Source organism: Ruegeria sp. CL5 (genome assembly GCF_056536485.1).
The window spans coordinates 1-224072 of the sequence record NZ_JBQFPS010000007.1 but is presented as its reverse complement, the minus strand read 5'-3'; the positions used below and the strand labels follow the sequence as shown (position 1 = coordinate 224072).

At 56.9% G+C, this 224072-nt stretch carries 234 protein-coding genes and 2 tRNA genes (1 of these 236 running past the window's edge); 126 read left to right on the top strand and 110 right to left on the bottom strand.

Translation table 11 applies throughout. From position 1 onward, the window contains the following. Positions 1-132, top strand: partial view of an SDR family oxidoreductase gene (locus ACR0IU_RS13980; RefSeq protein WP_480716663.1) — the 3' end only. The gene continues 648 nt to the left of window position 1, outside the view; only the last 132 of its 780 coding nucleotides appear in the window; its start codon lies off the left edge, out of view; the stop codon is at positions 130-132. A gap of 290 nt (positions 133-422) precedes the next feature. After that, positions 423-2297 (top strand): excinuclease ABC subunit UvrC, encoded by a 1875-nt coding sequence (gene uvrC / locus ACR0IU_RS13975; protein ID WP_480716690.1) that lies wholly within the window; start codon positions 423-425, stop codon positions 2295-2297. Here the strand turns inward: uvrC and ACR0IU_RS13970 are convergent. Beyond that, complete coding sequence (locus ACR0IU_RS13970; protein WP_480716662.1) at positions 2294-3178, bottom strand: DMT family transporter; 885 nt, start codon at positions 3176-3178, stop codon at positions 2294-2296. The genes uvrC and ACR0IU_RS13970 overlap by 4 nt on opposite strands. Before the next feature lie 190 nt (positions 3179-3368). Here ACR0IU_RS13970 and pgsA point away from each other — a divergent pair, with 190 nt between their 5' ends. The 3 genes from pgsA to ACR0IU_RS13955 are packed head-to-tail and all read left to right on the top strand — an operon-like array spanning position 3369 to position 4731. Then, entirely contained in the window at positions 3369-4037 is a 669-nt protein-coding gene (gene pgsA / locus ACR0IU_RS13965) for a CDP-diacylglycerol--glycerol-3-phosphate 3-phosphatidyltransferase (RefSeq protein WP_170544821.1), read from the top strand. 3 nt (positions 4038-4040) lie between these two features. Continuing rightward, a complete protein-coding gene (moaD, locus tag ACR0IU_RS13960; protein ID WP_170474018.1) occupies positions 4041-4286 on the top strand; it encodes a molybdopterin converting factor subunit 1 in 246 nt (81 codons plus the stop codon). Position 4287: 1 nt separating this feature from the next. Further along, positions 4288-4731 carry a molybdenum cofactor biosynthesis protein MoaE gene (locus ACR0IU_RS13955; RefSeq protein ID WP_480716661.1) on the top strand — a complete coding sequence of 148 codons (444 nt, stop codon included), beginning with the start codon at positions 4288-4290 and terminating at the stop codon, positions 4729-4731. A gap of 5 nt (positions 4732-4736) precedes the next feature. Here ACR0IU_RS13955 and ACR0IU_RS13950 read toward each other — a convergent pair whose 3' ends face one another. From ACR0IU_RS13950 to ubiA, 3 genes are all read right to left on the bottom strand, one after another. Further along, a complete protein-coding gene (locus tag ACR0IU_RS13950; protein WP_170781298.1) occupies positions 4737-5057 on the bottom strand; it encodes a hypothetical protein in 321 nt (106 codons plus the stop codon). A gap of 1 nt (position 5058) precedes the next feature. Next, complete coding sequence (locus ACR0IU_RS13945) at positions 5059-6957, bottom strand: OmpA family protein (RefSeq protein ID WP_480716689.1); 1899 nt, start codon at positions 6955-6957, stop codon at positions 5059-5061. A 66-nt stretch (positions 6958-7023) separates the two neighbouring features. Beyond that, positions 7024-7986: a 4-hydroxybenzoate octaprenyltransferase gene (gene ubiA, locus ACR0IU_RS13940; protein ID WP_170474024.1), complete on the bottom strand. Its 963-nt coding sequence runs from the start codon at positions 7984-7986 to the stop codon at positions 7024-7026. Positions 7987-7998: 12 nt separating this feature from the next. Between ubiA and ACR0IU_RS13935 the strand changes: the two genes are divergently transcribed. The 10 genes from ACR0IU_RS13935 (at position 7999) to ACR0IU_RS13890 (ending at position 17613) form a co-directional block, all read left to right on the top strand. After that, entirely contained in the window at positions 7999-8724 is a 726-nt protein-coding gene (locus ACR0IU_RS13935; RefSeq protein WP_480716660.1) for a 16S rRNA (uracil(1498)-N(3))-methyltransferase, read from the top strand. Continuing rightward, on the top strand, positions 8724-9569 hold the full coding sequence (locus ACR0IU_RS13930) for a GNAT family N-acetyltransferase (protein ID WP_480716659.1): 846 nt from the start codon (positions 8724-8726) through the stop codon (positions 9567-9569). The genes ACR0IU_RS13935 and ACR0IU_RS13930 overlap by 1 nt, the downstream gene beginning before the upstream one ends. Next, positions 9566-10093: a hypothetical protein gene (locus tag ACR0IU_RS13925; protein ID WP_480716658.1), complete on the top strand. Its 528-nt coding sequence runs from the start codon at positions 9566-9568 to the stop codon at positions 10091-10093. The genes ACR0IU_RS13930 and ACR0IU_RS13925 overlap by 4 nt, the downstream gene beginning before the upstream one ends. 67 nt (positions 10094-10160) lie before the next feature. Beyond that, positions 10161-11531 (top strand): glutamate--cysteine ligase, encoded by a 1371-nt coding sequence (locus ACR0IU_RS13920; RefSeq protein WP_480716657.1) that lies wholly within the window; start codon positions 10161-10163, stop codon positions 11529-11531. 70 nt (positions 11532-11601) lie between these two features. Further along, complete coding sequence (gene pheS / locus ACR0IU_RS13915) at positions 11602-12675, top strand: phenylalanine--tRNA ligase subunit alpha (protein WP_480716656.1); 1074 nt, start codon at positions 11602-11604, stop codon at positions 12673-12675. Beyond that, positions 12672-13187, top strand: a complete 516-nt coding sequence (locus tag ACR0IU_RS13910; RefSeq protein WP_480716655.1) for a hypothetical protein — start codon at positions 12672-12674, stop codon at positions 13185-13187. The genes pheS and ACR0IU_RS13910 overlap by 4 nt, the downstream gene beginning before the upstream one ends. A 154-nt stretch (positions 13188-13341) precedes the next feature. Continuing rightward, positions 13342-14145 carry a CE1 family esterase gene (locus tag ACR0IU_RS13905; protein WP_480716654.1) on the top strand — a complete coding sequence of 268 codons (804 nt, stop codon included), beginning with the start codon at positions 13342-13344 and terminating at the stop codon, positions 14143-14145. 60 nt (positions 14146-14205) lie between these two features. Next, positions 14206-14613 carry a cupin domain-containing protein gene (locus ACR0IU_RS13900; protein ID WP_170781290.1) on the top strand — a complete coding sequence of 136 codons (408 nt, stop codon included), beginning with the start codon at positions 14206-14208 and terminating at the stop codon, positions 14611-14613. Positions 14614-14690: 77 nt separating this feature from the next. Continuing rightward, positions 14691-17087, top strand: coding sequence for a phenylalanine--tRNA ligase subunit beta (pheT, locus tag ACR0IU_RS13895; protein WP_480716653.1), 2397 nt, complete (start codon positions 14691-14693; stop codon positions 17085-17087). 79 nt (positions 17088-17166) lie between these two features. Beyond that, positions 17167-17613, top strand: a complete 447-nt coding sequence (locus tag ACR0IU_RS13890; RefSeq protein ID WP_170781289.1) for a YtoQ family protein — start codon at positions 17167-17169, stop codon at positions 17611-17613. Between the two features lie 49 nt (positions 17614-17662). On the opposite strand, the gene ACR0IU_RS13885 is transcribed toward ACR0IU_RS13890, so the two are convergent. Next, the gene (locus ACR0IU_RS13885) at positions 17663-18361 is read right to left on the bottom strand and encodes a glutathione S-transferase family protein (RefSeq protein WP_480716652.1); all 699 of its coding nucleotides are present in this window, start codon (positions 18359-18361) and stop codon (positions 17663-17665) included. Between the two features lie 220 nt (positions 18362-18581). On the opposite strand from ACR0IU_RS13885, the gene ACR0IU_RS13880 reads away from it, so the two are divergent. Continuing rightward, a complete protein-coding gene (locus tag ACR0IU_RS13880; RefSeq protein WP_480716651.1) occupies positions 18582-19388 on the top strand; it encodes a mechanosensitive ion channel family protein in 807 nt (268 codons plus the stop codon). A gap of 190 nt (positions 19389-19578) precedes the next feature. Here ACR0IU_RS13880 and ald read toward each other — a convergent pair whose 3' ends face one another. Then, positions 19579-20694, bottom strand: coding sequence for an alanine dehydrogenase (ald, locus tag ACR0IU_RS13875; protein ID WP_170597235.1), 1116 nt, complete (start codon positions 20692-20694; stop codon positions 19579-19581). 135 nt (positions 20695-20829) lie between these two features. On the opposite strand from ald, the gene ACR0IU_RS13870 reads away from it, so the two are divergent. Together ACR0IU_RS13870 and ppk2 are read left to right on the top strand one after the other, a co-directional pair. Beyond that, a complete protein-coding gene (locus ACR0IU_RS13870; protein WP_480716650.1) occupies positions 20830-21288 on the top strand; it encodes an Lrp/AsnC family transcriptional regulator in 459 nt (152 codons plus the stop codon). A gap of 170 nt (positions 21289-21458) precedes the next feature. Next, positions 21459-22376 (top strand): polyphosphate kinase 2, encoded by a 918-nt coding sequence (gene ppk2, locus ACR0IU_RS13865; RefSeq protein ID WP_480716688.1) that lies wholly within the window; start codon positions 21459-21461, stop codon positions 22374-22376. Between the two features lie 52 nt (positions 22377-22428). Here the strand turns inward: ppk2 and ACR0IU_RS13860 are convergent, their stop codons facing one another. Together ACR0IU_RS13860 and rpsU are read right to left on the bottom strand one after the other, a co-directional pair. Further along, positions 22429-23574, bottom strand: a complete 1146-nt coding sequence (locus tag ACR0IU_RS13860) for a CAP domain-containing protein (protein ID WP_480716649.1) — start codon at positions 23572-23574, stop codon at positions 22429-22431. A gap of 295 nt (positions 23575-23869) precedes the next feature. Continuing rightward, the gene (rpsU, locus tag ACR0IU_RS13855) at positions 23870-24076 is read right to left on the bottom strand and encodes a 30S ribosomal protein S21 (RefSeq protein ID WP_005614280.1); all 207 of its coding nucleotides are present in this window, start codon (positions 24074-24076) and stop codon (positions 23870-23872) included. A 112-nt stretch (positions 24077-24188) separates the two neighbouring features. On the opposite strand from rpsU, the gene ACR0IU_RS13850 reads away from it, so the two are divergent. Next, positions 24189-24881, top strand: a complete 693-nt coding sequence (locus ACR0IU_RS13850) for a COQ9 family protein (RefSeq protein WP_480716648.1) — start codon at positions 24189-24191, stop codon at positions 24879-24881. Positions 24882-24953: 72 nt separating this feature from the next. Then, the gene (locus ACR0IU_RS13845) at positions 24954-25940 is read left to right on the top strand and encodes an NAD(P)H-quinone oxidoreductase (RefSeq protein WP_480716647.1); all 987 of its coding nucleotides are present in this window, start codon (positions 24954-24956) and stop codon (positions 25938-25940) included. A 14-nt stretch (positions 25941-25954) separates the two neighbouring features. Here the strand turns inward: ACR0IU_RS13845 and ACR0IU_RS13840 are convergent, their stop codons facing one another. Continuing rightward, on the bottom strand, positions 25955-26812 hold the full coding sequence (locus ACR0IU_RS13840; protein ID WP_480716687.1) for a DUF2189 domain-containing protein: 858 nt from the start codon (positions 26810-26812) through the stop codon (positions 25955-25957). Positions 26813-27027: 215 nt separating this feature from the next. Here ACR0IU_RS13840 and ACR0IU_RS13835 point away from each other — a divergent pair, with 215 nt between their 5' ends. Further along, positions 27028-28011, top strand: coding sequence for a quinone oxidoreductase family protein (locus ACR0IU_RS13835; protein ID WP_480716646.1), 984 nt, complete (start codon positions 27028-27030; stop codon positions 28009-28011). Positions 28012-28052: 41 nt separating this feature from the next. On the opposite strand, the gene ACR0IU_RS13830 is transcribed toward ACR0IU_RS13835, so the two are convergent. The 8 genes from ACR0IU_RS13830 to ACR0IU_RS13795 all read right to left on the bottom strand — a co-directional run bounded on the left by ACR0IU_RS13830 (position 28053) and on the right by ACR0IU_RS13795 (position 33471). Further along, positions 28053-28586 carry an outer membrane protein gene (locus ACR0IU_RS13830; protein ID WP_480716645.1) on the bottom strand — a complete coding sequence of 178 codons (534 nt, stop codon included), beginning with the start codon at positions 28584-28586 and terminating at the stop codon, positions 28053-28055. A 263-nt stretch (positions 28587-28849) separates the two neighbouring features. Further along, positions 28850-29323, bottom strand: coding sequence for a YHS domain-containing (seleno)protein (locus ACR0IU_RS13825; protein ID WP_010443607.1), 474 nt, complete (start codon positions 29321-29323; stop codon positions 28850-28852). Between the two features lie 172 nt (positions 29324-29495). Beyond that, positions 29496-29771 (bottom strand): hypothetical protein, encoded by a 276-nt coding sequence (locus tag ACR0IU_RS13820; RefSeq protein ID WP_480716644.1) that lies wholly within the window; start codon positions 29769-29771, stop codon positions 29496-29498. Continuing rightward, positions 29768-30373 carry a glycerol-3-phosphate 1-O-acyltransferase PlsY gene (plsY, locus tag ACR0IU_RS13815; RefSeq protein ID WP_480716643.1) on the bottom strand — a complete coding sequence of 202 codons (606 nt, stop codon included), beginning with the start codon at positions 30371-30373 and terminating at the stop codon, positions 29768-29770. Before plsY ends, ACR0IU_RS13820 begins: the two co-directional genes overlap by 4 nt. Then, positions 30373-31653 (bottom strand): dihydroorotase, encoded by a 1281-nt coding sequence (pyrC, locus tag ACR0IU_RS13810; protein ID WP_170772041.1) that lies wholly within the window; start codon positions 31651-31653, stop codon positions 30373-30375. The genes plsY and pyrC overlap by 1 nt, the downstream gene beginning before the upstream one ends. Beyond that, entirely contained in the window at positions 31650-32036 is a 387-nt protein-coding gene (locus ACR0IU_RS13805; protein ID WP_480571418.1) for a hypothetical protein, read from the bottom strand. Before ACR0IU_RS13805 ends, pyrC begins: the two co-directional genes overlap by 4 nt. Continuing rightward, positions 32021-32539: a hypothetical protein gene (locus tag ACR0IU_RS13800; RefSeq protein ID WP_480716642.1), complete on the bottom strand. Its 519-nt coding sequence runs from the start codon at positions 32537-32539 to the stop codon at positions 32021-32023. Before ACR0IU_RS13800 ends, ACR0IU_RS13805 begins: the two co-directional genes overlap by 16 nt. Continuing rightward, positions 32536-33471, bottom strand: coding sequence for an aspartate carbamoyltransferase catalytic subunit (locus ACR0IU_RS13795; RefSeq protein ID WP_010443613.1), 936 nt, complete (start codon positions 33469-33471; stop codon positions 32536-32538). The genes ACR0IU_RS13800 and ACR0IU_RS13795 overlap by 4 nt, the downstream gene beginning before the upstream one ends. Positions 33472-34229: 758 nt before the next feature. Between ACR0IU_RS13795 and ACR0IU_RS13790 the strand changes: the two genes are divergently transcribed. The 6 genes from ACR0IU_RS13790 to ACR0IU_RS13765 all read left to right on the top strand — a co-directional run bounded on the left by ACR0IU_RS13790 (position 34230) and on the right by ACR0IU_RS13765 (position 41726). After that, entirely contained in the window at positions 34230-34994 is a 765-nt protein-coding gene (locus tag ACR0IU_RS13790) for a uracil-DNA glycosylase (RefSeq protein WP_480716686.1), read from the top strand. After that, positions 34991-35590 (top strand): metallophosphoesterase, encoded by a 600-nt coding sequence (locus ACR0IU_RS13785; RefSeq protein ID WP_170544743.1) that lies wholly within the window; start codon positions 34991-34993, stop codon positions 35588-35590. Before ACR0IU_RS13790 ends, ACR0IU_RS13785 begins: the two co-directional genes overlap by 4 nt. Next, positions 35587-36207, top strand: a complete 621-nt coding sequence (locus ACR0IU_RS13780) for a LysE family translocator (RefSeq protein ID WP_170544741.1) — start codon at positions 35587-35589, stop codon at positions 36205-36207. Before ACR0IU_RS13785 ends, ACR0IU_RS13780 begins: the two co-directional genes overlap by 4 nt. Before the next feature lie 6 nt (positions 36208-36213). Beyond that, positions 36214-36756 (top strand): molybdenum cofactor biosynthesis protein B, encoded by a 543-nt coding sequence (moaB, locus tag ACR0IU_RS13775; protein WP_010443618.1) that lies wholly within the window; start codon positions 36214-36216, stop codon positions 36754-36756. Positions 36757-36861: 105 nt separating this feature from the next. Continuing rightward, on the top strand, positions 36862-38319 hold the full coding sequence (locus tag ACR0IU_RS13770) for an efflux RND transporter periplasmic adaptor subunit (RefSeq protein WP_480716641.1): 1458 nt from the start codon (positions 36862-36864) through the stop codon (positions 38317-38319). 5 nt (positions 38320-38324) lie between these two features. Beyond that, positions 38325-41726, top strand: a complete 3402-nt coding sequence (locus ACR0IU_RS13765) for an efflux RND transporter permease subunit (RefSeq protein ID WP_480716640.1) — start codon at positions 38325-38327, stop codon at positions 41724-41726. Here the strand turns inward: ACR0IU_RS13765 and ACR0IU_RS13760 are convergent. After that, on the bottom strand, positions 41706-42140 hold the full coding sequence (locus tag ACR0IU_RS13760) for an NUDIX hydrolase (protein WP_480716639.1): 435 nt from the start codon (positions 42138-42140) through the stop codon (positions 41706-41708). The two genes, ACR0IU_RS13765 and ACR0IU_RS13760, sit on opposite strands and share 21 nt — an antisense overlap. 4 nt (positions 42141-42144) lie before the next feature. Further along, entirely contained in the window at positions 42145-42957 is an 813-nt protein-coding gene (locus tag ACR0IU_RS13755) for a protein-disulfide reductase DsbD domain-containing protein (RefSeq protein ID WP_480716638.1), read from the bottom strand. Between the two features lie 148 nt (positions 42958-43105). On the opposite strand from ACR0IU_RS13755, the gene ACR0IU_RS13750 reads away from it, so the two are divergent. After that, positions 43106-43660, top strand: coding sequence for a YqgE/AlgH family protein (locus ACR0IU_RS13750; protein ID WP_170474645.1), 555 nt, complete (start codon positions 43106-43108; stop codon positions 43658-43660). On the opposite strand, the gene ACR0IU_RS13745 is transcribed toward ACR0IU_RS13750, so the two are convergent. Beyond that, the gene (locus ACR0IU_RS13745; RefSeq protein WP_480716637.1) at positions 43657-44604 is read right to left on the bottom strand and encodes an L-threonylcarbamoyladenylate synthase; all 948 of its coding nucleotides are present in this window, start codon (positions 44602-44604) and stop codon (positions 43657-43659) included. The two genes, ACR0IU_RS13750 and ACR0IU_RS13745, sit on opposite strands and share 4 nt — an antisense overlap. A 132-nt stretch (positions 44605-44736) precedes the next feature. Between ACR0IU_RS13745 and ACR0IU_RS13740 the strand changes: the two genes are divergently transcribed. The 7 genes from ACR0IU_RS13740 (at position 44737) to ACR0IU_RS13710 (ending at position 51243) form a co-directional block, all read left to right on the top strand. Beyond that, entirely contained in the window at positions 44737-46440 is a 1704-nt protein-coding gene (locus ACR0IU_RS13740) for an acyl-CoA dehydrogenase family protein (RefSeq protein ID WP_480716636.1), read from the top strand. Beyond that, positions 46440-47486, top strand: a complete 1047-nt coding sequence (locus ACR0IU_RS13735; protein WP_480716685.1) for an MBL fold metallo-hydrolase — start codon at positions 46440-46442, stop codon at positions 47484-47486. The genes ACR0IU_RS13740 and ACR0IU_RS13735 overlap by 1 nt, the downstream gene beginning before the upstream one ends. 4 nt (positions 47487-47490) lie before the next feature. Then, positions 47491-47940, top strand: a complete 450-nt coding sequence (locus ACR0IU_RS13730) for a DUF6173 family protein (RefSeq protein WP_170544721.1) — start codon at positions 47491-47493, stop codon at positions 47938-47940. A 64-nt stretch (positions 47941-48004) separates the two neighbouring features. Beyond that, the gene (locus ACR0IU_RS13725; protein WP_480716635.1) at positions 48005-49843 is read left to right on the top strand and encodes a glycerophosphodiester phosphodiesterase; all 1839 of its coding nucleotides are present in this window, start codon (positions 48005-48007) and stop codon (positions 49841-49843) included. Then, positions 49830-50384: a hypothetical protein gene (locus ACR0IU_RS13720; RefSeq protein ID WP_480456139.1), complete on the top strand. Its 555-nt coding sequence runs from the start codon at positions 49830-49832 to the stop codon at positions 50382-50384. Before ACR0IU_RS13725 ends, ACR0IU_RS13720 begins: the two co-directional genes overlap by 14 nt. Before the next feature lie 68 nt (positions 50385-50452). Further along, positions 50453-50587, top strand: a complete 135-nt coding sequence (locus ACR0IU_RS13715; protein ID WP_480456141.1) for an aa3-type cytochrome c oxidase subunit IV — start codon at positions 50453-50455, stop codon at positions 50585-50587. Positions 50588-50610: 23 nt separating this feature from the next. Beyond that, on the top strand, positions 50611-51243 hold the full coding sequence (locus ACR0IU_RS13710) for a hypothetical protein (protein ID WP_480716634.1): 633 nt from the start codon (positions 50611-50613) through the stop codon (positions 51241-51243). On the opposite strand, the gene ACR0IU_RS13705 is transcribed toward ACR0IU_RS13710, so the two are convergent. Together ACR0IU_RS13705 and ACR0IU_RS13700 are read right to left on the bottom strand one after the other, a co-directional pair. Next, on the bottom strand, positions 51232-51564 hold the full coding sequence (locus tag ACR0IU_RS13705) for an AzlD domain-containing protein (protein ID WP_480456143.1): 333 nt from the start codon (positions 51562-51564) through the stop codon (positions 51232-51234). The genes ACR0IU_RS13710 and ACR0IU_RS13705 overlap by 12 nt on opposite strands. Next, positions 51561-52271, bottom strand: coding sequence for an AzlC family ABC transporter permease (locus ACR0IU_RS13700; protein WP_480716633.1), 711 nt, complete (start codon positions 52269-52271; stop codon positions 51561-51563). The genes ACR0IU_RS13705 and ACR0IU_RS13700 overlap by 4 nt, the downstream gene beginning before the upstream one ends. Here ACR0IU_RS13700 and ACR0IU_RS13695 point away from each other — a divergent pair. The 4 genes from ACR0IU_RS13695 to ACR0IU_RS13680 are packed head-to-tail and all read left to right on the top strand — an operon-like array spanning position 52270 to position 55610. Next, the gene (locus ACR0IU_RS13695) at positions 52270-53211 is read left to right on the top strand and encodes a formate dehydrogenase accessory sulfurtransferase FdhD (protein ID WP_480716632.1); all 942 of its coding nucleotides are present in this window, start codon (positions 52270-52272) and stop codon (positions 53209-53211) included. The two genes, ACR0IU_RS13700 and ACR0IU_RS13695, sit on opposite strands and share 2 nt — an antisense overlap. Further along, the gene (gene mobA, locus ACR0IU_RS13690; protein WP_480716631.1) at positions 53204-53860 is read left to right on the top strand and encodes a molybdenum cofactor guanylyltransferase MobA; all 657 of its coding nucleotides are present in this window, start codon (positions 53204-53206) and stop codon (positions 53858-53860) included. Before ACR0IU_RS13695 ends, mobA begins: the two co-directional genes overlap by 8 nt. Then, positions 53857-54348 (top strand): molybdopterin-guanine dinucleotide biosynthesis protein B, encoded by a 492-nt coding sequence (gene mobB / locus ACR0IU_RS13685; protein WP_480716630.1) that lies wholly within the window; start codon positions 53857-53859, stop codon positions 54346-54348. The genes mobA and mobB overlap by 4 nt, the downstream gene beginning before the upstream one ends. After that, positions 54345-55610: a molybdopterin-binding protein gene (locus ACR0IU_RS13680; RefSeq protein WP_480716629.1), complete on the top strand. Its 1266-nt coding sequence runs from the start codon at positions 54345-54347 to the stop codon at positions 55608-55610. Before mobB ends, ACR0IU_RS13680 begins: the two co-directional genes overlap by 4 nt. Here the strand turns inward: ACR0IU_RS13680 and ACR0IU_RS13675 are convergent, their stop codons facing one another. The 3 genes from ACR0IU_RS13675 to ACR0IU_RS13665 form a co-directional block, all read right to left on the bottom strand. Next, a complete protein-coding gene (locus tag ACR0IU_RS13675) occupies positions 55611-56603 on the bottom strand; it encodes a hypothetical protein (protein WP_170771998.1) in 993 nt (330 codons plus the stop codon). A gap of 14 nt (positions 56604-56617) precedes the next feature. Then, positions 56618-57088, bottom strand: coding sequence for a transcription elongation factor GreA (gene greA, locus ACR0IU_RS13670; RefSeq protein ID WP_170544695.1), 471 nt, complete (start codon positions 57086-57088; stop codon positions 56618-56620). 233 nt (positions 57089-57321) lie between these two features. After that, entirely contained in the window at positions 57322-57702 is a 381-nt protein-coding gene (locus ACR0IU_RS13665; RefSeq protein WP_480716628.1) for a VOC family protein, read from the bottom strand. Between the two features lie 88 nt (positions 57703-57790). On the opposite strand from ACR0IU_RS13665, the gene soxR reads away from it, so the two are divergent. The 4 genes from soxR (at position 57791) to ACR0IU_RS13645 (ending at position 62657) form a co-directional block, all read left to right on the top strand. Next, positions 57791-58246, top strand: coding sequence for a redox-sensitive transcriptional activator SoxR (gene soxR / locus ACR0IU_RS13660; protein ID WP_010443641.1), 456 nt, complete (start codon positions 57791-57793; stop codon positions 58244-58246). Positions 58247-58382: 136 nt separating this feature from the next. After that, the gene (locus ACR0IU_RS13655; RefSeq protein WP_480716627.1) at positions 58383-60029 is read left to right on the top strand and encodes an electron transfer flavoprotein-ubiquinone oxidoreductase; all 1647 of its coding nucleotides are present in this window, start codon (positions 58383-58385) and stop codon (positions 60027-60029) included. A 104-nt stretch (positions 60030-60133) separates the two neighbouring features. After that, a complete protein-coding gene (locus tag ACR0IU_RS13650) occupies positions 60134-61846 on the top strand; it encodes a tetratricopeptide repeat protein (RefSeq protein ID WP_480716626.1) in 1713 nt (570 codons plus the stop codon). After that, positions 61836-62657 carry a 4-(cytidine 5'-diphospho)-2-C-methyl-D-erythritol kinase gene (locus ACR0IU_RS13645; RefSeq protein ID WP_480716625.1) on the top strand — a complete coding sequence of 274 codons (822 nt, stop codon included), beginning with the start codon at positions 61836-61838 and terminating at the stop codon, positions 62655-62657. The genes ACR0IU_RS13650 and ACR0IU_RS13645 overlap by 11 nt, the downstream gene beginning before the upstream one ends. Here ACR0IU_RS13645 and ACR0IU_RS13640 read toward each other — a convergent pair. After that, a complete protein-coding gene (locus ACR0IU_RS13640; RefSeq protein WP_170771988.1) occupies positions 62650-63648 on the bottom strand; it encodes a polyprenyl synthetase family protein in 999 nt (332 codons plus the stop codon). The genes ACR0IU_RS13645 and ACR0IU_RS13640 overlap by 8 nt on opposite strands. Before the next feature lie 56 nt (positions 63649-63704). Between ACR0IU_RS13640 and ACR0IU_RS13635 the strand changes: the two genes are divergently transcribed. From ACR0IU_RS13635 to ACR0IU_RS13625, 3 genes are all read left to right on the top strand, one after another. Continuing rightward, positions 63705-63920 (top strand): putative signal transducing protein, encoded by a 216-nt coding sequence (locus ACR0IU_RS13635; protein ID WP_008755664.1) that lies wholly within the window; start codon positions 63705-63707, stop codon positions 63918-63920. After that, the gene (locus ACR0IU_RS13630; protein WP_480716624.1) at positions 63917-64696 is read left to right on the top strand and encodes a tRNA1(Val) (adenine(37)-N6)-methyltransferase; all 780 of its coding nucleotides are present in this window, start codon (positions 63917-63919) and stop codon (positions 64694-64696) included. Before ACR0IU_RS13635 ends, ACR0IU_RS13630 begins: the two co-directional genes overlap by 4 nt. Before the next feature lie 115 nt (positions 64697-64811). Next, positions 64812-64976 (top strand): YdcH family protein, encoded by a 165-nt coding sequence (locus ACR0IU_RS13625; protein ID WP_010443648.1) that lies wholly within the window; start codon positions 64812-64814, stop codon positions 64974-64976. Here ACR0IU_RS13625 and yddG read toward each other — a convergent pair. From yddG to ACR0IU_RS13575, 10 genes are all read right to left on the bottom strand, one after another. Then, the gene (yddG, locus tag ACR0IU_RS13620) at positions 64973-65839 is read right to left on the bottom strand and encodes an aromatic amino acid exporter YddG (RefSeq protein WP_170544674.1); all 867 of its coding nucleotides are present in this window, start codon (positions 65837-65839) and stop codon (positions 64973-64975) included. The two genes, ACR0IU_RS13625 and yddG, sit on opposite strands and share 4 nt — an antisense overlap. After that, entirely contained in the window at positions 65836-66783 is a 948-nt protein-coding gene (locus tag ACR0IU_RS13615; RefSeq protein ID WP_480716623.1) for a transcriptional regulator GcvA, read from the bottom strand. The genes yddG and ACR0IU_RS13615 overlap by 4 nt, the downstream gene beginning before the upstream one ends. A 303-nt stretch (positions 66784-67086) precedes the next feature. Next, a complete protein-coding gene (phbB, locus tag ACR0IU_RS13610) occupies positions 67087-67809 on the bottom strand; it encodes an acetoacetyl-CoA reductase (RefSeq protein ID WP_010443651.1) in 723 nt (240 codons plus the stop codon). 187 nt (positions 67810-67996) lie between these two features. Then, complete coding sequence (locus ACR0IU_RS13605) at positions 67997-69172, bottom strand: acetyl-CoA C-acetyltransferase (RefSeq protein WP_170771978.1); 1176 nt, start codon at positions 69170-69172, stop codon at positions 67997-67999. Positions 69173-69365: 193 nt separating this feature from the next. Beyond that, on the bottom strand, positions 69366-70199 hold the full coding sequence (locus ACR0IU_RS13600; RefSeq protein WP_480716622.1) for an EAL domain-containing protein: 834 nt from the start codon (positions 70197-70199) through the stop codon (positions 69366-69368). 112 nt (positions 70200-70311) lie between these two features. Further along, entirely contained in the window at positions 70312-70500 is a 189-nt protein-coding gene (locus ACR0IU_RS13595; protein ID WP_480716621.1) for a hypothetical protein, read from the bottom strand. Between the two features lie 90 nt (positions 70501-70590). Continuing rightward, entirely contained in the window at positions 70591-71562 is a 972-nt protein-coding gene (locus ACR0IU_RS13590) for a sterol desaturase family protein (RefSeq protein WP_170781249.1), read from the bottom strand. After that, complete coding sequence (locus ACR0IU_RS13585; protein ID WP_029622271.1) at positions 71559-71945, bottom strand: hypothetical protein; 387 nt, start codon at positions 71943-71945, stop codon at positions 71559-71561. Before ACR0IU_RS13585 ends, ACR0IU_RS13590 begins: the two co-directional genes overlap by 4 nt. Before the next feature lie 59 nt (positions 71946-72004). After that, entirely contained in the window at positions 72005-72334 is a 330-nt protein-coding gene (locus ACR0IU_RS13580; RefSeq protein ID WP_480716620.1) for a hypothetical protein, read from the bottom strand. A gap of 82 nt (positions 72335-72416) precedes the next feature. Further along, entirely contained in the window at positions 72417-72983 is a 567-nt protein-coding gene (locus ACR0IU_RS13575) for a TlpA disulfide reductase family protein (protein WP_480716619.1), read from the bottom strand. A 21-nt stretch (positions 72984-73004) separates the two neighbouring features. Here ACR0IU_RS13575 and argH point away from each other — a divergent pair, with 21 nt between their 5' ends. The 5 genes from argH to ACR0IU_RS13550 all read left to right on the top strand — a co-directional run bounded on the left by argH (position 73005) and on the right by ACR0IU_RS13550 (position 78726). Continuing rightward, complete coding sequence (gene argH / locus ACR0IU_RS13570; RefSeq protein WP_480716618.1) at positions 73005-74393, top strand: argininosuccinate lyase; 1389 nt, start codon at positions 73005-73007, stop codon at positions 74391-74393. Continuing rightward, a complete protein-coding gene (locus tag ACR0IU_RS13565; RefSeq protein WP_010443668.1) occupies positions 74393-74575 on the top strand; it encodes a hypothetical protein in 183 nt (60 codons plus the stop codon). The genes argH and ACR0IU_RS13565 overlap by 1 nt, the downstream gene beginning before the upstream one ends. Positions 74576-74656: 81 nt before the next feature. Continuing rightward, a complete protein-coding gene (locus tag ACR0IU_RS13560) occupies positions 74657-74806 on the top strand; it encodes a hypothetical protein (RefSeq protein WP_010443671.1) in 150 nt (49 codons plus the stop codon). 71 nt (positions 74807-74877) lie between these two features. Beyond that, on the top strand, positions 74878-76143 hold the full coding sequence (gene lysA / locus ACR0IU_RS13555) for a diaminopimelate decarboxylase (protein WP_480716617.1): 1266 nt from the start codon (positions 74878-74880) through the stop codon (positions 76141-76143). Between the two features lie 96 nt (positions 76144-76239). Next, on the top strand, positions 76240-78726 hold the full coding sequence (locus ACR0IU_RS13550) for a TIGR02302 family protein (protein ID WP_480716684.1): 2487 nt from the start codon (positions 76240-76242) through the stop codon (positions 78724-78726). Here the strand turns inward: ACR0IU_RS13550 and ACR0IU_RS13545 are convergent. Beyond that, the gene (locus tag ACR0IU_RS13545; protein WP_480456166.1) at positions 78723-79412 is read right to left on the bottom strand and encodes a zinc-ribbon domain-containing protein; all 690 of its coding nucleotides are present in this window, start codon (positions 79410-79412) and stop codon (positions 78723-78725) included. The genes ACR0IU_RS13550 and ACR0IU_RS13545 overlap by 4 nt on opposite strands. Positions 79413-79594: 182 nt before the next feature. Here ACR0IU_RS13545 and ACR0IU_RS13540 point away from each other — a divergent pair, with 182 nt between their 5' ends. The 4 genes from ACR0IU_RS13540 to ACR0IU_RS13525 are packed head-to-tail and all read left to right on the top strand — an operon-like array spanning position 79595 to position 82500. Beyond that, the gene (locus ACR0IU_RS13540; protein ID WP_480716683.1) at positions 79595-80272 is read left to right on the top strand and encodes a cell division ATP-binding protein FtsE; all 678 of its coding nucleotides are present in this window, start codon (positions 79595-79597) and stop codon (positions 80270-80272) included. Continuing rightward, complete coding sequence (locus ACR0IU_RS13535; RefSeq protein WP_480716616.1) at positions 80269-81168, top strand: cell division protein FtsX; 900 nt, start codon at positions 80269-80271, stop codon at positions 81166-81168. Before ACR0IU_RS13540 ends, ACR0IU_RS13535 begins: the two co-directional genes overlap by 4 nt. After that, positions 81168-81908 (top strand): lysophospholipid acyltransferase family protein, encoded by a 741-nt coding sequence (locus tag ACR0IU_RS13530; RefSeq protein ID WP_010443682.1) that lies wholly within the window; start codon positions 81168-81170, stop codon positions 81906-81908. The genes ACR0IU_RS13535 and ACR0IU_RS13530 overlap by 1 nt, the downstream gene beginning before the upstream one ends. Beyond that, positions 81895-82500: a pyridoxamine 5'-phosphate oxidase family protein gene (locus ACR0IU_RS13525; protein WP_170544636.1), complete on the top strand. Its 606-nt coding sequence runs from the start codon at positions 81895-81897 to the stop codon at positions 82498-82500. Before ACR0IU_RS13530 ends, ACR0IU_RS13525 begins: the two co-directional genes overlap by 14 nt. 21 nt (positions 82501-82521) lie before the next feature. Here the strand turns inward: ACR0IU_RS13525 and ACR0IU_RS13520 are convergent, their stop codons facing one another. Beyond that, positions 82522-83115: an NAD(P)H-dependent oxidoreductase gene (locus ACR0IU_RS13520; RefSeq protein ID WP_170474215.1), complete on the bottom strand. Its 594-nt coding sequence runs from the start codon at positions 83113-83115 to the stop codon at positions 82522-82524. 102 nt (positions 83116-83217) lie between these two features. On the opposite strand from ACR0IU_RS13520, the gene ACR0IU_RS13515 reads away from it, so the two are divergent. Next, positions 83218-83796, top strand: a complete 579-nt coding sequence (locus ACR0IU_RS13515) for a TetR/AcrR family transcriptional regulator (protein WP_480716615.1) — start codon at positions 83218-83220, stop codon at positions 83794-83796. Positions 83797-83813: 17 nt separating this feature from the next. On the opposite strand, the gene lpdA is transcribed toward ACR0IU_RS13515, so the two are convergent. The 9 genes from lpdA to mdh all read right to left on the bottom strand — a co-directional run bounded on the left by lpdA (position 83814) and on the right by mdh (position 94883). Continuing rightward, positions 83814-85202: a dihydrolipoyl dehydrogenase gene (gene lpdA / locus ACR0IU_RS13510; RefSeq protein WP_480716614.1), complete on the bottom strand. Its 1389-nt coding sequence runs from the start codon at positions 85200-85202 to the stop codon at positions 83814-83816. Between the two features lie 71 nt (positions 85203-85273). Continuing rightward, positions 85274-85543, bottom strand: coding sequence for a hypothetical protein (locus tag ACR0IU_RS13505; RefSeq protein WP_010443693.1), 270 nt, complete (start codon positions 85541-85543; stop codon positions 85274-85276). A gap of 1 nt (position 85544) precedes the next feature. Beyond that, positions 85545-87062, bottom strand: a complete 1518-nt coding sequence (gene odhB, locus ACR0IU_RS13500; protein ID WP_480716613.1) for a 2-oxoglutarate dehydrogenase complex dihydrolipoyllysine-residue succinyltransferase — start codon at positions 87060-87062, stop codon at positions 85545-85547. A 3-nt stretch (positions 87063-87065) separates the two neighbouring features. Beyond that, positions 87066-90023, bottom strand: coding sequence for a 2-oxoglutarate dehydrogenase E1 component (locus ACR0IU_RS13495; protein WP_480716612.1), 2958 nt, complete (start codon positions 90021-90023; stop codon positions 87066-87068). After that, the gene (locus ACR0IU_RS13490; protein ID WP_480716611.1) at positions 90020-90559 is read right to left on the bottom strand and encodes a DUF805 domain-containing protein; all 540 of its coding nucleotides are present in this window, start codon (positions 90557-90559) and stop codon (positions 90020-90022) included. Before ACR0IU_RS13490 ends, ACR0IU_RS13495 begins: the two co-directional genes overlap by 4 nt. 34 nt (positions 90560-90593) lie before the next feature. Beyond that, positions 90594-91475 (bottom strand): succinate--CoA ligase subunit alpha, encoded by an 882-nt coding sequence (gene sucD, locus ACR0IU_RS13485; RefSeq protein ID WP_170455655.1) that lies wholly within the window; start codon positions 91473-91475, stop codon positions 90594-90596. A gap of 83 nt (positions 91476-91558) precedes the next feature. Further along, on the bottom strand, positions 91559-92752 hold the full coding sequence (sucC, locus tag ACR0IU_RS13480) for an ADP-forming succinate--CoA ligase subunit beta (protein WP_480716610.1): 1194 nt from the start codon (positions 92750-92752) through the stop codon (positions 91559-91561). 202 nt (positions 92753-92954) lie between these two features. After that, entirely contained in the window at positions 92955-93740 is a 786-nt protein-coding gene (locus ACR0IU_RS13475) for a sulfotransferase domain-containing protein (protein ID WP_480716609.1), read from the bottom strand. A 177-nt stretch (positions 93741-93917) separates the two neighbouring features. Then, positions 93918-94883, bottom strand: coding sequence for a malate dehydrogenase (gene mdh / locus ACR0IU_RS13470; RefSeq protein WP_480716608.1), 966 nt, complete (start codon positions 94881-94883; stop codon positions 93918-93920). Positions 94884-95044: 161 nt separating this feature from the next. Here mdh and ACR0IU_RS13465 point away from each other — a divergent pair, with 161 nt between their 5' ends. Continuing rightward, a complete protein-coding gene (locus ACR0IU_RS13465) occupies positions 95045-95800 on the top strand; it encodes a sulfite exporter TauE/SafE family protein (protein ID WP_480716607.1) in 756 nt (251 codons plus the stop codon). Here the strand turns inward: ACR0IU_RS13465 and ACR0IU_RS13460 are convergent. After that, positions 95797-96096: a hypothetical protein gene (locus tag ACR0IU_RS13460; RefSeq protein WP_480716606.1), complete on the bottom strand. Its 300-nt coding sequence runs from the start codon at positions 96094-96096 to the stop codon at positions 95797-95799. The two genes, ACR0IU_RS13465 and ACR0IU_RS13460, sit on opposite strands and share 4 nt — an antisense overlap. Before the next feature lie 177 nt (positions 96097-96273). On the opposite strand from ACR0IU_RS13460, the gene ACR0IU_RS13455 reads away from it, so the two are divergent. The 11 genes from ACR0IU_RS13455 (at position 96274) to ACR0IU_RS13405 (ending at position 104700) form a co-directional block, all read left to right on the top strand. Then, on the top strand, positions 96274-97131 hold the full coding sequence (locus tag ACR0IU_RS13455; RefSeq protein ID WP_480716605.1) for an HpcH/HpaI aldolase/citrate lyase family protein: 858 nt from the start codon (positions 96274-96276) through the stop codon (positions 97129-97131). A 6-nt stretch (positions 97132-97137) separates the two neighbouring features. Beyond that, on the top strand, positions 97138-97692 hold the full coding sequence (locus tag ACR0IU_RS13450) for an NnrU family protein (RefSeq protein WP_480716604.1): 555 nt from the start codon (positions 97138-97140) through the stop codon (positions 97690-97692). Between the two features lie 12 nt (positions 97693-97704). Beyond that, complete coding sequence (locus tag ACR0IU_RS13445) at positions 97705-97911, top strand: DUF1737 domain-containing protein (RefSeq protein WP_480716603.1); 207 nt, start codon at positions 97705-97707, stop codon at positions 97909-97911. Next, positions 97911-98939 (top strand): MaoC family dehydratase, encoded by a 1029-nt coding sequence (locus ACR0IU_RS13440; RefSeq protein ID WP_480716602.1) that lies wholly within the window; start codon positions 97911-97913, stop codon positions 98937-98939. Before ACR0IU_RS13445 ends, ACR0IU_RS13440 begins: the two co-directional genes overlap by 1 nt. Positions 98940-99005: 66 nt before the next feature. Beyond that, the gene (locus tag ACR0IU_RS13435; protein WP_170781229.1) at positions 99006-99680 is read left to right on the top strand and encodes a DUF1194 domain-containing protein; all 675 of its coding nucleotides are present in this window, start codon (positions 99006-99008) and stop codon (positions 99678-99680) included. 204 nt (positions 99681-99884) lie between these two features. Next, the gene (gene sdhC, locus ACR0IU_RS13430; RefSeq protein WP_170781228.1) at positions 99885-100268 is read left to right on the top strand and encodes a succinate dehydrogenase, cytochrome b556 subunit; all 384 of its coding nucleotides are present in this window, start codon (positions 99885-99887) and stop codon (positions 100266-100268) included. Positions 100269-100280: 12 nt separating this feature from the next. Beyond that, a complete protein-coding gene (locus tag ACR0IU_RS13425; protein ID WP_170474256.1) occupies positions 100281-100664 on the top strand; it encodes a succinate dehydrogenase, hydrophobic membrane anchor protein in 384 nt (127 codons plus the stop codon). 12 nt (positions 100665-100676) lie between these two features. Next, positions 100677-102485, top strand: a complete 1809-nt coding sequence (gene sdhA / locus ACR0IU_RS13420; protein ID WP_480716601.1) for a succinate dehydrogenase flavoprotein subunit — start codon at positions 100677-100679, stop codon at positions 102483-102485. A gap of 12 nt (positions 102486-102497) precedes the next feature. Then, positions 102498-103277 carry a succinate dehydrogenase iron-sulfur subunit gene (locus ACR0IU_RS13415; RefSeq protein ID WP_039523103.1) on the top strand — a complete coding sequence of 260 codons (780 nt, stop codon included), beginning with the start codon at positions 102498-102500 and terminating at the stop codon, positions 103275-103277. Positions 103278-103414: 137 nt separating this feature from the next. Further along, a complete protein-coding gene (locus ACR0IU_RS13410; RefSeq protein WP_170589723.1) occupies positions 103415-103555 on the top strand; it encodes a hypothetical protein in 141 nt (46 codons plus the stop codon). A gap of 281 nt (positions 103556-103836) precedes the next feature. Beyond that, positions 103837-104700, top strand: coding sequence for an urea carboxylase-associated family protein (locus tag ACR0IU_RS13405; RefSeq protein WP_480716600.1), 864 nt, complete (start codon positions 103837-103839; stop codon positions 104698-104700). A gap of 13 nt (positions 104701-104713) precedes the next feature. Here the strand turns inward: ACR0IU_RS13405 and deoD are convergent, their stop codons facing one another. From deoD to ACR0IU_RS13390, 3 genes are all read right to left on the bottom strand, one after another. Beyond that, positions 104714-105424, bottom strand: a complete 711-nt coding sequence (gene deoD / locus ACR0IU_RS13400) for a purine-nucleoside phosphorylase (protein WP_480652804.1) — start codon at positions 105422-105424, stop codon at positions 104714-104716. Positions 105425-105441: 17 nt separating this feature from the next. Continuing rightward, positions 105442-105759, bottom strand: coding sequence for an H-NS histone family protein (locus ACR0IU_RS13395; RefSeq protein WP_480716599.1), 318 nt, complete (start codon positions 105757-105759; stop codon positions 105442-105444). A gap of 112 nt (positions 105760-105871) precedes the next feature. After that, a complete protein-coding gene (locus ACR0IU_RS13390) occupies positions 105872-107839 on the bottom strand; it encodes a methylmalonyl-CoA mutase family protein (protein WP_480716598.1) in 1968 nt (655 codons plus the stop codon). Positions 107840-107984: 145 nt separating this feature from the next. On the opposite strand from ACR0IU_RS13390, the gene ACR0IU_RS13385 reads away from it, so the two are divergent. The 6 genes from ACR0IU_RS13385 (at position 107985) to ACR0IU_RS13360 (ending at position 114893) form a co-directional block, all read left to right on the top strand. After that, a complete protein-coding gene (locus tag ACR0IU_RS13385; RefSeq protein ID WP_480716597.1) occupies positions 107985-109367 on the top strand; it encodes a 1-acyl-sn-glycerol-3-phosphate acyltransferase in 1383 nt (460 codons plus the stop codon). 112 nt (positions 109368-109479) lie between these two features. After that, the gene (gene ccrA / locus ACR0IU_RS13380; RefSeq protein WP_480716596.1) at positions 109480-110766 is read left to right on the top strand and encodes a crotonyl-CoA carboxylase/reductase; all 1287 of its coding nucleotides are present in this window, start codon (positions 109480-109482) and stop codon (positions 110764-110766) included. A gap of 367 nt (positions 110767-111133) precedes the next feature. Beyond that, positions 111134-111853 carry a helix-turn-helix transcriptional regulator gene (locus ACR0IU_RS13375; RefSeq protein WP_480716595.1) on the top strand — a complete coding sequence of 240 codons (720 nt, stop codon included), beginning with the start codon at positions 111134-111136 and terminating at the stop codon, positions 111851-111853. Positions 111854-111936: 83 nt separating this feature from the next. Then, on the top strand, positions 111937-112575 hold the full coding sequence (locus ACR0IU_RS13370; RefSeq protein WP_480716594.1) for an acyl-homoserine-lactone synthase: 639 nt from the start codon (positions 111937-111939) through the stop codon (positions 112573-112575). Positions 112576-112635: 60 nt separating this feature from the next. Next, positions 112636-114168, top strand: coding sequence for an ATP-dependent DNA helicase (locus tag ACR0IU_RS13365; RefSeq protein ID WP_480716593.1), 1533 nt, complete (start codon positions 112636-112638; stop codon positions 114166-114168). Next, positions 114165-114893, top strand: a complete 729-nt coding sequence (locus ACR0IU_RS13360) for an SDR family oxidoreductase (protein WP_480716592.1) — start codon at positions 114165-114167, stop codon at positions 114891-114893. Before ACR0IU_RS13365 ends, ACR0IU_RS13360 begins: the two co-directional genes overlap by 4 nt. A gap of 2 nt (positions 114894-114895) precedes the next feature. Here the strand turns inward: ACR0IU_RS13360 and ACR0IU_RS13355 are convergent, their stop codons facing one another. The 14 genes from ACR0IU_RS13355 to ACR0IU_RS13290 form a co-directional block, all read right to left on the bottom strand. Further along, a complete protein-coding gene (locus tag ACR0IU_RS13355) occupies positions 114896-115660 on the bottom strand; it encodes a TIGR02186 family protein (RefSeq protein WP_010442850.1) in 765 nt (254 codons plus the stop codon). Position 115661: 1 nt separating this feature from the next. After that, positions 115662-116582, bottom strand: a complete 921-nt coding sequence (locus ACR0IU_RS13350; protein ID WP_010442851.1) for a sulfite exporter TauE/SafE family protein — start codon at positions 116580-116582, stop codon at positions 115662-115664. Positions 116583-116673: 91 nt separating this feature from the next. Then, the gene (locus ACR0IU_RS13345) at positions 116674-117597 is read right to left on the bottom strand and encodes a sulfite exporter TauE/SafE family protein (protein WP_480716591.1); all 924 of its coding nucleotides are present in this window, start codon (positions 117595-117597) and stop codon (positions 116674-116676) included. A gap of 90 nt (positions 117598-117687) precedes the next feature. After that, on the bottom strand, positions 117688-118656 hold the full coding sequence (locus ACR0IU_RS13340) for an ABC transporter permease (protein ID WP_480716590.1): 969 nt from the start codon (positions 118654-118656) through the stop codon (positions 117688-117690). Continuing rightward, positions 118656-119750: an ABC transporter permease gene (locus tag ACR0IU_RS13335; RefSeq protein WP_170544552.1), complete on the bottom strand. Its 1095-nt coding sequence runs from the start codon at positions 119748-119750 to the stop codon at positions 118656-118658. Before ACR0IU_RS13335 ends, ACR0IU_RS13340 begins: the two co-directional genes overlap by 1 nt. Before the next feature lie 3 nt (positions 119751-119753). Further along, on the bottom strand, positions 119754-121283 hold the full coding sequence (locus tag ACR0IU_RS13330) for an ABC transporter ATP-binding protein (protein ID WP_170474311.1): 1530 nt from the start codon (positions 121281-121283) through the stop codon (positions 119754-119756). Positions 121284-121371: 88 nt separating this feature from the next. Continuing rightward, complete coding sequence (locus ACR0IU_RS13325; protein ID WP_010442856.1) at positions 121372-122370, bottom strand: BMP family lipoprotein; 999 nt, start codon at positions 122368-122370, stop codon at positions 121372-121374. Positions 122371-122517: 147 nt separating this feature from the next. After that, positions 122518-122922 carry a GNAT family N-acetyltransferase gene (locus ACR0IU_RS13320; RefSeq protein ID WP_480716589.1) on the bottom strand — a complete coding sequence of 135 codons (405 nt, stop codon included), beginning with the start codon at positions 122920-122922 and terminating at the stop codon, positions 122518-122520. A gap of 11 nt (positions 122923-122933) precedes the next feature. After that, positions 122934-123524: a tRNA (adenosine(37)-N6)-threonylcarbamoyltransferase complex dimerization subunit type 1 TsaB gene (gene tsaB / locus ACR0IU_RS13315; protein ID WP_480716588.1), complete on the bottom strand. Its 591-nt coding sequence runs from the start codon at positions 123522-123524 to the stop codon at positions 122934-122936. Next, positions 123514-124077: a NifU family protein gene (locus ACR0IU_RS13310; RefSeq protein WP_170474317.1), complete on the bottom strand. Its 564-nt coding sequence runs from the start codon at positions 124075-124077 to the stop codon at positions 123514-123516. The genes tsaB and ACR0IU_RS13310 overlap by 11 nt, the downstream gene beginning before the upstream one ends. A 69-nt stretch (positions 124078-124146) precedes the next feature. Then, positions 124147-124740, bottom strand: a complete 594-nt coding sequence (locus tag ACR0IU_RS13305; protein ID WP_480716587.1) for a DsbA family protein — start codon at positions 124738-124740, stop codon at positions 124147-124149. An 8-nt stretch (positions 124741-124748) separates the two neighbouring features. Beyond that, on the bottom strand, positions 124749-125204 hold the full coding sequence (locus tag ACR0IU_RS13300; RefSeq protein WP_010442861.1) for a universal stress protein: 456 nt from the start codon (positions 125202-125204) through the stop codon (positions 124749-124751). Positions 125205-125277: 73 nt separating this feature from the next. Next, positions 125278-126141: a branched-chain amino acid aminotransferase gene (locus ACR0IU_RS13295; RefSeq protein ID WP_480716586.1), complete on the bottom strand. Its 864-nt coding sequence runs from the start codon at positions 126139-126141 to the stop codon at positions 125278-125280. A 67-nt stretch (positions 126142-126208) separates the two neighbouring features. Beyond that, positions 126209-126661, bottom strand: coding sequence for an Lrp/AsnC family transcriptional regulator (locus tag ACR0IU_RS13290; protein WP_010442863.1), 453 nt, complete (start codon positions 126659-126661; stop codon positions 126209-126211). A gap of 129 nt (positions 126662-126790) precedes the next feature. On the opposite strand from ACR0IU_RS13290, the gene ACR0IU_RS13285 reads away from it, so the two are divergent. Continuing rightward, positions 126791-127840 (top strand): Leu/Phe/Val dehydrogenase, encoded by a 1050-nt coding sequence (locus tag ACR0IU_RS13285; RefSeq protein WP_480716585.1) that lies wholly within the window; start codon positions 126791-126793, stop codon positions 127838-127840. A gap of 62 nt (positions 127841-127902) precedes the next feature. Here ACR0IU_RS13285 and trpS read toward each other — a convergent pair whose 3' ends face one another. Then, positions 127903-128931, bottom strand: a complete 1029-nt coding sequence (gene trpS, locus ACR0IU_RS13280) for a tryptophan--tRNA ligase (RefSeq protein ID WP_170474329.1) — start codon at positions 128929-128931, stop codon at positions 127903-127905. An 86-nt stretch (positions 128932-129017) separates the two neighbouring features. Between trpS and ACR0IU_RS13275 the strand changes: the two genes are divergently transcribed. Continuing rightward, positions 129018-129704, top strand: coding sequence for a rhomboid family intramembrane serine protease (locus ACR0IU_RS13275; RefSeq protein WP_480716584.1), 687 nt, complete (start codon positions 129018-129020; stop codon positions 129702-129704). Between the two features lie 7 nt (positions 129705-129711). On the opposite strand, the gene murJ is transcribed toward ACR0IU_RS13275, so the two are convergent. Genes murJ through ACR0IU_RS13260 form a run of 3 tightly spaced genes read right to left on the bottom strand, consistent with a single transcriptional unit; the run spans position 129712 to position 135201 of the window. After that, positions 129712-131253 carry a murein biosynthesis integral membrane protein MurJ gene (murJ, locus tag ACR0IU_RS13270; RefSeq protein WP_480716583.1) on the bottom strand — a complete coding sequence of 514 codons (1542 nt, stop codon included), beginning with the start codon at positions 131251-131253 and terminating at the stop codon, positions 129712-129714. Further along, positions 131250-134069 carry a [protein-PII] uridylyltransferase gene (locus tag ACR0IU_RS13265; protein WP_480716582.1) on the bottom strand — a complete coding sequence of 940 codons (2820 nt, stop codon included), beginning with the start codon at positions 134067-134069 and terminating at the stop codon, positions 131250-131252. The genes murJ and ACR0IU_RS13265 overlap by 4 nt, the downstream gene beginning before the upstream one ends. Next, positions 134029-135201, bottom strand: a complete 1173-nt coding sequence (locus ACR0IU_RS13260; protein WP_170771893.1) for a penicillin-binding protein activator — start codon at positions 135199-135201, stop codon at positions 134029-134031. The genes ACR0IU_RS13265 and ACR0IU_RS13260 overlap by 41 nt, the downstream gene beginning before the upstream one ends. Positions 135202-135288: 87 nt before the next feature. Between ACR0IU_RS13260 and rsmI the strand changes: the two genes are divergently transcribed. The 3 genes from rsmI to gshB all read left to right on the top strand — a co-directional run bounded on the left by rsmI (position 135289) and on the right by gshB (position 137513). After that, the gene (gene rsmI / locus ACR0IU_RS13255) at positions 135289-136146 is read left to right on the top strand and encodes a 16S rRNA (cytidine(1402)-2'-O)-methyltransferase (RefSeq protein WP_480716581.1); all 858 of its coding nucleotides are present in this window, start codon (positions 135289-135291) and stop codon (positions 136144-136146) included. A gap of 4 nt (positions 136147-136150) precedes the next feature. Then, positions 136151-136519: a YraN family protein gene (locus ACR0IU_RS13250; RefSeq protein WP_260024078.1), complete on the top strand. Its 369-nt coding sequence runs from the start codon at positions 136151-136153 to the stop codon at positions 136517-136519. A gap of 61 nt (positions 136520-136580) precedes the next feature. Beyond that, on the top strand, positions 136581-137513 hold the full coding sequence (gene gshB / locus ACR0IU_RS13245; protein WP_480716580.1) for a glutathione synthase: 933 nt from the start codon (positions 136581-136583) through the stop codon (positions 137511-137513). Here gshB and ACR0IU_RS13240 read toward each other — a convergent pair. The 4 genes from ACR0IU_RS13240 to cobU are packed head-to-tail and all read right to left on the bottom strand — an operon-like array spanning position 137510 to position 141113. Continuing rightward, positions 137510-139024 carry a YifB family Mg chelatase-like AAA ATPase gene (locus ACR0IU_RS13240; protein ID WP_480716579.1) on the bottom strand — a complete coding sequence of 505 codons (1515 nt, stop codon included), beginning with the start codon at positions 139022-139024 and terminating at the stop codon, positions 137510-137512. The two genes, gshB and ACR0IU_RS13240, sit on opposite strands and share 4 nt — an antisense overlap. 49 nt (positions 139025-139073) lie before the next feature. Further along, positions 139074-139958: a glutathione S-transferase gene (locus ACR0IU_RS13235; RefSeq protein ID WP_480716578.1), complete on the bottom strand. Its 885-nt coding sequence runs from the start codon at positions 139956-139958 to the stop codon at positions 139074-139076. Between the two features lie 58 nt (positions 139959-140016). Continuing rightward, on the bottom strand, positions 140017-140595 hold the full coding sequence (locus tag ACR0IU_RS13230; protein WP_170544504.1) for a histidine phosphatase family protein: 579 nt from the start codon (positions 140593-140595) through the stop codon (positions 140017-140019). After that, complete coding sequence (gene cobU, locus ACR0IU_RS13225) at positions 140592-141113, bottom strand: bifunctional adenosylcobinamide kinase/adenosylcobinamide-phosphate guanylyltransferase (RefSeq protein WP_480716682.1); 522 nt, start codon at positions 141111-141113, stop codon at positions 140592-140594. Before cobU ends, ACR0IU_RS13230 begins: the two co-directional genes overlap by 4 nt. A 103-nt stretch (positions 141114-141216) precedes the next feature. Here cobU and ACR0IU_RS13220 point away from each other — a divergent pair, with 103 nt between their 5' ends. The 6 genes from ACR0IU_RS13220 (at position 141217) to ACR0IU_RS13195 (ending at position 147781) form a co-directional block, all read left to right on the top strand. Next, entirely contained in the window at positions 141217-142095 is an 879-nt protein-coding gene (locus tag ACR0IU_RS13220; RefSeq protein ID WP_480716577.1) for an RNA polymerase factor sigma-32, read from the top strand. Further along, on the top strand, positions 142092-142913 hold the full coding sequence (locus ACR0IU_RS13215) for a ChaN family lipoprotein (RefSeq protein ID WP_480716576.1): 822 nt from the start codon (positions 142092-142094) through the stop codon (positions 142911-142913). The genes ACR0IU_RS13220 and ACR0IU_RS13215 overlap by 4 nt, the downstream gene beginning before the upstream one ends. A 63-nt stretch (positions 142914-142976) precedes the next feature. Continuing rightward, on the top strand, positions 142977-144173 hold the full coding sequence (coaBC, locus tag ACR0IU_RS13210; protein ID WP_480716575.1) for a bifunctional phosphopantothenoylcysteine decarboxylase/phosphopantothenate--cysteine ligase CoaBC: 1197 nt from the start codon (positions 142977-142979) through the stop codon (positions 144171-144173). A 26-nt stretch (positions 144174-144199) separates the two neighbouring features. Continuing rightward, positions 144200-144655 carry a dUTP diphosphatase gene (dut, locus tag ACR0IU_RS13205; RefSeq protein WP_480716574.1) on the top strand — a complete coding sequence of 152 codons (456 nt, stop codon included), beginning with the start codon at positions 144200-144202 and terminating at the stop codon, positions 144653-144655. Next, positions 144655-145713, top strand: a complete 1059-nt coding sequence (locus ACR0IU_RS13200) for a molybdopterin-synthase adenylyltransferase MoeB (protein ID WP_170771872.1) — start codon at positions 144655-144657, stop codon at positions 145711-145713. Before dut ends, ACR0IU_RS13200 begins: the two co-directional genes overlap by 1 nt. 52 nt (positions 145714-145765) lie before the next feature. After that, positions 145766-147781 carry a M3 family metallopeptidase gene (locus tag ACR0IU_RS13195; protein WP_480716573.1) on the top strand — a complete coding sequence of 672 codons (2016 nt, stop codon included), beginning with the start codon at positions 145766-145768 and terminating at the stop codon, positions 147779-147781. On the opposite strand, the gene ACR0IU_RS13190 is transcribed toward ACR0IU_RS13195, so the two are convergent. The 6 genes from ACR0IU_RS13190 to ACR0IU_RS13165 are packed head-to-tail and all read right to left on the bottom strand — an operon-like array spanning position 147778 to position 154337. After that, the gene (locus tag ACR0IU_RS13190; RefSeq protein ID WP_480716572.1) at positions 147778-148710 is read right to left on the bottom strand and encodes a 2-hydroxyacid dehydrogenase; all 933 of its coding nucleotides are present in this window, start codon (positions 148708-148710) and stop codon (positions 147778-147780) included. The two genes, ACR0IU_RS13195 and ACR0IU_RS13190, sit on opposite strands and share 4 nt — an antisense overlap. A gap of 10 nt (positions 148711-148720) precedes the next feature. Continuing rightward, entirely contained in the window at positions 148721-149860 is a 1140-nt protein-coding gene (gene rodA / locus ACR0IU_RS13185; protein ID WP_480716571.1) for a rod shape-determining protein RodA, read from the bottom strand. After that, positions 149857-151806, bottom strand: coding sequence for a penicillin-binding protein 2 (gene mrdA, locus ACR0IU_RS13180; protein ID WP_480716570.1), 1950 nt, complete (start codon positions 151804-151806; stop codon positions 149857-149859). Before mrdA ends, rodA begins: the two co-directional genes overlap by 4 nt. Next, positions 151803-152339: a rod shape-determining protein MreD gene (locus ACR0IU_RS13175; RefSeq protein ID WP_480716569.1), complete on the bottom strand. Its 537-nt coding sequence runs from the start codon at positions 152337-152339 to the stop codon at positions 151803-151805. The genes mrdA and ACR0IU_RS13175 overlap by 4 nt, the downstream gene beginning before the upstream one ends. After that, positions 152332-153234, bottom strand: coding sequence for a rod shape-determining protein MreC (gene mreC, locus ACR0IU_RS13170; protein WP_010442887.1), 903 nt, complete (start codon positions 153232-153234; stop codon positions 152332-152334). The genes ACR0IU_RS13175 and mreC overlap by 8 nt, the downstream gene beginning before the upstream one ends. A gap of 56 nt (positions 153235-153290) precedes the next feature. Beyond that, positions 153291-154337, bottom strand: coding sequence for a rod shape-determining protein (locus ACR0IU_RS13165; RefSeq protein ID WP_010442888.1), 1047 nt, complete (start codon positions 154335-154337; stop codon positions 153291-153293). Positions 154338-154491: 154 nt separating this feature from the next. Here ACR0IU_RS13165 and ACR0IU_RS13160 point away from each other — a divergent pair, with 154 nt between their 5' ends. Next, complete coding sequence (locus tag ACR0IU_RS13160; protein ID WP_480716568.1) at positions 154492-155277, top strand: 23S rRNA (adenine(2030)-N(6))-methyltransferase RlmJ; 786 nt, start codon at positions 154492-154494, stop codon at positions 155275-155277. 171 nt (positions 155278-155448) lie between these two features. Here the strand turns inward: ACR0IU_RS13160 and ACR0IU_RS13155 are convergent, their stop codons facing one another. Beyond that, on the bottom strand, positions 155449-157017 hold the full coding sequence (locus tag ACR0IU_RS13155; protein ID WP_170771858.1) for a 2-isopropylmalate synthase: 1569 nt from the start codon (positions 157015-157017) through the stop codon (positions 155449-155451). A 276-nt stretch (positions 157018-157293) separates the two neighbouring features. Here ACR0IU_RS13155 and ACR0IU_RS13150 point away from each other — a divergent pair, with 276 nt between their 5' ends. Next, on the top strand, positions 157294-157959 hold the full coding sequence (locus ACR0IU_RS13150; protein ID WP_480716567.1) for an SDR family NAD(P)-dependent oxidoreductase: 666 nt from the start codon (positions 157294-157296) through the stop codon (positions 157957-157959). Between the two features lie 7 nt (positions 157960-157966). On the opposite strand, the gene ACR0IU_RS13145 is transcribed toward ACR0IU_RS13150, so the two are convergent. Beyond that, a complete protein-coding gene (locus ACR0IU_RS13145; RefSeq protein WP_480716566.1) occupies positions 157967-159457 on the bottom strand; it encodes an MORN repeat-containing protein in 1491 nt (496 codons plus the stop codon). Between the two features lie 147 nt (positions 159458-159604). Here ACR0IU_RS13145 and ACR0IU_RS13140 point away from each other — a divergent pair, with 147 nt between their 5' ends. The 3 genes from ACR0IU_RS13140 to ACR0IU_RS13130 all read left to right on the top strand — a co-directional run bounded on the left by ACR0IU_RS13140 (position 159605) and on the right by ACR0IU_RS13130 (position 163301). Continuing rightward, positions 159605-161263, top strand: coding sequence for an NAD+ synthase (locus tag ACR0IU_RS13140; RefSeq protein WP_480716565.1), 1659 nt, complete (start codon positions 159605-159607; stop codon positions 161261-161263). A gap of 285 nt (positions 161264-161548) precedes the next feature. After that, positions 161549-161821, top strand: a complete 273-nt coding sequence (locus ACR0IU_RS13135; RefSeq protein ID WP_319546192.1) for a hypothetical protein — start codon at positions 161549-161551, stop codon at positions 161819-161821. 148 nt (positions 161822-161969) lie between these two features. After that, positions 161970-163301: an NAD(P)/FAD-dependent oxidoreductase gene (locus ACR0IU_RS13130; RefSeq protein ID WP_480716564.1), complete on the top strand. Its 1332-nt coding sequence runs from the start codon at positions 161970-161972 to the stop codon at positions 163299-163301. Positions 163302-163304: 3 nt separating this feature from the next. On the opposite strand, the gene ACR0IU_RS13125 is transcribed toward ACR0IU_RS13130, so the two are convergent. After that, positions 163305-164237: an MBL fold metallo-hydrolase gene (locus ACR0IU_RS13125; RefSeq protein ID WP_170781180.1), complete on the bottom strand. Its 933-nt coding sequence runs from the start codon at positions 164235-164237 to the stop codon at positions 163305-163307. A gap of 116 nt (positions 164238-164353) precedes the next feature. Between ACR0IU_RS13125 and ACR0IU_RS13120 the strand changes: the two genes are divergently transcribed. Further along, on the top strand, positions 164354-164788 hold the full coding sequence (locus ACR0IU_RS13120) for a DUF1801 domain-containing protein (RefSeq protein ID WP_480716563.1): 435 nt from the start codon (positions 164354-164356) through the stop codon (positions 164786-164788). Positions 164789-164847: 59 nt separating this feature from the next. Then, positions 164848-166173, top strand: a complete 1326-nt coding sequence (gltX, locus tag ACR0IU_RS13115) for a glutamate--tRNA ligase (protein ID WP_480716562.1) — start codon at positions 164848-164850, stop codon at positions 166171-166173. Between the two features lie 15 nt (positions 166174-166188). On the opposite strand, the gene ACR0IU_RS13110 is transcribed toward gltX, so the two are convergent. Further along, entirely contained in the window at positions 166189-166800 is a 612-nt protein-coding gene (locus ACR0IU_RS13110) for a gamma-glutamylcyclotransferase family protein (protein WP_480716561.1), read from the bottom strand. A 94-nt stretch (positions 166801-166894) separates the two neighbouring features. Between ACR0IU_RS13110 and ACR0IU_RS13105 the strand changes: the two genes are divergently transcribed. Continuing rightward, positions 166895-167341 (top strand): RrF2 family transcriptional regulator, encoded by a 447-nt coding sequence (locus ACR0IU_RS13105; RefSeq protein ID WP_010442480.1) that lies wholly within the window; start codon positions 166895-166897, stop codon positions 167339-167341. Between the two features lie 2 nt (positions 167342-167343). Here ACR0IU_RS13105 and ACR0IU_RS13100 read toward each other — a convergent pair whose 3' ends face one another. Both ACR0IU_RS13100 and ACR0IU_RS13095 read right to left on the bottom strand, forming a co-directional pair. Then, positions 167344-169872 carry an ABC transporter permease gene (locus ACR0IU_RS13100; protein ID WP_480716560.1) on the bottom strand — a complete coding sequence of 843 codons (2529 nt, stop codon included), beginning with the start codon at positions 169870-169872 and terminating at the stop codon, positions 167344-167346. Then, positions 169869-170564, bottom strand: coding sequence for an ABC transporter ATP-binding protein (locus ACR0IU_RS13095; protein WP_480716559.1), 696 nt, complete (start codon positions 170562-170564; stop codon positions 169869-169871). Before ACR0IU_RS13095 ends, ACR0IU_RS13100 begins: the two co-directional genes overlap by 4 nt. Positions 170565-170594: 30 nt before the next feature. On the opposite strand from ACR0IU_RS13095, the gene ACR0IU_RS13090 reads away from it, so the two are divergent. Then, complete coding sequence (locus ACR0IU_RS13090) at positions 170595-171254, top strand: arylesterase (RefSeq protein WP_260024170.1); 660 nt, start codon at positions 170595-170597, stop codon at positions 171252-171254. Between the two features lie 9 nt (positions 171255-171263). Continuing rightward, positions 171264-171878, top strand: coding sequence for an SOS response-associated peptidase (locus tag ACR0IU_RS13085; RefSeq protein ID WP_480716558.1), 615 nt, complete (start codon positions 171264-171266; stop codon positions 171876-171878). Here the strand turns inward: ACR0IU_RS13085 and ACR0IU_RS13080 are convergent. Next, positions 171875-172429: a L,D-transpeptidase gene (locus ACR0IU_RS13080; RefSeq protein ID WP_010442475.1), complete on the bottom strand. Its 555-nt coding sequence runs from the start codon at positions 172427-172429 to the stop codon at positions 171875-171877. The two genes, ACR0IU_RS13085 and ACR0IU_RS13080, sit on opposite strands and share 4 nt — an antisense overlap. A gap of 167 nt (positions 172430-172596) precedes the next feature. Next, positions 172597-172803 (bottom strand): cold-shock protein, encoded by a 207-nt coding sequence (locus ACR0IU_RS13075; protein WP_010442474.1) that lies wholly within the window; start codon positions 172801-172803, stop codon positions 172597-172599. A gap of 327 nt (positions 172804-173130) precedes the next feature. Between ACR0IU_RS13075 and ACR0IU_RS13070 the strand changes: the two genes are divergently transcribed. Further along, entirely contained in the window at positions 173131-173421 is a 291-nt protein-coding gene (locus ACR0IU_RS13070) for an REP-associated tyrosine transposase (RefSeq protein ID WP_480716557.1), read from the top strand. A gap of 264 nt (positions 173422-173685) precedes the next feature. On the opposite strand, the gene ettA is transcribed toward ACR0IU_RS13070, so the two are convergent. Both ettA and ACR0IU_RS13060 read right to left on the bottom strand, forming a co-directional pair. Next, complete coding sequence (gene ettA, locus ACR0IU_RS13065) at positions 173686-175353, bottom strand: energy-dependent translational throttle protein EttA (protein ID WP_480716556.1); 1668 nt, start codon at positions 175351-175353, stop codon at positions 173686-173688. A gap of 74 nt (positions 175354-175427) precedes the next feature. Beyond that, the gene (locus ACR0IU_RS13060) at positions 175428-175973 is read right to left on the bottom strand and encodes a TetR/AcrR family transcriptional regulator (protein WP_480716555.1); all 546 of its coding nucleotides are present in this window, start codon (positions 175971-175973) and stop codon (positions 175428-175430) included. A 109-nt stretch (positions 175974-176082) separates the two neighbouring features. Here ACR0IU_RS13060 and ACR0IU_RS13055 point away from each other — a divergent pair, with 109 nt between their 5' ends. The 4 genes from ACR0IU_RS13055 (at position 176083) to dacB (ending at position 179098) form a co-directional block, all read left to right on the top strand. Next, positions 176083-176310, top strand: a complete 228-nt coding sequence (locus tag ACR0IU_RS13055) for a putative quinol monooxygenase (protein WP_480716554.1) — start codon at positions 176083-176085, stop codon at positions 176308-176310. A 118-nt stretch (positions 176311-176428) separates the two neighbouring features. Beyond that, the gene (locus ACR0IU_RS13050) at positions 176429-176899 is read left to right on the top strand and encodes an MOSC domain-containing protein (RefSeq protein ID WP_480716553.1); all 471 of its coding nucleotides are present in this window, start codon (positions 176429-176431) and stop codon (positions 176897-176899) included. Positions 176900-176931: 32 nt separating this feature from the next. Beyond that, positions 176932-177552, top strand: a complete 621-nt coding sequence (locus ACR0IU_RS13045; RefSeq protein ID WP_480716552.1) for a nicotinate-nucleotide adenylyltransferase — start codon at positions 176932-176934, stop codon at positions 177550-177552. Positions 177553-177619: 67 nt separating this feature from the next. Continuing rightward, entirely contained in the window at positions 177620-179098 is a 1479-nt protein-coding gene (gene dacB, locus ACR0IU_RS13040; RefSeq protein WP_480716551.1) for a D-alanyl-D-alanine carboxypeptidase/D-alanyl-D-alanine endopeptidase, read from the top strand. Here the strand turns inward: dacB and ACR0IU_RS13035 are convergent. The 3 genes from ACR0IU_RS13035 to ACR0IU_RS13025 form a co-directional block, all read right to left on the bottom strand. Continuing rightward, on the bottom strand, positions 179095-179517 hold the full coding sequence (locus ACR0IU_RS13035) for a tellurite resistance TerB family protein (protein ID WP_170474479.1): 423 nt from the start codon (positions 179515-179517) through the stop codon (positions 179095-179097). The two genes, dacB and ACR0IU_RS13035, sit on opposite strands and share 4 nt — an antisense overlap. A gap of 202 nt (positions 179518-179719) precedes the next feature. Next, positions 179720-180109, bottom strand: a complete 390-nt coding sequence (locus ACR0IU_RS13030; RefSeq protein WP_480716550.1) for an ectoine synthase — start codon at positions 180107-180109, stop codon at positions 179720-179722. A 17-nt stretch (positions 180110-180126) separates the two neighbouring features. Then, positions 180127-180876 (bottom strand): SDR family oxidoreductase, encoded by a 750-nt coding sequence (locus ACR0IU_RS13025; RefSeq protein ID WP_480716549.1) that lies wholly within the window; start codon positions 180874-180876, stop codon positions 180127-180129. Positions 180877-180994: 118 nt separating this feature from the next. On the opposite strand from ACR0IU_RS13025, the gene ACR0IU_RS13020 reads away from it, so the two are divergent. The 4 genes from ACR0IU_RS13020 (at position 180995) to ACR0IU_RS13005 (ending at position 186553) form a co-directional block, all read left to right on the top strand. Next, a complete protein-coding gene (locus ACR0IU_RS13020; RefSeq protein ID WP_480716548.1) occupies positions 180995-181873 on the top strand; it encodes a LysR substrate-binding domain-containing protein in 879 nt (292 codons plus the stop codon). Positions 181874-182109: 236 nt separating this feature from the next. Continuing rightward, positions 182110-183684 (top strand): lysine--tRNA ligase, encoded by a 1575-nt coding sequence (locus tag ACR0IU_RS13015; RefSeq protein ID WP_480716547.1) that lies wholly within the window; start codon positions 182110-182112, stop codon positions 183682-183684. Positions 183685-183732: 48 nt separating this feature from the next. Then, positions 183733-184134, top strand: coding sequence for a DUF4864 domain-containing protein (locus tag ACR0IU_RS13010; RefSeq protein WP_480716546.1), 402 nt, complete (start codon positions 183733-183735; stop codon positions 184132-184134). A gap of 133 nt (positions 184135-184267) precedes the next feature. Next, positions 184268-186553, top strand: coding sequence for a glycosyl hydrolase family 28-related protein (locus tag ACR0IU_RS13005; RefSeq protein WP_480716545.1), 2286 nt, complete (start codon positions 184268-184270; stop codon positions 186551-186553). Positions 186554-186591: 38 nt separating this feature from the next. Here the strand turns inward: ACR0IU_RS13005 and ACR0IU_RS13000 are convergent, their stop codons facing one another. Then, a complete protein-coding gene (locus ACR0IU_RS13000) occupies positions 186592-187257 on the bottom strand; it encodes a hypothetical protein (protein ID WP_480716544.1) in 666 nt (221 codons plus the stop codon). Between the two features lie 154 nt (positions 187258-187411). Here ACR0IU_RS13000 and ACR0IU_RS12995 point away from each other — a divergent pair, with 154 nt between their 5' ends. From ACR0IU_RS12995 to ACR0IU_RS12985, 3 genes are all read left to right on the top strand, one after another. Next, entirely contained in the window at positions 187412-187738 is a 327-nt protein-coding gene (locus ACR0IU_RS12995; protein ID WP_170771807.1) for an antibiotic biosynthesis monooxygenase family protein, read from the top strand. 65 nt (positions 187739-187803) lie between these two features. Then, positions 187804-188211, top strand: a complete 408-nt coding sequence (locus ACR0IU_RS12990; RefSeq protein ID WP_170474497.1) for a universal stress protein — start codon at positions 187804-187806, stop codon at positions 188209-188211. Positions 188212-188276: 65 nt separating this feature from the next. After that, a complete protein-coding gene (locus ACR0IU_RS12985; RefSeq protein WP_480716543.1) occupies positions 188277-188720 on the top strand; it encodes an excalibur calcium-binding domain-containing protein in 444 nt (147 codons plus the stop codon). Positions 188721-188723: 3 nt separating this feature from the next. On the opposite strand, the gene ACR0IU_RS12980 is transcribed toward ACR0IU_RS12985, so the two are convergent. From ACR0IU_RS12980 to ACR0IU_RS12965, 4 genes are all read right to left on the bottom strand, one after another. Beyond that, complete coding sequence (locus ACR0IU_RS12980) at positions 188724-189431, bottom strand: ORF6N domain-containing protein (RefSeq protein ID WP_480716542.1); 708 nt, start codon at positions 189429-189431, stop codon at positions 188724-188726. Between the two features lie 110 nt (positions 189432-189541). Further along, positions 189542-190369: a formate/nitrite transporter family protein gene (locus ACR0IU_RS12975; RefSeq protein WP_480716541.1), complete on the bottom strand. Its 828-nt coding sequence runs from the start codon at positions 190367-190369 to the stop codon at positions 189542-189544. Between the two features lie 95 nt (positions 190370-190464). After that, positions 190465-192651 (bottom strand): excinuclease ABC subunit UvrB, encoded by a 2187-nt coding sequence (gene uvrB / locus ACR0IU_RS12970; protein WP_480716540.1) that lies wholly within the window; start codon positions 192649-192651, stop codon positions 190465-190467. A gap of 81 nt (positions 192652-192732) precedes the next feature. Next, a complete protein-coding gene (locus tag ACR0IU_RS12965) occupies positions 192733-193308 on the bottom strand; it encodes an SRPBCC family protein (protein ID WP_480716539.1) in 576 nt (191 codons plus the stop codon). A gap of 61 nt (positions 193309-193369) precedes the next feature. Between ACR0IU_RS12965 and ACR0IU_RS12960 the strand changes: the two genes are divergently transcribed. The 4 genes from ACR0IU_RS12960 (at position 193370) to ACR0IU_RS12945 (ending at position 194806) form a co-directional block, all read left to right on the top strand. After that, positions 193370-193681: an ETC complex I subunit gene (locus ACR0IU_RS12960; protein ID WP_170544393.1), complete on the top strand. Its 312-nt coding sequence runs from the start codon at positions 193370-193372 to the stop codon at positions 193679-193681. 13 nt (positions 193682-193694) lie between these two features. Further along, positions 193695-194171 (top strand): GNAT family N-acetyltransferase, encoded by a 477-nt coding sequence (locus ACR0IU_RS12955; protein WP_480716538.1) that lies wholly within the window; start codon positions 193695-193697, stop codon positions 194169-194171. Between the two features lie 21 nt (positions 194172-194192). Next, a tRNA-Arg gene (locus ACR0IU_RS12950) sits at positions 194193-194269 on the top strand. Positions 194270-194470: 201 nt separating this feature from the next. Then, positions 194471-194806 (top strand): hypothetical protein, encoded by a 336-nt coding sequence (locus tag ACR0IU_RS12945; protein WP_010442450.1) that lies wholly within the window; start codon positions 194471-194473, stop codon positions 194804-194806. A 206-nt stretch (positions 194807-195012) separates the two neighbouring features. On the opposite strand, the gene ACR0IU_RS12940 is transcribed toward ACR0IU_RS12945, so the two are convergent. After that, complete coding sequence (locus tag ACR0IU_RS12940; protein WP_170781158.1) at positions 195013-196017, bottom strand: AraC family transcriptional regulator; 1005 nt, start codon at positions 196015-196017, stop codon at positions 195013-195015. Between the two features lie 139 nt (positions 196018-196156). Between ACR0IU_RS12940 and ACR0IU_RS12935 the strand changes: the two genes are divergently transcribed. The 9 genes from ACR0IU_RS12935 (at position 196157) to ACR0IU_RS12895 (ending at position 207497) form a co-directional block, all read left to right on the top strand. Then, entirely contained in the window at positions 196157-197554 is a 1398-nt protein-coding gene (locus ACR0IU_RS12935; protein ID WP_480716537.1) for an amidohydrolase family protein, read from the top strand. 26 nt (positions 197555-197580) lie between these two features. Next, entirely contained in the window at positions 197581-198345 is a 765-nt protein-coding gene (locus ACR0IU_RS12930) for a DUF3299 domain-containing protein (RefSeq protein ID WP_480716536.1), read from the top strand. Beyond that, positions 198342-199520 (top strand): carbohydrate porin, encoded by a 1179-nt coding sequence (locus tag ACR0IU_RS12925; protein ID WP_480716535.1) that lies wholly within the window; start codon positions 198342-198344, stop codon positions 199518-199520. The genes ACR0IU_RS12930 and ACR0IU_RS12925 overlap by 4 nt, the downstream gene beginning before the upstream one ends. A gap of 69 nt (positions 199521-199589) precedes the next feature. Beyond that, a complete protein-coding gene (locus ACR0IU_RS12920) occupies positions 199590-201464 on the top strand; it encodes an amidohydrolase family protein (protein WP_480716534.1) in 1875 nt (624 codons plus the stop codon). 808 nt (positions 201465-202272) lie between these two features. Beyond that, a complete protein-coding gene (locus tag ACR0IU_RS12915) occupies positions 202273-203619 on the top strand; it encodes a substrate-binding protein (RefSeq protein WP_170474534.1) in 1347 nt (448 codons plus the stop codon). A 106-nt stretch (positions 203620-203725) separates the two neighbouring features. Then, on the top strand, positions 203726-204757 hold the full coding sequence (locus ACR0IU_RS12910) for a branched-chain amino acid ABC transporter permease (protein WP_170474536.1): 1032 nt from the start codon (positions 203726-203728) through the stop codon (positions 204755-204757). Between the two features lie 3 nt (positions 204758-204760). Further along, positions 204761-205966 (top strand): branched-chain amino acid ABC transporter permease, encoded by a 1206-nt coding sequence (locus ACR0IU_RS12905; protein ID WP_170474539.1) that lies wholly within the window; start codon positions 204761-204763, stop codon positions 205964-205966. A 10-nt stretch (positions 205967-205976) separates the two neighbouring features. Next, positions 205977-206732, top strand: a complete 756-nt coding sequence (locus ACR0IU_RS12900) for an ABC transporter ATP-binding protein (RefSeq protein ID WP_480716533.1) — start codon at positions 205977-205979, stop codon at positions 206730-206732. 9 nt (positions 206733-206741) lie between these two features. Then, positions 206742-207497: an ABC transporter ATP-binding protein gene (locus ACR0IU_RS12895; RefSeq protein ID WP_170474546.1), complete on the top strand. Its 756-nt coding sequence runs from the start codon at positions 206742-206744 to the stop codon at positions 207495-207497. Positions 207498-207944: 447 nt separating this feature from the next. Here the strand turns inward: ACR0IU_RS12895 and ACR0IU_RS12890 are convergent. Together ACR0IU_RS12890 and ACR0IU_RS12885 are read right to left on the bottom strand one after the other, a co-directional pair. Then, a tRNA-Val gene (locus ACR0IU_RS12890) sits at positions 207945-208020 on the bottom strand. Positions 208021-208104: 84 nt separating this feature from the next. After that, positions 208105-209358, bottom strand: a complete 1254-nt coding sequence (locus ACR0IU_RS12885; RefSeq protein WP_480716532.1) for an aminotransferase class V-fold PLP-dependent enzyme — start codon at positions 209356-209358, stop codon at positions 208105-208107. A gap of 189 nt (positions 209359-209547) precedes the next feature. On the opposite strand from ACR0IU_RS12885, the gene modA reads away from it, so the two are divergent. Genes modA through modC form a run of 3 tightly spaced genes read left to right on the top strand, consistent with a single transcriptional unit; the run spans position 209548 to position 212085 of the window. Then, entirely contained in the window at positions 209548-210300 is a 753-nt protein-coding gene (gene modA / locus ACR0IU_RS12880; protein ID WP_480716531.1) for a molybdate ABC transporter substrate-binding protein, read from the top strand. Positions 210301-210304: 4 nt separating this feature from the next. After that, the gene (gene modB, locus ACR0IU_RS12875; RefSeq protein ID WP_170544370.1) at positions 210305-210997 is read left to right on the top strand and encodes a molybdate ABC transporter permease subunit; all 693 of its coding nucleotides are present in this window, start codon (positions 210305-210307) and stop codon (positions 210995-210997) included. Beyond that, positions 210994-212085, top strand: coding sequence for a molybdenum ABC transporter ATP-binding protein (gene modC / locus ACR0IU_RS12870; protein WP_480716530.1), 1092 nt, complete (start codon positions 210994-210996; stop codon positions 212083-212085). The genes modB and modC overlap by 4 nt, the downstream gene beginning before the upstream one ends. 3 nt (positions 212086-212088) lie before the next feature. On the opposite strand, the gene ACR0IU_RS12865 is transcribed toward modC, so the two are convergent. Beyond that, positions 212089-213000, bottom strand: a complete 912-nt coding sequence (locus ACR0IU_RS12865) for a Hint domain-containing protein (RefSeq protein ID WP_480716529.1) — start codon at positions 212998-213000, stop codon at positions 212089-212091. A 1-nt stretch (position 213001) separates the two neighbouring features. Then, positions 213002-213514, bottom strand: a complete 513-nt coding sequence (locus ACR0IU_RS12860) for a toxin-activating lysine-acyltransferase (protein WP_480716528.1) — start codon at positions 213512-213514, stop codon at positions 213002-213004. A gap of 191 nt (positions 213515-213705) precedes the next feature. Between ACR0IU_RS12860 and ACR0IU_RS12855 the strand changes: the two genes are divergently transcribed. Continuing rightward, complete coding sequence (locus ACR0IU_RS12855; protein ID WP_480716527.1) at positions 213706-214113, top strand: hypothetical protein; 408 nt, start codon at positions 213706-213708, stop codon at positions 214111-214113. A gap of 3 nt (positions 214114-214116) precedes the next feature. On the opposite strand, the gene hemF is transcribed toward ACR0IU_RS12855, so the two are convergent. The 4 genes from hemF to clpS are packed head-to-tail and all read right to left on the bottom strand — an operon-like array spanning position 214117 to position 217158. Continuing rightward, the gene (gene hemF / locus ACR0IU_RS12850; RefSeq protein WP_480716526.1) at positions 214117-215001 is read right to left on the bottom strand and encodes an oxygen-dependent coproporphyrinogen oxidase; all 885 of its coding nucleotides are present in this window, start codon (positions 214999-215001) and stop codon (positions 214117-214119) included. Between the two features lie 5 nt (positions 215002-215006). Continuing rightward, entirely contained in the window at positions 215007-215807 is an 801-nt protein-coding gene (locus ACR0IU_RS12845) for an SDR family oxidoreductase (protein WP_170544359.1), read from the bottom strand. Between the two features lie 37 nt (positions 215808-215844). Further along, positions 215845-216807, bottom strand: a complete 963-nt coding sequence (locus tag ACR0IU_RS12840; protein ID WP_480716525.1) for a class I SAM-dependent methyltransferase — start codon at positions 216805-216807, stop codon at positions 215845-215847. 9 nt (positions 216808-216816) lie between these two features. Continuing rightward, positions 216817-217158, bottom strand: coding sequence for an ATP-dependent Clp protease adapter ClpS (gene clpS, locus ACR0IU_RS12835; RefSeq protein ID WP_480716524.1), 342 nt, complete (start codon positions 217156-217158; stop codon positions 216817-216819). Between the two features lie 94 nt (positions 217159-217252). Here clpS and ACR0IU_RS12830 point away from each other — a divergent pair, with 94 nt between their 5' ends. Both ACR0IU_RS12830 and ACR0IU_RS12825 read left to right on the top strand, forming a co-directional pair. After that, positions 217253-217954, top strand: a complete 702-nt coding sequence (locus tag ACR0IU_RS12830; RefSeq protein ID WP_480716523.1) for an HAD family hydrolase — start codon at positions 217253-217255, stop codon at positions 217952-217954. A gap of 280 nt (positions 217955-218234) precedes the next feature. Further along, on the top strand, positions 218235-219614 hold the full coding sequence (locus tag ACR0IU_RS12825) for a D-alanyl-D-alanine carboxypeptidase family protein (protein ID WP_480716681.1): 1380 nt from the start codon (positions 218235-218237) through the stop codon (positions 219612-219614). Between the two features lie 64 nt (positions 219615-219678). Here the strand turns inward: ACR0IU_RS12825 and ACR0IU_RS12820 are convergent, their stop codons facing one another. From ACR0IU_RS12820 to ACR0IU_RS12805, 4 genes are all read right to left on the bottom strand, one after another. Then, complete coding sequence (locus ACR0IU_RS12820) at positions 219679-220926, bottom strand: hypothetical protein (RefSeq protein WP_480716522.1); 1248 nt, start codon at positions 220924-220926, stop codon at positions 219679-219681. Positions 220927-221056: 130 nt separating this feature from the next. After that, entirely contained in the window at positions 221057-221818 is a 762-nt protein-coding gene (locus tag ACR0IU_RS12815) for a LamB/YcsF family protein (RefSeq protein ID WP_480716521.1), read from the bottom strand. 12 nt (positions 221819-221830) lie between these two features. Continuing rightward, positions 221831-222826, bottom strand: coding sequence for a 5-oxoprolinase subunit C family protein (locus tag ACR0IU_RS12810; protein WP_480716520.1), 996 nt, complete (start codon positions 222824-222826; stop codon positions 221831-221833). Continuing rightward, positions 222823-223572: a 5-oxoprolinase subunit B family protein gene (locus tag ACR0IU_RS12805; RefSeq protein ID WP_480716519.1), complete on the bottom strand. Its 750-nt coding sequence runs from the start codon at positions 223570-223572 to the stop codon at positions 222823-222825. The genes ACR0IU_RS12810 and ACR0IU_RS12805 overlap by 4 nt, the downstream gene beginning before the upstream one ends. Positions 223573-224072: the final 500 nt, after the last annotated feature.

Genomic DNA, 224072 nt, shown 5'->3' with positions numbered 1-224072 from the left:
GCGAATCCGGCAGATATCACTGCCGCGCTTGGCTATTTTCTGGATGCGCATTCGGTCACCGGTCAGCTTTTGTGCGTGGATGGCGGGCAGCATCTGGGCTGGCAGACACCGGATGTACTGGGCGTAGAATAGGTAAAACTGCGGTAAGTTTTGCACCGCTCTCATTTACGTTACATGCACGTTACAAAAATGTCTTAATTTTCATACACTTGTCTCACATTAGAAAAAGTATCGTTTGAAAACAAATAGTTAAAATACTGCCTATTTTTTGTGCAGATCAACGAATAGGCAATGATTCAAGGGAAAATCACGACGCCCCAAAAGTTATCTGCATACTTATCCACAGAAGTCGTGGATTTGTTTTCTCTTGATCTAATGGGCTCAAGATTGCAGCCATGGTCAGAGAATCATATCTCAGAGCCATGACAGCCAGCACCGACCCCGATTCATCAACACAAGCCACCGGCTATGCCTGCATTCAGCGCTATGTGAAAACGCTGGACAGCTCGCCGGGTGTTTACCGGATGCTGGATGCGGACAGTCGTGTTCTGTACGTGGGCAAAGCGCGCAACCTGAAGGCACGGGTGTCGAACTATACGCGACCCGGGCATTCGGGCCGGATCGAGAAGATGATTGCAGCGACTGCCTCGATGATGTTCCTGACTACGCGGACAGAGACCGAGGCACTGCTGCTGGAACAAAACCTGATCAAGCAGCTCAAGCCAAAATACAATGTGCTGCTGCGGGACGACAAAAGCTTTCCCAATATTTTGGTCGCCAAGGATCATGCCTTTCCGCAGATCAAGAAACATCGCGGGGCCAAGAAAGAAAAAGGCGCCTATTTCGGGCCATTCGCCAGTGCTGGAGCCGTAAACCGGACGCTGAACCAGTTGCAGAAAGCATTCCTGCTGCGGAATTGCTCTGACTCAATGTTTGATAGCCGCACGCGGCCTTGCTTGCTCTACCAGATCAAGCGTTGTTCTGGGCCATGTGTTGGGCTGATTTCCGATGCGGACTATCGTGAAAGCGTAAAGGACGCCGAACGGTTTCTATCTGGCAGATCCACCAAGGTGCAGGAAGATTTGGCCGATCAGATGATGGCCGCGTCCGAGGCGATGGAATTCGAGCGCGCCGCTGGTCTGCGCGACCGAATCCGGGCGCTGACGCAGGTGCAGACCAGCCAGGGCATCAACCCGCGCGGTGTGGCTGAGGCGGATGTGATCGGCCTGTATATGGACGGCGGGCAGGCCTGCGTACAGGTGTTCTTTATCCGCGCCAATCAAAACTGGGGGAATAAGGACTTCTATCCGCGCGTTGGTGCGGACGTGTCTCCGGCAGAGGTGATGGAGGCGTTCCTGGGGCAATTCTACGACAATAAGGAACCGCCGCGTCAGTTGATCCTGTCTGATGCAATCGAAAACGCCGATCTGATGCAACAGGCGCTAACCGAAAAAGCCGGCCGTAAGGTTGAAATCAATGTGCCCCAGCGTGGCGAGAAACAGGAATTGGTGGCCGGTGCCTTACGCAATGCGCGTGAATCACTGGCCCGACGGATGTCAGAAAGTGCCACGCAGGCCAAATTGCTGCGGGGTGTGGCCGAGGCATTTGATCTGGACGCACCGCCGAACCGGATCGAGGTTTACGATAACTCTCACATACAAGGAACTAACGCAGTAGGGGGCATGATCGTCGCAGGTCCTGAAGGGTTCATGAAGAGCGCTTACCGCAAGTTCAACATTCGTGGCGACGATCTGACCCCGGGTGATGATTTCGGCATGATGAAAGAGGTCCTGACCCGCCGTTTCACTCGCCTGCAAAAAGAAGACCCGGATCGAGATAAGGGACTATGGCCTGACCTGCTGTTGATAGATGGCGGAGCCGGACAGGTGAGTGCTGTGCACGAGATCATGCAGGTACATGGGGTCGAAGATATTCCAATGATCGGTGTCGCCAAAGGCGTGGATCGCGACCATGGCAAAGAAGAGTTTCATCGCATCGGCCAACGCCCCTTTGCCTTGAAACGCAATGACCCCGTATTGTACTTCGTCCAGCGCCTGAGGGACGAGGCCCACCGCTTTGCCATCGGGACGCACCGTGCGAAACGGGCCAAAGCGGTTGGTGCTACGCCCTTGGATGAAATTTCCGGTGTCGGAGCCGCACGCAAACGTGCTCTGTTGGCTCATTTTGGCAGCGCCAAAGCTGTAAGCCGAGCCAATTTGGCAGACCTAAAAGCTGTCGAAGGTATCTCAGCCGGGCTGGCGCAGAAAGTCTATGATTTCTTCCACGACAAGGGTTAGGCTTTTCGCCCGCGCCAGAGAATATAAAGACCGGAGGCCACGATCAGGGCGCTGCCAATCCACATTGTTTGATCCAATTGCTCTTTGAACAAGAATACACCCAGCCCGATCCCGAACAGAAGCCGGGAGTACCGAAAGGGCGTCACAGCTGAAACTTCGCCCGTCCGCATCGCTTTCATGAGTGACGCATAGGCCATCGTCCCGATCACCACTGCGGTCGCAATGTAGGCACCTGTGGTGCCCGTCATGGCTACCATCGGCGCGCCCTCGTAGAATCGATAGGCGATCCCAGCAACCACGACAGAGAGGAACCCGTAGAACCCCAGCACGTCTGCACCCAGTGTCGCGGGCGCGGCACGGCTCGCCAGATCGCGACCCGCAAATCCCAACATCCCAAACACCGCCAGAAGTGACAGCATCGTAAAACTATCGCCTGTTGGTCGGATGATGATGACGACACCGACCAGACCAATTGCAATCGCGCTCCAGCGTCGCCAGCCGACGGTTTCCCCAAAGAACAGCGCCGCACCAGCAACCACGACCAGCGGCGTGGCCTGCAAAATCACTGTCGCAGATGAGAGTGGCGTCAGAGCGATTGCCAGCAAATAGAACATCCGTCCTAGGATCTCGAAAAAGACGCGAATTTTCATGGGTCGAGACAAGACATCGGGATGGAATAACCTCCCGCCGCGTAGGGTTGTGACGCATGCAAAAATCATTGATCCGCCCGTGCCAAACAGAAGCAAAACCTGCCAGATCGGCAAGTCAGTCGATGCGCCTTTTAGCAGCGCGTCTTCGATCGCGAACAAAGCCATGGCGGCGATCATCCAGGCGCTACCGATCAGGTTCGACCGGGGGTCGGTTTGGATATGCGGTGTCATGTGGGGTTCAGGTGCTTTCAGGTCGGGCCATCCGCCAATCTGACTTCAATGTATTGCGATGCCAAGATGAATCTGAAGACTTCTCTACTGTTGCGACTCTGTGACGTGCCACGTGCCAAACGCTTGTGTACTGTGAGTTTTTCGCGACCTCATCTTTTATGTCCCGGGCCGGCGATGTAGGGTCCAAGCCATGAAATGGAACCTGCCGAATATTCTGACCGTCCTGCGCCTCGTGGCCGCGCCGGGTCTTGCCGTGATGTTTCTGTATTTCACGCGCCCCTATGCGGATTGGTTTGCGCTGATCCTGTTCCTGACTGCGGCCATCACTGATTGGTTCGACGGCTATCTTGCGCGGGCTTGGAAACAGGAAACCAAAATCGGGGCCATGCTGGACCCAATCGCTGATAAGGCTATGGTTGTGATCGCGTTGATGATCTTGGTGGGCTACTCGACCGAGCACTGGACGCCATGGCTGGTGCTGCCCGCAACGGTCATCCTGTTTCGTGAAGTCTTTGTTTCAGGTCTGCGGGAGTATCTGGGTGACGTGGCTGGGACGTTGAAGGTCACGAAACTGGCCAAGTGGAAAACGACGGCGCAGATGGTGGCAATCGCGATCCTGTTTTCGCAGGGCATATTCGAACACCACTTCGTGATGGCCACGTTCGGAATGGACGCCACGACCATCGATCAGGTGTTGACCGGGCAGGTGGAGGATCTGGGCCACGTGCGCTGGCATCTTGAAGGCATGTTCTGGTCTGGCCGTATTGGTCTGTGGCTGCTGTGGATCGCTGCGACGCTGACATTGATCACCGGCTATGACTACCTACGTAAAGCCATGCCCCACCTGAAGGAGAGCTAAGCAATGGACGTGCTGTATTTCGCCTGGGTGCGTGAACGCATCGGTCTGCCTAAAGAGAAAGTTCAGACCGAAGCTGCCACTGTGAACGATCTGGTCGCTGAACTCAGCGCACGCGAAGATCGCTATGCCGCTGCGTTCGCGGACCTCTCCGCGCTGCGTGTAGCGTTGGATCAAGAGCTTTCGGATTTTGACGCCTCATTGACCGGGGTGCGCGAGGTCGCCTTCTTCCCGCCCATGACGGGTGGCTAAGATGCGGATCGCTGTACAAGAGGCTCCGTTTGATCTGGGGGTCGAAGCCAATGCTTTTGCAGCCGGAGACGATGCCAATGGGGCCATCGTGACTTTCACCGGCGTAGTACGAGATCTGAGCGCTGGCGATCTGGATGTCATGGAGATTGAGCACTATCCCGGAATGACCGAACGTGCGCTGACCAAGATTGCGCAAGATGCAATGGATCGCTGGTCGCTTGGGGATGTTCTGGTGATTCACCGTCACGGGCGTCTTGCCCCGGGCGATCGGATCATGATGGTTGCCACTGCCGCGCCACATCGTAAGGATGCGTTTGAAGCGGCAGAGTTTCTGATGGACTACCTTAAATCCCGCGCGCCGTTCTGGAAGAAAGAAATCACCAAATCCGGCGCAGAATGGGTTGCTGCGAAGGACGAAGACGAAGACGCTTTGACCCGTTGGTAAATCGATCAGTCGGCGTTGTTGATCCGTCCGCGCAATTCTTCGGCTTCCTGCCGCGCAGCACGCAATCCCTCCATCGCAGCACTCAGTTCCGCTTCGGTCTGCGTTAGCTGGTTGGTCAATTCGGCCTCGCGCTGTTGCAGGTAAGTGATCGCCTGATCGCGCGTTTCCTCGGCCTCGTGTAACTCCTGGCTCATGCGATCCAGATCAGCCACGTCGCTTTGACGGACGCGCGACAGTCGATGTGCTAGCCAGTTCGCAAACCAGCCCATGCAAAAGGCAGCAAACAGGATGACAGCGGTGGCGATAACGAATTCGATTCTGTTCACTTTATTGGTCCTCTGAGCCTGCATTCTGGGCTTCGGCGTCCGGTGTTTCTGCTTCTACGGCTTCAAGCCCGGTCTCGGTATCTGGCACAGGTTCAGGCCGGATCAGATGAAACTTGATGCGGCGGTTTATTTCACGGCCTTCTTCGGTATCATTGTCCGCAATTGGCTGCGTCTCGCCATATCCGACCGCTGAAAAGCTTGAGGTCGGGACACGCCGACCACGTAGTTCGTTCAGGATAGATTGCGCACGCGCCTGGCTGAGTTGCTGGTTCATTTCCTCGCGACCCTGACTGTCAGTATGGCCCTGTATTTCCAATCGTATCGGGCCACATTCGCGCAGGATGTCCGCGATCTGATTCAACGCATCGCGCGAGTCGGAGGCGACTGTGGCCGACCCTGGTTCGAAGGCGATTTTACTATTGCTTTGAACTTCGGCGATCTGTTCTTCGCAAACCTCCGGATCTGGCAGCGAATCTTGAGGCGCTGGCGGTTCAACATAGGTGATCGACAGGTTGAAATCCTGAGCATCGCCCAGCTTGTCCGATAGCAATCCAGCGATCCGCGCCTTTGCATCGGGATCGTGGCTGACCCCTGTCAGCGAAACGTCGTCTGGCGTTACAGTCAATGCTCCGTTGTGTAGATGCGACAAGGCATCGAGCCCGGCCAGAACCCGAACGGGCCAATCGGTTGGCAGGTCCTGAACCACACGGGTGGCGGTGTAAACCTGCGTTGATCCAAAGGCGGCGCGGGCGAAACTGTCGGTCATGTCGCGTAAGGTCTCGTCACTGACACGGCCACGCAACTGCACCAGACCTTCAGGGCTGAGGGTGGCGTTGAATTCAATCGGTCCAGCGGGATCGTCGGGCTCGGGTTCAGGCAGTACTGCATGAAGGGCGAATACGTCGGGAAGCGCGTTTTCCAATTCCCCCACAACACGATCAAACAAGATGGGGCTGGTATCTTGGGCCGCTACCAACGTGATGTCGGCATCCGACATGGTGACCGACCCCTGTCCAATCTCGGCCAGTGCCAAGATGCTTAGCTGTGCAGCATTAGACCAGCGAGGCGAAGGAACCCCCAGCCCGATTGTACAGGAATATGGCCCGGTCAAACCAGCCTCGCGCGCGGTGGCGACGATCAGCTCCCGCGCGTCTTCACTCTGAGCAGAGCAGGCATCAAACTGTCCGCCGTTTTCATCTATCAGATAGCGGAGCGTAAACGGCGTGACAACGGGGCGGGGCGCCGAGATGGAAAGGCCGATTCGCAGTCCGGGCGGTGCGGCACGGCTCAGGTCTTGTTCCAGCCTGTCTTTCTCCTGCTGGCTATCGGCGATGGCGGTGATACGTACCAATCCAGGGCTGGCGGAAATCTTGGCACGGGGCAGGCCAGAAAGTGCCTCGATCGCATAATCTATGGCTTGATCCCATCCCTTGGGTTCGGCGTAGTCCGCGCTTTCCATCAGATCAGAAACGGATGAGTTCTGATCAAGTCGCTGCAACTTGTCGATCAGGTCGTCGCGATCCAAGCTCGCGGGCACGAGGCCGATGATTGTTATGCCGCTGTCATTGCGCAATATCTCGGCCGAAAAACGGGGCGGGGTCAGGTCGGCGGTGGGCGCGACCTCCATCTCATCGATTACTCGCGAGGTATCAACTTCTGTCCCGGCGGCGGTCAGTGCGTTGAACCGGGTAGCTTCATCCGGGGCAGTACCAGTCAATACAACACGCAACCCATCGGATTGGACCTCGGCCCAGTCATGGCCCTTGAGATTCAAAGCCCGGCGTACTGCAAACTCCGATGCGTCTTCTATCTTTGTCACTGCGTAGCTCGCCGCCACCAGAGACAGCACGGCGGTCACCGCAAAGATCAACGCAACAGCAAGAGCGTAAGGCATGCGCATAGGTGGGATCGAAACTCCTCGGGCGGTTTGTTCCGGACTCATACAGAGCCCATCACGGAGGTGCAATCAGAGCAAAAGGGCGACGCAGAGGAAGATCAGCGGAATCAAGCCGGTGTCGCGATTGGCCCGAAACAGTTGCAGCAATTTGGCGTTGTCTTCCGTGTCCAACCCCCTCAATTGCCAGGCAAGGTGCCATCCCATCGCCCAAGGCCCGCCAAGCGCAACGACCAATGCAAGGACCGACGCCACCGGCAATGCCGCATCGATAATCGCAAGTCCCATCAGACTGACCGTTCCTATCAGAAAATATTTGAGCCAACGCGCGGTATCGGTTCCGAACAGCCGCGCAGTGGATTTGATTCCGATCAGTTCGTCGTCCTCGGCATCCTGATGGGCATAGATCGTGTCATAAAACAGGGTCCAGGCAATGCCTGACAGATAGAGCATGATGGCGGGCCAGCCCACGGTGCCAGTATGCGCTGCCCATGCCAGCAATGCGCCCCAGTTAAAGGCCAACCCCAGAAAAATCTGTGGCCACCAAGTAAACCGTTTCGCAAATGGATAGATCGTGACGGGAAGCAACGATAATACACCCATGGCTATGGCGGCTTGGTTGAAAGTCAGAAGAATCGCTAGTGCCAACAAGCATTGCAACACCATCCAGAACACCGCCTGACGCACACTGACCTGACCCGATGGTATTGGGCGCGAGCGGGTACGCTCGACCTTTCCGTCGAACTCCCGATCGGTGATGTCATTCCACGTACAGCCCGCGCCGCGCATCAGGAAAGCTCCGATGGCGCAACCGATGGCGATCCAAAGATCCTCCCATCGGGGTTGCCCGTCGCTGAGGATGGCCAGTGCCAGACCCCACCAGCAGGGAATCAGCAACAACCATGTGCCAATAGGCCGATCAGCCCGGCTGAGCCGCAGGTAAGGGCGCGCAAAGGTGGGTGCGTACGTGTCGACCCAGTTGCCGGTCGCGGCATCAGCGACCTGACCGTCTGGTGTTGGGGCATTGCCTTGCATATGTAGGGTCTCATGACTGCGAAGATCAGACTGTATGTAGAGCACCCTTTAGGTCCGGGGCAATCGGTTCCTTTGACGCGCGAACAGGCCCATTACCTGTTCGGTGTCATGCGCTTGTCGGTTGGCAGGCAGGTTGCCCTGTTCAACGGGCAGGATGGAGAGTGGCTGTCCGATGTCGCCGAGGCGGGCAAACGCGGCGGCCTACTGACCTGTGCAGAGCAAACGAAGCCGCTGCAACTGCCGCCCGATCTGTGGCTGCTTTTTGCGCCGATTAAAAAGGCGCGGACCGATTTCATCGTTGAAAAAGCAGCTGAAATGGGCGCTGCGCGGATTATACCGGTACAGACAGGGTTCACCAATTCCGAGCGTATTCGGCAGGATCGGCTGCAAGCGCATGCGGTGGAAGCAGCGGAACAATGTGGCGGGACCTTCGTGCCAGAGGTCACTGAATTGCAGCGACTGGATCGCGTGCTTGATACATGGCCTGAAGATCGTCAGTTGATGTTCTGTGACGAGGCTGAGGTTGGCTCGGCCCTGCGATTGGCCGAAAACGAACCAGGTCAGCCATGGGCCATCCTCATTGGCCCAGAGGGTGGTTTTTCCGACCAAGAACGCAAGCGACTGAAGGCGTTGCCCTATGCTCATGTGGTCAGTCTCGGCCCCCGTATCCTGCGTGCCGATACGGCCGCTGTTGCTGCGATGACCATGTGGCAGCAGGCACTGGGGGATTGGTCTTGATGTGGCGGCCGGCACAGGAAACGGACCTGCCGGATATTGACGCATTTCTATCCCAGCACATCCAGACATCCATGTTTCCCTTGGCTAATCTGCGAGATTTCGGTCTGCGTAAAGCGCATCCCCGGTCTTTGAAAGCCTGGGTGCTTGGCGATCCGTTTCGCGCTGTCTTTGCCATCACAAACGAAGGCATGATCCTGTCACAATGTCCGAACTGTTCGGATGATGAGCTTGCTGAGGCCATAAGCCTGATCCGAGGGCACGCTCTGTTTGGCATTGCCTCAGAAGCCACGCAGGCGCGGCGGCTCATGCAGCTTGGTGGCTGGGAAGACCGACCCGCGACGCTTAACAGTGATGAGCCGGGGTTTTCGCTGGAGCTGGATCAGCTTCGTATGCCAGACGTTTCGGGCGCCCGTCTGGTTCCTCTGGGTGAAGTCGACAGGGCAATCACCGAGAATTGGCGGCGCGACTATCTGATCGAGGCCATGGATTTTGCTCCTGACAGGGCGAAAACAAGGGCAGGCGAAGATTTCGAAGCTTATTGTACGCGCGATTCCCACCGGGTTCTTCTGATCAACGATCGGCCCGTCGCCATGACAGGCTTCAATGCGCGCCTGCCCGAGATCGTACAGATCGGAGGGGTCTACACGCCCCCTGATTTGCGTGGCCGAGGTTATGCGCGTCTTGCTGTTGCATTGCATTTGACCGAGGCCCGGGGCGCTGGAGTTTCCCGTTCAGTTCTGTTTGCCGCTTCCGATTCCGCCGCGCGTGCTTATATGGCTATTGGGTTCCAACCAGCGGGCTATTTCTCGCTGATCTTGTTCACAAACCCGGAGGACACAGCATGAGTTTCATCCGACCAGAAGCCAAACTGGCCATGTGGCGCTGGCGCGAAGTGCTGGTTGCTGGATTTGTCCTGCTGCTGGGCCTGAGCTGGATCAACGGACCCGGTGGATTGCTGGGCTGGTTAGGTTGGATCCTGGTTGCCGTTTCGATTGCTCTGGCCGTGATCGGAGTGCAGCGCGCGCGCTTTCGCACCGGTGCAGGCGGTCCGGGCGTTGTGACCATCGACGAGGGCCAGATCACCTATCTTGGTCCTTTAGATGGCGGCATCGTTGCTGCTCGTGAAATCGAACGACTTGCGCTGGACCCGACCGCGCGCCCGGCTCTTTGGGTTCTGGATCAGCCGGGGCAACCGACCCTTCACATTCCGGTGAACGCCGAAGGAGCTGAGGCTCTGTTTGATGTGTTTTCGAACCTGCCAGGGTTGAAAACTGAACAAATGCTATCGGAACTCAACGGTGGTTCAGCGCATCCTGTCGTGATTTGGGAGCGCACGCCCTCGCGCCCGGCTCATCTCAGGCTGCATTGACACTGACGCGGTTTGCGCTCAGGACTGACCTTCAAGACAGACACATCAGGATCGGAGCACGGTTCACATGTCCATCCCCCAGTCCGGCGGCGGACCGATCGAACGCCATGAGCAACTGGCCGAATATCTGGAATCGGGCTGCAAGCCCAAGGATGATTGGCGTATTGGCACCGAGCATGAGAAGTTCGGATATTGTAAAGACACGCTGAAACCGCTGCCGTTTGAAGGCAAACGGTCCATCGTGGCTGTGCTGGAAGGCCTGCGCGACCGTCATGGTTGGGCCGAGGTGCGCGAAGCCGGGCATCTGATAGGGCTTGAGAAGGATGGTGCGAACGTCAGCTTGGAGCCGGGTGGCGCGTTGGAGCTGTCGGGTGCCCCGCTTGAGACGATCCATGAGACCTGCGATGAGGTGAATATCCACCTGCGTGAGGTGAAGGATATAGCTGATGAGATCGGCGTAGGATTTATCGGTTTGGGTGCCGCCCCGATCTGGACTCATGACGAGATGCCGTTGATGCCCAAGGGCCGTTACCGGCTGATGAACGATTACATGGAAAAAGTCGGCACCATGGGCCGCGCGATGATGCGGCGCACTTGCACGGTTCAGGTCAATATCGACTTCGGGTCCGAGGCAGACATGGTGCAGAAACTGCGTGTCGCGCTGGCATTGCAGCCGGTAGCCACTGCGCTGTTCGCGAACTCTCCGTTTTTTGAGGGCAAGGTGAACGGCCAGAAAAGTTGGCGCAGCTATATCTGGCGGCATCTCGACGATGCACGGACGGGCATGCTGCCCTTTGTATTCGAAGAGGGCTTCGGGTTCGAACGCTATGTACAATATGCGCTCGATGTACCGATGTATTTCGTCTATCGCGACGGGCAATATATCAACGCGCTGGGCATGTCATTCCGCGACTTCCTGCAGGGCAAACTGCCTGCACTGCCCGGTGAGACGCCGACTCTGTCCGATTGGGCAGATCACCTGACCACGGCCTTCCCCGAAGCGCGGATCAAGAAATTCATGGAGATGCGCGGAGCCGATGGCGGCCCATGGCGTCGCCTATGCGCTCTGCCGGCCTTCTGGGTGGGTCTGACCTATGACCAAACCACACTGGATGCCGCTTTGGATCTGGTCAAAGGCTGGGATGCCGAGACGCGCGAAGCGCTACGGGTTGGGGCTGCCAAGGATGGTCTGCAGGCGCAGGTTGGCAACATCAACATGCATGATTTGGCGCGCGAAGTGGTCTCGATTGCCGAGGCTGGTCTGGCGTCCCGCGCGCGCCCCGGTGCGGGCGGTCTGGTTCAGGACGAGACGCATTTCCTGAACGCGCTCAAGGACAGCATCGATACGGGCAAGGTTCCGGCTGATGAGTTGCTGGATCACTACAATGGCGACTGGAATGGCGACCTGACCCGGATTTATCCCGAATACAGCTATTGATCCCCACCGTCCCGCTTGCATTCGCGGGGCGGGGCCGATAGCAGGTTGGCGACCAAATTCAGAGGGCGTCATGGACGATCTTAAGGCAAAATATCTGGGCCAAATCGCCGATGCGGGCGATGAAAACGCACTTGAGGCGATCCGCGTCGCTGCAGTGGGAAAAAAAGGCGAGGTCGCGCTGAAGATGCGCGAGCTGGGCAAGATGACCCCCGAAGAGCGTCAGGTCGCAGGCCCCGCGCTGAACGCTCTGAAGGATGAGATCAACTCGGCCCTCTCTGCAAAGAAAGCCGCTCTGGCCGACGCTGCGCTGGATGAGCGTCTGCGCACCGAATGGCTGGACGTCACCCTGCCGACCCGCGCGCGTGGTCACGGCTCAATCCACCCGGTCAGCCAGGCGACTGAAGAACTGACCGCGATCTTTGCCGAACTGGGTTTCTCGGTGGCCGAAGGGCCGCGGATCGAGACCGACTGGCACAATTTCGACGCCCTGAACATCCCCGGCCACCACCCCGCACGGGCCGAGATGGACACGTTCTACATGCACCGCGCCGAAGGCGACAATCGCCCGCCGCATGTGCTGCGCACCCATACCTCTCCGGTTCAGATTCGCTCGATGGAGCTGCAGGGCGCGCCGATCCGCGTGATCTGCCCGGGCGGCGTCTACCGCGCCGATTATGACCAGACCCACACGCCGATGTTCCATCAGGTCGAGGGGCTGGCCATCGACAAGGACATCTCGATGGCGAACCTGAAATGGGTTCTGGAAGAATTCGTGAAAGCGTTCTTCGAGGTCGACGATGTCGAACTGCGCTTCCGCGCCTCGCACTTCCCCTTTACCGAGCCGTCGGCCGAGGTCGATATCCGCTGTTCCTGGGACAACGGTCAGCTGAAGATCGGCGAGGGCGACGACTGGATGGAGATTCTGGGTTCCGGCATGGTCCACCCCAAGGTCATCGCCGCCGGTGGTATCGACCCCGACGTCTATCAGGGTTTTGCCTTTGGCATCGGCATCGACCGTCTGGCGATGTTGAAATACGGCATTCCTGACCTGCGGGCGTTCTTTGATTCCGACCTGCGCTGGCTGCGCCACTACGGGTTCGCGGCGCTGGATATGCCGAACCTGCATGGTGGTTTGTCGCGGTGAGCAAACGCGATCCATTTCTGCAGCGCGTGTTTGACTTATTTCAGCACCGACTGAATTTTCTTTGGCTCCGAGAAGATAGTCTTGAAACCGACGAATTCAAAGGTCGTTTGAAAGAAGAAGCAAAGCTCAGCGGGATATCAAAAACCCAAGCAGCGCTCGCATACGTTCAGCGTATCGAAAACAAAGCTACATCGTTGTTGCAGCATGTTTCGATGATGATTGCTCTGACGGGGATCTATTTCGTATTTAGTGATAGTTCGCTCTTGCTACGCGCGATGTTGACGTTCGAGATATTGGGGTACATTTGGGCCGCGCTTTGCTGTTTACGTTGTCTGCTCGAAGTCTCCTCCAAGGAATGGATCGAAGTGGGTTTTGAACACCTTAATGAGGCTTACGCACTGGAAGGTTACAAGAGAGAACTGATCTATAGGCATGCGATGCAACTGCTTGTTTTCTTGACAATTTGTTTTGCCTTTATTGTGTTACTTCATTCAGCTTTGCATTTGATATGAGCTTCGAACCAGCGGTCTGGCGACAGCGCGGCTTGGGAATTTGATCGGATGTAGGGTGGGCTTCAGCCCACCATAGGCCGGTTGGTGGGGTGAAACCCCACCCTACACCAATATGTTATGTGACAGTGCGGCAGACGTCGCTAGGCTCCGGCCTATGATCTATCGACTGCTTTTTCTTCTGCTGACCGCGACTCCGACCCTTGCGATGGGGCCGTGGAAATCTGACTGCCACGGCGATACCGCCTGTGAGATCGGCGACCGTTCTTACCACGTGCTGGAACCTGATGGCTGGGATGGCGAAACGCCTTTGCCGGTGCTGCTGCATTTCCACGGCTGGGCGCGGCAGGGCGATGTGGTCGTGAACCATGAACGCATCGCCGGGGCGACCAAGCTGCGCGATGTGCTGCTGGTGGCTCCGAACGGGTTGGGCAAAAGCTGGAACTTCTGGACTGCTGATACCGCAGACGTGCCGTTCGCTGATCGGGTGCTTGAGGATGTGGCCAAACACTATCCCGTTGATCCTGACCGCATCTATGTCTCGGGCTATTCCTATGGCGGCGCAATGGCGTGGCGCTATGTCTGCCAGTCGGGCAATGATATCGCCGCGCTGCTGGCCGTTGCGGGATCAATCCGCCAGACCGAGGACTGCCCGGAAGCCCCGCGCGAGGTGCGCCATGTACATGGGCTGGACGATACGGTGATGGATTTTCCGCTTGGGCCAGACGGGGATACGACCTATCCGGTGGCGCTGTGGAAGGCCAAGTTCGACTGCAACGGCGCGACCCCGCGCGGGGATTGGAGCGTGAAGCCGTTTCTGACACTCAGCCGGATAGAGTGGACCGATTGCGCGCAGGGGCAGGTCACGCTGGATACGCATCCGGGCGGGCATTTCATTCCTCACGGCTGGATCGGCTGGCAGTTGGACGAGCTTTTGGGCCGAACGCCAACTTATCCATAACCGTTGACTTCGCTGCCGCAGCGCGATCACTTGCCAGAGCACAATCATAGGAGACGACTCGTGAAACCGCTTCTGCTGGGTGCACTGATCCTTGCCGCCACTAATGTCCAGGCAAAGGATACATACCCGCCGGTTGAATTGCTGTTGCAGACCGATACCTCGATCATCGGCGAGCCACTGGAATATCCGACAGGGCAGGCTGAAATCACTATGGCGATCGTCACCATGCAACCGGGACAGCAGACAGGCGACCACCGTCATGATGCACCGTTGGCGGCCTATGTTCTTGAGGGCGAGATCACCGTTGACTATGGCGACGCTGGTACGCGTGTCTACAGAACCGGGGATGCCTTTGTCGAAGCCTTCCGCTCGACCCATGCAGGGGTGAATACGGGTAGCGGGATCGCGCGTATTCTGGCTGTATTTGCCGGGTCGGACGCTGTTTCGAACACGGTTGCCGAAGACTAGGCCAACGGCCTCTTTCCCCTGTGTACAATATCCGCTACATGCGGTCTGACCCGAGATTTACTGGCGGATGACGACCGATGAAATTCACTCTTTCCTGGCTGAAAGACCACCTCGATACTGACGCTTCGGTGGATGAGATTGCCGAGGCGCTGACCGACCTCGGACTTGAGGTCGAAGATATCGTCAATCCGGCGGACCGGCTGGCGGGCTTTACGCTGGGCCATGTGAAACATGCCGAGAAACACCCCGACGCCGACAAGCTTCGAGTTTGTACGGTTGAGACCGACGAGGGCGACCTGCAGATCATCTGTGGCGCACCCAACGCGCGCGAAGGCATCACTGTCGTCGTGTGTAAGCCGGGCATGTATATCCCCGGTCTGGATATCACCATCAGCGTTGGCAAGATTCGAGGTGTCGAAAGCTTTGGCATGATGGCGTCCGAACGCGAGCTGGAGCTGTCGGAAGAGCATGACGGAATTATCGAGCTGCCTTCGGGCAAGGTCGGTGACAAGTTTATCGACTGGCTGGCCGAGAACGAGCCGTCGAAGGTTGACCCGATGATCGAGATTGCGATCACGCCAAACCGCCCGGATGCGCTGGGTGTTGAGGGGATTGCGCGCGATCTGGCTGCGCGTGGCTTGGGCACGCTGAAGGTGCGCGACTATGTGCCGGTGCCGGGTGATTTCGAAAGCCCGATCAAGGTGTCGATCGACGAGGATACGCTGGACGGCGCACCGCATTTCACCGGTCGGCTTATCAAGGGTGTCAAGAACGGTCCTAGCCCGCAATGGCTGCAGGATCAGCTGAAGGCGATTGGTCTGCGTCCGATCTCGGCTCTGGTGGATATCACCAACTATATGACCTTCGATCACAACCGCCCGCTGCACGTATTCGATGCCGACAAGGTGCAGGGTAACCTACGCGTTCACCGTGCCAACGGTGGCGAGAAGTTGGTTGCTCTGGATGAGAAGGAATACACACTACAGCCCGGCATGATGGTGATTTCGGACGACAAAGGCCCGGAATCAATCGCCGGTATCATGGGCGGTGAGGAAACCGGCTGCACCGAGGAGACGGTGAACGTCTTCCTTGAAAGCGCGTTCTGGGACCATGTGCAGATCGCCCTGACGGGCCGTGCGCTGAAAATCAATTCGGATGCGCGCTATCGCTTCGAACGTGGGGTCGACCCGGAATACACCCGCGAAGGGTTGGAGCACGCGACGCAGATGATCCTGGATATCTGCGGCGGTGAAGCCTCGAACGTGGTTGAGGCGGGCAATGCGCCGAACCACGCGCGGGCCTACAAGCTGGATGCGGCGCGAGTGCAGTCTCTGGTCGGGATGGAAATTCCGGAAAGCGAGCAGCGGCAGACCCTGACCCGTTTGGGCTTCCGTCTGGATGGAGAGATGGCGCACGTGCCCAGCTGGCGACCCGACATCATGGGGGAAGCTGATCTGGTGGAAGAGGTTGCGCGGATTGCTTCGCTGACCAAGCTGCAGGGTATTCCTCTGCCACGCACCACGGCGGGTATCCCCAAACCGGTCATGACGCCGACGCAGCGCCGCCAGTCGATGGCGCGACGGACCTGTGCCGCGCTGGGGTATAATGAATGTGTATCCTACACCTTCATAGATCAGGCCTCGGCCGCGCTGTTTGGCGGTGGTGACGCGGCAACTATGCTGGAAAACCCGATCTCGTCCGAGATGAGCCATATGCGCCCTGATCTGCTGCCCGGTCTGCTGCAGGCGGCGGCGCGCAATCAGGCGCGGGGTTACGCAGATCTGGCTCTGTTCGAGGTCGGTCCGGTGTTCCACGATGGCGAGCCGGGGGATCAGCAGACGCAAATCACCGGCCTGTTGGTTGGGCGCAGCGGCCCCAAGGATGTGCACGGAGCGTCCCGCCCGGTTGACCTGTTCGATGCGAAGGCCAACGCCGAGGCGGTGCTGGCTGCCATTGGCGCACCCGCGAAGGTTCAAGTTCTGCGCGGTGGAGATGCCTGGTGGCATCCAGGTCGACACGGCAAGATTTGCCTTGGCCCGAAAAAGGTTCTGGGTGTCTTTGGTGAGTTGCACCCTCGCGTCTTGCAGGCCATGGACATCAAGGGTCCGGCAATGGCGTTCACCATTTGGCCAGATCAGGTTCCGATGCCGCGTAAATCCGGAGCAACCCGTTCCGCCTTGGAACTGCGTGACCTGCAGGCGGTTGAGCGTGACTTTGCGTTTGTCGTTGATGCCAATATCGAGGCGTTAACGCTGGTGAATGCAGCTGCAGGGGCCGACAAGGCACTGATTGAAGACGTTCGGGTGTTTGACGAGTTCATCGGGGGTAGCCTTGGTGAAGGGAAGAAATCCCTGGCCATTACCGTTCGGCTGCAGCCATCTGACTCGACCCTCAAGGAAAAGGACATCGAAGAGGTCAGTGCAAAGATCGTCGAGAAAGTGGCGAAAGCGACTGGTGGCGTGCTGCGCGGCTGAGGATGTTTCCACCCAGGGTGGGACATATATGATATCACGAAGGGGCGGGCGCGCCCCTTTTTTGCGGGAGGAATAGGTCATGTTAAAAGTTTATCTTTCGGGTGAGATTCACACGGATTGGCGGGAACAGATTATCGCAGGTGCCGAGGGGCTGGACATAGAGTTTAGTAGCCCAGTGACAGATCATGATGCGTCGGATGATTGTGGCGTCGCGATTTTGGGGGCAGAGCCAAACAAGTATTGGCATGACCACAAGGGTGCGATGGTGAACGCGATCCGAACCCGCAAGGGGATTTCAGACGCTGATGTGGTCGTTGTACGCTTCGGGGACAAATACAAGCAGTGGAATGCAGCCTTTGACGCCGGTTATGCGGCGGCCTTGGGCAAATCGATCATCGTGTTACACGGACCCGATCATCAACACGCTTTGAAAGAGGTGGACGCGGCCGCGCTGGCGGTGGCGGAAGAGCCCGCGCAGGTTGTCGAGATTTTGCGTTACGTCGAGACAGGCCGATTGCCAGGCTAAAGGGCCCAAGGGCGTGCGGCACTTTGGCGCCGCCGCCCTGTGGTTCAAGTTAATCCCGAGGCGGGATGGTCAGGCCCTTCTGAACTGCAGGCCTTTCCAGAAAACGGTCTAGATAGGCCGCTACATTGCTGTAGTTGTCCCAACCGAGGACCTCTTTGACGCCATAATAGTCGAGACCACGTAGCCAGGGTGCGATGGCTATGTCCGCGATCGAATAGTCTCCGGCGATCCAATCCTGGCCGTTCAGCTGTGTTTCCAGGACGTTCAACAAGCGCTTGCCCTCGGTCACATAGCGTTCGCGGGGGCGGGGGTCTTCGATCTCGCTACCAGCGAATTTGTGGAAATACCCCAGCTGACCGAACATCGGCCCAACGCCGCCCATCTGGAACATCAGCCATTGGGTGACTAAATGTTTGTCCGCCTTGCTCTGCCCCAGCAGCATGCCGCTTTTCTCGCCCAGATACAGCAGGATCGCTCCGCTTTCGAAAAGCCCCATCGGGACCCCATCGGGCCCGTTCGGATCAATGAGAGCCGGGATCTTGTTATTGGGATTTAGCGATAGAAATTCGGGACTTTTGACATCTGCATCTGCCAGCGTAACCAGATGTGCCTCGTAGGGCAGTCCGGTTTCCTCCAGCATGATCGACGCTTTGACCCCGTTGGGCGTTGCATAGGAATAAAGTTGGATGCGATCAGGAAATTGCGGTGGCCATTTGGCCATGATCGGGAATGAGGTGGTGTCCAGCATGATATGCTCCTGCAACAGGGTTATAGGTCTCAATGTGGTGGCATGAGCGCAGATTGTCAGGTGTTTGAGTGTGCAGGACCGGACAGTGACTGTTTGCTGGGGAACAGCAGGGGGAAAACTCGGAAATCCCGCACCTAGACCTGAGCGCAAAATTAGCCCAGACTTTTTAGCAATCCCGCGCCAAAGGCGCGGGTTTGCTGTTGGCGCAAAGGAGAAACGTGTGGAAGATGTCGTAACACAGGTGGGCGCATTTGGTCCGCTGATCATGAGCGCGATCAAAGCGTTGATCGTTCTGGTATTGGGTTGGATCGTCGCCGGAGCCATAAGTGGTCTGGTGCGGCGGCGGATCAACGCGACACCGCATATCGACCCGACTTTGGGGAATTTTGTTGCGAGCCTGGTGAAATGGGTGCTGCTGGCGATTGTCTTTGTCGCCGTACTGGGCATTTTCGGTATCGAGGCGACCAGCATCGTAGCTATTCTGGGTGCCGCATCCCTGGCCATCGGTTTGGCGCTGCAGGGAACACTCAGCGATTTGGCCGCGGGCGTGATGCTGGTGGTGTTCCGACCTTATAAGTTGGGCCAGTATGTCGATATTGGTGGCACAGCAGGTACTGTGAAAGACCTGAACCTGTTCACGACCGAGCTTGTGACGCCGGATAACGTACAGATCATCGTGCCAAACGGTCAGGCTTGGGGTTCGGTGATCACAAACTACTCCGCCCATGACACGCGCCGGGTCGATCTGGTGTTCGGCATCGACTATGGCGACAGCGCGGATGAGGCGATGAACATCATTCTGGATGTGGCCAAGGCCGACAGTCGTATCATGGCTGATCCTGAGCCTTGGGTGCGGGTGACAAACCTTGGAGACAGCTCGGTTGATCTGACAACGCGCCTGTGGTGTGCAGCGGCTGACTATTGGGATGTGAAGTTCGAACTTACCAAAGCGATCAAAGAAGCGTTTGATGCCAAGGGCGTATCGATCCCGTATCCGCATTCGGTGGAGATTCACAAAGAAGCGTAAGCCTCCCGCCCGTCGATCGGGTATTGAAATGCCTTCCTTCGGTTGGTCCAGGCACCGCGCCAAAGCGCGGTGCCTTTTTTTGCGCGACCGTTGGGCCAGAAAACAACAGCGCCGCGCTTTTGGCGCGGCGCCAGGCCCAAGTCTGTAAAGCGTCCTTTGGAAAAGGACGCTTTCAGAGGTGGAAGTGCTCTTAGTTCAGCAGAGTTGTCGGATCGACAGAGTCGATGTTGAGGGCGGTGCCTACCGCTTCGTAAGTCAGCTTGCCGGCGTGGACGTTCAGACCTGCCAGCAGGTGTGCGTCGTCCTTGCAGGCCTGCTTCCAGCCCTTGCTTGCCAGCGACAGCATGAACGGCATGGTTGCGTTGCCCAGTGCGATAGTTGAGGTTCGGGCAACCGCGCCGGGCATGTTGGCGACGCAGTAGTGCATGATGCCGTCAACTTCGTAAACCGGATCTGCGTGGGTGGTGGCTTTCGAGGTTTCGAAGCAGCCGCCCTGGTCAATCGCAACGTCTACCAGAGCCGCGCCGGGCTTCATGGTCGACAGCTGTTCGCGCGAGATCAGCTTCGGAGCTGCTGCACCCGGGATCAGAACCGCACCGATGACAAGGTCGGCATCCTGAATCAGCTCGGCTGTCGCACCGGCAGTCGAATACTGGTTCTTGAAAGTTCCGCCGAACACATCGTCCAGATAACGCAGGCGCGGCAACGAGCGGTCCAGCACGGTTACATCTGCGCCCATACCCGCCGCGATTTTGGCGGCGTGAGTACCGACAACACCGCCACCAATGACGATTACCTTTGCAGGGCCAACACCCGGAACGCCGCCCATCAGAACGCCGCGGCCACCGTTGGCCTTCTGCAAAGTCCAGGACCCGACTTGCGGTGCCAAACGACCGGCAACTTCCGACATCGGGGCCAGCAGAGGCAGGCCGCCATTTGAGTCAGTAACAGTCTCATAGGCAATCGCAGTACAGCCGGATTCCAGCAGGTCGTGGGTCTGATCTGGGTCGGGTGCCAGGTGCAGATAGGTGAACAGCAACTGACCTTCGCGCAGCATTTTACGCTCGACCGCCTGAGGTTCCTTGACCTTGACGATCATGTCGGCGGTGGCGAACACCTCTTCTGCAGTGTCGACGATTCGAGCTCCTGCCGCGACGTAGGCATCATTGTCAAAGCCCGAGCCCATCCCGGCACCTGTTTCAATGATGACTTCGTGACCACGGGCCACAGCCTCGCCAGCCGCGTTCGGGGTCATCCCGACGCGGAACTCCTGGGGTTTGATTTCCTTGGGGCAGCCGATTTTCATGTGAGACTCCATTCATAAACTGCCTAAATTATGGGCATTATGCTGTGCAATTTTTGTGAAACCCTGCTTGCCAAATGGTAGAATTGTAGGAAAATATCCGAAGATAGTTAAATACTACGCAATGGATGTGCGCCGATGATGATAGATGCGACCGATCGAAAGATTCTGGCAGCCCTTCAGCGCAAAGGTCGGATGTCTAATTCAGAGCTATCCGAACAGGCCAACCTGTCACCATCGGCGTGCCACCGCCGTGTTCAACGGCTTGAGGCAGAAGGTTATATCAAAGATTACGTCGCATTGCTGGATGCACGTAAAATGAATGTGCCAACAACTGTGTTTGTCGAGATTACTTTGCAGGGACAAGCGGAAGAGGTGCTTGAATCCTTCGAAAAGGCGGTAGCCAGAATTCCCGATGTACTAGAATGTCATCTGATGGCCGGAACAGCGGATTATATTCTGAAGGTGGTTGCTGAAAATACCGAAGATTTCGCGCGCATACATCGGCAGTACTTGTCTCGCTTGCCCGGCGTGGCGCAGATGCAAAGCTCTTTTGCTTTGCGCACGGTTTTCAAAACGGCGGCCCTGCCAGTTTGAACTCTTCCGCACCCGATGGCCGCGTTTCATCCTGACCGCTTGTATCTGCCTTCAGACCGGTTCAAAATCTATAGTTCTGACCATAAGTGAAACATTGGCAATGCGCGCTGACATCCGATGGTTACACTGGCCCTGTACGGTCCGAACCCGAAGACGATAAGGAGCAGACCTTGGCTTACGAACATGACAGCACCCCTAAAGATTGGCTGGAAGCCGAACTGGAAGATTCGCTGGATGAAGATTTCGAGATCGAATTCAGCGAACCAATGCTTTCGGTTGAGGTGCGTAAGATCTACAAGGATCAGCATCCTGATATGCTGGATCGCAAGGTCTATTTTCGTAACCTTTTGCGTCTGCAGGCCGAACTTATCAGGGTACAGGATTGGGTGGTTCACACCGGGGCCAAGGTTTGCATCCTGTTCGAAGGCCGCGACAGTGCTGGCAAGGGTGGGGTGATCAAACGCATAACACAGCGCTTGAACCCGCGGGTCGCGCGCGTGGTGGCGCTGCCAGCACCCAGCCGCCGCGAGCAAAGCCAGTGGTATTTTCAGCGTTATGTGCCGCATCTGCCCGCAGCGGGCGAAATCGTGTTCTTTGACCGGTCCTGGTACAACCGAGCAGGTGTTGAACGCGTGATGGGGTTTGCCAACGAAGATCAGGTTGAACAGTTTTTTCAGGACGTTCCCGAATTCGAACGGATGCTGGTGCGGTCTGGGATCATCCTGCTGAAATACTGGTTCTCGATCACAGACGAAGAACAGCAATTGCGATTCCTGATGCGCATTCACGATCCGATGAAGCAGTGGAAACTGTCACCCATGGATCTGGAGTCTCGCATCCGCTGGGAGGCATACACCAAGGCCAAAGAGGATATGTTCTTTCGCACCAACATTTCTGAGGCGCCGTGGTATATCGTTGAAGGTAATGACAAAAAGCGCGAACGGCTCAATTGTATCGAGCATCTGCTAACCAAGATCCCCTACGAGGATGTGCCTCAGGAAAAGGTCAATCTCCCGGATCGGCGCTACAACCCCGAATACGAACGGCGCATCCTGCCGGACGAACTGCACGTGCCAAAGATTTACTGATTTGGCAGGCATGTGGTGCGGGAGAGTGATCCCCCGCACCTGAACGGTTTGATTAGCCCCAATCAAATCCGCAGTTCATTTCGAAAACAAACATGCCGCACATATCGTCATTCATGTCTTCGACTGTGGTTTCAACGGTTTCAATCATGTCGTTAGCGACGTCGGTGTCGAACACAAGATCGAAATCATCCATTTCCGGGGTCGTATCGGCCTGCTGCACCTGAGACCAATCGAACTGGTCAAAATGGGCCTGCAGTGCGTTAACAAACGCTTCGATCCCGGCAAGGAAGGCCTGAACGTCAAAGCAGTCCGCGCCCGGTGCACCATTGTCAACGACAACCTCAGGTAATTCTGGCTCTTCGACCTCGGTGACGTCGGTATCCGGCACTTCAGGTTCCGGGTCTTCAACTTCAGTCACATCGGTATCAGGCGTTTCCGGCTCTTCAGTTTCGGTGACATCAGTTTCCGGTGTCTCCTCGACTGGGTCGTCGGTCTCAGTGACGTCAGTGTCCGGAGTTTCGTCCGTTGGTTCTTCGGTTTCGGTGACGTCCTCGTCCGGGGTCTCCTCAGCCGGTTCATCGGTTTCAGGAACTTCCGCCACCGGTGTTTCGTCAACTGGTTCCTCAGTCTCGGTGACGTCGGTATCCGGCACCTCAGGTTCGTTCGGAATAGTAACTTCTTCTTCCTCGGGCTCAACAACCTCTTCGGCCGGTGGGGCCACTGGCGGGGTGGTGCCGCCGTTATCAAGATCGACCTCGCCTTGTGTCGCAGCAAAGTTCTGCGTCACCATGACCGCATCGAACCCCTGCATGTCGCCTTCTTCGATCCCGATGCCGATATACTTAAAATCGGGATTCAGGATGTTGGCGCGGTGGCCAGGGCTGTTCATCAGGTTCTGGTGTAATTGCGCGACATCATCGCTGATGCCTGGTGCGCCGCGCTCGGATTGCCAGGCGATGTTCTCTCCGGTACGCCAACTGCCGGACAGCTCAAACCCTGCGGCTTGCATCCGTTGGGTTGCAGATGAGCCGCCCTGCCCGGTGTGGCTGAACCGGTCGGTGTCCAGCATCCAGGTGCTGTGATCCTCGGATGATTCGTTCAGGTTGCGTTCAAGTTCCAGGGGATTAAGACCGCGGGATGTGCGCTCTTGGTTGATCAGCGCCAGCATTTCGCGCTCAACCGTACTTGCTGTCGACATCAGTGCCTCCGTTTTTGGTTATGTCTGAGTGGACGGCCTCACTTACAGACGATCAAAGAACGCTGAACAGGGTGGGTACGGCGGTGGGCGATTTTCGGCGGCAGAATGCAACCGAGCGGCGATTCGCTGCGCTGTAAAATGCCGACGTAGGCGATTGCATCAAAATCGGCAGGTTGCCGCGAGGGTAAAGCCGGGAATGGGCGAGAACATCCGCCCAAAAACGACAAACCCCCGGGCGGGGCCTCGGGGGTCGTCAAATAGTGTCATCCAAAGCTGGACGAGTCGCGATAGGCTCTTAGAGCAAACCTTCGCGCTGTGCTTTCTTACGTGCCAGTTTACGGGCACGGCGGATCGCTTCAGCTTTCTCGCGCGCTTTTTTCTCGGACGGTTTCTCGAAATGTTGCTTCAGCTTCATTTCACGGAACACGCCTTCGCGCTGCAGCTTTTTCTTCAGGGCACGAAGCGCCTGATCGACGTTATTGTCGCGAACACTAACCTGCATGTGGTTGTCACCACCTTTCTAGATAGAGTTGCAAGGAAATTGCAGGAGGTGGCCGTATAGCAAAGCGCGCCTAACTTGTCTAGTACTGGACCCGCAGCCTCGGAGAGCCGAAATGACCGCTACCTATGAAGATACCAAAGAACAACTTCTGAACGCGATTCTCGACCAAGTGCCTTTTGACGGTTGGTCGGAAACAAGCTTTCGCGCAGCGATTTCCGATTGCGGTCTGGATGCCGGACTGGCCCGCGCCATCTGCCCGCGCGGCGCTGTCGATCTGGCACTGGCCTTCCATGCGCGCGGTGATGCGGCAATGCTGGATCGTATCAAGACTGAGGATCTAAGCGGGCTGAAGTTTCGTGACAAGATCGCCGCCGCTGTCCGCTTTCGTTTACAGGCAGTCGAAGACAAAGAGGCCGTGCGCCGGGGTGTGACTCTGTTCGCGTTGCCAATCTATGCCGCAGATGGGGCCAAGGCGGTCTGGGGCACCTGTGACCAGATCTGGACAGCGCTTGGCGATACTTCGGATGACGTGAACTGGTACACCAAACGTGCCACTCTGTCGGGCGTCTATTCTTCAACACTGTTGTATTGGTTGGGCGATGATAGTCCGGATTATCAGGCGACATGGGAATTCCTCGATCGCCGGATCGAGGGCGTGATGCAGTTCGAAAAGCTCAAGGCGCAGGTGAATGACAATCCGCTGCTGAAGCCATTTCTGGCTGTGCCCAACTGGCTTGCGGGTCAGGTGAAGGCTCCGGTGAAGATGCCAAACAACTTGCCCGGTTCGCTGTCATCGGGGAAATAGTCGCAACGTTTCCACTTGTTGCTGGGCCTCTGCGCTACTGACTGCTAGGCAAGAGGCAAAGGAGATATGCCCATGACCCAGACGATGCGCGCTGTTGAGATTACCGAAGCGGGTGGCCCGGACGTTCTGCAATTGACCGAACGCCCGATGCCGGAACCGGCGGAGGGTCAGGTGGTTCTGAAAGTAGCCTATGCCGGGGTGAACCGTCCTGATGCGCTGCAACGGGCGGGGGCGTATGATCCGCCTCCGGGTGCGAGCGATCTGCCGGGTTTGGAAGCCTCAGGAGAGGTTGTCGCGATTGGAACGGGTGTTGAGGGGCTGGCGATTGGCGATCAGGTCTGCGCTCTGCTGCCAGGCGGCGGTTACGCCGAATATGTAGCCACTCCCGCCGCGCATTGCTTGCCTGTTCCTACGGGCATGGGTTTGAAAGAAGCTGCCTGCTTGCCAGAGACCTTCTTTACCGTCTGGTCCAATGTATTTACGCGGGGTGGCTTGAAAGCGGGGGAACGTTTTCTGGTCCATGGTGGTTCAAGCGGGATTGGCACGACCGCGATCCAGTTGGCCAATGCATTTGGCGCTCGGGTTTTTGCCACGGCCGGATCGGCTGAGAAATGTGCGGCTTGTGTCGAATTGGGGGCTGAGAAGGCGATCAATTATCGCGACGAAGATTTCGTGGCCGCGATGCGCGCCGAGGGTGGCGCAAACCTAATCCTCGATATGGTGGGCGGCGATTACATCCCGCGCAACGTCAAAGCGCTGGCTGAAGATGGTCGTTTGGTTCAAATCGCATTCCTGCAAGGTCCGGTGGTCGAACTGAACTTTGCGCTGATGATGGTCAAGCGTCTGACCCTGACCGGTAGTACTCTGCGTCCGCAAAGCGATCTGGCGAAGGCACGCATTGCGCAAGACTTGCGTGAAGCCGTCTGGCCCTTGCTTGAGGCCGGGAAGGTTGCGCCTGTGATGGATTCTGAATTCGATTTGGCTGATGCCGCCGCTGCGCATGCGCGGATCGAAGGATCGGGCCACATCGGCAAGATCGTACTCAAGGTCGATGGTTAAGCTGCACAGTACGGTCAGGCGACCGCCCGGCGATACAGATGCCAAGTGGCGTGACCCAGAATGGGCATCACTACGATCAAGCCCAGCAGAATCGGTATGGCGCCCAATATCAGAAGCGTCGCCACGATCGCACCCCAAGTCAGGATCACGCCCGGGTTTTGACGCAAGACCTGAACCGAGGTCACCACGGCCACTGGAACGCCCACTTTGCGATCAAGCAATAATGGAAAGCTGACCACGCTCAGCGCCAACGCGACCAGTGCGAACAGGAAGCCGATGGCGGTGCCGATGATGATCATGCTCCAGCCAGCTCCAGTGGTGAATACCTCGGTGACAAAGGCCGTTGCCGAGGCTGGGGGCTCTGGCCCAAGTGTCTGCGCATAGATACCCTGTGCGACCATCAGCCAGATCAGCAACAGCATGACCAGATAAAAGCCCAGTGCCAGGATGGCTCCGAAGGAAGGCGAACGGAACACGCCAAACGCATCCAGCCAATGGACGTCTCCGCCTTGTTCCCGCTTGCGACTGATCTCATAAAGCCCAACGGCGGCAACAGGCCCAATCAGGGCAAAGCCCATGACGAGCGGCGCCAGCAAAGGCACCATGTCTTTGTTGAGCCCAATACCGAACATCAGAAGGCCAGCGATCGGATAGATCAGAACGATAAAGATCGCATCGGCCCGAGTTTCGAGAAAATCGTTATATCCGGCTTTCAGGCATTCGCGTAGATCTTGAAAGGTCAGCGTATGCACTGTTGGCAGGGTGCGGACATCCGCGCTGCCGATTTCGGATACTGATTCCGACACATGATCGCTGGTCGCCCGCAGATTACGGGCGACCCAGGTAATTGGGTTACCGATTGTCTTGTCCATGTTCATCCCCTTCTCTGGCGTGGGTGCGCCGCGGGATGCATCCGGTACGGCAAATTCGTGTGACCGGATCAGCCGGCAACGTCTGCCCATTTACAACGTCCACCCGCATTATAGCACATGTTGCAAAATTTTGCCCGAACACGCTTGAGGGATAACAAAGATTGCCCTGTCGAACATGCATGTTAGCTTTGTTTCAACAGGCAACGGAGGGTATCATGCAGCAAACAGCGCGCACTGTCGTCATTCACGAACACGGCGGGACGGAGGCCCTGCGGATTGAGGATCGTCCGCTTGGGGATCCGGGGCCGGGAGAAGTACGCATTCGCCACCATGCCTGCGGATTGAATTTCATTGATGTTTATCAGCGCACCGGTCTCTATCCGCTTGAATTGCCTCACGCATTAGGGATGGAGGCAGCGGGTGTGATTGAGGCTGTGGGCGAAGGTGTCACGCACCTTTCCAATGGCCAACGCGCGGCCTATGCCGCTGGCCCGTCCGGGGCTTATTGCGAAGCGCGCGTGATGCCTGCCGCACAGGTATGTCCGCTGCCCGAGAGTATCTCATTCCGCACCGCAGCGGCCATGATGCTGAAGGGCATGACGGTCGAATACCTGTTTCACCGCACAACGCCTTTGCGGCGCGGGGACACCGTTTTGTTTCACGCCGCTGCAGGCGGGGTTGGTCTGATCGCCTGCCAATGGGCCAAATCCGAAGGCATCAAACTGATCGGAACAGCGGGAACGGATGAAAAATGCAGCCTGGCGCAGTTCAATGGCGCGTCGCATTGCATCAACTACCGAACCGAGAACTTTGTCGAGCGTGTCGCCGAGATCACCGGCGGCAAAGGTGTAGATGTGGTGATGGATTCCATCGGCGCGGACACGTTTGAGGGATCGCTGGATTGCCTGAAACCCTTGGGCATGATGATTTCATTCGGAAACGCGTCGGGGCCAGTGCCACCTGTCGATCTGGGAATGTTGGCACAGCGGGGATCTTTGAAGATCACCCGCCCAACCCTGTTCACCCATATCTCGGATCACGCTACTTGTCAGGCAATGGCGCGGCGTCTGTTTGGCAAAGTGGACGGGCGCGAGGTTAAGATCCACGTCGATCAGGAGTTTCCGCTGGATCAGGTTGCCGATGCACATCGCGCGTTGGAAGCGCGTCAGACCACCGGCAGTACAATCTTGGTGCCCTAACAGGAGAGGCCCGGCAATGACTGCCGGACCCGTACATTTGTCTAGAACCGGTACGCGACACGCAACTGGAGCGTCGTGGCATCAACATCGACGCCCGAGGAATTGAAATCATCAAACTCATGATACAAAAGTTCGCCGCCTACGCTGATGTTGGGGGCAACGATCTGTTCATAGCCAGCACCAATAAACCAGCCATTGTCGCTGCCTAGATTGTTTGAGTCCGCGTCGGCATAACCTGCAGTTCCATACAGCAGACCCTGTGGGTTCGCCTTGTAACCAGCGCGTGCTTTGATGCGCCAGACCTTCTCGACTGTGGCGGCGCTGCCCAGGTCGATGTCGCTCCAGTCATAGTCAAAGCCACCGCCAACAACCCAATCACCCAGATCATAGTCATATCCAAGGATGATACCGCCAATGGCGCCATCCCCGTCTACGCCCGAGATGTTGGTATCGATATCCGCATAGCCGATCTGTGCACCGCCGTAAAAGCCGGTCCAGCTGCCCGAGGATTGTGCCATCGCTGAACCCGCCGCTAGCGTCACGACAGAGGTGAAAAGTGCAAGTTTACCCGTCATCTTCTGTTTCCTTTCGCTCGAGATCCGCTGACCGGTAATCGGCTAGCAGCCTTATGCCTGGCGCTACAAACCAGCCCAAAAGCCGGATCAGTGATGCTTTGTCTATTCCGAACCATCCTGGTGGCTAGCCGGTGTCCCCGGCGCGGGCCCATTTGAACTGGGCGCTTGTCTTTGATTCTAAATAGGTCGCGGCACGGCGCCTTCAAACGAAGATCGGCGGCAGATACGATCTGCCGCCGATATACAAAGGTCTTGTCAGCGAATTATTGCTGCAGTTCAGCCGGGTCTTTGTCGGCGATGTCTTCCCAGTTTGCGCTGGCTTGCTCAACAAAGCCCGGAATGTCGCCTTCCCAACGCTCCTGAATGTCCTGAGACAGGTTCAGGTACAGCTTGTTGTCGACGATTTTCCAGTAGTTCGGGTCACCATCGAATTTGAAGCCCATTGCGGTGCCAAACGCGCAGTAGCCACCGTAAGCGGGCAGGTATGCCTCAGGGTTGGCTTCAAAGGCGGCTTTGTTTTCTTCCGACGCGAAACGGTACAGCGCGTCGTTGTGCAGGGTGGAAATGCGGTAGTCGCCTTTGGTGGCTTCACCAACGGTGAAGTAGGCAACCGGGTCATAGCCCTGCATTGCCAATCCGGTTGAGCTTGCGTTGATTTCAACACCTGCGGCCATGGCCGAGCTTGCAATGGCAACAGACAGCGCGACTCCGCTGATTATGGATTTGAACTTGTTCATGACTTCACCTTTCGTGAATAGGCTCGCTTAAGAGCACGGTAATTTTGCCCGGGCGATCCGGATTTGATTGTCGCGACGCCGGTAATTGGTCGTCACAAAATCCCAGTTGGGGAATGGCCTGTTCACGTTCAAAGCAATCAATTGTGATTGTGCGGTCACAAAGACCTGTTGTTCATTCCTGCACGTCAGGCACGAGCGCCAGAACAAAGACAACCACTTTCTCAGCGGGCATCTCACAGGGGCGCAGCAGCGCACCGCTCTTGCGGGTGAGATAAAGGTTTAAGCTGATATAGTCCGGTCCGCCCAGTTGATAGGCCACGAGCTTGTGTGATTTCCCACCTGCCATGATCTGATGCGAAACTAAATATCTGCGCGAGCCAGCGGCCCCCGTGAATGTGCCGATGGGCAGATCATCGATCGCCTTCAGGAAAGCGCTGGACGCCGTCACGATTTTCCGATTTTTGGCTCGGTTCCTGCCTTGATACGCGCGAGGTTGGCGCTGTGCCGCCAGTAGACTAGTAAGGTCAAAGCAATCCCGAGGAAAAACGTACTGCCATCTGTCAAAACCATAATCCAAGTTGTGGACAGAGCGGCGGCGGCCAGCGCCCCAACAGATGAAATACGCCAGATCAGCACTGCAACCAGCCATGTCAAACAACAGGCGACACCCACGCGCCAGTCAAGCGCGAGCCAAAGGCCCAGAAAGGTTGCTACGCCTTTGCCGCCTTTGAAGCCCAGCCAGACCGGAAAGCAATGACCAAGAAATGCGGCAAGCGCTGCGATTTGCGCAGCGTCTTCACCGGCCAATGCGCGCGCCAACAAAACGGCAGCGGCGCCTTTGGCCGCATCAAACAGCAATGTCAGCGCCGCCGCTCCTTTGTTGCCGGTGCGCAGGACGTTGGTTGCCCCGATATTACCCGACCCGATTTGCCGCAGGTTTCCCAGACCCATCACGCGCGCGACGATCATACCAAATGGTATGGACCCAAGCAGGTATCCTAACGCGGCCCACAGGATGAGCTGAGTCATTGTGCTATCGATCAAGGGCATCAGGCTCTCCGGTACACTTCTTGTCCAGCGACATAGGTTGCGGTGACCTTACCCTGCATCCGCTGGCCGTCAAACGGTGTGTTCTGCGATTTCGATTTCAGCGTAAAGCGGTCCAGAACAAAGGGAACATCCGGGTCGAACAGGACCAGATCAGCGGGCGCGCCTTGGGACAGGCGACCACTCTCCAAGCTCAGCCGTTTGGCCGGGTTCAGGGCCATGGCGCGGAACAGGGTCGGCAAGTCCAGCTGTTCGGAATGGTATAGGCGCAGCGCAGCAGGCAGCAGCGTTTCCAGCGCCACCGCGCCCGAGGCCGCCTCTTCAAACGGCAGGCGCTTGCTTTCCTCATCCTGCGGGGTGTGCATGGAGCTGATCGTGTCTATCAGACCGGTTCGCACTGCTTCGATCACGGCTTGCCGGTCATCTTCGGATCGCAGTGGGGGCTTGATTTTGAAGAAGGTGCGATAATCGGACACGTCCAATTCGTTCAGTGTCAAATGGTGGATCGAAGTGCCTGCCGTGATGTCCAGCCCGTTGCGCTTGGCGCGTTCCAGTGCGGGCAGGGCGCGGGCCGTGGTGATCTGATCGGCGTGATAGGCGGCTCCGGTCATTTCAAGCAAGGCGATGTCACGATCCAGTCCCATCCGCTCAGCCATAGGCGATACGGCGGGCAAGCCTCGCAGAGCGGCGAACTTGCCGCTGGTGGCTGCAGCCCCAGCGCTGAGCCCCGGCTCCTGCGGATGCGCAAGGACCAGTGCGCCGCAGGATTTAGTGTAAGTCAGAGCACGAGAAAACACCTTGGTGTTGGTCACGACATGATCGCAATCGGTAAACGCCACGGCGCCTGCGTCCTGCAGGAACCCGATCTCGGTCATCTCACGCCCTTCGCGTCCTTTGGTCAGGGCGGCCATCGGCAGGACGTTGACCGGAGCGTCCGCTTGCGCGCGGCGGGTGGCAAACTCCAGCGTTTCGGGTGTGTCGACGGCAGGTAGGGTATCAGGGCGCGTGACGATCGTTGTCACACCCCCTGCGGCTGCTGCAAGACCTGCAGATTTATAGCTTTCCTTGTGCCGTTCACCGGGCTCGCACACCTTGACGCCAATGTCGACAATGCCGGGGGCAAGGCATTGCCCACCGCAATCGACCACCTGCGTGTCAGCGTCTGGGGCCGCGCCTTCACCAAGCGCCGCGATCCGACCGTCGGCAACCTTCAGCCAGCCGATGCTATCTGTGTCCGCTTCGGGGTTGATCAGGCGGGCATTGGTGAAAATCAGATTGCTCATGCCATGGCCCTTTCGATTGCGGCTTTGGTGGCGGCGGGGTCCGCCTGGTATTTGATAAGGTGTTTGTCGCCGCCTTTGGTGACGATCTGGACAAAGCTGCCAATCGTGTTGACCGCCTGAATCTGGTTCAGCGCCACCTTGCGCGAACCGGGACCGGTGAGGGTGGTGTCTGTCATTTCCCACGTGGCGACCAGTTCTTCCGAGGCCAAATACCACGCGCGGATCCCGATGGCAGCCAACCCGGCAGGCGCGCCGGTCCAGACGTAGGGATTGCCGATCAGCCATAGCACGACCATCGCGGCCGCCATTGCAAAGGCGGCGAGCCATGCATTGGTTCGGACATAAGCGCCCTTGTCCGAGGAGAATGTCACAGGATCAGCCACAAGGCACCTCCGACGGCGATCAGAATCAGCAAGGCAATGACCGCTGATCCGATGCGGCTTGATTTGGTATCCGCTGGCGGGCTTTGCGGGGCCGAGTATGGCTTTGCGCTTTCCGTCTCGATCAAGTCGCCGGTCCAGTTCGTGGCCTCTTCTGTGAACAGGCCAATCAGATGCAGGCGGGGATCGGGAAAAAGGGTTACTGATCGATCGCCGAAAGCTGCGCTGCGCAGGACCATCACCCAGCCTTCGATGGACACCAATTTCGTGCGGTCCAACTGGTCTACCGAGACACCGCAGCCTTCGCTGAGATAGCCATAAAGCCCAAGGTCTTCGAGGTCGGATACTGGAAAAATGTCGATCTGTTCGGGGTCCAGCCCTTCGACTCCAAGTGCCTGATCAACAGCCCCCGGTTCGCGCAGGAATTTCGCCTCTTCCGGGTGCATATCCAGCGAGAACAGGCGGATCACGCCGCGCTCATGGGGGGCGATGATCAGATCGTTCATGCGGCTTCTCGCACGTTACGCGCCAGCAGGTCCATGGCGGCCATGCGGACAGCAACGCCCATCTCGACCTGTTCCTGAATGACGGACCGGTTGATGTCATCGGCCAGAGTGCCGTCGATCTCGACCCCTCGGTTCATGGGGCCGGGGTGCATGACGATGGCGTCGGACTTTGCCAGCGCGAGTTTCGCGGCATCCAGCCCATAGCGGTGGTAGTATTCGCGCTCTGAGGGGATGAAACCGCCGTCCATGCGTTCTTTCTGAAGGCGCAGCATCATGACTACGTCGACGTCTTTCAGGCCTTCGTTCATGTCGTCATAGATTTCGGCCCCGAATTCGGCGAACTGAGACGGTACCAGCGTCGGCGGGCCGATCAGGCGGATACGGTTTTCCATCTTGCCCAGCAGGATCAGGTTCGACCGCGCCACGCGCGAATGCGCCACATCTCCGCAGATCGCGATGTTCAGCCGGTGCAGACGGCCCTTGGCCCGGCGGATGGTCAGCGCGTCCAGAAGGGCTTGTGTCGGGTGCTCATGCCGCCCGTCGCCCGCGTTCAGCACGGCGCAGTTTACCTTCTGCGCCAGCAGGTCCACCGCGCCGGAATGAGGATGCCTTACTACAAGCAGATCGGGATGCATCGCGTTCAACGTCATCGCCGTATCGATCAGTGTTTCACCCTTTTTGATCGAACTGGCCTGCATTGCCATGTTCATCACGTCAGCCCCCAACCGCTTGCCCGCCAGTTCAAAACTGGCCTGCGTGCGGGTTGAGTTTTCAAAGAACATGTTGATCTGTGTCAGGCCCGACAGCACGTCCGAGTGCTTAGTCGATTGCCGGTTCAGATCGACATAGGTTTCGGCCAGATCAAGGATAGCAGTGATATCGGATTGCGACAGATGCTCGATGCCAAGAAGGTGACGATGGGCGAAACGCATGGGCGGGCTCCTGTCTGACAATCGGACCGCTTATAGGAAGCCATGCAGGCCAAGGCAACCTAAGGTTCCGAGCCTTCGGGCAGTTTCTCGCATCCACCTTCGGGCAGGCATTGTTCGCCAGGTTTGCACCACTTGCCATAGCCGCAATCGATAGCCTTGATCGGCACGCAGCCCTGATGAGCCGAGCATTTAAAGCCGGGCCGGCATTGCGAACCGGTTTCCTCACACAGAAACCAGCCGGGGCGCGAGCATCCGCCGCCCGGCAAGCAGGATGAACCGGCTCCGCAGGTCCGGCCATCCGCGCAGGTTGTGGATGGAGCTGGGACCAAATCTGGTCTGCTGCGCTCGCATTCCCCGCGCCCGTTGCAGAAGCTGCCACCTGGGCAATCAAGACGCGAGGTGCACTTGTTCGCCCCCGCCGGGGCGCAACGGGTTCCTCCTGCCGCGCAACGCTCGAACGGGCCGCAGGTGCGTCCGCCTCCACAATAGGTGTGCCCGGGCGGGATACAGCGGCCATCAAAGCTGCAGCGCTGGCCTGCGGGGCAGCAACTGCGTCCGCATTGCAACTGTCCGGGGCGGCATTGAGTATTCCGGTCAAACAGCTGTGCGCTCGCCGAACCGCCAGAGGATGCCAGCAATAGAGCAATCAGAAGGAATCGCAGAAATGACAGCATGACCCCGCCATGGTCGGTGCGACCCTGTGCCATGGCAAGGTCTATTCGCTTTCCCTCGGTCAAAAGCTGGTTAGATTGAGGGTTATGGAATCGGGCTTGGACCATCATACCGCGCGGGCGCTGCTGGAATGGCAGATCGAGCTGGGCGCAACCGAGGCGATCGGCGATGCGCCGGTGGATCGCTATGCGTTGCCGGACAAAGCGTCCAAGGCGAAGAAACCCGCTGCGGTTGAAACTGCGAAAAAACCAGAACCGGTCGACGCCGCAGCAGTTGCGCAACAGGCGGCGAAAACCGCTGGATCGCTCGTCGATTTGCGTGCGGCGATGGAGGCGTTTGATCTTTGTGATCTCAAACGCGGCGCGCGGCAGTTGGTGTTTGCCGACGGCACCCCCGGCGCACGGGTAATGATCATCGGCGAAGCGCCAGGCCGTGATGAGGATCGCGAAGGCAAGCCCTTTGTCGGGCGCGCTGGGCAATTGCTGGACCGGATGCTGGCCGCGATTGGTCTGGATCGACGCGAGAATGTCTACATTACAAATGTGCTTCCGTGGCGCCCTCCGCAAAACCGCGATCCCAAGCCGGAAGAAATAGGCATGATGAAGCCGTTTCTGGAACAGCATGTGGCCTTGGCCAAACCCGAGGTGCTGGTGGTGATGGGCAATATCAGCTGTCAGGCCGTGCTGGGCAAACGCGGTATCACGCGGCTGCGAGGGAAATGGGATCAGGCGCTGAACCTGCCGGTCATCCCGATGTTTCACCCGGCCTACCTGCTGCGTCAACCGCAGATGAAGCGACAGGCCTGGGCCGATCTGCTGGATCTGCAAGCGCGGCTGAGGGGCGGGGCATGAGGGTGCTGGCGTTCTCTGACCTGCACATGGCGCGCAACCGCGCCTCCGACTTGGTGGCCGCCAGTGCCGAGGCTGATCTGGTCATTGGGGCCGGAGACTTTTGCAATGCGCGACGGGGATTGAATGAAGCGATGCAGATGCTTTCGGGCATTGCGGCTCCGCTGGTTCTGGTGCCGGGCAATGCGGAAAGCGCCGAGGAACTGACAGAAGCCGCGCCTGATGGTGTGCATGTTCTGCACGGGACAGGCATGACACTTGATGGTCTGCGCCTGTTTGGGCTGGGCTATGGCGTGCCGGTCACGCCTTTTGGCGATTGGTCCTGCGACCTGACCGAGCCTGAGGCCGCAGAACTGCTGGATCGGTGCGAGGCCACAGATATCCTGATCGTGCATTCTCCACCCAAAGGGCATGGCGATACTACCTCGCAAGGCCAATCGGTTGGCTCAGTCGCTGTTCGAGACGCAGTCGAACGGCTTCAGCCCAAATTCGTCTTTTGCGGGCATATCCATGACAGCTGGGGTTACCGAGGCACCATCGGCCGTACACAGATAGCCAATCTGGGGCCCAAAGTGCATTGGTTCGAGGTGAGTTTATGATCGACACGGTAACGCTGCTGGCTTTTATCCCGGCAGCGCTGGCGCTGAATTTCACACCCGGCGCGGATATGATGTTCTGTTTTGGTCAAGGCTTGCGCGCAGGTCCGCGCCCTGCGATTGCCGCAAGTGCCGGGGTCTCTGCAGGCGGTATGGTGCACGTTCTGATTGCCGGTCTCGGCCTTGGCGCGGCGGTCGCTACCCTGCCGTGGCTGTTCGATGTGATCCGCTGGGTCGGGGTGGGTTATCTGCTTTATCTCGCATGGGGTGCGATCAGGAATGGTGCAGTCGCCGCCGACGCACCGAACAGACCCACCCGCTACGCGTTTCGGGACGGGATGCTAGTCAACCTGACCAATCCCAAAGTCATTCTGTTCGTGCTCGCCTTCATCCCGCAATTTATCGATCCAGGTAAGGGTTCGGTATTGGCGCAGTTCCTGATCTATGGCGCAATTCTTGGTGTCGGCGGGTTTGTTGTGAATGGGCTGGTCGGCATCTTCGCTGGCGGCGCAGGTCGGATTCTAATCGGCAATCCGCGTGCCTCGCGTATTCTAGGTTGGGTGTCAGGGGGGATCTTCACCGCTTTGGCCCTCCGGCTTGCTATTATGGAAAGGGCCTGACACCGCATGTCACGCATTGACGAAAGCAAGAAGTTCATTCCCGTCCGGATCGCTGTCCTGACTGTTTCTGACACGCGGTCTCTGGACGAGGATCGCTCGGGCCAGACGTTGGTGGATCGGATCGAAAAAGCGGGCCACTCAGTGGCGGATCGCAGGATTATACAAGATGAGCGCGCTGAGATAGCAAAACAATTGCGTGCTTGGATCGCTGATCCTGAGATCGACGTTGTGATCTCGACCGGCGGCACAGGTCTGACGGGTCGCGATGTTACAGTCGAGGCACATCGGGATGTTTATGAAAAAGAGATCGAGGCGTTTGGCACCGTGTTCACCATCGTGTCTATGGAAAAGATAGGTACTTCTGCCGTGCAGTCCCGCGCCACAGGCGGTGTGGCGGGAGGAACCTATCTGTTTGCGCTGCCGGGCAGCCCGGGCGCGTGTAAAGACGCGTGGGATGCGATTTTGGAGAAACAGTTCGATTATCGCCACCGCCCCTGCAATTTCGTGGAAATAATGCCCAGATTGGACGAACATCTGCGACGGAAGTAGAATGGTCCTGCGTTTAACGCATCATAACCGCTTTGTGGCTTGGCATTTTTTGCGACCCGGCTACCTTTGCGGAAGGCAGCATGTGCGACCAAAGGTGAGTGACCGATGCGATTTCTGCGGCAAAGCCTTGTAGGTGTGTTCCTGGCGTTTCTGACGCTGGGCCTGTTGATCGTGGCTGTACAGATGATCTCGGGTGCGGTGCAGGATGTGCTGACGCGGGACAATCAGACCCCCGAGGCGCGGGAACGCATTTTCGCCGTCAGTGTCCGCGCCGCCGAACCAGAAACCGTTACGCCCTATCTGGAGGCATTTGGTCAGATCCAAAGTCGCCGTCGGCTAGAGCTGCGCGCAGCCTTGGGCGGGCGCGTTGTGTCGCTGGCGGATGACTTTGAAGACGGTGGCACCGTGACGGCTGGTGAGTTGCTGGTTGAGTTGGATCCAGCTGATATGCAGTCAGCCTTGGACCGCGCCAAATCCGATCTTCTGGATGCCCAATTTGAAGAACGAGACGCAGAACGCTCGCTGCTGCTGGCGCAGGATGAATTGAAATCAGCCGAAGCGCAGGCCGAGCTACGCGACCGGGCTCTTCAGCGTCAACAAGACCTACAGACACGAGGCGTTGGCGCGGCTGCCAGTGTTGAAGAGGCGGAACTGGCTGCAACATCTGCTCATCAGGCAGTTCTGGCGCGCAGGATTGCGTTGGCGCAGGCTGAGTCTCGGGTTGATCAGGCCACCACACTGTTTGCCCGCGCCCGCATCGCGCTGGAAGGGGCCGAGCGTGATTTGGAAGACATGACGATCCACGCCGGCTTTGACGGGACGTTGACTGAGGTCAGTTTGGTTGAAGGCCGGTTGGTCGCGGCCAATGAAAAGCTGGCTGAACTTGTGGACCCCAACGCGCTTGAGGTCGCGTTCCGGGTCTCGACCGCGCAATATGTGCGATTGTTGGACGCGCAAGGCGGCTTGATTTCCGCACCAGTCACCGTGTCGCTAGAGGTCACTGGGACCGATCTGATCGCCAAGGGCCAAATCAGCCGCGATAGCGGTGCTGCGGGTGAAGGGCAGACCGGGCGTCTGATCTATGCTCGTCTTGATGATGCGCCAGGTTTCAAACCAGGGGATTTCGTCACCGTTTCGGTTGAGGAACAACCGCTAGAGAATGTTGTGCGTCTGCCGTCCTCTGTACTGGATGCAGCGGGCAACGTGCTGGTGCTTGGTCCGGACGATCGGTTGGAGCCTTTGGCAGTACAACTGATCCGTCGTCAAGGAGATGAAGTATTGCTGCGCGGTGAAGGTCTGGAGGGTCGAGAAGTAGTGATCGGACGGACGCCTCTGTTGGGTTCGGGCGTTCGCGTCCGGCCTCTGCGGGTTGAAGCCAGCACCGAAGTTGATCCCGGCATGGTCGAACTCTCCGACGAAAAGCGGGCTCAACTTGTCGCACAGGTCGAGGCCAGCGATGGGATGTCACAGGCGGATAAGGCCCAGGTATTGGGTCAACTGAGCGAGGCAAAGGTACCTGCCGCTCTTGTACGCCGTCTTGATGACAATCGGGCCGGGGGTTAGGCGCCATGATCCGCGAAATTCCCAGCGCGGCAGGCGGTATCCTGAGTTATTTTACCAGGCATCGGACAGCGGCCAATCTGTTGCTGCTGGTCATGTTGGTGTTGGGCATCGCGGCGATCCCCAACATGCGGGCGCAGTTCTTTCCTGATGTGATCCTTGAACGCGTCGATGTGAATGTCGAATGGGAGGGCGCCGGCCCCGAGGATGTCGACAATGGCATAATCCAACTGCTCGAACCTGCGCTATTGGCTGTCGAGGGTGTGGCCAGTACCGAATCAACCTCGCGCGAAGGATCGGCACAGGTCCGGCTGGAATTTGAACCAAACTGGGATATGTCCCGCGCAGTCGAAGAGGTTCGGACGGCCGTCGACAGTGTCACCAACCTGCCCGAAGACGCCGAGGAGCCGACAATTCGGCGCGGGGCCTGGCGTGATCGTGTCACGGATGTGGTCATCACTGGCCCCATTGAGGCCGAGCAATTGGCTAAGTTCACCGATGAGCTGATCAGCCGCCTCTTTGCCGCCGGGGTCACGCGCACTACAATCCGCGGCTTGGCCGCACCGCGCGTGGTGGTCGAGGTGCCCACAGTGCAGCTGATCGCCAATGACATTTCACTCTCGGATATCGCGGCGGCCATCGCTGCCGAGGTCACGGCTAACCCTGCAGGCGATGTCTCGGGCGCCAATGCGCGCATCCGAACGGGGGTAGAAAAACGCACCCCGGAAGAAATTGAGGGCATCGCCCTGCGCAATTTTGCAGACGGCTCGAAGCTTGTTGTAGGGGATGTGGCTGAAATCAGGGTCGAGGGCGTTACGCGCAATCGCAGCTATTTCGTGGGTGAAAATCCTGCAATGTCGATCCGCGTAGATCGTTCCAATCTTGGCGACGCCATTGGCATCCAGCGCGATGTTGAGGATGTGGTGGCCCAGATGCAGGCGAGCCTGCCCGAAGGCATCACGATTGAGCTGATCCGCACACGGGCGCAAGCCATCACCGACCGTCTGGATATTCTGGTGGACAACGGTCTGTTGGGCCTGGGACTGGTGGTGTGCCTGCTCTTCCTGTTCCTCAACGCGAGGATCGCTTTTTGGGTGGCCGCCGGCATTCCGGTTGCGATGTCAGCGGCTATTGCTCTGATGTATCTGGGCGGGCTGTCACTGAACATGGTGTCTCTGTTTGGTCTCATCATCACGCTGGGCATTGTGGTCGATGACGCCATTGTGGTGGGCGAACATGCCGATTTTCGTGCTCGCCGGCTGGGCGAAGCGCCGATGGTCGCTGCTGAACGCGCAGCCCGGCGCATGGCGATGCCAGTGTTTGCCGCAACCGTCACAACCGTCATCGCATTCTTTGGACTAACCGCGATCGGTGGCCGGTTCGGAGAGTTGATCCGCGACATTCCGTTCACCGTTATTGCGGTCCTGATTGCCTCATTGATCGAGTGTTTTTTGATCCTGCCGAACCACATGGCGCATGCCATCGCACATTCAGCAAAGGAACATTGGTATGACTGGCCAAACCGGGTCGTTAATAGAGGTTTCCGCTGGGTGCGCGATCATCTGTTCCGCCCGCTGGTCGCGTGGGTGATCTGGGCGCGCTACGTTGTGGTTGCGTTGATGGTTGTCGTTCTGGCCAGCCAGATCGCTCTGTTTATCCGGGGGGACGTGAATTGGCGTTTCTTCAATGCGCCGGAACGCGGCTCGGTCACCGGCAATTTCATCATGGTTGAAGGTGCCACACGTGCGGAGACGCTTGAAATGATGCACATGGTCCAGCGGGCCACCGAAGAACTGGGCCAGATCTACGAAGAGCGTCATGGCCGCAATCCCATCGATTATGTTCTGGCAGAAGTAGGTGGATCGGCCGGATGGGGGCTGCGTGCGGCGGATGGGAAGGACAGCGATCTGCTGGGCGGTATCTCGATTGAGTTGATTGATGCCGACCTGCGCCCCTATTCCAGTTTTGAGTTTGTGGGTGAGCTACAGGACTTTGTCCCCCGCCATCCGAAGGTCGAATTGCTCAGTTTCCGCGGCTGGCGCTCGGGCCCCGGTGGCGATGCTATTGACGTGCAATTCTACGGCGCCGATGTGAACACGTTGAAATCCGCGTCCGAAGATTTGCAGGCGGCGCTGTCGAAATACACAGAGGTTTCGGCGCTTGAGGATAATCTGGCCTATGACAAGGAAGAGTTCATTCTGGATCTGACGGCACAGGGCCAGGCGCTGGGTTTCCGCATCGAAACACTTGGCCGCGTATTGCGAAACCGACTGAACGGGATCGAGGCCGCTACTTTCCCGGATGGACCGCGCAGCACCGAGATTCGGATCGAACTGCCCGAGGGCGAACTGACAGCTGATTTTTTGGAACGCACGCTGATGCGGACGCCCGATGGTGTCTACGTTCCGCTGGCCGATATTGTCTCGGTCGAGCGAAAGTCGGGGTTCTCGACGGTCCGGCGCGAAAATGGCCTGCGCGTGATCTCGGTGAACGGCGACATTTCCGAGGATGATCCGGCGCAAGCCGCCGAGATTGCTCGGGCGATGCAGGAGGAAATCCTGCCCAACATTGCCTCCGAACGTCAGGTTGAATGGCGCATGGCAGGTCTGAGCGAACAGGAGGATGAGTTCCTCTCGGAGGCGCGCACCGGGCTAATCCTGTGTCTGACCGGGATTTATCTGGTTCTGGCATGGGTCTTTGCCAGCTGGACGCGGCCTTTGGTGGTCATGGCGATCATACCCTTTGGCCTCGTGGGCGCGATTTGGGGGCATTACCTTTGGGATGTGCCGCTGAGCATGTTCACCGTTGTTGGCTTGTTGGGCATGACCGGGATCATCATCAACGACTCGATTGTGTTGGTGACTACGATCGATGGGTATCAACAGGAACGTGGGCTGGTACCGTCGATCGTTGAAGGCACCGCAGACCGGCTGCGACCGGTGATGCTGACCACCTTGACCACTGTGCTGGGCTTGACGCCTTTGATGTACGAAAGCTCGCAGCAGGCGCAGTTTTTGAAGCCAACCGTGATCACGCTGGTCTACGGGCTGGGCTTCGGGATGGTGCTGATCCTGTTGCTGGTTCCCGCGCTGCTGACGATCTTGAACGATGTCTCGCGTCCGATGACTGCGATGCGGCGCGCCCTACGAGCGCCGGATCGAGTGGTGCGCATAGCCGTTCGCGCAACAGGCGCAGCGCTGGCGGTTTGGTTAGGGGTATCAATGATCTGGCCTGCCGTTACGGGTGAACCGATGGTGCTGCTTTCAGACTTCTACCCAACCCCGGATGGGCCAATTGTGTTGCAATTGGGCTTTGGCGTCTTTGCCGCCGGAGCGACGGTGATCCTGTTGTTGGGAGTGCTGCTGTCGAACTTGTTATACGCACGATTGTCAGGTCGCGCCGAGGCTTGATCGCAAGATCGCAAGCTGCAGCAGGTCGGGTACGCGGCTACTCATGGGAAGGTAACGGGCTTTGATCTGATCGACGGGGAACCACTGCGCGTCCCGCGCGTCATCTGCAGCAACCGGCGTACCCGAAGTGTAGCGACACGCGACACCAACCAACAGATAATGCGCCCGGATCAGCCCTTCGCCGTCGCGCAGAAGCAAATCCAGATTATCGAGATACTCCATCGGTTCGGCAATCACGCTCGTCTCTTCCCGCAGCTCACGGGCGGCGGCGGCCAAAACGGTTTCACCCCATTCCACATGGCCACCGGGAAAACCCCACAACCCTGCGTCGGGTTGCTTGTTGCGCTGAACCAACAGCACCTGATTTTCATGAACAACTACGGCCAACGCGCCAATCTTAGGAGTTTGACTCATCCGATCAGCCTGCGCTGCATCCCTGTATGTCTACAGCGTGGTTTGCCCCAAGCACCGTGATCCTCACCTCAGACCGATCCAGCGCAAACGGCCCACCCGAGGCGCTGATGATCTCTGAACTTGTGATTAAGGTTTTGCCCTGACGATGTGTTTCGGGTTGCGAAGCCCAGAGCGTCGGGTTGCCCGGTTCGATTATGGCGAATTCGGACCCGCCTGCAGAGGGCATTGTGATATGCGCTTCGATCCGCATCCCCTCCGAAGTGGGCGTCAGGTGGCAGGTTGCGTTCGCCACACCAGCCTCACGCTCGGAAAACGGGCGCTGGGCAAGGGCTGCTGCGATAGCCGGATGGCGACCGGCTTTTGCATCCAGTGTGTGGTCAAAATCCAGCTTACCCGGTACACAGACGTCTTTGCAGACACCCAAATCCATCTCACCGCGCAAACGAACGGGTTTTGCAAGGTTCTTGGGTGTGATCTCAACGGGAAGTACCAGTTGATCCTCATACCCGACAGAGCGCAGCCCATTTTGATCGAACACATGCGGTGCGGGCCACGTGATCGCGATATCCGCTATGTTGCCAGAGCCTGTCCAATTGAACTGCGGCGGAATGCCCGCATCACCCGGCGCACGCCAATAGGTTTTCCAGCCTTCCTTCAGCGTCAGATGCAAAGCGCCTTGATAGGTGCCCTTGGCGGTCCGGCCACCGTCCAGAACCTCAAGCTGCACCAGGTTACCAACCCCTTGAGCAATCGCAGGCAAGCCAAAGCAAAGAGTGGCCGTCAGACCGGCTGCGGCGGATTTCGAAAACAGTTTCATTGGCAGAACATGCGCATTCTGAGCGTAAATGCCAAGTCACGTTCCGGTCACTTAGGTGAAATGCACAGAAATCCCAGCTGGTCCCTTGCCATTCCCCGGCATGCGGGTTCATTCTGGTGTCATCCGATGGCGCAAGAGAAGTTTGCTGATGGACCTTACGGGAAAACTGTTGATTGCTATGCCCGGCATGGGCGATCCACGATTCGAACATTCGGTCGTCTATATCTGCAGCCACGGCGAAGATGGCGCGATGGGTTTGATTGTCAACAAGCCTTCAGATTTGCGGATCAAGACCTTGCTGGAACAGCTCAACATCCCGTGTCGCATTCCGGTTGTCGGGGAGCGTCTGGTTCAATTCGGCGGTCCGGTCGAGATGTCGCGTGGCTTTGTGCTGCACAGCGCGGACTACGATGCGAATCTGCATTCGATGCAAATTGCGGAAGATTTCAGCATGACCGCGACGCTCGATGTGCTGGAAGATCTGGCTTCGGGCAAGGGACCGCTGAATTCGATGCTGACTCTGGGCTATTCTGGTTGGGGGCCGGATCAGCTTGAGGATGAGATTGCCATGAATGGTTGGTTGACGACCGAGGCATCGTCGAAACTTGTTTTCGATGTTCCGGATGACGAGAAATGGGAGGCCGCTTTGGCCACGCTGGGGGTTGATCCACTGACGCTCTCTGCCAGCGCAGGCCGCGCCTAATCGCGGGGGGCCGCCGCGCGGCGAAGGCGGTCGTTGATGGCTGCACCCAACCCATGCTTGGGAATCGGAGAAACAGCAATCGGTCGGCCTGTTTCATTCAGCTTGTGTAGCGCCGCGAACAAGTTGGCGGCGGCTTCGGCAAGATCGCTGCTATCTGAAAGGTTCAGATCACAGGTGACATCTCCAAAGCCCAGCAAAACTTCGGCGCCTTGTGTGGCTTGTGCGTTCAGGCGAACGGGCGCATCCGGCGCGTAGTGGGATTGCAATTGCCCCGGCGCAGTCAGCAGATCACCGGGCTGGTGATGATGCAATTCCGTTTGCAAAATATCTTCGATTCGTTCCAGCGCCACACCACCTGGCCGCAGCAGAGCAGGGGCTCCGGCCAGACCGACAATGGTGGATTCAAGCCCAACCCCGCAGGGACCATCGTCCAGAATGGCAGCGATCCGCCCCTCCAGCCCGGTTCGGACATGGGCCGCTGTGGTCGGGCTGATCTGACCAGACGGATTAGCCGAGGGGGCCGCCACTGGGCCATCAAATGAGGCCAGCAAGGTGCGTGCGGTGGGATGGGCGGGCACTCGAACGGCCAAAGTATCCAACCCCGCTGTGACGAGTGATGAAATCCCGTGATCATCCCGCAAGGGGAGAACCATTGTGAGTGGCCCGGGCCAGAAAGCCTGCGCCAGTTGCTCGGCCTGATCGGTCCATTCAACGAACCTTTTTGCTGTTTCGGTTGAGGCTACATGGGCGATCAGGGGGTTAAAGCTGGGCCGCCCCTTGGCCTCATAGATCGCGGCCACGGCCTCTCCGTTCCGTGCGTCACCGCCAAGGCCATAGACGGTCTCGGTCGGGAAGGCGACCAACAGCCCCTGCCGCAAAAGGTCGGCGGCCTTAGCGATGCCGTCGGCATCTGCTGATAAGTCTTGGGTGCCGAGAATGGTCATAGGTCGTGACGCCGCGTTTTGGTTGCTTGCAGTTCAGGTCACGGTAGGTAATCGTGCCAGCCCAGATGAATACCGGCGTGGGGCCGGGATGCCAACCCCATGCTTTGAACCTGCTAGAACCAGAGGGAAACCATGCCCTATCGTGCCCCGCTCTCAGACTATGAATTCCTGTTTCGCAACGTGATCGGTTTTGACCAGATCGCTGCGACGGAGAAATTCTCGGAAGCCAGCGATGACGTTGTGAGCGCAATTCTGACCGAAGCCGGGAAGATGTGCGAAGAGATCATGGCCCCGCTTCAGCGCCCTGGAGATCTGGAACCCGCGCGGTTGGAGAACGGCGTTTTGCGTACGCCTCCGGGTTACGCAGAAGGATGGAAAGCGATTGCCGAAGGCGGATGGATCGGGATGAGCGGCGATCCCGAATATGGTGGCATGGGCCTGCCCATGACCATGACCACCGCCGTGAATGAGATGATGAGCGCCGCCTGCCTGTCGCTGCAACTGGCCCCGCTGATGACCCAAGGCCAGATTGAGGCGCTGGAGCATCACGCAAGCGATGCGTTGAAGGCGCTCTATCTGCCGAAGATGATGGCGGGTGAATGGTCAGGCACCATGAACCTTACCGAACCACAGGCCGGATCGGATGTGGGCGCGCTGACTTCGAAGGCCGAGGATAATGGCGATGGCACATATTCGGTGACCGGCCAGAAGATCTATATCTCTTGGGGCGACAACGACTTTGCCGAGAATGTCTGCCATCTGGTTCTGGCCCGTCTGCCAGATGGTGTGCCGGGGACCAAGGGGATTTCGCTGTTTCTGGTGCCGAAATACATCCCCAATGAAAATGGCAATCCTGGCGTTGCCAACGATTTGAAAGTCGTCTCGCTGGAACACAAGATGGGCCTGCACGGGTCGCCCACCTGCGTGATGCAGTATGACGGTGCCAGAGGCTGGCTGGTTGGCAAAGAACATGGCGGGATGGCTGCGATGTTCACCATGATGAACAACGCACGTCTGGGCGTTGGTGGTGAGGGCGTCGGTGTGGCCGAAGGGGCCTATCAGCACGCGCTTGCCTATGCGTTGGAACGCAAGCAAGGCAAGACGCCCTCGGGCACGATCATCGACCACGCGGATGTACGGCGGATGCTGATGTCAATGCGCGCGGATGTATTTGCCGCGCGAGCAATCATGCTGGCCAATGCAGCTGCGATCGACATGGCGCAGGCCACGGGTGAGGCCGATTGGGCTGCACGGGCCGCTTTGCTGACGCCAATCTGCAAGGCCTTCGGGACGGAAACCGGGATGCGTGTGTCTGAGACCGGGGTGCAGGTGCATGGTGGCATGGGCTTCATCGAAGAAACCGGCGCTGCGCAATACTACCGCGATGTCCGCGTAACCGCGATCTATGAGGGCACCAATGGCATTCAAGCCATGGACCTTGTGGCGCGCAAGATGATGGATGGGGGTGAGGCGGCTTCGAACCTGCTGGATGAGATCGAGGATCAGGCCGAAAAAGCCCGCGCCACAATGCCCGAGCTTGCCGGCCCAGTGTGGGAGGCATCTGAGTCACTGCGTGAAGCCACAGAGTGGATCGTTGCGCAATCAGACATGAATAACCGCTTTGCCGGGGCGTCAGCCTATCTCAAGGCCTTTGCGCGGGTGCTGGGCGGGCATTACCACCTGTCGGCGGCTCTGGCCGATCCCGATGGACCGCGCGCAAAACTGGCGCGCTACTACATCAACGCGCTGCTGCCCGAGCATACAGGCTTGCTGGCACAGGCGCAGAACGGGGCTGATGACCTTTATGCGCTCAGCGCTGAGGAGTTGGCGGTTTGATGGATGGCGAGGGGCCTCAGGTGATGCGTTATCCGTGGGCTGAACCGCCTGCACCCGGCGAATGGGTCGAGGTTGCAGAAGGTGTTCTGTGGATCAGGCTGCCTTTGCCCATGGCGCTGGATCATGTGAATGTATATGCGCTGGATGATGGCGATGGCTGGACGATAGTCGACACCGGGCTTTCGTCGAAAAAAACACGTGCCATCTGGCAGACCCTGATGGAAGGGCCTCTGGCCGGAAAGCCAGTACACCGGGTTGTGGTCACCCATCATCACCCCGACCACGTCGGCAATGCAGGCTGGTTCCAGACCGAACACGGGGCCGAGCTTGTGACCAGCCGCACCGCTTGGTTGTTCGCCCGAATGCTGACGCTGGATGTGCAGGAGAACTGGCCGAAGGAAACGCTCGATTACTACCGCAGCGCCGGGATGGATGCGGATGTGCTGGCGGGCCGGATGGCTGAACGTCCCTTCAACTTTGCCGACACCGTCTACCCCATGCCGCTGGGCTTTACCCGTGTCAAACAAGGCGACGTGATCCGCATGGGCGGGCGCGACTGGGACGTCCACATGGGCAACGGCCACGCACCTGAACACTGTACCTTTTGGAGCCGCGACGACAATCTGGTGTTGACCGGAGATCAGATTCTCAGCTCCATTAGCTCGAATCTGGGTGTCTATGCGACTGAGCCGATGGCAGACCCGGTTGCTGATTGGCTGGAAGCCTGCGAACGCCTGAAGCCTCTGGCCCGACCCGATCATCTGGTTCTGGGCGGGCACAAGCTACCCTTCACCGGGTTGCCGATCCGGATGCGTCAACTTATCGACAACCATCACGGCGCGCTCGAACGTTTGCTAAGCGATCTAGATCAGCCCAAGACCGCAGCCGAGTGCTTTGCCCCGCTGTTCAAACGTCAGATTAAAGGCGGCGAATACGGCCTCGCGCTGGTCGAGGCGGTTGCACATGTAAACCATCTCTACCACATTGGAGCGGTCACCCGGACGCGCCGCGCGGACGGGGCGTGGGAGTATCAGCGCAAAGGGTAAAGCAATGGACAAGATCGAAACATCGGCGGAAGCCGCCGAATCCGCAGCATTACCCCGTTGCTATGAGGTACACGCCAACCCCGATGCGGCATCGGGTAACAAAGATTTGCCAAAGCCGTTGCAAAAGCCGGTTGAAACCAAGAGCCCTGCTCAATGGGCCTATGAGCGGCTGATCATGTATATCCAGAATTTCGAAAAGACGTTGGATGGCGATCACGAGGTTGCCATGGGCTTTACCGGGGGCGACGCGGGTGTCATGCGGATCGAGGGCATGGGCTACTTTGATCCCGATATCATCACCTTTTATGGCTCGGACGGCGGCGGGGCCAAAACCCAGCTGGTTCAGCATGTCAGCCAGTTGAATGTGATGCTGCGCGCATTGCCCAAGACGGTCGAAGACAAACCGGCCAATCGCATCGGATTCCGGCTGGCGGCTGATCTGGAAGACAGCTAACGCGCACCCTTGCAATTCACGCTTTCGCAGCCTTGAATGAGTTCACCATTCAGGAGGGCGCCGCGTGACCAATTTCTCAGCCGTAACAACCGCCTATCGCGGCGCTTGGGCCCAGCGGCGTGTCTTTGTGCCTGTGTATGTTGCTGTGCGGTTGTTGCTGGTTGCATTGATCGCCCCCGGCGTTGCCATTGCCGTCAATCTGGCCGTTTCACTGTCGGATCAATCCGCATTGACAGACCAGGACATTGCTATGTTTTTGCTGTCGCCTGCAGGGTTCGTCGCGGCGGTTGCGGTGCTCAGCCTGTTCCTGCTTGCTGAAGTCTTTGTTTTCTCTGTTATGGCAGGATCGCTGCGAATGGGTGAGAACGACCCGTGGCGCGCAGGCAGCGCTTCGATTCGCCTGATTTTGACGCGCGTACCTGCGCTTTTCGGATTTGCTGCGCGGTTCATTCTGCGTGTGCTGGTTCTGGCGCTGCCCTTCGTCGCTGTGGCAGGCGTGATCGCGTGGTGGACGCTGACGGAATACGACATCAACTATTACCTCACCTTCCATCCGCCCTCATTCTGGGTTGCAGTGGTGCTGATCGGCTTTGTGGTGCTCTGCCTGGCCTGGGTTCTGATCCGCAGGCTTTCTGCTTGGGCGCTGGCTCTGCATCTGGTGTTGTTTGAAGATTGCAAACCTGCCGAAGCCTTCGCGACTAGTACCGATCGGATGGAGGGCAAACGCGGCCGCCTTAAGATCGAACTGGCCCTTTGGCTTGCGATCCGTCTGGTCATTGCGGCGCTCATCGCGGGTGCCGCCGGGGTGCTGTTCGATCTCGTGCCGTTGCAAGAAAGCGCGAACCTGCGTTTTGCGCTGATTTTCAGCTTCATTGTCGCGGGCTTGTGGTCATTAGCAGGGCTTGTGCTCGCTGCAATAGCACTGGGTGCACTGGCGGTATTGTTGGATGGGTTCTTCGAAACGCAAGCCAACGAGGTTCCCCACCCGGAGCCGGGCAACCTACGCGCGCCGCTCTATGCGGTTGTGGGTGGCGCAACTATTGCTTTGCTGATCGGCCTATGGTCCGGGCAGGAATTGCTCGAGCGTATTCAAGCGCCCGACCATGCCGATGTCATCGGGCATCGGGGCGCGGCGGCGATACGGCCGGAAAACACCATGGCTGCGGTGTTGAAGGCGATCGAAGATGGCGCCGACTGGGTCGAGATCGATGTTCAGGAAACAGCAGACGGTGTGGTTATCATCGCGCATGACAGTGATTTTATGAAATTGGCCGGTGTGCCGCTCAAGGTCTGGGATGCGACGATGGAGGATGTGGCCGAGATCGATATCGGCAGTTGGTTCGGCCCGGAATACGCCTCGGAACGGACGCCGACGCTGTATGATGTGCTTGAGGCTGCCAAAGGTAAGTCCAAAGTCATTATCGAGCTGAAATACTACGGCCATGACGTCGATCTGGAAAACCGCGTCGCTGCGATTGTCGAAGAACTTGAGATGCAAGACGATATCGCCACCATGTCCCTGAAGTATCCTGCGGTGCAGAAAATGAAAGCGCTGCGCCCGGATTGGCGCGCAGGAGTATTGGCCGCCACCGCGATTGGCAATTTGTCGGGGCTTGAGGGCGATTTTGTAGCTGTGAACGCAGCAACGGTTTCGCCGGGTCTGATCCGATCGGTCCACGATGCGGGCAAGGATATCTATGTCTGGACGGTGAACGACCCATTGCAAATGTCGGCCATGGCCTCGATGGGGGTCGATGGGCTGATTACCGACCGTCCCGCGATGGCCCGCGAAGTGTTGCGCATCCGCGCTGAAATGGGACCGGGGGAGCGGTTGATGTTGTGGCTGGCAACGACCTTTGGCCTGTCGATCGAAACCACTGAGATGCGCGATGCAAACCCATAGACTCGCCGCACTTTTGGCCTGCTGCGTGCTTCCCGCCAATGCGCAGGACTTGATGCGCAGCGTTGAAATGCCCGCGCACAGGGCGTTAGTCGAGTCGATGGAAGGCGCTGAGTTGACCCCGTTTGAAACCGATGGCTGCTCGGGTGGATTATCGTCAAGTTGGCGACTAGTCGCTGAGACCTTCCCCAAGTTCAGCTTGCTGTACGAAGAGCATCCCCCGTGGGAGTATTGCTGCGTCACACATGATCGCGCCTATCATAACGCGGGTGGTGCGTCACAGGCCGAAGCCAGTTTTGATGCGCGTCTTGCTGCTGATGAAGGACTGCGCCTTTGCGTCGAAGCCCACGGTGATACCCATGCCGAGGACTATGCTGCGCGCTATGATATGACGCCGGATCAGATTCGCTCGGTCCATTCGATTACATCCGAGGCAATGTTCCTTGCGGTACGCTTTGGTGGTGGTCCGTGCAGCGGTCTGCCCTGGCGCTGGGGGTTTGGTTATCTCGGCTGCACGATCTTTGGTCCAACTGCGCGCGAATGACGTCGTGACAGGCCCTGATTTTTACATTATTCAGCATTCCAAACACGCGAATTGGGATTCTTTGAAACATGGCTGAACATAAGCACGGCGAGATGGACATCACCGTTCAAACCAAAACCTTCGACGGGTTCATCAAATTCACCACCTGGTTTGTGGTGGCAAGTATCTTCCTTTGCATTTTCCTGGCGGTATTTGCTGCCTGATCATTTTCTGCGGCGTACCACCCATGTTCAGGATTTTAATAGCCTGTCTGCTGGCGGCGACAGTTGCTGGGTGCGCTGGTTCACAGCGCCCGCAGGCTGAGTCCTCTGAAATCGCATCCCGGTCCTATCGTGATCCGGGGCCGGCGACACTGACGCTCTATACAATGATCAGCACGCGCACCGGGTCGGGGGCGCATACGTCGCTGATGATCAGTGGTAGCGAGAGGGTGATTTTTGATCCTGCGGGATCCTTTCGTGCCGACGTAGTACCGATAAAGAACGATGTGCTTTATGGCATTACGCCAAATGTCGAGCGTGCCTATCGCAGCAGTCACGCGCGCGAGACGCATTATGCCCGTATCCAAACTATCCAAGTGACGCCGCAACAGGCGGAAATCGCGCTTCAACTGGCCAAACAGATGGGTCCAGTTGCCGGGGCATTCTGCGCGAATTCAACGGCACAGCTTTTGCAGCAGGTTCCAGGGTTCGAGCAAATCAGAACCACATTCTATCCGGTGAAACTGTCCGACCAGTTTGGTCAGATACCGGGTGTTGTCACGACGGAGTATCGCGAAAGTGACTCGGCCGATCTGCAGCAGGGTCTGGCCGAAAACAACGCGCGCTTGAACCAGATTGAAGCAGCCTCAACCAACTAGGTAGAGCAAACCATAAAGCGTGGCGGCGCCCGTAAAAATCGCCGCCAGAACGTTCTTTGTGACGTACCCGACTGTTAACGCAACAGCAGCAGCTGACATGCGCGGCAAATCAGGCTGGCCGTCGGTGGCGGATGGCCAGACCACAAGTGGCGCGATCAGGGCAGGAATAATCGCGACTGCCGTATAGCGCAGGTGGCGCAGCAGCCAGGGCGGCATCGGGCGATCCCCAACCAGACCGATAAATGTGAATCTTAGAAGGTAGCTGCCAATCGCAAGGCCGATGATTATGATCCAGATGGTGGTGCTATCGATCTGCGTCATGACTTATTCCGTTCCAGCATCAGTTCGACCTGTGCACCGGCGACCATTCCTGCGGCACCTGCGATTAGAAGGCCTAGATTGAAGGGCACAGCAACCGTCAGCAAGGCCACCACGATCGCAACCAATGCCGCCACCACATGGGCCAACGTGCGCATCATTGGTCCGATCATGGCTAGAAAGGTGATTGGCAATGCGAAATCCAAGGCCCAACTTTCTGGTATCTGCGTTCCCAGAACCGCGCCCAGATACGTGCCCAAGACCCAAAGCGGCGTAATCGGTGTGACCGAGCCAAAGAAATAGATCATGCGCTGTGGCACGGTCATATCGGGTTCTTTTTCAAACCGGATCATCGAGCAGGCATAGGATTGATCGACGATCAGATAGGCCGCGCAGGCGCGCTGCCACAGTGGCGCTGCGCCCAGATAGGGCGTTAGCGAGGCCGAATACATTGCAACCCTCAAATTCACCGCCAGCGCAGAAATCAGGACGATCACGGTGGGCGTATTGTCCTGCAGCAATTGCAATGCGGTGAATTGCGCAGCACCCGCAAACACGGTGGCGGAAAAGGCCATGGTCTGAATGATGTTCAACCCCGCCTCGGTTGCAAAGACTCCGAACAGCAGGCCGAACGGCATGGCGACGAAGACGAATGGTGCCCCGTCGCGAAAACCTTTCCAGAAGTATGACTTGGGTGTGGCAGAGGCCATGGCTAAATCCTATGGTGTTGCGAGCAGCAGTAGCCGTCTTGGGAAGGGGTTGCAATTGGCCAAGGAATTCGACCTGTCAGACTACCTTATTGCCCCTGATCCGGGCGCGGCGCGACTGACCCGTGCGGTGGAAGGCGTAGATCAGAATGGAGAGGTCAGCCAGATCTCGGTAGTCGAGGAGCGCCCGTTGACGATCTTTCTGAATTCGCAGGAAATCGTGACCGCGATGACTATCGGTGACTACCCCGAATATCTCGCACTGGGGTTTCTGCGTAATCAGGGCATGCTGCTGGCCGATGATCAGATCACGCGGGTTGATTACGACGATGATCTGGAAACCGTTGTCGTGCGCACAGCGCGTGAGACTTCGTATGAGGACAAACTAAAGAAGAAGACGCGGACAAGTGGCTGCGCAGTGGGTACCGTTTTTGGCGACATGATGGAGGGGTTGGAGGACGTGCTTTTGCCGCAGGTCTCGGTGCGCACCTCGTGGCTCTATGATCTGGCATCCAAGATCAATCGCACGCCGTCGCTGTATCTTGAGGCCGGGGCGATCCATGGCACCGTGCTGTGCCGTGAGAGCCGCCCGCTGGTCTATATGGAGGATGTGGGCCGTCACAACGCCGTCGACAAGATCGCGGGCTGGATGTTGTCCGAGGGAGAGGGCGCCGCAGACAAGATCCTCTATACAACCGGTCGCCTGACCTCGGAGATGGTGATCAAAACGGCAATGATGGGGATCCCGGTACTCGCTTCGCGGTCGGGTTTCACCGCCTGGGGCGTTGAAATCGCGCGAGAGGTCGGCCTGACGCTGATCGGTCGCATGCGCGGGCAGCGGTTTGTATGTTTGTCTGGCGAAGACCGTTTGGTACGTGACGTTGATCCCGCATCCGTGGCTGCCGAGGACACGAAGCATCGCAGGAAAAGTGCCAATGGCTGAACGGACACCAAAACTGTTGGGCGTTATTTTGGCAGGTGGCCTGGCGACCCGCATGGGGGGAGGCGACAAGGGGTTGTTGCAGATCGGTGGGGTTAGCCTGCTGGATCGTGTGATCAATAGGTTCTCGCCTCAGGTCGAGGCTCTGGCTCTGAATGCCAACGGGGATGCATTGCGATTCAATGAACTGGGTTTGCCTGTGATTGCGGATTCGATCGATGGCTTTGCGGGACCACTTGCCGGTGTTCTCGCTGGACTTGATTGGGCTGCAGAACAGGGTACCCAGTCCATTGTGACAGTCGCCGCTGATACACCGTTCTTTCCGCGAGATCTGGTGGCGCAACTGGTGCGGGCTTCTGAAGGGCAAAAGCACCCTCTTGTTCTGGCAACCACTCCGCGAACTGGCGAAGAGGCTTTGAAATCTGGCGGGTCCAGGCGAGTGAACAGGCACCCGACATTTGGTCTCTGGCCTGTTGCGTTGCGCGATGATCTGCGGGCGGCACTTGAGGGTGGTTTGCGCAAGGTCGTCCTTTGGACTGATCAGCACGACGGGCGAGAAGCGCTGTTTTCGGCCCAGCCGTTTGATCCCTTCTTCAACGTCAACACACCCGATGATCTGGCCCGCGCTGAAACTCTGTTGGAGCTGGCATGAGACTCTACGGCGTCATCGGTTGGAAAAACGCGGGCAAAACCGGGCTGGTAGAGCGGCTGGTGGTCGAAATCACTGGACGTGGGTTTACCGTCTCTACCGTTAAACATGCCCACCACAGTGTCGATGTCGACCAGCCGGGAACAGACAGCTACCGGCATCGCGTGGCTGGGGCGTCCGAAGTGCTTTTGGCATCGGGTCAGCGTGTTGCTCTGATGCAGGAATTGCGCGGGGCACCAGAGCCAAAACTGGATATCTTGTTGGCACGCTTGTCTCCGGTTGATCTGGTGCTGATTGAAGGGTTCAAGCGTGAACACCACCCCAAAGTGGAGGCATTTCGTACAGCGCCTGGAAACCCGCTGATCGCGACGGAAGATGACTCGATCCGTGCGGTTGCCAGTGATACGCCATTGAAGCTGGATCGCCCTGTTTTTGATTTGAACGATACGGCGGCAATTGCTGATTTCATTCTTGGGGAGGTCGGACTTTGAGCAAGCCAGACATATCGCCTCCACCCCTGCGCAATGATTGCTTTGCCTTGCCCGCCGGGGTGAACTGGACGCCGGTCGACGACGCACTGGCATTGCTACGGGAAAGATTGGCCGTCGTAACAGGGGTCGAAAGCGCGCCGCTGATGCAGGCCGCCGGTCGCATTCTGGCAGAAGATGTGCAGGCCAAACGGTCAAACCCACCACAGCCCAACACCGCTGTTGATGGATACGGATTTGCTGGACCAGTGGCGGATGGCCCTTGTGTCTTGCCCTTGGTTGAAGGTCGCGCAGCGGCCGGTGTTCCGTTTGGCGGTAAGGTTCCCTCGGGCCATGCCGTACGCGTGTTGACCGGGGCTGCGCTTCCGGAGGGTGTTGATACGGTTATTCTGGAAGAGGATGTGACCCTCGATCAGGGTCACATTGCGTTCCGAGGTCCATTGAAAAAAGGTGCAAACGCACGAAAGGCTGGCGAAGACGTGGTCGAAGGTGCGCTGGCCTTGCCTGCAGGGCGATGGCTGACACCCGCTGATTTGGCACTTTTGTCGGCAATAGGGTTGGCCGAAGTGTCGGTGTACAAAGTGCTGCGCGTCGGGGTGCTGTCGACCGGGGACGAATTGGTCGAGCCCGGTGACATTGCCGCACCAGGGCAAATCTACGACGCCAACCGTCCGATGCTGTTATCGCTGGTCGAACGAATGGGGTTTGAACCGGTTGATCTTGGTAGCGCCGAGGACAGCCGGGAGGCGTTGGAGGATCATCTGGATCAAGCCGCTCGGCGGGTGGATGTGATCCTGACCAGCGGTGGGGCCTCTGCCGGGGATGAAGATCACGTCTCAGCCCTGTTGCAAGAGGCCGGGGCGATGCAGGAATGGCGCATCGCGCTGAAACCCGGACGGCCTTTGGCGTTGGGCATGTGGGATCAAACGCCGGTGTTCGGCCTGCCCGGCAATCCGGTGGCCGCAATGGTCTGCACGTTGGTATTCGCCCGCCCCGCGCTGAGCTTGATGGCCGGAGCAGGTTGGCAGGAACCGCAAGGGTTCGACGTGCCTGCCGCATTTGAAAAGCGCAAGAAACCGGGTCGCCGCGAATATCTGCGCGCCCGCATCCGTGAAGGACGGGCCGAGGTGTTTCATTCAGAAGGGTCCGGCCGGATAAGCGGGCTGAGCTGGGCCGAAGGGCTGGTTGAAATCGAGGACGGTGCGCGTGATATTCAGCCGGGTGATCCAGTACGATTTATCCCCTACGGAAGCTTTGGGCTCTAATCAGTCGAACGTCCCTGCAACCCGTCCCAGCAGCATAAAAGCGCGCGCGGTACGCGTCTCACCCAATGCGTTCAGTTCGGCGTCGCTGGCGTCGGGTTCGAACTCAACGATCATGTGATCGAAGCGCCGCAGGAAATGGTGTGCCGCATCGCGAAAGATCGGATCCTGTTTCATCCGCGCCGCCGTCAGCGCCAGCGAAGACCGGTCCCGGATACCGCCCAACGCAGCCACCGAACGCCCGCGGGCGCCTTGCGCAAACTGCCGCCAGATCTCGGGCCGGGCCATATCGGGGCGCAGGTCATCCATATAGATGCCTTCCTGACTAAGCAGGGTCAGAACATCCTGTGAGGCCTGAACAAGTTGCGATGCCTTGCGATCCTTCAACGCAAGACGCAGCGCGTCGAAACCCGCCTCATCGCTCTGCGTTTCAGGGAAGTTCAGGGCGCGGATGAAGATGTTGGTTGGCAACGGGGCCGCAATCTCTTCCGCAGGCGTGCCAAGTTCCAAGGTGGTTTGATTTGCAGGTTCGGATGCAGGCTTGCTGGCGCGCGCAGGTTCGCTGCGATTGGTTGAGAATGTCGCTAATGCGCTCTCGGTCTTTTTGGCACTTTCGGCGATTTCATCCAGTTTCTTGCCGACCATCGGTTCATAGGTGCTGGTCGCGCGCTGTTGTTGCACCACATAGCTGTTGCGGATTGCGTCGATAGCGGTTTGCAGACGCGCGCTTTCTTCGCGCATAACGCGACTGGCGCGCATCGCCAACGCTGCAACCCAGATCATCGCCACTGGCATAAACACCGCCAGAAATGTGACGATAAATCCGCCTTCCTGTGCCCCGGGTAGCACCAGAAATACTACTGACACCACCAGCCAGATCAGGCTGAGCACAACAGCCGCGATCTCGATCTCGGTAATCGAGGGATGCGCGGGCCGATCGTAAATTCCCAGCGAGGTCGGTTTCTCGGGTTCTTGCTCGGGCTCAGACCCTGACATGATAAATGCTCCGGTCAGGCGTATTTGATACTCAGAACTTCGTAAGAGCGTACACCGCCGGGGGTGCGAACCTCGACACTGTCGCCTTCTTCTTTGCCGATCAGGGCGCGGGCGATCGGGGATTTGATATTCAGGAGGCCATTTTCAATATTGGCTTCATACTCACCGACGATCTGCCAGGTCTTTTCTTCGTCGGTATCTTCATCAACCAATGTCACCTTGGCGCCAAACTTGATCGCACCCGACAGCTTGGCGGGATCGATGACGTCGGCAAGCGACAGGATGCCCTCAAGCTCTTTGATGCGGCCCTCGATAAAGCCTTGCTTTTCACGAGCGGAATGGTATTCCGCGTTCTCTTTCAGGTCACCGAGTTCGCGGGCTGAGGCAATCGCCTCGATGATCGCCGGGCGCTCGACGGATTTCAGGTTTTTCAGCTCTGCCTCGAGCGCGGCATTGCCCGAAGGCGTCATGGGGATCTTTTCCATAGTCTTGTCGTCCACGCATAAATGTTACGCCCCGCCGCACAAAAGCGTCGGGGCGAAGGATGGGTTGGCAATTACCTGACCCAAATGGAGCGTGAATTGCAAGAGGGGAGGCGCGGGTTGTCAGTAAACTCGCAACTTAGCGCCGCCGTTTAGGAGGTTGATTGCGCCGGTGGCGCTGCCCCAACAGCTCCCCGCGTCGCCAACGGCTGGCATCGTGCCCAAGCCACAACATCTCAATCATACTGAACCACCTCGAATTCGATGCCGTTGTCGTCGCGGAAATAGAAGCGCCGCCCGGGCTCATAATCAGCGTGGTTGTGAGGTTTGAACCCTGCTTTGCGAACCTTTTCTTCGGTGGCTTCGATATCTTCGACCAGCACGCCCACATGGTTCAATCCACCCACGATATCATAGCTGCTTTCACCTAATGGTTTCGGATCATCGGGGGCGTAGAGCGCCAGATAGGTGTGCGCACTGCCCACATGCACTGTGTAGCCACCGGCTATGGCCGGGCCTTCCCAGCGTGTTTTCCAGTCAAAGACTTTCTGCATCCACGCCGCAGATGCCTTTGGGTCGCGGACCGTGAAGTTGGTATGTTCCAGAGTCGCCATCATAGGATCTCCTTCCTGATTTAAGGCTTGTCCCGACTCACCGTAATTTCTAAACCTAACTTTAGGTCAAGGGATTTTATTGGAGAATGTTATGGCTGTTTCCGAAGGATTAGCGATTGGTGCTTTGGCTCGACGGACGGGGTTAGCTGTGTCGGCGATCCGGTACTATGAAGCGCAGGGTTTGATATCTCCGTGGCGAAACGCGGGTGGTCAGCGACGGTATCAGCGTGCCGATATTCGACGGCTAAGTTTTGTGATGATCGCACAGCAGTTCGGCCTGACCCTGCCAGAAATACGAGAAGTGCTTTTGGAACTGCCCGGTAATCGAACACCGACGCCGCAGGACTGGAAAAACATCAGCGAAGGGCTGCGCACCCGGCTGGATCAGCGAATCGATACGCTGATGCGGTTGCGCGACAATCTGGACGGCTGTATCGGCTGCGGCTGTCTCAGCTTGCCTAAATGTAAGCTTTACAACCCCGATGACAGGGCAAAATCCCATGGTAGTGGTCCCAGATACCTGATGGGCGATGCGCCAGAGGCTTGATGTGTCGAATAGCGTCATTGTTACGCCGTGTTTCGATTGACCAAAGTCTTTCCGACCATGTAATCAGCCGTGAAACAATATTGCGCCGACCAAGCGGTGAAAGCGCCAATTCGGAAAGTTAGCTAAGGAGCCCGCGATGGCCGAGATTGAACGCGAAGCGATGGAATACGACGTGGTGATCGTGGGTGCAGGCCCCGCGGGCCTGTCGGCGGCCATCCGTCTGAAACAGCTGGATGCCGACCTGAATGTCGTGGTTCTGGAGAAGGGCTCGGAAGTGGGCGCGCATATCCTGTCGGGTGCGGTTCTGGATCCGTGTGGCTTGGATGCTCTTATCCCCGATTGGAAGGAAAAGGGTGCCCCGCTGAACGTACCTGTGCATGAAGACAACTTCTACATGCTGGGTGAGGCGGGTCAGATCCGTATCCCCAACTTCCCGATGCCGCCGCTGATGAACAACCACGGCAACTACATCGTCTCGATGGGCAATGTCTGCCGCTGGATGGCCGAACAGGCCGAGGAACTGGGCGTCGAAATATTCCCCGGCATGGCCTGTTCTGAGCTGGTCTACGGTGAAAACGGTGAAGTCAAAGGCGTCGTGGCCGGTGTTTTTGGCCTAGAGGCCGACGGTTCTTACGGTCCTAACACTGAGCCGGGTATGGAGCTGCACGGTAAATACGTCTTCCTGTCGGAAGGCGTGCGCGGTTCACTGTCCAAGGAAGTCATCGCCAAATACGACCTGTCTGCCGGTAAAGAGCCGCAGAAATACGGCGTCGGCATGAAAGAGATCTGGGAGATCGACCCGGCCAAGCACAAAGAAGGCAGCGTCACGCACACCATGGGCTGGCCACTGGGCAGCAACGCGGGTGGCGGGTCGTTCATCTATCACCTTGAAAACAATCAGGTCTATGTCGGTTTTGTGGTTCACCTGAACTACAAGAACCCACACCTGTACCCCTACATGGAATTCCAGCGCTTCAAGCATCACCCGATGGTGGCCGAGCTGCTGAATGGCGGCAAGCGCGTTGCTTACGGCGCGCGCGCGATCACCGAGGGCGGCTATCAGTCGATGCCGAAACTGGTGGCTCCGGGTGTGGCGCTGCTGGGCTGTTCGGCGGGCATGGTCAACGTGCCTCGCATCAAGGGCAACCACAACGCCATGCTGTCGGGTAAAGCAGCGGCTGAGGCCGCTTATGACGCCATCAAGGCCGAGCGTTCGGGCGATGAGTTGACCGCCTATGAGGCTGACGTTCGTGAAGGCGCAATTGGCGCCGACCTGAAGAAGGTGCGGAATGTCAAGCCGCTGTGGTCGAAATATGGCCTGACTGCCAGCCTGGTGCTGGGAGGCATGGACATGTGGACCAACACGCTGGGCTTTTCGCTGCTGGGCACGCTGGGCCACGGTAAGAATGACGCGGAATCGACCGAAGATGCCAGCAAGCATCAACCGATCGATTATCCGAAACCAGACGGTACACTTTCCTTTGATCGCCTGACGAATGTATCGTTTGCGGCCACCAATCACGAGGAAAGCCAGCCTTGCCATCTGAAACTGGCCGACCCGGAAATACCGGTGAAGGTCAACCTGCCTAAATTTGATGAACCGGCGCAGCGTTATTGCCCCGCAGGCGTCTATGAAATGGTCGAGGATGAAAACGGTCCGCGATTCGTCATCAATTTCCAGAACTGTGTTCACTGTAAGACCTGCGACATCAAGGATCCCAGCCAGAACATCACCTGGACCACGCCGCAGGGCGGCGACGGACCGAACTACCCCAATATGTAGGCAAGAACATGGGCGTTGGCAGGGTCGTGAAGGCTCTGCCATTGCCCTTCGCCCACCAAAGCCCTAGCTTATCCTTCAGTCAACGACAGTAAGGCAGGCAATCGGTGGTTTCCCTGGTAAGACGTACGGCATTGGCCGTCATTCTCAGCGCAGCAATAACGCTCCCGGCGGTAGCCGATTCCGGGTCGGGGTCGTATTTGGCAGGGCGGCAGGCGATTTATCAAAGCGACTATCCAGCCGCCGAGCGGTATTATTCGCAGGCGCTTCAAGCAGATCCTAAAAACGCAAAACTGTTAGAAAACGTTGTTGTAGCGCGGTTGGCTCTGGGTGAAATCGAGCGTGCCTTGCCGGTTGCGAATGCTATCGAAGAACAAGATTTACCCAGCCAGGCTGCCCGGATGGTGATCTCGGCGAATTTGCTTGCAAGCGGAGAGCTGGATGAATTTCTGGCCCGTGACCCTGAGACACAGGGGGTTGGTCCTTTGGTCGATGGTCTGTTGATCGCATGGACACACATGGCGCAGGGTGCCATGTCCAAGGCGATGGAAGAATTTGATGCGGTTTCCACGCAGGAAGGGCTTAAAGAATTTGCGCTCTACCATAAGGCTATGGCCTTGGCATCGGTCGGGGATTTCGAAGGGTCCGAAGCGATTTTTGAGGCCGATAATGGTGCTGTTGCCCGCTTCTCGCGCCGCGCGGCGTTGTCGCGAACCGAAGTTTTGTCACAACTCGACCGCAACGAAGATGCGCTTCAATTCCTTGAAGATGTGTTCGCTGCAGGAAGTGACCCAACCATTGAAGGGTATGTAAGTCGCCTGACTAATGGCGAAACGTTGCCGTTTACACATGTGCGATCTGCACAGGATGGCATGGCCGAAGTGTTCTATTCAGTGGGTGCAGCACTGAGCGCAGAGGCCGCGCCCGACTATGTACTCCTCTATATTAGGGCCGCGACGTTCCTGCGCTCAGACCACATCGACGCGATCCTGTTGAGCGCAGAGCTTTTGGACGGTCTGGAGCAATATGATCTTGCCGTTGATGTCTATCGGCAGGTACCACCGACAAGCAGCGACTATCACGCTGCCGAGTTGGGGCGCGCCGAAGTGCTCAGCCGTTCCGATCGCAAAGATGCGGCCGCTGAAGTGTTGCAAAACCTCGCAGCGCAGAGCCCCGATTTGCCGGGTGTACATGTGGCTTTGGCAGACCTTCGGCGTCAGCAGGAAGATTATGCGGCGGCGGTTACGTCATATGACAAGGCCATTGCTTTGACTGAGGAAGGTGCAGGCAGCAATTGGTTCCTGCACTATGCACGCGGGATATCCCATGAACGTCTCAAGAACTGGGAGATGGCCGAGGCCGATTTCCGACGCGCGCTTGAGTTGAACCCGGATCAACCGCAGGTGCTGAACTATCTGGGGTATTCGTTGGTTGAACGAAAAGAGAAGCTGGACGAAGCGCTTGAGATGATAGAACGCGCGGTCGCTGCGCGGCCGGACAGCGGCTATATTGTCGACAGTTTAGGGTGGGTGTTGTTCCGCCTGGGCCGGTATGACGAGGCGGTTGATCACATGGAGCGAGCCGTTGAGCTGATGCCTGTCGATCCGGTGGTGAATGATCATCTGGGCGATGTTTATTGGGCTGTCGGTCGTGCTCGCGAGGCGGAGTTTCAGTGGAAACGTGCCCTGTCCTTCATCGACCCTGAAGACACCGATGGAGAGGCCGATCCTGAGCGTATTCGTCGTAAGATTGAGGTAGGGCTGGATACTGTCTTGCACGAAGAGGGCGCTGAGCCATTGAAGGTCGCCAATGAAGGCTGAGGCATTTGCCCCCGCCAAAATCAACCTGACCCTGCATGTAATCGGCCAGCGAGATGATGGCTATCATCTGCTGGATTCGATGGTTGCCTTCGCAGATGTCGGGGATCGACTTAGCTTTTCTTCGGGACCCAAGCTGGCGTTGTCGGTAGAAGGCGAGTTCTCGAGCGGTGTGCCAATCAACCATAGCAATCTGGTCTGGCAGGCTGCGGAGGCGGCAGGCTGGGCCGGCAGCATTCTTCTAGACAAGCAACTGCCCCATGGCGGCGGTATCGGAGGCGGGTCTTCGGACGCAGCCGCGGTCCTGCGCACGGCGACGACTCAGGGGTCCATAAACGCAAATGATATTGCCTTGTCGCTGGGGGCAGATGTCCCGGCATGCCTATACGCTGCTGCGGCGCGAATGCGAGGTATAGGTGAGCAGATCGAACCGATTAATTTGCCGCCATTGCCAGTTCTTCTTGTTAATCCGGGGATCGCAGTTCCAACCGGACCTGTGTTTTCTGCGCTTCAAAGTCGAGAGAACGCGCCGATGCCAGCGAGAATTCCTACGTTCAAAACACCAGAAGATTGCGCGGCGTGGCTACGGGATCAGCGCAATGACCTTGAAGCGCCAGCGATGACGGTAGCGCCGGGAATTGCAGCTGTCCTTGATGCACTGAGCGATACGCGCGGCGTGTTACTGACCCGCATGTCAGGTTCAGGCTCTACCTGTATCGCGCTCTATCCAACCCTGAAAGCGGCCCATTTCGCCGCCTACGAGATCGGAGCCGCGCAACCCAACTGGTGGTGCCGCGCGACAATGCTTAGTTGAGGCGCGAAACAACATAGTCCGCCAGATCGCCTAGCAGTGTGCGGATTTCGTGGTCAGGAACGGCTTCCAATGACGCCTTCGCCTTGGCTGCCCAGCCGAACGCATCTGCGCGGGTAGCTTCCAGCGTGCGGTATTTGGCCATCAGCGATAGGGCGTAGTCCAGATCGCCTTCTTCCTGACGTCCGCGCCCTATCGTGCGTTCCCAGAAAGCATGTTCATCCGCGGTGGCTTGCGCCACAGCTTTGATGACGGGCAGTGTTAACTTTCGCTCGCGGAAGTCATCACCGACATTCTTGCCGGTGACCGCGCTATCACCTTGATAATCCAAAAGATCATCAGCGATCTGGAAGGCAACCCCAAGCGCATCACCATAATCATAAAGCGCTTTGACTTGAGCATCGTTTGCGCCGGCAATGACACCACCAACTTCGGTTGCAGCCGAGAAAAGCGCAGCAGTCTTCCCGCGTACAACTTGCAGATAGACACCCTCATCCGTGCCCAGATCGGTGGCTGCTGTCATCTGCAGCACTTCACCTTCCGCGATCGTGGCCGACGCGTTAGCCAGAATATCCAGAACCCGTAGCGAGCCCGTTTCAACCATCAGCTGGAAACTGCGGGAAAACAGATAGTCGCCAACCAGAACGCTGGATTTGTTGTCCCATAGCAAGTTTGCGGTGGGCCGCCCACGCCGCTGCCCGCTTTCGTCCACGACGTCGTCATGCAAAAGGGTCGCGGTGTGGATGAATTCGACAGTCGCGGCCAGCTTAACGTGATGGTCGCCGGAATAGCCAAATAACTGTGCAGCAGCCAGCGTCAGCATTGGGCGCAGGCGTTTGCCACCTGCCTCAACCAGATGTGCAGTCACTTCGGGGATGCGTGGGGCATGTTCCGACGCCATTCGGGTCCGAATCAGCGTATTCACCGCTGCCATTTCACCCGCCAACATCTCAGCCAGACGCTCATGCGGTTTCGAGATCGTGCTGACGCTCATCACACTCCTGATACAAGGCTCGACATCCCAGTCACCTTGCCCTTACATCCATCCCCATGAAAGAACTATTGCGCAGCACCGATCCGACAATCCTGGCTTTTGCAACGGCTCTCCTTGAGGGCGAGGATATAGACTGCTTTCAGATGGACGTAAATATGAGCATCCTCGAAGGGGGTATAGGAATTTTCCCTCGTCGCTTGATGGTGCGCGCCGATGACCTGACCCGCGCCGAGCGCGTTATGCGTGATAACGAGATACCGCTGGGGCGATGAGCTTGTTTTCCGACAATGAGCTGACGCTGAATGAATTTCTGGGTGGTCGTGTGCGATTATGGCAACCAAAGACTGGGTATCGCGCGGGCGTTGATCCTGTTTTGCTGGCCGCTTCGGTTCCTGCCCTCAAGGGTCAGTCAGTGTTAGAGCTCGGATGTGGCGCGGGAGCCGCTATTTTGTGTTTGTTGGCACGTGTTCCGCAATTGCAGGCGACAGGGGTCGAACTACAACCCGCTTATGCGGAACTGGCGCGTCGAAATGCCACTCAGAACGCTATGGACCTGTCGGTGGTCGAGGCTGATCTGAGCGCGCTACCCAGAGACCTGAAACAAGCACAGTTTGATCATGTGATCACTAATCCGCCTTATTACATGCCGGGTGCACATAGCCCATCGACCGATCCGGGACGGCAGATTGCTTTAGGTGAAAACACCCCACTAACAGCGTGGATAGATGTCGCGGCCCGGCGGTTAGCACCACGAGGATACTTGCACATGATCCAGAAAGCGGATCGCTTGCCAGACATACTGGCTGCCTGCAGTGGCCGCTTGGGGTCGGCCGAAGTGTTGCCTCTTTCTGCACGCGTGGGCCGCCCGGCCGAGTTGGTGATTCTACGAGCTCGTAAGGGAGGTCGCGCCAGCTTTCGGTTACAATCTCCGCTGATAATGCATCAGGGGGATCGGCACCTCAAAGATGGTGAAAGCTATACTCCCGAGGTTTCGGCGGTGCTGCGCGATGGCGCCGCATTGGCCGGATTCGCTTCAGATCGGCAATGACCAGCCGAATTTGTCGGATTTATTACAGATTCTGTGCGTCTGCAGCGTGACAGGCTGGAAATGATGTGATCAACTTCTTACGTCATACTTACCAAACCAGAGAAGGAGGACCGCCATGAGCGTGAGCGCGCATCTGACGGAGTTGAAGAAAAAACACGAAATTCTCGGTCTTGAAGTAGAAGAAGCTCAACGCTCACCTGGTATTGACGATCTCCATATTGCACAGCTCAAGAAGCAGAAACTGAAGCTGAAAGAAGAGATCGAGCGCCTGTCGGCCTAAGCCTTCAGGCTGGCGCGGGCAGCGATTGCAGCGCCACCGGTGACAAGCAAGGCCGCGATCGCCAATCCCCACGACAGGGCGGCGATCCCGGCCAGAACCAATACAAGCGTCGATAGCAAAGGTGCCGCATATGAGGCGGTGCCGAGGATTTGAATGTCCCCGCGTTTGACCCCAATATCCCAAACATAGAACGCCAGCCCGACCGGACCCAAACCCAAGGCGAGGGTTGAGGCCCAGCCTATTGCGCCCTTCGGCCAGACTGTTTCTTCAATTGCAAAATGCAGCGCCCAAGAGGCTATTGCTGTGATGATGCAGAACACCGCAACCGAACTTGTCGGTACATCGCCCAACCTTCGCGACAGAACCGAATAGCCTGACCAAGTCAGCGCACACAAAAGGGCCAGCCCATAACCGGGCAGATGTTGCGCCTGAAACCCTGCACTGCTGCCACCAGTAATGATCACTGCAGCCCCGGCAAAGCCAAGGCTAGCACCGATCAGGTGGCCAGGCTTCAGGTGTTCGCCGGGGAGCAAGCCGGACAGCAAAACAATGAGCAAAGGCCAGAGATAAGCAATCAGCCCCGCCTCAGCGGCGGGTGCCATGCGCAGGGCTGAGAAATACAGAGCGTGATATCCGAAAAGCCCAATTGCACCGAACAGATACGTGGTCCATGCGATCTGGCCCAACTGCCTCAGGCCTCCATTTGCTATAGTCCAGATCAGGCCCAAAGTTCCACCGATCGTAAAACAAATTGCGTTCAGCAACAGAGGTGGTGTGGGGGCTGAGCCCACGGTAAACAAGGCCAGCAGAGACCACAGCAAGACGGCGACAAAGCCGATTGCGGTCGCACGGGAACGAGTCATGGGCGTCCAAGTTCCTTTTCTGGGATGATCTCGAAGTCGTCCCACATATGCGCGGTTTTTTCGATCTCTGCAAAGAACCATTCTCGGAAAGCTGCTATTTGTGGGCGGTCTTTGGCTTCGGACAGGCAAATGAATCGGAACCGCGCTTCGGTCTGCACCGCCACTTTGAACGGGGCGACAAGTCGGCCCTCGCTCACATCCTTGATGATTAAAGGCCGCCGCCCCAGTGCAACTCCCAACCCGGCGCAGGCTGCATCTATCGCGTGATCAGGTTGAGAAAAATGGGTGCCCGTTGCAGGTGAATATGACATACCAACGGCGCGGAACCAGGACGGCCAATCGCAACCAGGGGCGACCTCGAAGAGGGAATCATCAAATATCAGCGGTGCGTCACGCAGCGATTCCGGTGTCTGGAACCTCTCATGCAATTCAGGTGTCATAATAGGCGTCACCCAATCTGGTCTGGCGGCGTAGGAAGCTAGGTCAGCGTCGTCAGATATTCCAAATCTGATCGCCGCATCCACATCATCCCGCCGCAAATCGACAACCTTTAGTGATGCGGATAGCCGCAGTTCGATGTCCGGATGTAGTCGTGCAAACTCGAACAAGCGGGGGGCCAACCACTTCGCGGTCAAGGCTGGTCCGGCAGTGAGAGTCAGCGTCCCGCTGCTCTGCAACCTTCGTGTTGCAGCCCATGCTGTCTGTAGTGTCGTAAATCCTTCTGCTGCGCCGGGTGCTAATGTCCGCCCGGCCTCGGTTAGTTCAACGGCGCGGTTCAGGCGGCGAAACAGCGGTTGCCCGAGGTGCTCCTCAAGCGATTTGATCTGAAAGGATAGTGCTGCGGGGGTGACGTGTAGCTCTTCCGCGGCCTTGGCGAAAGACATGTGCCGCGCGGCGGCATCAAAGGCACGCAGTGCGGTCAATGGTGGCAGGCGGTCGCTCATTCAGTTAAAATATCCTTAACTGACTATACGAAAAAGCTCGTTTGTAGGCCAGATAAATATGCCTCATCATCGGAGTAAGTCAAATGAAACTGATCTGAGAAAGAGGCAAACATGATTGAGATGACAACCCATCCTTCGGTTCAGCGTGCCTTTCAAAAGGCGCATTGCGAGCGCGGTAAGGCGGTCAGGAGCATCTGGCGAATGATTTTTGGTTCCCGCTGACCGCAGCGCGCGCGGACTTACGGGATAAAAGAAGGGCCGGTCCTTGATGGACCGGCCCGTTTTCGTTCCAATGCCGTTGGTTCAGACGAAGAACTGTGCACCGTTGGCCGAAATGGTCGAGCCATTGATGAACTGCGAATCGTCCGAGGCAAGAAAGGCGACGCAACGCGCAATCTCTTCCGGCTCACCCAGGCGACCTGCGGGGATCTGGCCAATGATCGATTCGCGCACTTTTTCCGGCACTGCCATGACCATTTCGGTCGCGATATAGCCGGGGCAGATTGCATTGGCGGTGATACCGGCCCGCGCACCTTCCTGTGCCAGCGATTTTACAATACCCAGATCGCCTGCTTTTGTTGCGGCATAATTCACCTGGGCGAACTGACCTTTCTGGCCGTTGATTGAGCTGATCACGATGATCCGGCCGAACTTACGCTCGCGCATGCCCGGCCATACCGGGTGAACGGTGTTGAAGACACCCGTCAGGTTCGTGTCGATCACCTGATGCCATTGCTCAGGCGTCATCTTGTGGAACGGCGCATCGCGGGTGATACCTGCGTTGGCGACCACAATGTCGATCGGGCCGACCTCGGCCTCGACTTTTTCGATGCCCGCTTTGGATTCGTCGTAATCCGCAACATTCCATTTATAGGTGTTGATACCGGTTTCTTCGGTGAACTTTGCGGCGGCTTCGTCATTGCCTGCATAAGTGGCGGCAACATTATATCCTTCGGCCTTCAACGCCTTGGAAATTGCTGCGCCGATGCCGCGGGAACCGCCGGTTACGAGTGCTGTACGTGCCATTTAGGACTCCTCCAAATTTAGTCGTCTTGGTAATTCTGTTACTCTGAGAGTTGCGGGTGCGCAATATCGTTTCGTGATCGAATTAATCTTTCTGTCCGGCGATATTGTCGCATCTAAGGGATATGATCCGATTGTAACAAAAAAGGGCGCCCTGTGGACGCCCTTTTGTAATTAGTTTTCAGCGCAATTAGTCGCGCTCCACGCACAATGCGACGCCCATGCCACCACCAATGCAAAGGGTCGCAAGACCCTTCTTCGCGTCGCGGCGTTTCATTTCGAACAGCAGGGTGTTCAGAACCCGACAGCCGGATGCACCAATCGGGTGACCGATAGCAATTGCACCGCCGTTGACGTTCACAATCGACGGGTCCCAGCCCATGTCTTTGTTCACGGCGCAGGCCTGTGCAGCAAATGCTTCGTTGGCCTCGACCAGATCCAGATCGTCAACCGACCAGCCCGCTTTTTCCAGCGCTTTGCGCGACGCGTAGATCGGGCCGACACCCATGATTGACGGGTCCAGGCCGGCGGTCGCGTATGAGGCGATACGGGCCAGAGGCTCAATTCCGCGTTTTTCGGCGTTCTCGGCCGACATCAGCAGGGTGGCCGCGGCACCATCGTTCAGGCCCGAAGCATTTGCCGCCGTGACCGAGCCATCCTTGGTGAAAGCCGGGCGCAGTTTGGCCATCGCCTCCATGGTCGCGCCATGGCGAATGTATTCGTCCTTATCCATCACGATGTCGCCCTTGCGGGTCTTGATGGTGAAGGGCACGATCTCGTCGGCGAATTTTCCAGCGTTTTGGGCTGCTTCGGCCTTGTTCTGCGAAGCAACAGCGAATTCGTCCTGCATGTCGCGGCTGATCTGCCATTTCTCGGCCACGTTTTCGGCGGTCTGACCCATGTGATAGCCGTTGAAGGCATCCCACAGACCATCGCGGATCATAGTGTCGATGTATTTCATGTCACCCATCTTGTGACCGGCGCGTAGGGCGGCGGCGTGGGGTGATAGGGTCATGTTCTCTTGTCCACCTGCAGCCACGATCTCGGCGTCGCCCAACTGGATGTGCTGAGCGCCCAGAGCGACAGCGCGCAGACCCGAACCGCAAACCTGATTGATGCCCCATGCCGCGCTTTCCTGCGGCAGACCTGCATTGATATGCGCCTGACGGGCGGGATTCTGCCCTTGTGCGGCGGTCAGGACCTGACCCATGATGGTTTCGCTTACCTCACCCTTGTCGACCCCGGCGCGCTCGACAACGGCCTCCAGGACGGCAGCGCCCAAATCATGTGCGGGGGTGTTCGCAAACGAACCGCTAAAGCTACCGACGCCCGTACGTGCGGCGGATGCGATTACTACGTTGGTCATACAGTCAATCCTTTACCGTCATGGTCTTGTGGGAAATCTGACGGCGCAGGTCGTGGAGAGGCTTTCTCCGGATACAAGAGCGCCTCGGGTTCCCCGCTCCAGCACCTTCTGCAATACCGCAATGCTGCATCTGCAGCAACGGGCAGCTTGTCTCAGAGTTGACTGCGGTGTATCTTTGCGCGACTTCTTTCTATCAACTGCCTGTTTTTGAGGATTTTTCTTTGACCCAAGGTGGGGAGACCGAAGGTGCGCCGTACAAGAAGCCCTGCAGGCAATCGACCCCATTTTCGATCAGAAAAGCAGCATCTTCAGCGATCTCGACCGATTCGGCGGTCACGAGAATTTCAAATTCACGTGCCACGGCGATCAGCGCGCGCACCAGCGCCTGATTGTCAGAGTTCTTACTGACGCCACGTATGAACTGCCCGTCGATCTTGGCGGCGTCGAACAGAAACTCGCGAAAATGGCGAAAGCTGAAGTTGCTGGCTCCGAAGTCATCCAGCGCGAAAGCGATCCCGCGGGCTTGTTGCTGATCCATGAAGTCAACCACCAGCTCGGGCACCTGCATGGCTGACGCTTCGGAGATTTCCAGAATCAACCTCTCGCCCAGGCTTGCGTCTTTTTTCAGGAACCTATCCAGTACACGCGACCAGTTGGAATAACCGATGGATCGGGCGGACATGTTGATGGACAAGCGAATGCCGGGATTTCGGATCAGGGTGCGCAATCCCATGTCGAGCGCTATGCAATCCAGATCACGACCGATGGGCGTGTTTTCAACCTGTGGCATGAACTCACGTGCGGGTATGACGCGACCGGTTTCATCTAATACGCGGATGAACCCTTCGTAAAAGGCGATCCCTTGCGGGGGGTGAGCCTGAATAACGGGTTGAAACGCCAGCCTGCATTGCTTGTGCTTTACCGCTTCAGTGGCCATCTGAACGACGGATTGGTCCCGAAAGGTGACGGCGGCGCTCAACGGGTTGTCCGACCCTTCAGGCAGGTCCGCGCGCTTCCTGTTTCCCATGTTCTACCATTCCTCTGATCCCGACGATTACGGTCCGGACAACAGTTTCAGGCAAGACAGGTAAAACCGGAGTTAACGAGCGTGTATTTATCTGCAGGTGTTGGGCCGGTGATCAGTGTGTGGACTGCCGGGCATGCAGCAGCGAAGCCGCCGCGCCAACCAGTGCTCCGAACAGTCCAAGCGCAGCCATAACAAACCCGAGACCCAAAATAGTCGGGACAGCTCCGTTGAGCGCGGCGGCCATGGTGACGACAAAACCCAGCAATCCAGTAGCGGTAGAAATTCTCAGCAATTTTGACATGCGGGTCTCCGGAGAATGCTTACTTAAATCACCTCTCGGATATGGAGCACCTGTGCCAAAAATCAAGCAGAGAAAAGGTCTTTTTGAGACTTAGGCCCGCTTTGGCGCGGTGGCGGATGCCTGCGGGTCGAATTGCTCAAACCCCGGTGTTCCGCAATCTTCCGGATGGCGGACAAGATGTTTGGCCTTGATCTGCTCGGAACTGTCTCGGCTACCATCATGGCTGTAGCCCGGAGGCGCAAAACAATACGCTAATCGCTGGCGCAATGTCAGCTCAGGCTGGGTGGCATCCTTCCAAATTCCGACCCATTCATGAAACGCCACGCGCAGTGGATTGAAGGTGCCGATATTGTGTACGAGGCCATAGTCGACCTTGTCATCTGCTTGCTCGGGAACAAATGTGCCAAACAGCCTGTCCCAGATGATGAACACACCGGCATAATTGCAATCCAGATAGCGTGCATTGCGTCCGTGATGGGCACGGTGGTGGCTGGGGGTGTTCATCACGGCCTCGAACCAGCGGGGCATTTTGCCAATGGCTTCGGTGTGAATCCAGAATTGATAGATGAGGTTTAGGCCGCCTACAAACAGCACCATTGCGGGATGAAAGCCCAGCAGGATCAGCGGCGCACGCACCACCATCATGAAGGTGAACGTATAGGTCCAGGTTTGCCGCAGCGCTGTGGTAAGGTTGTAATGTTGCGAGCTGTGGTGGTTCACGTGGCTGGCCCAGACCCAGCGGATACGGTGCCCGAACCGGTGCACCCAATAATAGCGCAGATCATCCAGCACAAAGCAGAGGATGATCACCGGGATCGAAGTGCCCAGGTTCAGCGGCGTGATTTGCCACAGCCACATGAAAAACGCATACGCGATGAAGCCCAGCAAAAAGCCTGAGGCAATGTTGCCCGCCCCCATGATCAACGAAGTCACGGCATCGCGCGTCTCATACCGACCGCCCTGACCTTTGACGGCGATCCATAGAAATTCCGCCAGAATGGCGGCGATGAAAAACGGTACAGCCCATTGCACCGCGTCGGGAAAGCTTACGTGATCAGTCATGCGGGTTCCATCAGATGTTGCCAGTGGCGGCACTCGGTTTCGTCGAGATGGATGAGTACGCGCGGAGTGCTGAAATCGTGAAATTGAACCTCAAACCCATCGGGATGGTCGATCCTGTCGAAATCCAGCAGATGCCGGGCTACGGTGTCAGCCCCGAAGGACCACAGCAACCCGGCGCCTGTCTCGGTTCGTACAAGGGCGGCGTGACCGTCATGGGCGACCGTGACATCAATGACTGTGTCATCAGGGAAGTGTCGAAGCCATTGGATTTGTGCGGTTTCAGGCGTCAGTAGGCGCAAACGAGATCTGCCCGTCAGATGCAACAATAGCGTGATCCCGGCAATGCCGCCGACGACAAGTCCCAACAGAATTTCCAGCGGCATTCGATCCTCCTGTGGACAAACTGCAAGAGGTCGAATTGCCTGTCAAAGGTGGCGTGGCGTCAGCCGCGCTCCAGGCCGTCCAGAACTTCGTGTTGCACCACCCGTTCGACAAAGGGCACCAAACCCTCGGGGCCCGATGTGCGATCTTTTAGATGGATGCAGATATCGGGACGGCGCGCGGCAATGATGCCGACCATTTCACCGCGTATGTTGTCGTCCAGACCGGCACCCATGATGGCGCAGGCGATGCGGGGTTCGGTGTCCAGTTGTCGCCGGACCTCATTCTGATCATGTGCGCCCAGCCATTGGATAGGCAAATGATCCAACTGCCGTGCAACGTCACCGATTACATTCGGCAAACGGCCGATCAGTAATACTACTGGCTTCATATGGCCTCCATTTTGCTGTTCACAAACGAAAACCGGCCCAACGGGGCCGGTTTCAGTCTAACACAAAATGAAGCGGGCGGCTTTAGCTATTGGTCTCGACCAGAGTCGATATGATTGACTTCGCGCTTTCCGAGTTCCATTCCGCATCGCCGATCAGGCGCGCAATTTCCTGCCCTTCGGGGTTCAGAATGACGGTAATCGGCAGAGCGATGACACCGAATTCGCGTGCGGCGGCAGAGTTTGGGTCCTGATGGCGTGGCAGGTTGTCGATGCCGTTCTCGTCAAAGAACTTCTTGATCCCGGCGGGCGTGTTACGGCCAGTGGCCAAGGTCAGCACCTGGAACTTGTCGCCGCCAAATTCTTCCTGAAGCTCGGCAATCTGAGGCATTTCCTTGCGGCAGGGGGCGCACCATGTGGCCCAGAAGTTCACCAGCACGTATTTGCCAGCATAGTCTTCCAGCGTGCCGACACCGCCATCGTCTTCCAACTGAAACTCGATGGTCTTGGCGGGTTTTGGTTCCTTATGCAGGATCAGCCGTTTCAACGTGCCATCGCGCAGCGGGCCCAGAGTCTCGGCATCCGTTGCCAAAGCGGCGTTTGCACCCAGCGCAAGGGCCATATAAAGGGGGATCAGACGAAATAGGCGCATATCAACTCCGGGTTTTCTTACATGACCGATCAATCTTCGAACCAGATGTGGGGCGGCCGCTTTGCCGCCGGTCCAGACGCGATCATGGAGGCGATTAACGCCTCGATCGGGTTCGATCAGCGGATGGCAGCCCAGGACATCGCAGGCTCGCGCGCCCATGCCGCCATGCTGGCTGCCACAGGCGTCATAAGTGATAGTGATGCGCAGGCCATTCGGGAAGGGCTGCTCACCGTTTTGTCAGAAATTCAGAGCGGAGAATTTCAGTTCTCGACTGCGCTGGAAGACATTCATATGAATGTCGAGGCGCGGTTGAAAGAAGTGATTGGTGAGCCCGCAGGCCGGTTACACACGGGTCGGTCGCGAAATGACCAAGTAGCGACCGATTTCAAGCTTTGGGTCCGTGACCAACTGGATGCAGCGGAAACCGGTCTTCTGGCCCTGATCCGCGCGCTTTTGGCGCAGGCTGAAGCGGGTGCCGATTGGGTTATGCCCGGTTTTACCCATCTGCAAACTGCGCAGCCCGTAACATGGGGCCACCATATGATGGCCTATGTCGAGATGTTTGGCCGCGACCTGTCCCGTGTCCGCGATGCGCGTGCGCGGATGAACGAATCCCCCTTGGGCGCTGCTGCGCTAGCGGGGACTTCTTTCCCAATTGATCGACACATGACCGCCGAGGCGCTGGGCTTTGATCGCCCCGCCGCGAACTCGTTGGATGCGGTCAGCGACCGTGATTTTGCGCTGGAATTTTTATCCACCGCCTCGATCTGCGCTGTCCACCTGTCGCGCTTCGCCGAGGAACTGGTGATCTGGTCTTCGGCCCAATTCCGTTTTGTCACTTTGTCCGATCGGTTCTCGACCGGCTCGTCAATCATGCCGCAGAAAAAGAACCCCGATGCCGCGGAATTGATCCGCGCCAAAGTGGGTCGCATTTACGGCGCCAATACAGCGTTGATGATGGTGATGAAGGGCTTGCCGCTGGCCTATTCCAAGGACATGCAGGAAGACAAGGAACAGGTCTTTGATGCCGCCGACAACTGGATGCTGGCGCTTGCCGCAATGGAAGGGATGGTCATGGACATGACCGCCAACCGCGACAGCCTTGCAGCTGCTGCAGGGTCCGGTTTCTCAACTGCAACCGATCTGGCCGACTGGCTTGTCCGTGTGCTTGGCCTGCCGTTCCGCGATGCGCACCATGTAACCGGTTCGCTGGTTGCCATGGCCGAGAGCAAAGGCTGCGACCTGCCTGACTTGACACTTGAGGACATGCAGTCGGTTCATGCTGACATCACTGATGATGTCTATTCTGTTCTTACGGTCGAAAATTCGGTAAACTCGCGCCAGTCCTATGGAGGCACCGCACCGGATCAGGTGCGAGACCAGATCAAGCGATGGAGGGCGCTAGTGTAATGCATATACGACGCGTGGTGCTTTTGATTGCGGTTGCAGCGGCTCTGGCCGGATGCGGCGCTGATGGCGAACCCATCCAACCCACCATGAGCGCAAGTGTTGGCGTTGGCAGCAGCGGCACGTATGGCGGTGTCGGAGTTGGTGTGCGTCGCGGTGGTCTGGGCGTATTTCTGGGGCTCTGAGGCATTGCCATTTGTATTTGTCATCCCCATGTGAGCAGAACAACCGGCTGCACGCTGCTCCTCTGGACGTAAGGTGGCGACATGAAATTCTTTGGCCTGATCTTGGCACTTGTCGTTCTTGCAGCTTGCGACCCGGCATACAAACCACAACCCAAACCTGAGCCCGAAGCCCGCTCAACAGGAATTTCGGTATCTGGATATGCGCGGATCGGTGCATCGAAGACCTTCTAGATAGCGATGGGATTTCTGCAGATGGCTGGAATCATTTGATCCACATGCCTCTTTTGGTCTAAGCGCGCGGTATGGATCATTTTCTCTACCGCGACGGCGCGCTTTTCGCCGAGGATGTGCCAATCTCCGAAATCGCTGCAGCGGTCGGAACCCCGTTTTATGTGTATTCGACGGCTACTTTGCTGCGGCATTTCAAGCTGTTTGATGACGCGCTTGAGGGCACTGACCACCTTGTCTGCTACGCGATGAAAGCGGCCAGCAATCAGGCAATCCTGAAGACGCTGGCTCAGGCAGGTGCGGGGATGGATGTGGTTTCTGGTGGAGAGTACCTGCGTGCCAAGGCTGCAGGCGTGCCCGGCGACAAGATTGTCTTCTCGGGCGTTGGCAAAACTGCAGATGAGATTCGCACGGCATTGACTGGCGGAATTCGGCAATTCAACGTCGAATCCGAGCCTGAAATGCAGGTGATCAATGCGGTCGCGCTAGAATTGGGCGTGAATGCGCCGATCACCGTTCGGGTGAACCCGGATGTCGATGCCAAGACCCATGCCAAGATTGCTACTGGAAAGTCCGAGAATAAGTTTGGTATCCCGATCTCGCGCGCCTCCGAGGTTTATGCGTTGGCTGCAAGCCTGCCGGGGCTCGAAGTGATCGGGATCGACGTCCATATCGGCTCGCAACTGACCGAATTGGAGCCGTTTGAGCTGGCCTATAACAAGGTCGCGGAACTCACTGAGCGTTTGCGCTCCGAAGGGCACAATATTCGGCGCCTTGATCTTGGGGGTGGATTGGGCATTCCCTATACGCGTTCCAATGACGCGCCGCCCTTGCCAGTTGAATATGGCGCGATGATCAAGAAAACGCTTGGCCATTTGGGCTGTGAGATCGAGATCGAGCCCGGCCGACTGATTGCGGGTAATGCGGGTCTGATGGTGTCCAAGGTCATCTACGTCAAATCCGGTGAGGACCGCGATTTCCTGATCCTTGACGGGGCGATGAACGACCTGATCCGCCCCGCTATGTATGAAGCGCATCATGATATAGTAGCCGTCGACGAACCTGCTGCAGGGGTCGAACAAAGGCCCTATGACATTGTCGGTCCTGTTTGCGAATCCGGCGATACATTTGCCAAGCAGCGCAACATGCCGCCGCTGAAATCAGGTGATCTGATCGCTTTCCGCAGCGCGGGGGCCTATGGCGCGGTCATGTCCAGCGAGTACAATACGCGCCCCCTGATCCCTGAAGTTCTGGTGAACGGGGATCAATTTGCCGTAATTCGTGAACGCCCAAGCTTTGACGAAATCATAAACCGCGATACCATACCAGAATGGCTCTGACGCGATAGGCGCGCGGGCCGGATCAGGAGGCCCGCCTTGCGCGAGAACCAGACCCTGCCGATTCCAAGACTGTCCCTGTGGCTGACGCATGGGGGCATGCTGGCCGAGCAGGTGATGCGCGCCTTCTGGCCGCTCTTTTCTATTCTCATGGCGCTGCTGGCCGCCCTGATGCTGGGGCTGCACGATCTTGTGCGCATCGAAACCGTTTGGATTTCTGCGGCTGTCGGATTGGTTGCGTTGATTGCGACCGCGATCTTGGGGATCAGGCGGTTTCACCTGCCAACCCGGTCTGAGGCGTTGGTTCGGCTGGATGAGACCCTGCCCGGTCGCCCGATTCAGGCATTGATGGATGATCAGGCAATCGGTGCGATGGATGCGGATTCGGTGGGGCTGTGGCAAGCACACCAGGCGCGCATGGCAGACCGTGCTTCAAATGCCGATCCGGTGAAACCCGACTTGCGGCTGGCCTCTCGCGATCCCTATGCGCTTCGCTATGCTGCATTGTTGGCGCTCGTCGTTGCAGCTCTGTTTGGTTCGTTCTGGCGGATTGGCTCGGTGGCGGACATGACGCCGGGGACCGCGCAGGCCGGGCAGGGCCCGACCTGGGAAGGCTGGGTTGAACCGCCACGTTACACGGGTTTGCCGACGCTTTACCTTGCTGATCAAACTGATCCAACACTTACGGTGCCCAAAGGCAGCCGCATCACGCTGCGGTTCTACGGGGAGATTGGTGCACACAGCCTTACCGAGACGACGACGCCGCTTGGAACCGAGGCCGCAACCGAGCCAGAGCAGGATTTTGTCGCCGATCGCTCGGGCCAGTTGCGGATCGAAGGTCCGGCTGGACGCGATTGGGCGCTGGACATACTCGCGGACACAAAACCACAGATCGAGGTGGCGGGCGCTGCTGAGGCCGAAGCTGGCGGACAGATGAAACTACCGTTCGCGGCGTCCGACGACTATGGCATCATTTCAGGCACGGCTCGGATCGAGTTGAATCTGCCTGCTGTGAATCGCGAATTTGGCCTGGCAACTGAACCGGAGCCGCGCGAGATCATCACGGTTGAGCTTCCGATGCCGATCACCGGCGACAGGACGGATTTTACCGAAGACCTGATCGAAGATTTCTCGCAGCACCCCTGGGCGCATTTGCCGGTGAAAATTACCCTCTTGGCCGTTGATGCGGCAGATCAGGAATCGGTGGCCGAGCCTTATTTGGCCGATCTGCCTGCCCGGCGTTTCTTTGATCCACTGGCTGCCGCGGTCGCTGAACAACGGCGCGATTTACTCTGGTCGCGCGACAATTCGCTGCGCGTTGCACAATTGTTGCGTGCCGTCTCGCATCTGCCCGAAGATTTGTTCCGCTCGGACACCGCCTACTTGCGCCTGAGGGTGATCTTGCGTCGGTTGGAAACCTTTGATCGGCACGGTGCGCTAAACCTCAAACAGCAGGAAGAGATCGCGCAGGCGCTATGGGATCTCGCTGTTCTGATCGAGGACGGAACACTGGCTGACGCTTTGGAGCGGATGCGCCGCGCGCAAGAGCGTTTGACCGAAGCAATGCAGAACGGTGCCAGCGATGAGGAAATCGCTGAGTTGATGCAAGAGCTGCGCGAAGCAACGCAGGATTATATGCGACAGCTTCAGCGTCTCGCCCAAGAAAACGGCGAAGATGGTCAGAACCAACAAGGCCAGAACGGCGAAACGCTGCAGATGACGCAAGATGACCTGCAGCGGATGATGGATCGCATTCAGGAGCTGATGGAACAGGGCCGCATGGCCGAAGCGCAGCAGGCGCTGGAAGAGTTCCAACAGATGATGGAAAACATGCGCGTCACACAAGGGCAAGGCCAGGGTGGCCAATCCGAAGGTCAGCAGGCCATGGAGGGGCTGGCGGAAACTCTGCGGGAACAGCAAGGGTTGAGCGATCAGGCCTTCCGAGATCTACAGGAACAGTTCAATCCAGGAGCCCAATCCGGCGAAAGTCAGGGCAATGAAGGCAGCAGCGGCGGGCTCGGGCGTGGACAAAGCCACGAAGGTCAGGGCGGACAGGGCCAGGGTCAGGATCAGGCGGGCGAGGGGCAGCAAGGTCAGGGATCTCTGGCGGATCGGCAACAAGCGCTGCGAGATGAACTGGGACGGCAGGAACAAAGCCTGCCGGGTGGCGGCACGCCTGAAGGTGATGCCGCACGTGAGGCGCTGGGCCGTGCAGGGCGAGCGATGGACGAGGCCGAAGACGCCTTGCGCAGCGATGATCTGGCCGAGGCGATCGACCGGCAGTCCGAAGCGATGGAAGCGCTGCGCGAGGGGATGCGATCACTGGGTGAGGCCATGGCGCAGAACCAGCAAAACCAGCCGGGGCAGGGTACGGAAGCGGGTGATATGCAAGCCAACAACCGCGACCCGTTGGGCCGCGCGCCGGGATCGGCAGGGTCGATCTCGACCGATGATAACCTGTTGCAGGGCGAAGACGTCTATCGCCGAGCGCGCGAGCTGCTGGATGAAATCCGTCGCCGCACTGGTGAACAGGATCGGCCTCAGATTGAGCTGGAGTACCTCAAGCGCTTGCTCGAAAGGTTTTAGTTCTGTCCTGCGCCACCGGTCTGTGATTCTAACCACAAACGCGCCTGATCGACCATTGATACATAAGATTTCAGCACCGGATCAGCTTGCGGTACCGCTTCGCTGATCTGGCTAGCATTGCCATAGATCAGAAACAGAATAACGCCGATGATCAGTATCAGCGCGAAGCCACGTAAAAATCCACCGGATTTGCGAGTCGGTGCATCTGTTTCAGCCTCGTCCGAGCCGAGATCGCTGCGCAGGCCGGAATTGATTGCCTCAACATCAGGTAGCTCATCGCGCTGACCTGCATCGGCTGCTGATTCAGTGGCGGAAGGTCTATTGGGTTTGACCTTTGGCTCTTCGGGTGGGTCAAGGGCCAGATCAGGCTGGCTTTCTAGACTACTGCCTTCACGCTCTCGCAGATCAGCCTCGCGCGCGGCTTCTTCCTTTAGGATGTTAGAAACCGCGGGATCTATGTTGCTGGCGCTCTCATCATGAGACGCTTCAGCCGCTGTTTTGACCTCTTCAGGATCTGGCGAGTCTAATTCCTGCGTTGCCTCGGCCTCTGTTTCGACGGTGGCAGGGTGTTTTTCCTGAAACCAGGTCTTTTCGCAATTGGAGCATTGCACTTCGCGCCCGTCTTCTGGGATCACCTCGTCCGGGACTTCGTACTGGGCGCTGCAATTCGGACACGTTAAACGCATTCTGCCTCCTGGCCTTCAAGGCTGGCCTGATAATAGTTTTTTCAGGGATGATATTCCGTTAAGACCCAACAGCAAAGCGTGTTTTCGGTTTCGCGGGCCAAGTGTCGCCAATTGGCCCCGCCCGAGGCATTGAATCCAGCGCTGCGCTCGGGCAAGAGGTGAGCAGAACAATGGGGGCAGGCGTGATCGAGCTGGACAATATCAGCTATACCTACGGCGGCGGCGAATTGCTGAGCGATGTTTCGCTGCAGTTGCAGCCGGGTTCGTTCCACTTTCTGACCGGCCCATCTGGTGCAGGCAAAACCACATTGCTGAAACTCTGCTATGGCGCGTTGCTGCCAACCTCGGGCAGGCTGATGGCCTTTGGCGACGATATTGCCCGCATGGATCGCGATCAGATGGCTCTGTTGCGTCGCCGGATCGGCGTGGTGCATCAGGATTGCCGCTTTCTGGATCACATGACGCTGGCCGAAAATGTTGCGCTGCCGCTTATGGTCTCGGGGCGCTCTGAGAATGGGCAGCAGGACGACCTGACCGAGCTGCTAAGCTGGGTTGGACTTGGAAGCAGACTCGAAGCACACCCGCCCGAATTGTCGGGTGGGGAACGCCAGCGTGCCGCTTTGGCCCGTGCTGTCATCTTGTCGCCCGACCTGGTGCTTGCGGATGAGCCCACCGGCAACGTGGATTGGGAGATGTCTCAACGTCTGCTGCGCCTGCTGATCGAACTGAACCGGATGGGTAAAACCGTGCTGATCGCCACCCATGACCTAAGCCTGATCCGGGCCGCCAAAAGCCAGGTGCAGGCGCGTGTACTGCGCATCGCGCAGCGTCGGGTGCAGCTTGCGGGGGCGGATCTATGATCAAGGGCACGATCCGCAATCTGCTGCGCCGTGACACCCGTGCTGATCGCGTTGTGCCGCCCACTGGTTTCACTGCTCAGCTGACCCTGTTTGTCTCGGGCGCGATGGCATTTCTCGCAGTATTTGCACTGGCCCTGTCGCTGGCCTCGGGCCGTGTGGCGGATCGCTGGGCCTCGGAACTGGCAGGGGCTGCGACATTGCGGATCAATGCCCCTGCGGATCAACGTGCGGCGCAAACCGAGGCAGCTTTGAACGTTCTCCAACAGACGCCGGGGGTCGCTTCGGCCCGCGCGTTGACGAGCGAAGAACAGGCCACACTGCTGTCGCCCTGGTTCGGACCGGACTTGCCTCTGGACACATTGCCAATCCCGCAGCTGATCGAGATTATCGAAGGGGAGCCCGGCCTGGATGCGGCTGGTCTGCGCCTGAGATTGGGGGCAGAAGTGCCGGGCGCGGTGCTGGATGATCACACCCGCTGGCGCGAGCCATTGGTTGATGCGGCCAATTCACTGCGGCGTCTGGGCTGGATTTCGATCCTGCTGATTGGTGGCGCTACTGCCGCCATGATCACCCTTGCCGCCAACGCCTCACTTGCCGCCAACGCGCAGATTATCGAGGTTCTGCGTCAGGTCGGCGCGCGGGATCGGTTCATCGCCGGAGCGTTCGTGCGGCGCTTTACCTTCCGCGCGCTTTTTGGGGCGGCCGTTGGAACCCTATTAGGTATGTCTGGTGTTTTACTGCTACCCGAGGCCTCGGATACCGGTGGATTTCTTACAGGGCTTGGGTTTCAAGGGATTGGATGGCTACTGCCGGTGCTGATACCAGTGTTGGGGGCCGCCGTTGCGTTTCTGGCCACATGGTCGGCAGCACAGCGCAAGTTAAAGGAGCTCTCGTGATGTTCATGGCCATTCAATGGGTCCGGTCGCTGATCTTTATGATCACTATCTACGCCTGGATGCTGGTCCTCGGGATCATCTTTGCCCCCTATGCGCTGTTTGCCAAAAGTGGCGCTTTGCGTGCCTGTAAGACCTATGCGCGGACGACCAAATGGTTGGCCCGCTGGATGGTTGGCATTCGTTGTGAAGTGCGCGGAGAGGTGCCTCATGGTGAGGTTGTGATCGGCGCCAAGCACCAGTCGTTTCTGGACATCATCATAATCTTCGACGCCATCCCGCACGGCAAATTCATCATGAAGCGCGAGCTTCTGTGGACGCCGGTCATCGGCATGTATGCGCGCCGTCTGGGCTGTATCCCGGTCAATCGCGGCAAACGAGGGGCGGCGGTGGCCAAGATGGTCAAAGATGTTGCGCGCGAGTTCAGCGAACCCGGACAGTTGGTGATCTACCCGCAGGGAACGCGCGTCGCGCCGGGTGTGCACAAGCCCTACAAGGTCGGAACGGCGGTTCTGTATGAAGGCCTCGGGTTCCCGTGCGTGCCCGTTGCCACCAATGCGGGCGTCTTCTGGCCCAGAACCGGTGTCATGCGCAAGCCGGGCAACGCGATTGTCGATTTCCTTAATCCAATCGAGCCCGGCGTCGCACGAAATGACTTTCTTGAGCGGCTGGAAAACGTGATCGAGACTCGGTCGAACGAATTGATGCAGGAAGTGGGATTTGATCCGGATGGAGTTCATTAAGGACATCGCTACGCTCGAGGCGCTCTACGGGACGCCCGGTGCGCCATCTATACGCAAGGTGGCGCGGCAACTTACTCCGCTCTATCGCAAGTGGATCATGGCCTCGCGCCTGTGCATTCTTAGCACCGTCGGCCCCGAAGGTGTCGATGGCAGCCCGCGCGGAGATGACGGATCAGTCGTGTTGGAACTGAATCCGGGCACTTTGGCCCTGCCGGATTGGCGAGGAAACAACCGTCTGGATTCACTGCGAAACATCGTTCAGGATCCCCGAGTGTCGCTGATGTTTTTGGTGCCCGGCTCGAACAACGTGGTTCGGGTAAATGGGAATGCTCAGTTGACCGATGACGACGACCTGCGCGCCCGTTTCGAGAAAAACGGAAAGCGCCCTGCGACCGTGATTTTGATTGAGTTATCCGAGGTCTACACCCAATGCGCCCGCGCCCTGATCCGAGCCGGAACCTGGAGCGGTCGTGATGAAACCGATGGCCTTCCGAGTGTTGGCGAGATTCTGTCTGAAATGACATCGGGTGAAGAGGGCGGCGCACAATATGATCAGGAATGGGGTGCCCGCGCCGCAAAGACTATGTGGTAGCAGCTTTGCCGCATAGTAACTTCAAAGCGCGGCGGCTCCCATTCTGGCCACTTTGCCGATCCAACGTTCAACGCTTCCGGGTTTCGGATAGCTTGCGCTGGCAAAATAGGTAAAGCGGGTAGGCTTGAACCCAACAAAGCCTAGAACCTGATCGCGAAGCTGCCGCAGCAGCGCCTGCCGATAGATTAAACGCATGAACCAGCCTGGCGTATCTGACGTCAGGATCACCCTTGCGGTGCGTCCGCTCAGCATCGGTGCTGGCAAACCGATCTTTGTTGTGTTCCGCGTATCGAACGTCCGTCCTGGGATGAATGTCCGGTCGATCAGGCCCTTCAGCTTGGCTGGCAGACCGCCCCACCACATCGGTGTCGTCAGGACCAGGTGCTCGCTCCACTCGATGTCCTGCAATACCTGTTCAAGCACGGGCTCAAGCGGTTTGAAATCTTCATAATTTCCCTGACCAAAGTCGTGATCGAACTGCAGATCACTCAGATGCACCATGCGAACCTCGTGACCTTTGGCAATGGCTGCGTCTGCGTAGGTTTGTGCAAAGGTGCGCGACAGGCTGCTTTCGGCAGGGTGCCCATTGAGGACGAGTATCTTCTTAGCTGGCATTGCGAATCTCCTAAAATTGACCACGGTCACTTTGTAAGCGAAAAAATTGACCACGGTCAATAATAAATTTGACCACGGTCAAAAAATATGCAAGCAAGCACTATGCAGAGACCAATTCAAAAACGAACTCTTAAAACCCGAGCACGCCTGATCTCAGCCGCCGAGGACGTGATTCAGAAGGGCGGGTACGAAGCTCTGCGCGTGGAAGAAGTGGTTCAGGCTGCAGGCGTGGCCAAGGGAACATTCTTTGCGCATTTTCGCGACAAAGACGCGCTAATGGAAATCCTGCTGGCGGAAAAACTGAATGCCCGCCTTGATCAGGCAGAGGCCGGAAAGCCCCCAAAATCAGTGCCACAAATCATCGCGGCCCTAGAGCCCGTGCACAACTTCATGACGGTTGAACGCTATGTATTCGACCTGCTCATCAGGTATTCCGGCGCAACGGCAATAGCCGAGATTGGTCCAATCGCATATTTCTTTGAACGATACTTCCGTGTCGTGATGATGTGGCTCGAAGATGCGAATGTTCGCCAGGACGTTCCTTCGGAGCTTTTGGCCGAAGGAGTGCAGGCATTTGCAATTCAGGCCATGTCGCTAAAGTTCTGTGCGCTGCATGCCTCAACAAGCTTCAGCGAAAGGCTTAAGGTTTATCTTGAGGCGTGGTTGACCCCGGCGAGATAATCGCCAGGGTCGGTCATTCAGCTATGAATCGGCCCGTCACCACAGGCGAGCGCCGCCTCACGTACGGCTTCGGAATAGGTCGGGTGCGCATGGCAGGTCAGGGCCAGATCTTCGGCTGAGGCGCCGAATTCCATGGCGACGCAGACCTCGTGGATTAGGTCTCCGGCCGCGGGGCCGATGATATGTGCGCCCAGAATGCGATCAGTATCTTTGTCTGCCAGAATCTTGACGAATCCGTCGGCCGCAAAATTCGCCTTGGCTCGGCCATTGCCCATGAACATGAACTTGCCGACCTTGTAGGCGCGGCCCTGTTCCTTGAGTGTCGCTTCGGTCTCACCCACATTGGCCACCTCGGGCCAGGTGTAGATGACACCTGGAATGACGCCATAGTTTACGTGACCGTGTTTGCCAGCGACCTGTTCGGCTGCAGCCATGCCCTCGTCTTCAGCCTTGTGCGCCAGCATCGGGCCTTCGGTCACGTCGCCGATGGCGTAAATGCCCGGCACATTGGTCTGCCAATCGGCCCCAACCTTGATCTGGCCGCGCGGGGTCATCTCGACGCCCAGAGCGCCCAGCCCCAGCCCATCCGAATACGGCTTGCGCCCGGTCGCCACCAGCACGGTATCGGCATCGATCACATGCTCGCTGTCATCCTTCAGTAGCTTGTACGTCACCTTGGCCTTGGTCTTGGTCGCCTCGGTCTTTTGCACGGCAGCGCCCATGACGAATTTCAAACCCTGTTTCTTCAGGATGCGCTGGAAGGTCTTCTGCACCTCCGGGTCCATGCCCGGCGTGATTTCCTTGAGGAATTCGATCACCGTCACCTCGGCGCCCAAACGGCTGTAAACCGAACCCAGCTCAAGCCCGATCACACCGGCGCCGATCACAATCATTTTCTTGGGAACTTTGCCCAGAGACAGCGCTCCGGTCGAAGTCACTACGACCTTTTCGTCAACCTCGACGCCGGGCAGCGCCGACGGCTCAGAGCCCGACGCGATGATGATGTTCTTGGCCTCATGCACCTCATCGCCAACCTTGACCTTGCCCGCAGCGGGGATCGAGCCCCAACCTTTCAGCCAATCGATCTTGTTCTTCTTGAACAAGAACTCGATGCCCTTGGTGTTGCCATCGATGACTTCATCCTTATAGGCCTGCATCTGCTTCCAATCGACCGAAGGCGATTTCCCCTTCAGACCCATCTTGGCAAAGTTATGTTCAGCTTCGTGCAACTGGTGACTGGCATGCAGCAGAGCTTTCGAGGGGATGCAGCCCACGTTAAGGCATGTCCCGCCCAGCGTCTCGCGCCCTTCGACCACAGCGGTCTTTAGACCCAGTTGAGCGCAGCGAATTGCGCAGACATAGCCGCCGGGCCCGGCGCCGATTACGATGACGTCATAATTTGCCATTACATTCTCCTAAATCGACCGGTCGCCCGGCACTTCCCCGACCCGATTTCGTGGGTCAGAAATATCTTTTGTCAAACGGGTTCCAGCAGCTTGATCGAGATATGCGCAATCCCACCACGCTCGTGATGCATCGCCAGTTCCTCGGACCCGAAAAAGGCACGGGCCTTGTCTAGGTTCACGACCTCGAACATTGCAATCGCATGGTCCTTCTGATCGGGATCACGCCAGACATGCAGGTCGCGGATACCCGCGGCCTTACGCATCGGCATATCCTCGCGGAACACTTTTAGCCAGGCGTCGAAATCGGCCACATCGGCCTGCCAGAGTACATGTGTTGCCATCTTATAGATCCATCAACAGGCGGCGTGGGTCTTCAAGCGCTTCTTTCACGCGAACCAGGAAGGTTACCGCACCCTTGCCGTCAACAATACGGTGGTCATAGGACAGAGCCAGATACATCATCGGGCGGATCTTGATCTCGCCATTGATGACCATCGGGCGGTCCTGAATCTTGTGCATTCCCAGAATACCTGATTGCGGCGGGTTCAGGATCGGTGAAGACATCAACGAGCCATAGACGCCACCGTTCGAGATCGTGAACGTACCGCCCTGCATTTCAGCCATCGAAAGCTTGCCGTCGCGGGCGCGCTTGCCCTTTTCAGCAATGGCTTTCTCGATCGCTGCGAAGGACATGCTGTCGGCGTCGCGGATCACCGGAACCACCAGTCCCTGAGGCGTACCAGCGGCGACGCCCATATGCACAAAGTTCTTGTAGACGATGTCATTGCCGTCGATCTCGGCATTCACTTCGGGCACTTCTTTCAGCGCATGACAGCAGGCCTTGGTGAAGAAGGACATAAAGCCCAGACGCACGCCGTGCTTTTTCTCGAACTGGTCTTTATATTGATTACGCAGGGCCATCACCTCGGTCATGTCCACCTCGTTATAGGTGGTCAGGATGGCCGCTGTATTTTGCGCATCCTTCAGGCGCTTGGCGATGGTCTGGCGCAGACGGGTCATGCGCACGCGCTCTTCGCGGCTCTCATCCTCGGCAGCCACAGGAGCGCGTGGAGCTTGCGCCGCGGGAGCGGGGGCAGCCGCCGCAGGCGCTGGGGCTGTAGCTGCTGCAGCAACTGCCTTTGCCACGTCTTCTTTCATGATACGCCCATCACGACCGGTGCCGGTGACCTGATCGGCGGTCAGACCGGCTTCGGCCATCACTTTCTCAGCTGATGGTGCGTTGGACACGTCTTTACCTGTGCTGGCAGCAGTCGGAGCGGCAGCGGCCGCAACCGGAGCGCTTGCCACACCTGCGGCCGAGCCCGAGATCACCGCCAGCTTGGCAGACGCATCGACCGTGCTGCCTTCGGGGGCAACGATCTCTGCCAGAACGCCTGCCGCCGGGGCCGGAACTTCGACCGAGACCTTGTCGGTTTCCAATTCGCACAGCATCTCATCCTGTGCGACGTTGTCACCAACCTGTTTGAACCATGTCGAAACGGTTGCCTCGGTCACGGATTCGCCCAGCGTCGGCACCATGACGTCCACGCTGCCACCTGCCGCAGCCGGCGCTGCTGCAGCTGGGGCCGGGGCCGCCGCTGCCGGAGCAGGCGCTGCCCCTTCGCCAGCGGTGATGGTGGCCAGCAATGCATCGACACCCACCGTCTCACCTTCGGCAGCGACAATCTCGCCCATCACACCTGCGGTAGGCGAGGGCACTTCGACCGTCACCTTGTCAGTTTCCAGCTCACACAGCATTTCATCAACTGCAACGGCGTCGCCGGGTTTCTTGAACCATGTCGCAACGGTGGCTTCGGTGACAGACTCGCCCAGCGTGGGAACACGAACTTCAATCGTCATCGTTTACTTTCCTTCAATGCTCAGCGCTTCGTTCACCAGCGCTTCTTGTTGGGCTTTGTGTTGGCTGGCCAGACCCGTTGCAGGCGAGGCCGAGGTTGCGCGACCGGCATAGACCGGACGGGTGTGTTTTGCGCCAATGCGGGTCAGAACCCATTCGATATTGGGTTCGATAAAGGTCCAGGCCCCCTGGTTCTTGGGCTCTTCCTGACACCAGACCATCTCGGCACCTTTGAAACGCTCAAGTTCGTTGATCAGCGAATGCGCAGGGAAAGGATAGTATTGCTCGATTCGCATCAGGTAGATGTCATCGATGCCGCGCGCATCGCGTTCTTCCAGCAAGTCAAAGTAAACCTTGCCCGAACACATCACCACGCGCTTGATCTTGTCATCCGCCACCAGCTTGGTGTCAGAGTTGCCCTTCTGCGCGTCATCCCACAGCACCCGGTGGAAGCTGGAGCCTGTGGTGAAGTCATCCGCCGTGCTAACCGCCAGTTTATGACGCAGCAGCGACTTTGGCGTCACCAGGATCAGAGGCTTGCGGAAAGTCCGATGCAACTGTCGGCGCAGGATGTGGAAATAGTTCGCGGGCGTCGTACAGTTCGCCACGATCCAGTTGTCCTGACCGCACATCTGCAGGAACCGTTCCAGGCGCGCGGATGAGTGTTCCGGGCCTTGCCCCTCGAAACCATGCGGCAGCAGCGTGACCAAACCGGACATCCGCAGCCACTTGCTCTCACCCGAGCTGATGAACTGATCGAACATGATCTGCGCCCCGTTGGCGAAGTCGCCAAACTGTGCTTCCCAAAGGACCAGCGCGTTTGGCTCGGCCAGAGAGTATCCGTACTCGAAACCCAAGACCGCATACTCGCTGAGCATCGAGTCAATCACGTCATAATGAGATTGACCCTTGCGGATGTTGTTCAGCGGGTAGTAGCGCTCTTCGGTTTCCTGATGGACAAATCCGGAATGGCGTTGGCTGAATGTGCCTCGCGTCGCGTCCTGTCCGGCCAGACGCACTGGGTAGCCCTCGGTCAGCAGCGAGCCAAACGCCAGAGCCTCGCCAGTTGCCCAGTCAAATCCGGTCCCGTTTTCGAACATCTGTTTCTTGTGTTCCAGCAATCGTCCGACGGTTTTATGCATCGCAAAACCTTCGGGTGCTGTGGTCAGGGCGGTTCCGATCTCGGCCAGCGTATCCGCTGAGATCGCGGTTTCGCCGCGCATGTATTCTTCTTTGTTCTTGTCCAGATGCGACCAGCGCCCATCCAGCCAATCGGCTTTGTTGGGCTTATAGTCTCTCCCGGCGTCGAACTCTTCGTTCAGATGGGCCTGAAAGGCGGCCTTCATATCCTCGATCTCGCCTTCGGGGATCAGGCCGTCTTTGACCAGACGTTCCGTGTACAGCGACAGCGTAGTCTTATGCGTCTTGATTTTCTTGTACATGATCGGGTTGGTGAACATGGGCTCATCGCCCTCGTTATGACCAAACCGGCGGTAGCAGAAGATATCCAGCACCACGTCCTTGTGGAACTTCTGACGGAATTCGGTCGCCACCTTGGCGGCATGCACCACCGCCTCGGGGTCGTCGCCGTTCACATGGAAGATCGGCGCTTCAACCATCAGCGCGATATCGGTGGGATAGGGGCTGGAGCGGCTGAAATGCGGCGCGGTGGTAAAGCCGATCTGGTTGTTCACCACGATATGCATGGTGCCGCCTGTCTTGTGACCTTTCAGACCCGACAGGCCGAACCCTTCGGCCACCACACCTTGCCCGGCGAAGGCCGCATCGCCATGCAACAGGATCGCCATGACCTTGGTGCGGTCTTCGTCATTCAACTGATCCTGCTTGGCGCGGACTTTGCCCAGAACCACCGGGTTCACCGCCTCAAGGTGCGAGGGGTTGGCGGTCAGCGATAGGTGCACTGAGTTGCCGTCAAACTCCCGGTCACTGGATGCACCGAGGTGATACTTTACGTCACCCGATCCATCCACATCCTCAGGCTTGAAGCTGCCGCCCTGGAATTCGTTGAATATGGCGCGATAGGGCTTGCCCATCACATTGGCCAAAATGTTCAGACGCCCCCGGTGCGGCATCCCGATGACGATGTCTTGCAATCCCAGCGCACCGCCGCGCTTGATGATCTGTTCCATTGCAGGGATCAGGCTTTCACCACCGTCTAAACCGAATCGCTTGGTGCCCATGTACTTGACATGCAGAAATTTCTCGAAGCCCTCGGCCTGGACCATCTTATTCAGGATCGCCTTGCGGCCCTCTTTGGTGAAGGCGATTTCCTTGCCGTACCCTTCGATCCTTTCCTTCAGCCAAGCGGCCTCTTCAGGGTTCGAGATATGCATATATTGCAGCGCGAAGGTGCCACAGTAAGTCCGCTTCACGATCTCGACGATCTGGCGCATGCTGGCCATCTGCAGACCCAGAACATTGTCGATAAAGATCGGGCGGTCCATATCCGCATCGGTGAAGCCGTAGGTCTTTGGATCCAGTTCAGGATGCGTGCTTGCGGCGCGCATCCCCAGCGGATCCAGATCAGCGGCCAGATGTCCCCGGATGCGATAGGCCCGGATCAGCATCAGCGCCCGCAAGCTGTCCAGCACCGCGCGCTTGATCTGGTCGTCGCTGACCTCAACGCCCTTGGTCGCGGCCTTGTCCTTGATCTTCTTGCCCGCTGCTTTGGCGTCGATCTCGGCCCACTCGCCAGTCAACGCACCGGTCAGATCATCCGCAGGCATCGGAGGCCAATCGCTGCGCGCCCACGAAGGCCCCTCGGCCTCGCGCTGCACATCCGGCGCGTCATCGCCCATGGCCTTGAAGAACTCGACCCAGGCTGCGTCGACCGCACCGGGGTTCTTGGTGTACTGGGCATAAAGCTGCTCCAGATATTCGGCATTATGCCCCTGCATGAAGCTTGAGGCATGAAAGGCGGTGTTGGGCGAGTGTTCGGTCATTGGGCTACCTCATATGGGTTGGGACCGTATTGGTTAGTGCCTGGTTCGCTGGGGCGGGTCAGCCACCACAGAACCAGGAGGGGCGACACAAACAGGACAAGAAGTGTCGGAATGACAATAAGAAGAGTTGCGCGGGTGAACAGGATATCCAACGTGCCGCCATGGAACTGGCTGGCAAGGCCGATGCCAAAGATCAGGACGGCAAGCGCACCAAGTATCAGCAGGATCGGCAGCAGAGCATAAAGCCCGCTGCGCCCGGTATCATGCATCCGCCGCCATGCAACGGCCAGATGCGGGAAAAAGACGATCAGGCTGACGATGCTTTGTACCGAGCCTGTTGAGGTGGCCGTGACGGATTTGGATGTTTCGGTTTCAGTCACTGCGACCTGAGTGAAGAACTGCCAGTCGATGATCCCGGCGATGATGTTCCAGATCACGATGAACAGGAAAAAGAACCAGTATTCGGGCCGTGAGGCACGGCCCGAGAAGGTGAAAAACTTGGAGAAACAGGTATTAACGGCTTCGCCGAAAGTCATGTTTACCGCTCCTCCCAAAGCAGTCAAATTCTGGTCAACCAATCGCTTCCAGTACAGCCTCACCCAGCTGCGCCGGGCTTTCGGCTACGACGATACCGGCCGAGCGCATGGCTTCGATCTTGTCCTCGGCTCCGCCTTTGCCACCGGCGACAATTGCGCCCGCGTGGCCCATGCGGCGGCCCGGAGGGGCTGTGCGGCCAGCGATGAAACCAGCGGTTGGCTTCTTGCGGCCCTTCTTGGCCTCATCCGCCAGGAACTGGGCGGCTTCTTCCTCGGCCGAGCCTCCGATCTCACCGATCATGATGATCGAGTGAGTCTCGTCATCGGCCAGGAACCATTCCAGCACGTCGATATGCTCGGTCCCTTTGATCGGGTCGCCGCCGATGCCCACACAGGTGGACTGGCCCAGACCCACATCGGTGGTCTGCTTGACGGCCTCATAGGTCAGCGTGCCTGAGCGGGATACAACGCCGACCGAGCCGCGCTTGTGGATGTGGCCGGGCATGATGCCGATTTTGCAGGCATCCGGAGTGATAACACCTGGGCAGTTCGGGCCGATCAGACGCGAGTTTGAGCCTTCCAGCGCGCGCTTGACCTTCATCATGTCCAGAACCGGGATGCCTTCGGTGATGCAGACGATCACTTCCATCTCGGCATCAATCGCTTCGAGGATCGAGTCTGCCGCAAAGGGCGGCGGCACATAGATCACGCTGGCATTGGCTTCGGTCACATGCTTGGCCTCGTGGACCGAGTTGAACACGGGCAGGCCCAGATGCTCCATCCCGCCTTTGCCGGGGGTCACGCCACCGACCATCTTGGTGCCATACGCAATGGCCTGTTCGCTGTGGAATGTGCCCTGCGAGCCGGTAAAGCCCTGACAGATCACTTTGGTATTTTCATCGATGAGGACTGCCATCTGGCGTTCTCCTTTGTAGGGCGGGCTTCAGCCCGCCAAAATCTTGGGAAAGGTGGGCTGAAGCCCAGCCTACGGGATGACACTCAGCCTTTGACCGCCTTCACAATCTTCTCGGCACCGTCTTTCAGGTTGTCCGCCGCGATCACGTCGAGGCCAGAGGTGTTGATGATCTCTTTGCCCTTTTCGACATTCGTACCTTCCAGACGCACAACCAGCGGCACCTGCAGGCCGACCTCTTTGACGGCAGCAACAACGCCCTCGGCGATGACGTCACAGCGCATGATGCCGCCGAAGATGTTAACCAGAATACCTTTGACCTGCGGGTCCGAAGTGATGATCTTGAACGCCTCGGTAACTTTCTCTTTGGTGGCACCGCCGCCCACATCAAGGAAGTTGGCAGGCTCAGCCCCATAAAGCTTGATGATATCCATCGTCGCCATCGCCAGACCAGCACCGTTAACCATGCAGCCGATCTCACCATCCAGGGCGATGTAGTTCAGGTCGTATTTCGACGCTTCCAGTTCCTTGGGGTCTTCCTCGGTCGTGTCGCGCAGCTCGGCAATGTCCGGGTGGCGATAAACCGCGTTGCCGTCAAAGCCGACCTTGGCGTCCAGTACCTTCAGGTCGCCACTGTCGGAAACGATCAGCGGGTTGATCTCCAGCATCTCCATGTCTTTCTCGACGAATGCGGCGTAGAGCTGGCTCATCAGCTTGACGCATTGCTTGACCTGTGCGCCTTGCAGACCCAGCGAAAACGCGATGCGGCGACCGTGGTAAGGCTGATAGCCCGTCGCAGGGTCAACCGAGAAGGACAGGATTTTCTCGGGCGTCGCTGCGGCCACTTCTTCAATGTCCATGCCGCCTTCGGTCGAGCAGACAAACGAGATGCGGCTGGTCTGGCGATCCACTAGCAGGGCTAGGTAGAGTTCGCGTTCGATGCCGGACCCGGCTTCAACATAGATGCGGTTGACCTGTTTGCCCGCGGGGCCGGTCTGATGTGTGACCAGCGTGCGGCCTAGCATCTTTTTGGCTTCTTCGGCGGCCTCTTCCACCGACTTGGTCAGACGGACACCGCCCTTTTCACCGGCGTCGGCTTCTTTGAAGCTGCCTTTACCGCGCCCACCTGCGTGGATTTGCGCTTTTACAACCCATAAAGGGCCATCCAGTTCACCGGCTGCGGTTTTGGCTTCCTCGGCGCGCAAAACCGCGCGACCGTCGGAGACCGGAGCGCCATAGCTGCGCAAAAGAGCTTTGGCCTGATATTCGTGAATGTTCATCGAAATTGTCCCGTCTGACTACGATTACCCTGTTATAGGCGTGTATAAGCGCCAAAATTAAAGAGTTTTTTGACGTGTCACGGGAAATTGCCGAAGATTTTCAGAATTTGTGATCACAGGTTTTTGGGGCGTGATCACAAACCCGGATCAATTAAAGAATCACCATTCAGCTATGGAGATTGCTGAATTGAATTTCCGAAAGCTAAGTTGGATACATACGAGCCAACGAACAATCGGACAACTGGGATTGGACAAATTCTCGATCAGCTTCGTTTAGTAAATTAAATGAAGCCTGCTGTGCTTTGGTTGCATATTCTGGAAATGTAGTGTGCCCAGTACCAAAATGGCGAGCGCTTTCCTGACGAACTTCCACATGCCTGGATTTGCGCTTCAAGAAGACAGAGAGCCTTTCCGCTATTCGATCTGGATCAAGAACTATGTCTTCATAGCGCACAATGTGCGTCCGGGAGTATTGTGTACTGAGCCAATGATAACTGTTTAGTTTCTCGGCCAATAGTTGAATCGGATTATCCAAAAACCTGGTGCTCAGCATGTCGCGGGATCTTGCTACCCATGGTGAACGGATAAATTCGGAAAAGTCACTGGGCGTAGGCGTCATTCTGTGAAACGGGTTGCGTTGCATAGAATACAACCAACTTGCGGGATGCCTCATCAGACAGATCACATGGCAGCCCTGCGGTTGGGCAAAATCCGTCAGAAAGAGTTTTGTTGCAGCGGCGTGTTTCCAACCGCCATTTTCCGGAATTGCTAAAAGATGATTTTCATCCAGCATCGCCTCGCGAATTGAGCGACGCAAAGGTCGGCGGTCAAATCTGCTCAGATAGCGTCTCTGCCAACGTCGGAGATGACCTTCATTTGGGAAAATTTGGGCATCGAAATTGGTATCAAGAAAGCTGTGAAGAAAATTTGTTCCTGAGTTTCGTTCGCCGAGGATCTTCAGGGTTACTTTTTGGTTTTGTTCTTCCATCAAACCGTCTGCTCTCAGCGACCCAATTCTATCAGACCACCAGCCAACATACATATCGAATTGGTCCGCGCAAACAGAACCTACTATGAAGTGTTATTGGCGGGTGACTTTCACCTTGCAAATCAAAAGAAAACGGCCTCCGAAAACCGGAGGCCGGGCCAAAAATGGTTTATATCCTCAGCCGTTCAATGAGCTGTCGATGCCCTTGCAAGCCTCGATCAGACCCTTTACGGCATTGACCGAGTTGTCGAAACCGGCCTGCTCTTCTTCGTTCAGCTTGATGTTGACGACCCGTTCGACGCCGCCGGCACCGATCACGGTAGGAACGCCGACATACATGCCTTCTACTCCAAGCTCGCCATCGCAATAAGCGGCGCAAGGCAGAACACGTTTCTGGTCTTTCAGATAGGCCTCGGCCATTTCAATCGCCGAAGTGGCGGGCGCGTAGAAGGCCGACCCGGTTTTCAACAGGCCAACGATTTCAGCACCGCCGTCACGGGTGCGCTGAACGATGGCGTCCAGTTTTTCTTGTGTGGTCCAGCCCATCTCAACCAGATCAGGCAGCGGGATACCGGCGACGGTCGAGTAACGAACCGACGGCACCATGGTGTCGCCGTGGCCACCCAGAACAAACGCTGTGACGTCGCGCATCGAGACGTTAAACTCTTCCGACAGGAAGTGTGCAAAACGGCCCGAATCCAGAACGCCCGCCATGCCGCAAACCTTGTTATGCGGCAGGCCCGAGAATTCACGTAAGGCCCAGACCATCGCGTCCAGCGGGTTGGTGATGCAGATGACGAACGCGTCAGGCGCATTGGCGGCGATGCCTTCGCCAACCGATTTCATGACTTTCAGGTTGATGCCCAGCAGATCATCGCGGCTCATGCCCGGCTTGCGCGGCACGCCAGCGGTGACGATGCAGACGTCGGCGCCCGCGATATCCTCGTAGGATTGGGTGCCTTTCAACTTGGCGTCGAACCCTTCGGAGGGGCCGGATTCGGCGATATCCAGCGCCTTGCCTTCCGGGGTGCCTTCGGCGATGTCGAACAGGACAACGTCACCGAGTTCCTTCATTGCAGCGAGGTGGGCGAGCGTGCCGCCGATCTGACCTGCGCCGATCAGCGCGATCTTGGGTCTGGCCATTTGGAATATCTCCGATGGGTTTTGAAATCGCGGTTTTGCTAGTCGTAAATGCGGCGTCGCGCAAGCCTCCTGCGGCGCGGCATGCCACCGCATACCGTTTGCATGTCATGTGCTGATTGCGCTAAACCGCCTGTGACTCATGCATATTTCCGGGGCGCCAGATGTTCGAAATGAACCTGATGTTTTTTGCCGTGGCGATCCCAGCAGTGATCTTCGCGGGTATCTCGAAAGGTGGGTTCGGCTCGGGCGTGGCCTTTGCGTCGTCGTCGATTCTGGCGCTGATCCTGACGCCTGGGCAGGCTTTGGCGTTGATGCTTCCGATCCTCATGGTGATCGATGTCGCCACGTTAAAGCCCTACTGGAAACGCTGGAACTGGCCGGATTCGCGTCTGCTGATTCTGGGTGCAGTGCCCGGCATTGCGTTGGGCGCGTGGCTCTATCGTGTGACCGATGACGATCTGCTGCGTCTGCTGATTGGCGGGATATCGGTCGGCTTTGTGATCTGGCATGTTGCCCAGACAAGTGGCTGGGTACGCGGCTTTGCCAACCACCTGCCGCCTTCGGCAGGATTGTTTGCCGGGCTGGTTGCCGGGTTCACCAGCTTTGTCAGCCATGCAGGCGGTCCGCCCGCCGCCGTCTATCTGCTGTCCCAACGCCTGACGAAAACCGAATTTCAGGCCTCAACCGTACTGGTCTTCTGGGTGATCAATGCCGTGAAATTCGTACCGTTCGCCTATCTGGGTCTATTCACATGGCACACGGCACTAGCCGATCTGTTGCTAACCCCGTTTGCGATCCTCGGGGCCTGGCTCGGCGTCCGGGCACATTTCATGCTGTCCGAACGCCTGTTCTTTGGCATCGCCTATGTCCTGCTAACACTGACTGGCAGTAAATTGATCTGGGACGCATTGGTCTAAGCGTTGGGCGGCAATGCCTCAGCTAGCTCCTCAAAGGATTGGCCCGAGGCGAGCAGGCAGGTCACTCCCTCGGGCAAGGTCACAACAATGGTCCAACTGCCGGTTCGATCCGAGGCAAAAACCTCCATCACCGCCCCTTGACGCGCAATCCCGATGCCGCGCCGGGTTTCGCCATAGGCCTTTGCCAAACGCTTGATCACATCCTCGCGCGGCGCGCAGTTCTGAGCGCTGACCTGTTGCGCAGCCAACACCATGATGCCCAACCCAATCGTCAATTTCAGCAAGATGGTCTTCATCGGTCATCCCTTTCGATTCCTTCTTGAAAACAGCGTGCTGCAGGCTGAAAGAAATTGCGTTAAGGCAACGAGCGTTGCGTCACGATGCCAGAATGCTGCGCTGCGGCGATTTTGTGCTTGAACTTTCCGTCAAAAAATGCCCCATTCCGCGCAACATTATTTCAATGGGAGAGTCCCGTGGATCCGCGCCAACGCCCTTATCGTTCTGTTCTTTATATCCCCGGCTCGCGTGATCGGGCGCTGGATAAAGCGCGCACGCTGCCGGTGGATGCCATCATCTTTGATCTTGAAGACGCGGTTGCAGCTGATGAGAAAGAGAACGCGCGCGAAACGCTCAAGGAAGCGTTGGCCGCCGGCGGGTACGGCGTGCGGGTCAAGATCGTGCGGATCAACAGTTTGGATACCGAATGGGGTCGCGCCGATGCCGAAGCTGTGCGTGAGATGGATGCGGACGCCGTTCTTCTGCCCAAGGTAAACTCGGCTGCGGATGTGGATGCGCTGGCGGTGATCACCGGTGATCTGCCGATCTGGGCCATGATGGAAACCCCACGCGGCATGTTGAACGCGGCCGAAATTGCCGCACATCCGCTGATGGCGGGCTTCGTCATGGGGACCAACGATCTGGCGAAAGAGCTGCAGACGCGTTTCCGCCCCGACCGACTGCCGATGATGACCTCGCTGGGCCTGTGCCTGCTGGCCGCAAAGGCCGAAGGGCTGATCATCGTGGATGGCGTCTATAATGCGTTCAAGGACACTGACGGTCTGGAAGCCGAATGTGCCCAGGGCCGCGATATGGGCTTCGATGGCAAGACTCTGATCCACCCCGCGCAGGTCGAGATTGCGAATACTGCCTTTGCGCCTTCGGACACCGAGATAGAATTAGCCCGCCGCCAGATCGCAGCCTTTGAAGAGACCGAGGCACAAGGTCAAGGGGTCGCTGTTGTCGATGGCAAGATTGTTGAAAACCTACACGTTGTAACTGCCCGTGAAACTCTGGCAAAAGCAGAGGCGATAACAGCTTTGCAAGCGGGGTAAGCCAGCATGGGCTTTGTTCTTCTGATCCTTGGTGTGGCGCTTTGGTGGGCCGCACATCTGTTCAAACGTGTGATGCCGGAACGCCGTGCCGCCATGGGCAATGCGGGCAAGGGCGTCGTGGCGCTGGCTCTGGTCGGTGCGATCCTGCTGATGATTTTCGGCTATCGCATGACCGATTTCATCTATGTCTGGGCGCCGCCAACCTTCCTGATTCACGTCAACAACCTGTTGATGTTGATCGCGTTCTACATGATGAGCCCGGCAGGACAGAAAGGCCGTCTGCTGAATGGAATGCGCCACCCGATGCTGGGCGGCTTCAAGCTTTGGGCCTTTGCGCATTTGCTGGTGAATGGCGATCTGGCTTCGATTGTGCTGTTTGGCGGTTTACTGGCCTGGGCCGTAGTCGAGGTGATCGTCATCAACAAATCCGAGCCCGACTGGACCCCGGCTGAGCCAGGCACCTATGGCAAAGATGCGATGTTCTTTGCTGGCTCTATCGTGCTGCTGGGCATCGTGGGCTACATTCACGGGCTGGTTGGCCCATCTCCGTTCGGTGGATAAGGGACCAAATCAATGGCGAAACTTTATCGTTTGTTGACCGAGGAAGACACATCGGCCTTCTGCCACAAGGTCTCGGACGCAATGGCGAAAGGGTGGGAGCTGTATGGCAATCCCTCCTACGCCTTTGACACTGCAAATAGCGTGATGCGCTGCGCACAGGCTGTGACCAAAGAGGTTGCCGCTGATTACACCCCCGACATGAAACTGGGACAGCAATAATGGCAAAAACCAATCCGGGTAACTTTTTTGAGGATTATTCTGTCGGGCAGGTGCTGCATCACGCTGTGCCGCGTACCGTGACAGATGGCGAGCGTGCATTGTATCACGCGCTCTACCCGGCGCGCCACGCGCTCTATTCTTCGGATGAGTTTGCCCGGAATTGCGGTCTGCCCCAAAGCCCGATTGATGATCTGGCGGCCTTTCATGTGGTGTTCGGCAAAACGGTTCCCGATAACTCGCTGAATGCCGTGGCCAATCTGGGCTATGCCGAGGGTCGCTGGCTGCAACCGGTCTATCCCGGCGATACACTGCGCGCCGAATCCGAGGTGATCGGCCTCAAGCAGAACTCAAACGGCAAGACCGGGGTGGTCTGGGTTCGTACGCGCGGGCTGAACCAGCGTGATGAAGTGGTGATCGAATATGTGCGCTGGGTGATGGTGCGCAAATCGAACATCGACGCACCAGCGCCTGAGACTGTTGTGCCCGACCTGAAGAAGGTACTGGATGTAGGCGATCTGGTGGTGCCGCAGGGCCTCGATTTCTCGAAATACGATTTTGTACAATCCGGTGAAAACCACCGCTGGGATGCGTACAACACGGGAGAAACGATCGATCACGTCGATGGCGTGACCATCGAAGAGGCCGAGCACATGTTGGCCACGCGCCTTTGGCAGAACACGGCCAAAGTGCATTTCGACCTCACCTTCCGCCCCGAAGGTCGCCTGATCTATGGCGGTCACGTGATCTCGATGGCGCGTGCCTTGTCGTTTAATGGTTTGGCGAATGCTCAGATGATCGTTGGCCTGAATGGCGGAGCCCACGCCAACCCATGTTTTGCAGGCGACACGATCAAGGTCTGGTCCGAGGTTCTGGACAAGGCCGAGACCGGAACACCGGGTATTGGTGCGCTGCGGTTGCGGCTTGTGGCGACCAAGGGTGGGGAGCCATTTGAGCTGCGCAATGAGGATGGGAAATACCTGCCCAACGTGCTGTTGGATCTGGATTACTGGGCCTTGATGCCCATGTAAGTCGGGCTGCCCGTTTGCTGACATTGAAGTGATCGCGGTCGGTGAAATCCGTGCTAGGCTCGGCGTATGACGATGTTACGCGCACTCATGGTCAGTTTGTTTCTGGCACCGCAAGCATTTGCCTGCGATCTTGCACTTGCTCTGGCCGTCGATGTGTCAGGCTCGGTGGATTCCGAGGAATATCGCATCCAGATGGACGGCCTTGCCGCAGGGCTGCGTGATCCCATTGTTTCCGAGGCGTTGGTGCGTGGGCAGGCCCGGCTTATGCTGGTTCAATGGACTGGTAGTTCGCGCCAAAGGATCACGATCCCATGGACCCGGATCGACAGCTTTGCCACTTTGGACGATTTTGCCGAACAGGTCGCTGCTGATCCGCGTGTCTGGCGTAATTTCTCTACAGCAATCGGTGAGGCGCTTGAGATGACCGTGACAAGCTTCGACGAGGTGCGCGATTGCAAAAGACATCTGATTGATCTTTCAGGTGACGGAATTTCGAATGAAGGTATCGAACCTTCGACGATCCACGCCAAATTGCGTGAGAGTGGAATCACAGTGAACGCGATTGCTATAGAAGAAAGCGAACCGGACCTGACAGCCTATTTCTTCGAGAATGTTATCGTGGGTGAGGGGGCCTTTGTCGTCTCTGCCGCGGGCTTTGCTGACTACCCTGAGCGTATTCGCAAAAAGCTTTTGCGCGAGGTGACGCAGCAGACTGCAGGGCTGTCTCAAACTCAGCCATAGATTCGTGATCACATTGCTTTTCCGTTGAAAACGCTAACATTGGTGGTATCGAATGTATTTTGTGATCACGAGATTATTTTGTGTGATCACAAATACTGCTTATAAGCGATTTTGCGTTAAATTCACTGGATTTTGCACCTGCAGCGCGTGACAGAGTCGTAAAAAACAGTAAAACGTTCGGTAGCCAACCGAAAAGGAGCCAACATGGCCGATGTAAATCGGGGCAAACGCCCGCTCTCTCCGCATTTGACGATCTATCGTCCGCAGATGACGTCCATTTCTTCGATTATGGTGCGCATCACGGGTCTAGCGTCCTTTGGTTTGGCATTGTTGGTCGTCTGGTGGTTGCTGGCGGCAGCTACATCGGCAGGCGCCTATGACCTGATCAATGGTCTGATGACCAGTTTCCTGGGCGATCTGGTCATGTTCGGCGCAGCGTGGGCAATTTTTTATCACATGCTGGGCCGTTTGCGGCATGTCATCTGGGATCTCGGATATTGCGTGAATGTCGAAGTGTCCGAGAAGATGGGCATTGGCATGTTTGTTCTGGCGACGGTTCTTGCCTTGATCACAGCCGTGGCGCTTTAGAGGGAGGTTGGTATGCAGTTTCTAACAGACCGTAAACGCGCACAGGGCATGGGAGCCGGACGCGCAGGTACACATCATCATTGGCAGATGATGCTCAGCTCAGCGGCGCTGGTCATTCTTGTTCCGCTGTTTGTATTCACCTTCGGGCGCGCGTTGGGTGGCACCTACGAAGAAGCTCTGGCGTATTACAGCCGACCGTTCCCGGCGATTGTCATGGGTCTGACACTTGTCGTCGTCGTCCCGCATCTGTTGCGTGAAGCGCAGGAAGCGATTGAGGACTATGTGCATGGCGTTGCCGAAAAGCTGGCGCTGATGGCCGCGCGGGCTTTTGCATACACATTGATTGCTGCGGGTCTTTTTGCGCTCGCGCGTCTGGCCCTCGGATATGCGCAGTAAGGAACAAGAACGATGACAGCAGCATATGAATACGAAACCCACGAATATGACGTGGTTGTTGTTGGTGCCGGTGGTGCGGGTCTGCGGGCCACATTGGGTATGGCGGAACAGGGTTTGCGTACGGCCTGTGTGACCAAGGTTTTCCCGACCCGTTCGCATACGGTGGCGGCACAGGGCGGTATCGCCGCGTCCTTGTCTAACATGGGGCCGGACCATTGGCAGTGGCATATGTATGACACGGTCAAAGGCTCAGATTGGCTGGGCGATACGGATGCGATGGAATATCTCGCGCGCGAGGCTCCAAAGGCCGTCTATGAGCTGGAACATTATGGTGTGCCATTCAGCCGGACCGAAGAAGGCAAGATCTATCAGCGCCCATTTGGTGGCCACACCACCGAATTTGGCGAAGGCCCGGCCGTGCAGCGGACCTGTGCCGCCGCCGACCGGACGGGCCATGCGATCCTGCATACGCTCTATGGTCAGTCGCTAAAGAACAATGCCGAGTTCTACATCGAGTATTTCGCAATCGACTTGATCATGTCCGAAGACGGGCAATGTCAGGGCGTCGTCTGCTGGAAGCTGGACGATGGTACGATGCACGTCTTTAACGCCAAGATGGTGGTGCTGGCAACCGGTGGCTATGGCCGGGCCTATTTCAGCGCGACGTCGGCCCATACCTGCACCGGTGACGGTGGCGGTATGGTTGCCCGCGCCGGACTGGCGCTGCAGGATATGGAGTTCGTGCAGTTCCACCCGACCGGCATCTATGGCTCGGGCTGCCTGATCACCGAAGGCGCGCGGGGTGAGGGCGGTTACCTGACCAACTCGGAAGGTGAGCGGTTCATGGAGCGCTATGCGCCTCAGTACAAGGATCTCGCACCCCGCGATTATGTCTCGCGCTCGATGACCATGGAAATCCGTGAGGGTCGTGGCCATGGCGAGAATGGCGATCACATCCACCTGAACCTCAGCCACCTGCCCGCCGAAGCTCTGGCCGAACGCCTGCCGGGCATCTCGGAATCCGCGCGCGTATTTGCGGGTGTCGACGTCACCAAAGAGCCGATCCCGGTTCTGCCGACCGTGCATTACAACATGGGTGGTATCCCGACGAACTACTGGGGTGAGGTTCTGAATCCGACAGCCGACAACCCGACCGGTGTGGTTCCGGGGCTGATGGCAGTGGGTGAAGCAGGCTGTGCCTCGGTCCACGGGGCGAACCGCCTGGGGTCTAACTCGCTGATCGACCTCGTGGTCTTTGGCCGTGCAGCCGCGATCCGTGCCGGTAAGGTCGTGGATGCAGACGCACCGAACCCGGTGCTGAACCAGGCATCGGTCGACAAGGCGTTCGATCGGTTCGACGCAATGCGTAACGCGAGCGGGTCGATCCCGACAGCGGACCTGCGGCTAGAGATGCAGAAGACCATGCAAGAGGATGCGGCAGTCTTCCGGACCTCAAAGACCATGGCCGAAGGTGTCGAGAAGATGACCGCAATTGCGGCCAAGATGGATGACCTGAAAGTTTCGGACCGTAGCCTCGTGTGGAACAGTGACCTGATGGAAACTCTGGAATTGACGAACCTGATGCCAAGCGCGCTGGCAACCATCGTCGGCGCCGAAGCGCGCAAGGAATCCCGCGGCGCCCACGCGCACGAGGATTTCACCGAGCGTGATGACGATAACTGGCGCGTTCATACCGTCAGCCGCGTTGACAGCAACAAAGTCGATCTCAGCTATCGCCCGGTCATCGTCGACCCGCTGACCACCGAAGATCAAGGCGGCATCAGCCTCAAGAAAATCGCGCCCAAGGCGCGGACGTTCTAAGGAGAGGAACCCATGGTACAACTGACCCTCCCCAAGAATTCCCGGATCACCACCGGTAAAACCTGGCCCAAGCCCGAAGGCGCGACCAATGTGCGCAAGTTTCAGATCTATCGCTGGAACCCGGATGATGGCCAGAACCCGCGCGTCGATACCTATTTCGTAGATATGGATACTTGCGGCCCGATGGTTCTGGACGCGCTGATCAAGATCAAAAACGAGATCGACCCGACCCTGACTTTCCGCCGGTCCTGCCGTGAGGGCATCTGTGGCTCCTGCGCGATGAACATCGACGGGATCAACACGCTGGCCTGTATCTATGGCATGGATGAGATCAAGGGCGACGTGAAAATCTATCCACTGCCGCATATGCCGGTGGTCAAGGATCTGATCCCGGATCTGACGCATTTTTATGCACAGCACGCCTCGATCATGCCGTGGCTGGAAACCAAGACCAACCGTCCGGCAAAAGAGTGGAAGCAGTCCATAGAAGATCGCAAAAAGCTGGATGGTCTCTATGAGTGCGTGATGTGCGCCAGTTGCTCGACCTCGTGCCCCAGCTATTGGTGGAACGGCGACCGCTATCTTGGCCCTGCAGCGCTGCTGCACGCGTACCGTTGGATCATCGACAGCCGGGATGAGGCGACAGGTGAGCGTCTGGACGAGCTGGAAGATCCGTTCAAGCTGTATCGCTGTCACACCATCATGAACTGCGCTAAGACCTGCCCCAAGGGTTTGAACCCGGCAAAGGCGATTGCAGAGATCAAAAAGATGATGGTCGACCGTGCGGTCTGATCGTACACTAAATCAACGCACTTGCCGGGTTGCGGCAAGTGCATGACGCCTCTGCAAAACTATGCGATGTGTTTATTCCCCTGCGGTTCTAACTTTGCTGCAGGGAGGAGTGATGAGTTCGAAAAGAGGTCACTCCGATGAGCACGCAAAACAAAAAACACGACGCCGCCAAAGCTCTGGAACTGCTGGAGCAAGCCTGGGCCTACTATACGCCCGAGCCCAAAGTTCCGGCCAAAGACGAAACACCAGAATTGTTTGAATACGCAAACGCAGCCTGACCTTGTCGGCTTGAAAAATTCGACACAATAGGCAATGCAGAGCTATGCCCGTTCTATTGCTTCTGCTCGCCGCTGGCGTATTTGCCTATTTTTTCTGGCGGTCCCGCACGTCGTCTCTGACGCGCGACTGCAGGTGGCGGCAACATCGAAGCGAGGGCCAGTGGCGCTGCGCGTATTGTGGTGCGGTTTCAAAATCTGATGTCGAGCCTGCGCAGTGTCTGAAAGTGCAATAGCTGTGGTTTGGGGTTCCCCACCGGGCCGAACTGCGCCACTCTCAGCCCATGTCAGAATCTCGGAACACGCCCCGCCCACCCGCTGATGCAGATGCGCGCCGCGCGATTGCGCCCGTTATTTGCTACCCCAATGACGGGCTGCCAAAGCCCGATCTCGGGCTTTATCAAACTGCGCGTGATGGAGCGAAAAAGACGGGCGAGATGCTGGTACCGCCACGAGAAGCTCGGTGCTTTGAGGTCCCTGCCGGGCATTTCTTTCGGATCACTTCTGTTGAAGGATCGCAGGTTGGCGATTTGAACCTGTGGAACCTCAACGACCTGACCGAGCGGTTTTATTCCGGCAAGACACGCGCGTTGCATGGCACGCATATCACCTTAGGTGAGCGCATGTGGTCGAGCTTTCCACATATGCGACCGATGGCGACGATCATTGCAGACACTCTGGGGTGGTACGGGATCGATGATTTCGGCGGGTCGGTGCATGATGTGATCGGGACCCGATGCGATCCCTATACCGGTAATTTGCTGTCCGGGTCGCAGTACCATCACTGTTGCCATTCGAACCTGACGCGTGCGCTGGCGGATCATATGGGCATCTCTTTGGCCGAAGCCGAGCCTGCCGTGCATGATGTGTTGAATGTGTTCATGTGCACCGGGTTCACGCGGGACACGGGTCAATACTTCATGAAGGCGTCACCCGTGCGACCTGGTGATTATCTTGAGTTTTTTGCCGAGATCGACTTGCTTGGAAATCTCAGCGCGTGCCCCGGCGGCGATTGCTCGTCGGAGCACTCATCGGATACGGCGGCGTGTTATCCCTTGCTGGTGGAGACATTCGCCCCGACCGAGGGTGCCCTGGAAGGATGGAACAGCCCTGCGCGCAACGGATATGATGGCACGCATGGGCGCTAAGCTCCGGTATTGTTCAACCGTCTGGAAACGCTGCTTGAAGCGCAATCTCAACCATCTCGCCAAAGCTGCTTTCCCGATCCGAGGAGGGCAGGGCTTCGCCGGTCAGCAAGTGGTCTGAAACTGTGAGCACCGCCAACGCCCGGCATTTGTGACGTGCAGCGAGGATATAAAGCTCAGCCGCTTCCATCTCGACCCCTAAAATGCCATGGCGAACCATTTGTTCGTTCAGGTCTGGACGCTCATCGTAGAAAACATCTGACGAATAGATGCCTCCCACATGAGTCGGTGAACTTTTGGACTGCGCCGCTTGCGCCGCGGCCTGCAGTAATCCCCAATCGGCGCAAGGGGCGAAGTTCATCTCTTTCATGATGCCGCGCGACGGCGTGCTGAGCGTGGTTGAGGTCATCGCCAGAATGACATCACGCACATTCACGCTTTCCTGCATGCCACCACAAGAACCGATCCGGATCAGTGTTTTTGCACCATAGTCGCGGATCAGTTCGTTCACATAGATTGAAAGGGAAGGCATCCCCATGCCGCTGCCTTGAATCGTAACACGGTTTCCTTTCCAGGTGCCGGTAAATCCCAACATGCCGCGTACTTCGTTGACCAGCTTAACATCATCCAGAAATGTCTCAGCCGCCCATTTCGCGCGATAGGGATCGCCTGGCAAAAGAACAGTTTCGGCGATATCCCCTATTTTGGCTCCAATATGAATTGTCATTTTGGCATTACCTCAACTCAGATCTCGAGGTCAGAAATATCGATGCCTGCATTCAGAGCGTCGTGAACCCATTGCGGTTTACGACCGCGTCCTGTCCAGGTTTGTGTTGGGTCGTTAGGGTTTTGGTACTTTGGCTTGGCCTTAGAGCCTTTCGCCGATTTTGAACCATCGCCCGACAATTCAGATAGCGAGAAGCCAAACTCGGCTGCAGCCTCTTGGGCCGCCTTCAATGCCGCTTTTCGCTCTCGCGTTTCAGCGCCTATGAGTGCCTTTTCGACCTGATCGCGCAATTTGAGCAATTCTTTGCGCGACATTTTCTCTAGATCGATTGCCATTTATCTCTCCAATCCGGTTATTCCGCTGCAGAACGCAATGGGAATTCAATTTATCCGAATATCTCTATTCCATCCAATTGGGAATTAGAATTGGAAATTCATTTTTTTATTTCTACTCAGCCGCGATTTCCTTGGGGTCAACCAAGGTTACAATATCACCCATGATCAAATTTAATTCGAAGTTCTTTGGGGTATAGATTTTAGCCACCCCCATGGAACGCAATTGCTCTGCATCTTCATCGGGAATAATGCCGCCTACGATGACAGGTATGTCGCTCAGACCCGCTTCGGTCAGACGCGTCATCACGTCCTTGACCAGCGGCAGGTGGCTACCCGAAAGAATGGACAGACCAATCACATGTGCATTGGTCTCTTGGACCGCTGACACGATTTCCTCTGGCGTAAGACGAATACCTTCATAGCTGATATCCATTCCACAATCGCGTGCGCGGAAGGCAATCTGTTCGGCTCCGTTCGAGTGGCCGTCCAAACCGGGCTTGCCGACAAGGAACTTCAAGCGGCGTCCAAGACGGTCGCTGACTGCATCAACGGCGGCGCGCAAATCCTCCAACCCTTCGGTTTTGTTCGAAACCGAACCGGAAACACCTGTCGGCCCACGATAGGTGCCGTATGCTTTGCGCATCTCTTCCGCCCATTCACCGGTTGTAACCCCGGCCTTGGCCGCGGCTATTGAAGGTTCCATCACATTAGCACCTGATTGCGCCGCTTCGCGTAAGGCCTGCAGCGCGGCGCTAACCGCAGCGTTATCCCGCACTGTCCGCCAGTCATTGAGCCGCCCGATCTGTTCCTGTTCAACCGCCGGGTCGACAACCATGATGCCGCCATCTTCAGTTTGCAGGGGTGAGGCCTCACCTTCGGTCCATTTATTGACCCCAACAACAACGGTCTCGTTGCGTTCAATCCGGTTCAGGCGTTCGGCGTTGGATTCGACCAGGCGGGATTTCATGTATTCGATCGACGCAACAGCGCCACCCATCGACTCGAGGTTGGCCAATTCGGCCCGCGCGCCATTCTTGAGTTCTTCGACTTTGGCATCGACTACCGGGTTGCCGTCGAACAGATCGCCATATTCCAGCAGGTCGGTTTCATAGGCGAGAATCTGTTGCATCCGCATCGACCATTGCTGATCCCAAGGGCGCGGCAGACCCAGCGCTTCATTCCAGGCGGGCAATTGAACCGCGCGGGCGCGGGCGCGTTTTGACAGGGTGACCGCCAGCATTTCGATCAGAATGCGATAGACGTTGTTTTCCGGCTGCTGTTCAGTCAACCCCAGCGAGTTCACCTGAACGCCGTAGCGAAAGCGGCGGAACTTGGGGTCTTCGACACCATAGCGTCGCTGCAGAATCTCATCCCAAAGATCCACAAATGCGCGCATTTTGCACATTTCGGTGACAAACCGGATGCCCGCATTCACAAAAAACGAAATCCGTCCGCAGAGTGCGGGGAAGTCTTCTGCTGGAACGCGCGGGCGCAGTTCGTCCAGAACCGCGATGGCGGTGGCCAGCGCATAGGCCAGCTCTTGCTCGGGCGTCGCGCCTGCCTCTTGCAGGTGGTACGAGCACACGTTCATCGGGTTCCATTTGGGCACGTTTTCGTAGCAATACTCGGCCACGTCCGCGATCATCTTCAGGGATGGCTTGGGCGGGCATACATAGGTGCCGCGGCTCAGGTATTCCTTAATCAGATCGTTCTGGACGGTGCCCTGCAGTTTCGAGACATCAGCCCCCTGTTCCTCGGCCACCGCGATATAAAGCGCCAAAAGCCAAGGAGCTGTGGCATTGATCGTCATCGAGGTGTTCATCTGTTCCAGCGGGATTTGATCGAACAGATTCCGCATATCCCCCAGATGGCAGATCGGCACACCGACCTTACCAACCTCTCCACGCGCCAACGTATGGTCGCTGTCATATCCGGTTTGGGTTGGCAGATCGAAAGCCACAGATAGTCCGGTCTGGCCTTTAGCCAGGTTTGCACGATAAAGCGCGTTTGACGCTTTGGCCGTCGAGTGACCGGCATAGGTACGGATGAGCCAGGGGCGGTCTTTCTGCAACTGCGTCATGGGTCGGGCCTCGCGGATCAGTGAGTAACAAAATTACGTTCTATAGGCATAAATCGCAATTTTCAGTACATGTCAATTCGCTGCGTTGCGGCATCACAAGTTTCTTCAGATTGTGGGTGTTCGCGATTGATGGCACTGTGCCCAAATGATGCAGACTGTGGAAATTCCGATTTGGTTGTTTGTACTGATTGTGCTGTTTGCCACGGTCACCTTTGCCTCGCATTTCTTGTTTCCATCAGTGCGGTGGTTTTTCCGCCGCCGCCTTGAACGTGCTGTTGCGCGGCTGAACAAGCGCCTGCAGCGTCCGATCCAGCCGTTCAAACTGGCCGGGCGCCACGATATGATTCAGCGGCTTATCTATGACCCTCAAGTCAGCAAGGCCGTACAGAAGCATGCCAAAGAGGAGGGTGTGCCCGATGCCGTCGCCTCGGAACAGGCCCAACGCTACGCTCGAGAGATTGCTCCTTCTTTTTCGACAGTTGCGTATTTCAGCATAGCCATCCGATTTGCGCGAATGCTGAGCAACGCGTTCTACAAGGTCCAGTTGGGGTATGAAGACAAGTCGGCCCTAGACAATATCGATCCCGAAGCCACAGTCGTTTACGTCATGAACCACCGCAGCAATATGGACTATGTGCTTGTTACCTATCTGGCGGCGGAACATTCGACACTTTCCTACGCTGTGGGCGAATGGGCCCGTGTTTGGCCGCTGAGTCGTTTGATACGTGCAATGGGGGCCTACTTCATTCGACGTAAATCGGGCAGCGATTTGTATCGTCAGGTGCTGGCAAGCTATGTGCGTCACGCGACCGAAGCGGGTGTTACACAGGCCATGTTCCCAGAGGGCGGGTTGAGCCTGACAGGTAAACTGGGCCGCCCTAAGCTGGGTTTGCTCAAATACATCATCGATGGCGTGGATCCGAAGGGGCGGGATGTTGTATTCGTACCTGTCGCCCTGAATTACGATCGCGTTTTGGAAGATACAGTCCTGACGGCTGCGGCGCAGGACAGTGAACGCCGGTTTCGTGCACGTATTGGGGTCATCACGCGCTGGACACTAAAGCAAATCTGGCGGCGTCTTGTTGGGCGTTACAAAAAGTTTGGGATTGCATCAGTCCAATATGCAACGCCGATATCCTTAAAGGAATTTCGCGCTTCGCATGAACGGGATTTGACGACTGATTTGGCGCGCGAGCTCATGCGTAGAATCGGCGCTGCGATACCCTTTGTGCCGGTCCCCGCAGCTTGTCGGCTGCTGCAGGACGAAGGGCAGATGTCAGAAGAGGACCTGAAATCTCGATTGCTGGAAATGGGTGGTAAAGCCGTCGCCAACGGCGAAGGTGAGGCAATTGATGATGCGATCAACCAATTAGTTGAGCGCCGGATATTGCGGCGAGAAAGTGGAGTGCTGCGCCCTTCAGGCGAGCGGGCCGAGTTGCTTGCATATTATGCGGCTGCGTCCGAACCTGTTGATCGCGCAGGGCATGATGCAGTTGCAGAAAATAATTCTGCGACTGCTGGGTCATAAAATTACAAAAATACATCAAAAACGGTTGCAATATTACTCAGGGATCAATATTCCATCTGAGGAAAGCCGCGATTCTGCGGCGCGGCAATAGATAAGAACAAAGGAGGCCAACATGGCTTTGGATGTCGATAGCGGTATCGCGTCGTATGAGGCACCGGAAAAGGACCTCTATGAAATGGGTGAAATCCCTCCAATGGGATATGTACCCAAGCAAATGTATGCTTGGGCCATCCGGAAAGAGCGTCATGGCGAGCCAGACACGGCGATGCAGCTCGAGGTGGTTGATGTCCCCAAGCTGGACAGCCACGAAGTTCTGGTTCTCGTTATGGCGGCGGGTGTGAACTACAACGGCGTCTGGGCATCGCTTGGCAAACCCATCAGCCCGTTTGACGGACACAAAGCCCCTTACCATATTGCGGGCTCGGATGCTTCGGGCATCGTCTGGGCCGTGGGTGATAAGGTCACACGCTGGAAGGTTGGCGACGAAGTGGTCATTCATTGCAACCAGGATGATGGTGATGATGAGCACTGTAACGGCGGCGATCCGATGTACTCGGACAGCCAGCGCATCTGGGGATATGAGACACCAGATGGGTCGTTCGCGCAGTTTACAAATGTACAGGCACAGCAGCTGATGCCGCGCCCCAAGCACCTGACTTGGGAAGAAAGCGCCTGCTACACTTTGACCCTGGCAACGGCTTATCGGATGCTGTTCGGTCACGAACCGCATGACTTGAAACCTGGCCAGAACGTACTGGTCTGGGGCGCGTCGGGCGGTCTGGGCTCTTACGCAATCCAGCTGATCAATACGGCTGGAGCTAACGCGATCGGCGTGATCTCGGACGAAAGCAAACGTGACTTTGTTATCGGGCTGGGTGCCAAAGGCGTTCTGAACCGCAAGGACTTCAACTGCTGGGGCCAGTTGCCCACGGTCAATACGCCTGAATATGCCGAATGGTTCAAAGAGGCCCGCAAGTTCGGCAAGGCCATCTGGGATATCACCGGCAAAGGTGTGAACGTCGACATGGTGTTCGAGCATCCGGGTGAAAGCACATTCCCGGTATCGACCTTTGTGGTGAAAAAGGGCGGCATGGTCGTGATTTGTGCCGGGACCACTGGCTATAATCTGACCTTCGACGTGCGCTATATGTGGATGCATCAGAAACGTTTGCAGGGCTCGCACTTCGCTCATCTCAAGCAAGCCGCCGCAGCGAATAAGCTGATGGTAGAACGCCGATTGGATCCATGCATGTCCGAGGTGTTTACCTGGAAGGAGCTGCCCGAGGCGCATATGAAGATGATGCGAAATGAACACAAGCCGGGCAATATGTCGGTGTTAGTTCAGGCTCCGTATACGGGTATGCGCACCCTTGAGGAAGTATTAGCCGCCCGCGACTAACGGTCTCAGTTTTTTGAACAGCTTCATCACCCGCAAGGCATAGCTTCGTCCTTGCGGGTGATTTGCGATTCCCGGTTATCAATTTTTTTCAATACGTTAGAAATCTAGCCCCCACTATTTCTGGGGAGTAGAAAGCAGTGAATAGGCCGAAATAGACTGCACATGTTATGGTTGTGTTAACCCTTCGTTAACTATTTCGGAGACACCCTAATGGCGCAGAACGAGTGGATATTGGACGTATTGTCGGATCTCAACGCCTTTGCGGTGGCAAATGGGTTGAGCGCACTTGCCGAGCAGCTTGATGATACAAGGCTAATCGCAGCGGCCGAGATTGCGTCCTCAAAGGATGAGGCTTGCGCGCCCGCGAATGGGAACAAAGTTCGATTTGAGTCAGATCCTCGAGGATTTGGAAAGCACCAGCACGCTTGAAGAGCTTGCGACTATACTCATCCAGCTGCGTAACACGCTGCGCATCGACCATGTAACCTATCACTGGGTCGATGGTGCCGGTGACCAATATGGGTTTACGACATATTCGGATGCCTGGGACAAGCAGTATCGCGATAAAAACTACCACCGGATTGATCCGGTTATCTTGGGTTGTTTTCAGCGCTTCCATGCAGTGGATTGGAAACAACTGAATTGGTCGGGCAAAGCCGTCAGAGCTTTTTTGGAAGACGCGCAAGATCATGGCGTTGGCAATCAGGGATATTCGATCCCATTGCGCGGACCCAGCGGGCAATTCGCGTTGTTCACCGTGAATAACACGTGCGACGATGCGGCCTGGCAGACGTTCAAAGACGCCCATGGTCGCGATCTGATCTTAGTGGCGCATTTTCTTAACCGAAAAGCACTGGAATTTGCCAAAAATCGACAACCGGAAACGACGCGCGGGCTTTCACCTCGCGAGATAGATGCGATGACACTGCTGGCGCTGGGTTACAGTAGGGCGCAAGTGGCACATTCGCTTTCGATCTCGGAGCATACGCTCAGGGCCTATATCGAAAGTGCGCGTTCGAAACTCGGAGCGCAGAACACGACTCATGCAATCGCCACCGCGCTCAGCAGAGGATTAATAGTGGTTTAACCACCGTACGGTGACCTCATTTAAAATTAACCACGTGTTTGTACCCTTTTTGTTCCGGATATGGACGACAAGGGGAATACATCATGTTGCGTTATCTTTATGCTGATGAGCTGTATAAATTTCCGGCATTGGCCGAAGGAATGTTCAGAGATCGCGCCGATCAATTCAAAACCCGGCTTGGTTGGGATGTAAAGGTTAACGAAAGGGGGGAAGAGCGAGATCAATACGATGACCTCAATCCGCTCTATGTGATCTGGGAAGAAGCGGATGGCAGTCACGGAGGGTCGATGCGGATATTGCCGACGACCGGTCCGGTTATGGTGAACGACGTTTTTGGCCATCTCACGGGGGGCAGCCCGATCAGTAGCCCGCTTATTTGGGAGGTCACGCGCTTTTGCCTTTCTCGAACTGCCAGCGCCCATACCGCCGGGGCTATCATGCTAAGTGGGGGCGAGGTTATGGAGGGATTTGGACTAACCCATATCGCTGGCGTTTTTGATGCCCGTATGATCCGGATTTACCGAATGATTGGGTCATCACCCGTGGTTCTGGGATCAGAAGGCAAAGGTCGTGATCAGATTTCGGTAGGCCTATGGCCTTATTCCGCAGAGGATTGCAACCGAGTCGCTGCCCGTGCTGGCATCCCGAGAGAGTTATCGCGCTTGTGGTTCAATACCGCATTTGGGAAGGGGAAGCAGCATCGGTTCGCTCTCTCTGCCTGACAGCGCGGAAATCGTATTCCGCCTCTGGTGGCGCACGGCGCGTCCTTGTAGGGTCGCGCCATGTCTCTGCCTCAAGTCACCTTTTCCGATGATCAAGCCACCGCTTTCGACAACATTGCCGAGATGTTGCGCTCGGCCGGAGTTGATCTTGAGGATGACGCTCTGTTGAAACTTCCCGGAAACGGGAAATCGGGTGTCATGGCCGTGGTTGGCAAGGCGGGATCTGGTAAAACCCTTTTGCTGGCGGAACTTTACAAGGCTCTGGCCGAAACTGGAGTCAACCTGATCTCGGGCGATTTTGAAAGCCGCAAGTCCCGCGACAAACGCAGCCTTGCGATCCTTGCTCCGACGAACAAGGCAGCCAGTGTTTTAAGATTGCGTGGAGTGCCTGCAACGACAATCCACCGTATCCTTTATACACCCGTTTATGACCCGGAATATGAGCGGATTGCCGAATGGCTGGCGGGCAATGACGAACGACCCGAGATTGAAGGGTTGACCGACGAAGCGCTGGACCGGGCGGCGGCGTTTTATGCCAATAACAAATCCATTCCAGGCGCTCTGGCCGCTGCTGGTCTGCGTGGATCTGACTTTATTACTGGCTGGAAACGCCGCGATGAACCCCTCGATATTGGCTTTGTGGACGAAGCCTCGATGCTGGATGACCGGCAATTTGAAGATCTTAAAGAAATCTTCCCGACGCTGTTGCTGTTTGGTGATCCGGCGCAGTTGGCACCAGTCAATCAATCGGGCTCGATGGTTTTTGACGGGTTGCCAGAGCCGCGTAAGCAGATCTTGCATCGTGTACATAGGCAGACGGCTGATAACCCAATACTTGATCTAGCCCACGCTCTATCCGATCCCGCCATGGGCTTTGAGGATTTTGAGCGTCTGATTGAGGACACCGCCCACAAGGATGATCGCGTTGTCTGGGGTCAACGGGTCGAAGTCGATCTGATGGCGCGCAGCCCTGTTCTGGTTTGGCGCAACGCGACCCGCATCCGTTTGATACAGGCGTTCCGCAGCGTGCATGGTGCGCCGGAAACTGAGCTGCTGGAAGGTGAACCGCTGATCTGTGACGGCATTGAATTGCCATTGAAGCACCGCAAGAAACGGCTGGATCTTGAAGCGCGCGGGCTAATCAAAGGGGCACAGGTTATCTACCTTGGCCCTGGTCGCAAACCCGGGTTTTCGCGCTTACATGTAATGGGAGCTGAGGATCCGCAAGTCTCGGCTGCATCAATTGTGCAAATCGAAAAGCCTGATGAGGAAGAGCCGTTCATTCCCTTTGCCGCGCGGATGGGGGCGACGTTTCTGCACGGTGCTGCGGTGACAATTCACAAGGCGCAGGGCTCTCAATGGGACACCGTGCAGGTGTTTGCACCGGATATTTATGCCGCCGCGCGTATGGGACGGACCGAGGCGGGGCAGCCGCTTTGGAAGCGTCTTGCCTATGTGGCTATTACCCGTGCGCAGGAGCGATTGATCTGGGTGGTGCGGAACAGATTGTCAAAGCCAACACATCCCTTAAGGGTAGATGATCTGCGGGCCGTCGCGGTGCCGTCGCTGACATTGGAGTCGGAAGTGACATGAAGACAATCATCGTAACTGGCGCAAGTTCGGGCATTGGTCGCGCGACCGCCGAGTTGTTTCTGGCAGAAGGTTGGACAGTTGGTCTATTGGCCCGCAGCGCCGACACACTTGAAGCAATGGCGCAGGGCAGCGAAAAGGCGATTCCTTTGGTTGCCGATGTGACCGATGCAGAAGCGGTCACTCAAGCGTTCACCAACTTTGTAAAACAAACCGGCCGTCTGGATGCCCTGTTCAACAACGCCGGCATTTTTGCGCCGGGTGGCACGATTGATGAGATCGCGCTTGAAGATTGGTACAACTCGGTCAATGTGAATCTGAACGGGATGTTCCATTGCGCGCGCGCCGCGTTTGCCACGATGCGATCGCAGAAGCCGCAGGGCGGGCGGATCATCAACAATGGGTCTATCGCGGCCCATGTACCACGCCCGAATTCAGTGCACTACTCGGCAACAAAACATGCGATCACGGGCCTGACACGCAGCTTGTCGCTGGATGGGCGGGATTTTGGAATCGCCTGTGGGCAGATTGATATCGGCAACGCCCGCACGCCAATGGTGCAAGAGCTGGTCGAGAACGCCATCGCTGAAGGTCTTCAGCCCGATCCGACGATGGCTGTTGGCGATGCCGCCCGGTCTGTTTTGCATATGGCTCAGCTACCACTAGAAGCAAATGTACAGTTCATGACCGTGATGGCGACATCGATGCCCTATATCGGCCGCGGCTGAGCCTAGTTTTCGCGCAACAGTCGGAAAGCGGTCGATGCACCCCATCCAGCCGCAATTGCTATCGCCAGCGACATAAGCCCGTACCAGATCGGCTGTTCGCGGGACATGCTGTAGAGGAACCTTTCCAGCCCGACCTTGCGTACATCAATAGATGTTTCGAAAGTTGAAACAACCATACCACCCCGCGTCAGGAAAATGCGGGCGGCGTAGCTACCTTCTGTAAGGTCTGACGGCATTTCGATCGAAGTTCGGAACAGAGTTTGTTCGTCAACCGCCACAGTGTCTTCACGGATGGAATACAAGCCTTCATCCTCTCGGATGCGAATGACGGCTTCGGAAAAGTCCTGAGCGCCTTGAATATTCATATCGGCGCCCACCGAGCGGATCGCGCGTTCGATTGAAACCTTGTACCGCAGATCTTCGGTTTGGGTCAGTACTTCACTGAACGGGGCGCTCGTGGCTACGGCATAAAAACTAGGGGCCAGATCAACAACTAGGCTATCGGTGTTTACCCAGATGCCAAATCGCTTTTCCTTGCGCCGAACGGTGACGGGTTCGGATGGACCAGCGACCGCGACAACGACCTCAAGCGGGGGGCCTTCCGGTATGGGGGCTTCGCGTTTTACAGCTCCGAATACCAGAATCTCTGAGCCGTCGAAATTGGCCGTGATTGATACGCGATCCTGGCTCAATCCCAGAACAACTTGTTCTTCGGCGGCAAAAGCGGGCAGGCAAATCAGAGATAGAAGGACAATCAAACGCAACATCTTAGTGTCCTCCATCCGTGCCCAGCGAGTACAGCTCGGAAGGTTGTAGCAACAAATCAAGTGCCAGCTTGCCGCAGACGACAAGCACAAGCGCGGCAAGCAGAACACGCAGCTGCTCGGCTGGCATCCGGGCTCCGATAACAGTTCCCACCTGGGCTCCGACCACGCCACCGACCAGCAGCAGAACGGCCAGCACGACGTCAACCGTATAGTTGGTCGTAGCATGCAGCATGGTGGTAAAGGCGGTCACAAAGATGATCTGAAACAGCGAAGTCCCTACAACCACCTTGGTTGGCATGCCCAAAAGGTAGATCATCGCAGGCACCATAATAAACCCGCCGCCAACCCCCATGATGGCTGACAAGACACCGACGAACAGGCCAACGATCACTGGTGGAATGACCGAGATATACAGACCCGAAGTCCGGAAACGCATCTTGAACGGCATGGCATGAACCCATCCACGCTGGCGCCGCTTCGGAGGAGGTGTACCGCCTTTTCGGGTTTTGCGAATTGCATTCAGGCTTTCGACGAACATCAGGCTGCCGATGATGCCCAGAAAGATAACGTAACAAAGTTTGACCAGCAGATCGACCTGACCAAGACTTTTGAGATAATTAAAGACGACGACGCCCAATGCAGCACCTGCCAACCCCCCAACCAATAGGACTGTCCCCATTCTCAGATCAACGGTTCGGCGTCTGAAATGCGCCAGAACCCCTGAGAATGAAGAGGCAACAATTTGGTTGGCTTCGGTTGCAACGGCCACGGCGGGAGGAATGCCGATAAAGAACAGCAAAGGGGTCATCAGGAAACCGCCCCCAACGCCGAACATCCCCGACAAAATGCCGACCATTCCGCCCAGTCCCAACAACAGGAAGGCGTTTACGGAGACTTCGGCTATGGGCAGGTAAATATGCATGATACCGTCACGTTATTACTGGCGTTACCGGGCTTGGACCGGCCCGTTCTCTTGCGGTCGGGGTGGCTTGCGGGCAGAGCTTGCAACACGGCTAAACTCCTCCGGGTTCTGAGAGAGAAAAATAGTCAGGCGGCGTCAGGAGAAGGTCAAATCCGATTTTTGCAGCAACTGCAATGACCAAAAGAGCCAACAGAATGCGTAATTGCTCGGCCTTCAAACGTGCGCCGATTTGGGTGCCCAATTGTGCGCCCACAACCCCCCCGATCAAAAGAAGAACCGCAAGAAGCACATCGACGCTGTAGTTTGTCGAGGCATGTATCATCGTCGTGAACCCAGCCACAAATATGATCTGAAACAGGGATGTGCCGATCACGACTTTTGTGGGCATACCAAGGATATAGATCATCGCAGGCACCATGATAAACCCGCCGCCAACTCCCATGATCGCTGATAGGATACCAACGCCGAACCCGACCAGTGCGGGTGGGATCACTGAAATATAAAGGCTCGAAGCACGAAAGCGCATTTTGAAGGGTAACGCGTGGACCCATGTCCGTTGCCGGCGCTTGGCGACCGGGATACTTCCTGACTGCCTTGCGCGACGGATAGCGTTCAGGCTTTCGACAAACATCAAGCTGCCGATCACGCCTAAGAACACGACATAACAAAGCTGAACCGCCAGATCGACCTGGCCGAGATGTTTCAGAAAGTTGAAAACAACCATTCCCAGGGCCGCACCGAGCAGCCCTCCGCCAAGCAGGACGGTGCCCATCTCAAGGTCAACGGTCTTGCGTTTCAGGTGCGCCATCAGCCCAGAGAACGATGAGGCCACAACCTGATTGGCCGATGTGGCCACCGCCACAGCCGGGGGTATGCCGATGAAAAAAAGCATAGGGGTGATCAGGAACCCCCCGCCTACGCCAAACATACCGGACAAAACACCAACCAACCCGCCAATTCCAAGCAGCAGAAAAGGGTTGACCGAAACTTCGGCTATGGGGAGGTATACGTGCATACCCCCTTAGAACGGTTGCGACATACAAAATCAACTCTGTATGCCGCTCTGCAGCAAACAGGACTGAGGAGCAGTCCTGAACTGGCTCTATCAGCGTTCTTTGACGTAGGGTTCACCCCCCGCGCGTGGTGGAATGGCTTTGCCAACAAAACCTGCAAGAATCACCACGGTCAGAATGTAGGGCAGGGCGTCCATCACCTGGACCGGGATTACGACCCCACCCAGATCGATGTTCTGGAACCGCAGCGCAATCGCCTGCAACAACCCGAACAACAGGCAAGCCCACATCGCGTGCCAAGGGCGCCACTTTGCGAAGATTAGCGCGGCCAATGCGATGAAACCGCGACCCGCTGTCATTTCTTTTACAAATCCGGCTTGCAAGGCTGTCGCCAGATACGCACCGGCAATACCGCAGAGAATGCCGCAGATGGCCACGGCTGCAAATCGCAGACCAACGACCGAGACCCCGGCTGTGTCAACCGCCGCAGGATTTTCGCCTACCGCACGCAAGCGCAGCCCGAACCGAGTGCGGAACAAGATCCACCAGGTGAGTGGAACGAACAGGAACGCCACATACACGAGGATTGAATGGCCTGACAGCAGCTCGGAATATATCGGGCCGATGAATGGCACACCTTCCAGCGCTTTTGCGAAGGGGAAGTTGATCGGCTCAAACCGGCCGCCGCCAAACAGAGACGGAGTGCGTCCACCCTGTTGAAACCAGCTTTGCGCGATCAGAACCGTCATACCGGACGCGAGGAAATTGATGGCGACACCCGAGATCAGTTGATTGCCCCGAAACGTGATCGAAGCCAGTCCGTGCAGTGCTGACAAAACCAGAGACGCTCCGATCCCAGCCAGAAGCCCTAACCAGACCGAACCCGTTACTGCGGCGATAGCAGCCGAGAAGAAAGCCGCCATAAGCATCTTGCCTTCAAGCCCGATGTCAAAAATGCCGGCGCGTTCGGAATACAAACCCGCCAGACAAGCCAGCAACAGTGGCGTGGCCAGTCGAACTGTAGAATCGAGGACCTGAATGAGGGTAACGAAAAATTCCATCACTCTGCCCCCTTCCGAAAACTCAGGAAGATCTTTTCAAGCGGCATGCGCACCATATTATCGAGCGCACCGGTGAATAGGATGACCAGCGCCTGAATGACCACGATCAGTTCACGTGGGATCGACGTCCACAACGCCAATTCAGCGCCGCCCTGGTACAGAAATCCGAACAGGATCGCAGCAAGGAAAACGCCAAATGGATGGGAACGACCCATAAGAGCCACGGCGATCCCAATAAATCCGGCACCCTCGGTCGAATTGAGGACAAGTCGTTCTGCTTCGCCCATGACATTGTTGATAGCCATCATGCCTGCAAGGGCACCCGAGATCAGCATTGCGATGATCGTGATGCGCACGGGTGAGATACCGGCATAGACGGCTCCCGTTTCCGAATGGCCATAGGCGCGGATTTCGTATCCCAGTCGCGTGCGCCAGATGAGGGCCCAAACCACGATGCAGGCAAGTATCGCTACGAAGAACGAAATATTCGCGGGCGCCCCCCGGAATACGATGTTTTCAGCGCTTGAGAACATCGACTGGAATGTTGGCAAGTGTACTGCCTCGGGGAACCGGGCGGTCGCCGGGTCTTGCGACCCCTGCGGGCGCATCACATTGACCAGCATGTAGTTCAGGAAAGCAGCGGCGATGAAATTGAACATGATCGTGGTGATAACGATATGGCTGCCCCGCTTGGCTTGCAGATAGGCCGGGATTGCAGCCCAAGCTGCCCCAAAGATCATCGAAGCTGCGCAGGCAGCCAACAATGCAATGGTCCAATGCGGCCATGGGACTGATAGACAGACAATGGCAACGCCCAGTCCGCCCAACATGGCCTGCCCCTCACCACCGATATTGAACAGTCGCGCATGAAAGGCGACTGCAACCGCGAGACCGGTGAAGATGAAGTTTGTCGCGTAATAGAGCGTATAACCCCAGCCATAGGTTGAACCCAAGGCCCCTGTGACCATCAGGTTGACCGCCTCGATCGGGTTTTCCCCAATGGCCAGAATAACGATTGCCGAAAGGATTGTGGCCAACAGCAGGCTGATGATCGGGATCAGCACCACATCGGCCCATTTGGGCATTTTTTCCATGGTTCAGGCGGCCTCTCCTGCAACACCGGCCATCAGTAGGCCCAGTTCTTTTTCATCCGTCTCGGCGGGCAAACGCTCGCCCATGATATGTCCGTCAAACATCACGGCGATCCGGTCGGACAGCGAGAAGATCTCTTCCAGTTCGACCGAAACCAGCAGAATCGCCTTACCCTGATCACGCAGGGCAACGATCTGTTTATGAATGAATTCGATGGCACCGATATCCACACCGCGTGTGGGTTGGCCCACCAACAGAAGGTCCGGGTTCCGCTCAATCTCGCGCGCGACGACGATCTTCTGCTGGTTGCCACCCGAGAAACTTTTGGCGGTCAGCCAGCCATTGGGCGGGCGTACGTCGAATTTCTCAATCTTGGCTTCGGTGTCGGCGCGCAGTGCGGCATTGTCCATGAACAGCCCGCGCTTATACGCAGGATCGCGGTGATAGCCGAAGGCCACATTCTCCCACGCGTAAAAATCCATGATCAAGCCTTCGCGCTGGCGATCCTCGGGCACATGCGCGATGTGTTGCGCGCGCCGTGCCTGACCGTCCGAGCCGGGGCCGTGCAATGGCAGAGGTTCCCCGTTCAATTTGATTGATCCCTGTCCGGGACGCATCCCGCCCAGAACCTCCAGCAGTTCCGATTGCCCGTTTCCTGCAACGCCAGCAATCCCCACGATTTCACCTGCGCGAACAGTCAGGTCGATGCCTTTCACGCGCTCGACACCTGCCGAATCGGTGACGCTGAGCTTTTCGATCTCCAGAACCGGTTTGCCCGGTTGCGCGGGCACCTTGTCGACCTGGAGCAGAACTTTGCGGCCCACCATAAGTTCGGCCAATTCCTGTGGGTTGGTCTCAGCGGTTTTGACTGTCGCGGTCATCTCACCGCGGCGCATCACCGAGACGGTATCAGTATTTTCCATGATCTCGCGCAGCTTGTGCGTGATCACGATGATCGTTTTGCCCTCGGACCGCAGCCGGTCAAGTATGCGGAACAATTGATCCGCCTCGGCGGGGGTCAGCACTCCGGTCGGCTCGTCGAGAATTAAAATTTCTGCCTTGCGATAGAGCGCTTTGAGGATCTCAACCCGCTGCTGCATGCCAACGCCAATTTCGTCGATGCGCTTATCGGGGTCCACGAACAGTTCGTATTCTTCTTCAAGCTCTTTCAGCTCTTTGCGGGCTTTCGCCAATGATGGGGCCAGCAGTCCGCCATCCTCTGCACCCAGAACGATGTTTTCCAATACGGTGAAGTTTTCGACCAGTTTGAAATGCTGGAAAACCATCCCGATGCCTGCTGCAATCGCAGCCTGACTATCGGGGATGTCGGTCTTAGATCCGTTGATCCAGATCTCACCTTTGTCGGCCTTGTAGAAGCCGTAGAGAATGCTCATCAGCGTGGATTTGCCCGCACCGTTTTCTCCGATGATCCCATGGATCGTTCCGGGGGCTACGCTGATGGAAATGTCTTTGTTGGCCTGAACCGGCCCAAAGGCTTTGGAAATCCCTTTGAGCTCAATGGCGGGGACGGTCATGTCTTGTCCTCAATTGCCGAAAGGACCGCGATCAGTATCGCGGCAGAGTGCATTCGGGGCGAAGTTTGACCCTTCGCCCCGTGTGTTATCAGAACTGCAGTGCCGGGCAGCTGTCGTTCTCATAGTAGCTGACAACCGAAACATTGCCGTCGATGATGTCCTGACGAGCTTTGTCAACCGCAGCTTTCATATCGTCGGAAACCAGTGGCGCGTTGTTCTCGTCCATAGCATAGCCAACGCCATCTTCGGACAGGCCCATGACGAATACGCCGGTTTCGACGTCCTCACCCGCTTTCATCGCTTCATAAACGGCGACGTCAACGCGCTTGAGCATCGAAGTCAGAACTTTACCTGGGTGCAGGTGGTTCTGGTTGCTGTCAACGCCGATCGACAGGATGCCTTCGTCTGCGGCGGTCTGCAGAACACCAACGCCAGTGCCGCCAGCTGCGGCGTAAACCACGTCAGCACCTTGGCTGATTTGTGCTTTGGTTAGCTCAGAGCCTTTTACCGGGTCGTTCCACGCTGCCGGAGTTGTACCAGTCATGTTGGCAACAACATTGATGTCGGGATTCACGGCTTTGGCACCTTGTGCGTATCCGCAACCAAAGTGGCGGATAAGTGGCACGTCCATACCGCCGATGAAGCCGACAGTGCCGGTCTTCGATGCCATCGCTGCCATCATGCCAACTAGGTATGAGCCTTCATGCTCGGCAAAGCCAACCTGACGCAGGTTCGGGGCGTCCAGCCATGTCACGTCAACTACCACAAAGGTTGTGTCAGGGTAGTCAGCTGCAACCGCGGCCAGCGGGTCAGCCATGCCAAAGCCCATGGTGATGATCGGGTTCGAGCCGGCTTCGGCGAAACGACGCAGGGCCTGTTCGCGCTGTGCTTCGGACTGCATCTCAATCTCGCGGTATGTACCGCCCGTTTCTTCGGCCCAGCGAGACGCGCCGTTATGGGCCGCTTCGTTGAATGACTTGTCGAACTTACCGCCCAGATCAAAGATCAGGGCCGGTTCTGCAAGGGCTGCGCCTGCCGTCAGTGCAACCGCAGCGGCTGCGCCCATCAAAGATTTCATAAGGGTCATTTGTTACTCCCGTTGGCTATTATCGGTCCGGGGCTGAATCCCCCGATACCCACTCAGAGCGAGCATACATGTTGTGATGGCGGGAATTGAAGCTGTTTGCAACAGCTTCGGTCAATAGAAATTTGACCATATGGTCTAAAAAAGTGATTAATTGCCGTGAAAACGACATTCCATGACGATTGCGTCGACGTTTGGACCGTTCTCGCGCAGGTAATAGCGCTTGCGTATGCCGCATGCTTCGTATCCACATGCTTGGTAAAGAGCGATTGCCGCGTCATTGTCCGAGGCAACATCCAGAAACGCCCGCGAAGCCCCAGCCTGATCCGCGTAGGCGTGGAATTCTACCATTATCTTTCGCGCCAATCCCTTCCTTTGGTGATCTGGATGGGTTGCTATCGTCAGTAGTTCCGCTTCGTCGGCAATCACCTGAACCAACGCAAATGATCTTGTGTCCCCAATTGCATGGATGAAGCGATTTGCCAAAAGCTCGGCAAACTCATCTGCAACCCAAGGGCGGCTCTGATGGAACGCGGCGGCATGGATATGAGCCATTTCCTGTGGCGTCATTCGTCAAGCAAGACCGGAGGTACGTCGCGCGAAGGCGCGGCATCTGCAGGGCGAACATATAAAGGTGCGGGTGGAGTGGGCGTCGAGGCCAAACGCCGCGACGCCAATCGAGCAATAGTGCGAACCTGCCGATCAGGCTGATCGCAAAGATATAGTCTGCCCAATGATTCTGCGTCGTGTCGCGCGACCAGTCGCGCTTCTGCTCCATCTGGCATCAAATAAACTTGGTCGCGAGGAGCGGGAATCGCAGGTAAGTGGCCTTTGGGGGCCAACTCGGCCAAGGCATCGAAGCCCGATACACCGACTGCGGGAACGTCCAGACCAAGCGCCAGTCCTCGGGCAGCCGAGACCGAGATTCGAATCCCGGTGAAGTTTCCGGGGCCAACCCCGACACCAATCGCGTCCAGATCTCGCCAGTTGCATTCGTTCTCTTCCAACAACTCTTCCAGTAAAGGCATCAACCTCTCAGCCTGCCCGCGCGACATGGGCTCAACGCAGGACGCAACAATCACACCGTTTTGCAACAAAGCGGCCGCGCAATGCGCGGCCGATGTGTCGAATGCCAGGATGGTTGGATCAGATCGCAACGGGGCGAACCTCGATCACTTCCGGGATGTAATGCCGTAGCAGGTTTTCGATACCCATTTTCAGAGTGATCGTGGAGGATGGACATCCCGCACAGGCCCCTTGCATGTGAAGATAAACAATCCCCTTGTCGAAGCCATGGAATGTTATGTCGCCGCCATCTTGTGCCACGGCAGGCCGCACACGGCTGTCCAATAAGTCTTTGATTTGGTGTACAATTTCAGCGTCTTCGCCGGTATGTTCGGCGTGCCCTGCGCCTGCATCAACGTTTGCGCCCATGACGGGCTGACCGGATTGGTAATGCTCCATTACAGCGCCAAGGATGGCGGGTTTGATGTGATCCCATTGGACATCATCGGATTTTGTCACCGTGACAAAATCATTGCCAAAGAACACTCCTGTCACACCCGCGACGCCAAAGATACGAGTGGCGAGCGGAGATTTCTCGGCCGCCTCAGCGTTTGGAAAATCTGCAGTACCCGCTTCCAGAACCGTCTGACCGGGCAAAAACTTCAGAGTTGCCGGGTTGGGCGTGGATTCAGTTTGGATAAACATGGCGCGGCTCCGTTTAAGGTGTATCTGATATGCGCGTCCGGACGGGGGAAGTCAAGATTTGGAATCGTTCTAAATTGATGCGGCAAAGGAAATCGCGTCATCCAATCGGTCGTCACCCCAGAACAATTCATCTTTGGCGATAAAGCTTGGTGCGCCGAAGATGTGCAGAGCCATGGCCCGAGTGACCTGTTCGAACAGCGCGGATTTGATCTGGGGGCTACCAATCTGTTCCATCACATCTTGCGAAACGCCTGAACTGGCAAGGCATTCCGCCAGAACCTTGAGGTCCGAGATGTCTTGTCCCGCTCCGAATTGTGCAGAATAGACGGCGCGTACAAATGCACCACGTTGATTAGTTGATCCAATTGCCAATGCCAGACGCGCCGCGTGCAGGCTGTTTTGTGGAAAATTTTTGGGCTGCTGAAATGGTAGATCGCGCGCTGCACAAAGCCGTTCCATATCCCGCCACATGTACCGGCCCTTTGCGGGATACAGATTGAACGGCGAGTTGTTCCATCCCTGTTCAGCAAAGATCGGGCCCAGAAGAAATGGGTGCCATTCCACGGCGACTTTCTTTTCTGCGGCCGCCTGTTGGATGCGCATAGCGCTGAGATAGGAATAGGTCGACGCGAAATCGAACCAAAATAGCAATGTTGCTGGCATGAAGAGCCTCAGGTGATGGCTTCCAGCTTTTCCTTGCTTAAGTCGCCGGGCACAATAGTGACCGGAATAGGCAGACTGCCAGAGTTCCGGGTTAGCTGGGTTACCAATGGTCCGGGGCCCTTCTTGTCAGTGCCAGCGCCCAGCACCAACACGCCAATTTCAGAGTCGGACTGGACGTGTTCGATGATTTGAGGAACCGGGTCGCCTTCGCGAATGGCCAATTCGGGCTCGACACCCTGCTTGTCACGCATCCATTTGGCGAACACTTCGAAATGCGCGTGAATACGCTCGCGTGCTTCTTCACGCATCACCTCAGCGACGCCGATCCAATGGTTGAATTCATCCGGCGGAATTACCGAAAGAACCGTAACCCCACCGCCAGTATGGGCCGCGCGCATTGCGGCAAAGCGCATGGCGTTCAGGCATTCACGGCTGTCGTCCAGAACGACTAGGAACTTGCGCATGTTTGTCCTCGTTTGTTTTCGGGATCATGCCCCACAGGATGCGCAGAGGCAACTGAAACGGGCAGGGAGTCGATCAGCGATTGCTCGCAGCCCAATCCCAGTACATCTCGCGTGCGCGACGAGCAATTGGACCCACCTGATACTGGGTGTCATCCAGCGCGGTGATTGGGGTCACTTTGCTCATGTTACCGGTCATGAACACTTCGTCAGCATCGTGAAAGTCCTCAAAGCTCAGCACAGATTCATGCACTTTCACCCCATCGGCGCGCAGATTCTTGATGTGTCGCGCCCGGGTGATGCCGGCAAGGAATGTTCCATTGGGAATCGGGGTGAAAACTTCTCCATCGCGAACCATGAAAATATTGGCGGTCGCGGTTTCCGCCACGTGCCCCATCGCATCGGCAACCAACGCGTTCGAGAAACCTTTGCTACGCGCCTCCTGCAACATCCGGGCGTTGTTCGGATAGAGGCAGCCCGCTTTGGCGTTAACCACGGCAGATTCCAGAACGGGGCGACGGAAGCGGGTTGTCGTCAGCGTGGCCGAGGCGGATTCGGGCGCCATCGGGATTTCTTCCAGGCAAATGGCGAAGCCAGTGCTGTCTTCCTGGGGGATGATTGCGGTTGGGTCTCCGTCGATGCCCCAATACATAGGACGAATGTAAACTGCAGTATCTGTTGGATAACTTTGTAGCCCCTCCTGAACCAGTTCGACCATCTGTTCCGTAGTCACCGAAGGCGTTAGCATCAGAGCTTCGGCCGAGCGATTGACCCGAGCGCAATGGGCATCGAGATCCGGGGTCATTCCATCAAAGAAGCGGGCGCCGTCAAATACAGAGGAGCCAAGCCATGCGCCATGGTCGGCTGCGCGCATGATCGGGGCGTCCGCATCATGCCATTGACCTTCGAAATAGGTGCGGATGTTTTTGCCGACTGCCATTGCGCCCTCCCTCAAGCTTCGGGAAACCTAGGTTGGGGCCGAGGCAAGGTCCAGCAGATTATCCGCGTTACAGAGGCAGCGACTCACGTTTGACCATGGTGCGCAAGGCAAAGTTTGAACGCAGATTTCTGATGCCTTGTATTTTCATCAGTCGGTTTTCTAAGAAGGCGTCAAATGCGTTGAGGTCTTTGGCCACGACGCGCAGCAAGATGTCACGCGAGCCTGTCATGAGATAGCACTCCATCACCTCATCACACCGCCGAATTGCCTTTTCAAAGGAATCGATGGCGCTGCGATCCTGTTTCTCCAACTCGACAGAGACAAAAATCGTAACGCCGAAGCCAAGCTGCTCGGGGTCTACCTGAGCGGCGTACCCGGTGATAATCCCATCTCGTTGCAATCGATCCAAGCGCCGGGCGCAAGGTGTCGGGGACAGCCCGACATGGTCTGCCAGATCGATAACAGTCATGCGGCCATCATTCTGGAGGGCACGGATTATCTTGGAGTCGATGTCATCCATAGTGAAAAACTCCATCATTTTCGAGTTGATTGAAGAATACCCCTAAAATACTTCTGCTGGTAGCGATAAATAGGTGAAATTCACTCGTCGACAGATGGCAAACTCCACTGGGTAGCCCGGAGGAGAAGAATGGACATCACCATCATAGACGCGCCAGATTACGAGCGCGTGGTCGAATTCAAGGACAGCGCACTTGGTCTATTGGGATATATTGCAGTTCACTCGACGCAACGCGGTCCTGCGGCAGGCGGTGTGCGGATGCGCCCCTACGGGCATGCCGCTGAGGCATTGAATGATGCCTTGCAATTGGCGCGGGGCATGACCTTCAAGAACGCTGCAGCTGATCTTCCTCTGGGGGGTGGCAAGGCCGTTATTATTGGTGACCCGCACGTCGATAAATCACCCGATCTTCTGCGTTCCTTCGGTCAAGCGGTGCAAAGCCTGAGCGGCCAGTACTGGACCGCAGAAGACATGGGTATGACGCCCGCTGACATGGCCCATATCGGGTCCCGGACTGACTTTGTGGCAGGGCTGGCAGACGGGGAATTTGCGAGCGGTGATCCATCCCCCATCACGGCACGCGGAATATTCAACGCGATCCGGGTGGCTGCGCAGCACCGTTTTGGGCGAACTGATCTGGATGGCCTGACCGTATCGGTTCAGGGGCTTGGTCATGTAGGCGCGCATTTATGTCAGTTGCTTCATGATGCAGGCGCACGGCTGATCGTCACAGATATCGATGCCCACCAATCGGCACGTGTTGCTGAACAGTATGCGGCTCAGGCTGTGGCCCCCGATATGATTTATGGTGTTGAGGCCGACATATTTGCCCCCTGCGCCATCGGGGGTATCCTTAACGAAACAAGCATTCCGTTGTTGCAGGTCGGCGCCGTGGCTGGCGGCGCAAACAACCAGTTGGCCAGTGCTGGCGATGCGCGGTTGCTTCACCAGCGCGGCATTCTTTACGCACCCGACTTTGTCGCTAACGGGGGTGGCATCATTAATGTGGCAACAGAAATCCTGCGCGTAGAAGAGCGTGAAGCTTGGGTCGCTGATAGATTAAAGGCGCTTGAGCAGACGATGGATCGCATCCTGACGAGGGCCAAGATCGAAGCGGTTAGCCCGCATGAGGTCGCTGAATCCATTGTGCATGAAATGCTGCGCCCTAAGGCCGCATAATGGACTGCCAAACAAAAAACGCCGCCCGGACTGGGCGGCGTTTCTAGATCGGGTTCTGATCATCAGGACTTGCCTGCACCGACCATGCCCACAATCTCGTAGGTTTTTTGCAAGATCGGGGAGGCAAGCGCACGCGCCCGTTCAGCCCCGCGGGCAAGTATCTGGTCGATCTCAGCCTCTTCTCCCATCAGACGTGCCATCTCGGAGGAGATGGGTGACAGCTTCTCAACCGCCAATTCAGCCAGCATCGGCTTGAACTCGCCGAATTGTTTGCCACCGACCTCTGCCAAAACCTGCTCGGCAGTCTGATCGCTAAGAGCAGCGTAGATGTTCACCAGATTTCGTGCCTCGGGCCGCTCTTCAAGCCCCTTCACTTCCGAGGGCAGTGCATCCGGGTCAGTCTTGGCCTTGCGGATCTTCTTGGCGATGGCGTCGGCATCGTCAGTCATATTGATCCGCGTCATATCGGACGGGTCCGAGGAAGACATCTTACGCGAGCCGTCGCGCAGGTTCATCACGCGTGGCGCTGGGCCACCGATGACCGGTTCGGTCACGGGGAAGAAATCAACGCCATAGTCATGGTTGAACTTGATTGCGATGTCGCGCGTCAGTTCGAGATGCTGCTTCTGGTCTTCACCGACCGGCACATGGGTCGCGTGATACACCAGTATGTCCGCAGCCATCAGTGCGGGATAAGCGAACAGACCCAACGACGCGTTTTGCGCATTCTTCCCGGCCTTGTCCTTGAATTGCGTCATACGCTGCATCCAACCGATCCGGGCGATGCAGTTGAAGATCCAGGCCAACTGCGTGTGCTCGGGCACCTGGCTCTGATTGAACAGGATGGATTTCTCAGGGTCGAGACCGGCGGCAATGAATCCAGCGCAAACTTCACGAGTCTTCTCACGCAGGCGATCCGGGTCTTGCCAGACAGTAATCGCGTGGAGGTCAACCATGCAGTAGACGGTCTCATACTCCGGCCCCTGCATATCCACGAAACGTTTGAGTGCACCCAGATAGTTACCCAAGTGCAGGTTTCCTGAAGGCTGGATGCCGGAAAACACGCGCGGCGTGAATTGGGTCTCGGTCATCGAAGGAAACTCCTGTCTGGAAAAATCAGCCCCCGTCGCTTACCCATGAGGCAAAGGGACGTCAACAGCCGCGAAAGGCCAGCCCAATGAGCAGTGAGCATTATACACCGCCCGTGAACCCTCTGCCGCCGGTCGTGGTGGCATTAGTTCTGTTCATCATGGGGATCGAGCTGGCTTTTATGCTTGGCGGCCGCGGGCTGGTCGGAGGTCCAACTGCGGTTGGATGGCGGCTGGACGCGTTGCAGCAATACACGTTCTCGCCTGATATCTTCGACTGGATGGTGCAGAACGGGCGTTGGCCGTTCGAACATGTGATCCGCTTTGTGACCTATCCCTTTGTCCAGGCCAATTTTACGCAAGCGATATTTGTTTGCGTGTTTGTACTGGCAATGGGGAAAATGGTTGCCGAGGTGTTTGGCAGCATCTCCATGCTGATCATCTTTGTGGTGTCTGGCGTGGGCGGAGCGCTGGCCTATGCCGTTTTGCTGAACCCGCCCTATCCTCTGGTTGGGGGGTTTCCGCCTGTCTACGGGTTGATCGGTGCGTTCACATGGTTGTTGTGGCGTAAGCTTTCACTAGTCGGCGAAAACCAATCCCGCGCTTTCAGCCTGATCGCGGTGCTAATGGGGATTCAGCTGCTCTTCGGTTTGATCTTCGGCGGCACGCCGGATTGGGTTGCCGATCTGGGTGGATTTGCCACCGGGTTTGGTTTGTCTTTCTTTCTCGCTCCGGGCGGTTGGGCGCGCATTCTCAGCAAAACAAGGCGTGATTAGTGCAAATTCAGCCTCGTTTTAGTGCATTTCGGAATTCTGAAAGCCTAAACGCGCCGAAGACGTGGCCCAACAAGAAATAGGCAATTGCTGCGGTAACGATGAGCATCAATAGCGCCAGGTAGCGCCAGCCGGGTATGCCAAACGCCCATCCAATCAAGTGGATCGCAGCAAACAACACAACGCCCATGCCCGCCGAGGCGGCCACGATCCGCCAGATTCTCTGTTTGAATCGGTCGTCAAACCGTGCCTCGTCCCCCATCTTCCGCGCGCCGATTGCCAGCAAAGCTACCATCGCCCAACCAGCGGTCGAGGCTGCGATCGCGGGCGCAATCCAACCGGCGAAGGGATACAGGCCAAAGGCAAGCCCGGCATTCACCGCCATCGCAAATACGGCGTATCTAAACGGTGATTTTGTATCCTCGCGGGCGAAGAACAGCGGCTGTAACAGTTTTTGCAACATGAACGCAGGCAACCCGATGCCATAGATTGCGACGGCAAGAGCGGTCGCTGCCGTATCCTCGGCACTGAACTGGCCGCGTTGGAACAGAACCGAGACCAATGGGCCAGGAATGATGAGAAAGGCAACCGTTGAGGGTAGGGTCAAAAGCAAAGTGAACTCACCGGCCCGAGAAAACGCGTCGCGGGCGCCGTCTTTGTCATCTGAGCGCAAACGGCGCGATAGGTCAGGCAATAATACGATGCCAACTGCGATTCCGACCACTCCCAAAGGCAGCTGATACAAACGATCCGCTGCAAATAACCAACTGATGGCTTTTTCGGTTTTGGAAGCTACAAGCTGCCCCACTACCAAATTGACCTGCGTCACCCCCATGGCCAGCGCCGCTGGCACAGCGATCCGCACCATACGCCGCATTTCTGGGCTAAGCGTCGGCCGACCCGGCCGGATACGAATTCCGGCGCGTTCAGTGGCAACCCAGACTAATGCGAGTTGTGCGACACCAGCGACTGGGATGACTGCGATCAGCCAGCGGATCACGTCCCCTCCCGACATGGCTCCAAAAATCAATGCGAAACAGGCGAAGATGTTCAGCAACACTGGTGCTGCAGCGGCGGCCGCAAATCGGCCAGTCGCGTTTAAAACACCGGAAAACAACGCGGCAAGAGACATGAATAGAATGTAGGGGAACACGACGTATCCATAGTCCACTGCCAGATCAAAGCGCTCGTCTCCGTAAAAACCTTCAGCGGTAATCCAGACCAAGCCGGGCATAAAAACCATCGCTAACCCGACCAAGGCCAGCACAGCCACCGCCAACAGATTGAATGCGTCCTGCGCAAAGCCCTCTGCGTTCTCATCGCCCTCCAGGCGTTTCGAGAACATCGGCACAAAGGCAGCATTAAATGCACCTTCAGCAAAGAAGCGACGGAACATGTTGGGCAGGCGGAACGCTGCGACAAAGGCATCCATAACCGGGCCCGGGCCGATTAAGGCGGTCAGCAGAATCTCTCTCAGGAAACCCAGAATACGGCTGGCGAGGGTCCAGAAGCCAACGGTGAAAAAGCCCGAGATCAGGCGGATCGGCTTCATGAGGCGGCCCGCTCCGCACCTTCGGCAATGGCATTACGAAGCTTGGCCTCCAAGCCACGCTGCTTGGCCTCAGAATGGTATTTCAGACCAAACATATCCTTGACGTAGAATGTATCAACCACCTGTTCGCCATAGGTCGCGATCACCGCATTCGCGATGTAAACATTGGCTGCCGCCAATGTTCGGGCCAGATCATAAAGCAGGCCGGGCCGATCACGCGTGTCGACCTCGATGATCGTGTAGATTTCCGAGCCTTCATTGTCGAAGGTGACGTGTGTTGGGACGTTGAAGGCGCGCTCACGTTTTTTGATCTTGTCGCGTGACTTTAGGGCGTCCCTTGCCACCACTTCACCCTTCAGCGTCTTGTGGATCATCTGGGTCAGACGCGGAAGGCGAGATGCTTCGAACGGATGGCCTTCGGCGTCCTGTATCCAGAATGCGTCGGTCACATAACCGTCTTTTGTCGTATAGCTGCGTGCATCCACAACGTTGGCCCCAACCAGAGCCAGCGCCCCGGCAATCCGAGAAAAGATACCCGGGTGGTCGCCCATGGCAAAGCAAGCGCGGGTCGCGTCGCGATCTTCATCCGGATGCAATCGGATCTCGACCGCCGCGGGGTCACCGCTGTCTTCGAGAGATTTCAGCATCTCCGCAAATTCGACATGGGTCGCAAGGTTCAACCCTTGCCAATAAGGATCGTAGTGTCGCCCGGTTTCAGTCTTCAGATCGGCTTTGGACCAGTTTTCCAACTCAGCGCGCAACTGCTTTTTCGCCTCTGCGCCACGGTTGGCACGATTGAGAGCCTCCATGCCGGATTCCAGCGCGCGCTTGGTGTCCGCGTGCAAGGCGCGCAGCAATGTGGCTTTCCAGTTGTTCCAGGTATTCGGCCCGACACCACGAATGTCACAGACCGTCAGCACCGTGAGCAAATCCAATCGCTTTACTGTTTCAACCGCTTTGGCGAAGTCGCGGATTGTGCGCGGATCAGAAATATCGCGCTTTTGTGCCATATCGGACATCAACAGATGGTATCGCACCAGCCATTCCACGGTTTCGGAATCTGCCCTGTTCAGTCCCAGACGCGGCGCCACCTTGCGAGCGATTTGAGCGCCGAGGATCGAGTGATCTTCAGGCCGCCCCTTCCCAATATCGTGTAGCAGCAAGGCAACGTATAAGACCTTGCGATTGACGCTTCGCTCAAGGATCGAGGACGCCAGCGGCAGCTCTTCGATTAGCTCTCCGCGTTCGATCTGGGCCAGATTTACGATGCACTGGATCGTGTGTTCGTCCACAGTATAGCTGTGATACATATTGAACTGCATCATCGCTACGATGTGTTCGAACTCGGGCAGGAAGGCCGACAGTACACCCAACTCGTTCATTCGGCGCAGGGCCCGTTCGGGGTTGCCGTGTTTCAGCATCAGATCAAGGAAAATGCGCCGCGCCTCTTTGTCGTTGCGCATGTCTTCGTCGATCAGGTTCAGGTTTGCCGTAACCAAACGCATGGCGTCAGGGTGGATCAACATGCCTGTGCGCAGGCCTTCCTCAAACAGCCGCAGCAGATTGACTTTGTCTGACAGGAATTTGTCGGGGTCTGCGATATCCAGACGGCCATGAACAACCCTGTACCCGGCCTTGATCCGACGTCGACGGCGAAAAATGCGTTCCAGTAACGGCGCGCCCTTCATATGGGACGCCTCCAGCTTGGTCAGGAATATGCGGGTCAACTCGCCCACACGTGTCGCCTCGCGGAAGTACCGCTGCATGAATACTTCGACGGCGCGCCGACCCGCGCGGTCTTCGTAGCCCATGCGATCCGCCACCTCGACCTGCAGATCGAAAGTCAGCTGTTCTGTCGCGCGACCGGTCACCAGATGCAGATGCGACCGGACAGCCCAAAGGAATTCTTCGGCCTGAACGAATTCACCGAACTCTTCCGGTGTGAACAAACCCATCGGGACCAGTTCGGCAACATCTTTCACGCTGTAGATATATTTTGCGATCCAGTAGAGCGACTGCAGGTCGCGCAGGCCTCCTTTGCCTTCTTTGACATTGGGCTCAACCATATAGCGCTCACCTTGTTTCAGGTGCCGCTCATCCCGTTCCTTCAGCTTGGCTTCGATAAATTCCCGCTCAGTACCCTTGAACAGCTCGCTTTTCAGGTGTTCTTCAAGCTCTTGCGCAAGCGCCTGATCCCCGACGAGATAACGCTGCTCTAGCATGGCGGTGCGAATGGTGAAATCATCTGCACCCAAGCGCAAACAGTCTTTGATCGTACGCGAAGAATGCCCAACCTTCAGTCGCAAATCCCAGAGGATGTAGAGCATGGATTCGATCACGCTCTCGGCCCAGGCGGTGATTTTGTAGGGCGTCAGAAACAGCAGGTCCACGTCAGAGGAGGGAGCCATTTCACCCCGGCCATAGCCGCCGACCGCCAATACGGCGATTTTTTCCCCACGAGTAGGATTGGCGAGCGGGTGCAAATGCTCGGTTGCGACCCGCATTGCGGTCCGCACCATCTGATCCGTCAGATAGGTATAGGAATGTGTCAGAGGGTGTGCATCGAATGGGCGCTGTGAAAATGAATCGGAAATCGCCTCGCGCCCATCCTTTTGGGCGTCTCGCAGAATACGAACTGTTTCTGCGCGCAACGCTGCGTTGTCCGAGCTGTTTTTAATTGCATCGGACAATCTGGCATCGACGGAAACGCTGTCAAAAATCTCGTCGGCTGAACAGATCAGGTCGTCTTTAGACGCGGTGGCCAGCGCCAGTCGCTCAGAATCCGGCGCCAGAGAAGCTTTGTGGGGCAGGGTCAATCACAACCACCTGTTTGTTCTGGATCGTGGCAACCGCCAGACCGCGTTCATTCGTACCGTTAGGTCGCAGGCGGAAGATACCACCTACACCCTGAAATCCGGCGTTTTGGGTCAGAGCCGCCCCAGTCAGGGCATCGGATTTGCCTTGGCTCACCAACGCGCCAATGGCGGCAATCCCATCGTAGGCAAGCCCGCTGATCGGGTGCGGTGCTTCGCCATATGTATTATTGTACCGCTGGCGATAGGCCTGTGCCTTTGCAGGATCAGGTAGCGCGAACCATCCGCCTTGGACACCTGGTAATTCCAACGTCTGTGCCGGGATGTCCCAGCGCGTCAGGCCGATATATTGCGTTGTTGCCGGTGAAACGCCTGCCTCTGGTAGCAATTGGCTGTAGAGGGGCAGTGCGCCCGCCGTCGTTGCAGTCAAGAAGATCGAATCCGCGCCAGTTGAGTCGACTGTCGCCTTGATGGTCGGAACCGAATCGATCACTCCCTGCTGAGACCGGTCATATCCAACGGTACCCGCATTATTGACGCGGCTGTTGCTGAGCGCGGTGGCAATGGCAGACCGGCCCAACTGGCCTGCCGAGTCATTGCTATGCACTATGACAGTATTGTTCTTGCCCTGCTGTCCGGCGTAGTTCACGAGCCTGTTGGCCGTGTTTTGGAATGTAGGCCCGAGCACATAAACATTGCCGCCCGCAATGCTGGTGTTATTCGAGAAGGACAGCACGTTGACGTTGTTGTTTAGAACAGCAAGGCCCGCCGCATTGGCCGCCTGCGCATATACTGGACCAAGAATGATCTTAGCCCCATCCGCAACGGCTTGCTGTGCGACACTCGATGCTGTTCCTGCATTTCCAGCAGTGTCATATACCCGCAGGTCAATCTTGACGTTCGGCAAATCCGCGATCGCCAGACGTGCGGCATTCTCAAGGCTTCGCGCAAGGGCGGCATCACCAGATTGAGGCGATCCGCTTGGCACCAGAAGCGCAACCGGGACCGGGTCTGAGGCGTCGATCGAAGGACCTCCACCCAAGCCTCCGGTATCACAAGCAGCGAGGAATGCGGCCGTAGCCAGAGCGATGGCGGATTTCGCCAGTTTGCGTGCGGGCTTGCAAACGGTAAACATCTAAAAGAAAACTCCCTGATCCGGCGTCTGAGGGCACCTTAGTCTATTGATCCGCGATAATAAACGTCACGCTGTGAGGGTCCAGCTTTGAATTTCCAAAAGATCAGATTGGCCGCAGGGCTGTATTTTGTTGCCACTCCAATCGGGACAGCGCGCGACATTACGCTCAGGGCTTTGGATGTGCTGGCCTCGGCAGACATGATCGCTGCCGAGGATACCCGTAGCCTGCGTCGGTTGATGGAAATTCATGGCGTGCCGCTCGAGGGGCGTCGTATTTTGGCCTATCACGATCACAGCGGAGCTGGCGCACGTGGCAAGATCCTTGATGCGCTCGCGCAGGGGCAATCGGTTGCCTATGCATCCGAGGCCGGAATGCCCCTGATTGCCGATCCCGGTTATGGTCTGGGGCGTCAAGCATCCGAGGCCGGGCATAACGTGACCTGTGCACCGGGCCCGTCTGCCGTATTGACCGCACTGACATTGGCCGGTCTACCGACCGACGCCTTCTTCTTTGCCGGTTTCCTGCCCAATGCTTCTGGCGCGCGGCGTTCGCGAATCGAGGCGCTGCGTAGTGTCCCCGGAACGCTGGTTTTCTACGAATCGCCGAAGCGTGTGGCGGGTTGTCTCGCGGATCTAGCCGCAGTGCTGGGTGGTGAGCGCCAGGCGGCGCTCTGCCGTGAACTGACGAAGAAGTTTGAAGAAACCCGAAGAGGGACGTTGGCGGATCTTGCCTCCGAGTATCAGGATGCGTCCGTCAAGGGCGAAGTTGTCTTGCTTGTAGATCGCGCCCATTCGCAATCTGTTAAGGAAGCCGACGTAGAAGAGGCCTTGAGAAGAGCCTTGGAAACGCATTCGGTACGGGATGCAGCAGATCTGGTATCAGAGATGTTCAGCCTGCCGCGCCGTCCGATTTATCAGAAGGCCCTGAAACTGGGAAAAGGATGAAATCATGCGGCGATCTGTTCGGGGTTCGGTTTCATATCACGCCGGACGTTCGGCAGAGTTTAGCGTTGCCACTGAATACCAGCGCCGAGGGTATTCAATCGCACAGCGCAGATGGCGCGGCGCAGGTGGCGAGATTGATTTGATTGCGCGCAATGCGGATGGGTTGGTCTTCGTTGAGGTCAAGAAAAGCCGCAGTTTTGAAGCCGCCGCCGCTCGCATCAACCGTCGACAGATGGATCGAATTTGTGCATCTGCTGCGCAGTATCTTGAACAGGAACCCGGCGGGCAGTTGACAAACACGCGCTTTGACGCCGCTTTGGTGGATGATACCGGAACTGTTCAAATCATCGAAAACGCCTTCGGTATGAACTGATCACCATTGAACCCGTCGAGTCTCTGCGCCATGTATCAGGCGTGGAATTGAGGGATAGACCATGAAAATCGCCTTTCAGATGGACCCGATCGGGGCCGTGGATATCAATGCCGACAGCTCGTTTCGTTTGGCAGAAGAGGCTCAGGCCCGCGGCCACAAGCTTTTTTTCTATGGCCCGGATCAATTGGCGTATCAGGAGGGCAAAGTCACTGCGCGCGGGCACGACATGACAGTGCAAAGGGTCGCTGGCGACCCGGCTGTTCTGGGGCCAGAACGCGAAGTGGATCTAGCTGATTTCGATGTGGTCTGGTTGCGGCAAGACCCTCCGTTCGACATGCACTACATCACTTTGACCCATTTGCTGGACCGTCTCCGGGGGCAGACCTTGGTGGTGAATGACCCGTTTTGGGTGCGAAACTATCCGGAAAAGCTGCTGGTTTTGGACTTTCCCGAACTGACGCCGCCCACCACAATTGCGCGGGATCTGCACACCATCAAAGCGTTCAAAGAGAAACACGGCGATATCATCCTCAAGCCACTCTATGGCAATGGGGGCGCTGGTGTGTTCCGCCTTGATGTGAATGATCGCAACCTGACATCGCTGCATGAGTTATTCACGGGTTTCTCGCGTGAGCCGTTGATTGCACAGAAGTTTTTGCCGGATGTAAGAAACGGCGACAAACGTGTCATCCTCGTGGATGGCGAGCCGGTGGGGGCCATCAACCGCGTTCCAGCCGAGGGTGAAACCCGCTCGAACATGCATGTGGGTGGGCGCCCTGAGAAAATCGGCCTGTCTGACCGCGATATGGAAATCTGCGCTGCAATTGGGCCGTTGTTGAAAGAACGTGGACAAGTCTTTGTCGGAATCGATGTGATTGGCGACTACCTGACCGAGATCAATGTCACGTCACCCACCGGCATTCAGGAGCTTGAGCGGTTCAACGGTTTGAATATTGCCGAAAAAATCTGGCAGGCGATTGAGGCCAAGTTTTAAGCCCCTGCCTTTGCGCTGATGCGAAAGCTCAGCGCCTCGGCGACATGGGGGCGGCGCACGTCCGGCTCTCCATCGAGATCGGCGATGGTGCGGGCGACCCGCAGGATACGGTGGAAGGCGCGGGCCGAAAGGCCGAAACGCTCGGCAGCTTTTAGAAGCAACTCCTTGCCTTCGGAATCTGGCGCGGCGATTTCTTCCAATAGGTTACCTTCGACATCCGCGTTTTGACGGGTCTCGGGGGTGTCGCGAAACCGGTCAGCTTGAACAGCGCGCGCGGCTTCAACGCGCGCAGCCACAGCGGCTGAACTATCGCCCGAAGGTGGCAAATCGAGATCGGTAAAACCTACAGGGGGTACTTCGATACGCAGGTCGAACCGGTCCATTAGTGGCCCTGAGATGCGGCCCAGATAATCCTCGCCACAAGCCGGTGCGCGCGAGCAGGCACGGGACGGATCAGTCAGGTATCCACATTTGCAGGGGTTGGCAGCGGCCACCAGCATAAACCTGCATGGGTATTTCACATGGGCGTTGGCGCGGGCGACCATGACTTCGCCGGTCTCAATCGGTTGTCGCAAGGTTTCCAGAACGGTGCGCGGGAATTCGGGGAACTCGTCCATGAAAAGAACGCCGTTATGCGCCAATGAGATTTCACCGGGTTTTGCACCTTTCCCCCCACCGACGATAGCCGCCATCGAGGCGGTGTGATGTGGTTCTCGAAACGGTCTGGCGCGGCTGATGCCGCCTTCGTCCAACAACCCACAAAGCGATTGGATCATCGAAGTTTCCAGCGCTTCGACCGGTGTCAGCGGTGGCAATATTCCTGGCAGGCGCGCCGCCAGCATGGATTTGCCCGAACCGGGTGTCCCGATCATGATCAGGTGATGCCGCCCCGCGGCGGCGATTTCCAAGGCCCGTTTAGCGCGTTCTTGCCCTTTTACGTCTCGCAAATCACGCGCGCTGGGCGAAAGACTGACCTCGCCCGGTGTCGCGGCGGGCAACGCGGATTGGCCGGTGAAGTGCCGCACCACATCTCCTAATGAGCCAGCACCGATCACTTGCGTGGCATCTACCCAAGCGGCTTCCGAGCTAGAGGCGCTGGGGCAAAGCAAGCTACGATCTTCAGCAGCAGCCGTCATGGCGGCGGGCAACGCTCCGACAACCGGAACAAGCGAGCCGTCCAACGACAATTCTCCCAAAGCGACGGCACCCTCTGCGGCGTCCGCAGGAATGATCTCTAGCGCAGTAAGCAAGGCAACTGCGATAGGCAGGTCGAAATGGCTGCCTTCTTTGGGCAAATCGGCGGGCGACAGGTTGATTGTAATCCGTTTCGAGGGCAGCGCGATGGCCATCGCGCTCAGTGCGCTGCGCACCCGATCCCGCGCCTCAGAGACTGCCTTGTCCGGTAATCCAACGATGGAAAACGCAGGAAGGCCCGGAGAAACGGCGCATTGCACTTCGACCGGGCGGGCATCGACCCCTTGAAAAGCGACGGTGTGGGCGCGGGCGACCATGGCAATCCTGTTTTTTTGGTTAACAGGACGTTGCTGCCATGGCTGCGGTTTAGGAATCGTTAACGCCGCCGATCATCGCCGTAAATTTCGGCCAAGCCTCATGGTCGGCAACAGTTTTGTCCCGACAAAACGGGTTGCAAAAGCCCCAAACCTTGCCTTCGAGTTCAAGATAATCCCTCACTGGTTTTCCGGAGTAGGGACAGGCGGAGTTAATGGATGGACCGGTACTGACGGTTGCCGCTTTCGAGTTCTCGCCAATCGGCCAGTTATGGGCGGTAAGGTTTTGTGGATAGGGAAAGGGATCATACTCAATGGTCATGCCCATGGCACGCCATTGCCGAACGGAAATGTCTGAAAGAAGGTCCATGCAGTAGGTGCGATTGGCCTCAGTCACGGGTAGGTCGTAGCCGATAATCCGTGCTGCAACCGGAGTATAGAAGACATCAGCTAACGAGTACGCACCAAACAGAGGGCCCGACTCGGCACCCGAAATACTCCGAGCATGAGCCCAGAGTGTTTCGATCCGCTGCAGATCCACCAGCGTATCTTTAGAGGGGGTGAAACCTTCCCAGCGATATTTCAACTGCATGGGGCATTGCCCCCGCAGAGCTGTGAAACCGGCGACCATCTCAGCACAAAGCCACCGGGCCGTTGCACGAGCTGCCGGCTTTGTTGGCCAAAGTCCGGCGTCAGGGTGATGTTCGGCCAAAGTCTCTGCCATGGCGAGGCTTTCACCGACCACAGTTCCATCGGGTAGCCGCAATGCTGGTACCAGACGTGCTGGTGCCAGTGGCTTCATATCCGCTGCCATCGTCCCGGAGTAGAGGCCAATCATGTGGGTGCGGTAGGGCAGGCCGAATTTTTCGAGCATCAGCCATCCGCGCAAGGACCAGCTTGAAAACAACCGGTCGCCGATAAAGAGGTCATGGGTCATGCGCCGACGATGCAGGGTCGATGCGCGTTCGTAAATCAGTGATTTGTGCGCAGTCCTATCACGGACGGTGATTGATCCGCCCCACCGACCAGCCAGTTTCGTGGCGTGTAATCTCGGTAACCGAAAGATTATCGATTCGGTGACTGAACGCCTCTTGCGCATCCACGTCCAAGGCACGTTGGATTTGAGTCAGGATTACGCCGAAATGCGCGACCACTACCAAATCGCGTCCTGAATTGTCGGCAATCAAGGTATCAACTACCGCATCGACCCGCGCGCGGACTTCATTCCAGCTTTCCCCATCTGGGGGTCTGACATCTCCGGGATTGTCCCAGTATGCAAAGCAAAGCTCGGGGTCTTCAGCCTCGATCTCTGCATATGGGCGCAACTCCCATGTGCCAAAATTGATTTCGCGAAGATCGGCATGGTGCGGCAGACGCTGGCGTGTGCCTTGAATTGCACTGGCCGTGTCGGCGGCGCGTGACAAATCCGATGAAATCACGACGGCATTGGAGGGAAGGTGCGTTTCGAGACGGCTGATTGCAGCGTGATCGCTCAAGTCAGCGGGCAGATCGGACCAGCCTACCATGGTTTTGGCATGTGTCGGGCCGTGCCGTACCAAATGTAGCCGGGTCACAAGGGTGGTCCCTTTAGAACCAATGGTAGCCCGGCCGTGACCTGCACCACCCGATCCGCCTGTGCAGCAAGTGCGATATTCAGCCGCCCCTGAGCTTCGCGGAATCGACGGGACAGGGCGTTGTCGGGGACGATCCCGTGGCCTACCTCGTTTGATACCATGACGATCTGGGCGGCACAGGTTTTCAACGCGCTCAGCAGCGCTGACTGTGCTTCCTCAAGGTCATTTTCGGCCAGCAGGTGATTGGTGAGCCACATGGTTGCGCAATCGATCAGGCAAACCTGATCAGATGTCAGCTTTGCAAGTACCGGTGACAGATCAAACGGCGCTTCGATTGTCGTCCATCCGCTGCCGCGTTGTGCAATATGTTGCCTGATTTTTAGGCGCATCTCGTCATCAAACACTTGTGATGTCGCGAGGTAAACGCGACTTTTCCCAGTTGAAACAGAAAGTTGCTCCGCAAAAGCAGATTTTCCGGATGCCGCGCCACCTAAGATAAAGGTTAAATCGGCATGCACTTTTATTACCTTTCTGGCGATCCACCCGGTTTTGTACTGCGTATCGACCACAAGTCGGCAAGGCAAGCCCGGCCCATCGCCTGTGATAAAAGGGGAGAATTGCATGGCACTCGACAACGCACATGATTTTTCGATGTCCCGTAAGGCAATGAAGGCCGAGTTGCTGGATGCCGAGACAGAACTGAAACTGGCCTATGCCTGGCGCGATGAACGCGATGAACAGGCGCTGCATCGCCTCATTACGGCTTACATGCGGCTGGCGATATCGATGGCGGCGAAATTCAAACGCTACGGTGCGCCGATGAATGATCTGATTCAGGAGGCGGGACTGGGCTTGATGAAAGCCGCCGACAAGTTTGATCCGGATCGGGGCGTTCGATTCTCAACTTATGCGGTGTGGTGGATCAAAGCCAGCATTCAGGATTATGTAATGCGCAACTGGTCGATGGTGCGCACGGGTTCGACCTCGTCCCAAAAATCTCTGTTCTTCAATATGCGCCGTGTTCAGGCGCGGCTGGAGCGCGAAGCCGCGACCGATGGGCTGGAGCTGGATCGCCATCAGCTTCACCAGAAGATTGCCGCCGAAATCGGAGTCCCGCTGCGTGATGTCGAGATGATGGAAGGCCGTCTGGCAGGGTCCGATTTCTCGCTGAATGCGGTGCAGTCTGCGGATGAGGACGGACGCGAGTGGATTGATGCGCTGGAGGACGACAGCGAACAAGCCGCCGAGTTGGTCGAAAACGACCATGATAACCAGCAACTGCGCGAATGGCTGGTGACGGCGATGCAGGCGCTGAACGATCGTGAGCGGTTTATCGTGCGCGAACGTAAACTGCGTGAGCCCGCGCGGACCCTGGAAAGTCTTGGGAAAGAGCTTGGCCTGTCGAAAGAGCGTGTGCGCCAGCTTGAAGCGGCCGCCTTTACAAAGATGCGCAAGAACCTTGAAGCTCAATCGCGCGAGGTGCAACACTTCTTCGCATGAAAGCACTTGCGATTCTTACAACTTTTGCGTTGCTCGCCGCACTACCTCAGCCGGTCAGCGCCAATGAACTTATACCTCAGGATATCTTGGACGACATGCAAGCGGCGGATGTCGTCATTCTGGGTGAAATACATGACAACCCGCGGCATCATCTCGTGCAGGCCGAAGCGGTTGCAGCAATTGCGCCATCTGCGGTTGTCTGGGAAATGGTGACCGAAGAAGGCGCACAGCGACTGGCGCAGAAAGCGGCGAGTAATCCTGAAGAGCTGTCCAAAATTCTGCGCTGGGCCGAGTCTGGTTGGCCCCCACTCAGCATGTATTACCCGGTCTTTCGCGCGGCCAATGTGCCCGTTTATGGCGCGATGGTGCCTCGAGCTGCCGCGCGTGCAGCTATGGAGCGCGGAGCAGCGACCACTTTAGGGGCGGACGCGGCCAGATATGGGCTGACAGTGCCCTTGCATGAGGATGATCAGGCCGCGCGTGAGGCGGATCAGCTTGCGGCCCATTGCGATGCTTTGCCTGCCGAGGTCCTGCCGCAAATGGTTGCAATTCAGCGCTTGCGGGATGCGGTGCTCACGCGCGCCATATTACGGGCCGCAGATGAAACTGGCGGGCCGATTGCAGTGATCACGGGCAATGGCCATGCACGCAAAGATCGCGGAATACCAACTTTTTTGACGCGTTTGCGGCCCGGGCTGAAAGTCATTGTGCTCGGGCAATCTGAGGATGGGCTGATTGACGGAGACTTCGACGCCGTGATTGATAGCCCTGCTGCAGAACGTGAAGATCCATGCAAGGCCTTCGAGGCACAGAATTAACCGCTGGAACTGACCGGCGGCGTTGCCTAATGTCAGGGCCGATCGGGACGGGAAGGGCAATACATGCTGTCATCCAAACGCATTCTGCTGATTATTGGTGGTGGGATTGCCGCCTATAAATCGCTGGATCTGATCCGGCGGCTGCGCGAACGCGGTGCCGCAGTGACGCCTGTATTAACGCGCGCCGCGGAGGAGTTCGTGACTCCCATATCCGTATCCGCATTGGCCGGTGAGAAGGTTTACAGGGACCTTTTTGATCTGACCGACGAAGCCGAGATGGGTCATATCCAACTGTCGCGTTCGGCAGATCTGATCGTTGTTGCGCCCGCGACCGCTGATCTGATGGGCAAGATGGCAGGTGGTTTGGCGAATGATTTGGCCTCAACGCTGTTGATGGCAACCGATACACCCGTTCTGTGTGCACCCGCGATGAATGTTCGCATGTGGGAGCATCCAGCGACCCAACGCAACCTCGCGCAACTTGAAGCCGATGGTGTGCGATTTGTCGGCCCGAACGAGGGTGACATGGCCTGCGGAGAATATGGCCCGGGCCGCATGTCGGAACCGCTGGAGATCGTTGCTTCGATTGAGGCGCAATTTTCGGCCGGCCCATTGACCGGTAAGCGTATTTTGGTGACTTCGGGCCCGACACATGAACCGATTGATCCTGTGCGTTACATCGCAAATCGCTCGTCAGGTGCACAGGGCACGGCTGTGGCGCGTGCACTGGCAGCGCTGGGGGCCGAGGTTATTTTTGTTACAGGTCCGGCTGACGTTTCGCCACCTGAAAGGGTGAATGTTGTACGGGTTGAGACGGCGCAGCAGATGTCAGATGCGGTGGACGCTGCGCTTCCTGTTGATGCTGGTGTATTCGCAGCCGCTGTGGCCGATTGGCGGGTATCTAGCGCCTCGGACAAGAAGCTAAAGAAAAGTCGTGATGGCCTGCCTGCACTTGAATTCGCTGAGAACCCAGACATCCTGAAGCGCATTGCTCATATGGAAGATGGCCGACCCCTGTTGGTGGTGGGTTTTGCGGCCGAGACGGACAATGTGATCGAACATGCCACTGCCAAACGCGCCCGTAAGGGCTGTGACTGGATTGTTGCGAATGATGTCAATCCCGCGACGGGCATCATGGGCGGGTCCGAAAATGCCGTGATCGTGATTTCGGAAGAGGGTGCCGAAGAATGGCCGCGCATGGGTAAAGACGAAGTGGCAAAGCGGTTGGCGGTTAAGATCGCTGGCGCGCTGACCAAATAGTAGTCGTTGAAATCTGAGGTGCAGTGATGGTGGTAATTCGTGTGATCCGAGAGGAAGGGGCTGATCATTCGGTGCCGTTACCCTCTTATGAAACGTCTGGTGCGGCTGGTGCGGATGTACGGGCCAACTTGCCAAATGGTACGCCAATAATATTAGCTCCAGGTGAGCGCACTCTTGTGCCAACGGGCCTTAGGATCGAGATCCCGCTTGGTTTCGAAGTTCAGGTGCGGCCCCGCTCGGGCCTTGCGCTTAAACACGGGATCACCTTGCCGAATACCCCGGGTACGATCGACAGCGATTATCGCGGCCCGTTGGGGGTGATTGTGCTGAATGCGGGGCAGGAGCCTTTCGAGATCACCCATGGCGAACGTATTGCACAACTGATTGTCGCGCCTGTGGTACAGGCCATTTTTCAGGACGTTGAGGTTCTGAGTGAGACCGACCGTGGCGCAGGCGGTTTCGGCTCGACCGGGCGGGGCTGATGCTTCTGGTTCTGATCCTGGCTGCCGCGCTATGGGGCGTTGGATATATCGCCGGTGTGTCGCGCGCCGCGCGTCTGGTTTCTGTTGGCGCTCTGCTAACGGGGGTGATCATTGCTCAACTTGTGCTGCCGGAGGGAAATCCGTTGCGTGAGGCGACTGGCGGGTCTGCAGCGATGTGGCTGATCCTCTCTGGCGTGGTTCTGCTAGCTCTGCTTTATGGGCGGGGCATCAAGGCGTTACGTAGTCGCGCTGCGCCCAGCCCAATGTCGGAACCTGCCATGCCATCCGATCAGTTCAGCGAAACCGAACTTGAACGCTATGCCCGCCATATCGTTCTGCGCGAACTTGGCGGACCGGGTCAAAAGCGGATGAAACAGGCGCGCGTGCTGGTGATCGGGGCCGGGGGCCTCGGCGCACCCGCTTTGCAATATCTCGCTGCCGCCGGAGTTGGCACCATTGGTGTGATCGATGATGACGCGGTCGAGAATGCGAACCTGCAGCGGCAGGTGATCCACCGCGATGCGGATATCGGGATGCCCAAGGTATTTTCAGCCCAGCAAGCCATGGTGGCGCAGAACCCCAATGTCGTGGTTCTGCCCTATCATCGCCGCCTGACTGAAGAGATTGCTGCTGAACTGTTTGCTGATTTTGATCTGATCCTTGATGGTACAGACAATTTCGACACCCGCTATCTGGCCAACCGGACGGCTGTGGCGCTGGGCAAGCCGTTGATCTCGGGAGCGTTGTCGCAATGGGAAGGGCAACTGAGCGTGTTCGACCCAGCCACTTCCGGCCCGTGCTATCAGTGTATATTTCCTGAAGCCCCGGCCCCTGGTCTGGCGCCCTCTTGTGCCGAGGCAGGCGTAATCGGGCCGTTGCCCGGTGTCGTCGGCTCGATGATGGCGGTTGAGGCGATCAAGGTGATCACCGGTGCCGGGCAGGCGTTGCGGGGTGAGATGTTAATCTACGACGCGCTTTACGGCGAAAGCCGCAAGATCACCTTGGCGCACCGCGCAGATTGTCCGATTTGCGGGTCAGGAGCTCAAAGTTCAGACTAGCTCTGGATCATTGCGTCGGGCGGTCTTAGCTATGAGGTCAAAGGAGACCTCAATGACCAACCCGATCCTGTCCGACTGGAATACGCCCTTCGATATTGCCCCATTTGCGACGATCTCGGATGATGATTTCACCCCTGCGCTGGAGCAGGCGATGCAAGTGCATGATGCTGAGATCGATGCGATTGCGGCAAATCCTGACACGCCGACTTTCGCCAATACGATTGAAGCACTTGAAGCCGCCGGAGAGCAGATGGACAAAGTCTTGTCGGTGTTCTTCACCGTCGCAGGCGCTGACAGCAACCCCAAGCGCGAGGAACTCCAACGCACGTTTTCACCGAAACTCGCCGCACATTACTCACGCATTTCTTCGAACAAATCCCTATTTCAGCGGGTGGCTGATCTGTGGGATCGGCGCGACGAATTGGGTCTGACCGACGAACAGGCGCGCGTTCTGATGTTATCCCATCGAGGATTCGTGCGGGCTGGGGCCGCGTTGACCGGAGATGACGATGCGAGGATGCAAGAGCTCAAGGCCCGTCTGGCCTCATTGGGCACGTCTTTCACGCAGAATCTGTTGGCAGATGAGCGGGATTGGTTCATGGAACTCGCCGAAGAAGATCTGCAGGGATTGCCCGGTTTTGTCGTCGATACAGCCCGGGCAGCCGGACAGGAAAAGGGCGCGGATGGGCCGGTGGTGACGCTGTCGCGATCGCTTATTGTGCCGTTTCTGCAGTTTTCACCTCGCCGGGATCTAAGAGAAAAAGCCTATCGTGCGTGGACGGCGCGTGGCGCAAATGGCGGTGAGACTGACAATCGCGAGATTGCTGCCGAAATCCTGAAACTGCGTGAAGAACGCGCCAAGCTGCTCGGCTATGACAGCTTTGCCGAATACAAGCTGGAAACTGAGATGGCACGGACGCCTGATCGGGTGCGCGACCTTCTCATACAGGTCTGGGAACCTGCGAAAAAGCGAGCAGATGCAGACGCCGATGAGTTGACACAAATGATGCAAGAGGACGGCATCAACGGCCCATTGGAAGCTTGGGACTGGCGTTACTATGCCGAGAAACGGCGCAAAGCCGAACATGATCTGGATGAGGCGGCGCTAAAGCCCTATCTGCAACTGAATCGGATGATTGAAGCCTCGTTTGCCTGCGCCAATCGTCTGTTCGGGCTGGAATTTGCTCCGTTGGATGTGCCTCTGTACCATCCTGATTGTCGTGCGTGGGAGGTAACCCGGAACGGCGAACATGTTGCGGTCTTCATCGGAGACTACTTTGCACGTGGATCGAAACGATCAGGCGCATGGTGCAGCGCAATGCGGGGGCAGGCAAAGTTTCCGAAGGTACAGGCGCCTGTCGTTATCAACGTCTGCAACTTCGCCAAGGGTGACCCGGCGCTGCTGTCTTATGACGATGCGCGAACACTGTTCCACGAATTCGGCCACGCCCTGCACCAGATGTTGTCCAATGTGACCTATGAAAGCATTTCTGGCACCTCAGTGGCGCGTGATTTTGTCGAGCTGCCCAGCCAGCTTTACGAACACTGGCTGGAAGTGCCGGAGGTATTGGCCGAGTTTGCCACGCACGCGGATACCGATGAGCCGATGCCGCAGGAAATGCTGGAAAAAGTTCTGAAAGCGGCCAATTTCGATCAGGGCTTTCAGACGGTGGAATATGTTGCCTCGGCGCTGGTTGATCTGGCGTTCCACGATGGGGCAGCGCCCGCTGATCCGATGGACAAACAGGCCGAGGTTCTTGCGAAAATTGGGATGCCTTCTGCTATTGGCATGCGCCATGCCACCCCGCATTTTGCCCACGTCTTCGCGGGCGACGGCTATAGCTCGGGCTATTACAGCTATATGTGGTCCGAGGTTATGGACGCGGATGCCTTCGCCGCCTTCGAAGAAGCAGGCGGAGCGTTCGATCCAGAGCGTGCCAAATCGTTGGAGGACAATATCCTGTCTACTGGCGGATCACGCGAAGCTGAAGATCTCTATCTGGCCTTCCGTGGCCGCCTGCCCGGCGTCGAAGCCTTGCTTAAGGGTCGCGGTTTGATTGCTGCCTAGTAACCGAGGTCCCTATCGACGAGGTGCAGGAAGGGCTCTCCTGCCTCACCTCGTCGGATGTTTTCGCATATCACCTGTGCTGCTGTGACGGGGCGCGTATCCGAGGCAATGTGCGGTGTGACGGTTACGTTGGGATGCGCCCAGTACGGATGGTTGACCGGCAGCGGTTCGACTCGGAATACATCCAGTGTGGCATGTCCGATCTGACCCGAACCTAGCGCCTGCAGCAAGGCGTCGTCATCAATCAAAGGCCCACGCCCCGGATTAACGATCTGTGCGCCTTTGGGAAGCAGGGCGAGCGTGTCTGCATTCAAGATGTTTTCGGTGGCAGGCGTATCGGGCAACAGGAGCACAACGATTTCTGCCTGTGACAGCGCTTCTCGCAACCCATCCTGCCCGTGCAGGCAGTTGACACCGGCGATATTCTTTGCGGTACGGCTCCAGCCGATGACATGAAAATTCAATGCGGCCAGAGCGAGGGCCGCGGCCTCACCCAATGCGCCCAATCCCAATATGCAGACCGTGCGCTGAGAGGCCAGCGGCGGAGCATCCGGTGTCCACGTGCCATCCTGCTGCGTGATGTGACAGTCCATGCCAAGGTGATAGCGCAGTACGTGCCCAACCACCCATTCGGTCATGCCCTGCGTCAATCCACCATCGACCATCCGCGCCAGCGGAACGGTGAGGGTTTCATTGCCCGAGATCTTCTCAACCCCTGCCCAGAGGCTCAGCACCGCTTTGAGCTGCGAGAAGGGAGTGAAATCCTGTACCCCTCCGTTCGGGGCATAGACGATGTAGTCAACCTGATCTGCTGGGATGTCTTTGGCTAAGTGAAAATCCAGCCCCGCGTCGGTCAGGTATTGGCGCATCAGAGGCTCATACTCTGGCCACAACTCAGGGCGCGCGGAAAACAGGATATTCACGGGCATGGGGAACCTTTCAGCGGGGGCGGTGGATATGAGCGCTTTGGACAATGCCAAAGGCGGCCATCAGGACCAGCATGGCAGAACCGCCATAACTGACCATTGGCAGAGGCACGCCAACAACCGGGGCAAGCCCCATCACCATCGACATGTTGACGGCAAAAAACAGGAAGAAGTTCAGCGCAATGCCCAGCGTTACCAGCGACGAGAACCGATCCTTGGTCGAAAGGGCAGTGACCATACAGAAGATCAGGATCAGGCCATATAGGATCAGCAGGGTTATGCCGCCGACAAAGCCGAACTCTTCAGCCAGAGTAGTAAAGATGAAATCGGTGTGTTTCTCGGGTAGAAAATTCAGGCGTGACTGCGTGCCCTGCATAAAGCCTCGCCCGTTCCAGCCGCCTGACCCAAGCGCGATCTTCGACTGCGTGATGTGGTATCCCGCCCCGAGCGGGTCGGTGGAAGGATCGAGGAAGGTGTCGATACGTCGGAACTGGTAGTCTTTGAGAAGTTGCCATTCCGTCCCACGGCTGTTGAACACCGTGGCAATCAGTCCAACCCCCGCCGCGATGACGGCGGCGAAATAAGCCCAATGGACACCGGCCAGAAACATAAGACCTCCGCCAGCGGCAAGCAGCAGAATTGATGTGCCGAGATCGGGTTGTTTCAGAACCATAAAGGTCGGAAGCAGGATCAGAAGGACCGGGATAATCACCCACAGCGGTCGCGAGGTTTTATGGGCAGGCAACCAATCGTAATAGGCAGCGAGGACCATCACCAACGCGACTTTCATGACCTCGGAAGGCTGGAGCCGCATGAACCCCAGATCAATCCAGCGCTGCGCGCCCATGCCGATGGTACCGAACAGTTCCACCACAATCAGCAATCCTATGGATCCCAGATAGGCCACGACCGACATATTGCGCCAGAACCAGATAGGAACGATGGCGACGATGAACATTGCCGCCAGCCCCAGGCCAAAACGCTCCATCTGAGGTTCGGCCCATGGCATCCAAGACCCGCCCGCCACCGAATACAGCATCAGGAAACCGGCGCTGGCGACGCTGATCAAAAGCAGCGTCAGCGGCCAGTTCATATAGAGGAACTTGCGGAAGCCCGAAGGCGTGGATTTGACGGCATATTCAAGATAGCTCATGCGCGGTCCTTTTCATCAGGACGCGCTTTGGGGCGGCGATCCCCCTCAAGTCGCTTTTGTTGTTCCTTGATACGCTCGCGGTCACCAGCCGGGTAGGCTTCGAGCGGTGGAGTGCCGTTGTAAAGTGCCTGTAGCATGATGTCGCGCGCCACCGGTGCGGCTGCTTTGGAGCCACCGCCGCCATGTTCCACCACCACGGCCACTGCGTATTTCGGATTGTCGTAGGGCGCGAAGCTTACGAACAGCGCGTGGTCCCGACGCTCCCACGGCAGGTCTTCGTTGCGGATCACCCCTGCGGCGCGCTCGGCTTTGGTGATGTTGCGCACCTGACTCGTACCCGTTTTACCGGCCATGCGGAACTCATCAGCGATGATCCGACTGCGGTATGCCGTGCCGCGCCGATTATTCGAGACCGAGAACATTGCCTTGCGCACTTGCTCAAGATTGTTGCGATTAACGGCCAGCGGTTCGCCTGCTCCCGAGGGCTGCTCGATCCCGTCAACCGAGCGCACCAGCCGTGGTTTTACCGCACGACCGGTCGCCAGTCGTGCAGTCATGACTGCCAGTTGGAGTGGTGATGCGAGCATGAAACCCTGACCGATCGAGGCATTCGCGGTGTCACCCACCAGCCAGTCCTGCCCGTGGATGCGTTGCTTCCATTCCTGATTAGGGGCAAGCCCCGCAGCTACCGCAGACATCGGGATGTCATGTTTGATACCCAACCCGAAAGTGTTTGCCATCTCGGAAATCTTGTCGATCCCAACGCGGATTGCCACGTCATAGTAGAATACATCGCAGCTACGCTTCAGCGATGTTTCAAGGTCTACTGACCCGTGCCCTCCGCGTTTCCAACAGTGGAAGCGGCGGCTGCCGACTTTCATGTGACCGGGGCAGTACACCGTGTTGGAGGGGCTGATTACTCCGGCCTCAAGCGCGGCCATGGCAGTGATCATTTTGAAGGTTGATCCCGGTGGATAGGTGCCCTGTACCGTTTTGTTGGCCAGCGGGCGGTATTTGTCGTTTGTCAAAGTGCGATAGTCGGCCACTGAAATGCCGCGCACGAACAAGTTCGGATCGAAACTCGGGGCCGAGCTGATGGCGCGGATATCGCCAGTTTCGCAGTCCATCACGACGGCCGCGGCACTTTCGCCAGCCAGACGGGCTTGAGCATACTGCTGAAGATCGGCATCAACAGATAGTTGCAGATCGGCCCCTGCAAGACCCTCTTGCCGGTCCAGTTCACGCATGACGCGGCCTGTGGCATTGACCTCGACCCGTTTTGCGCCTGCCTTGCCGCGTAAGCTGATTTCCTGCTTGGCTTCTAAACCAACCTTGCCAATCTGGAACCGTGGGATACGCAGAACCGGTTCGGGGTCTTCGATTTGGCTCAGGTCATAATCGCTGACCGGGCCGACATAACCGACGACATGGGCGAAATCCTCATAGCGCGGGTACTGGCGCGTTGAGCCTACCTCGGGAGTGACACCAGGCAAGGCCGGAGCGTTGACGGCAACTTTTGAGATATCCTCCCACGTTACTTGGTCAGCCAATGTAACAGGCAAGAAAGGGGCAGAGCGACGCATTTCCGTTTTGGCACGCTCAATTTCATCTGCGGTCAGCGGGATCAGTTCCGAGAGTTTGGAAATGACTTTGTCGATGTCGCCCGCATCCTCACGCACGATGACGATGCGATAAGACGGTGAGTTTTGCCCAATGATCTGCCCGTTTCGATCGTAGATCCGGCCCCGGGTTGGTGGGATCAGGCGAATATTGATACGGTTTTCTTCGGCCAGCAAGCGATACTCATCCGCCTGATCAACCTGCATGAACCGCATTCGGGCAGCGAGGCCACCAACAAAGGCCGCTTGCAATCCACCTAAAATAAAGGCGCGGCGCGGTAGCCGCTTGTAAGCCAGACCCTGAGGTTTTGGTTTTCTCTGTTTCATGACCGCACTCGGGGCATTGTGCTGTCCGCGACCGATTTTCGTCGCACACCAAAGGCACTTTGGCTCATCAGGACCATCAAGGGATAGATTGCGATTGTCAGTACCACTTGCACTACCACCGGCCCCAATGACGCCTGTTGCACTGACAGGATAGCAAGAAGGAGGCGGTTAAGTACAAAAACAACTGTGATTACGGCTCCGACAGTCGTCCATTCGCCTACAAATCCCAAATCTTTCATGCCAACGGACGCGGAATGGAGATAGGCCGCCCCTAACACCACCAATGCAGCCAGCAGACCGGGCGGGCGCTGTAACAACAAATCAGCCATGAACATGACGACAGCAATCGTCAGGATTGGAACGTATTCGGGTCGCCGCAATACCCACGCATAGGTAAGCGCGATCATGATATCCGGAAACGGTAGCCGATCAGGTTTCGTGTCCAGCGGCAACAAGTGCAGGAACATCACTATAATCGCCAAGGCGACATACAAGCTGCGTTTAGCCCAAAGTGAGGAGACAGACTTATCCATCGTTGACCCCTTGTGTGGTCAAAGCTGCCTCGGGCTGGCGCGGACCGACTATGTCTCCTGAATCGCTAATTGGTGGTGCGGACTGATAGCGTAGAACACGCAAGAATTCGAGACGCTCGAAATCGGCGGAAAGTCGTACGCGTAACCTGCCGCCCGGATCAACGCTGATCTGCCCAATCAACAGGCCGCCGGGGAATACTCCCCCATCGCCGGATGTCACAACACGGTCGCCGGGTCGAACCAGTTCCCGGTTTTCGAGAAATTCGACAGCGGGTGCAGAGGTATTATCACCGGTAATCAATGCAGTCTGACCCGATGGTTGTATGGTGGCGGGGATTGCGCTTGAGGCATCGGTCAACAGGATCACGCGCGAAGTATCGGACCCAACACCCGAGATGCGCCCGACCACGCCAATCCCGTCCATCGTAGCCCAGCCATCCACGATACCATCTCGCTCGCCGACATTCAGCAGAACTGATTGCCGGAAGGGTGATCCGCTATCAGCCATTACGACGCCGGTAACGTAGGTCAGTCGCGGGTCGAGGCGTACATTGTTCAAATCCAGCAGGCGGGCGTTTTCCTGCTCCAGCTGCAGTGCGGCCTCTTTCCAGGCGCGCATCAGGCGTAATTCGCTGCGTAGTTCCTGGTTTTGTTCGCTAAGGCGCTGGTAGCTTTGGAAATCACGCGACAGGTTGATCAACGCGGTAACCGGCACCATCGCCCACTCCATCGAAGGTACAACAGTGTCTACCACCTGAGCACGGAAACGTTCGACACGCGGGCTGTCGATGCGCCAGACCAAGAATATACCCAGCAGGCATAAAACAACGATCCCCACAAGCAATCGGCGCAGGGGTGTCGTGTATTCGTCGCGCTGTGATCGGTCCTTTGCCACAGGTTACCTTCCCGTGCTGCTCGTGCCCGAGTTTTCGTACCCTAAGGGTGCGCGCCTTAGCTTTCGTAGTCAATCGCGTGGCGCAGTTGTTTTTCGTATTCCAGCGCTTTGCCGGTGCCCAAAGCCACACAATTCAGGCTTTCATCAGCGATTGAAACGGCCAGCCCGGTCTGTTCGCGGAGAGCCAGATCCAAATCGCCCAACAGCGCACCGCCACCGGTCAGCATGACGCCGCGGTCGACGATATCAGCCGCCAGATCGGGCGGTGTGGTTTCCAGCGCGGTCATCACCGCCTCGCAGATCGCCTGAACGGGCTCGGACAGTGCTTCGGCCACCTGAGCCTGGCTGATCTCGATTTCCTTAGGCACGCCGTTCAACAGATCGCGGCCTCGGATATGCATCGACTGCCCACGCCCATCATCGGGCATCCGTGCAGTGCCGATTGTGGTCTTGATGCGCTCAGCGGTCGATTCACCGACCAACAGGTTCTGCTGGCGACGCAGATACGATATGATGGCCTCGTCCATGCGGTCACCACCCACGCGGACCGAACGAGCATAAACGATGTCGCCCAACGAAAGAACCGCGACCTCGGTGGTGCCGCCGCCGATATCAACGACCATGTTGCCAGTTGGGTCGGTGATTGGCATGCCCGCACCGATCGCAGCTGCAATCGGTTCGGCAATCAGGCCCGCGCGTCGCGCGCCTGCAGACAGAACAGATTGACGGATCGCGCGTTTTTCAACGGGTGTCGCGCCATGAGGGACGCAGACGATAATCTTGGGCTTGGAGAAGGTCGAGCGCTTATGTACCTTGCGGATGAAGTGCTTGATCATCTCTTCCGCGGTGTCGAAGTCAGCGATGACGCCCTCGCGCATCGGGCGGATCGCTTCGATCGAGCCTGGCGTTCGACCCAACATCAGTTTGGCGTCCTCGCCGACGGCCAGAACCTTCTTCACGCCATCCTTAACGTGGTAGGCAACAACCGACGGCTCGGATAGGATCACACCGCGCCCTTTGACGTAAACAAGCGTGTTCGCTGTTCCGAGGTCTATAGCCATGTCCGCTGTGAACAGGCCGCCCAGAGTGCCAAAGATGCCCATATTTCCCTGATCCCGTTTGTCCGAATTTCCACTGCCCGCGACTCGACGGTTCCGGGACGGATGCCTTATAGGGTGCCAACTCGTCCGGTTAAAGGGCTGATTCTGCGATAGTCAGCACCTTTCCGCCTTATTGGTAGGGACTTTAGAAGGCAAAATGCTCTCATATCAACATATTTACCACGCTGGAAATCTGGCTGATGTACAAAAGCACGCTTTATTGGCGTGGACGCTGCGGTATCTGACCCAAAAGGACAAGCCGATCAGTTATATCGAGACGCATTCGGGGCGTGGTCTGTATGAGCTTGACGCGGCCGAGGCGATCCGAACGGGAGAAGCGGCTGCCGGTATCGCGCGTGCGCAGCGTGAGGGTTGGTTTGATCCGGATCACCCAATGATGCAGGTGCTGGGGACTATGCAGGCCCGATATGGCGCGCCTGCTTATCCCGGTTCCCCACTAATCGCTGCAAATCTGCTCAGAGAACAGGACAGTTTGCACCTTGCTGAGTTGCATCCTCAGGAACATGCGGCACTGGCTACTGCACTGTCGCCGTACAGGGCCAAGGTTTACCGGCAAGACGGGTTCGAACTTGCGCAATCACTGCTGCCACCAACGCCCCGGCGTGGGATGATGCTGATCGATCCCAGCTATGAAGTGAAAGCAGACTATGACCGGTTGCCTGGGGTGATCGCTAAGCTGCACCGTAAATGGAATGTTGGGGTTGTCGCGCTCTGGTACCCAATCCTGACAGATGGGCGGCACTCATCCATGGTCTCTTCGTTGAAATCTGCAGACTACCCAAGGGCAATTTGTCATGAGGTGACGTTTCCTGCTGCGCGAGAAGGACATCGAATGGTTGGGTCGGGCATGTTCATGTTGAACGCACCTTTTGGAATTCGAGACGAGATGGAGCGGCTCTCTGGGCTGTTTGAACAGCTTTAAGAAAGCGTGAGAGATATAGACAAAAGACCTCCCGCCTCCTTTGTCTGCATCAAAGATGCCGCCAAAGGTGTTCGGCCCGGCAGCGCGCCTGTGGCGTGCTGCCGGGCTCAAAACCCAAGAAGGGTTGGCGAAGTCGAGCCGCCGCGGGTGCGGGAGCCTTTGATCCTTGGATCAGGTTAAGTCTTTGTAGCTGATTTCGCGTGTATCGGCACCTGGGCCTGCTTTTTCACGACGCATGATCAGGCGATTCAGCGCGTGGATATAAGCTTTGGCCGAGGCAACAACGGTATCCGTATTTGCTGACTGACCGGTGGCAATCATGCCATCCTCTTCCAGCCGTACAGAAACCGTGGCTTGCGCGTCCGTACCTTCGGTCACTGCATGGACCTGATACAACTGCAGATGCGCCTTGTTCGGGTAAATCGCTCGGATCGCTTTGAAAGTCGCGTCCACCGGTCCGTCGCCATGCTCGGTGGCGATAACATCTTTGCCATCGAACTCAAGCTCTACCGTCGATTCAGCCTGACCGCCTGTACCACAGGTCACTTTCATCGACACCAATTGCAAACGATCGTCGTCGTCGTCCAGCGACATCAAGGCGATCAGATCGTCGTCAAACACCTCTTTCTTGCGATCTGCAAGATCCTTGAAGCGCACAAAAATGTCCTTGAGCTGGTTGTCTCCGACCTCATAGCCCAGCGTCTCAAGCTTGTCGCGGAGTGCAGCCCGGCCCGAGTGCTTGCCCAGCGGCAATGACGTGCCTGAAAGACCAATATCCTCGGGCCGCATGATCTCAAAATTCTCGCGGTTTTTCAGCATTCCGTCTTGGTGAATACCGCTTTCATGGGCGAAAGCATTCTTACCCACGATGGCCTTGTTGAACTGGACAGGAAAGCCCGCCACGGTCGCCACTCTGCGGGAGATGTGCATGATCTTGGTGGTATCTATCCCAGTATGCCAAGGCATGATGTCGTTACGGGTGCGCAACGCCATGACAACTTCTTCCAACGCGGTGTTGCCGGCGCGTTCGCCGAGTCCGTTGATGGTGCATTCGATCTGGCGCGCCCCACCCGCGACTGCGGCCAGAGAGTTCGCGGTCGCCATGCCAAGGTCGTTATGGCAATGCGTTGCAAAGACCACCTCATCTGCACCGGGGACCGTTTCGATCAGGCGTTTGATCAGGTCGGCTGACTCGACCGGGGCTGTGTAGCCGACAGTATCGGGAATGTTGATTGTGGTCGCACCCGCTTTGATCGCAATCTCGATTACACGGCACAGATAATCCCACTCGGTCCGCGTTGCATCCATCGGCGACCATTGCACGTTTTCGCACAGGTTGCGCGCATGGCTGACCGTTTCGTGGATCTTGTCGGCCATCTCGTCCATCGTCAGGTTCGGGATGGCGCGATGCAGCGGAGAGGTGCCGATGAATGTATGAATCCGGTTCTTCTCGGCGTGTTTCACGGCCTCCCAACAGCGGTCTATATCGGCAAAATTGGCGCGGGCCAGACCGCAGATGCGGCTGTTCTTCGACCTTTCGGCGATCTCGGATACTGCCTTGAAGTCGCCTTCCGATGCGATCGGAAATCCTGCTTCAATGATATCGACGCCCATCTCATCCAAAAGCTCGGCAATCTCGAGCTTTTCGTTGTGGGTCATAGTCGCGCCTGGGCTTTGCTCGCCGTCGCGCAATGTGGTGTCGAAGATCACGACGCGGTCTTGGTCGGTCACGTTTGTCATGGGGTTCTCTTTCTTCTTCTGTCCTAAAGCCTCTTGGCGCGCGGGCGTCCTCCTCTGAGCGGGCGCGCCGGATGGCACGCTCAGAGGCGGATTAGGATCAGTAGACCACGCAGCGATGCACCGCAGGATGCGGCGTCGGCAAAAGCGATATCTGCGCGGTTGATCATGGGCTTCAGCTTATACAGGGCGCATGGCGAATGAAAAGCGGGAAAATGAACCCTAGTTGAAATTGATTGAGCTGTTGAAGGGGCTTAGTTTCCTTCTAGCTCTGAAGTTATGGAAACCGCTTTAATCATAGGTGCATCTGGTGGAATTGGGAGCGCGCTGAGCGAGTTGTTGCGAGCGCGGGGCGTTGAGGTGACGCGATTATCACGGTCTGTGGATGGGTTTGACCTGACGGACCCTGATGGGGTTGCGCGGATTTTGAATACTCTCTCTGATCCGTTCGATCTGATTATCATTGCATCTGGCGCGCTTGAGATAAACGGGGCTGAACCTGAGAAGTCGATGCGCGCCGTGTCAGCCCGCGCGATGATGGACCAGTTTGCCCTGAATGCTATTGGCCCGGCATTGGTCCTCAAACAGGCTCACAGGCTGTTACCACGTGACCGGAAGGCAGCTTTCGTTGTGTTGTCGGCGCGCGTTGGGTCAATTGAAGACAATCGACTTGGTGGTTGGGTAAGCTATCGTGCATCGAAGGCTGCGGTGAACCAGATCGTGCATACAGCCGCGATTGAGCTGGCGCGAACGCACAAACAAGCTGCGTGTGTCGTGATGCATCCCGGCACGGTTAAGACTGCATTTACGAAAAAATATCTCGGACGCCACCCTGCAGTCGAGCCCGAAGAGGCGGCGGAGAATTTGCTTGCCGTTATCGCAGGGCTCTCACCAACCGACACGGGCGGGTTTTTCGACTGGGCTGGCAAGCGCGTGCCTTGGTAGGGCTTTGTTAGCCGTCACTCGTATCTGCGTTATCTGTATCGGTCTGAGGTTCTGAAGGTTCGGCCTCTGGTTCTGGATCAGGTATCGCAGCAGGGGTATCTGTTTCACGCGCCAGGGTGTCATTTTCCCAGATCCCAGATTCAACTTCACCACCGGCGAAACGCATTGTCCCTTCACCGTGACGCTTATTGTTCAGAAAATTGCCTTCGTAGACGTCGCCTGTTTCATAGGTTGCTATGCCAGCACCGTTGATTTTTCCGTCAGACCATTCGCCCGTATAACTGAAACCGCCGGGGCGAGTGAGCGTTCCTAGTCCGTGGCGTTTGCCATCCTTAAACTCGCCTTCATATATAATACCGTCCGGGAACGTGGCTTTGCCCTTCCCTTGCCGGACACCATCGACCCAATCTCCGTCATAACGATAGCCGTTGGCGAAGGTCAGAACGCCTTTGCCATGACTGCGCGCGTTTCTAAACTGCCCCGAATAGACAGTTCCATTTGGATAGGTCGCTGTTCCGGTGCCTTCAAATACGCCTGCAACCCAGTCGCCGTCATAAACAGTGCCGTTTGGATAGGTCGTCCGCCCTTTGCCGTGCTGCAGGTCATCCAGAAAGTCACCGACATAAACGGAACCATCCGCATAGGTTACCTCGCCCAATCCCGCGATCTGACCATCTGACCATTCGCCGGTATAGCGAAAGCCGTCAGTGCCGGTAAATGTGCCTTGTCCCTGACGCAGGTCGTCGGCGAAATTACCTTCATAGACCGCGCCACTGGCGTACGTGACTTTGCCTTCGCCCTGACGCCGCCCATTGATCAGCGCGCCTTCGTAGACGTCACCATTGGGGTGTGTGAGCCGACCGGTTCCGGTCATATTGTCATCAAGCCAGTCACCGGTATAGGTCAATCCGCCAGTCAGATTCAGAGTGCCTGTGCCAGCACGTTTCCCGGCTTTGACATCGCCATCATAAGTGCTGCCGTCAGCGTAGGTGATCTTGGCCTTGCCTTCTTTTTGGCCGTCCACCCAATCACCATCGTAGATATATCCGTCGGCACTGGTCAGCACGCCCTGACCGTGGCGCTTAGCTTCCTTGAACGTGCCCTCGTACCGCATGCCATTGGTGTACTCGGCAATACCGTCGCCATTGATCGCACCTTTGGACCATTCACCTTCATAGGTTTGCCCGTCGGCATAAACGATCTTCCCGAGTCCTTCAGGTTGGCCTTTTACGAAATCGCCTTCGTAGACCGAACCATTGGCGTATCGTGCCGTACCCTTACCCTGAATCTCTCCTTCGACCCACTCACCGGAATATTCGAATCCGCTGGGCAGCCGATAAGTGCCTGTGCCGTGCCGCAGGCCGTTTTCGAATGTGCCTTCGTAAACACCCCCGACGTCGTCGTCGGCTATGATGATCTGATCATTTTGCTGGGCCGCTGCAATTTGCGTCAGCATGGCGAAAGTAGCAGCGGTAAGGGATGTGCGGATCGCGTTCATAATTGTACCTGCCTGCGGTTCTTATGAGATGTTGGCGCAAAACTAGGATACCGCAGGGGGCAGAGCAACGGGTTTTGCCGCATTTGCCTTTCACTCGCGCTGTGATCTGCTAAATCCCTGAGGGACTGACGAGGGCAAGAGGGCAAAATGGCCGACCGTTTCCGCATCACTCTGGCGCAACTGAACCCAACCGTTGGGGATATCGAAGGGAATGCCGCAAAGGCTGCTGCGGCTTGGCAGCAAGGGCGCGCGGCGCAGGCTGATTTGGTGGCGCTGCCTGAGATGTTCATCACCGGTTACAATACTCAGGACCTGGTGATGAAGCCTGTGTTTCATCGTGCGGCGATGCAAGCTGTACAGGCGCTGGCGGAAGACTGCGCCGAGGGCCCTGCGCTGGCAATCGGAGGTCCTTGGGTCGAGGAAGACAAGCTTTATAACGCGTATCTGGTCCTCAAAGGTGGGAAGATCGTAAGCAAGGTTCTCAAGCATCACTTGCCAAATGAAACCGTCTTTGACGAGGTTCGGCTCTATGACGCAGGTCCAATGGGTGGGCCCTATGCGGTCGGTAACGTCCGGGTAGGGAGTCCGATTTGCGAGGATGGCTGGCACGAGGATGTCGCCGAAACGCTTGAGGAGACCGGGGCTGAGTTCCTGTTAATCCCCAATGGGTCACCCTATTTCCGAGACAAATACGACATCCGGCTGAACCATATGGTGGCGCGTACAGTCGAGACAGGCTTGCCAGTGATCTATCTGAACATGGTCGGCGGGCAGGATGATCAGGTTTTTGACGGTGCCACTTTTGGTCTGAACCCCGGCGGAGAGCTTGCATTCCATATGCCGGTCTTTGATGAAGCGGTGCAAAACATCGATCTGATGCGTACCGACGACGGCTGGCGAATCGATCTTGCAGAGGTGGTGCCGCAGCCAGATGCATGGGAGCAGGACTATCGCGCTATGGTGCAGTCCCTGCGCGACTACATGGCTAAAACCGGCTTTAAAAAGGCGGTGCTTGGCTTGTCGGGGGGTGTTGACTCAGCGTTGGTTGCGACGATTGCGGTAGATGCCATTGGGGCGAACAATGTTCGCTGCGTTATGTTGCCATCGGAATATACCAGCCAAAGCTCTCTGGATGATGCCGAAGCCGTCGCGAAGGCGTTGGGAGTTCACTATGATTTTGTTCCGATTTCCGAAGGTCGGACAGCGGTGACCAACACGCTTGCCCCGCTATTTGCCGGGCGCGAGGAAGATTTGACAGAAGAAAACGTTCAGTCCCGCCTACGTGGTCTGCTGTTGATGGCGATCTCGAACAAGTTTGGCGAGATGCTGCTGACGACCGGCAACAAGTCCGAGGTCGCGGTAGGATATGCTACTATTTATGGCGACATGAACGGGGGCTACAATCCGATCAAGGACCTGTACAAAACCCGCGTGTTCGAGACCTGTCGCTGGCGCAATGCCAATCACCGCGATTGGATGATGGGCCCCGAAGGAGAGGTCATCCGTCCCTCGGTCATCGATAAGCCACCGAGCGCTGAATTGCGTGAAGATCAGAAAGACAGCGACAGCCTGCCGGATTACCCGGTTCTGGACGCCATTCTTGATATATTGGTGGATCAGGATGGCTCGATCGCCGATTGCGTAGCGGCGGGTTTTGATGAAGGCGACGCGCGGCGCGTTGAGCACCTGATTTATATTAGTGAGTACAAACGCTTTCAGTCGGCGCCGGGCACACGGCTGACCCCGCGTGCCTTCTGGTTGGATCGTCGTTACCCGATCGTAAATCGCTGGCGAGATCAGGATTAAGACCCGGATCAGTTCCTATCGCTGCGATTGTTTCCAATTCGTCGGCAGTTGGTCCTGGACTTCATAATTGTCCATACATGACAGCTGGTTATGGATATCTGGCGCACGTTCAGCTTGTAATTGGGTCCTTTTTTTGCCACATTTATGTCAGGGGTTCGCCTTGTGTGAGGCGAATGTGACGTAATCCGGTAAGCCGCTCTGCTATTTCAGAAACTGCGACCGTGATTATTGATCTGAGTTGGGGCATCCGCGTTTTTGGGTGTCGGTAAAGGTGATGGTGGTCAAATGACGAATGGATATGACAAATCGCTTCATGCTCCATTGCAATGGAAAACAATGGAGTCTGAGCCGCGCAAGCTGGATGAAGAAACGCTTGATGCTTCGATCGCAGAAATTCTGAACAAAGAGGATCTTGCGCCGCCGCCGGTTACAGATAATGAACCGACGCGACCGGAATTTCCATCCTTGAAGTCGCAAGAAGTTCTTGCTGCAAAGCCTGATACTGGCCGCAAATCCTTTCTGCGCCAAACATGGGCGCAACTGTCCGGCGCTGCCTGATTTAGAACAACCAGCGCTGCGTGGTGCGTAATGGGCTGGCTGATAGGCAACAGGTTGTTGCATTCAGTTGACCTACCTCCGTTTACCATTGCCAGAATACGCGTTCTCGGGCTGGATACCGCTTCGATAAACAACTTCCGAGCGGTTGATGCCAGGTCCTTCTCCGACTCCCGTCGAATCTGATATTACCCTTCCTAAATCGGTGGATGTCGTCGTTATCGGTGGCGGAATAGTTGGTGTCTCGACGGCTTTTGAGTTGGCCGAGCGTGGCGTTTCCGTCCTGTTGTGCGAAAAGGGCCGGATCGCCGGTGAACAGAGTTCGCGCAACTGGGGTTGGGTCCGGCTTGGGATGCGCGACCCACGCGAGATCCCATTGATGCAGGAAGCTCTGCGCATCTGGCGTGGGTTGGATGAACGCCTAGGGCGGAGCACGGGCTATGTTCAGTCGGGGATCGTATTTGGCGCATCAGGCACGCGCGACGTTGGTAACTTGACGCGGTGGTTGGAGCATGTTGAAGGGCAGCAGACGGGTGCCCGTATGGTATCGAACACTGAGTTGACCTCACTATTTCCAAACTCCACCATGAAACCGCAGTCTGGGCTCTATATGCCGCAAGACGGACGGGCTGAGCCGCAGTGGGCGGCTCCCGCAATGGCCGAGGCGGCCCGCAATTGTGGGGCCGCGATCATGACACAATGCGCAGTGCGAAGCGTCGATCTCGAGGCTGGTCGGATTGCAGGCGTCTTCACCGAGCGCGCGCGAGTTCGTTGCAGTCAGGTGGTGTTGGCGGGTGGGGCATGGTCGCGTCTTTTTGCAGGGAACGCAGGTATCGCTCTGCCCCAACTCAAGGTGCTGAATACAGTCATGCGGACCTCACCGGTAGAATCCGGGCCGGAGGTATCGCTTTGGAGTGATGATTTCGCCATTCGCAAACGTGCGGACGGGGGTTACACGATTGCGTCGGGTCACGAGAATACCGTGGATATTGTTCCTGACAGTTTTCGACTCGGTCTTCAGTTCTTGCCAGCGTTTCGGCAAGAGTGGCGTTCCTTGCGGTTTCGCCTGTCGCGCCGCTGGATGGTCGAAGCAAAAGAGGACAGAACTTGGCTGCCCACCGATGTGACGCCTTTTGAGCACTGCCGGGTGCTGGATCCTGAGCCCTCTCGAAAAGTGTTGCGACAGGCCTGGTCCAACGCTCGCAAAGCGATGCCAGTACTTGAGGAGGCAGAGATCGTCCAAAGCTGGGCCGGGATGATCGATGTGACCCCGGATGCGATTCCAGTTATCTCAAAAGTAGACGAATTCCCGGGTCTGCATATCGCAACCGGGTTTTCCGGCCATGGTTTTGGGATTGGGCCAGGCGCAGGTCGGCTGATGGCGGATATTGTCACCGATAGCACGCCCTGCGTTGATCCAGCCGCCTTTCGCCTGTCCCGTTTCACGGATGGTTCAAAAGTACGGCCAGATCCTGGTTATTAGGCCCTAGCCCATCATTTGATAGCTGACCGGTACGAACCGGAACCCCTCGCCGCGTGTTTCAACGTACCCGGCAGCTGGGAAAGGCATGTGATAGCCGATCATGGGTATTTTATCTGCGGCCAGCATACCCAGCACATTCCGACGCGACGCGGTAGCCGCTGCAGCGTCCATATCGAAGCTAAAGGGCCATTCCGGGCGCGCAAATGACCAGACGTAGTGATTTGCCAGATCGGCCGTCAGAACCAATCGTTGTCCATTGCTTTCCAGATGATAAACCGTGTGACCAGGTGTATGTCCGTGAGCCGCCATCGCTGTTATTCCCGAAGTGACCTCTCCACCATCGTCAAGGAACGTCATCTTTTCGGCTTGGGGTGTGACCTTCGCTGCGACCATATCTCCGACGCGGTTGCCCGCATCCATCGCAGACCAGAAATTATATTCCGGCGCGGCGGTTACAAATCGGGCGTTCGCAAATGTCGGAGCGTCATTCGTTGTCATGCCTCCGATATGGTCGGGGTGCATGTGCGTGATCACGACCACATCAATTTGGTCAGGTGAGACTCCTACGTCAGCTAGCGCGGCTTGGATACCGCCTTGACCCAAGCCCGTGTCGAACAACACCAGCTCAGAGCCGGTATGGACCAGTGTCGGAGTAAAGAAGAATTGCGCAATATCAGTTGGAATGAAATTTTCCGCAGAGATTGCTGCAAATTCGTCGTCAGAAACTTCAGCGGCGAATAGTGCCTTTGGCTCATCACGTGGCACGCTGCCGTCGAGCAGGGTGGTAACAGTGAAATCGCCTAACTGGAATGATTTTGCGATGGTCGAATTTGCTTTGCTCGGCTCACCTGCTGCGAAAGCCGGCACCGCGGCAGAGGCAAAAGGCAATGCGGCAGCGGCACTCAGAGCTGCCCTTCGTGTCAATTTGATCATCATATCTAAGTCTCCCTGTCAAAACGCCAGTAGTAGAAATAGGTCAGAGCGTTTCTCTTGCCAGTTATAGACCCAATACATGGGCTGCATGGATGAACATTACGTGTTAATTTTTGTTCATGCCGCGATCTGAGAACAAAACAGTGCCCACCGGGCAAAATATTGCTGAATTTCTGGCGACCGTTCAACAGCTGCGTAAGGCGGACGAGGCGCAAGTGCTGGACAGGCTCTTTCAGGATACCACCGGGTTTGCCCCAGTGATGTGGGGTCCGTCGATCGTTGGCTATGGCCGATATCACTATCGCTATGCTTCCGGGCGGGAAGGCGATTTTTTGGCGACCGGGTTCTCTCCTCGCAAGGCTGCGCATTCTATTTACATCATGCCGGGTTATGCTGATTTCGAATATATCCTGTCTCGACTGGGCAAACACAAGCTGGGGAAATCCTGCCTCTACGTGAACAAGTTGTCAGACATCGATCTCGACGTGCTTCGTGAACTCATCAAAGCTGGGCTCGAACACCTGGATGGTATTTGGCCGGTCGAACCGACCTGAACGCCCTGCTGGACAAAAACGCGCCCATGTGACATGAGCCGCGCCAACAGGAGACTTCCATGACCACGACCCGTTTCGCCCCGTCGCCCACCGGTTACATCCATGTGGGCAACCTGCGCACCGCCCTGATGAATTATCTGATCGCTCGCAAAGCAGGCGGTACGTTCATCCTGCGTATCGATGACACCGATCCCGAGCGGTCGAAGGAAGAATATGTCGATGCGATCAAACAAGATCTGGAGTGGCTTGGCCTGCATTGGGACCGGGTCGAGCGTCAGTCGGAACGGCTGGACCGTTATGCCGAGGCTGCGGACAAGCTGCGCGCGATGGGTCGGTTCTATGAGGCGTTCGAAACGCCGACCGAGCTGGACCTCAAGCGCAAGAAACAACTGAACATGGGCAAGCCGCCGGTCTACGACCGTGCCGCGCTGAACCTCAGCGACGCCGAGAAAGAGGCGCTGCGCGCCGAGCGCGGCAATGGCGTCTGGCGGTTCAAACTGAACCACGAGCGTATCGAATGGAACGATGGCATTTTGGGCGACATCTCGATCGATGCCGCCTCGGTATCCGACCCGGTGCTGATCCGGGGTGATGGTCAGGTTCTCTATACGATTGCGTCCGTGGTCGATGATACCGAGATGGGCGTGACCGACGTGGTGCGTGGTTCGGACCATGTCACCAACACGGCGACGCAGATTCAGATCATCGAAGCGTTGGGCGGCACCTGCCCACGCTTTGCGCATCACTCTCTGTTGACAGGCCCGCAGGGCGAGGCCCTATCTAAACGTCTGGGCACACTGGCCTTACGTGATCTGCGAGAGCAGGGCGTGCAGCCAATGGCCCTGCTGAGCCTGATGGCGCGTCTGGGTTCCTCTGATCCGGTTGAGTTGCGTGCTGAGATGTCCGAGCTGATCGACGGGTTCGACATCAACCGTTTTGGCGCGGCACCAACCAAGTTCGACGTGCAGGACCTGTTCCCGCTGACGGCGAAGCACCTGCAATCGCTGCCTCTGGCCGAAGTTGCGGATGCCGTTGCAGAGGCGGGTGTTCCGGATGAACTGGCAGAACCTTTCTGGACCATGGCGCGTGAAAACATCACCACCTTGAGCGATCTCAATGGCTGGTGGGATCTTTGCCGCGATGGGGCCGAACCTCTGATCGCAGATGAAGATCGTGAATTCATAGCAGAGGCGGTGGCCCTGCTGCCCGAAGGTCCGTTCGACGCGGATACCTGGGCGAATTGGACCAAGGCGGTGAAAGAGGCCACGGGCCGTAAGGGCAAAGGCCTGTTCATGCCGCTGCGCAAAGCGCTGACCGGAATGGAGCGCGGGCCCGAGATGGCGACCTTGCTGCCGCTGCTGCAGGTGATCCGCGCGCGGGGCTGACCCGCAGAGAATATCTTAAAACACGAAGGAGGCAGGCAGTTCGCCTGCCTTTCTTTGTTCTCCGGTCTGCAATACGCGGGCCGATAGGCGCAGCAGACGGTCGTCCACGAATTCCGTCTCGGTGGGCTTTAGTTGCTGATGACGCGGATATCGCGGTTCGGCACGATCATTCAAAATTGGCGCGTCCCAGCCATCGGTTGTGGCAAAGAAGCGATCAGCGCCGTCCGATCCAAATGCCCTCAGGTACCCCTGCACCACGACATCGATATAGCTCAGCAGTAGTGGATGATGATTGCTGGGCGCTGTATGGCGGTCATGGGGCACGGCGTAGACGGCGATTTCTGCCTCTTGCGTCAGCGTATGGGTGACTGATCGCGTGGCAGGCACGCGTTCATAGGCCCATTCCCGTTCATCCAGCGCGGCCCAGTCGTTTTTGGGCACGTGAGCGATCATGCCGTCGATCTCGGATGCGGGATCCGGCACAGCGGTCAGAAAGGCGACCGGGCGCAGATCGGTGTGCCGCCACGCCCTCCGCCAGCCCTTCAGACGCGCTGGGCGCGGGTCGGGAAAATCGTGCGTCAACAGGTTCACGAGGCTGCCATAGCCGAAGAAATAGGGGTCTGCCATGCGGGTCGTGTCCTTCTTTGACGATTGATGTATGTCAAACAGTCTTTTTACAGAACATGCAATAAGGCTTCATCTTGAGATTCGGGAGGCCCTCATGCGGATTACCAAACGGACGAATATCGCGGTGCGCGTATTGATGTATTGTGCCGCGCATCAGGATCGGCTGGTTACTAAGGCTGAAATTGCAGAAGTCTGCAACATCTCTGAGAACCATCTGGCGCAGGTGATCAACCAGCTTAGCCAGTTGGATTATCTCAGTACCCAACGTGGCCGCAATGGCGGCATGACGCTGGCCCGCTCGGCAGATCAGATCCGGGTCGGGTCTGTGTTCCGCCATGTTGAAGGTGGATTGCCGATTGCCGAGTGTTTTGCGGATGCAGACAATACATGCCCGCTGACCGATGCCTGCCGCTTGCGATTGGCGCTGCAGGATGCGGCTGAGGTGTTTTATGCGTCCTTAGACGAAATCACGCTTGATGCGTTGGTTTGTGACAACGACCAGTTGCTGAAGATACTACAGCCCGTCGCGTGCGTGCGTTGAGCTTAGCCACTGGCGCGAAGAATGCGCGCCGGACGCACTGAAAGCGGGCGCAGCGCAAAGAGCATCCCCGCGCCAAGCGTTACCGCGACGCCCGCGATAACGATCCAGAGCGCGGATGACCAGATAATCGCGAAATCTGTGTCGAAGATATATGTGGCCACGGCCCAGCCGCCCAAAATACCGGTCAACAGGGCGACACATCCGGCAGCGGCCCCCAACAGAATAGCTCGCAAGGCAAAACTGCGCAGGATGCGGCCCCGGTCCGCGCCCAGAGTTTTGAGGATCGCCGCTTCATATCTGCGCGCTGGCTCTCCTGCGGCGGCAGCACCGATCAACACCAGAAAACCGGTCAGCAGGGACACGCCTGCGCCATACGAGGTAGCTGCTGCCAGGCCCGCCAGCAAACCAGAGACCCGGTCGATGGCATCGCGGACGCGGACCGCCGTGATGTTGGGATATTGCCCCGCCAGATCGCGCAGGATGGCGGCTTCGGCCTGCTCTTCGGCATAAACCGTTGCGATGAAGCTATGCGGCGCGCCCGCCAGCGCGGAGGGATTCATCGACATGACAAATCCCATTCCAGCGGTCGAAAAATCAACTTCGCGTAATGAGGTCAGTTCAGCAGTGATATCGCGGCCAAGGATATTGACCGTGAGTTCATCCCCAAGTTTAAGCCCCATCTCAGCAGCCTCCTCGGCGGCAAAGCTTACTTGTGGAGGGCCGCTGTAATCTTCGGGCCACCACACTCCGTCGGTCACGCGGGCATTCTGCGGCGGTTGGGCGGAATAGGTCACGCCCCGGTCGCCGTCCAGAACCCAGTGATCGCCTGCAATCTCTCGCGCGGGTTGTCCATTGATCTTGGTAATGATCCCGCGCAGCATTGGAGCGCTTTCTACCCGACTGACGGCGGGGTCAGTGTCGAGACGTTCGCTGAACCCGGGCATCTGATCCTTCTGGATATCGACGAAGAAATATGAGGGTGCCACTTCTGGCAGGTTCCCCGAGATCGCATTGCGCAGGGTGCCGTCGATTTGTCCCACCGCTGCGAGGACCGACAGGCCGAGCCCAAGGGACAGAACCACCGACGCTGCCCCTTCGCGTGGGTCAGAAATGGCGGACAAGGCCCACCGCAGGGCAGGGCGGCCTCTGGTCCAAGGCGCGCCCGCGCGGGCCAATTTGCGAATGGCAAAGGCAGAAAGGGCCAGCAAAGTAAGCGCCCCGACCAACCCCGCGCTGGTCCAGAGGGTCAATCGGGTTGAACCACTGAACCATGCAGCGGCTCCGATCAGTGCGGCCAAGCCAATAGCGGTCGCAACGACATAGATCAGGCGCGGGAAACTGCGCGCCGATGTTAGCGCATCCCGAAACAAGGTTGCTGCGCGCACCTCCTCGGTTCTGGCCAGCGGCCAGAGTGTGAACAGGAACGCGGTCAGCACACCATAAAGTGCGGCCTCGAACAGTGGCTGCGGATAAAGCGAGAAGACTGCGGGGATTGGCAATTGCGTTTCGATTACGGGGGCCAGTAGCAGCGGCAGCACCCCGCCCAGGACCAAGCCCATGATAATACCGATGCTCGACAGAACGGCGATCTGAATCATATAGGTCTGAAAGATTGTCGCCCGATCAGCGCCCAACGTGCGCAATGTCGCAATCGTCTCCGTCTTTTGGGAAAGATAGGCTCGCACGGCAGCAGACACCCCGATCCCGCCAACGGCCAATCCCGACAGGCCCACCAGAACCAGAAACGCGCTGAGGCGGCCTACGAATTCAGATATTCCCGGCGCACCGTTGCGGGCGTCGGTCCAGCGCATGCCGGTCCCCTCGAAGGCCTGCTTCGCTTCCAGCGACAGCGCATCCAATTCGGCAGTCTGAGGCAGGCCCAACCTGTATTTAGTGGAGAACAAAGTGCCCGGCGCCAACAGGCCGGAGGACTGCAGATCTTTTGTCCGGACCAATGTGCGCGGCCCAAGCGAGAACCCATCAGCCGCGCCGTCAGGTTCGTGCTCTAACGAGGCCATCAGAACAAATCTCTGCGTGCCAAGTTCAAACTGCTCGCCAACCATCAGGTTTAGGCGGTCAATCAGAGAGGGGGCCATGACTGCACCAGGCAGCCCATCGGCACCTGCAAAGGCATCGGTCAGAGTAAGTTCAGGTTCAAGGATCGCCGAACCTAACAGCGGATAAGCGTCATCCACAGCCTTAACCTGGGTCAGCCCACGTTGCGTGTTAGTCCCGTTTCCCGTTACGGCCATAGACCGAAAATCAACAACCTCTGAAACCGAGTGTGCGGTTTTTTCCATCCATGCGCGTTCCTGATCATTGGCAAAGCGATAGGTGAATTCCAGTTGCGCATCCCCGCCCAGTAGCGATGCGCCCTCTTGCTGAAGGCCGGTCTGGATTGCTTGGCGGACCATGCCGACCGCGGCAATCGCTGCAACGCCCAAGGCCAGACAAGCCAGAAACACCCGAAATCCACGCAGCCCACCGCGGAGTTCGCGCCGTGCCAGTCGTCCTGCCAGACGCAGGCTCATTCGGCCGCCTCGCGCTGCGACTCTTCAGCGATGCGTCCATCCCGCAACCGCACGACGCGGTCGCATTTCTGCGCCAGCGTGTGGCTATGCGTGACCAGAACCAGGGTTGCACCATGCCGGTCGCGTAGACCGAACAACAGATCTATAATCGCCGCACCGTTGGCTTCGTCCAGATTTCCTGTGGGTTCGTCTGCCAGCAAAATCTTAGGGCGTGGGGCCGACGCGCGGGCCAGCGCCACACGTTGCTGCTCGCCACCTGACAATTGCGCCGGGTAGTGATCGCTTCGATGTGACAGCCCCACAGCCTCTAGCTCGGCCCCAGCGCGCTTGAAAGCATCCTTATGCCCTGCAAGTTCGAGCGGGGTAGCGACGTTCTCAAGTGCGGTCATCGTCGGGATCAGGTGAAAATTCTGAAACACCACACCCATTGATTCACGACGAAACCGGGCAAGTGCATCCTCACTCATTTCCGTCAGATCATGGCCCAATGCCGTGACACGCCCGCCGGTCGCCTGTTCCAACCCGCCCATCAGCATTAGCAGTGAGGATTTCCCTGAACCAGAAGGGCCGACCAACCCCAGCGTCTCGCCCTGTTTCACAGACAGAGAGATGTCGTGCAGAATATCCACCCTTCCGGCATTGCCATCCAGCGATAATGCGGCATCTTGGAGCGTAAGAACAGGTGTCGTCATTGATCAGGCCATCAAGAGGGGTACAGTCCATTGGGATATGGCGTGAAACAGAAGCTACACAAGGGTTTGATCTCAGGCGCGTTCATCTGTTGCGGAATTGCAGCGATGGCAGAGCCAGTTGTGATTGCTGCGCTCGGAGATTCCCTAACACAAGGATATGGGCTGCCGGAACAAGACGGGTTTGTGCCGCAACTGCAGCGTTGGCTTCAGGAAGAAGGTGCGGAGGTTCGGTTGATCAACGCCGGTGTTTCCGGGGATACGACCGCAGGGGGTGCTGCCCGAGTTGACTGGACCCTGACACCAGAGGTCGACGGCATGATTGTTGCACTTGGCGGCAATGATCTGTTGCGTGGCATCGATCCGAGCGTTGCCCGATCAAACCTCGAGACAATACTGCGTGCTGCAGAGACCGCGGATGTCGAGGTACTAATAATTGGAATGCAGGCGCCTGGTAATTACGGAGCCGATTACAAGCAGAGTTTCGACGCCATGTATCCAGAGCTGGCAGAGCAATATGATGCACTTTATGCGGAAAGCTTTTTTGACGGGCTCACAACCGAAGGCGATCCGGCGGCCGCGCGCCAGTTCATGCAATCTGATGGTATCCATCCAAGTGCCCAAGGCGTCGCGCTGATCGTTGATACGCTGGGCCCCTTTGTCTTGGCGCTTGCGGAGCGCGTTGCCGAATAGGAGTACGCGATGCCCGGCCGGTTTTTCCTCACACGACCCATTAGCGAGATCGTGAGGTTGCTGAATGTGAAAGACAGTCTTGGGCCTCAGCCAGCACGCAGAAACATTCAGCCGGGTCAAGAAGTGGTCGTACTGACTGGTGATGGGTTAAAGGCCATGCGATGGGGGATTATCCCGGTCGGCAGGGTCAATGCGCGTGGACGACCGGTGATGGAGACCATCGTAAACGCGCGCTCCGAGACGGTTTTTGACAAGAGCGCCTTCGAAGGGGTCGGTCGCGCCATAATCCCGGTGGATGGCTGGTACGAATGGACCGGTGAGAAGCGACGCAAAACGGCCTGGCGGATTGCCGCCAAGGACGGGGCTCCACTGCTATTTGCTGCGATCACCGACACTTGGGAAGCCCCGGGTGGGCTACGCGTGGATCAGGTTGCAGCGGTGACATGCGAACCCAATGCTGATGTAAAGCCGATCCATCACCGAATGGGAGTGCTGCTGGAGGCGCGGGACGTTCAGCGCTGGTTGCATGGGTCTGAAGACGAGGCGCAGAGTTTGACGCGCCCTTGGCCCGAAGGTCGGTTGATGATCGAAGAAGCTGACGACGTCGATTGGTCGGGGGCTTAGACCACTGTGACCACCGTGCCGATAGGAACTCTATTGTACAGATCGATCACATGCTCATTCAGCATCCTAATGCACCCGTTTGAAACTGCATGACCGATAGTCTGCGGCTGCGTTGTGCCGTGAATGCGGAAATACGTGTCCACCCCGTTCTGAAACAGATACAGCGCGCGCGCGCCCAGAGGATTGTCTCCGCCGCCGGGCTGGACATAATCATTGTCTTTGAACTTGGCATAGGTGACAGGGTCCCGCTCAATCATCTCTTCGGTGGGTCGCCAGGTCGGCCATTCTTTCTTGACGTCAATGGTGGCCGATCCGGTGAATTCCAGTCCGGCTTTGCCGACGCCGCAGCCATAGCGGATCGCTTTGCGTGGCTCGGTTACATAATAAAGGTAAAAGGATCGCGGCGCGACCAGCAACTGACCGGGTTGAAATTGCTTTTTGATGCGCACGAATTGCGGCGTCGGATCATACTCGACCGCTTTCTTGGCGCTGGCAACACCCGGCAACAGGCTGGCAGCAGTACCGGCCAGAAAAACACGGCGTGTGAACATGGTGACATCCCTCAAATGACCAAAGAAATCATAACGCTAGTTTTGGAATGATAGCCGATTTGGTCAATCACCGGGGAAGGATAACCCGATTGTGATGTATTCCCTTTGCCACACACACAACGTGGGCATAGCGGGGTGGGCGGGAAAAATCCCGCCCTTTGAACGGCTTAGGCCAGTTCGATATTGTCGGCGCTTTCGCGGCCATCACGACCAGCGCGCAGCTCGTACGTGACTTTCTGGTTGTCGGCCAGACCGGTGAGACCCGAACGCTCGACAGCCGAGATGTGTACGAAGATGTCTTTGCCGCCATCTTCGGGTGCGATAAAGCCGTAGCCTTTGGTGGTGTTGAACCATTTTACGGTGCCTGCGGGCATATCCGTTGTCTCCTGTTTGGTGCTGCCCACGGAGTTGCGGCAGCCTGGCGTCGTAGTCTGGATCGAGTGACTGAGCGCCGTAGAAGGAGACAGTGGGTCGAAATAGAAAAACGTAAGCCTCTTGGATATGGCATCGGTCAGGCCGTGTGGCAAGGGCGGATTGTATGGTTTGTACAAGGGTTTGAGGGGCAATCGTCCGATTTGTACAAGAATCCGCCGATGGTTTTGGTTATTAGTTTGCGGACCTTTGATAAGACCCGGTTATTTATCTGGCGCGTCGGAGTGGCATTCAGAATCCGTTAACCCTCGTCATGATCAAGTTGCGGCATGAGCGATTACCGACGCGTCCGCATTCCCGGAGCCAAGTACTTTTTCACTGTGTCTTTGGCTGACCGGTCGTCGGATTTGCTGGTGCGAGAGGTGGTGCATTTGCGCTCTGCTTTTGCAGTGACCCAGAGGGAGCGGCCGTTCTGGTGCGATGCGTTTGTTGTGTTGCCGGATCACCTGCACGCGATTTGGACCTTGCCGCCAGGGGATGCGGGTTATTCGACGCGGTGGGGTGCGATTAAGGCGCGGTTTGGGGCGCTGAGGAGTTGGCTGTCTACATGGGAATTTTAACGAAAGGCGAGCAAGCTTTCAAAATTGCCCAACTTTTCGGATTTCATCTGGGTTATCAAGCATTTCAAAATCGGCTTCGGGACTATGCCTTCAAGAGTGGTTATGGAAATCTAATATCAATTGGACGAATACTAAAGGAAGTAGGCTTGACCTCGTCACCGATTGTGATCTCGGGTGCGAAACACAAGTTCAGAATGTGGAATGGCTTCGAATATTTAGTCGATGTTGAGGTGGGCGACCAAAGCCGCCCCTAGGAACGAGTGTTCACCGCGCAAACTTCTTATGCTTCAACCGCTTGGGCTCCAGCGCGTCCGGTCCCAGACGGCGTTTTTTGTCCTCTTCGTAATCCTCGAAGTTGCCCTCGAACCACTCCACATGGGCGTCACCCTCGAAGGCCAGAATATGCGTGCAAATCCGGTCGAGGAAGAAGCGGTCGTGAGAGATGACGACGGCGCAGCCGGCGAAATCGACCAGAGCGTCTTCCAGTGCGCGCAGGGTTTCGACGTCGAGGTCGTTGGTTGGTTCGTCGAGAAGCAGGACGTTGCCGCCCTCTTTCAGCAGGCGGGCCATATGGACGCGGTTGCGCTCACCACCCGACAGCAGCGAGACTTTCTTCTGCTGGTCGCCGCCCTTGAAGTTGAAGGACGAGCAATAGGCGCGGGAATTGACCTGTGCGTCACCCAGTTGGATGATCTCGGCGCCGCCAGTGATTGCCTCCCACACGGTGTCGTTGTCTTTCAGGTCGTCGCGGGATTGGTCGACATAGGACAGCTCGACCGTGTCGCCCAGCGTGATGGTGCCTGCGTCGGGCTGTTCCTGACCGGTCAACATCTTGAAGAGCGTCGATTTACCGGCACCGTTGGGGCCGATGACACCGACGATGCCGCCGGGGGGCAGCGCGAAGTCCAGTCCTTCGATCAGTTGCTTGTCGCTCATGTGTTTCGACAGGCCCTCGACCTCGATCACCTTGCCGCCAAGGCGCTGGCCGTTGGGGATGACGATCTGGGCGCGGGTCAGCTTTTCGCGTTCGGACTGTTCGGCCAATTCGTTATAGGCGTTGATCCGGGCCTTGGATTTGGCCTGACGGGCCTTCTGGCCCTGACGCATCCATTCCAATTCGCGCTGCAGGGTTTTCTGCTTGGACTTGTCCTCACGGGCTTCCTGCTCCAGCCGTTTGGCTTTTTGTTCCAGCCATGCGGAGTAGTTACCCTCGTAAGGAATGCCGCGGCCACGGTCGAGTTCGAGGATCCAGCCGGTGATGTCATCCAGGAAATAGCGGTCGTGGGTGACGATCAGGATCGTGCCCTTGTAGTCGATCAGGTGCTGTTGCAGCCAGGCGATGGTTTCAGCATCCAGGTGGTTGGTCGGTTCGTCCAAGAGCAGCATGTCAGGCGCTTCCAGCAGCAGCTTGCAGAGCGCCACGCGGCGTTTCTCACCGCCCGAAAGGTTGGCGATGTTGGCGTCGTCCGGCGGGCAGCGCAGCGCCTCCATCGAGACGTCGATCTGGCTGTCGAGGTCCCAGAGGTTTTCCGCATCGATCGCGTCTTGCAGGGTGGTCATCTCTTCCATCAGCTCGTCCGAGTAGTTCTCGGCGATTTCCATGGCGATTTCGTTGAAGCGGTCGACCTTGGCCTTTTTCGCGGCCACGCCCAGCATGACGTTTTCGCGGACGGTGAGCGATTCATCTAGCTGCGGTTCCTGCGGCAGATAGCCGACCTTGGCGCCCTCGGCGGCCCATGCCTCACCGGTGAAATCGGTGTCGAGGCCCGCCATGATCTTCATCAGCGTCGACTTACCCGCGCCGTTGACGCCGACGACACCGATTTTCACACCGGGCAGAAAGCTCAGGTGGATGTTTTCAAAGCACTTCTTGCCACCGGGATAGGTCTTGGAGACACCCTGCATGTGGTAGACATATTGATAGGCGGCCATGTCGCGTCCTCTGGGTCGGGGAAATTGAGTTGGGCGGTGTGATAGCGAAGGTTGCCCTGCGGGGCAATGCCGGTTCACGCCTGATCGGTGGAAGCAATCATCAAGATGTGTTGGCGAAGAATTTGCAGCAACTGTTTCAGGTGTTGCTTGCTGCGTGCTTTGTCGCGCAGGCCAATGGCCGCGGTCTGAAGGTAGTCCGCCAGCGTATCCGGTGTGTGGCCTGCATCCTCTATCGCCGAAATGTGCGGGCTCAGAATGTCGGCAAGTGCTTTGATTTTATCTGCCTGAACACTTTCCAACTGGGCGCGGCCCGCAGCGTTGTGTCCGGAAATCATGTCAGCGGCCTCGGGAGAGGCCCGGATGATATTGTACGAGGCGAGGATCGCATGATCGAAATAGGCGTCGAGCTTTTCTCCCAGATTATCGGTATGCGCCCAGTGTTCGCGAATTTGGTTCAGGCATTTGTCTGATTGGAACTTAATGGCGGCGCAAAGAATATCAGTTTTGTTTGAGTAGACGTTATACAGTGTCTGGCGGACCAGACCCGCCTCTTGCGCGATGTCGTTCATGGTGGTCCGGCGCACGCCGAAACGCATGAAGCAACGGATTGCGGCGGTCAAAATGTTCTCAGAAGATGCACTCATAAGACGACATATTGACAAAATTAGCCTTTGTGTCAAATAATAGACAATATGACAGAAAGTGTCGCACTGGTGAGAAGCAAAACCTATGATAATTGTGACCGTTGAAGTCGTTCTTCAGGAAGATTCGATTGAGGAACTGCGCAGCGTTTTTCTGGCAATGGACAAAGCGTCGGCTGAGGAAAGGGGGTGCATCAAGTATGTTTCATCTGTTGATGTGCATGACCCCCGGATTATCCGCATCTACGAGGAATGGGAGTCGATGGATGCTTTGACGCCACATTTCAGGACCCCGCACATCGCGGAATTTCAGTAGGCGTTCGCTGGGGTCGAAACGGTTTCGATGCAGGCTAAGGTTTACGAAGTCAGTCGTGAATTGCCATTCCCCAATTGATCTGGCCTACTTCAACGTCTGAAGTGAAAAGGATTCCGGTGTGTCAGGATTGGCTGAATTGATCGCAGGGTGGGCGCAGCCGGGACGAGTTGATTGGATCAGTCTACGGCCAGAACGTCGGACGAAGATGATTGCCATAGACGAGGCCATGATCTCAGCCGACGGCCTTGATGGCGACCGCAGCCGGGCAGGCAAGCGGGCAGTCACACTTATCCAGCAGGAACATCTGGCTGCGATTGGGTCTTATCTGGGGCAGGAGTCGATTGCGCCTGAGATCCTTCGGCGCAATCTGGTGATTTCTGGGATCAATCTGGCGGCGCTCAAAGGTCGAGAGGTTCAGGTTGGCGAAGCGATCCTACGTTTCACCGTGATCTGCGCACCATGTAGTCGAATGGAAGAAGCGCTTGGCAAGGGCGGTTACTCAGCCGTACGGGGTCATGGTGGCTGGTGTGCTGAGGTCGTGCAGCCCGGCCCGGTTAGGTTGGGCGATGTTGTGCGACCGGTTGATTGACAAGCCGCCTCAGTTCTGAACATCAGCAAGGAATGCAGCGCAGTACCATACCATATGCGCGGCCCGGGCAGGTCGTGGGGTTGTTCGGGGGGTCGTTTGATCCTCCGCATCAAGGCCATGTGCATGTGACGCGTGAGGCGATGAAGGCGTTTGGGTTGGATCGGGTGTGGTGGCTGGTGTCTCCGGGGAACCCTTTTAAGGAGCGGGGACCTGCACCTCTGGCGCGGCGGATGATGGCGGCACGCGCTGTGATGCAGCATCCGCGTGTTGAGGTCACGGATATCGAGGCGCTGACGGGGACGCGGGCGACGGCGGATACGCTGGCGGCGTTACGGCACCTTTATCCTCAAGTGCGGTTCGTTTGGCTGATGGGTGCGGATAATCTGGCGCAGTTTCATCGCTGGAAAGACTGGCGGCAGATCATGGACAGTGTGCCGGTGGGCGTTGTGGCGCGGCCGGGGGACCGAATTTCGGCCCGGATGTCACCGGCGGCGCGGCTTTATGTCAAATACCGCATAGACGGGCAGGCGCGGCATTTGCTGGGGCGGGCGCAGGCTCCGGCCTGGTGTTTTGTGAATGTGCCGATGGTCGATCTCAGCTCGACCGAGTTGCGCAAGCGCGGAGGCTGGAGCGATGAGGTGTTGCCGGAATGACTCCTCTTGGCGCATAATCTTAATCTAGTGATTGTCTGCATTTAAGCTCTGGGATTCTATTAGACCCATGGTTGATCGTATTTCGCGTCGTTTGTTTCTGGGTGGATTAGGGGCGTCTCTGGTTCCGGGCACGGGTCTGGCCGAGGCGCCTTTGGTATCCTTGCGTCCTGTGCTGCGCGGGCCGCAGCCCAGCGGGGCCGAGCGGCTGGTTAAAGCGGCGGGGCTGAGGGGCGAAGTTGTCTTTGCCGTGGCCGACGTTGAAACCGGAACCCCGCTGGAGGTATATGGCGAAGGCCAAAGCCTGCCGCCCGCCAGTGTCGCCAAGGCGTTGACCGCGCTTTACGCGCTGGATGTGCTGGGGTCGGAGCATCGGTTTGAAACCACCTTGATCGCGGATGGACCGATCGAGAATGGCATTCTGAAAGGCGACCTGATCCTTGCAGGTGGTGGGGATCCACTGCTGGATACAGACGCACTGGCCACCATGGCAGCCAATCTGCGCAAGGCCGGAATCACCGAGGTTCGGGGCGCGTTCAAAGTCTATGATGGTGCGCTGCCTTACGTCTTCAGCATCGATCCGGGGCAGCCGGATCATCTGGGCTATAGCCCGTCGATCAGCGGGATTTCCCTGAATTTCAACCGCGTGCATTTCGAGTGGAAACGCGAGGGCACCGGCTATGGCGTGACAATGGATGCGCGCAGCGCAAGTTACACGCCGTCGGTGGATATGGCATCGATGCGGGTCGTGAACCGCAGCCTGCCGATTTATACCTATCAGCCGAGCGCGCGGCAGGATCGCTGGACCGTGGCCAAAGGGGCGCTGGGCAATGGCGGGGCACGCTGGCTGCCGGTACGAAAGCCAGCGCTTTATGCCGGAGATGTGTTCCGCACGCTGGCACGTGTGAACGGGATTGTACTGGGCCGGGTTCAGGTGACGCGGCAGGCATCGCAAGGGACAGTTCTGGTCGTGCATCAGAGCGAACCGTTGGGAAGCATCCTGAAGGGGATGTTGAGATATTCGACCAATATAACCGCTGAAATGGTGGGCCTGGCGGCGACCAAAGCGCGCGGGGTTGCACCGCAGAGCCTTGAAGAGTCCGCCACTGAAATGAACCGCTGGGCGGCCGCGCGCTTTGGTGCGAATGGGATCACGATGGTCGATCATTCCGGCCTTAGCGGAGCGTCGCGCATGGCCCCCGCCGGTCTGGTCAAGACGCTGGTGGCTGCGGGGCAATCAGAGGAGCTGCGGCCATTGCTTCGGTCCTTTACTCTGGCCGACAAAAATGGGCAGCCGGTCAAGGATCATCCGATCAAGGTCGACGCAAAGACGGGGACGTTGAACTTCGTCTCGGGTCTTGGGGGTTATATGACAACGGCAGATGGGGTTGATCTGGCTTTTGCGATCTTCACCGCCGATACCGCGCACCGCGCCACGATCCCGCGAGCATCGCGCGAGCGCCCGGACGGCGCGCGGCCCTGGAACCGTCGGTCCCGCAACTTGCAACGCAATCTGATTGAGCGCTGGGGTGTGCTCTACGGAAGTTAGGTTGTATGCCGCGCCCGGGCCCCGCGTTCGATGGCGGCGGCGTGCAGGCGGTCGATGCTCAGCTCGTACCGGATTTCTTCCAGCAAGCGCAGTTCGGTTTCGGCCAGTGTGCCATCAGCGGCGGCGACGTCACAAGCCAGCGCATACGCGGTTTCGTTCAGGCGTTCGGGCAGGTTGTCACGGATTAGGCCGAAAAGGGCATCCAGCCCGTCTTCCTGCTCGAACAGGTCAAATACGATTTGCGAGACACGGCGTGTGCGGTCGATATCGTAGCCTGCAAACACCGGCAGCATGTTCACCGCGCCCTCGATCTTGACCAGCTCGGCGGTTCGGATGTTCTCGTCCGAGGCGGATACCGCCACCATGATCGCCACAAGGCAATCCTGCGGGGACATCGGGTGAGGGGTTTGCTCGGTCATGGGGTCGTCCTGAATGATAATTTTGTTGCCGCACGATAGGAGGGGGGGCGCAGAGGTTCAACTGGTAGTTTTGGGGTGCAATGAATGCGATTGGTGAGGCTGGGTGGTTTCGGCTGTGATGTGTATTTCCGCTGAGAGCCCTTCTCGACAGTTGCTGCGTGGTGCGTGTACGACCGGTTCCCTGTATACGTCACTGCGTTCATCAGGATGTTATTGGGGCATAGCTTCCGTCTTTGCGATGTACTTCGCGCCCGCTGAGCGGCGGATTGAATACGCAGACCAGTCGCAGATCAACCTCTGTCGCACGCACCAAATGTCGGTCGTGTTGATCCAAAGCGTAGAGGGTAAATGGCTCAAGGGAATGCCAGGTTTCATTTTCAGACGCTCGGATCTGCCCCTTGCCCTCGATACAGTAACACGCCTCTAGATGATGGGTGTATTCCAGCTCAAGCACTGTGCCTTCTTTAATTATCGTATCTGTCAGCGAAAACCCCATTCCATCAGAGGCGAGCAGCAACCTTCTGCTGTTCCAACCCGGACCGGAAACGTCCCGATCTGTATCAAGGATATCTTTGAGAGCTTTAACAATCATACTTCACCGCCTCTTTGCTATCGGACCGCGCGGTTCATCCCGCCATCAGACAGTATACTCTGACCATTTATGTATCGGGCACCCTCGCTGGCGAGAAACACACAAGCCTGCCCAATTTCTTCGAATGTTGCCGGTCGCTGAGCGGGGATCTCCTGGCGGGCCCGTGTGGAGAGTTTCACATTCTCGCAGAACCCAGGGAGCAGGTTGTTCATGCGAATATTGTGCCGTGCATAACGATCCCCATACAGCTTTGAGAAACTGTGCAGCGCGCCGCGCAACATGCTCATGGGATACGGTGCACGAGGCTCAATCGTGTTCATGGACGAGATGTTTACGAAAGCGCCGCCGCCTTGTTCAATCAGGATGGGCGTAACGATACGGGCAATCTTGACGACATTCAGGACGTACATGTCCAGACTTTCGTGCCACAACTCATCGCTGAGCTCCAAAAGTGGCCCGTCAAAGTCCGGATCGAAACCTACAGTTTTGATGGACTCTGGCACCGTGCCACCGTGACCCATGTTGCTGACGATGGCATCAATTCTACCATACCTGCTCATGGTGTCGTCGATCATCGCTTGCAAATCGTCGACATCTAAGACAGAGCCACGACGGCCAATGCCCCCAAGCTCCTCCGCCAGCTCAACCGAGCGATTGGACGGCGACATTAGCGAAACCTTGTAGCCAGCCTTAGCCATTTCAATGGCGCAGCCTCGGCCAATGCCTTTTCCGGTACCTGTCATCAGCGCGACTTTGACTTCGGGCATCGTATCCCCTTTCTTTAGGCGCATCATATGTGAGATTTATTGCGTTGAAGTCAGTGTACCTCCTTAGAACTCGGCGAACCTATCGAGTTTTCAGAATATTGCTGTTAGGTTTTCTCACATGCCGGAAAACCTTAGACACCTTCGTGCCCTTCAGGCCTTTGATGAAACCGCAACCCACTCCAGCTTATCTAAGGCAGCGGATGCTCTGAACGTTACACACGGCGCGATCAGTAGGCAGATTAAGTTGTTGGAACAGCATCTTGGCATGACGCTCTTTCATCGCCGCCCCAATGGCGTTGAACTGACGCAAGCCGGTGTACGCCTGTATCAATCTACACGAGGGGCATTTTCGGCACTGCAGTTGGGCGTATCGGAGGTGAAGCGATTGCATCACCGACAGTCGATTACAGTGTCTCTTTCCACTTCGCTAGCGCTCAAATGGCTTGTGCCACAGCTCAGTTCGTTTCAGCGAGAGCATCCTGGTATCGCGTTGTTGCTAGACACAAACGATGCCTTTGCCGATTTCGATACCTCCGAGGTCGATGTCGCCCTGCGCTTCGGGAAACCCGGTTGGGATAGGCTGTTTTATGAACAGATCAGACACGAGGAATTGGTTGTCGTGGCCGCGCCCTCCCTTGTCGGGAAAATACAGCTACCGATGCGTGCCGAAGATGTGCTTGCCCTCCCACTCCTGCAGGACGCGTTCAATGTTGGGTGGGAAAACTGGGCTGCGCAGGTTGGTTTGAGCGCTGATCGGATCAACGCGCAGGGTATCAAGTACGTGGACAGCGCTGTTTTGCTGGAGGCGGCAATTGACGGGCAAGGTGTTACATTGGCAAGACATTTATTGGCGGCAAATGACCTGGAACTTGGGCGCTTGATACGTCTGGATGCAAGCTGTGTTCCATTAGAGCGAGGGCTCTACTTTGTCTGCCGCTCGGGCGATCAGGAGCGAGTCACATTGAGAGTTTTCAAGAAATGGCTCATGTCACTTTAGCTCTGGGTTCCAATCGAAGCCCGAGGAAAGCGGACATTGGCTCGCGCGCTGCATAGGTCCGTTTTGTCCCACGTTGTGGACATTCGCAATCCAGAGCAGATATTGATTGCATGGCGTTCATGCGCATAGAGGTATGAAAATCACCACCCTTTATTGACTCATACTGCACCTGCACAATAACAGGAGCCGGTCCGGGCGCATGGGGTGTCTGGCGCGTTTCCCGATGGAGTATCCAAATGTCTGACCTGCGTGAAACCGCGATGACGTCCAAGGCGTGGCCGTTTGAAGAGGCGCGGCGGTTACTCAAACGGTACAAGCAGGGCGCTCCGGAAAAGGGATATGTGCTGTTTGAGACAGGCTATGGCCCATCGGGCCTGCCGCATATCGGCACCTTTGGTGAGGTGGCGCGGACCACGATGGTCAAGCGCGCGTTTGAGGCGCTGTCTGATATCCCGACCAAGCTGATCTGCTTCTCGGACGATCTGGACGGGATGCGGAAGGTGCCGACCAACGTGCCGAACCCGGAAATCCTGGAGCAGCATTTGCAGCGCCCGTTGACCTCGGTGCCGGACCCGTTTGGCGAATATGACAGCTTTGGTGAGCATAACAACGCGATGCTGCGGCGGTTCCTGGATACGTTCGGGTTCGAGTATGAGTTCTACTCGGCCAAGGAGTTCTATGAATCCGGTCAGTTCGACGAGGTGCTCAAGCGTGCGGTTGAGCGCTATGACGAGATCATGGCGATCATGCTGAAAAGCCTGCGCGAAGAACGCCAGCAGACCTATTCGATCTTTCTGCCGCTGCACCCCGAAAGCGGACGGGTGATGTATGTGCCGATGAAGAAGGTCTGTGCCGAGACCTATACCGTGACCTTTGACGATGAGACGGGCAAGGAGTGGACCGTTCCTGTGACCGGTGGCCACGTCAAGCTGCAGTGGAAGCCGGATTTCGGTGCGCGCTGGGCGGCTTTGGGCGTGGATTTCGAGATGTATGGCAAGGAACATGCCACCAACGAAAAGATCTATGACGCGATCTGCCGGGCCTTGGGTGGTCGTGCGCCTGAGCATTTCTCATATGAACTGTTCCTCGATGAGAACGGTCAGAAGATTTCCAAATCGTCCGGCAACGGTGTCTCGATTGACGAATGGCTGACCTATGCGCCGACCGAGTCGCTGGCCTATTTCATGTATCAGAAGCCGAAGACAGCAAAGCGGATGCATTTCGATGTGATCCCGAAGGCTTATGATGAATATCATCAGCAGTTGCGGGCCTATCCGGGGCAGGACCTGAAGGCGCAGCTGAACAACCCGGTGTGGCATATCCATGGTGGGAATGTACCTGAATCCACGCTGATGGTGCCCTTTGCAATGCTGCTGAATCTGGCATCGGTCTCCGGGGCTGAGGATAAAGAAGCCTTGTGGGGATTTATCCGTCGATACGCACCTGAGGCGACCGCCCAAACCCATCCTGATCTGGATCAGGCGGCGGGCTTTGCGGTGCGGTACTTCAACGATTTCGTCAAACCGACGCGTAAGCATCGCGCGCCGACGGATCAGGAGCGTGAGGCGCTGGAAGCGTTGAGGGCGGCCTTGGAAGCCTATGACGGGCCGATGGAAGACGAGGCACTGCAATCCGTGGTCTATTCCATCGGGCGCGAGCGGTTCGATCCGATGCGCGGCTGGTTCACGGCACTTTACGAAGTGCTGCTGGGGGCTTCGCAAGGGCCTCGGTTTGGTGGGTTCATCGCGTTATATGGCGTGCCAGAGACGATCGCTCTGATCGACAAGGCGCTGGCCGGAGAACTGGCCTGATTTGACCTGATCCAGTATGGGGCTACCCTTGCGTCAGGAGGTGGCCCCATGCGTCGACTATTGCTTGCTGTATCCCTGAGTGCCGGACTAGTTTCAGGAGCCTTCGCGCAGAATGCGGAGATCGAGGCCAATATCTCGGCACAGATACAGGCCTTCAAGGCGGATGATTTTGCCACCGCTTTTACCTTTGCGAGTCCAAACATTCAGCGCTTATTTGGCGACCCGGACAATTTTGGGGTGATGGTGCGCCGCGGTTATCCGATGGTCTGGCGACCGGCGGAGGTGCGGTTTCTGGAGTTGCGCGAGATAAGCGGTGCCTTGTGGCAGAAGGTCATGATCACCGATGGCGACGGACGGGTGCATCTGCTGGATTACCAGATGATCCAACAAGAGGGTCGTTGGAAGATCAACGGCGTACAACTGCTGGGCAACTCCGACCCGGCAGCCTGAGGCAACACCACCGTCACGGTGGTAAGAGCGGCGATTAATCCCTCTTCGATACTCAGACCCATGCGCTTGGGCCATGGCCCGGGCGATTTCGGGTTTTGGCGCGCTGCTGGCGCGATTGGGAAAGGGATTTTACATGAACAAGGCAATAACCGACGGCATCGTGTTCATGCCGCCCGCCTATGCGGCCGGTCTTGAATTCTGGTCCAGTGGCGACGGCACGCCGGGCGCTCCGACCTATGAGGGTTCGGGCACGGGGGTGTTCGTTCCGGCGGATGCGGATTTTGCGGGCTGTCTGGAGATTTACAAGACGGCGGAACCGCAACAATTGCGCTATATGGGGCAGACGCCCTTGTTGCCGGGCTGCTATCTGCAGATCAAGGCGCGGGTCAAGGCGATCAGTGGACCGCTGCCCGAGGTGCGGATCGCGGGCTGGGCCGGTGGTGCCGGAGATGCGCATTTGGACGGGTTGGTCGAGCAGGGCCCGGCGGTGCAGTTGACCGGCTATGGCACCGTGCATGAGGTGACGGCGATCGTGGGCACAGGCCTGCGTCCCGGCGTGGACATGCCCTGGGGCACAGCGGCGCTTTATGGCCATTTTGGATTGGATATCGAAGGCACCAACGGCGCGGTGGTACGGGTGGATGATATCGAGATCACGGATGTGACCTTGGTTTTCCTGCGCGACATGATAGGTCTTGTCGATGTGCGCGATTTTGGGGCGGTTGGTGATGGGGTCACCGATGACTCGGCGGCGTTTGAGGCGGCGGATCAGGCGGCGAACGGGCGCAAGGTCTACGTGCCACAGGGTGAGTTCCGGCTGGAAGAGAACACTAATATGGCATCCGAGGTATCGTTCGACGGCACCGTGACGATGCCGGTCGACAAGATGCTGCTGTTGACCAAGAATTTCGATCTGCCGACCTATATCACCGCCTTTGGTGACGAGATGCTGGCGTTTAAAAAGGCGTTTCAGGCGCTGTTAAATAGCTCGGACCATGAATCGCTGGATCTGGGTGGGCGCAAGATTGGGGTGACCGAGCCTATCGATATGGCGGCGGCTGTGCCGAACCGAACGGGCTATGCCACCCGTCGCGTAGTGCGTAACGGGCAGTTTGACGTCAAAAGCAGCTCGAACTGGGATACCGAAACCTTCACCTCGATCGCGACCTACAGCCCGTCTGATCCCGATACGCTGACCAACGTGGCCAACGTGGCCAACATTCCGGTTGGGTCTCTGGTCACCGGCAGCGGTGTCGGGCGTGAGGTTTATGTGCAGTCGAAAAACGAAAGCACCGGTGAGATCACGCTGAGCGCGCCAACCTATGATGCGGCGGGTACGCAGACCTTCACCTTTACGTCGTTTAAATACCTGCTGGATTTCAGCGGCTTCAGCGCGCTGCAAAAGTTCAACATGGAAGGGATCGAGTTCCAGTGCAACGGGCGATGCAGTGCTGTCCGACTGTCACCCGGTGGGAACACCTTTGTGCTGAAGGACTGTTTCATCAGTCGTCCGAAGGATCGCGGCGTCACCTCGATCGGGCGCGGATGTCAGGGGATGCTGATCGATGGCTGTCAGTTCCTGTCGACCGAGGAAAGTCTGGATGTGCCGGATCGCAGTTCGATCGCACTGAACGCCAATGCCAATGACGTCAAGCTGCGCCATAACCGGGCGACCCGGTTCCATCATTTCGCAGTGCTGAGCGGCGACAACAATCTGGTCCTGGGCAACCACTTTTTCCAGGGCGACAACGTGGCCAACGGGGTGCGCAATGCCGGGTTGGTTATCATCGGCGGCTACAACAGTTCGTCCATCGCCGAGAACTATGTCGATAACTGCTTTATCGAATGGACCAACGAGCACGACGCGAACCCGGATTACTTTACCAGCTTCTCGTTCAGCGCGCTGAGTATCACGGATAACATTTTCTACGCCAGTGATGTTGCCCCCTGGTTCAGCTATCTGGTGATCCGCCCCCATGGCACGGGTCATTTCCTGAACGGGCTGACCGTGACCGGGAACAAGTTTCGCGTCAACAATGTGCGGATCGACCGGGTGGATCGGGTCGATACCAGTTTTGCCGATCTCGACCCGGAACGGCACAAGAGAGTGTGTTTTGAGAATAATACGTTTCACGGCATCGATACGCCCTGCGCCAATCCGTTGAGATTGCAGCATACGCAGAGTTCTCCGTCTTCGGCCTGGACCGTCAGTTCGCAGGGGCAGTTACCGTTTGGAGGCCGAGCTCGCGGATGTGATTCGGTTGTGGCCCTGGGCAGTCTCAGGAACGCATCGAACGCGATACGCTATACCGCGCCTTATGTTGAACTGAGACAGAGTGCGAGTCAGAGCGATATACGCCTGCGCTGGTCCGAAGGCTTGCGCGGGGCAGTCTCGACTATCCTGCGGACCGATACCTGATTGACGTGGCGGGCTGCCCAGTTTTGGGCGGCCCATCTTCAATGGCTGCGCCACAGGGCGAATTTGATTCCGATATTGTCATCGGCTGAATTGCGTTCAGCACCCAGAATCCAGGTGAGGTTGCCTTTTTTCGGGCGATACATCAGCGAGGGACGTACCCGCCAATACCAAGGGTGATCTGAAATATACGAGGTTTCTATCTGCAAGAGCGGGTCAATGCGCCGTCCCGAGGACAGGCCAGCCGTGAAATCCAGCTTGCGGATTAGAGCCTCATGCGTGCGGTTTTCGAGCGCGGCGTCGATATTGAACCATCCGCCCCCCAATCCGGTTTGAATCCCTTTGCCATATGAGAGTGTTGTTTTGTACATCGCCCAGGCATCGTATTGACGGTGATGTGCGCCCAGTCCGAACTCGATGGAAAATCGGCCTGCTTGCCCAAAATCAGCGACGGGAATGCGGGCGAAAACCAACGCATGTCCATACAGATCCTGGTGCTCCTCGACATCCAGCCCGATTGTGAGTTTCGGCCTCAGACCCCACTCGGAATAGAGAGCGGATTTGTATCTATAAATGTTGTCGTCGTCTTGGAAAGCGGTTACTGAGAGCGCGTTGAAGCTTGAGCCTTTTTCGCGCAGCCAAGCCCCGGCGAAGGCCGGAGTGCTCAGCAAAGCGAGCAGCAGATAGATAAGAACCTGACGCGCCATGGCCAAAGCATCGGCAGACTTGGTTAACGGATGGTTAGAATCTTGTTCATCTCCGAGAAAGTTTTTTGACCCTTGCCGCCTTGTATGTGCAGGAAAAGCGTGGCGTTTTCAAAAGCTGTGATAGGCTTGGGGTAGCAAATTAAGGAGAAGCCAGATGCCGCAGATTTCCAAGACCAACAGTTATCAGACCGTCATCACCACATTCGAGATGACCCCCGGAACCTGCCAGGATCTTCTTGAAGCGCTGACGGATGCCTATGCCGAGTTCATCTCAAAACAGCCGGGGTTCATTTCCGCCGGACTGCATGTGAATGACGCCCAAACCCGGATTGCAAATTACTCGCAATGGGAGCGGCGCGAAGACTTTCTGGCAATGCTACGCACGCCGGAAATGCGGGAACGAAACCGCCGCATCAACGAGCTGTGTAAGAGCTTTGAGCCGGTGATGTATGACGTTGCCGAAACATTCGGCGGTTCCTGACCTGAATCAAGGCGCGCTGTGGCGAGGCAGGGCAAGATGCGGGCGCAACCACGGAGGCACAAGCCATGTACCACAACATCCTTGTCCCTATTTCATTTGATGCCGAACGCGACAGTTCGGCGGCGATGAAACTGGCAAAGTTGCTGGCAACCCCACAGGCGCAGATCACTCTGCTGCATGTGGTCGAGCACATTCCGGACTATGCGATCTCATACATGCCGGCGGAATATCTTTCAGAGACACGCAAAGCGCTTCAGGCTGAGCTTGACACGCTGGCTTCTCGATTACCAAATGCCCAAGGACAGGTGATCGAAGGTCACTCTGGCAGAACAATTCTGGATTGGGCCGAAGTGAACAAGCCCGACCTGATCATTCTGGCCTCGCACCGGCCTGGCATGCAGGATCTGCTGTTGGGGTCAACCGCGACCCATGTGGTACGGCACGCAAAATGCGCAGTGCATGTGGTGCGGTGACGGAGTAAGTTTTTTAGCTCGGTATGGCCATGGCTTTGCCACATACAGGGTGTATAGCTGCCTCAATGACGACCGGAAATACAAATGATGAGATTGGCCTTAGTCCGCGGATGACAAGGCGGCAACGGCGTGCGGATGAGATGCGTCGGAAAGCTCTGTCGCCGCTGCGAATTCTGCTGATGGTGCTTGCGCTGCCGTTGACAATCGGAATGATCACGATCGGGGTGTATTTGCGCATCTCGGACTACGAGCGTCATGAAGCTGTGATCCATCTGGTGGCGCTGGCGGGCTGTGACACGGTGCAGCGGCTTGTTCCGGGGCCATTTTTTGAAGGTCGGCCGGGCTATCACAAGCGAAATGACCCCGACAGTGACGGTGTTGCCTGCGGCACCCGTGGTCTGCAACGGCAACGAACGACTGCGATGCCGGGAACTACCGGGAACGCACCGCGGCAAACTCAGACACCGCGTGAGCGAACCGTTGGAACCGCGAAGTTCCTCAAACCCTGATGATTATCCCTTCATGGCCTGCAATAACTCCAGCAGGCGCTTGCGGTCATCATCATTTGTGTAATCCCCAGTGGCCAGACGTTCCGCGATGCGCAGCCGCAGGCGTTCCTGCTGGGTGCGGACCTCTTCTCCGGCGGTTTCGGCCAGAGTTTTCATAATCATCGCCACCGCCTGCTGGCGCTTGGTGGTGGGGTTGGCGATGTAGTCGACCAGGCTCTGTTGCCCTGAATCGAGGATATTTTCGGCCAGATCACGCAGTTGATCGCCATTTGGCAGCAGCGGGGCAGGAGCGTCCGTGGGTGGCAGGATTTCCGGCACGCTGCGCGGGGTTTCGGCCAGCGCGTTCGCACCGTCAACAAAGGCTTCGGTGATCATCCGGGTGATCTTTATCGCGCGAGGGTCCTTGAACAGGGCCGAGGCGATGGCCACGCCGTAATCGGTATAGACCCACGGATTAACCCGCCGCCCACCGCGGCCCTTGGGTTTTGAAATCACATTCTGTGATTGCAAATCAGCGACCTCGGCATCGTTCAGCTGAAAGCGGTAGCCCTCGAACAGACCCTTGTTGCGCGAGACAGCCTGATTGAAAGCGCTGACGGACTTTCCGTAGAACTGCGCCAGATCCTCGGCCAGCACCACGCGGGTGCCGCGCACCCGGTGAATGGCGCTCTGGACTTCATGCGTGCTGGGCAGGGTGTTGGGTTTCGTCATGGCATCCGTTTGGAATCACAATTTGTGATGTCAAACGTGGAGGAGAGAAAGCTACGCTGCAACCTTGAAGTGTATGGCTATCGTCAATCGAGACAGGACTTGAGCTAGCGTCAGCCGCTTGCCTTGCCCAAATAGGCAAGCCGATAGGCGAGCGCGACACAGCCCGCGCCTCCGACTACATTACCGGCCGTGACCCAAAAAAGGTTGCTGATGGTGGCGCCCCAACCGAGTTTGGCACCTGCTAGCGCACCCTGAGGCAGCAGGTACATATTAGCGATCGAGTGTTCGAGACCCAACAGAACAAACGTCGAAATTGGCCAGAGTATTGCCATGACCTTTCCCACGACCGATCTGGCGGCGAAGCTCAGCCAGACTGCAAGGCAGACTAAGGCGTTGCACAGAATGCCTCGCATAAAGGCTTGCGTTGGAGAGAGATCAATCTTGCCATTTGCGATCGCTGCAGCAGTGGCCCCCATTGGTCCTTCCAGCAAACCGCTTGCAGCGCAAGCAAGGACTAGTGCGACGGCTCCGACTAAATTTCCGAGATACACGAATCCCCAGTTCCTCAACAGATCACGCATCGAGATTTTTCGATCCACTGCCGCGATGGTCATCAGCGCGTTTCCAGTGAATAGTTCCGCCCCACCAACGACCACAAGGATCAGGCCCAGAGAAAACACCACCCCACCAAGAAACCGGGCTGGCCCAAATCCGGGATCTACGCCGGTCATAACCATAGTGTAGGCGGCCCCACCGAAGCCGATGAAGACACCTGCGAGTATTGCAAGTGTCAGCGTTTGAACGATGGAAAGATGTGCCTTTGCGACACCAGATGTTTCAACCAGTTCTGCAATCTGTGCAGGTTTGTAAGCGTCTACGCCGGTTGGATTGTGAGCCTTCATGCGTTGCACACTGCCAACATATTCATGTTTCGACATTGATCCGGATCAAGGCCACGCGACAAAGTACAGAGGTTCAGTCCAAGGCTTGTGCCAACTAAACAGCCAACTTGACCTCGACAGCCAATTTTATCCTACCGCTTCCTCCGCTTCACATTCCCACCCCGCTGTCCCGGCCTGCCAGCCGTTGACCGCCCACGCGATTTCACTGCGTCTTCCGAAGCTTTCTCGACCGCCCACTGGCGCGCCATCGGGTCGTCGGCGACAGCGAGGTCGACGGCTTCCAGACGTTTGATCTCATCCCGGATGTTGGCGGCCTCTTCGAATTCCAGGTTCTCGGCGGCTTTACGCATTTGCTCGCGCAACCCGTCCAGATGGGCCTCCAAATTCGCACCGTGCATCGGTTTGTCGATGGTGGCGGTGACGCGGTTCATGTCGACGTCACCTTCATAAAGACCGGCCAGAACGTCCTCGACATTCTTCTTCACCGTCTCCGGGGTGATGCCGTGTTCCTCGTTATAGGCGATCTGCCTGGAGCGGCGGCGGTTGGTTTCGTTCAGCGCGCGCTCCATCGAGCCGGTGATCTTGTCGGCATACATGATCACACGGCCGTCGGCGTTCCGCGCAGCGCGGCCGATGGTCTGGATCAGCGAGGTTTCCGAGCGCAGGAAACCCTCTTTGTCGGCGTCCAGAATGGCGACCAATCCGCATTCGGGGATGTCGAGCCCCTCGCGCAGCAAGTTGATGCCGACCAGCACGTCAAAAGCACCTAACCGCAGATCGCGCAGGATTTCGATGCGTTCCAGCGTGTCGATATCCGAGTGCATGTAGCGGACTTTGATGCCCTGTTCGTGCAGGTATTCGGTCAGGTCCTCGGCCATGCGTTTGGTCAGCGTGGTGACCAGCGTTCGGTAGCCATCGGCGGCGACCTTACGCACCTCGTCCAGCAGGTCGTCCACCTGCATGCTGACGGGCCGGATTTCGACCTCGGGGTCCAGGAGGCCGGTCGGGCGGATCACTTGTTCGGTGAAGACGCCGCCGGTCTGTTCGATCTCCCACTTTGCAGGGGTGGCCGAAACGAAGACGGATTGCGGGCGCATGGCGTCCCATTCTTCGAACTTGAGGGGGCGGTTGTCCATGCAGGACGGCAGGCGGAACCCGTGCTCGGCCAGCGTGAACTTGCGCCGATAGTCGCCCCTGTACATGCCGCCGATCTGCGGAACGCTGACGTGGGATTCATCGGCAAAGACGATGGCATTGTCGGGGATGAACTCGAACAGGGTCGGGGGCGGCTCACCCGGCGCGCGGCCCGTGAGGTAGCGCGAGTAGTTCTCGATCCCGTTGCAGACGCCGGTGGCCTCAAGCATTTCCAGATCGAAATTGGTGCGCTGTTCCAGACGTTGGGCTTCCAGCAGCTTGCCCTCGCCAACCAGCTGATCCAGCCGGATACGGAGTTCCTTTTTGATCCCGATGATCGCTTGGTTCATCGTCGGCTTGGGCGTCACGTAGTGCGAATTCGCATAGACGCGAACTTGCTCCATCGTCGCGGCACGTTCACCGGTCAGCGGGTCAAACTCGGTGATGGTTTCCAACTCTTCACCGAAGAATGAGAATTTCCAAGCACGGTCCTCAAGGTGGGCGGGCCAGATTTCCAACGAGTCGCCACGTACCCGGAAGGACCCGCGCTGAAAGGCCTGATCGTTGCGGCGGTACTGCTGGGCAACCAGATCGGCCATCACCTGCCTCTGGTCATACTCATGGCCGACCTTCAGATCCTGAGTCATCGCCCCGTAGGTTTCCACCGAGCCGATACCGTAGATGCACGAGACCGACGCGACGATGATCACGTCATCACGCTCCAACAAGGCCCGCGTGGCCGAGTGGCGCATCCGGTCGATCTGTTCGTTGATCTGGGATTCTTTTTCTATGTAGGTGTCTGAGCGCGGCACATAGGCCTCGGGCTGGTAGTAGTCGTAGTAGGAGACAAAGTATTCGACCGAGTTCTCAGGGAAGAAGCCCTTAAACTCGCCGTAAAGCTGAGCCGCCAGCGTTTTGTTAGGGGCAAGAATGATCGCTGGGCGCTGAGTCTCTTCAATCACCTTCGCCATGGTGAAGGTTTTGCCCGTCCCGGTTGCCCCCAAAAGAACCTGATCACGTTCCCCGTCATTTACACCGCCTGCCAGTTCCTTAATCGCCGTCGGCTGGTCGCCAGCCGGGGCGAATTCGGTGTGCATGACAAACTGCTTGCCGCCTTCCAGTTTCAGGCGCGCGCGCACGTCTTCGGCGGTTAGCTGGGTCTTGTCGGAATGGGCGTAGGGCATAGGCAGGCTCCGGATCAGACCTCTACATTTGTTCTTATTTTGTCCAACTGCAAGGGCTGATCCGGTCTGGGAACCTCTGATTCAGTAATAGGCGGGTTCAGCATCCGGTATGTGATCCGAATTAACCTTGTTGGCCAGTGCCTTCAGGTTGCTGTCAAGAACCTTCGACATCATCATTTTCATCAAAGTCTGCCCTAAAAACCAGCCGAGGGGGCCATATTTCACGGCATAATCCATGCTCCAGATCACCCGGGTGCTAGCCCCGTCCAGCGGTTTGATTGCGATCGTGGCATGCGCATCGGTTAGGGGCATCGCTGTCATATCGGAAAGGCGCACGCTGTAACCTCGGTTGGGGTCCCACTCTGTCACCTCTTCGACCAAAGAGGTTCCGTTCTCAAAGTAACAACGCCGCTTTGACCCAATGCCATTTGCCCCATGCGTCAGGGCCTCGACATATGCGATCTGTGGGGCAATCTCGTCTATCTGCATAAACCGGCTGAGTACCGCCCAGATGGCTTCGGGGGTCGCGTTGATTTCAAGGGTTCGTTCATAATGGATCATCTGCTCAATCCTTTGGCTGATCTTTCGAAAATCATAAGTGTTGCCAATGACAGTTCCTGTCATCACGATGTTGTTGTGCTTCGCGACAATTGTCATCTTGTCCCGGGCCGCGCTCTGACGCATAAACAAGCCCATCAAGTGAATACGGAGAGGCGACATGCGCGCACGGATTTACCAGCCTTCGCGAAACGCGATGACCTCAGGGATGGCCAAGACCCGCAAGTGGGTTTTGGAATACGCCCCTGCTTCGGCGCGCGAAGTTGATCCGCTGATGGGCTGGACCTCGTCCAATGACACGCAAACCCAGGTGCGTCTGAAATTCGACTCCAAGGAAGAGGCGTTGGACTACGCCAAGGACAACGGCATCGATGCACAGGTGAGCGAACCGCACAAGCGCAAGCCGAACTTGCGGGCCCGCGGCTATGGTGAGAACTTTGCCACAGACCGGCGTGCGCCCTGGACTCACTGACAAGGCATCCTGAATGATGGACATCCGCGAAGCCGATCCCGGCGCCGAGGAAATGCGCGCCATCATTCAAGCCCATTTCGCGCATAGCGCAGCAGCTGGCCCTGCTGAAAGCAATCACACAATGGATGCAGGCTCACTTGCCGCCACCGGAGTGCGATTTTGGGCGCTTTATGAGGACGGCTGCCCGTTGGGGTGTGGCGCGCTAAAGGCATTGCCCGACGGCACCGCCGAGGTCAAATCAGTGCATATCTTGGCCGAGGCACGTGGTAGGGGGCTTGCGAGGGTGATGATGAAACACCTTGCGCAGATCGCGCAAGATGAAGGACTATCTGCGTTGGTTTTGGAAACTGGCGCTGACCATCTGCAAGGCTATGACGCGGCGCGCAAGCTATATGAATCGCTGGGGTATTCATATTGCGGTCCGATTGTAGGTTACGAAAACGACCCAAACAGCGCCTTCATGCGCTTGGCTCTTGAACCCGCCCGCTAAAAGCCGCAAGAAGGGCTCAGCGGTCCCTTAGCTCAACTGGATAGAGCAGCTGACTTCTAATCAGCAGGTTGAGGGTTCGAGTCCTTCAGGGATCGCCACTCCATACCTTCAAAGCTGAGTATCCGAGGCCGATTCGGATACTTTTGTGAACCTTCGGGTTGCGGATGAAAAATCCGTCGTATCGGCATGAGATATGGCTTGAGTTAGAGAACGCATTACGACCTGAGTTTGGACAAAATTACGCCCAGAATAGCCAATAGCCGACGCAGAGAAAGTGACGGAATACGGACTGGGATCCAATGAAAAAGATTGCTCTTCTTCTTGCCTTTTTGCCTGCGGCTGCATTTGCAGAAGAACGCGTGTTTGAATGTGACGCGCCGGATGCAGAACATCCGGAAATGGCAGCCAAACTGGTTAAATATGACGGGCAGCAAAAGGGCCACATTACAATAGGTGACATCGACAAAGACGTGGATGTATTCCCCGGCCTCGACACTTTGACCTACCTGTATATTGGCGATGGCTACACACTGCACTACAACGTACACCCGGAAAAAGGCACCTTCGACTACTCGGCTTCAGGAAGTAAATCCGGCTGGGGCAAAGGCGCGTGTCGGGAAATTACGGGGCAATAATTGATTTGAGCGGACGGCGCGACCAAGGCGCTGATATTGGTGCGCTTTTCGATAGCTCAGGCGTTCATTGCCTTCCAATTCTGGTTGGTGGCGAAATAGGTATCCCTCTGCGAACCAAGTTAGGGGTTCCAAAAAATGAAATGCAAGTTCTTGTCGGTCCTCACTTATCAAGCAATAGTGAGCCGATCCAAGAAGTAGTAAAGTAATTAAGCACCAAGGCGGAACTTGGTCGGTGTCATTCCGGTTTGACCTCGGAAGAAGCGGGTGAAATGGGACTTGTCGGAGTAGCCGAGCATCAGGCCGATCTCCGCTATTGTCATCTTGTCTTCTCGGAGGTGCTTCTTAGCGACATCGACACGCAGCCGTTTGATCTCACGGGGTAGCGTCGTGCTTTGTTGCTGAAGCGCTTTCAGAAACCGATCCGGCTGTATTCCCAGCAATCCAGCCACCCGCTCTGATCCCAAATCGGTTTCGTCCAGTTTGTCGCGTAAGACAGATCGCAAAGCAGCTACCACGGTCACTTCTTCATCTTGTCGAGGCGAAGCCAATGGTTTGGTCGAGCCTTCAGAGACGTGGAGCAAAAACAACCATTCCACAGGAAAACTAATCTGCATTCCGGGATCAGTCCCAAGGCCAACCTCGATCCCCTTGTAGTTGATAGGCAGGCCAGTGATGTATCTGCTTTCCCATCGAACACGGGAAGGGTTCCAGGAGTCTCCGACGACTGTCTGCAATAGGCGTACGTAGATTGCGGCTCCAAAAGCGGTAACCTGAACCGGTGGGACAGTCGGTTCCTGTTGCCTCTCGATTCGATAAGTCGCCCTGTCAGCTTCAATGACAAGGCTGTGCCGCACAGAGTTTGACTCCTGCGGTACAAGCCCAACAAAACGGGCAAAAAACTCGAACAGACTCGTTGTCGATTGCAAGGCTTGAGCGAACGGAGGCCATCCTTGCAGGTCAAATGTTTCTCCGACATGCAGGCCAAGGTATCGATCACCGGACAACTCTGAGAAAGTATTCACCAAGCCGTAAACCAACTCTGAGTGTACAAATACGGATGGGTCAGACAGCAGCTCGGCCTTCAAGCCGACCTGGTCCAATGCTGATTGCGGATTGATTTTACGTTCGGTCAGATATTGCAGGAACGGAGCGGCTAAAGAGAGGCGAATAAAGCCCTCGCTATGCTCTTGAGAGGTGGAGTTGAAAGGCAAGCCCGTCACCCTTGTTTAGATTAGTTTTCCGCAGTGGCCAGTTTTTCAATCACATTCGAACATCTTAACTCAAAAGTGGCAACCGAGCCAAGGTATTCCAGACTACAGTTTGTAAAACATGAATATGAAGGGAGTACTTATGTCTGATCTACGATTGTCCCTTTGCTCGACGGTAATTGTCGCTGCAGCTCTTTCTTTTTCAACGTCCGCGCAGGCTCAGGATCAAGAAGAACCCCAAACGCTGTTTACCAATGTGCATGTTTTCGATGGCGTGAATGAACAGCGTATCGAGAATGCCAGCGTATTGGTCGAGGGTAATCTGATTAAGGCCGTATCAACCGATGCGATCGATGCCCCCAATGCGACAGTCATTGATGGAGAAGGACGGACATTGACCCCGGGCTTCATCGAAAATCATGCACACCTGATGCTGCCTGGGCCGACATTACCCGCAATGGAAGCCAACAGCACTTGGGAAGACCTTGCGATACACGGCACTCAAATGGCTGAGATGTACTTAATGCAAGGCTTTACTACCGTAAGAGATGCAGGTGGCGCTAATGGAGGTCTTCGTCGTGCAATCGACAGCGGGACCATTGCCGGGCCGCGTTTCTACCCTGCGGCTGCATTTCTAAGTACGCGTGGTGGCCATGCAGATTTCGCCAACTTTACGGCGCCTGTTGGCCAGTCTTCAAACTTCAGCCGTCTGAATATGGCCCAGGAAGTCGACAGTGTCTCCGAAATGTACAAGTTTGCTCGTAATAACTTCCGGATGGGAGCAACACAACTGAAGTACATGCAATCAGGCGGTGTAGTTTCAGCGTTTGACCCGTGGCAGTTGTTGGCTGGATCGACGGCAGAATTAGAAGCGGCCGTGCAGGTTGCAAACGAATACGAAAGCTACGTCATGGCCCATTCCTACCGAAAGGAAACTATCATGGCGGCTCTGAATGCTGGTGTGCGATCAATTGAACACGGCTTCATGTTCGATTGTGAAATATCAGCGCTGATGGAAGAGAAAGGAGCCTACATCACAACCAATCTCACAGCATTTGATCCAAATCTCTTTGATATTCCTGCCATTCGAGATGTCCCAGCCAGCTTACGAAAAGCACAGTCCGCTACGCAGGCTTTTGGCGACTACATAAAAAACATGAATGAGTGCCCAGCCAAAAGAGGGTTTCACACGGATTGCGTAGGTTCTGTGGCAGCCTGCAATATTCAAATTGCCTATGAAAAGCATCTCAATAATGAGTTCTTTGGTTCCCACGCCTCTTTGGTCGCAATGACATCTACTGGCGGTGAAATCGCTGCTTTGTCCGGGTCGTTCATGAACCCCTATCCTGAAGGCAAACTGGGCGTTATTGAGGAAGGAGCCTATGCGGATATCCTGCTGATCGACGGCAACCCGCTTGAAGACTTCTCGGTTGTTGGAACGGGTGATCAGTGGTTCGGTGCCGACCCAAGGCCTGAAAGCCCAGATACGATCCGACTGATCATGAAGGATGGTGTGATATACAAAAACACACTGGATTGATCGAAAAATGTAGACAGAGTTTGCTCATGCCCCATTGGTCTCGTTTCGTCATTCTCGCAGGGTTGTTCTGGTGTGGTCATCCTGCCATGGCGGCGCCTGGAACCGTGTTGGATTGGTCTGACCTGCCTGATCCGTCTGTGCAAGTCTTTGAAGACCCCTATCGTGATCTGAGCGCTGAACAGTTCGACGATGTCCTTTACGTCGTTCGGCTGCGCGGCAGATTGCAGCGGGACGTTGGCAGCAATGAAGAAAGGCAGAAATGGCAAGAGCTTCTGACCGAGACTGAGGACGCCTTGGCGGCAAATGGTATTGATGTCGACTGGCTGCTCGATCAGCGAGAGGCTGTGAAGGAACGGCGAAGAAAAGCAGGAACAAACGGAAATCCGCAATTCGACGGTCAGATAGTTACATTGGCGGGCTTTGCCATTCCTGCCTCGAATGATCCTGACGGTCGGCCTGTGGCGTATTTGGTGCCAGAACGTGGGATGTGTAGCCATATGCCTCCACCTCCGCCCAACCAAATGATCCGTGTACGGCTAAATGGGGACTGGACGCCCAGCTACTTCCACGAACCCGTTCGGCTGACTGGCACGCTCACTATCGATCCTTCTGTTCAGAATATGATGGTTGTGGACGGCCTCATGCCAATGAATGCGACATTCCAGTTGGAGACGGAGAGGGTCGAGACTCTGGAAACGGAGGCAGACAGGCTGGAATGGAAACAGCGCGCCGCTGATCGCATCCGAGCGGCGGGCGATCGCAAGACTGGCGGGGCAAAGGTGTCCGAATGATAAGATTTCTGGTTGCCGCATTGAGTATTGCCTTTGCTGGCGCAGCGTCGGCTCAGGGACTATCCGGGCCATCTTCGGTCGAAGCTGATCTAGAGCCCGGAGATGGGCTAACCGATCCGCAATACCGTTTCGATTTTCCGCGCAATATCGCTCCGGGTTGGTTTCAGTGGAAAGACCGACTGGCCGAGGAAGGATTCCGCTTCAACATTGATTACTTGGCATTGGGCCAATCCACAAATGCTGATCTGGGAACCGGCGAAGCGGCCAGTGGGATTGCGCGTTTCTACGGTAGTTGGCAGGCAACTGAACGCGGCTCTCTGACATTCAAGATCGAAGATCGGCACAGCTACACCGATGTCGCCCCACAGTTTTTGGGGCTGGATGGCGGAGCCCTTTCAATCACGGGAACAGCCTTCAACGATAATGGTCTGCTGCTAACCAATCTGTTCTGGACCCAAAGGGCCGAGAACGGTTCGTGGACGCTGCAAATTGGCCAGATTGATGTAACGGACTTTGTGGATATCTATGGGTTGGTCAGCCCCTACAGTGGTTTCCAGAACCTGTCTTTCAATACCAACCCAACTATTAACACGCCCAATCAAGGCCTTGGCATCGCCGGAGGGGTAAAGCTGAGCGAAAACTTCTACGCTGTTGCGAGCGTCTCAGATGCAAACGCCGACCCGTCTGATCCAAACTTTGATGTGTTTAGCGATGGCAATCTCTTCAAGTCACTCGAACTTGGTTACACCTCTGGCTTTGATCGCATTTACTTCGACAATATCCACCTGACCCTTTGGCATGCGGATGCGGCCGACGATGGCAGCCGCCCTGAAGATTATGGGGCCGCGTTCTCAGCGGCTTGGTTTGTTGGCAATACATGGATGCCATTCTTTCGGGCAGGGGCATCAAAAGGGACAGCGGCGCTTTACGATCGGTCGGTTTCTGCGGGTCTGGGATATTACGGTCGCAATACCGATCTGGCCGGGCTGGGCCTGAACTGGGCCGAGGCAAGAGGCATAGATGGTGATCAATTCACTCTGGAAGCATTCTACCGGTTTTCAATCTCGCCCGGACTGCAGATCACGCCATCGCTGCAGTTCATTTCTGACCCGCTGCTGAACCCCACCCAGGATAGCATTACGCTGTTCGGTCTAAGAACCCGGATCGTTTTCTAAAGTGGGGCGAAAGCAGGCGCTAAAAATAACTAAACACATAGTTTTGTCGATAAATGGGAGGATCCGTCCATGCGCACCTTGTTTCTGGCGGGCACGTTGTCTGTTTTTTCAACACTATGCGCCGCGCAGACTTACGATGTCGTCATTCTCAACGGTCGGGTAATGGACCCGGAAACCGGGTTCGACCAGATTGCTAACGTTGGAATAAGTAACGGCTGGATCACTGCGATTACCGACGAAGATATTAACGGCAGCCAGTCCATCGATGCGACAGGGCACGTTGTGGCGCCCGGATTTATCGACCTTGAGCAACACGGTTTGGACCCTTGGGGTATCAAAGTGAACCTTAGGGATGGCGTCACAACTCAAATGGATTTTGAGGTCGGAGCCGCTAACATTGATGAATGGTATGAGGCACGAGAGGGTTCAACGCAGGCAAATTATGGCACGGTGGTTGGACAAGAATTCGCACGGATGCGGGTCCATGACGGCCTCGTGCTTGAAGGTGGAGATATAGACTTCCGGAACTTCTTCGCACTGAGGGCGCAATCTGTTGAAGACGGCGTCGAGGGGTGGTCTTCTGTACCAAGCAACCGTGAGCAGATGAACGAAATCACTGCCCAGCTGGATGAGGGACTACGTCTTGGAGCACTCGGTGTGGGATCGACCATCGGCTACGCCCGCGAAGGTGTTACCACCTATGAGATGTTCGAAGCGCAGCGGGCTGCGGCGCGTTACGGTAGATTGACCTCCGTCCATCACCGATTTCATCCCAGTGCTTCGACGCCGACAGAAACACAGACGGGTGTAAATGAAATCTTGGTCAATGCGATGGTGCTTGGCGCCCCGCTGCACATTCATCACGATAACGATTATGGATGGTGGGAAAATCAGGAAAAGCTCCAGATGGCCCGCGACCAAGGTTACAACGTCTGGTCCAGCTACTATCCTTGGACTGCCGGGTCGGGAAACTACGGAGCTTCGATCATCGCCCCTGAAAACTGGGAAGGTTCGATGGGGTACAAATACGAAGACACTATCTTTGATCCCCAGCTCGATCGCTTCGTGACAAAAGACGAGTTTTTGAACTTCGCTGAGAATGAACCGGGACGGACAGCCATAGTTTTTAGCCCTCCAAGAGAGCAATGGCTGAATGATTGGATCACCATCGCAGGCTATGGCATCTCGGGCGACGGTATGGCCGGGCTAGACATCGAGGGCAACTTGATGAGTTGGGATGCTCCCTACGAAGACTATGCCGGGCATCCTCGGTCAGCAGGCAGCCACGCGCTTGTCTTGAGGCTGGCTCGCGAAGCGAATGTGCCGCTTATGCTCACACTCACTCAGTTAAGTTACATCCATGCGAAGCGATTAGGTGACACAGGTTTGCGAGCAATGCAGGTGCGTGGGCGTATGCAAGAAGGCATGGTTGCGGACATTACGATTTTTGATCCGGAGACCGTGACCGAAAAGGCGAACTATACTCTCGGTCAGCAAGGTCTACCATCAGAAGGCATTCCGTACGTGCTCGTTAACGGAACCATTATTGTTAAGAACAGTGAAGTTCAGCGAGATGTTTATGCGGGACAGCCGATCCGGTTTCCAGTCAAGGAGAGCGGGCGTTTCGTTCCGGCTGGTCGCGAGCAGATCATGGGTATTCTCACGCCGGATACCGGCACGGCCCGTCCAACACTGCTCGATGACATCACAAATAGTGAAGCTAGTGTCGCGCCTGCCATGACACCGACTAATCAGTTTGCGTCGTTAGAGCCGACCGACCCTTTTGATTGGTTTACACCTCGCAACGGTCTAGATGACGGTGCCCTGTTCTTTTGCATCGTGCATGCTCGCTTCGAGGACCGTGCAACGGTAAAACATGATTATGCGAAGGCCATGATGTCCAAAACGGGCGGATTTAGAGGTGCTAGTCGCGTAAGACCTTGATACATCGCGGGGAAAGGATGGTGGGTGATGAGAGAGTCGAACTCCCGTCATCTTCGGTGTAAACGAAGCGTTCTATCCCAATCCGCACATGCAGCTAAGTGCTGTATCCAACTGCCGCCACCAGCATCCTATTGTAAAGATGTCTCGTGTTGTCAGTAACTTGAGGCTTTCATAATCAATATCAAAGTGCAAGTCGGTAAATGGACTCCAATCTAACCGATGGTGTGCATAACGGTGGAATTGCCGCTCATGTGCAGCGGTGTTGCAGCGGTCGCTACGTGCCGTGGGGGGGTACGGGGGCAACTGGCCACCCAGTGCGGGCTAGATACCGTCTCAAAAAAACGTGCTGCAAATTCTCGTCCGGTCCAAAAGCCGACGTTCAAACGATCTGCAGCTAATGACAACCTCGAGCCCAGAGCAGAAAAATGGAAAAACTGGCTCTGTTGACCGCGGACAACTCGTGTCAGCGAGCGCCTAGTATCAAATTGGGAATTAAAAAATTGCCTTGCGCTTGCTACTTTGCCCCGGCTCGAGCTCACTAAAGCGTATGACACCACTCACGACAGAAAATGAGGAAAAAAAGTTTGCATCTAATTATTTTGAATATAACAAGTTAGCACTATCTAGCTGCAGTGTATTTACAAGATACTTTCGCGTTTAGTGAACAAATTTACAAAATTTTGTTTTAAATCCAGTAATTTGTTGTGAAGTTTTCATTCGCCTTTCCATTATTGACTTGCACATAAGTGCGCTTTCGTCTGCTGGAAGAGGAGCCAGACGACGGAAGAAAGAGAAATGGGAGGAATTAATGACCAATAAACCGATCACACGCCGTGGCGTGTTGAAGTCTGGTGCCGTCGCAGGTACCGGTCTGGCCCTGCCTACGATCTTCACGGCTTCGTCGGCTGCTGCTTATACCAACGAACCTACCGGAGGGTCCGTAACCCTGGGCTTCAACGTTCCCCAGACTGGACCGTATGCTGAAGAGGGTAATGACGAGCTACTGGCGCAACAGTTGGCCGTCGAACATCTCAATGGTGAGGGAGATGGGGGTTGCTTGAATACCTTCACCTCGAAGGCGCTGAAAGGCAACGGTATCCTTGGCAAAAAGGTCGAGTTCGTCACAGGCGACACGCAGACCAAATCAGACGCTGCACGTGCATCTGCAAAGTCGATGATCGAAAAAGACGGCGCGATCATGATCAACGGCGGATCGTCCTCGGGCGTGGCTGTTGCGGTTCAAGGCCTTTGCCAAGAAGCAGGTGTGATCTTTATGGCTGGCCTGACTCATGCCAACGACACGACTGGCAAGGATAAAAAAGCCAATGGTTTCCGTCATTTCTTTAACGCGTATATGTCGGGCGCTGCACTTGCGCCGGTGCTGGCTGCCGAGATGGGCAAGGAACGCCGTGCTTATCACCTGACGGCCGACTACAACTGGGGCTGGACACAGGAAGAGTCGATCGTCGCGTCGACCGAAGCCTTGGGATGGGAAACGGTCAACACCGTCAAAACACCACTCGCTTCGACGGACTTCTCGTCCTATATCACCCCGGTATTGAACTCGGGTGCTGATGTTCTGGTTCTGAACCACTACGGCGGCAACATGGTGAACTCGCTCACCAACGCAATTCAGTTCGGCTTGCTCGACAAAGTTGCCAACGGCAAGGATTTCAAGATCGTCGTTCCGCTGTATTCGGAACTGATGGCCGCTGGTGCGGGCGAGAACATCAAGGGCGTGCTGGGTTCCATGAACTGGAACTGGCAGCTGCAAGATGAGGGCACCAAAGCATTCGTGAAGTCCTTTGGCGAAAAGTACGGCAAACCGCCGTCCAACTCTGCACAGACCTGCTATGCACAAGTTCTGCTTTATGCTGATGCCTGTGAGCGTGCTGGCACATTCAATCCGTGTGGCGTTGCAGAGGCTCTGGAGGACTTCGAGTTCGACGGTTTGGGCAACGGTCCGACTTGGTACCGTGGCGCGGACCACCAGTGCTTCAAAGACGTGTTGGTCGTTCGTGGCAACGAGAATCCGACCAACGCCTATGACACTCTGGAAATCGTCGAGATCACGCCACGTGCGCAGGTCGAATACGACCCCGAGCATCCGATGTTCGCCGGTGGTTCACTGGGTAAGTGTAACCCGGGCGCGTAAGTCCTCGTGTCTAAGTCTGGCTGCCGAACAGGCGGCCAGACATCTGCAACAGGGTTGATCCTGTTACGCCACTTAATTCACACTGACCAACCCTGAGGTGGGGCCAATGGACGCCATCCTATTGCAAATTTTGAACGGTCTGGACAAAGGGTCGGCCTATGCGTTGATTGCGCTGGGGCTGACGCTCATTTTTGGAACGCTCGGTGTTGTGAACTTCGCACACGGCGCACTGTTCATGATCGGTGCGTTCTGTGCCGTTACTCTGCAAAAGCTCATGAACCTGAGCTTTGCCACCATCGACGAAAGCCAAACCGACTTTCTGGGCAACCCACTGAAGGTTGAAACACCTTATGTCGAGGCTTGGTTCGGCCCAGAGACCGGTGCGACGATCATCGATTGGTCTGTTCCTTTGGCTATCCTGTTTGCGATCCCGATCATGTTAGCAGTGGGCTATGTGATGGAACGCGGTTTGATTAAGCACTTCTACAAGCGCCCTCACGCCGACCAGATCCTCGTCACCTTTGGTCTGGCGATCGTGTTGCAGGAAATCGTGAAGTATTTCTTCGGCGCCAACCCAATCCAAACTCCAGCGCCTGACGCGCTGAGCGGTTCTATCGACCTTGGCACAATGATTGGATTTGACCCCAACGCAATAATCTATCCAATCTGGCGTTTGGTTTACTTTGGATTTGCCGTCGCCATTATCGGCGCCGTTTTCTCATTCCTGCAATTCACCACGTTCGGCATGGTCGTACGCGCCGGAATGGCGGATCGTGAAACCGTAGGCTTGCTGGGTATCAATATCGACCGGCGCTTTACGATCATGTTCGGTATCGCTGCCTCAGTGGCCGGTTTGGCCGGTGTAATGTACGGGCCGCTAAACCCGCCAAATTATCACATGGGGATGGACTTTCTGGTCCTTAGCTTCGTCGTTGTTGTTGTTGGCGGCATGGGCTCGCTGCCCGGAGCCGTGCTGGCTGGCTTTCTGCTGGGCATCCTGGAAAGTTTTGCCTCGACGACCTGGGCCACCACGACAATTCCCGGGATCAATCAAATCATCATCTACCTTGTTGCCATCATTGTGCTTCTGACGCGCCCGCGCGGGTTGATGGGACGCAAAGGCGTGATGGAGGAATAATTGATGTTTGGACTGAACAAAAAAGACACCAGCCTTCTAATCATCGTCGGCCTTCTCACCCTTCTGGCCCCGTTCATCCTGAACCCGTTCCCAGAAGGCAGCGCCATGGCGCAGTTCAACGCGGGTTATCCGGACCTGATGCAGCGCTTTGTTATCTTTGGCATCTTTGCCATCGGGTTCAACATCCTGTTCGGCCTAACCGGATACCTGTCATTCGGTCACGCGGCTTTTTTGGGTGTCGGATCGTACTCAGCCGTGTGGATGTTCAAATTGCTGAGTTACAACATCATTCCGGCTATCGCGCTCAGCGTTGTGGTCGCCGGGGTATTCTCGCTACTGATTGGGTATGTCAGTCTGCGCCGGTCCGGCATCTACTTTTCAATCCTGACTCTGGCCTTTGCGCAGATGAGTTTTGCATTAGCCTACTCTGTCTTGTCGAACCCCAAGTTCAATCTAACCAACGGGGAAACCGGTCTGCAGGTTTACGCAGACGATCCGCAAATCCTGCAGGGTGCCAACTCACCGGACCTGCCACATCTGTTCGGGCTGCCGATGCGCGCAACCTATACAATGGACGTGGGAGCGTGGAGCTTTGATTTTAACGCGGGATATTATCTTTGTGCGATAGTTATGATGGTGGTGTTCTACTTATCTATCCGCATCTTTCGCTCGCCTTTCGGCATGATGCTACGGGCTGTCAAATCGAACCAGCAGCGGATGAATTACACCGGCCTTAACTCGAAGCCGTACACGTTGGCAGCGTTTGTTATCTCTGGCATGTATGCCGGTCTGGCTGGTGGCTTGATGGCCGCAATGGACCCGCTGGCGGGCGCTGAGCGTATGCAGTGGACCGCTTCGGGTGAGGTCGTTCTGATGACGATCCTAGGCGGTACCGGCACATTGATAGGCCCGGTTCTGGGCGCAGGCTTCATCAAATACTTCGAAAATATCTTCTCTAAGATCAACGACAATGTGTTGCACAGTTGGTTTGCTTTCCTGCCTGATGGGTTGGAGAACGCGGTTGTTTTCGTGATCCATCCGTTCATCGGAAAAGGTTGGCATCTAACGCTTGGCATCCTTTTCATGCTTGTCGTTATCTACCTGCCGGGGGGCCTGGTCGAAGGTGGTCAGCGTTTGCTCAACAGGATCAAACGCAAGAAACCAAAAACCGATGACGCAACGTCTGGCAAAACAGAACCGGCGGAATAAGGGGCGAGCCATGGCAATTCTAAGAGTCAAAGACGTTAGCAAGCGCTTCGGCGGCCTTAAGGCACTGACGGATGTAAACCTCAACGTCGAGGTAAACTCGGTTCACGCGATCATCGGGCCCAATGGCGCCGGCAAGTCGACTTTGCTGAATTGTCTGGTGGGCAAGCTCATGCCGGACACGGGAACCGTATTGTTCGACAACGCCTCGGTGTTGGGACTCGAACCTTTTCAGATCAATCAGATGGGCATTAGTCGTGTTTTCCAGACACCAGAGATTTTTGGTGAACTGACGGTGATTGAGAACATGTTGATCCCTATTTTTGCTATGAGGGATGGAGTGTTCCGGATGCATGCGTATGAGACCATCGCCAACGAAAAGGCGATTGTTGAACAGGCTGAAGCGATGCTGGAAGAGATGAACATGGCTGACAAGCGCGAAATGCATGCAGCCTCGCTTTCACGTGGCGATAAGCGCCGACTCGAGATTGGCATGTGCCTCAGTCAGAATCCGCGGCTACTGCTGTTAGACGAACCTACCGCGGGTATGGCGAGGGCGGATACAAACAACACAATCGACTTGCTGAAACAAATTAAGGATGAGCGCGACATCACCATCGCAATCATTGAGCATGATATGCACGTCGTATTCAGCCTTGCCGAACGCATCACCGTTCTGGCGCAGGGAACACCCCTGGTTGAAGATACTCCGGAAAACATCCGCGGAAACCCCAAGGTTCGCGAGGCCTATCTAGGCGAGGCTGCGTAAGGAAAACCTATGAACGAGAAACCTGACTTTTCGAAAAATGCCAATATGGCCAGCACTGCGCCTGCGTTTCTCTCCGTTTGGGATATGCACTCCTACTACGGCGAAAGCTATATCGTTCAAGGCGTCAGTTTCAACGTGCACGAAGGCGAGATTCTTGCTCTTCTTGGGCGTAACGGTGCCGGAAAAACCTCAACACTTCGTTCGATTGCGCGAGTTGGAGAGCCTGAAGTAAGACATGGCGAAATCTGGCTAGACCACAAGCCGCTACACAAAATGACAAGCTACGAGGCGGCGGCAGCTGGTCTTGGCCTGGTACCAGAAGACAGGCGAATAATTCCTGGCCTGACCGTCGAAGAAAACCTGCAGCTTGCTCAGATTGCACCGCCAATCGGATGGTCACTGGAACGGCTATACGAGTTGTTTCCGCGTTTGGGAGAGCGCAGAAAACAAGAAGGAATTACACTGTCAGGAGGCGAACAACAAATGCTGTCAATCGCCAGAGCCTTGGCGAGGGACATCAAGGTCTTACTTTTGGATGAACCGTATGAGGGATTGGCTCCTGTCATTGTCGATGAAATCGAAAAGACCCTTACTCACGTTAAGCAACAGGGTATGACAACGATAATTGTTGAGCAGAATGCCGTGCGCGCCTTGGAGTTAGCGGACCGTGCGATCATACTAGATACCGGAACCATTGTATTTGATGGTACAGCGAAAGAAGTACTTGAAGACACTAACCTTCGTGAGGAATATCTAGCGATCTAACCCGCATAGTCCTTACTTATCAGGCCAAAAAGACAAGTTAATAACATGTCCGATGCACCTGTTTGCTTCGGTTGTAAGTCTACTGATTTACGCGAAAAGAACAAACTCGAACCATGCAGTCGAGTAATACAATCCGGTGGTCGAAGACCTGACGAACCTTTCATATTCAGGAATTTTTTTGTCCACTATGTTCGCGGAACGGAAGCTCGATTCAAACTCAGCAAAGCTCGGCTCCCGACATTGCGATTTATGATCTGTCCATTGATCGTCGCTGTCACCTACGTTCCTCTGGTCTCGCCCTTTAGATCGGCAGGGACGGCGACTCGGTAGTAATACGAGCCCTTAATCAGAGTTGGATTTGGCATTGCGAAACGACCCACGATGTACTCCACGCGGCGGCGTCATGTCCTTATTTTTAAGGACGCCAGTAAAACAAGGGTTGTTTGATGGTGGGTGATGAGAGACTCGAACTCCCGACATCTTCGGTGTAAACGAAGCGCTCTACCAACTGAGCTAATCACCCGTGAGGGCTCATGTAGCTAAGCCCGTGCGCGGGCGCAAGAGGGTAGGGCACAATTTCTTCTGCAAATTTGTATCGCGCTGCAGATCAGGGTTTCATGTCCTTGAGAGCGGCCAAGAGCTGCGCGACCTCATGTTCGGTGTTGTAGTGGCACAGCGAGATGCGGATACAGTCGTTCAGGCCTAAAGGTGTCAGCACATTGCCGCTGTAGTGGTCCGCTTTTCGGGTATGGGTACGGATGCCTTGTTGGTTCAGCCGGGTCATCACATCCGCCGACGGAAAATCCTCGACAGTGATCGACACCAGCCCCTCGCGCGCGGGATTATCGGCGCCAGCCAGGATCGTGATGTGGTCCATATCGCTCAGACCGGGCAGGTTGCCTGTACCGTTGATCATAGCATTGGTCAGGTGTGTTTCGTAGGCGTGTATCGCATGGCCAGCGGCCCGGATGCGGTCCCTGCGATCGGTTTCCTCCGAGACCTGTCCGCCGAGCCAGTCGAAATAGCCGACCACATCGGTCATCGCGGCGTAGGAGCCGGTGTCTCTAGTGCCAAATTCCCATCCGTTTGCTGGGGCGTCGATCAGCTGGTCGTGTGGCAGGGCGGTTAAGCGGTCCGAGATCCAGGCGATGCCATAACCGTGACGTGAGAACACTTTGTAAGGCGAGATCGCATAGCCATCGACGTCGTAGCTATCGATATCCATCTGGCCATGGGCTGCGTGCTGAATGCCGTCGACGATTATGAAGCAATCGGGTGCGACAGCGCGGATGACACGCGCTATGGCAGCCACATCCATCCCCATGCCCGTTACAGGCGAGGCGTGCAGGATTGTGGCGACGGCCACTTCCGGCGTCATCAGCGCAGCATAGTCTTCGGCGGTCACAAGGCCTGTTGCGTCGTCATGGGGCACATTGACATAGTCAAGGCCGGCGATTTCAGCCCATCTGCGTGCGGCGCTGCGACTGGCAGGGTGTTCGATGGAGCTGCCGATCACCTTACCCCCCTTCGGTGCATTCACGCAGGCCGTTCGGATCATGCGAAACAGAAGCTCTGTCCCGCTTTCGCCGACAAAGAACTGACCTTCCGAGGCGTTCATGAAGACAGACAAATCTGCCTTCGCGCGGTTGATGATATCGACCAGCGCATGACTGGCGACGTTGTCCCGCCCCTGATTATCCGGGATCGCAGCGAATTTGGCCGAGGTGTCGACTACTGTATTCAGGGTCAGCGCACCGCCTGCATTTTCAAAGAAAATGCGTGGCCCCTGAAACGGGCAGGCGTCGACATGGGCAAAGTGTGAGCGGATTTCTTCAATCAGTCCGGGGGTCTGGTGCAGCATGTTCAACGGTTCCTGTCTTGGTTTGGCTCACATCAGCCTGAATGCCTGCCGGGTTCAATCCCAATTGCGACAGAAACGCGTGTCGTAGTAGAACCAGATGTTTCCTTGCGCCGGGAAAGGGCCTTGCCTGCCCCGTGTCGCCTCCGATATGCCCAGAGAGACTGCAACCCTTTGAACCGGAGGCACAAGATGCGCTGTCTGATTGCGGCTCTGGCGTTATGCACGCTGATCGCAGCTCCGGTTCGGGCCGAGGGGGTGCTGGTCTTTGCTGCGGCCAGCCTCAAGACCGCGCTGGATGCCATCGCACCCGGGTTCGAGGAAGAATCCGGGCACAGTGTCACGGTGTCTTACGCCGCTTCATCGGTATTGGCGCGGCAGATTCAGGTTGGGGCCCCTGCAGATCTGTTCATCTCGGCCAATGAAGAGTGGATGGATGTGCTGCAAAGCGAAGATTTGATCGATACTGTTTCACGGGTGGACTTGCTAAGCAACGGGTTGGTGCTGATTGGCGCGCCGAGTTCGGAAGCCGCCGAAATTGGAGCTGGGTTTGATCTGCTCTCCCAGTTGGATGGGGGTTATCTGGCGTTGGCATTGGTCGATGCCGTTCCTGCAGGTATCTATGGCAAGGCTGCATTGCAGGGTTTGGGCATGTGGAACGAAGTACAGGACCAGATCGCACAGACAGATAATGTTCGCGCAGCACTGGCGCTGGTGGCGACGGGTGCTTCACCGCTGGGAATTGTGTATCGTTCAGATGCAATTGCCGAGGATCGGGTGGGTGTGATCGGAACAATCCCACCTGAGCTTTATCCAACAATTGTCTACCCTGCAGCCCTGACCCGCACCGCAAATCCAGATGCGCAGGCATTTCTGACCTATCTGCAAGGAGAAACCGCGCAGGCAGAGTTTCTGAGGCAGGGTTTCACCCTGCCGGACGGGTGACGAGATGGGGTGGTTGGGACCAGCAGAGATCGAGGCGTTGCACCTGTCGTTGCGCGTGTCGCTCTGGGCGACGCTAATAACGCTGCCATTCGGAATCTTCGTGGCCTACGCCTTGGCGCGTTGGCGCTTTCCGGGGCGGCAAGTGTTGAATGGTCTGGTGCATTTGCCGCTGATCCTACCTCCGGTCGTAACCGGCTATCTGTTGCTGCTGACATTCGGCATTCAGGGGCCGCTGGGTGGGCCGTTGGCCGAGCTTGGTATCGTTTTCGCATTCCGCTGGACCGGTGCGGCGCTTGCAGCTGGGATCATGGCCTTTCCACTTATGGTGCGCGCGATCCGTTTGTCGATTGAGGCGGTGGATCCCAAACTGGAGCAGGCCGGGGCTACGTTGGGTGCGTCGCGTCTGATGGTCTTTGGAACGGTGACGCTGCCGATGATCCTGCCTGGGGTTATCGCAGGCGCAATACTGGCCTTTGCCAAAGCGATGGGAGAGTTCGGGGCCACGATCACTTTTGTTTCAAATATACCTGGCCAGACCCAGACTCTGCCTTCCGCCGTCTATGCGTTTTTGCAGGTGCCCGGGGGTGAGGCGGCGGCGACGCGGTTAGTGATCATTTCGATCATAATCGCCATGGGGGCGCTGCTCTTGTCAGAATATGTCGGCCGCCGTGTGGCCAAACGGGTGGCTGGGTCATGAGTCTGTCTGTTCGCATGCAACATAATCTGCCGAGTATTGCGCTCGATTTGGATTTTGAAGCGCCTCCGGGTGTCACAGTCCTTTTTGGGCGCTCGGGTTCCGGGAAGACCACGGTGGTCAATGCCGTAGCCGGGTTGCTGCGCCCCCAAGCGGGACGTGTTGCAGTGGGTGATTGGGTTTTATTCGATACGGATTGCGGGGTTTGGCTGCCGCCACATCGGCGGCGATTGGGATACATCTTTCAGGAAGGCCGATTGTTCCCGCATCTGACTGTGCGTCAGAATCTGAACTATGGTCGTTGGTTTGCCCCGCGCGGAGTACAGCGCGAAAACCCGGATCGCGTGATCGAGATGTTGGGCATCAGCCACCTGCTGGATCGGCGCCCGGCTATGCTGTCGGGCGGTGAGAAACAGCGCGTCGCCATTGGCCGCGCCTTGTTGGCCAGCCCGCGCCTGATTCTTGCAGACGAGCCCTTGGCGGCGCTTGACGATGCGAGGAAGGCGGAAATCCTGCCCTATTTTGAACGGTTAAGGGATGAGGTCTCGGTTCCAATCCTCTATGTAACACATTCGGCGGCCGAGGTTGCGCGGTTGGCGACATCGGTCGTGGCGCTTCAGGATGGGCAGGTGGTACGCTTTGGCCCTGCGTCCGAAGTGCTGGCCGACCCGTCAGTTGCCCCCGCCGGTGTGCGCGCCGTGGGTGCGGTGCTAAGCGTTCGCGTGGCGGCTCATCACAATGATGGTTTATCTGAATTGGACGCAGGCGGGGCGCGGTTGTTCCTGCCGCGCATTGCGCACCGGATCGGCGAAGACCTGCGTATCCGTATCCCGGCGCAAGAGGTGATCTTGTCGAACATACCACCAGAAGGGCTGTCAGCCCTGAACGTGCTTTCTGGACAGGTCGAAACGATCCGATCAGGCGAAGGGCCAGGTGCCATTGTGTCGGTCAACACACCTGCTGGGATTGTTTTGGCCCGCGTGACCCGACGCTCGGTCGCGGCCTTGGGGTTGCAGCAGGGCAGCAGTTGCTATGCGGTGATCAAGACTGTAGCGCTGGCCCCGCAGGATGTTGGTGGGCGGGTCGTCTAAGGATTAGGCAAGTGCGCGCGACTCATGCTCGCGCAGGACAAGGCGCGCGGCATTTCCGAATCCGTTGTGTTCGTCTGTCGCGCGGTCGGGGAAAATCTCGACGAGTTCTTGCAATGCGTCAGACGAAAGCGTGTAAAGAGTTTCTTCACCCAGAAATAGGCTTTCAGCTGGCGCCCCTTCGGCGGTTAGAATCTCGTGCCTGTCCAGAAGGATATGCAAATACTCGACAGGCTGGTCGCTTGTTTCGATATCGATGCCCGGCCAGGAGCAAAGGTGTTTTGCGGCGACCAATACTTCGGGCGCACCAAATAGCATCTGGACCTTGGGACCACTTATCAGAATTCGATGCTGTTGAGAGACCAGAAGGTCACGGGATGGAATATCTGGCCCAAGACTGCCTGCAGTAAGCCGCACCGGTCGCATTGAAGGGTTCGCACGTAATCGCCCACCGTCCAATCGGCTGCTTTCGATCCAGCGGATGGGCTGCAAGCCGTGATCGGCGGTCAACACTTTGTCATTCACCTGAAGGTTTTCGATAGGTTGCGAACCGACTTCGGTCTCGATCAACGTGCCTGCAGTAAAACACACACCTTCAATTGTGATGGTGACATCGGTTGTTTCCGGAGCTGCATTAAAATTAAAGCCGAAGACGCTGACGACGGCGTTGACTTCGACCGTGAACGTATCGGTGACGATTTCGCCATTATCCAAACTGTCGAAAAAGGTAGGGTCGACCGTATAGGTCCATTCGCCTGTAGCTGGATCAATGCTGGCTGTCCCGTGATCGGGCGGCGTCTGGATTGACCAGTCCTGCGAGACGATGGTGGCACCGCTGGTAATATCAAGATCGCCGGTTGCCACATTCGGTGGATCATCTGTCACCGAACCTGTTGTATCGCCGACTATCGAGACCATGTTATGATCCCTCCTGCTCTAGCACTCGCGCAAATTCATTTTTTCTGTAAAGGCGCATGTGGACCTCAGCGTTCTGGTCACGGGTCCATTCGACGATTCGGTTTCGGGTCAGGTCGCTGTCCATCCGGTTAGTGCGCACCCGGGGATGTGGGATCTCGCGTTTTAGCATCTCGACAATTTGGTTGGTCTGACCAAACGGAGCGACCATGTCGATGATCCAGAAAGACGTACCGCTGGTGAAATCGGCGTCCTTCAACGGCTGTTCCTGTACCGCATAGCGATGTTCGGCTTCCGGGCTTAGACCGGCGAAAGTCACAAACCCGCGCGGAAATCCGTTTTGCCGAAAGATATGATACTGCCCCAGACGCAAGGGTGTTTCAAAGGCATAAAGCGCCTGACCTAAGTTGCGATCCCGATGTGTATTGGTCAGTGCCGCGAGATAAAACACTGCACCGAAATCGGCGTATTTTTCAGGAGAAATATCGAACCAGTCTTTTGGAAATGACGTCTGCACGGGTCACTCTGGAAACTACGGTTCCTTAGATCATAGCGCGGATCATATTCAATGAAAGGATTTTCATGGTGGGCAACCAAGGGCGCACGAATTCGACATTGTACCAGAAGCAAGAATGCTGTCATGGTATGTTATTGATTGAATTCACGCTTTGATGGCGTCGATCGAAGTTATCGAATGAGGTATTGGATATGCGAATTCTGAAGCTTGCATGCCTGGTGGCTGCTTTGGTGTCCCCCACACTTTCACAAGCTGTTGGCTTCGGTGTGGGTGTGCGGCCCGCATTTCGAACAACAGTCACGCCATTGAATGATGGCACCTACGAGGTGGCTGCGATCGGTACATCAGCGCCAGTGGCCTATTGGTGCGGGATCGGTGATTTTGCGATCCGGACGCTGCGGACATCAGCAACTCAACGCATCTATATCTCGACACCCTATGAGAGGGGTGCCCGTACGGTGCAGTTTTCTCTGTCACCGCCTGAAGGGGCTGAAGATGTCACAACATATTCCGTCACGGTCAAAACCGTAGGAGCAAATATGACGGCAGGGTCGGCTCAGGGATATTGCTATGACAATTTCATAGATTTTGGTTTCTGACCATCAGATCCATTTCGCCAGCGGCGGCAGGCTCATGAGAACGGCATCGGGATCATGCCCGGTTTCCAGACCAAACTTGGTGCCCCGGTCGTAAACCAGATTGTATTCCGCATAGAGACCACGATGCACAAGCTGCTTAGTCTTGTCCGTGTCATTGAAACTCTGAATTCGACGCTTCTCGACCAGAGGTAAGAACGCTGGAAGGAATGCGCGGCCAATATCCTGGGTCAGGGAGAAATCTGCCTGCCAGTCGCCAGTACAATAGTCATCCATGAATATCCCACCAACACCTCGTGCGCGTTTGCGGTGGGGGATGTAGAAATATTCATCGGCCCAATCTTTGAGGCGTGGATAATGCGATGCACCATGCGGATCCAAATGAGCCTTTTGAGTGGCGTGGAAATGAGAGGTGTCCTCGTCATATTCGATGCAAGGATTCAGGTCGGACCCGCCACCGAACCACCAGGCATGCGGTGTCCAAAACATTCGTGTGTTCATGTGTACCGCGGGCACATGCGGGTTCTGCATATGTGCCACCAGGCTGATGCCAGACGCCCAGAAACGCGGGTCATCTTTCATTCCGGGAATGCCCTTACGCGCAGCCATCGCATTCTGCGCGCGTTCGCCTAGTGTGCCGTGAACGGTTGAAACATTAACGCCCACTTTTTCGAACACGCGACCGCCGCGCATAACAGACATCAAACCGCCACCAGCGTCCGAGCCATCGTCGGATTGGCGGGTGGTTTCTTTCACTTCAAAGCGGCCCGGTTGATTGTCTGAGAATGGGCCAGCGGCGTGGCTTTCCTCAAGCGCTTCGAACGCCATGATGATCTCATCGCGCAATTGGCGAAACCATGCGGAGGCGGTGTTTTTTTCTGTGTCAAACATCGATGTCAATGAGCTGGTGCCGCGACCGGGTCTAGCAGGGTGCGGCCGCCGTCAATGGTCAGGATTTGCCCTGTCATGAAACCCGCGGCATCCGATGCAAGGAACTGCGCTGTTTCGGCCAGTTCGTTAGGTGCTGCAATTCGCGCCAGGGGCGTGTGTTTTTCGATATCATCACGGAAGTCGCGATTTTCCTTCAATGTGGATTGCAACGAGGCGCTCATTACCGATCCCAGAGCAATCGAGTTCACGCGGATGCGGCTCGGCGCCAATGCTACAGCAAGCGAACGGGTCATCTGATCCAGCGCGGCTGTTGAGACCGAGTAGGCCATCAGGTCCGGGTGGGTTCGGCGCGCAGCAATCGAGGACAGGTTGATGATCGAACCTGCAGGGTTCTCGGTGTCACCATCAGCCTGTTTGATGAACCGCTTGGCGATCAGTTGGCTCAGTCTCAACGCAGGCATCAGGTTCTGGTTCAACAATGTACGGACCGAGTCATCATCCGCGTCGAGCGGGTCTGAAGGGATGACCTGCCGTGCGCCATTGATCAGGATATCCACTTGATCGAAAGCATCCAGCGTTGCCGAGAGTAGGTTGGCGATGGTTAGTTTTTCGCGCAGATCGCCCGCAAAATAACGGATATTGCTGTCATCCGCCTGTTCACCCAGCTCTTCAGACAGGCGTTTTTCATCCATGTCTGCAAACATGACATTGGCACCTGCATCCGCAAAATGCCGCCCGATGGCAAGCCCGATGCCGTTGGCACCGCCGGTGACGATTGCGGTCTTGCCCGCGATTGAAAAGGACATGCGAATCCTCCTGAGTTCTGGCGCAGGTTAGCGGGCCTCAGCCCCGAGGGCGAGAGGCATGAAATACCTTGAATCGGTTGTCTCCTGCGACTTCTTCAACGCGCGTGAAGAACTCGGCCAGGGTGGCTTCGTAGGGTAGGTGGCGATTGGCAACCATCCAGAGTTGCCCGTTGCGTGTTAGGTTTCGTGCGGCGTTTGCGATGAATCCCTGCCCAAGGGCCGGGTCAGCACTGCGCGAGGTGTGAAACGGCGGGTTCATGATCACCATGTCCAGTGGCTCGGGTGCCGTCCAATTGGTTGCGTCGGCCCAGTGGAACTGCGCACGAGGGTCGGTGACGTTGGAGCGGGCACAGGTGAGTGCGGTGTGATCTGCCTCAACCAAATGCAGGCTGTGCAAGGTGTCGTCGATCAGCCCGGCGGACAGAAAGCCCCAGCCTGCGCCCAGATCAGCAATGCGCGTAACGCGCTTGGTTGGCAGAGACCTCTGCAGCAGGGCTGAGGCAGGATCGATACCGTCAGCGGAAAACACACCGGGTGCGGTGTGGAATCCGTCGACCATTTGGTTTTCAGGCGCAGCCCAGTCGGCAAACGCGTCCGCATCAGACTGAAACCAGAAAATCTTGCCATGCGCTTTCGAAATCGGCCCGTTGATTGCGACCCGCTTGCGGATGTCTTTCAGCAAACTGTCGACGCCATCGGTTTTGGCCCCGTCCACCACAATGATCCCGCTGGCGCGGCTGCAAGCCTGATGAACCAACGCCCGGGCCAGCGCTTTGGCACGCGGCAGGAAGACGACAGCATCCTGGCTGGGCGCGTCACTGTTGGGCGTTGCCACAAAACCTTGCGCGGCAAAATGATCGTGAAAGGGTTTGAAGGGTTGTACCACCTGCGTCTCGTGCGGCAGGTCCGACAGATCGTTATTGGGGGTTGGGGCCAGCACGGTCAGAGGTTGTGACAGGCTGAGCCCGCTGCTTAGGGCAAGTTCAAGGCGAGGAGACATGGCCGCGCGTTATTCTTCGCGTTCCATGGTGCATTGCAGCGGGTGCTGATGCCTGCGCGCGAAATCCATCACTTGCCCGACCTTGGTTTCGGCAATCTCATGGCTGAACACGCCAACCACTGCGACGCCTTTCTTGTGCACGGTCAGCATGATTTCGAACGCCTGCGAATGGGTCATGCCGAAGAACCGTTCCAGCACATGCACCACAAACTCCATCGGCGTGTAATCGTCATTCAGCAGCAACACCTTATACAGTGGAGGCCGCTTGGTCTTGGGACGCGTTTGCACCATGACCGACGTGTCGTCGTCCTGGTCGTCCTTGTCCGACATGATCCACTGGTGTTCGCGCATTACTGTAAGAGAATCCCGATTCAAGCTTCGGTTTGTTTGAGGGCTTATATAACGTCACTGTGGTCAGAGAAAAGAGCTACGAGTCGGAATCGCAATGCAGGACAAATTGACCACAATCGCGTTCGATGCGGATGACACGCTGTGGCATAATGAGCGGTTTTTTCAACTGACGCAGACCTATTTTGCCGAATTGCTGGCCGATCACGCCGAGCGCGATCACCTGATGGAACGTCTTCTTGCCGCTGAAAAGCGGAACATCCAGCACTATGGGTATGGCATCAAGGGTTTTACCCTGTCTATGATCGAGACAGCGATCGAGGTGACCAAAGATCGCGTCCCTGCGCGCGTTATCCGCCAACTTGTTGAAGCGGGGCAGGAGATGCTGGCGCATCCCATCGAACTGCTCCCCCATGCGCGCGAGGCCATCGAGTCGGTGGCCGAGACGCACAGGGTTTTGCTGATCACCAAGGGCGACCTGATCGATCAGGAGCGTAAGCTGGCGCAATCCGGATTGGGTGAGTTATTTGACGGGATCGAAATCGTGTCCGAGAAAACAGCGGCGACTTATTCGACGATTTTCGCGCAGCATGGGGATGGTCCCGAGGCCTCGATGATGATCGGAAACTCGATGCGGTCTGACGTGGTGGCGCCCATCGAAGCGGGGTGCTGGGGCGTGTATGTGCCCCACGGGCTGGTCTGGGAAATTGAGAAGGCTGAAACTCCGGCCGGCAATCCCAGATTTTGTGAGTTGCGCGATCTGGGCGATCTCTCGGCTCTGGTTGCCCGGATTTCCTGACCTGTTGCCGTTTCACATCAGTTGCGAAAAATTCGATGGATTGGCTTGCCTGATTTTTGGCGTAATCGCGGGTTTGGTGTCTGGGCGCGCAACTACTACCACATGTAGTGCAGTGATGGGTCGGAGTGGGTGTAACGACACGCAGCTTTCAGTTTCTTTAAGCCCGTCCCTGTGTTAGCCTGACCAATATCAAAACAAAAATTGCTGACCGGGAAAACCCGGCGGCGCGAGGCAGACAGAGGCAAAGATCGTGCAGATTCGGCGGACAGTTCCGGCCCGAATGGGCTTATTCCTTATAGCATTTCTGTGGCTGCTTTCTTTTGCGCCACTTCAGGGCATGGCTGCCCCCTACGCGGCGATGGTTATTGACGCGCGCACCGGGGAAGTGCTGCATTCCCGCAATGCCGACACGCGGCTCCATCCGGCATCGTTGACCAAGATGATGACGCTCTACATCGCGTTTGAGGCGGTGCGGAATGGTGAGATCACATTGGACACTCAGGTTAGGATCACCAAGAAGGCGGCGGCTGAACCGCCGTCCAAGCTGGGGTTGCGCACCGGCCAGCGAATCGCGTTTCGGTATCTGATCCGGGCAGCAGCAGTGAAATCGGCCAATGACGCGGCGACCGCCATAGGTATCGCGCTCAGCGGTTCCGAGGCGGCCTTTGCCCGTCGCATGACCCGTACCGCCAAGGCGATGGGGATGAGCCGGACGACCTTCAAGAACGCGCATGGTTTGACCGAGTCGGGCCACTTGTCGACCGCGCGCGACATGACCACGCTGGGCCGTCATCTGCTGTATGATTATCCGCAGTATTATAATCTGTTCTCGCGCCAATCGACTCATGCCGGGATCAAGACCGTTCCGAACACCAACCGCCGCCTGCTGGCGGCCTACAGGGGCGCCGATGGGATCAAGACCGGCTATACCCGCGCGGCCGGATTTAACCTTGTTGCTTCAGCCAAACGCAAGGATGAACGCATCATTGCCACGGTCTTCGGCGGCAAATCCGGCGCATCACGTAACGCCCGTGTCGCTGAACTTCTGGATATGGGTTTCCGCCGTGCCCCCTCGCGCGCGCCGATCCGCAAGCCTGCCCGCCCGGCGTATGCCGGAAACACGGGGCTGGGCACCGTACAGGTCGCTCAGGTTGGTCCACCGAAGAAAAGCTTGCGCCCGGTCCTGCGTCCGACGGCAGCCGCCGCTGTGCAAGTAGCAGGTGCAGTTGCCGAAACGGCCGAGAAAAATGGTTCCCGTATTCAAGACGGTATTGCCGCCGCCATTGCGGCAGCGGATATCGCACCTGCGGACAGCGCAACACGACCAGTTTCGCGGCCTGGGGATGTGGTTCTTGCCTCGGTTGAACCGGCCAGACAGCAAGAGCCGGAACCCGAAGTGGTTACCCGCCTGTCCACATCCGGCGGTCACCTGTGGGGTGTCAATGTGGGCCGATACACCACGCGATACGAGGCCGAGAAAGTTTTGCTGAAAACCGCGCTGTCGGAAATGACTACTTTGGAAGGCACGTTGCGCAAGGTGAACCAGAGCGCGCGCGGGTTTGATGCGACCTTTCAGGGCATGACCCGCGAACAGGCCGATCTGGCATGCCGCCGGTTGCAAGCGCGCAACGTCACATGTTTCATGATCGGGCCGTCATAAGACCCGACATACTCTCCTGGATGGGTCTGGGCTGCGATGATCTCGCAGCCCTTTTTTCATCCGATCAGTCGAAAACGTGACCATGCTGGTACTGTTCGTCCTGCCCGGCGGCAGCGGTCAGGGCAGCAACATTGTCTTTGGTAAAGAAGCCATCATAGTGATGGCAGCGCTCGATATACTCGGTGATCAGCAATGTATGTTTCGAGTGCTTCGAGAAGATCTGTTTAAGATTCGGATCGTCTTTGCACTCGCCCACCACATGGGCAAGAAATGGCACACCTTTGTCTTTGAGCGTATTCACTACGAAATCGACATTTTTCTCACCTGCGGCATGATCACCATCCTGAATCTCGACTGCCATGTGGTGCAGGCGGCGTCCAAAGTTGCGCACGAAATCCTCGGTCGGCATCGGCAGTTTGGCGAAGGAATTTACGAAGGATGGCGTGTTGTTGGCGGTGAAGACCTTGGCGGGGGATTTCTTGTCGTCATCCACATTGGGGTTACGGTTCACGTTGGTTGACGAGTTCATGTCAAAGATGTTGTACGCCCCCCAGAAATAATAGGGGACCATGGTCAGAAACTCGAGGATCGCGTCCTCACGTTCGCCTGCCAGAACCCGCGTGGCGAGGTGATCGATCCCCAGCATCAGCGGAGAGATTTTGCTGTCGGCGCCAAAGGCTGCGGCCTGATCCAGCCGCGCTTGTTCCGCATCGCTCAGCATCACGCGATCGCCAAGCCCCAGACTGTCGGTGTCGTTGAAATCATGCGTTGAATAGCCGACGCGGTTGCACGTGAAATCCGACGGCGTCGTAAACCGGTATCCGTCCAACGTGTAAAATGGGTTTTCCGTATCCCCAGAATATTCGAACCGAATATTCTGATCCTCCAGCGTTCCCGTCAGGTTCTTCAAATCGGTAGCGCCGTAAATCTCACCCACATAACGCGTCTGGGGCGTGCCGCGCGCCAGCGGGTACATTCTGTTGATGCGGGGAATGAAATCTTCGAACGCCGAACTGAGCGGAGCCATCAGAATCAGCGCCGGGTAATCGGCATGTGAGTGCATGACCGCGAACTTATGCGTCTGGCCCAGATAGCTGGCAGAATGGCGATAGGGGGTCATTACATAAAGTTCGACCAACGTGTCGAACAGCGCATCGGTTTCAACCTGAATGACGATCGCGCGCATCGCGCCTACCTGATCCGCGATGCCAGAGCTGATGCGACGCTCGTAAATTCTAGGCAGATATTCGGTGAAGAAGTCCGAGTTTTTCTTGTCGCCCCTTGGCTGGTAGGACATCAGATCGAAAGACATAGGCTCATCTCCTTGCGGCGCGTTGCTTGGATTTGTGGTAGTCAGATCATGCACTTGCCACTTATGCTAGGCGCTAAGGCCTGCATGGGCAACAGTTTGGAGATGGGGTTCGAAAGTTACGTTGTTGTGACTAGCGGATGAACTTTGTGACCTCGACACCGCCTGCGATCAGGTTCTCGCGCACGGAGTGCGCGATCTGAACCGCCGTCGGGCCATCACCATGCAGGCATATCGTATCAATTGAAGTCTCTAGCCGCTTGCCGGATTCGGTGATGATCGCACCTTCGTTCACCATGTTCAGGATGCGCGGCCCTGCCAGCGCGGGATCATGGATGATCGCCCCCGGCAAGGACCGGTCTACTAGCGTGCCGTCGTCGTTGTAGGCGCGATCCGCAAAGATCTCACCCACCCATTTGCAACCCAGTTCGCGCACAGCCGCTTCCTGATTGGTCACCGCAAGCACCATTATGATTATGTTGGGGTCCACATCCAGCGCGCCCTGATAACAGGCGCGCGCCATGTCGATATCGACCGAACACATATTGGCCAGTGCGCCATGCAACTTGAGGTGCCGGACTTCTGTACCTACGGCCTTGGCCATGCCGATGGCCGATCCGAGTTGATAACGCACAAGATTGCGCAAACTGTCATGAGGTACTTTCATGTTTCGACGCCCGAACCCCTGTAGATCGGGAAAACCGGGATGCGCGCCAATGCCAACACCGTTCTTGGCCGCCAGAGTCATGGTCTTGGCCATCACATCCGGGTCACCGGCGTGAAAGCCACAGGCGATATTGGCCGAAGTGATGATCTTCAGCAGGCTTTCATCATCCCCCATATTCCAGGGGCCAAAGCTCTCGCCCATATCTGCATTCAGATCGACGCTTGGCATCGCGATAACTCCTTATTCGGTGGCAGAGATCATTCCGCTAATCAATTGGTAGGACAGAAGGTCCGGGATGTCATGTGGATCGCGGACCAAGGGTTCGACGCGCCCCGGTATGCGGGCCAGTTCGGCCTCAAAAGCGGCTTGTAGTGTCACAGCTTGTTCTATCGATACAAACTCGAACCGAACCTCGCCCCCCGCCGGTGTCTGTGCCGCGCGGGGCAGATCACAGGGTAGGACGGTTGCGATGCGCGGGTAGCCTCCGGTGGTCTGACATTCGGGAAGTAGGATGAAGGGTGCACCGGTACCGGTCATCTGTATATCGCCGGGGGTTATAACTTCTGACAGGATGTCTAACTGGCCTTTGGCAGCGAAGCCGTCGCCTTCGCTATCTAGCTGCATGCCCATCCGGTTGGCCCGGGCGCCACGGTGGAATGTCGTTCGTGTAAACCGCGCAAGTGTACCTTCATCGAACAGCGCCGTTTGAAAGCTGGCCACGACCCGCAGCAAGCCTCCCGAGAATCTATCGTCGGCACGCAACTTCAGGCCCGTCGTACCCGCTCCGGGTGCGGGCAGTCGATCGCCGGCCCGAACAGCGCGCCCGATCCTGGCGGTCAGATGTGCCGCGCGAGAGCCCAGTGTCATTTCGGTCTCGACCCCGCCGCCCAAGTGTAGATACCCATAACTGCCCTGTTGAACCGACCCGATTACCAGTCGCTGTCCGACTTCCATCTGGTGCGAGGCATTCCACAGAACCGGGCTGCCATCGATACTGGCCTGCATGGGTGCGCCGGTTAGCGCGATGGCGGTTGGCACGGTTGCCTCGAACTCGCCCCCCATCCCCGCCATTTCCAATCCTGCGCACTTTGGGGCGTTACCCAGCAAGGCGGCTCCTTCATAAAGCGCCATTACATCTGCGGCACCCGAACGTGACAGGCCTTGATCCAGATACCCAGTACGCCCTTGATCCTGAACCGTGCAAGCTGGACCGATGCGATGGACGATCAGCGTCATGCCGTGATCTCCTTGCAACTCGCACCGCCAGAACCATCGGTGCACGTTGTCTGGATATCCTCAAGTTCCTCGCGCGAGACCGAGATGAACTGCATCTCATCACCGGGGTTGAGGGCAAAGCTCTGCTCCATGTCCGGACGAAAGCAACGGAAAGCGGTTTGCCCTACATGGCGCCATCCGGTTGGAGTTGGCCCTGAGAACAGAACAAATTGCGAAATTGCCAGAACCAACGCCCCCTCGGGCACCATTGGCGTCAACTCTTTCAGGCGTGGAATGTTGAATTCGGGTCCTAATGGCCCGAGATAAGGTTGGCCCGGAGCGAACCCGATGGTTAGTACCCGCACGCGCGATTGGCTGAGACGATCGATGGCGTCTGTAGTTGACAATCTGGCTGCCAGCGCTGCGTCTTCTAGCTGTGGCGCAAGATCGGTACCGTAGACTGTCGGTACTTTCCAGAATCGTCGCCCTGCAGGCAAGGGTGCGGCGTACCAATCGCGACTGTCCAACATCGCGCGCATCAACTCTTCGATGTCGTGATGCGACAGGCTTGAGGGATTGAATCGTATAAATGCAGATGCCAGCGAGGCCGACGTCTCAAGCACATCGTCGATCTGTTGTTCTTCTACCGCGCCGCGAAATGCCAGAGCGGCGCGGTTTGATTGCTCGGACATGGTTTGCGCAAAGGTCACCAACAGACCGTCTAATCCAACGGTTCGTAGCAGGGGGAACTTAGTGTCAGTCGTCATATCACGGTCACAGGCGTATCGGTTGAGCTTCTGAGAGACCTGAGCCTATCCATAGACAATGCGCAAGGCCTTGTAGGATCGTTGGGCAATGCGCTCGGCGGCGCCGATGCTGGGTGCGATTCCGGGATTGGAAATGAATCGCTGCTCCTTATCGAGTCGGTCCTGTCTTGTGGAGGTGGCGTAGTGCTCTCACTATATATAGGGTTTGAACCAACAAGCACTGAAACCTGAGCGGTATGCCTGATAGGTTTGAAGAATGCTTTTAACCGTATTCTGTGAGATTAATAGTTCGTAAGTAATTGATATATATATTTAAAAAGTGAAATTGAAGTTTTTTACGACTTTCTTGAATTTTCCACTTGCGCGTTGAATGCGTAAGGCATAGAACGCCCTTCACCGGCGCTGCTGAGGCGGTTGCTGGGACGCTGGGAACGGCGGAGACGGGCCGGAGAGACGGTTGAGACGCATCGGAGAGACGGTGGGCATCTGAGGTTGGTAAT

Bases quoted from the DNA above. Each gene is read 5' to 3' on its own strand.
- ACR0IU_RS13635 (WP_008755664.1), top strand. From the start codon at position 63,705: ATGAAAGAACTATTGCGCAGCACCGATCCGACAATCCTGGCTTTTGCA.
- ACR0IU_RS12815 (WP_480716521.1), bottom strand. From the start codon at position 221,818: ATGCCAAGCGTCGATCTGAATGCAGATATGGGCGAGAGCTTTGGCCCC.
- ACR0IU_RS13945 (WP_480716689.1), bottom strand. From the start codon at position 6,957: ATGCGCATGCCTTACGCTCTTGCTGTTGCGTTGATCTTTGCGGTGACC.
- ACR0IU_RS13345 (WP_480716591.1), bottom strand. From the start codon at position 117,597: ATGCACGTATACCTCCCCATAGCCGAAGTTTCGGTCAACCCTTTTCTG.
- sdhC (WP_170781228.1), top strand. From the start codon at position 99,885: ATGGCCGATGTAAATCGGGGCAAACGCCCGCTCTCTCCGCATTTGACG.
- modC (WP_480716530.1), top strand. From the start codon at position 210,994: ATGAGTCTGTCTGTTCGCATGCAACATAATCTGCCGAGTATTGCGCTC.
- ACR0IU_RS13545 (WP_480456166.1), bottom strand. From the start codon at position 79,412: ATGCGTTTAACGTGTCCGAATTGCAGCGCCCAGTACGAAGTCCCGGAC.
- ACR0IU_RS13695 (WP_480716632.1), top strand. From the start codon at position 52,270: ATGGCTAAATCCTATGGTGTTGCGAGCAGCAGTAGCCGTCTTGGGAAG.
- ACR0IU_RS12995 (WP_170771807.1), top strand. From the start codon at position 187,412: ATGCCGCAGATTTCCAAGACCAACAGTTATCAGACCGTCATCACCACA.
- ACR0IU_RS13140 (WP_480716565.1), top strand. From the start codon at position 159,605: ATGGCCGACCGTTTCCGCATCACTCTGGCGCAACTGAACCCAACCGTT.
- sucC (WP_480716610.1), bottom strand. From the start codon at position 92,752: ATGAACATTCACGAATATCAGGCCAAAGCTCTTTTGCGCAGCTATGGC.
- ACR0IU_RS13005 (WP_480716545.1), top strand. From the start codon at position 184,268: ATGAACAAGGCAATAACCGACGGCATCGTGTTCATGCCGCCCGCCTAT.
- ACR0IU_RS13030 (WP_480716550.1), bottom strand. From the start codon at position 180,109: ATGATTGTTAAAGCTCTCAAAGATATCCTTGATACAGATCGGGACGTT.
- ACR0IU_RS13860 (WP_480716649.1), bottom strand. From the start codon at position 23,574: ATGTCGACAGCAAGTACGGTTGAGCGCGAAATGCTGGCGCTGATCAAC.
- ACR0IU_RS12925 (WP_480716535.1), top strand. From the start codon at position 198,342: ATGATAAGATTTCTGGTTGCCGCATTGAGTATTGCCTTTGCTGGCGCA.
- ACR0IU_RS13520 (WP_170474215.1), bottom strand. From the start codon at position 83,115: ATGCCAGCTAAGAAGATACTCGTCCTCAATGGGCACCCTGCCGAAAGC.
- modA (WP_480716531.1), top strand. From the start codon at position 209,548: ATGCGCTGTCTGATTGCGGCTCTGGCGTTATGCACGCTGATCGCAGCT.
- ACR0IU_RS13110 (WP_480716561.1), bottom strand. From the start codon at position 166,800: ATGGCAGACCCCTATTTCTTCGGCTATGGCAGCCTCGTGAACCTGTTG.
- modB (WP_170544370.1), top strand. From the start codon at position 210,305: ATGGGGTGGTTGGGACCAGCAGAGATCGAGGCGTTGCACCTGTCGTTG.
- ACR0IU_RS12960 (WP_170544393.1), top strand. From the start codon at position 193,370: ATGCGCGCACGGATTTACCAGCCTTCGCGAAACGCGATGACCTCAGGG.
- coaBC (WP_480716575.1), top strand. From the start codon at position 142,977: ATGCTGTCATCCAAACGCATTCTGCTGATTATTGGTGGTGGGATTGCC.
- ACR0IU_RS13585 (WP_029622271.1), bottom strand. From the start codon at position 71,945: ATGCCGCTGGAAATTCTGTTGGGACTTGTCGTCGGCGGCATTGCCGGG.
- pgsA (WP_170544821.1), top strand. From the start codon at position 3,369: ATGAAATGGAACCTGCCGAATATTCTGACCGTCCTGCGCCTCGTGGCC.
- ACR0IU_RS13025 (WP_480716549.1), bottom strand. From the start codon at position 180,876: ATGCCCGAAGTCAAAGTCGCGCTGATGACAGGTACCGGAAAAGGCATT.
- ACR0IU_RS13460 (WP_480716606.1), bottom strand. From the start codon at position 96,096: ATGAAGACCATCTTGCTGAAATTGACGATTGGGTTGGGCATCATGGTG.
- ACR0IU_RS12920 (WP_480716534.1), top strand. From the start codon at position 199,590: ATGCGCACCTTGTTTCTGGCGGGCACGTTGTCTGTTTTTTCAACACTA.
- ACR0IU_RS13885 (WP_480716652.1), bottom strand. From the start codon at position 18,361: ATGCTGGACACCACCTCATTCCCGATCATGGCCAAATGGCCACCGCAA.
- ACR0IU_RS13120 (WP_480716563.1), top strand. From the start codon at position 164,354: ATGCCGCGATCTGAGAACAAAACAGTGCCCACCGGGCAAAATATTGCT.
- ACR0IU_RS12885 (WP_480716532.1), bottom strand. From the start codon at position 209,358: ATGCTGCACCAGACCCCCGGACTGATTGAAGAAATCCGCTCACACTTT.
- ACR0IU_RS12955 (WP_480716538.1), top strand. From the start codon at position 193,695: ATGATGGACATCCGCGAAGCCGATCCCGGCGCCGAGGAAATGCGCGCC.
- murJ (WP_480716583.1), bottom strand. From the start codon at position 131,253: ATGAAGCCGATCCGCCTGATCTCGGGCTTTTTCACCGTTGGCTTCTGG.
- ACR0IU_RS13125 (WP_170781180.1), bottom strand. From the start codon at position 164,237: ATGATGATCAAATTGACACGAAGGGCAGCTCTGAGTGCCGCTGCCGCA.
- ACR0IU_RS12985 (WP_480716543.1), top strand. From the start codon at position 188,277: ATGACGACCGGAAATACAAATGATGAGATTGGCCTTAGTCCGCGGATG.
- ACR0IU_RS12935 (WP_480716537.1), top strand. From the start codon at position 196,157: ATGTCTGATCTACGATTGTCCCTTTGCTCGACGGTAATTGTCGCTGCA.
- ACR0IU_RS12830 (WP_480716523.1), top strand. From the start codon at position 217,253: ATGCAGGACAAATTGACCACAATCGCGTTCGATGCGGATGACACGCTG.
- ACR0IU_RS13525 (WP_170544636.1), top strand. From the start codon at position 81,895: ATGGAGTTCATTAAGGACATCGCTACGCTCGAGGCGCTCTACGGGACG.
- ACR0IU_RS12945 (WP_010442450.1), top strand. From the start codon at position 194,471: ATGAAAAAGATTGCTCTTCTTCTTGCCTTTTTGCCTGCGGCTGCATTT.
- lpdA (WP_480716614.1), bottom strand. From the start codon at position 85,202: ATGGCAAATTATGACGTCATCGTAATCGGCGCCGGGCCCGGCGGCTAT.
- ACR0IU_RS13750 (WP_170474645.1), top strand. From the start codon at position 43,106: ATGGACCTTACGGGAAAACTGTTGATTGCTATGCCCGGCATGGGCGAT.
- ACR0IU_RS13645 (WP_480716625.1), top strand. From the start codon at position 61,836: ATGAAGGCTGAGGCATTTGCCCCCGCCAAAATCAACCTGACCCTGCAT.
- ACR0IU_RS13290 (WP_010442863.1), bottom strand. From the start codon at position 126,661: ATGGATGACATCGACTCCAAGATAATCCGTGCCCTCCAGAATGATGGC.
- ACR0IU_RS13410 (WP_170589723.1), top strand. From the start codon at position 103,415: ATGAGCACGCAAAACAAAAAACACGACGCCGCCAAAGCTCTGGAACTG.
- ACR0IU_RS13730 (WP_170544721.1), top strand. From the start codon at position 47,491: ATGGACAAGATCGAAACATCGGCGGAAGCCGCCGAATCCGCAGCATTA.
- ACR0IU_RS13020 (WP_480716548.1), top strand. From the start codon at position 180,995: ATGCCGGAAAACCTTAGACACCTTCGTGCCCTTCAGGCCTTTGATGAA.
- moaD (WP_170474018.1), top strand. From the start codon at position 4,041: ATGGACGTGCTGTATTTCGCCTGGGTGCGTGAACGCATCGGTCTGCCT.
- ACR0IU_RS13395 (WP_480716599.1), bottom strand. From the start codon at position 105,759: ATGGCAATCGATCTAGAGAAAATGTCGCGCAAAGAATTGCTCAAATTG.
- ACR0IU_RS13135 (WP_319546192.1), top strand. From the start codon at position 161,549: ATGACGAATGGATATGACAAATCGCTTCATGCTCCATTGCAATGGAAA.
- ACR0IU_RS13970 (WP_480716662.1), bottom strand. From the start codon at position 3,178: ATGACACCGCATATCCAAACCGACCCCCGGTCGAACCTGATCGGTAGC.
- ACR0IU_RS13780 (WP_170544741.1), top strand. From the start codon at position 35,587: ATGATCGACACGGTAACGCTGCTGGCTTTTATCCCGGCAGCGCTGGCG.
- ACR0IU_RS13565 (WP_010443668.1), top strand. From the start codon at position 74,393: ATGCATATACGACGCGTGGTGCTTTTGATTGCGGTTGCAGCGGCTCTG.
- ACR0IU_RS13595 (WP_480716621.1), bottom strand. From the start codon at position 70,500: ATGTCAAAATTGCTGAGAATTTCTACCGCTACTGGATTGCTGGGTTTT.
- ACR0IU_RS13605 (WP_170771978.1), bottom strand. From the start codon at position 69,172: ATGACCAACGTAGTAATCGCATCCGCCGCACGTACGGGCGTCGGTAGC.
- ACR0IU_RS13285 (WP_480716585.1), top strand. From the start codon at position 126,791: ATGGACATCACCATCATAGACGCGCCAGATTACGAGCGCGTGGTCGAA.
- soxR (WP_010443641.1), top strand. From the start codon at position 57,791: ATGGCTGTTTCCGAAGGATTAGCGATTGGTGCTTTGGCTCGACGGACG.
- pyrC (WP_170772041.1), bottom strand. From the start codon at position 31,653: ATGAGCAATCTGATTTTCACCAATGCCCGCCTGATCAACCCCGAAGCG.
- moaB (WP_010443618.1), top strand. From the start codon at position 36,214: ATGTCACGCATTGACGAAAGCAAGAAGTTCATTCCCGTCCGGATCGCT.
- ACR0IU_RS13795 (WP_010443613.1), bottom strand. From the start codon at position 33,471: ATGCGTTTCGCCCATCGTCACCTTCTTGGCATCGAGCATCTGTCGCAA.
- ACR0IU_RS12865 (WP_480716529.1), bottom strand. From the start codon at position 213,000: ATGGTCTCGATAGTCGGCGATACAACAGGTTCGGTGACAGATGATCCA.
- ACR0IU_RS13325 (WP_010442856.1), bottom strand. From the start codon at position 122,370: ATGACCCTTATGAAATCTTTGATGGGCGCAGCCGCTGCGGTTGCACTG.
- ACR0IU_RS13840 (WP_480716687.1), bottom strand. From the start codon at position 26,812: ATGGACAAGACAATCGGTAACCCAATTACCTGGGTCGCCCGTAATCTG.
- argH (WP_480716618.1), top strand. From the start codon at position 73,005: ATGACCGATCAATCTTCGAACCAGATGTGGGGCGGCCGCTTTGCCGCC.
- ACR0IU_RS13425 (WP_170474256.1), top strand. From the start codon at position 100,281: ATGCAGTTTCTAACAGACCGTAAACGCGCACAGGGCATGGGAGCCGGA.
- ACR0IU_RS13450 (WP_480716604.1), top strand. From the start codon at position 97,138: ATGGGCTTTGTTCTTCTGATCCTTGGTGTGGCGCTTTGGTGGGCCGCA.
- ACR0IU_RS13310 (WP_170474317.1), bottom strand. From the start codon at position 124,077: ATGTTTATCCAAACTGAATCCACGCCCAACCCGGCAACTCTGAAGTTT.
- ACR0IU_RS13165 (WP_010442888.1), bottom strand. From the start codon at position 154,337: ATGGGCATCTTTGGCACTCTGGGCGGCCTGTTCACAGCGGACATGGCT.
- greA (WP_170544695.1), bottom strand. From the start codon at position 57,088: ATGGAAAAGATCCCCATGACGCCTTCGGGCAATGCCGCGCTCGAGGCA.
- ACR0IU_RS13385 (WP_480716597.1), top strand. From the start codon at position 107,985: ATGATGCAGACTGTGGAAATTCCGATTTGGTTGTTTGTACTGATTGTG.
- ACR0IU_RS13935 (WP_480716660.1), top strand. From the start codon at position 7,999: ATGACTGCGAAGATCAGACTGTATGTAGAGCACCCTTTAGGTCCGGGG.
- ACR0IU_RS13835 (WP_480716646.1), top strand. From the start codon at position 27,028: ATGCAGCAAACAGCGCGCACTGTCGTCATTCACGAACACGGCGGGACG.
- ACR0IU_RS13580 (WP_480716620.1), bottom strand. From the start codon at position 72,334: ATGAAGCCAGTAGTATTACTGATCGGCCGTTTGCCGAATGTAATCGGT.
- ACR0IU_RS13350 (WP_010442851.1), bottom strand. From the start codon at position 116,582: ATGCATATTTACCTGCCCATAGCCGAAGTCTCCGTAAACGCCTTCCTG.
- ACR0IU_RS13150 (WP_480716567.1), top strand. From the start codon at position 157,294: ATGGAAACCGCTTTAATCATAGGTGCATCTGGTGGAATTGGGAGCGCG.
- ACR0IU_RS13700 (WP_480716633.1), bottom strand. From the start codon at position 52,271: ATGGCCTCTGCCACACCCAAGTCATACTTCTGGAAAGGTTTTCGCGAC.
- ACR0IU_RS13095 (WP_480716559.1), bottom strand. From the start codon at position 170,564: ATGACGACACCTGTTCTTACGCTCCAAGATGCCGCATTATCGCTGGAT.
- mobA (WP_480716631.1), top strand. From the start codon at position 53,204: ATGGCTGAACGGACACCAAAACTGTTGGGCGTTATTTTGGCAGGTGGC.
- ccrA (WP_480716596.1), top strand. From the start codon at position 109,480: ATGGCTTTGGATGTCGATAGCGGTATCGCGTCGTATGAGGCACCGGAA.
- mdh (WP_480716608.1), bottom strand. From the start codon at position 94,883: ATGGCCAGACCCAAGATCGCGCTGATCGGCGCAGGTCAGATCGGCGGC.
- ACR0IU_RS13720 (WP_480456139.1), top strand. From the start codon at position 49,830: ATGCAAACCCATAGACTCGCCGCACTTTTGGCCTGCTGCGTGCTTCCC.
- ACR0IU_RS13515 (WP_480716615.1), top strand. From the start codon at position 83,218: ATGCAGAGACCAATTCAAAAACGAACTCTTAAAACCCGAGCACGCCTG.
- ACR0IU_RS13340 (WP_480716590.1), bottom strand. From the start codon at position 118,656: ATGGAATTTTTCGTTACCCTCATTCAGGTCCTCGATTCTACAGTTCGA.
- ACR0IU_RS13705 (WP_480456143.1), bottom strand. From the start codon at position 51,564: ATGACGCAGATCGATAGCACCACCATCTGGATCATAATCATCGGCCTT.
- ACR0IU_RS13955 (WP_480716661.1), top strand. From the start codon at position 4,288: ATGCGGATCGCTGTACAAGAGGCTCCGTTTGATCTGGGGGTCGAAGCC.
- ACR0IU_RS13550 (WP_480716684.1), top strand. From the start codon at position 76,240: ATGCTGGCCGAGCAGGTGATGCGCGCCTTCTGGCCGCTCTTTTCTATT.
- ACR0IU_RS13630 (WP_480716624.1), top strand. From the start codon at position 63,917: ATGAGCTTGTTTTCCGACAATGAGCTGACGCTGAATGAATTTCTGGGT.
- ACR0IU_RS13765 (WP_480716640.1), top strand. From the start codon at position 38,325: ATGATCCGCGAAATTCCCAGCGCGGCAGGCGGTATCCTGAGTTATTTT.
- dut (WP_480716574.1), top strand. From the start codon at position 144,200: ATGGTGGTAATTCGTGTGATCCGAGAGGAAGGGGCTGATCATTCGGTG.
- ACR0IU_RS13535 (WP_480716616.1), top strand. From the start codon at position 80,269: ATGATCAAGGGCACGATCCGCAATCTGCTGCGCCGTGACACCCGTGCT.
- ACR0IU_RS13235 (WP_480716578.1), bottom strand. From the start codon at position 139,958: ATGACCCATGACCTCTTTATCGGCGACCGGTTGTTTTCAAGCTGGTCC.
- ACR0IU_RS13560 (WP_010443671.1), top strand. From the start codon at position 74,657: ATGAAATTCTTTGGCCTGATCTTGGCACTTGTCGTTCTTGCAGCTTGC.
- ACR0IU_RS13530 (WP_010443682.1), top strand. From the start codon at position 81,168: ATGTTCATGGCCATTCAATGGGTCCGGTCGCTGATCTTTATGATCACT.
- ACR0IU_RS12900 (WP_480716533.1), top strand. From the start codon at position 205,977: ATGGCAATTCTAAGAGTCAAAGACGTTAGCAAGCGCTTCGGCGGCCTT.
- ACR0IU_RS13770 (WP_480716641.1), top strand. From the start codon at position 36,862: ATGCGATTTCTGCGGCAAAGCCTTGTAGGTGTGTTCCTGGCGTTTCTG.
- gshB (WP_480716580.1), top strand. From the start codon at position 136,581: ATGAAAATCGCCTTTCAGATGGACCCGATCGGGGCCGTGGATATCAAT.
- ACR0IU_RS12930 (WP_480716536.1), top strand. From the start codon at position 197,581: ATGCCCCATTGGTCTCGTTTCGTCATTCTCGCAGGGTTGTTCTGGTGT.
- ACR0IU_RS13715 (WP_480456141.1), top strand. From the start codon at position 50,453: ATGGCTGAACATAAGCACGGCGAGATGGACATCACCGTTCAAACCAAA.
- ACR0IU_RS13745 (WP_480716637.1), bottom strand. From the start codon at position 44,604: ATGACCATTCTCGGCACCCAAGACTTATCAGCAGATGCCGACGGCATC.
- phbB (WP_010443651.1), bottom strand. From the start codon at position 67,809: ATGGCACGTACAGCACTCGTAACCGGCGGTTCCCGCGGCATCGGCGCA.
- ACR0IU_RS13035 (WP_170474479.1), bottom strand. From the start codon at position 179,517: ATGACCGAGCAAACCCCTCACCCGATGTCCCCGCAGGATTGCCTTGTG.
- ACR0IU_RS13405 (WP_480716600.1), top strand. From the start codon at position 103,837: ATGTCAGAATCTCGGAACACGCCCCGCCCACCCGCTGATGCAGATGCG.
- ACR0IU_RS13465 (WP_480716607.1), top strand. From the start codon at position 95,045: ATGTTCGAAATGAACCTGATGTTTTTTGCCGTGGCGATCCCAGCAGTG.
- ACR0IU_RS13625 (WP_010443648.1), top strand. From the start codon at position 64,812: ATGAGCGTGAGCGCGCATCTGACGGAGTTGAAGAAAAAACACGAAATT.
- ACR0IU_RS13390 (WP_480716598.1), bottom strand. From the start codon at position 107,839: ATGACGCAGTTGCAGAAAGACCGCCCCTGGCTCATCCGTACCTATGCC.
- ACR0IU_RS13445 (WP_480716603.1), top strand. From the start codon at position 97,705: ATGGCGAAACTTTATCGTTTGTTGACCGAGGAAGACACATCGGCCTTC.
- ACR0IU_RS12825 (WP_480716681.1), top strand. From the start codon at position 218,235: ATGGGCTTATTCCTTATAGCATTTCTGTGGCTGCTTTCTTTTGCGCCA.
- ACR0IU_RS13085 (WP_480716558.1), top strand. From the start codon at position 171,264: ATGCCCGGCCGGTTTTTCCTCACACGACCCATTAGCGAGATCGTGAGG.
- ACR0IU_RS13600 (WP_480716622.1), bottom strand. From the start codon at position 70,199: ATGGGAAACAGGAAGCGCGCGGACCTGCCTGAAGGGTCGGACAACCCG.
- ACR0IU_RS13275 (WP_480716584.1), top strand. From the start codon at position 129,018: ATGAGCAGTGAGCATTATACACCGCCCGTGAACCCTCTGCCGCCGGTC.
- ACR0IU_RS13375 (WP_480716595.1), top strand. From the start codon at position 111,134: ATGGGAACAAAGTTCGATTTGAGTCAGATCCTCGAGGATTTGGAAAGC.
- mrdA (WP_480716570.1), bottom strand. From the start codon at position 151,806: ATGAAACAGAGAAAACCAAAACCTCAGGGTCTGGCTTACAAGCGGCTA.
- ACR0IU_RS13785 (WP_170544743.1), top strand. From the start codon at position 34,991: ATGAGGGTGCTGGCGTTCTCTGACCTGCACATGGCGCGCAACCGCGCC.
- ACR0IU_RS12810 (WP_480716520.1), bottom strand. From the start codon at position 222,826: ATGACGCTGATCGTCCATCGCATCGGTCCAGCTTGCACGGTTCAGGAT.
- ACR0IU_RS13845 (WP_480716647.1), top strand. From the start codon at position 24,954: ATGACCCAGACGATGCGCGCTGTTGAGATTACCGAAGCGGGTGGCCCG.
- ACR0IU_RS13100 (WP_480716560.1), bottom strand. From the start codon at position 169,872: ATGAGCCTGCGTCTGGCAGGACGACTGGCACGGCGCGAACTCCGCGGT.
- yddG (WP_170544674.1), bottom strand. From the start codon at position 65,839: ATGACTCGTTCCCGTGCGACCGCAATCGGCTTTGTCGCCGTCTTGCTG.
- lysA (WP_480716617.1), top strand. From the start codon at position 74,878: ATGGATCATTTTCTCTACCGCGACGGCGCGCTTTTCGCCGAGGATGTG.
- odhB (WP_480716613.1), bottom strand. From the start codon at position 87,062: ATGACGATTGAAGTTCGTGTTCCCACGCTGGGCGAGTCTGTCACCGAA.
- ACR0IU_RS13320 (WP_480716589.1), bottom strand. From the start codon at position 122,922: ATGGCTCATATCCATGCCGCCGCGTTCCATCAGAGCCGCCCTTGGGTT.
- ACR0IU_RS13075 (WP_010442474.1), bottom strand. From the start codon at position 172,803: ATGCCCGCAGGCACCGTAAAATGGTTCAACACCACCAAAGGCTACGGC.
- ACR0IU_RS13155 (WP_170771858.1), bottom strand. From the start codon at position 157,017: ATGACAAACGTGACCGACCAAGACCGCGTCGTGATCTTCGACACCACA.
- ald (WP_170597235.1), bottom strand. From the start codon at position 20,694: ATGAAAATCGGCTGCCCCAAGGAAATCAAACCCCAGGAGTTCCGCGTC.
- ACR0IU_RS13800 (WP_480716642.1), bottom strand. From the start codon at position 32,539: ATGAACGATCTGATCATCGCCCCCCATGAGCGCGGCGTGATCCGCCTG.
- ACR0IU_RS13220 (WP_480716577.1), top strand. From the start codon at position 141,217: ATGGCACTCGACAACGCACATGATTTTTCGATGTCCCGTAAGGCAATG.
- sucD (WP_170455655.1), bottom strand. From the start codon at position 91,475: ATGGCAGTCCTCATCGATGAAAATACCAAAGTGATCTGTCAGGGCTTT.
- clpS (WP_480716524.1), bottom strand. From the start codon at position 217,158: ATGCGCGAACACCAGTGGATCATGTCGGACAAGGACGACCAGGACGAC.
- ACR0IU_RS13070 (WP_480716557.1), top strand. From the start codon at position 173,131: ATGAGCGATTACCGACGCGTCCGCATTCCCGGAGCCAAGTACTTTTTC.
- ACR0IU_RS12915 (WP_170474534.1), top strand. From the start codon at position 202,273: ATGACCAATAAACCGATCACACGCCGTGGCGTGTTGAAGTCTGGTGCC.
- ACR0IU_RS13215 (WP_480716576.1), top strand. From the start codon at position 142,092: ATGAAAGCACTTGCGATTCTTACAACTTTTGCGTTGCTCGCCGCACTA.
- ACR0IU_RS13365 (WP_480716593.1), top strand. From the start codon at position 112,636: ATGTCTCTGCCTCAAGTCACCTTTTCCGATGATCAAGCCACCGCTTTC.
- ACR0IU_RS13710 (WP_480716634.1), top strand. From the start codon at position 50,611: ATGTTCAGGATTTTAATAGCCTGTCTGCTGGCGGCGACAGTTGCTGGG.
- ACR0IU_RS12910 (WP_170474536.1), top strand. From the start codon at position 203,726: ATGGACGCCATCCTATTGCAAATTTTGAACGGTCTGGACAAAGGGTCG.
- ACR0IU_RS13440 (WP_480716602.1), top strand. From the start codon at position 97,911: ATGGCAAAAACCAATCCGGGTAACTTTTTTGAGGATTATTCTGTCGGG.
- ACR0IU_RS13175 (WP_480716569.1), bottom strand. From the start codon at position 152,339: ATGGATAAGTCTGTCTCCTCACTTTGGGCTAAACGCAGCTTGTATGTC.
- ACR0IU_RS13250 (WP_260024078.1), top strand. From the start codon at position 136,151: ATGCGGCGATCTGTTCGGGGTTCGGTTTCATATCACGCCGGACGTTCG.
- ACR0IU_RS13200 (WP_170771872.1), top strand. From the start codon at position 144,655: ATGCTTCTGGTTCTGATCCTGGCTGCCGCGCTATGGGGCGTTGGATAT.
- pheS (WP_480716656.1), top strand. From the start codon at position 11,602: ATGGACGATCTTAAGGCAAAATATCTGGGCCAAATCGCCGATGCGGGC.
- ACR0IU_RS13435 (WP_170781229.1), top strand. From the start codon at position 99,006: ATGACGATGTTACGCGCACTCATGGTCAGTTTGTTTCTGGCACCGCAA.
- ACR0IU_RS13640 (WP_170771988.1), bottom strand. From the start codon at position 63,648: ATGAGCGTCAGCACGATCTCGAAACCGCATGAGCGTCTGGCTGAGATG.
- ACR0IU_RS13335 (WP_170544552.1), bottom strand. From the start codon at position 119,750: ATGGAAAAAATGCCCAAATGGGCCGATGTGGTGCTGATCCCGATCATC.
- ACR0IU_RS13080 (WP_010442475.1), bottom strand. From the start codon at position 172,429: ATGTTCACACGCCGTGTTTTTCTGGCCGGTACTGCTGCCAGCCTGTTG.
- ACR0IU_RS12820 (WP_480716522.1), bottom strand. From the start codon at position 220,926: ATGTCTTTCGATCTGATGTCCTACCAGCCAAGGGGCGACAAGAAAAAC.
- ACR0IU_RS13475 (WP_480716609.1), bottom strand. From the start codon at position 93,740: ATGGAAGAACAAAACCAAAAAGTAACCCTGAAGATCCTCGGCGAACGA.
- ACR0IU_RS13740 (WP_480716636.1), top strand. From the start codon at position 44,737: ATGCCCTATCGTGCCCCGCTCTCAGACTATGAATTCCTGTTTCGCAAC.
- ACR0IU_RS13665 (WP_480716628.1), bottom strand. From the start codon at position 57,702: ATGATGGCGACTCTGGAACATACCAACTTCACGGTCCGCGACCCAAAG.
- ACR0IU_RS13000 (WP_480716544.1), bottom strand. From the start codon at position 187,257: ATGGCGCGTCAGGTTCTTATCTATCTGCTGCTCGCTTTGCTGAGCACT.
- ACR0IU_RS12905 (WP_170474539.1), top strand. From the start codon at position 204,761: ATGTTTGGACTGAACAAAAAAGACACCAGCCTTCTAATCATCGTCGGC.
- ACR0IU_RS13825 (WP_010443607.1), bottom strand. From the start codon at position 29,323: ATGAACAAGTTCAAATCCATAATCAGCGGAGTCGCGCTGTCTGTTGCC.
- ubiA (WP_170474024.1), bottom strand. From the start codon at position 7,986: ATGCAAGGCAATGCCCCAACACCAGACGGTCAGGTCGCTGATGCCGCG.
- ACR0IU_RS13925 (WP_480716658.1), top strand. From the start codon at position 9,566: ATGAGTTTCATCCGACCAGAAGCCAAACTGGCCATGTGGCGCTGGCGC.
- ACR0IU_RS13360 (WP_480716592.1), top strand. From the start codon at position 114,165: ATGAAGACAATCATCGTAACTGGCGCAAGTTCGGGCATTGGTCGCGCG.
- ACR0IU_RS13260 (WP_170771893.1), bottom strand. From the start codon at position 135,201: ATGTTTACCGTTTGCAAGCCCGCACGCAAACTGGCGAAATCCGCCATC.
- ACR0IU_RS13615 (WP_480716623.1), bottom strand. From the start codon at position 66,783: ATGAGCGACCGCCTGCCACCATTGACCGCACTGCGTGCCTTTGATGCC.
- ACR0IU_RS13195 (WP_480716573.1), top strand. From the start codon at position 145,766: ATGACCAACCCGATCCTGTCCGACTGGAATACGCCCTTCGATATTGCC.
- ACR0IU_RS12805 (WP_480716519.1), bottom strand. From the start codon at position 223,572: ATGACGACTGACACTAAGTTCCCCCTGCTACGAACCGTTGGATTAGAC.
- ACR0IU_RS13190 (WP_480716572.1), bottom strand. From the start codon at position 148,710: ATGCCCGTGAATATCCTGTTTTCCGCGCGCCCTGAGTTGTGGCCAGAG.
- ACR0IU_RS13930 (WP_480716659.1), top strand. From the start codon at position 8,724: ATGTGGCGGCCGGCACAGGAAACGGACCTGCCGGATATTGACGCATTT.
- rpsU (WP_005614280.1), bottom strand. From the start codon at position 24,076: ATGCAGGTTAGTGTTCGCGACAATAACGTCGATCAGGCGCTTCGTGCC.
- uvrC (WP_480716690.1), top strand. From the start codon at position 423: ATGACAGCCAGCACCGACCCCGATTCATCAACACAAGCCACCGGCTAT.
- pheT (WP_480716653.1), top strand. From the start codon at position 14,691: ATGAAATTCACTCTTTCCTGGCTGAAAGACCACCTCGATACTGACGCT.
- ACR0IU_RS13415 (WP_039523103.1), top strand. From the start codon at position 102,498: ATGGTACAACTGACCCTCCCCAAGAATTCCCGGATCACCACCGGTAAA.
- ACR0IU_RS13240 (WP_480716579.1), bottom strand. From the start codon at position 139,024: ATGGTCGCCCGCGCCCACACCGTCGCTTTTCAAGGGGTCGATGCCCGC.
- ACR0IU_RS12895 (WP_170474546.1), top strand. From the start codon at position 206,742: ATGAACGAGAAACCTGACTTTTCGAAAAATGCCAATATGGCCAGCACT.
- ACR0IU_RS13010 (WP_480716546.1), top strand. From the start codon at position 183,733: ATGCGTCGACTATTGCTTGCTGTATCCCTGAGTGCCGGACTAGTTTCA.
- ACR0IU_RS13160 (WP_480716568.1), top strand. From the start codon at position 154,492: ATGCTCTCATATCAACATATTTACCACGCTGGAAATCTGGCTGATGTA.
- ACR0IU_RS13305 (WP_480716587.1), bottom strand. From the start codon at position 124,740: ATGCCAGCAACATTGCTATTTTGGTTCGATTTCGCGTCGACCTATTCC.
- ACR0IU_RS13755 (WP_480716638.1), bottom strand. From the start codon at position 42,957: ATGAAACTGTTTTCGAAATCCGCCGCAGCCGGTCTGACGGCCACTCTT.
- rodA (WP_480716571.1), bottom strand. From the start codon at position 149,860: ATGAGCTATCTTGAATATGCCGTCAAATCCACGCCTTCGGGCTTCCGC.
- ACR0IU_RS12975 (WP_480716541.1), bottom strand. From the start codon at position 190,369: ATGTCGAAACATGAATATGTTGGCAGTGTGCAACGCATGAAGGCTCAC.
- ACR0IU_RS13655 (WP_480716627.1), top strand. From the start codon at position 58,383: ATGGCCGAGATTGAACGCGAAGCGATGGAATACGACGTGGTGATCGTG.
- ACR0IU_RS13015 (WP_480716547.1), top strand. From the start codon at position 182,110: ATGTCTGACCTGCGTGAAACCGCGATGACGTCCAAGGCGTGGCCGTTT.
- ACR0IU_RS13735 (WP_480716685.1), top strand. From the start codon at position 46,440: ATGGATGGCGAGGGGCCTCAGGTGATGCGTTATCCGTGGGCTGAACCG.
- ACR0IU_RS13850 (WP_480716648.1), top strand. From the start codon at position 24,189: ATGACCGCTACCTATGAAGATACCAAAGAACAACTTCTGAACGCGATT.
- dacB (WP_480716551.1), top strand. From the start codon at position 177,620: ATGGTTGATCGTATTTCGCGTCGTTTGTTTCTGGGTGGATTAGGGGCG.
- ACR0IU_RS13920 (WP_480716657.1), top strand. From the start codon at position 10,161: ATGTCCATCCCCCAGTCCGGCGGCGGACCGATCGAACGCCATGAGCAA.
- ACR0IU_RS13045 (WP_480716552.1), top strand. From the start codon at position 176,932: ATGCAGCGCAGTACCATACCATATGCGCGGCCCGGGCAGGTCGTGGGG.
- ettA (WP_480716556.1), bottom strand. From the start codon at position 175,353: ATGGCCGCCTATCAATATGTCTACCACATGCAGGGTGTCTCCAAGACC.
- gltX (WP_480716562.1), top strand. From the start codon at position 164,848: ATGACCACGACCCGTTTCGCCCCGTCGCCCACCGGTTACATCCATGTG.
- ACR0IU_RS12980 (WP_480716542.1), bottom strand. From the start codon at position 189,431: ATGACGAAACCCAACACCCTGCCCAGCACGCATGAAGTCCAGAGCGCC.
- ACR0IU_RS12840 (WP_480716525.1), bottom strand. From the start codon at position 216,807: ATGTCTCCTCGCCTTGAACTTGCCCTAAGCAGCGGGCTCAGCCTGTCA.
- ACR0IU_RS13505 (WP_010443693.1), bottom strand. From the start codon at position 85,543: ATGGCAACACATGTACTCTGGCAGGCCGATGTGGCCGATTTCGACGCC.
- ACR0IU_RS13145 (WP_480716566.1), bottom strand. From the start codon at position 159,457: ATGAACGCGATCCGCACATCCCTTACCGCTGCTACTTTCGCCATGCTG.
- ACR0IU_RS13355 (WP_010442850.1), bottom strand. From the start codon at position 115,660: ATGTTGCGTTTGATTGTCCTTCTATCTCTGATTTGCCTGCCCGCTTTT.
- ACR0IU_RS13890 (WP_170781289.1), top strand. From the start codon at position 17,167: ATGTTAAAAGTTTATCTTTCGGGTGAGATTCACACGGATTGGCGGGAA.
- ACR0IU_RS13295 (WP_480716586.1), bottom strand. From the start codon at position 126,141: ATGGCAGTCGGCAAAAACATCCGCACCTATTTCGAAGGTCAATGGCAT.
- ACR0IU_RS13130 (WP_480716564.1), top strand. From the start codon at position 161,970: ATGCCAGGTCCTTCTCCGACTCCCGTCGAATCTGATATTACCCTTCCT.
- ACR0IU_RS13870 (WP_480716650.1), top strand. From the start codon at position 20,830: ATGATGATAGATGCGACCGATCGAAAGATTCTGGCAGCCCTTCAGCGC.
- ACR0IU_RS12845 (WP_170544359.1), bottom strand. From the start codon at position 215,807: ATGTCCTTTTCAATCGCGGGCAAGACCGCAATCGTCACCGGCGGTGCC.
- ACR0IU_RS13330 (WP_170474311.1), bottom strand. From the start codon at position 121,283: ATGACCGTCCCCGCCATTGAGCTCAAAGGGATTTCCAAAGCCTTTGGG.
- ACR0IU_RS13760 (WP_480716639.1), bottom strand. From the start codon at position 42,140: ATGAGTCAAACTCCTAAGATTGGCGCGTTGGCCGTAGTTGTTCATGAA.
- ACR0IU_RS13055 (WP_480716554.1), top strand. From the start codon at position 176,083: ATGATAATTGTGACCGTTGAAGTCGTTCTTCAGGAAGATTCGATTGAG.
- uvrB (WP_480716540.1), bottom strand. From the start codon at position 192,651: ATGCCCTACGCCCATTCCGACAAGACCCAGCTAACCGCCGAAGACGTG.
- plsY (WP_480716643.1), bottom strand. From the start codon at position 30,373: ATGCCCTTGATCGATAGCACAATGACTCAGCTCATCCTGTGGGCCGCG.
- ACR0IU_RS13105 (WP_010442480.1), top strand. From the start codon at position 166,895: ATGCGGATTACCAAACGGACGAATATCGCGGTGCGCGTATTGATGTAT.
- ACR0IU_RS13495 (WP_480716612.1), bottom strand. From the start codon at position 90,023: ATGACCGAACACTCGCCCAACACCGCCTTTCATGCCTCAAGCTTCATG.
- ACR0IU_RS13790 (WP_480716686.1), top strand. From the start codon at position 34,230: ATGGAATCGGGCTTGGACCATCATACCGCGCGGGCGCTGCTGGAATGG.
- ACR0IU_RS13490 (WP_480716611.1), bottom strand. From the start codon at position 90,559: ATGACTTTCGGCGAAGCCGTTAATACCTGTTTCTCCAAGTTTTTCACC.
- ACR0IU_RS13905 (WP_480716654.1), top strand. From the start codon at position 13,342: ATGATCTATCGACTGCTTTTTCTTCTGCTGACCGCGACTCCGACCCTT.
- ACR0IU_RS12990 (WP_170474497.1), top strand. From the start codon at position 187,804: ATGTACCACAACATCCTTGTCCCTATTTCATTTGATGCCGAACGCGAC.
- ACR0IU_RS13590 (WP_170781249.1), bottom strand. From the start codon at position 71,562: ATGACTGATCACGTAAGCTTTCCCGACGCGGTGCAATGGGCTGTACCG.
- ACR0IU_RS13830 (WP_480716645.1), bottom strand. From the start codon at position 28,586: ATGACGGGTAAACTTGCACTTTTCACCTCTGTCGTGACGCTAGCGGCG.
- ACR0IU_RS13300 (WP_010442861.1), bottom strand. From the start codon at position 125,204: ATGCGCAAGTTCCTAGTCGTTCTGGACGACAGCCGTGAATGCCTGAAC.
- ACR0IU_RS12855 (WP_480716527.1), top strand. From the start codon at position 213,706: ATGCGAATTCTGAAGCTTGCATGCCTGGTGGCTGCTTTGGTGTCCCCC.
- trpS (WP_170474329.1), bottom strand. From the start codon at position 128,931: ATGACCGAGACCCAATTCACGCCGCGCGTGTTTTCCGGCATCCAGCCT.
- hemF (WP_480716526.1), bottom strand. From the start codon at position 215,001: ATGTTTGACACAGAAAAAAACACCGCCTCCGCATGGTTTCGCCAATTG.
- ACR0IU_RS13575 (WP_480716619.1), bottom strand. From the start codon at position 72,983: ATGCGCCTATTTCGTCTGATCCCCCTTTATATGGCCCTTGCGCTGGGT.
- sdhA (WP_480716601.1), top strand. From the start codon at position 100,677: ATGACAGCAGCATATGAATACGAAACCCACGAATATGACGTGGTTGTT.
- deoD (WP_480652804.1), bottom strand. From the start codon at position 105,424: ATGACAATTCATATTGGAGCCAAAATAGGGGATATCGCCGAAACTGTT.
- ACR0IU_RS13370 (WP_480716594.1), top strand. From the start codon at position 111,937: ATGTTGCGTTATCTTTATGCTGATGAGCTGTATAAATTTCCGGCATTG.
- mobB (WP_480716630.1), top strand. From the start codon at position 53,857: ATGAGACTCTACGGCGTCATCGGTTGGAAAAACGCGGGCAAAACCGGG.
- ACR0IU_RS13675 (WP_170771998.1), bottom strand. From the start codon at position 56,603: ATGTCAGGGTCTGAGCCCGAGCAAGAACCCGAGAAACCGACCTCGCTG.
- ACR0IU_RS12965 (WP_480716539.1), bottom strand. From the start codon at position 193,308: ATGACAATTGTCGCGAAGCACAACAACATCGTGATGACAGGAACTGTC.